199 protein-coding genes, 4 tRNA genes, 3 rRNA genes and 4 pseudogenes (2 of these 210 cut by a window edge) are annotated in these 230,686 nt (G+C 62.4%); 137 read left to right on the plus strand and 73 right to left on the minus strand.

Going from position 1 to position 230,686, the window contains the following annotated elements:
* From PDMSB3_RS05645 to PDMSB3_RS05655, 3 genes are all read left to right on the plus strand, one after another.
* Positions 1–1,406, plus strand: the 3' portion of a protein-coding gene (locus PDMSB3_RS05645) for an acetolactate synthase large subunit (RefSeq protein ID WP_007175694.1). The gene continues 247 nt to the left of window position 1, outside the view; the window shows 1,406 of its 1,653 coding nt (coding positions 248–1,653); its start codon lies off the left edge, out of view; its stop codon occupies positions 1,404–1,406.
* A gap of 100 nt (positions 1,407–1,506) precedes the next feature.
* Complete coding sequence (locus PDMSB3_RS05650) at positions 1,507–2,943, plus strand: aldehyde dehydrogenase family protein (protein ID WP_007175693.1); 1,437 nt, start codon at positions 1,507–1,509, stop codon at positions 2,941–2,943.
* A 353-nt stretch (positions 2,944–3,296) separates the two neighbouring features.
* Positions 3,297–4,772: a DEAD/DEAH box helicase gene (locus tag PDMSB3_RS05655; RefSeq protein WP_007175692.1), complete on the plus strand. Its 1,476-nt coding sequence runs from the start codon at positions 3,297–3,299 to the stop codon at positions 4,770–4,772.
* Between the two features lie 77 nt (positions 4,773–4,849).
* Here the strand turns inward: PDMSB3_RS05655 and gluQRS are convergent, their stop codons facing one another.
* On the minus strand, positions 4,850–5,740 hold the full coding sequence (gene gluQRS, locus PDMSB3_RS05660; protein WP_007175691.1) for a tRNA glutamyl-Q(34) synthetase GluQRS: 891 nt from the start codon (positions 5,738–5,740) through the stop codon (positions 4,850–4,852).
* A 50-nt stretch (positions 5,741–5,790) separates the two neighbouring features.
* Positions 5,791–6,654, minus strand: a complete 864-nt coding sequence (locus tag PDMSB3_RS05665) for a sulfurtransferase (RefSeq protein WP_007175690.1) — start codon at positions 6,652–6,654, stop codon at positions 5,791–5,793.
* 329 nt (positions 6,655–6,983) lie between these two features.
* Between PDMSB3_RS05665 and dnaE the strand changes: the two genes are divergently transcribed.
* Positions 6,984–10,565, plus strand: a complete 3,582-nt coding sequence (dnaE, locus tag PDMSB3_RS05670) for a DNA polymerase III subunit alpha (protein ID WP_165185358.1) — start codon at positions 6,984–6,986, stop codon at positions 10,563–10,565.
* A 65-nt stretch (positions 10,566–10,630) separates the two neighbouring features.
* On the opposite strand, the gene PDMSB3_RS05675 is transcribed toward dnaE, so the two are convergent.
* Positions 10,631–11,392, minus strand: a complete 762-nt coding sequence (locus tag PDMSB3_RS05675) for a glycosyltransferase family 2 protein (RefSeq protein WP_165185360.1) — start codon at positions 11,390–11,392, stop codon at positions 10,631–10,633.
* Positions 11,393–11,623: 231 nt separating this feature from the next.
* On the opposite strand from PDMSB3_RS05675, the gene msbA reads away from it, so the two are divergent.
* The 5 genes from msbA to PDMSB3_RS05700 all read left to right on the plus strand — a co-directional run bounded on the left by msbA (position 11,624) and on the right by PDMSB3_RS05700 (position 18,697).
* Positions 11,624–13,417 (plus strand): lipid A export permease/ATP-binding protein MsbA, encoded by a 1,794-nt coding sequence (gene msbA, locus PDMSB3_RS05680; protein WP_165185362.1) that lies wholly within the window; start codon positions 11,624–11,626, stop codon positions 13,415–13,417.
* A gap of 118 nt (positions 13,418–13,535) precedes the next feature.
* On the plus strand, positions 13,536–14,612 hold the full coding sequence (locus PDMSB3_RS05685; protein ID WP_007175686.1) for a glycosyltransferase family 4 protein: 1,077 nt from the start codon (positions 13,536–13,538) through the stop codon (positions 14,610–14,612).
* Positions 14,613–14,958: 346 nt separating this feature from the next.
* Positions 14,959–16,086, plus strand: coding sequence for a glycosyltransferase family 9 protein (locus tag PDMSB3_RS05690; RefSeq protein ID WP_165185364.1), 1,128 nt, complete (start codon positions 14,959–14,961; stop codon positions 16,084–16,086).
* Positions 16,086–17,432, plus strand: a complete 1,347-nt coding sequence (locus tag PDMSB3_RS05695; protein ID WP_007175684.1) for an O-antigen ligase family protein — start codon at positions 16,086–16,088, stop codon at positions 17,430–17,432. The genes PDMSB3_RS05690 and PDMSB3_RS05695 overlap by 1 nt, the downstream gene beginning before the upstream one ends.
* Before the next feature lie 5 nt (positions 17,433–17,437).
* Positions 17,438–18,697 (plus strand): glycosyltransferase, encoded by a 1,260-nt coding sequence (locus PDMSB3_RS05700; protein WP_035516340.1) that lies wholly within the window; start codon positions 17,438–17,440, stop codon positions 18,695–18,697.
* A gap of 16 nt (positions 18,698–18,713) precedes the next feature.
* Here PDMSB3_RS05700 and PDMSB3_RS05705 read toward each other — a convergent pair whose 3' ends face one another.
* Positions 18,714–19,034 carry a hypothetical protein gene (locus PDMSB3_RS05705; RefSeq protein WP_007175682.1) on the minus strand — a complete coding sequence of 107 codons (321 nt, stop codon included), beginning with the start codon at positions 19,032–19,034 and terminating at the stop codon, positions 18,714–18,716.
* A gap of 84 nt (positions 19,035–19,118) precedes the next feature.
* Positions 19,119–19,667, minus strand: a complete 549-nt coding sequence (locus PDMSB3_RS05710; protein WP_051058939.1) for an ester cyclase — start codon at positions 19,665–19,667, stop codon at positions 19,119–19,121.
* A gap of 220 nt (positions 19,668–19,887) precedes the next feature.
* Here PDMSB3_RS05710 and PDMSB3_RS05715 point away from each other — a divergent pair, with 220 nt between their 5' ends.
* The 4 genes from PDMSB3_RS05715 to PDMSB3_RS05730 all read left to right on the plus strand — a co-directional run bounded on the left by PDMSB3_RS05715 (position 19,888) and on the right by PDMSB3_RS05730 (position 24,574).
* Complete coding sequence (locus PDMSB3_RS05715) at positions 19,888–20,820, plus strand: recombination-associated protein RdgC (protein ID WP_007175680.1); 933 nt, start codon at positions 19,888–19,890, stop codon at positions 20,818–20,820.
* 150 nt (positions 20,821–20,970) lie between these two features.
* Positions 20,971–22,398, plus strand: coding sequence for an HdeD family acid-resistance protein (locus tag PDMSB3_RS05720; protein ID WP_007175679.1), 1,428 nt, complete (start codon positions 20,971–20,973; stop codon positions 22,396–22,398).
* 352 nt (positions 22,399–22,750) lie between these two features.
* On the plus strand, positions 22,751–23,659 hold the full coding sequence (locus PDMSB3_RS05725) for a transglutaminase family protein (RefSeq protein WP_007175678.1): 909 nt from the start codon (positions 22,751–22,753) through the stop codon (positions 23,657–23,659).
* Positions 23,660–23,770: 111 nt separating this feature from the next.
* Positions 23,771–24,574, plus strand: coding sequence for a transglutaminase-like domain-containing protein (locus PDMSB3_RS05730; protein ID WP_007175677.1), 804 nt, complete (start codon positions 23,771–23,773; stop codon positions 24,572–24,574).
* A 75-nt stretch (positions 24,575–24,649) separates the two neighbouring features.
* Here the strand turns inward: PDMSB3_RS05730 and PDMSB3_RS05735 are convergent, their stop codons facing one another.
* From PDMSB3_RS05735 to PDMSB3_RS05750, 4 genes are all read right to left on the minus strand, one after another.
* Positions 24,650–25,858 (minus strand): MFS transporter, encoded by a 1,209-nt coding sequence (locus PDMSB3_RS05735; protein WP_007175676.1) that lies wholly within the window; start codon positions 25,856–25,858, stop codon positions 24,650–24,652.
* A gap of 103 nt (positions 25,859–25,961) precedes the next feature.
* Positions 25,962–26,432: a VOC family protein gene (locus PDMSB3_RS05740; protein ID WP_007175675.1), complete on the minus strand. Its 471-nt coding sequence runs from the start codon at positions 26,430–26,432 to the stop codon at positions 25,962–25,964.
* A 33-nt stretch (positions 26,433–26,465) separates the two neighbouring features.
* Positions 26,466–26,930 carry a VOC family protein gene (locus tag PDMSB3_RS05745; RefSeq protein ID WP_007175674.1) on the minus strand — a complete coding sequence of 155 codons (465 nt, stop codon included), beginning with the start codon at positions 26,928–26,930 and terminating at the stop codon, positions 26,466–26,468.
* Positions 26,931–27,081: 151 nt separating this feature from the next.
* Entirely contained in the window at positions 27,082–28,719 is a 1,638-nt protein-coding gene (locus tag PDMSB3_RS05750; RefSeq protein ID WP_007175673.1) for an SH3 domain-containing C40 family peptidase, read from the minus strand.
* Positions 28,720–29,016: 297 nt separating this feature from the next.
* On the opposite strand from PDMSB3_RS05750, the gene PDMSB3_RS05755 reads away from it, so the two are divergent.
* From PDMSB3_RS05755 to PDMSB3_RS05765, 3 genes are all read left to right on the plus strand, one after another.
* Positions 29,017–29,439 carry a TOBE domain-containing protein gene (locus tag PDMSB3_RS05755; protein ID WP_007175672.1) on the plus strand — a complete coding sequence of 141 codons (423 nt, stop codon included), beginning with the start codon at positions 29,017–29,019 and terminating at the stop codon, positions 29,437–29,439.
* Between the two features lie 194 nt (positions 29,440–29,633).
* Positions 29,634–30,134: a GAF domain-containing protein gene (locus PDMSB3_RS05760; RefSeq protein ID WP_007175671.1), complete on the plus strand. Its 501-nt coding sequence runs from the start codon at positions 29,634–29,636 to the stop codon at positions 30,132–30,134.
* Positions 30,135–30,567: 433 nt separating this feature from the next.
* A complete protein-coding gene (locus PDMSB3_RS05765; protein WP_165185367.1) occupies positions 30,568–32,277 on the plus strand; it encodes a putative bifunctional diguanylate cyclase/phosphodiesterase in 1,710 nt (569 codons plus the stop codon).
* 81 nt (positions 32,278–32,358) lie between these two features.
* Here the strand turns inward: PDMSB3_RS05765 and PDMSB3_RS05770 are convergent, their stop codons facing one another.
* Positions 32,359–32,574 carry a hypervirulence associated TUDOR domain-containing protein gene (locus PDMSB3_RS05770; RefSeq protein WP_165185369.1) on the minus strand — a complete coding sequence of 72 codons (216 nt, stop codon included), beginning with the start codon at positions 32,572–32,574 and terminating at the stop codon, positions 32,359–32,361.
* A 151-nt stretch (positions 32,575–32,725) separates the two neighbouring features.
* Between PDMSB3_RS05770 and PDMSB3_RS05775 the strand changes: the two genes are divergently transcribed.
* Complete coding sequence (locus PDMSB3_RS05775) at positions 32,726–33,535, plus strand: mechanosensitive ion channel family protein (RefSeq protein ID WP_007175668.1); 810 nt, start codon at positions 32,726–32,728, stop codon at positions 33,533–33,535.
* Positions 33,536–33,555: 20 nt separating this feature from the next.
* On the opposite strand, the gene PDMSB3_RS05780 is transcribed toward PDMSB3_RS05775, so the two are convergent.
* Both PDMSB3_RS05780 and PDMSB3_RS05785 read right to left on the minus strand, forming a co-directional pair.
* Positions 33,556–34,656 (minus strand): extracellular catalytic domain type 1 short-chain-length polyhydroxyalkanoate depolymerase, encoded by a 1,101-nt coding sequence (locus tag PDMSB3_RS05780; protein ID WP_035516337.1) that lies wholly within the window; start codon positions 34,654–34,656, stop codon positions 33,556–33,558.
* A 99-nt stretch (positions 34,657–34,755) separates the two neighbouring features.
* Positions 34,756–35,181: a CopG family transcriptional regulator gene (locus tag PDMSB3_RS05785; protein ID WP_035516334.1), complete on the minus strand. Its 426-nt coding sequence runs from the start codon at positions 35,179–35,181 to the stop codon at positions 34,756–34,758.
* Positions 35,182–35,751: 570 nt separating this feature from the next.
* Between PDMSB3_RS05785 and PDMSB3_RS05790 the strand changes: the two genes are divergently transcribed.
* Positions 35,752–35,949, plus strand: coding sequence for a hypothetical protein (locus PDMSB3_RS05790; protein WP_035516332.1), 198 nt, complete (start codon positions 35,752–35,754; stop codon positions 35,947–35,949).
* A gap of 53 nt (positions 35,950–36,002) precedes the next feature.
* The gene (locus PDMSB3_RS05795; RefSeq protein WP_165185372.1) at positions 36,003–36,401 is read left to right on the plus strand and encodes a hypothetical protein; all 399 of its coding nucleotides are present in this window, start codon (positions 36,003–36,005) and stop codon (positions 36,399–36,401) included.
* 364 nt (positions 36,402–36,765) lie between these two features.
* On the opposite strand, the gene rng is transcribed toward PDMSB3_RS05795, so the two are convergent.
* The 9 genes from rng to upp form a co-directional block, all read right to left on the minus strand.
* Positions 36,766–38,235, minus strand: coding sequence for a ribonuclease G (gene rng, locus PDMSB3_RS05800; RefSeq protein WP_007175665.1), 1,470 nt, complete (start codon positions 38,233–38,235; stop codon positions 36,766–36,768).
* Between the two features lie 9 nt (positions 38,236–38,244).
* Complete coding sequence (locus PDMSB3_RS05805) at positions 38,245–38,874, minus strand: Maf family protein (protein WP_007175664.1); 630 nt, start codon at positions 38,872–38,874, stop codon at positions 38,245–38,247.
* A 274-nt stretch (positions 38,875–39,148) separates the two neighbouring features.
* Complete coding sequence (gene rlmH, locus PDMSB3_RS05810; protein ID WP_007175663.1) at positions 39,149–39,619, minus strand: 23S rRNA (pseudouridine(1915)-N(3))-methyltransferase RlmH; 471 nt, start codon at positions 39,617–39,619, stop codon at positions 39,149–39,151.
* Between the two features lie 46 nt (positions 39,620–39,665).
* Entirely contained in the window at positions 39,666–40,121 is a 456-nt protein-coding gene (gene rsfS / locus PDMSB3_RS05815) for a ribosome silencing factor (RefSeq protein WP_035516329.1), read from the minus strand.
* Between the two features lie 4 nt (positions 40,122–40,125).
* Positions 40,126–40,842, minus strand: a complete 717-nt coding sequence (locus PDMSB3_RS05820) for a nicotinate-nucleotide adenylyltransferase (RefSeq protein WP_051058895.1) — start codon at positions 40,840–40,842, stop codon at positions 40,126–40,128.
* A 49-nt stretch (positions 40,843–40,891) separates the two neighbouring features.
* Positions 40,892–41,815, minus strand: coding sequence for an oxygen-dependent coproporphyrinogen oxidase (hemF, locus tag PDMSB3_RS05825; protein WP_007175660.1), 924 nt, complete (start codon positions 41,813–41,815; stop codon positions 40,892–40,894).
* 251 nt (positions 41,816–42,066) lie between these two features.
* Positions 42,067–43,365: a phosphoribosylamine--glycine ligase gene (gene purD / locus PDMSB3_RS05830; RefSeq protein ID WP_007175659.1), complete on the minus strand. Its 1,299-nt coding sequence runs from the start codon at positions 43,363–43,365 to the stop codon at positions 42,067–42,069.
* Between the two features lie 261 nt (positions 43,366–43,626).
* Positions 43,627–44,355, minus strand: a complete 729-nt coding sequence (locus tag PDMSB3_RS05835) for a YebC/PmpR family DNA-binding transcriptional regulator (protein ID WP_007175658.1) — start codon at positions 44,353–44,355, stop codon at positions 43,627–43,629.
* Positions 44,356–44,711: 356 nt separating this feature from the next.
* The gene (gene upp, locus PDMSB3_RS05840) at positions 44,712–45,362 is read right to left on the minus strand and encodes a uracil phosphoribosyltransferase (RefSeq protein WP_007175657.1); all 651 of its coding nucleotides are present in this window, start codon (positions 45,360–45,362) and stop codon (positions 44,712–44,714) included.
* A gap of 288 nt (positions 45,363–45,650) precedes the next feature.
* Between upp and PDMSB3_RS05845 the strand changes: the two genes are divergently transcribed.
* The 3 genes from PDMSB3_RS05845 to PDMSB3_RS05855 all read left to right on the plus strand — a co-directional run bounded on the left by PDMSB3_RS05845 (position 45,651) and on the right by PDMSB3_RS05855 (position 47,911).
* Positions 45,651–46,430: an SDR family oxidoreductase gene (locus PDMSB3_RS05845; RefSeq protein WP_007175656.1), complete on the plus strand. Its 780-nt coding sequence runs from the start codon at positions 45,651–45,653 to the stop codon at positions 46,428–46,430.
* 69 nt (positions 46,431–46,499) lie between these two features.
* Positions 46,500–46,889 carry a methylglyoxal synthase gene (locus tag PDMSB3_RS05850; protein WP_007175655.1) on the plus strand — a complete coding sequence of 130 codons (390 nt, stop codon included), beginning with the start codon at positions 46,500–46,502 and terminating at the stop codon, positions 46,887–46,889.
* A gap of 47 nt (positions 46,890–46,936) precedes the next feature.
* Positions 46,937–47,911, plus strand: coding sequence for a quinone oxidoreductase family protein (locus PDMSB3_RS05855; protein ID WP_165187403.1), 975 nt, complete (start codon positions 46,937–46,939; stop codon positions 47,909–47,911).
* Positions 47,912–47,987: 76 nt separating this feature from the next.
* On the opposite strand, the gene PDMSB3_RS05860 is transcribed toward PDMSB3_RS05855, so the two are convergent.
* On the minus strand, positions 47,988–49,778 hold the full coding sequence (locus PDMSB3_RS05860) for a tetratricopeptide repeat protein (protein WP_165185374.1): 1,791 nt from the start codon (positions 49,776–49,778) through the stop codon (positions 47,988–47,990).
* A 447-nt stretch (positions 49,779–50,225) separates the two neighbouring features.
* Between PDMSB3_RS05860 and PDMSB3_RS05865 the strand changes: the two genes are divergently transcribed.
* From PDMSB3_RS05865 to PDMSB3_RS05920, 12 genes are all read left to right on the plus strand, one after another.
* Positions 50,226–50,339, plus strand: a complete 114-nt coding sequence (locus PDMSB3_RS05865; protein WP_007175652.1) for a hypothetical protein — start codon at positions 50,226–50,228, stop codon at positions 50,337–50,339.
* Positions 50,336–50,428 (plus strand): K(+)-transporting ATPase subunit F, encoded by a 93-nt coding sequence (gene kdpF, locus PDMSB3_RS05870; protein WP_007175651.1) that lies wholly within the window; start codon positions 50,336–50,338, stop codon positions 50,426–50,428. Before PDMSB3_RS05865 ends, kdpF begins: the two co-directional genes overlap by 4 nt.
* Entirely contained in the window at positions 50,425–52,230 is a 1,806-nt protein-coding gene (gene kdpA, locus PDMSB3_RS05875; RefSeq protein WP_007175650.1) for a potassium-transporting ATPase subunit KdpA, read from the plus strand. The genes kdpF and kdpA overlap by 4 nt, the downstream gene beginning before the upstream one ends.
* A gap of 52 nt (positions 52,231–52,282) precedes the next feature.
* Positions 52,283–54,367 (plus strand): potassium-transporting ATPase subunit KdpB, encoded by a 2,085-nt coding sequence (gene kdpB / locus PDMSB3_RS05880; RefSeq protein ID WP_007175649.1) that lies wholly within the window; start codon positions 52,283–52,285, stop codon positions 54,365–54,367.
* Positions 54,368–54,394: 27 nt separating this feature from the next.
* Entirely contained in the window at positions 54,395–54,973 is a 579-nt protein-coding gene (gene kdpC / locus PDMSB3_RS05885) for a potassium-transporting ATPase subunit KdpC (protein WP_007175648.1), read from the plus strand.
* 257 nt (positions 54,974–55,230) lie between these two features.
* Positions 55,231–58,065, plus strand: coding sequence for a DUF4118 domain-containing protein (locus PDMSB3_RS05890; RefSeq protein WP_007175647.1), 2,835 nt, complete (start codon positions 55,231–55,233; stop codon positions 58,063–58,065).
* Positions 58,058–58,756, plus strand: a complete 699-nt coding sequence (gene kdpE, locus PDMSB3_RS05895) for a two-component system response regulator KdpE (protein ID WP_007175646.1) — start codon at positions 58,058–58,060, stop codon at positions 58,754–58,756. The genes PDMSB3_RS05890 and kdpE overlap by 8 nt, the downstream gene beginning before the upstream one ends.
* Before the next feature lie 154 nt (positions 58,757–58,910).
* Positions 58,911–59,231 (plus strand): quaternary ammonium compound efflux SMR transporter SugE, encoded by a 321-nt coding sequence (gene sugE, locus PDMSB3_RS05900; protein ID WP_007175645.1) that lies wholly within the window; start codon positions 58,911–58,913, stop codon positions 59,229–59,231.
* 258 nt (positions 59,232–59,489) lie between these two features.
* Positions 59,490–60,101: a DUF4126 domain-containing protein gene (locus PDMSB3_RS05905; protein WP_007175644.1), complete on the plus strand. Its 612-nt coding sequence runs from the start codon at positions 59,490–59,492 to the stop codon at positions 60,099–60,101.
* Positions 60,098–62,680 carry an ABC transporter permease gene (locus tag PDMSB3_RS05910; RefSeq protein WP_197740215.1) on the plus strand — a complete coding sequence of 861 codons (2,583 nt, stop codon included), beginning with the start codon at positions 60,098–60,100 and terminating at the stop codon, positions 62,678–62,680. Before PDMSB3_RS05905 ends, PDMSB3_RS05910 begins: the two co-directional genes overlap by 4 nt.
* Before the next feature lie 28 nt (positions 62,681–62,708).
* Positions 62,709–63,122, plus strand: a complete 414-nt coding sequence (locus PDMSB3_RS05915; protein WP_007175642.1) for a group II truncated hemoglobin — start codon at positions 62,709–62,711, stop codon at positions 63,120–63,122.
* Entirely contained in the window at positions 63,115–63,750 is a 636-nt protein-coding gene (locus PDMSB3_RS05920) for a DUF924 family protein (protein ID WP_007175641.1), read from the plus strand. The genes PDMSB3_RS05915 and PDMSB3_RS05920 overlap by 8 nt, the downstream gene beginning before the upstream one ends.
* A gap of 144 nt (positions 63,751–63,894) precedes the next feature.
* On the opposite strand, the gene PDMSB3_RS05925 is transcribed toward PDMSB3_RS05920, so the two are convergent.
* The 10 genes from PDMSB3_RS05925 to PDMSB3_RS05970 all read right to left on the minus strand — a co-directional run bounded on the left by PDMSB3_RS05925 (position 63,895) and on the right by PDMSB3_RS05970 (position 71,509).
* Entirely contained in the window at positions 63,895–64,641 is a 747-nt protein-coding gene (locus PDMSB3_RS05925) for an SDR family oxidoreductase (RefSeq protein ID WP_007175640.1), read from the minus strand.
* Positions 64,642–64,665: 24 nt separating this feature from the next.
* Positions 64,666–65,250 (minus strand): LOG family protein, encoded by a 585-nt coding sequence (locus PDMSB3_RS05930; protein WP_165185376.1) that lies wholly within the window; start codon positions 65,248–65,250, stop codon positions 64,666–64,668.
* A 2-nt stretch (positions 65,251–65,252) separates the two neighbouring features.
* Entirely contained in the window at positions 65,253–65,978 is a 726-nt protein-coding gene (locus PDMSB3_RS05935; protein ID WP_007175638.1) for a TetR/AcrR family transcriptional regulator, read from the minus strand.
* A 206-nt stretch (positions 65,979–66,184) separates the two neighbouring features.
* Positions 66,185–66,844: a diacylglycerol kinase gene (locus tag PDMSB3_RS05940; protein ID WP_007175637.1), complete on the minus strand. Its 660-nt coding sequence runs from the start codon at positions 66,842–66,844 to the stop codon at positions 66,185–66,187.
* 20 nt (positions 66,845–66,864) lie between these two features.
* Entirely contained in the window at positions 66,865–67,896 is a 1,032-nt protein-coding gene (locus tag PDMSB3_RS05945; RefSeq protein WP_007175636.1) for a glycosyltransferase family 4 protein, read from the minus strand.
* Positions 67,897–67,926: 30 nt separating this feature from the next.
* On the minus strand, positions 67,927–68,868 hold the full coding sequence (locus PDMSB3_RS05950) for a UDP-2,3-diacylglucosamine diphosphatase (protein ID WP_007175635.1): 942 nt from the start codon (positions 68,866–68,868) through the stop codon (positions 67,927–67,929).
* A 336-nt stretch (positions 68,869–69,204) separates the two neighbouring features.
* Positions 69,205–69,726 carry an RDD family protein gene (locus PDMSB3_RS05955; RefSeq protein ID WP_035516326.1) on the minus strand — a complete coding sequence of 174 codons (522 nt, stop codon included), beginning with the start codon at positions 69,724–69,726 and terminating at the stop codon, positions 69,205–69,207.
* 13 nt (positions 69,727–69,739) lie between these two features.
* On the minus strand, positions 69,740–70,504 hold the full coding sequence (locus tag PDMSB3_RS05960; protein ID WP_007175633.1) for a DUF3106 domain-containing protein: 765 nt from the start codon (positions 70,502–70,504) through the stop codon (positions 69,740–69,742).
* A gap of 16 nt (positions 70,505–70,520) precedes the next feature.
* A complete protein-coding gene (locus tag PDMSB3_RS05965) occupies positions 70,521–70,949 on the minus strand; it encodes a DUF3619 family protein (protein WP_007175632.1) in 429 nt (142 codons plus the stop codon).
* Positions 70,946–71,509 carry an RNA polymerase sigma factor gene (locus PDMSB3_RS05970; RefSeq protein ID WP_011487480.1) on the minus strand — a complete coding sequence of 188 codons (564 nt, stop codon included), beginning with the start codon at positions 71,507–71,509 and terminating at the stop codon, positions 70,946–70,948. The genes PDMSB3_RS05965 and PDMSB3_RS05970 overlap by 4 nt, the downstream gene beginning before the upstream one ends.
* Positions 71,510–71,861: 352 nt before the next feature.
* Between PDMSB3_RS05970 and PDMSB3_RS05975 the strand changes: the two genes are divergently transcribed.
* The 6 genes from PDMSB3_RS05975 (at position 71,862) to PDMSB3_RS06000 (ending at position 78,975) form a co-directional block, all read left to right on the plus strand.
* The gene (locus PDMSB3_RS05975) at positions 71,862–73,625 is read left to right on the plus strand and encodes an acetolactate synthase 3 catalytic subunit (protein ID WP_007175630.1); all 1,764 of its coding nucleotides are present in this window, start codon (positions 71,862–71,864) and stop codon (positions 73,623–73,625) included.
* A 134-nt stretch (positions 73,626–73,759) separates the two neighbouring features.
* On the plus strand, positions 73,760–74,251 hold the full coding sequence (ilvN, locus tag PDMSB3_RS05980) for an acetolactate synthase small subunit (protein WP_007175629.1): 492 nt from the start codon (positions 73,760–73,762) through the stop codon (positions 74,249–74,251).
* 121 nt (positions 74,252–74,372) lie between these two features.
* Positions 74,373–75,389, plus strand: a complete 1,017-nt coding sequence (ilvC, locus tag PDMSB3_RS05985; RefSeq protein WP_007175628.1) for a ketol-acid reductoisomerase — start codon at positions 74,373–74,375, stop codon at positions 75,387–75,389.
* A 130-nt stretch (positions 75,390–75,519) separates the two neighbouring features.
* Positions 75,520–76,158 (plus strand): phosphatidylserine decarboxylase, encoded by a 639-nt coding sequence (locus tag PDMSB3_RS05990; RefSeq protein ID WP_007175627.1) that lies wholly within the window; start codon positions 75,520–75,522, stop codon positions 76,156–76,158.
* 24 nt (positions 76,159–76,182) lie between these two features.
* Positions 76,183–77,049, plus strand: coding sequence for a CDP-diacylglycerol--serine O-phosphatidyltransferase (pssA, locus tag PDMSB3_RS05995; protein ID WP_007175626.1), 867 nt, complete (start codon positions 76,183–76,185; stop codon positions 77,047–77,049).
* Positions 77,050–77,427: 378 nt separating this feature from the next.
* Entirely contained in the window at positions 77,428–78,975 is a 1,548-nt protein-coding gene (locus PDMSB3_RS06000) for a 2-isopropylmalate synthase (RefSeq protein ID WP_007175625.1), read from the plus strand.
* A 100-nt stretch (positions 78,976–79,075) separates the two neighbouring features.
* Here the strand turns inward: PDMSB3_RS06000 and PDMSB3_RS06005 are convergent, their stop codons facing one another.
* The 3 genes from PDMSB3_RS06005 to PDMSB3_RS06015 all read right to left on the minus strand — a co-directional run bounded on the left by PDMSB3_RS06005 (position 79,076) and on the right by PDMSB3_RS06015 (position 82,145).
* Entirely contained in the window at positions 79,076–80,656 is a 1,581-nt protein-coding gene (locus PDMSB3_RS06005) for a SulP family inorganic anion transporter (RefSeq protein ID WP_007175624.1), read from the minus strand.
* A 76-nt stretch (positions 80,657–80,732) separates the two neighbouring features.
* Entirely contained in the window at positions 80,733–81,368 is a 636-nt protein-coding gene (locus PDMSB3_RS06010; protein WP_035516324.1) for a carbonic anhydrase, read from the minus strand.
* 225 nt (positions 81,369–81,593) lie between these two features.
* Entirely contained in the window at positions 81,594–82,145 is a 552-nt protein-coding gene (locus tag PDMSB3_RS06015) for a hypothetical protein (RefSeq protein ID WP_165185378.1), read from the minus strand.
* A 184-nt stretch (positions 82,146–82,329) separates the two neighbouring features.
* On the opposite strand from PDMSB3_RS06015, the gene PDMSB3_RS06020 reads away from it, so the two are divergent.
* The 23 genes from PDMSB3_RS06020 to PDMSB3_RS06130 all read left to right on the plus strand — a co-directional run bounded on the left by PDMSB3_RS06020 (position 82,330) and on the right by PDMSB3_RS06130 (position 105,571).
* Complete coding sequence (locus tag PDMSB3_RS06020; protein WP_165185381.1) at positions 82,330–83,748, plus strand: branched-chain amino acid ABC transporter substrate-binding protein; 1,419 nt, start codon at positions 82,330–82,332, stop codon at positions 83,746–83,748.
* Between the two features lie 176 nt (positions 83,749–83,924).
* The gene (gene rpsO / locus PDMSB3_RS06025) at positions 83,925–84,197 is read left to right on the plus strand and encodes a 30S ribosomal protein S15 (protein WP_007175620.1); all 273 of its coding nucleotides are present in this window, start codon (positions 83,925–83,927) and stop codon (positions 84,195–84,197) included.
* Between the two features lie 345 nt (positions 84,198–84,542).
* Complete coding sequence (gene pnp, locus PDMSB3_RS06030; protein ID WP_007175619.1) at positions 84,543–86,693, plus strand: polyribonucleotide nucleotidyltransferase; 2,151 nt, start codon at positions 84,543–84,545, stop codon at positions 86,691–86,693.
* Between the two features lie 176 nt (positions 86,694–86,869).
* On the plus strand, positions 86,870–87,886 hold the full coding sequence (locus PDMSB3_RS06035) for an NAD(P)H-quinone oxidoreductase (RefSeq protein WP_165185383.1): 1,017 nt from the start codon (positions 86,870–86,872) through the stop codon (positions 87,884–87,886).
* A gap of 122 nt (positions 87,887–88,008) precedes the next feature.
* Entirely contained in the window at positions 88,009–88,788 is a 780-nt protein-coding gene (gene tpiA / locus PDMSB3_RS06040) for a triose-phosphate isomerase (protein WP_007175617.1), read from the plus strand.
* An 82-nt stretch (positions 88,789–88,870) separates the two neighbouring features.
* The gene (gene secG, locus PDMSB3_RS06045; RefSeq protein ID WP_007175616.1) at positions 88,871–89,248 is read left to right on the plus strand and encodes a preprotein translocase subunit SecG; all 378 of its coding nucleotides are present in this window, start codon (positions 88,871–88,873) and stop codon (positions 89,246–89,248) included.
* A 113-nt stretch (positions 89,249–89,361) separates the two neighbouring features.
* Positions 89,362–89,446 (plus strand) — tRNA-Leu (locus tag PDMSB3_RS06050).
* 163 nt (positions 89,447–89,609) lie between these two features.
* Positions 89,610–89,969: an NADH-quinone oxidoreductase subunit A gene (locus PDMSB3_RS06055; protein WP_007175615.1), complete on the plus strand. Its 360-nt coding sequence runs from the start codon at positions 89,610–89,612 to the stop codon at positions 89,967–89,969.
* Positions 89,970–90,031: 62 nt separating this feature from the next.
* Positions 90,032–90,511: a NuoB/complex I 20 kDa subunit family protein gene (locus PDMSB3_RS06060; protein WP_006052903.1), complete on the plus strand. Its 480-nt coding sequence runs from the start codon at positions 90,032–90,034 to the stop codon at positions 90,509–90,511.
* 21 nt (positions 90,512–90,532) lie between these two features.
* Complete coding sequence (locus PDMSB3_RS06065; protein WP_007175614.1) at positions 90,533–91,135, plus strand: NADH-quinone oxidoreductase subunit C; 603 nt, start codon at positions 90,533–90,535, stop codon at positions 91,133–91,135.
* A gap of 9 nt (positions 91,136–91,144) precedes the next feature.
* On the plus strand, positions 91,145–92,398 hold the full coding sequence (locus PDMSB3_RS06070; RefSeq protein WP_165185385.1) for an NADH-quinone oxidoreductase subunit D: 1,254 nt from the start codon (positions 91,145–91,147) through the stop codon (positions 92,396–92,398).
* Positions 92,399–92,529: 131 nt separating this feature from the next.
* Positions 92,530–93,015: an NADH-quinone oxidoreductase subunit NuoE gene (nuoE, locus tag PDMSB3_RS06075; RefSeq protein WP_007175612.1), complete on the plus strand. Its 486-nt coding sequence runs from the start codon at positions 92,530–92,532 to the stop codon at positions 93,013–93,015.
* Positions 93,012–94,340 carry an NADH-quinone oxidoreductase subunit NuoF gene (gene nuoF, locus PDMSB3_RS06080; protein ID WP_007175611.1) on the plus strand — a complete coding sequence of 443 codons (1,329 nt, stop codon included), beginning with the start codon at positions 93,012–93,014 and terminating at the stop codon, positions 94,338–94,340. Before nuoE ends, nuoF begins: the two co-directional genes overlap by 4 nt.
* Before the next feature lie 124 nt (positions 94,341–94,464).
* Positions 94,465–96,798 (plus strand): NADH-quinone oxidoreductase subunit NuoG, encoded by a 2,334-nt coding sequence (gene nuoG, locus PDMSB3_RS06085; protein ID WP_007175610.1) that lies wholly within the window; start codon positions 94,465–94,467, stop codon positions 96,796–96,798.
* Positions 96,799–97,863, plus strand: coding sequence for an NADH-quinone oxidoreductase subunit NuoH (gene nuoH, locus PDMSB3_RS06090; RefSeq protein ID WP_007175609.1), 1,065 nt, complete (start codon positions 96,799–96,801; stop codon positions 97,861–97,863). It begins immediately after the preceding gene.
* A 15-nt stretch (positions 97,864–97,878) separates the two neighbouring features.
* Positions 97,879–98,367, plus strand: coding sequence for an NADH-quinone oxidoreductase subunit NuoI (gene nuoI, locus PDMSB3_RS06095; protein ID WP_007175608.1), 489 nt, complete (start codon positions 97,879–97,881; stop codon positions 98,365–98,367).
* Between the two features lie 191 nt (positions 98,368–98,558).
* A complete protein-coding gene (locus tag PDMSB3_RS06100; protein WP_007175607.1) occupies positions 98,559–99,248 on the plus strand; it encodes an NADH-quinone oxidoreductase subunit J in 690 nt (229 codons plus the stop codon).
* A 20-nt stretch (positions 99,249–99,268) separates the two neighbouring features.
* On the plus strand, positions 99,269–99,574 hold the full coding sequence (nuoK, locus tag PDMSB3_RS06105) for an NADH-quinone oxidoreductase subunit NuoK (protein WP_006052894.1): 306 nt from the start codon (positions 99,269–99,271) through the stop codon (positions 99,572–99,574).
* Positions 99,575–99,591: 17 nt separating this feature from the next.
* Positions 99,592–101,643, plus strand: a complete 2,052-nt coding sequence (gene nuoL / locus PDMSB3_RS06110) for an NADH-quinone oxidoreductase subunit L (RefSeq protein WP_007175606.1) — start codon at positions 99,592–99,594, stop codon at positions 101,641–101,643.
* A gap of 14 nt (positions 101,644–101,657) precedes the next feature.
* Entirely contained in the window at positions 101,658–103,148 is a 1,491-nt protein-coding gene (locus tag PDMSB3_RS06115) for an NADH-quinone oxidoreductase subunit M (RefSeq protein WP_007175605.1), read from the plus strand.
* A gap of 25 nt (positions 103,149–103,173) precedes the next feature.
* Positions 103,174–104,646: an NADH-quinone oxidoreductase subunit NuoN gene (gene nuoN / locus PDMSB3_RS06120; RefSeq protein ID WP_007175604.1), complete on the plus strand. Its 1,473-nt coding sequence runs from the start codon at positions 103,174–103,176 to the stop codon at positions 104,644–104,646.
* Positions 104,646–104,942, plus strand: a complete 297-nt coding sequence (locus PDMSB3_RS06125; RefSeq protein ID WP_165185388.1) for a DUF2818 family protein — start codon at positions 104,646–104,648, stop codon at positions 104,940–104,942. Before nuoN ends, PDMSB3_RS06125 begins: the two co-directional genes overlap by 1 nt.
* Before the next feature lie 44 nt (positions 104,943–104,986).
* A complete protein-coding gene (locus tag PDMSB3_RS06130) occupies positions 104,987–105,571 on the plus strand; it encodes an NUDIX domain-containing protein (RefSeq protein WP_007175602.1) in 585 nt (194 codons plus the stop codon).
* Between the two features lie 110 nt (positions 105,572–105,681).
* On the opposite strand, the gene PDMSB3_RS06135 is transcribed toward PDMSB3_RS06130, so the two are convergent.
* Positions 105,682–106,851 carry a winged helix-turn-helix domain-containing protein gene (locus PDMSB3_RS06135; RefSeq protein ID WP_165185390.1) on the minus strand — a complete coding sequence of 390 codons (1,170 nt, stop codon included), beginning with the start codon at positions 106,849–106,851 and terminating at the stop codon, positions 105,682–105,684.
* Positions 106,852–107,040: 189 nt separating this feature from the next.
* Here PDMSB3_RS06135 and PDMSB3_RS06140 point away from each other — a divergent pair, with 189 nt between their 5' ends.
* The 10 genes from PDMSB3_RS06140 (at position 107,041) to PDMSB3_RS06180 (ending at position 116,347) form a co-directional block, all read left to right on the plus strand.
* The gene (locus PDMSB3_RS06140) at positions 107,041–107,949 is read left to right on the plus strand and encodes an N-acetylmuramidase domain-containing protein (protein ID WP_232064120.1); all 909 of its coding nucleotides are present in this window, start codon (positions 107,041–107,043) and stop codon (positions 107,947–107,949) included.
* Between the two features lie 155 nt (positions 107,950–108,104).
* Positions 108,105–110,690: a glycoside hydrolase family 18 protein gene (locus PDMSB3_RS06145; RefSeq protein ID WP_165185392.1), complete on the plus strand. Its 2,586-nt coding sequence runs from the start codon at positions 108,105–108,107 to the stop codon at positions 110,688–110,690.
* Between the two features lie 108 nt (positions 110,691–110,798).
* The gene (locus PDMSB3_RS06150; RefSeq protein WP_165185394.1) at positions 110,799–111,188 is read left to right on the plus strand and encodes a putative holin; all 390 of its coding nucleotides are present in this window, start codon (positions 110,799–110,801) and stop codon (positions 111,186–111,188) included.
* 332 nt (positions 111,189–111,520) lie between these two features.
* Entirely contained in the window at positions 111,521–111,766 is a 246-nt protein-coding gene (locus PDMSB3_RS37775) for a hypothetical protein (RefSeq protein WP_007175597.1), read from the plus strand.
* 53 nt (positions 111,767–111,819) lie between these two features.
* Positions 111,820–112,344: a helix-turn-helix transcriptional regulator gene (locus PDMSB3_RS06155; protein WP_007175596.1), complete on the plus strand. Its 525-nt coding sequence runs from the start codon at positions 111,820–111,822 to the stop codon at positions 112,342–112,344.
* 228 nt (positions 112,345–112,572) lie between these two features.
* Positions 112,573–112,998 carry a DUF1178 family protein gene (locus tag PDMSB3_RS06160; RefSeq protein WP_007175595.1) on the plus strand — a complete coding sequence of 142 codons (426 nt, stop codon included), beginning with the start codon at positions 112,573–112,575 and terminating at the stop codon, positions 112,996–112,998.
* Between the two features lie 48 nt (positions 112,999–113,046).
* Positions 113,047–114,243 (plus strand): acyl-CoA dehydrogenase family protein, encoded by a 1,197-nt coding sequence (locus PDMSB3_RS06165; RefSeq protein WP_165185396.1) that lies wholly within the window; start codon positions 113,047–113,049, stop codon positions 114,241–114,243.
* A gap of 10 nt (positions 114,244–114,253) precedes the next feature.
* Positions 114,254–115,381, plus strand: coding sequence for an acyl-CoA dehydrogenase family protein (locus PDMSB3_RS06170; protein ID WP_007175593.1), 1,128 nt, complete (start codon positions 114,254–114,256; stop codon positions 115,379–115,381).
* Between the two features lie 34 nt (positions 115,382–115,415).
* Positions 115,416–115,874 carry a MaoC family dehydratase gene (locus tag PDMSB3_RS06175; RefSeq protein WP_007175592.1) on the plus strand — a complete coding sequence of 153 codons (459 nt, stop codon included), beginning with the start codon at positions 115,416–115,418 and terminating at the stop codon, positions 115,872–115,874.
* On the plus strand, positions 115,871–116,347 hold the full coding sequence (locus PDMSB3_RS06180; RefSeq protein ID WP_007175591.1) for a MaoC family dehydratase: 477 nt from the start codon (positions 115,871–115,873) through the stop codon (positions 116,345–116,347). Before PDMSB3_RS06175 ends, PDMSB3_RS06180 begins: the two co-directional genes overlap by 4 nt.
* Before the next feature lie 140 nt (positions 116,348–116,487).
* Here the strand turns inward: PDMSB3_RS06180 and PDMSB3_RS06185 are convergent, their stop codons facing one another.
* The 5 genes from PDMSB3_RS06185 to PDMSB3_RS06205 form a co-directional block, all read right to left on the minus strand.
* Positions 116,488–117,747 carry an acyl-CoA dehydrogenase family protein gene (locus PDMSB3_RS06185; protein ID WP_165185398.1) on the minus strand — a complete coding sequence of 420 codons (1,260 nt, stop codon included), beginning with the start codon at positions 117,745–117,747 and terminating at the stop codon, positions 116,488–116,490.
* Positions 117,748–117,815: 68 nt separating this feature from the next.
* Positions 117,816–118,922 carry a phosphotransferase gene (locus PDMSB3_RS06190; RefSeq protein WP_165185401.1) on the minus strand — a complete coding sequence of 369 codons (1,107 nt, stop codon included), beginning with the start codon at positions 118,920–118,922 and terminating at the stop codon, positions 117,816–117,818.
* A gap of 20 nt (positions 118,923–118,942) precedes the next feature.
* On the minus strand, positions 118,943–119,659 hold the full coding sequence (locus PDMSB3_RS06195; RefSeq protein WP_165185403.1) for a histidine phosphatase family protein: 717 nt from the start codon (positions 119,657–119,659) through the stop codon (positions 118,943–118,945).
* A 21-nt stretch (positions 119,660–119,680) separates the two neighbouring features.
* A complete protein-coding gene (locus PDMSB3_RS06200; RefSeq protein WP_165185405.1) occupies positions 119,681–120,469 on the minus strand; it encodes an oxepin-CoA hydrolase, alternative type in 789 nt (262 codons plus the stop codon).
* Positions 120,466–122,031: a 3-hydroxyacyl-CoA dehydrogenase gene (locus tag PDMSB3_RS06205; protein ID WP_165185407.1), complete on the minus strand. Its 1,566-nt coding sequence runs from the start codon at positions 122,029–122,031 to the stop codon at positions 120,466–120,468. The genes PDMSB3_RS06200 and PDMSB3_RS06205 overlap by 4 nt, the downstream gene beginning before the upstream one ends.
* Positions 122,032–122,157: 126 nt before the next feature.
* Here PDMSB3_RS06205 and PDMSB3_RS06210 point away from each other — a divergent pair, with 126 nt between their 5' ends.
* A complete protein-coding gene (locus tag PDMSB3_RS06210) occupies positions 122,158–122,805 on the plus strand; it encodes a glutathione S-transferase family protein (protein ID WP_165185410.1) in 648 nt (215 codons plus the stop codon).
* Between the two features lie 106 nt (positions 122,806–122,911).
* On the opposite strand, the gene PDMSB3_RS06215 is transcribed toward PDMSB3_RS06210, so the two are convergent.
* Both PDMSB3_RS06215 and PDMSB3_RS06220 read right to left on the minus strand, forming a co-directional pair.
* Positions 122,912–124,084, minus strand: a complete 1,173-nt coding sequence (locus PDMSB3_RS06215) for a pyridoxal phosphate-dependent aminotransferase (RefSeq protein ID WP_165185412.1) — start codon at positions 124,082–124,084, stop codon at positions 122,912–122,914.
* A gap of 142 nt (positions 124,085–124,226) precedes the next feature.
* Positions 124,227–124,724 carry a putative toxin-antitoxin system toxin component, PIN family gene (locus tag PDMSB3_RS06220; protein ID WP_165185415.1) on the minus strand — a complete coding sequence of 166 codons (498 nt, stop codon included), beginning with the start codon at positions 124,722–124,724 and terminating at the stop codon, positions 124,227–124,229.
* A 57-nt stretch (positions 124,725–124,781) separates the two neighbouring features.
* Here PDMSB3_RS06220 and yaaA point away from each other — a divergent pair, with 57 nt between their 5' ends.
* Together yaaA and PDMSB3_RS06230 are read left to right on the plus strand one after the other, a co-directional pair.
* Positions 124,782–125,564 carry a peroxide stress protein YaaA gene (gene yaaA / locus PDMSB3_RS06225; RefSeq protein ID WP_165185417.1) on the plus strand — a complete coding sequence of 261 codons (783 nt, stop codon included), beginning with the start codon at positions 124,782–124,784 and terminating at the stop codon, positions 125,562–125,564.
* A gap of 36 nt (positions 125,565–125,600) precedes the next feature.
* A complete protein-coding gene (locus tag PDMSB3_RS06230; protein ID WP_007175581.1) occupies positions 125,601–126,755 on the plus strand; it encodes a M14 family metallopeptidase in 1,155 nt (384 codons plus the stop codon).
* 107 nt (positions 126,756–126,862) lie between these two features.
* Here the strand turns inward: PDMSB3_RS06230 and PDMSB3_RS06235 are convergent, their stop codons facing one another.
* The 4 genes from PDMSB3_RS06235 to PDMSB3_RS06250 form a co-directional block, all read right to left on the minus strand.
* The gene (locus tag PDMSB3_RS06235) at positions 126,863–127,522 is read right to left on the minus strand and encodes a BspC domain-containing protein (RefSeq protein ID WP_007175580.1); all 660 of its coding nucleotides are present in this window, start codon (positions 127,520–127,522) and stop codon (positions 126,863–126,865) included.
* Between the two features lie 158 nt (positions 127,523–127,680).
* Positions 127,681–128,355, minus strand: a complete 675-nt coding sequence (locus PDMSB3_RS06240; RefSeq protein ID WP_007175579.1) for an energy-coupling factor ABC transporter permease — start codon at positions 128,353–128,355, stop codon at positions 127,681–127,683.
* Positions 128,356–128,467: 112 nt separating this feature from the next.
* Entirely contained in the window at positions 128,468–129,346 is an 879-nt protein-coding gene (locus tag PDMSB3_RS06245) for a response regulator transcription factor (RefSeq protein ID WP_007175578.1), read from the minus strand.
* A 224-nt stretch (positions 129,347–129,570) separates the two neighbouring features.
* Positions 129,571–130,785 carry a DUF2863 family protein gene (locus PDMSB3_RS06250; protein WP_165185420.1) on the minus strand — a complete coding sequence of 405 codons (1,215 nt, stop codon included), beginning with the start codon at positions 130,783–130,785 and terminating at the stop codon, positions 129,571–129,573.
* Positions 130,786–131,054: 269 nt separating this feature from the next.
* Here PDMSB3_RS06250 and PDMSB3_RS06255 point away from each other — a divergent pair, with 269 nt between their 5' ends.
* From PDMSB3_RS06255 to PDMSB3_RS06315, 13 genes and pseudogenes are all read left to right on the plus strand, one after another.
* Positions 131,055–132,170: an AI-2E family transporter gene (locus PDMSB3_RS06255; protein ID WP_165185422.1), complete on the plus strand. Its 1,116-nt coding sequence runs from the start codon at positions 131,055–131,057 to the stop codon at positions 132,168–132,170.
* A gap of 487 nt (positions 132,171–132,657) precedes the next feature.
* Positions 132,658–134,188, plus strand: a 16S ribosomal RNA gene (locus tag PDMSB3_RS06260).
* A 78-nt stretch (positions 134,189–134,266) separates the two neighbouring features.
* A tRNA-Ile gene (locus PDMSB3_RS06265) sits at positions 134,267–134,343 on the plus strand.
* Between the two features lie 65 nt (positions 134,344–134,408).
* Positions 134,409–134,484, plus strand: a tRNA-Ala gene (locus PDMSB3_RS06270).
* A gap of 300 nt (positions 134,485–134,784) precedes the next feature.
* A 23S ribosomal RNA gene (locus PDMSB3_RS06275) occupies positions 134,785–137,666 on the plus strand.
* Positions 137,667–137,877: 211 nt separating this feature from the next.
* Positions 137,878–137,991: ribosomal RNA gene (gene rrf, locus PDMSB3_RS06280) — 5S ribosomal RNA — on the plus strand.
* Together the 16S, 23S and 5S rRNA genes with 2 tRNA genes alongside form the textbook arrangement of a ribosomal RNA operon.
* Before the next feature lie 391 nt (positions 137,992–138,382).
* Positions 138,383–139,383 (plus strand): annotated as a pseudogene (locus PDMSB3_RS06285) (IS3 family transposase); the annotation flags it as partial.
* Positions 139,384–139,468: 85 nt separating this feature from the next.
* The gene (gene istA / locus PDMSB3_RS06290; protein ID WP_021163056.1) at positions 139,469–140,536 is read left to right on the plus strand and encodes an IS21 family transposase; all 1,068 of its coding nucleotides are present in this window, start codon (positions 139,469–139,471) and stop codon (positions 140,534–140,536) included.
* A complete protein-coding gene (gene istB / locus PDMSB3_RS06295) occupies positions 140,533–141,369 on the plus strand; it encodes an IS21-like element helper ATPase IstB (protein ID WP_007176182.1) in 837 nt (278 codons plus the stop codon). The genes istA and istB overlap by 4 nt, the downstream gene beginning before the upstream one ends.
* A 77-nt stretch (positions 141,370–141,446) precedes the next feature.
* Positions 141,447–141,683: pseudogene (locus tag PDMSB3_RS06300) on the plus strand (integrase core domain-containing protein); the annotation flags it as partial.
* A 148-nt stretch (positions 141,684–141,831) separates the two neighbouring features.
* A complete protein-coding gene (gene imuA / locus PDMSB3_RS06305; RefSeq protein ID WP_007175575.1) occupies positions 141,832–142,671 on the plus strand; it encodes a translesion DNA synthesis-associated protein ImuA in 840 nt (279 codons plus the stop codon).
* Positions 142,571–144,331: a Y-family DNA polymerase gene (locus PDMSB3_RS06310; RefSeq protein WP_165185425.1), complete on the plus strand. Its 1,761-nt coding sequence runs from the start codon at positions 142,571–142,573 to the stop codon at positions 144,329–144,331. The genes imuA and PDMSB3_RS06310 overlap by 101 nt, the downstream gene beginning before the upstream one ends.
* 5 nt (positions 144,332–144,336) lie before the next feature.
* Positions 144,337–147,924 (plus strand): error-prone DNA polymerase, encoded by a 3,588-nt coding sequence (locus PDMSB3_RS06315; protein WP_165185428.1) that lies wholly within the window; start codon positions 144,337–144,339, stop codon positions 147,922–147,924.
* 118 nt (positions 147,925–148,042) lie between these two features.
* On the opposite strand, the gene PDMSB3_RS06320 is transcribed toward PDMSB3_RS06315, so the two are convergent.
* Both PDMSB3_RS06320 and PDMSB3_RS06325 read right to left on the minus strand, forming a co-directional pair.
* Entirely contained in the window at positions 148,043–148,963 is a 921-nt protein-coding gene (locus tag PDMSB3_RS06320) for a dTDP-4-dehydrorhamnose reductase family protein (protein ID WP_165185430.1), read from the minus strand.
* A gap of 13 nt (positions 148,964–148,976) precedes the next feature.
* Entirely contained in the window at positions 148,977–149,216 is a 240-nt protein-coding gene (locus tag PDMSB3_RS06325) for a heavy-metal-associated domain-containing protein (protein ID WP_007175571.1), read from the minus strand.
* A gap of 122 nt (positions 149,217–149,338) precedes the next feature.
* Between PDMSB3_RS06325 and cueR the strand changes: the two genes are divergently transcribed.
* The 4 genes from cueR to PDMSB3_RS06345 all read left to right on the plus strand — a co-directional run bounded on the left by cueR (position 149,339) and on the right by PDMSB3_RS06345 (position 152,094).
* Entirely contained in the window at positions 149,339–149,761 is a 423-nt protein-coding gene (gene cueR / locus PDMSB3_RS06330) for a Cu(I)-responsive transcriptional regulator (RefSeq protein ID WP_007175570.1), read from the plus strand.
* Between the two features lie 304 nt (positions 149,762–150,065).
* Positions 150,066–150,212: a DUF3563 family protein gene (locus PDMSB3_RS06335; RefSeq protein ID WP_007175569.1), complete on the plus strand. Its 147-nt coding sequence runs from the start codon at positions 150,066–150,068 to the stop codon at positions 150,210–150,212.
* A 232-nt stretch (positions 150,213–150,444) separates the two neighbouring features.
* The gene (locus PDMSB3_RS06340) at positions 150,445–150,786 is read left to right on the plus strand and encodes a hypothetical protein (protein WP_007175568.1); all 342 of its coding nucleotides are present in this window, start codon (positions 150,445–150,447) and stop codon (positions 150,784–150,786) included.
* Positions 150,787–151,053: 267 nt separating this feature from the next.
* Positions 151,054–152,094 carry an ABC transporter substrate-binding protein gene (locus PDMSB3_RS06345; RefSeq protein ID WP_007175567.1) on the plus strand — a complete coding sequence of 347 codons (1,041 nt, stop codon included), beginning with the start codon at positions 151,054–151,056 and terminating at the stop codon, positions 152,092–152,094.
* Positions 152,095–152,236: 142 nt separating this feature from the next.
* Here PDMSB3_RS06345 and PDMSB3_RS06350 read toward each other — a convergent pair whose 3' ends face one another.
* The gene (locus tag PDMSB3_RS06350; protein WP_035516315.1) at positions 152,237–153,082 is read right to left on the minus strand and encodes a 23S rRNA (adenine(2030)-N(6))-methyltransferase RlmJ; all 846 of its coding nucleotides are present in this window, start codon (positions 153,080–153,082) and stop codon (positions 152,237–152,239) included.
* A 218-nt stretch (positions 153,083–153,300) separates the two neighbouring features.
* Positions 153,301–154,272 carry a potassium channel beta subunit family protein gene (locus tag PDMSB3_RS06355; RefSeq protein ID WP_165185432.1) on the minus strand — a complete coding sequence of 324 codons (972 nt, stop codon included), beginning with the start codon at positions 154,270–154,272 and terminating at the stop codon, positions 153,301–153,303.
* Positions 154,273–154,495: 223 nt separating this feature from the next.
* Here PDMSB3_RS06355 and PDMSB3_RS06360 point away from each other — a divergent pair, with 223 nt between their 5' ends.
* Both PDMSB3_RS06360 and PDMSB3_RS06365 read left to right on the plus strand, forming a co-directional pair.
* Positions 154,496–155,293, plus strand: coding sequence for a 3-hydroxybutyrate dehydrogenase (locus PDMSB3_RS06360; RefSeq protein WP_007175564.1), 798 nt, complete (start codon positions 154,496–154,498; stop codon positions 155,291–155,293).
* Between the two features lie 10 nt (positions 155,294–155,303).
* Positions 155,304–156,542, plus strand: a complete 1,239-nt coding sequence (locus PDMSB3_RS06365; RefSeq protein ID WP_007175563.1) for a DUF3734 domain-containing protein — start codon at positions 155,304–155,306, stop codon at positions 156,540–156,542.
* Positions 156,543–156,650: 108 nt separating this feature from the next.
* Here PDMSB3_RS06365 and PDMSB3_RS06370 read toward each other — a convergent pair whose 3' ends face one another.
* A complete protein-coding gene (locus PDMSB3_RS06370) occupies positions 156,651–157,850 on the minus strand; it encodes an amino acid aminotransferase (protein WP_007175562.1) in 1,200 nt (399 codons plus the stop codon).
* A 460-nt stretch (positions 157,851–158,310) separates the two neighbouring features.
* Here PDMSB3_RS06370 and uvrB point away from each other — a divergent pair, with 460 nt between their 5' ends.
* The 5 genes from uvrB to PDMSB3_RS06395 all read left to right on the plus strand — a co-directional run bounded on the left by uvrB (position 158,311) and on the right by PDMSB3_RS06395 (position 164,077).
* The gene (uvrB, locus tag PDMSB3_RS06375) at positions 158,311–160,404 is read left to right on the plus strand and encodes an excinuclease ABC subunit UvrB (protein WP_165185434.1); all 2,094 of its coding nucleotides are present in this window, start codon (positions 158,311–158,313) and stop codon (positions 160,402–160,404) included.
* 334 nt (positions 160,405–160,738) lie between these two features.
* Positions 160,739–161,287, plus strand: coding sequence for an iron transporter (locus tag PDMSB3_RS06380; protein WP_007175560.1), 549 nt, complete (start codon positions 160,739–160,741; stop codon positions 161,285–161,287).
* Positions 161,288–161,417: 130 nt separating this feature from the next.
* Complete coding sequence (locus PDMSB3_RS06385) at positions 161,418–161,750, plus strand: cupredoxin domain-containing protein (RefSeq protein ID WP_035516310.1); 333 nt, start codon at positions 161,418–161,420, stop codon at positions 161,748–161,750.
* A gap of 78 nt (positions 161,751–161,828) precedes the next feature.
* The gene (locus PDMSB3_RS06390; protein ID WP_007175558.1) at positions 161,829–162,674 is read left to right on the plus strand and encodes an FTR1 family iron permease; all 846 of its coding nucleotides are present in this window, start codon (positions 161,829–161,831) and stop codon (positions 162,672–162,674) included.
* Entirely contained in the window at positions 162,671–164,077 is a 1,407-nt protein-coding gene (locus PDMSB3_RS06395; protein ID WP_007175557.1) for a 4Fe-4S binding protein, read from the plus strand. The genes PDMSB3_RS06390 and PDMSB3_RS06395 overlap by 4 nt, the downstream gene beginning before the upstream one ends.
* A 305-nt stretch (positions 164,078–164,382) precedes the next feature.
* Here the strand turns inward: PDMSB3_RS06395 and PDMSB3_RS06400 are convergent, their stop codons facing one another.
* From PDMSB3_RS06400 to PDMSB3_RS06415, 4 genes are all read right to left on the minus strand, one after another.
* On the minus strand, positions 164,383–164,643 hold the full coding sequence (locus tag PDMSB3_RS06400) for a hemin uptake protein HemP (RefSeq protein WP_007175556.1): 261 nt from the start codon (positions 164,641–164,643) through the stop codon (positions 164,383–164,385).
* Between the two features lie 215 nt (positions 164,644–164,858).
* On the minus strand, positions 164,859–165,341 hold the full coding sequence (locus PDMSB3_RS06405) for an SRPBCC family protein (RefSeq protein ID WP_007175555.1): 483 nt from the start codon (positions 165,339–165,341) through the stop codon (positions 164,859–164,861).
* 24 nt (positions 165,342–165,365) lie between these two features.
* Positions 165,366–165,764 carry an OsmC family protein gene (locus PDMSB3_RS06410; protein WP_007175554.1) on the minus strand — a complete coding sequence of 133 codons (399 nt, stop codon included), beginning with the start codon at positions 165,762–165,764 and terminating at the stop codon, positions 165,366–165,368.
* A gap of 185 nt (positions 165,765–165,949) precedes the next feature.
* Complete coding sequence (locus PDMSB3_RS06415) at positions 165,950–166,828, minus strand: pirin family protein (protein WP_007175553.1); 879 nt, start codon at positions 166,826–166,828, stop codon at positions 165,950–165,952.
* A gap of 122 nt (positions 166,829–166,950) precedes the next feature.
* On the opposite strand from PDMSB3_RS06415, the gene PDMSB3_RS06420 reads away from it, so the two are divergent.
* Positions 166,951–167,937, plus strand: coding sequence for a LysR family transcriptional regulator (locus PDMSB3_RS06420; RefSeq protein ID WP_035516308.1), 987 nt, complete (start codon positions 166,951–166,953; stop codon positions 167,935–167,937).
* Positions 167,938–168,291: 354 nt separating this feature from the next.
* Here PDMSB3_RS06420 and PDMSB3_RS06425 read toward each other — a convergent pair whose 3' ends face one another.
* The 10 genes from PDMSB3_RS06425 to PDMSB3_RS06470 all read right to left on the minus strand — a co-directional run bounded on the left by PDMSB3_RS06425 (position 168,292) and on the right by PDMSB3_RS06470 (position 176,325).
* On the minus strand, positions 168,292–168,711 hold the full coding sequence (locus PDMSB3_RS06425) for an ExbD/TolR family protein (protein ID WP_007175550.1): 420 nt from the start codon (positions 168,709–168,711) through the stop codon (positions 168,292–168,294).
* 16 nt (positions 168,712–168,727) lie between these two features.
* Positions 168,728–169,459 (minus strand): MotA/TolQ/ExbB proton channel family protein, encoded by a 732-nt coding sequence (locus PDMSB3_RS06430; RefSeq protein ID WP_007175549.1) that lies wholly within the window; start codon positions 169,457–169,459, stop codon positions 168,728–168,730.
* 28 nt (positions 169,460–169,487) lie between these two features.
* Positions 169,488–170,210 (minus strand): energy transducer TonB, encoded by a 723-nt coding sequence (locus PDMSB3_RS06435; protein WP_165185437.1) that lies wholly within the window; start codon positions 170,208–170,210, stop codon positions 169,488–169,490.
* A gap of 258 nt (positions 170,211–170,468) precedes the next feature.
* Entirely contained in the window at positions 170,469–170,705 is a 237-nt protein-coding gene (locus PDMSB3_RS06440; protein ID WP_035516932.1) for a (2Fe-2S)-binding protein, read from the minus strand.
* Positions 170,706–170,920: 215 nt separating this feature from the next.
* The gene (gene murI, locus PDMSB3_RS06445) at positions 170,921–171,808 is read right to left on the minus strand and encodes a glutamate racemase (protein ID WP_165185440.1); all 888 of its coding nucleotides are present in this window, start codon (positions 171,806–171,808) and stop codon (positions 170,921–170,923) included.
* 213 nt (positions 171,809–172,021) lie between these two features.
* Complete coding sequence (gene bfr, locus PDMSB3_RS06450; protein WP_007175545.1) at positions 172,022–172,501, minus strand: bacterioferritin; 480 nt, start codon at positions 172,499–172,501, stop codon at positions 172,022–172,024.
* 189 nt (positions 172,502–172,690) lie between these two features.
* Entirely contained in the window at positions 172,691–174,214 is a 1,524-nt protein-coding gene (locus tag PDMSB3_RS06455) for a fumarate hydratase (RefSeq protein WP_165185442.1), read from the minus strand.
* Positions 174,215–174,268: 54 nt separating this feature from the next.
* The gene (locus tag PDMSB3_RS06460) at positions 174,269–174,880 is read right to left on the minus strand and encodes a TIGR00645 family protein (RefSeq protein WP_165185444.1); all 612 of its coding nucleotides are present in this window, start codon (positions 174,878–174,880) and stop codon (positions 174,269–174,271) included.
* Positions 174,881–175,336: 456 nt separating this feature from the next.
* Positions 175,337–175,729 carry a hypothetical protein gene (locus PDMSB3_RS06465; RefSeq protein ID WP_007175541.1) on the minus strand — a complete coding sequence of 131 codons (393 nt, stop codon included), beginning with the start codon at positions 175,727–175,729 and terminating at the stop codon, positions 175,337–175,339.
* A gap of 143 nt (positions 175,730–175,872) precedes the next feature.
* A complete protein-coding gene (locus tag PDMSB3_RS06470) occupies positions 175,873–176,325 on the minus strand; it encodes a ribbon-helix-helix domain-containing protein (protein WP_232064122.1) in 453 nt (150 codons plus the stop codon).
* Positions 176,326–176,608: 283 nt separating this feature from the next.
* Between PDMSB3_RS06470 and sctC the strand changes: the two genes are divergently transcribed.
* Genes sctC through PDMSB3_RS06555 form a run of 17 tightly spaced genes read left to right on the plus strand, consistent with a single transcriptional unit; the run spans position 176,609 to position 190,643 of the window.
* Positions 176,609–178,738 carry a type III secretion system outer membrane ring subunit SctC gene (sctC, locus tag PDMSB3_RS06475; protein WP_007175539.1) on the plus strand — a complete coding sequence of 710 codons (2,130 nt, stop codon included), beginning with the start codon at positions 176,609–176,611 and terminating at the stop codon, positions 178,736–178,738.
* Positions 178,728–179,825, plus strand: coding sequence for an FHA domain-containing protein (locus PDMSB3_RS06480; RefSeq protein WP_165185446.1), 1,098 nt, complete (start codon positions 178,728–178,730; stop codon positions 179,823–179,825). The genes sctC and PDMSB3_RS06480 overlap by 11 nt, the downstream gene beginning before the upstream one ends.
* A complete protein-coding gene (locus PDMSB3_RS06485) occupies positions 179,803–180,060 on the plus strand; it encodes a hypothetical protein (protein ID WP_157187744.1) in 258 nt (85 codons plus the stop codon). Before PDMSB3_RS06480 ends, PDMSB3_RS06485 begins: the two co-directional genes overlap by 23 nt.
* 17 nt (positions 180,061–180,077) lie before the next feature.
* Positions 180,078–180,425 carry a hypothetical protein gene (locus PDMSB3_RS06490; RefSeq protein ID WP_007175536.1) on the plus strand — a complete coding sequence of 116 codons (348 nt, stop codon included), beginning with the start codon at positions 180,078–180,080 and terminating at the stop codon, positions 180,423–180,425.
* 56 nt (positions 180,426–180,481) lie between these two features.
* Entirely contained in the window at positions 180,482–180,937 is a 456-nt protein-coding gene (locus PDMSB3_RS06495) for a tetratricopeptide repeat protein (RefSeq protein ID WP_007175535.1), read from the plus strand.
* A 1-nt stretch (position 180,938) separates the two neighbouring features.
* Positions 180,939–181,262 (plus strand): hypothetical protein, encoded by a 324-nt coding sequence (locus PDMSB3_RS06500; RefSeq protein WP_007175534.1) that lies wholly within the window; start codon positions 180,939–180,941, stop codon positions 181,260–181,262.
* On the plus strand, positions 181,262–182,107 hold the full coding sequence (gene sctJ, locus PDMSB3_RS06505; protein ID WP_007175533.1) for a type III secretion system inner membrane ring lipoprotein SctJ: 846 nt from the start codon (positions 181,262–181,264) through the stop codon (positions 182,105–182,107). Before PDMSB3_RS06500 ends, sctJ begins: the two co-directional genes overlap by 1 nt.
* Positions 182,104–182,679 (plus strand): hypothetical protein, encoded by a 576-nt coding sequence (locus PDMSB3_RS06510; RefSeq protein WP_007175532.1) that lies wholly within the window; start codon positions 182,104–182,106, stop codon positions 182,677–182,679. The genes sctJ and PDMSB3_RS06510 overlap by 4 nt, the downstream gene beginning before the upstream one ends.
* Positions 182,673–183,479: a FliH/SctL family protein gene (locus PDMSB3_RS06515; RefSeq protein WP_007175531.1), complete on the plus strand. Its 807-nt coding sequence runs from the start codon at positions 182,673–182,675 to the stop codon at positions 183,477–183,479. The genes PDMSB3_RS06510 and PDMSB3_RS06515 overlap by 7 nt, the downstream gene beginning before the upstream one ends.
* Complete coding sequence (locus PDMSB3_RS06520; RefSeq protein ID WP_007175530.1) at positions 183,476–184,447, plus strand: FliM/FliN family flagellar motor switch protein; 972 nt, start codon at positions 183,476–183,478, stop codon at positions 184,445–184,447. Before PDMSB3_RS06515 ends, PDMSB3_RS06520 begins: the two co-directional genes overlap by 4 nt.
* Positions 184,444–185,079 (plus strand): type III secretion system export apparatus subunit SctR, encoded by a 636-nt coding sequence (gene sctR, locus PDMSB3_RS06525; protein ID WP_007175529.1) that lies wholly within the window; start codon positions 184,444–184,446, stop codon positions 185,077–185,079. Before PDMSB3_RS06520 ends, sctR begins: the two co-directional genes overlap by 4 nt.
* Complete coding sequence (sctS, locus tag PDMSB3_RS06530) at positions 185,076–185,351, plus strand: type III secretion system export apparatus subunit SctS (protein WP_007175528.1); 276 nt, start codon at positions 185,076–185,078, stop codon at positions 185,349–185,351. Before sctR ends, sctS begins: the two co-directional genes overlap by 4 nt.
* 2 nt (positions 185,352–185,353) lie before the next feature.
* The gene (locus PDMSB3_RS06535) at positions 185,354–186,076 is read left to right on the plus strand and encodes an EscT/YscT/HrcT family type III secretion system export apparatus protein (protein ID WP_007175527.1); all 723 of its coding nucleotides are present in this window, start codon (positions 185,354–185,356) and stop codon (positions 186,074–186,076) included.
* The gene (locus PDMSB3_RS06540; protein ID WP_007175526.1) at positions 186,073–186,813 is read left to right on the plus strand and encodes an EscU/YscU/HrcU family type III secretion system export apparatus switch protein; all 741 of its coding nucleotides are present in this window, start codon (positions 186,073–186,075) and stop codon (positions 186,811–186,813) included. The genes PDMSB3_RS06535 and PDMSB3_RS06540 overlap by 4 nt, the downstream gene beginning before the upstream one ends.
* A gap of 1 nt (position 186,814) precedes the next feature.
* Entirely contained in the window at positions 186,815–188,893 is a 2,079-nt protein-coding gene (locus tag PDMSB3_RS06545; RefSeq protein WP_165185451.1) for a flagellar biosynthesis protein FlhA, read from the plus strand.
* An 11-nt stretch (positions 188,894–188,904) separates the two neighbouring features.
* Positions 188,905–190,227 (plus strand): FliI/YscN family ATPase, encoded by a 1,323-nt coding sequence (locus PDMSB3_RS06550; RefSeq protein WP_007175524.1) that lies wholly within the window; start codon positions 188,905–188,907, stop codon positions 190,225–190,227.
* Positions 190,224–190,643, plus strand: a complete 420-nt coding sequence (locus PDMSB3_RS06555; RefSeq protein ID WP_165185454.1) for a hypothetical protein — start codon at positions 190,224–190,226, stop codon at positions 190,641–190,643. The genes PDMSB3_RS06550 and PDMSB3_RS06555 overlap by 4 nt, the downstream gene beginning before the upstream one ends.
* A 158-nt stretch (positions 190,644–190,801) precedes the next feature.
* Here PDMSB3_RS06555 and PDMSB3_RS06560 read toward each other — a convergent pair whose 3' ends face one another.
* Positions 190,802–191,698, minus strand: coding sequence for a DUF1521 domain-containing protein (locus PDMSB3_RS06560; RefSeq protein ID WP_165185457.1), 897 nt, complete (start codon positions 191,696–191,698; stop codon positions 190,802–190,804).
* 380 nt (positions 191,699–192,078) lie between these two features.
* Between PDMSB3_RS06560 and PDMSB3_RS06565 the strand changes: the two genes are divergently transcribed.
* On the plus strand, positions 192,079–195,099 hold the full coding sequence (locus PDMSB3_RS06565; protein ID WP_165185460.1) for a hypothetical protein: 3,021 nt from the start codon (positions 192,079–192,081) through the stop codon (positions 195,097–195,099).
* A gap of 233 nt (positions 195,100–195,332) precedes the next feature.
* Here the strand turns inward: PDMSB3_RS06565 and PDMSB3_RS37780 are convergent, their stop codons facing one another.
* Positions 195,333–198,674 (minus strand): hypothetical protein, encoded by a 3,342-nt coding sequence (locus tag PDMSB3_RS37780; protein WP_232064124.1) that lies wholly within the window; start codon positions 198,672–198,674, stop codon positions 195,333–195,335.
* Between the two features lie 193 nt (positions 198,675–198,867).
* Here PDMSB3_RS37780 and PDMSB3_RS06575 point away from each other — a divergent pair, with 193 nt between their 5' ends.
* From PDMSB3_RS06575 to cysK, 8 genes and pseudogenes are all read left to right on the plus strand, one after another.
* Positions 198,868–201,579, plus strand: a complete 2,712-nt coding sequence (locus PDMSB3_RS06575) for a hypothetical protein (RefSeq protein ID WP_232064125.1) — start codon at positions 198,868–198,870, stop codon at positions 201,577–201,579.
* 596 nt (positions 201,580–202,175) lie between these two features.
* Positions 202,176–204,158 (plus strand): acetate--CoA ligase, encoded by a 1,983-nt coding sequence (gene acs / locus PDMSB3_RS06580; RefSeq protein WP_007175517.1) that lies wholly within the window; start codon positions 202,176–202,178, stop codon positions 204,156–204,158.
* A 148-nt stretch (positions 204,159–204,306) separates the two neighbouring features.
* The gene (locus tag PDMSB3_RS06585) at positions 204,307–204,702 is read left to right on the plus strand and encodes a DUF4212 domain-containing protein (RefSeq protein WP_007175516.1); all 396 of its coding nucleotides are present in this window, start codon (positions 204,307–204,309) and stop codon (positions 204,700–204,702) included.
* A 4-nt stretch (positions 204,703–204,706) separates the two neighbouring features.
* Complete coding sequence (locus PDMSB3_RS06590) at positions 204,707–206,725, plus strand: sodium:solute symporter family protein (protein WP_165185463.1); 2,019 nt, start codon at positions 204,707–204,709, stop codon at positions 206,723–206,725.
* A 60-nt stretch (positions 206,726–206,785) separates the two neighbouring features.
* Positions 206,786–206,876: transfer RNA gene (locus PDMSB3_RS06595), tRNA-Ser, on the plus strand.
* Between the two features lie 134 nt (positions 206,877–207,010).
* Positions 207,011–208,154, plus strand: a pseudogene (locus PDMSB3_RS06600) (NtaA/DmoA family FMN-dependent monooxygenase); the annotation flags it as partial.
* 127 nt (positions 208,155–208,281) lie between these two features.
* Positions 208,282–209,547, plus strand: a complete 1,266-nt coding sequence (locus PDMSB3_RS06605) for an SfnB family sulfur acquisition oxidoreductase (protein WP_007175514.1) — start codon at positions 208,282–208,284, stop codon at positions 209,545–209,547.
* A gap of 285 nt (positions 209,548–209,832) precedes the next feature.
* On the plus strand, positions 209,833–210,810 hold the full coding sequence (gene cysK, locus PDMSB3_RS06610) for a cysteine synthase A (RefSeq protein ID WP_165187409.1): 978 nt from the start codon (positions 209,833–209,835) through the stop codon (positions 210,808–210,810).
* 260 nt (positions 210,811–211,070) lie between these two features.
* Here the strand turns inward: cysK and PDMSB3_RS06615 are convergent, their stop codons facing one another.
* Positions 211,071–211,898 carry a MetQ/NlpA family lipoprotein gene (locus tag PDMSB3_RS06615; RefSeq protein ID WP_165185466.1) on the minus strand — a complete coding sequence of 276 codons (828 nt, stop codon included), beginning with the start codon at positions 211,896–211,898 and terminating at the stop codon, positions 211,071–211,073.
* A gap of 308 nt (positions 211,899–212,206) precedes the next feature.
* Positions 212,207–213,223 (minus strand): sulfonate ABC transporter substrate-binding protein, encoded by a 1,017-nt coding sequence (locus PDMSB3_RS06620; RefSeq protein ID WP_007182507.1) that lies wholly within the window; start codon positions 213,221–213,223, stop codon positions 212,207–212,209.
* Positions 213,224–213,853: 630 nt separating this feature from the next.
* Between PDMSB3_RS06620 and PDMSB3_RS06625 the strand changes: the two genes are divergently transcribed.
* The 4 genes from PDMSB3_RS06625 to PDMSB3_RS06640 are packed head-to-tail and all read left to right on the plus strand — an operon-like array spanning position 213,854 to position 219,069.
* Positions 213,854–215,512: an ABC transporter substrate-binding protein gene (locus PDMSB3_RS06625; protein ID WP_165185468.1), complete on the plus strand. Its 1,659-nt coding sequence runs from the start codon at positions 213,854–213,856 to the stop codon at positions 215,510–215,512.
* Position 215,513: 1 nt separating this feature from the next.
* Complete coding sequence (locus PDMSB3_RS06630) at positions 215,514–216,443, plus strand: ABC transporter permease (protein ID WP_007182505.1); 930 nt, start codon at positions 215,514–215,516, stop codon at positions 216,441–216,443.
* The gene (locus tag PDMSB3_RS06635; protein WP_165185471.1) at positions 216,440–217,300 is read left to right on the plus strand and encodes an ABC transporter permease; all 861 of its coding nucleotides are present in this window, start codon (positions 216,440–216,442) and stop codon (positions 217,298–217,300) included. The genes PDMSB3_RS06630 and PDMSB3_RS06635 overlap by 4 nt, the downstream gene beginning before the upstream one ends.
* Positions 217,297–219,069, plus strand: coding sequence for a dipeptide ABC transporter ATP-binding protein (locus PDMSB3_RS06640; protein ID WP_007182503.1), 1,773 nt, complete (start codon positions 217,297–217,299; stop codon positions 219,067–219,069). The genes PDMSB3_RS06635 and PDMSB3_RS06640 overlap by 4 nt, the downstream gene beginning before the upstream one ends.
* A gap of 281 nt (positions 219,070–219,350) precedes the next feature.
* Here the strand turns inward: PDMSB3_RS06640 and PDMSB3_RS06645 are convergent, their stop codons facing one another.
* Complete coding sequence (locus PDMSB3_RS06645) at positions 219,351–220,625, minus strand: acyl-CoA dehydrogenase family protein (protein ID WP_007182501.1); 1,275 nt, start codon at positions 220,623–220,625, stop codon at positions 219,351–219,353.
* A gap of 51 nt (positions 220,626–220,676) precedes the next feature.
* Positions 220,677–222,014: an LLM class flavin-dependent oxidoreductase gene (locus PDMSB3_RS06650; protein WP_007182500.1), complete on the minus strand. Its 1,338-nt coding sequence runs from the start codon at positions 222,012–222,014 to the stop codon at positions 220,677–220,679.
* 980 nt (positions 222,015–222,994) lie between these two features.
* Here PDMSB3_RS06650 and PDMSB3_RS06655 point away from each other — a divergent pair.
* The 6 genes and pseudogenes from PDMSB3_RS06655 to PDMSB3_RS37785 all read left to right on the plus strand — a co-directional run.
* A complete protein-coding gene (locus PDMSB3_RS06655) occupies positions 222,995–223,756 on the plus strand; it encodes a substrate-binding periplasmic protein (protein WP_405044849.1) in 762 nt (253 codons plus the stop codon).
* Positions 223,753–226,551 (plus strand): bifunctional diguanylate cyclase/phosphodiesterase, encoded by a 2,799-nt coding sequence (locus PDMSB3_RS06660; protein ID WP_007182497.1) that lies wholly within the window; start codon positions 223,753–223,755, stop codon positions 226,549–226,551. Before PDMSB3_RS06655 ends, PDMSB3_RS06660 begins: the two co-directional genes overlap by 4 nt.
* A gap of 78 nt (positions 226,552–226,629) precedes the next feature.
* Positions 226,630–227,538: a methyltransferase gene (locus PDMSB3_RS06665; RefSeq protein ID WP_007182496.1), complete on the plus strand. Its 909-nt coding sequence runs from the start codon at positions 226,630–226,632 to the stop codon at positions 227,536–227,538.
* A gap of 107 nt (positions 227,539–227,645) precedes the next feature.
* Entirely contained in the window at positions 227,646–228,779 is a 1,134-nt protein-coding gene (locus tag PDMSB3_RS06670; protein ID WP_165185473.1) for an acyltransferase family protein, read from the plus strand.
* Positions 228,780–228,949: 170 nt separating this feature from the next.
* The gene (locus PDMSB3_RS06675; RefSeq protein ID WP_007182494.1) at positions 228,950–230,212 is read left to right on the plus strand and encodes an MFS transporter; all 1,263 of its coding nucleotides are present in this window, start codon (positions 228,950–228,952) and stop codon (positions 230,210–230,212) included.
* 126 nt (positions 230,213–230,338) lie between these two features.
* A pseudogene (locus PDMSB3_RS37785) lies at positions 230,339–230,449 on the plus strand (LysR substrate-binding domain-containing protein); the annotation flags it as partial.
* Positions 230,450–230,525: 76 nt separating this feature from the next.
* Here the strand turns inward: PDMSB3_RS37785 and PDMSB3_RS06685 are convergent.
* Positions 230,526–230,686 carry the end of a DMT family transporter gene (locus PDMSB3_RS06685; RefSeq protein ID WP_007182493.1) on the minus strand. 751 nt of this gene lie beyond the right edge of the window, so the window shows 161 of its 912 coding nt (coding positions 752–912); its start codon lies beyond the right edge, outside the window; the stop codon is at positions 230,526–230,528.

The following is a 230,686-nucleotide window of genomic DNA, read 5'->3' on the forward strand; positions in this document are numbered from 1 at the left end:
CGTACGCGCAACTGGGCGGCATGCCGATGCTGATGGTCACCGGGCAAAAGCCGATCAAGTCGAGCAAGCAAGGGCATTTCCAGATCGTCGACGTGGTGCGCATGATGGAGCCGCTCACCAAATACACGCGGCAGATCGTGTCGGTCAGCAATATTCCGGCGGCGGTACGCGAGGCGGCCCGTCAGGCGGAAGAAGAACGGCCCGGCGCCACGCACCTCGAATTGCCTGAAGACGTCGCGCACGAAGAGGGCGATGGCAAGCCGATTCCGAAGAGCTACAGCCGCCGTCCCGTGGCCGAGGAAAAAGCCGTGGCGCGCGCGGTCGAGGCGATCACCAGCGCGAAGCATCCGTTACTGATGATCGGCGCGGGCGGCAATCGCAAGACCACCACGAAGATGCTGCGCGAGTTCGTCGACCAGATCGGCATTCCGTTTTTCACCACGCAGATGGGCAAAGGCGTGATCGACGAATCGCATCCCATGTGGCTGGGCAATGCGACGCTGTCCGACGGCGACTTCGTGCACCGCGCGATCGACCACGCGGACTGCATCATCAACGTCGGTCACGACGTGATCGAGAAGCCGCCGTTTTTCATGCGCAGCGGCGACGCGGGCGAGAAAACGGTGATTCACGTCAACTTCCTCGGTGCGGAAGTCGATACGGTCTACTTCCCGCAGATCGAAGTGGTGGGCGATATCGCCAACGCAGTGTGGCAGCTCAAGGAAAGTCTCAAGCAGCGGCAGGAGCATTGGGACTTCACGCGCTTCAAGGAAATCAAGGAGCACTTCGAGGCGCATCTGGTCAAAGGCCAGCACGACGACCGCTTTCCCATGTACCCGGTGCGGATCGTCAACGACGTGTACGAGACCACGCCGGTGGACGGCATCGTGTGTCTGGACAACGGCATGTACAAGATCTGGTTCGCCCGCTACTACCGCGCGCATGAGCCGAATTCGCTGCTGCTCGACAACGCGCTGGCGTCGATGGGCGCGGGTCTGCCGTCCGCGATCGCGACCAAGATCGTGCACCCGGACCGCAAGGTCATGGCCGTATGCGGCGACGGCGGTTTCATGATGAATTCGCAGGAACTCGAAACGGCGGTGCGGCTGAGGCTGGATCTGGTGATCCTGATCTTGCGCGACGACGCATTCGGCATGATCCGCTGGAAGCAGGAAAACATGAATTTCCCCGACTACGGCATGACGCTGAGCAATCCGGATTTCGTCGCGTATGCGCAGAGTTACGGGGCGAAAGGTCACCGTATCGAAACGGCGGCGGAGTTCGCGCCGTTGCTGCGCGAATGTTTCGCGACACCCGGCGTGCATGTGATCGACCTGCCAATCGACTATTCGGACAACGAGCGCGTGCTGAATCGCGAGATCAAGCGGCTTTCGGCGCAATTGTGAACGGCAGATGAACGGCAGATGAGTGGCAAATGAACGGCCGCGGGGCATGGCCCTTGCTGGCAGTCCTGCTTCTGCAGGCATCGGATCAAGGAGACGTGTCATGTTGCAAAAGACTTACCCGTACTACCTCGCTAACGTTGCGGTGGCCGCCAACACCGATCTCGAAGTCACCGATAAATTCAGCGGCGAAGTCGCCACGCGCGTCGCGATGGCCGACGCCGCCGCGATCGATCAGGCGATCGGCCATGCCGTCGACGCCATGCCGGCCTTGCGCGCTTTCCCGCCGTTCAAGCGCCAGGCGGTGCTCGAACATTGCGTGAAGCGCTTTCGCGAACGCTACGACGAGCTGGCGCTCGCGCTGTGCATTGAAGCCGGCAAGCCGATCAACGACTCGAAAGGCGAGGTCACGCGCCTGATCGATACGTTCAAGGTGGCTGCGGAGGAAGCGGTGCGTATCGACGGGGAGATCGTCAACCTGGAGATTTCGCCGCGCGCCAAGGGTTATCACGGCTACGTGAAGCGGGTGCCGATCGGCCCGTGTTCGTTTATTTCACCGTTCAATTTTCCGCTGAACCTGACTGCGCACAAGGTGGCGCCGGCCATTGCGGCAGGCGTGCCGTTCGTGTTGAAGCCGGCGAGCCGCACGCCGGTCGGCGCGCTCATCATGGGCGAGATTCTTGCGGAAACCGACCTTCCGAAGGGCGCATTCTCGATTCTGCCCGCGCATCGCGACGGCGCCGATCTGTTTACCACCGACGAGCGCTTCAAATTGCTGTCCTTCACCGGCTCGCCCGCGGTGGGCTGGGAATTGAAGAAGAAGGCGGGCAAGAAAAAGGTGATTCTGGAGTTGGGCGGCAACGCGGCTGCGATCGTCGACGGCGATCAGGGCGAGAAGCTCGACTATGTGGTCGACCGGCTCGCGTTCGGCGCGTTCTACCAGTCGGGACAGAGCTGCATCGGCGTGCAGCGGATCCTGGTCCACGCGAAGGTCTATGATGCGTTGCGCGAGAAGCTGATCGCCAGAACGAAGTCGCTGGTGATGGGCGATCCTAAAGACGAAAAGACCTTTGTCGGGCCGATGATCTCGGAATCGGAGTCCAAACGCCTCGCCGGCTGGATGGAAAGCGCGGTGCAGGCGGGCGCGAAAATCGTCGCGGGCGGCAAGGTGGAGGGCGCGATGTTCGAGGCCACGCTGCTCGAAGGCGTGAAGCGCGACACGGATCTGTACCGCAAGGAAGCCTTCGGGCCGGTAGCGATTCTGGAGCGTTTCGACGATTTCGGCGCCGCGCTCGCGACCGTCAACGACAGCGACTTCGGCCTGCAAGCGGGCGTGTTCACGGATTCGCTCGCGCATGCGCACCGCGCGTGGGACGAGCTCGAAGTGGGCGGCGTGGTGATCAACGACGTGCCGTCGTTCCGGGTCGACAACATGCCGTATGGCGGCGTGAAGGATTCCGGGCTGGGGCGTGAAGGCGTGCGCTACGCGATCGAAGACATGACCGAGATGCGCCTGATGGTGATGCGCGAGACGTGGTGAAAGCCGCGGGCAGGCACCGTGTTGTCACGCCACTGGCGTGTCCGCGAACTACGCTGCGAGCGAAGCGCGCCAGTGCCTGCCGGCGGTGTGCGGCGGGTGCGGCGAGGGTCGGCGCCCGGCTTTCGTCGGCGTAAGCAGAAAGCCGGCACAAGCGCCATGAGTGTTTTTGCTGAAGTGCTACAATACCGGCCTTTCCGGCGGGTGTTTCCGCCGGCCGGAGCCGGCCGCATTTTTTCCCCGCAATACTATCGGGTCCGTGCGGAACGCCGTGGCTCCGCCTTCATCACAATGCCCTCTGCGGTTTCGACCGCTGCCGCGCGCACGCGCCAAGCGCATTTTTAGCGAAAGCCACCATGTCCGACACACCCGTCACGCCCAGCACTTCGACTTTTGATCAATTCGGCCTCGCGCCCGACATCCTGAAAGCCGTGAAAGAGTCGGGCTATACCATCCCTACGCCGATCCAGGAGCAGGCAATTCCCGTCGTGCTGGCCGGCCGTGACATGATGGGCGCCGCGCAAACCGGCACCGGCAAGACCGCGAGCTTCTCGCTGCCGATCATCCAGCGCCTGCTGCCGCAGGCGAGCACGAGCGCTTCGCCCGCCCGCCATCCGGTGCGCGCGCTGATCCTCACGCCGACCCGCGAACTGGCCGACCAGGTCGCCGCGAACGTGCAGGCGTATGCGAAGCACACGGCGCTGCGCAGCGCCGTGGTGTTCGGCGGGGTGGATATGAATCCGCAATCCGAGCAACTGCGCCGCGGCGTCGAGATTCTGATCGCCACGCCGGGCCGCCTGCTCGATCATGTGCAGCAGAAAACCGCCAACCTGGGCCAGGTGCAGATTCTCGTGCTCGACGAAGCCGACCGCATGCTCGACATGGGCTTCCTGCCGGATCTGCAGCGCATTCTGAACCTGCTGCCGAAAGAACGTCAGACGCTGCTGTTTTCGGCCACCTTCTCGGGCGAAATCAAGAAGCTCGCCGCCACCTATCTGCGCGACCCGCAGACTATCGAAGTCGCGCGCAGCAACTCGACCGCGACCAACGTAAGGCAGATCGTCTACGAAGTCGCCGAGGGCGACAAGACCGGCGCGGTCGTGCAACTGATTCGCGAACGCGGTCTCAAGCAGGTGATCGTGTTCTGCAACAGCAAGATCGGCGCGAGCCGTCTTGCGCGCAGCCTGGAGCGCGACGGCGTGATCGCGACCGCGATTCACGGCGACCGCTCGCAGAATGAACGGATGCAGGCGCTCGACGCGTTCAAGCGCGGCGAGATCGAAGCGCTGGTGGCGACGGACGTCGCCGCGCGCGGCCTGGATATCGCCGAACTGCCGGCGGTGATCAACTTCGATCTGCCGTTCAACGCGGAAGACTACGTGCACCGGATCGGCCGTACCGGCCGCGCGGGCGCCTCGGGCGATGCGTTGTCGCTATGCAGCCCGAACGAGCGCAAGCAGCTTGCCGATATCGAAAAGCTGATCAAGCGCCCGCTGGAGGTGCAGCGCCTGACGGTGGAAGCGCCGGTGCGGCATCACCATGAAGAGCGCGCGCCGCGGCGCGAGCGTAGCAGCGAGGGGCGCGAAGATCGAGGCGGCCGCCGTCGCACGGGCGCGTCGTCGTCGGGTTCGTTCGACCGGCCGCATCATCATCGCGCGCAGCCTGTGGATGATTTCTTCCTGAAGCCTTATGAGCCGTCGCCTGCCTCGGTTCGCAAGGTCGAGGAGGCCGACGCTGCTTCGGCCGCGCCGCAGAAGCCGGCTTCCAAGCAGCCGTTGGCAGCGCTGTTGGGCGGCTTCGGCATGCCGAGAAAGTCGCCTTCGTCTTCCTGATGGGTGGTGTGTCGGCGCAGCCAGTCTGCGCGACGCACGCCGCGCACGGCGAGATCGCTTTCAGACGCGAATCGCGTTTATTCCGCTGGTAATCCCATTCGGTTTGCCCATGCCACCGTGGCGGCAGCATAAAAGCTGTCCAGCGTCGTATGGGCCGCGGCGCTCTGCAAGTCGAGCCCAAGATGCCGTGCCGCCGCGCTCAGCGCCTCTAGCGGCTTATCCTTATCCAGCGCCGTGGCGCCGTTCTGCTTGCTGAGTTTTTCTCCGTGTTCGTTCATGACCACGGGCACATGCAGATACTCGGGCGTCGGCACGCCCAGGCAGCGCTGCAGATAGATCTGCCGTGCCGTTGAATCCATCAGATCCGCGCCGCGCACGATGTGCGTGATACCCGCGTCCGCGTCGTCGACGACCACCGCCAGTTGATACGCCCATTGGTCGTCCGCGCGCTTCAGCACGAAATCGCCGACTTCCGTGGCCAGGTTTTGCGTCTGCCTGCCTTGCCAGCGGTCCTCGAACGTGATGACCGCGGCGTCGCCGTCGGGCACGCGCAAGCGCCATGCGCGCGCCGGTTTGCCGTGCAGGCCGTCGCGGCAGGTGCCGGGATAGGCGAGGGTGGTGTTGCGCGCATGCGCGTGCAGCAGCGAGTCGGCAATCTCCTTGCGTGTGCAGCCGCACGGATAGATCATGCCGGCGGCCTTCAATTGCTCCAGCGCCTGCTCGTAACGCGCGAGGCGCGTGCTTTGCCAGACAGGCGGTTCATCCGCATGCATGCCGAAGCGTTCGAGGGTGGCGAGAATGTCTCCGGCGGCGCCCGGCACGGTGCGTGGGCGGTCGATGTCTTCGATGCGAACGAGCCATGCTCCCCGATGCGCACGCGCGTCCAGCCAGCTTGCGAGCGCGCTGACCAGCGAGCCGAAATGCAGCGGGCCGGTGGGCGATGGAGCGAAGCGTCCGCGGTAGGTCATGGCGGCCTCTACCGGCAAGCCACGCTCTGATTGCGCCCGCTGCGCCGCCATCACGCGGCGCGCGCCGCCTTGCTGTCCGGATGACACTCTGGACACGTCTTGCCCGCCACGTACAGCGGCGATTGTTGCGCTTCCGGCGTGACCACGGCCCGGCAGCCGAAGCATTGCGTGGTCTTGCTAGGCTCCAGTTGCGGATTGAGCGCGGTGCGGTAGTCGAACACGAAGCAGTCGCCGTGATAGTGCGCGCCGCCCACTTCCTCGAAATACTTCAGAATGCCGCCCTCGAGCTGGTACACGTTTTCAATGCCGACGTCCTTCATGTGGATCGCGGCCTTCTCGCAGCGAATGCCGCCCGTGCAGAACGACACGATCGTCTTGCCTTCCAGATCGGTGCGATTCTGCTCGATCACTTCGGGAAATTCACTGAATTTGGTAATGCGGTAGTCGAGCGCGTTGTCGAACGTGCCGACGTCGACTTCGAACGCGTTGCGCGTGTCGAGCATCACCACGGGCCGGCCCTCGTCGTCGTGACCGCGGTCCAGCCAGTTTTTCAGCGTGGGCGCGTCGACGAACGGCGCGCGGCCGAGTTCCGGCCGGATGGCCGGCTTTTTCATCGTGATGATTTCGCGCTTGAGCTTGACCAGCATGCGGGTGAACGGCTGCTTGTCCGACAGGCTTTCCTTGAACTGCAGATCGGCGAACTTACCCTCGAACAGCGCGTCGTGACGGATGTAGTCGATGAACGCGCTGGTGTTCTCGCGCGTGCCGGCGACGAACAGGTTGATGCCTTCCGGCGCGAGCAGAATGGTGCCCTTCAGGCCCAGCGCATTGCAGCGTTCCGTGACGAACGGGCGCCATGCGGCCGTGTCTTCGATAGTCGCGAATTGATACGAAGAGAGGTTGACGATGCTCATAGATGTCCAGCGGTAAGAGGTGACCGGCGTTGCGGAAAACGGGGCGCATTGGGCTCCCGCCTTCAGCCGCCATGCGGCACGGCCACGTCGAATAGGGCGAAACCCGTATTATCCCTCAACCTGGCGCTTTCCCCGACTCGGCCGAATGGCCAGCGGGTTGCGGTAGCGCAAATCGTCGGCGAACTTGCCGCTTATCCGTGCCGTCCGAACGGCCGTCCCATGGTCCGCCGCTCGGGAAGCGCCGGTGCGCGCGGCTCGCGCGTTGCTGTCCTGAGCCGATCGGCTAACGCGCGGTTTTGGCCTGAAAACTCCGGAAGGGTGGAGTTACAATGTCGCCCATGTCAGATCCTCGCTTCGTTCATCTCCGCGTTCACTCCGAATTCTCGATTGCCGATGGCATCGTGCGCCTTGACGACGTCGTCAAGGCCGCTGCCAAAGACGGCCAGGGCGCGCTCGCCCTCACCGATCTCGGCAACGCATTCGGCCTAGTCCGTTTCTACAAGGAAGCCCGCGGCAAAGGGGTCAAGCCCATTGCCGGCTGCGACGTCTGGATCACCAATCCGGACGACCGCGAAAAGCCTTCCCGTTTGCTGCTGCTCGTCAAAGACCGGCGCGGCTACCTGAATCTGTGCGAACTGCTCAGCAAGGCGTCGCTCACGAATCAGTATCGCGGTCGCGCGGAAATCGAGGCCGGCTGGCTCGAATCCGGTCTGGGCGAAGGGCTGCTCGCATTGTCCGGCGCGCAGCAGGGCGACGTGGGTCTCGCGCTCGCGGCGGGTAACGAAGAAGCGGCAAAACGCAATGCGTTGCACTGGGCGAAGGTGTTCCCGGGCGGCTTTTATATCGAGGTGCAGCGCTGCGGGCAGCCGGGCGGCGAGCACTACGTGCAGCAGGCGGTCGCGCTTGCGGCGTCGCTGAAATTACCGGTGGTCGCCACGCATCCCATGCAGTTCATGACGCCGGACGACTTCACCGCGCACGAAGCGCGCGTGTGTATTTCCGAAGGCGACATTCTGGCCAATCCGCGCCGCTCGAAGCGCTTTACGCCCGAGCAGTACTTCCGCACGCAGGAAGAAATGGCCGCGCTGTTCGCGGACATTCCGTCGGCGCTCGCCAACTCGGTCGAAATCGCCAAGCGCTGCAACCTCACGTTGGAACTCGGCAAGCCCAAGCTGCCGCTGTTCCCGACACCCGACGGCATGTCGCTCGACGACTACCTTGTCCATCTGTCGAAAGAAGGCCTCGAAAAGCGTCTCGAACAGTTGTATCCGGACGCGGCCGAGCGCGAAGCGCAGCGCGAAACGTATTACCAGCGCCTCGAATTCGAGTGCGGCACGATCATCAAGATGGGCTTTCCCGGCTACTTCCTGATCGTGGCGGACTTCATCAACTGGGCGAAGAACAACGGCGTGCCGGTCGGTCCGGGCCGCGGCTCGGGCGCGGGTTCGCTGGTCGCGTACGCGCTCGGCGTGACCGACCTCGATCCGCTGCGCTACAACCTGCTGTTCGAACGTTTCCTGAATCCGGAGCGGGTGTCCATGCCCGACTTCGACATCGACTTCTGCCAGCACGGCCGTGATCGCGTGATCCAGTACGTGAAGGAAAAGTACGGCGCGGACGCGGTGTCGCAGATCGCCACGTTCGGCACGATGGCGGCGAAGGCGGCGGTGCGCGACATCGGCCGGGTGCTCGATCTCGGCTACATGTTCACGGACGGCATCGCCAAGCTGATTCCGTTCAAGCCGGGCAAGCACGTCACCATTGCGGACGCGATGAAGGAAGAGCCGCTGCTGCAGGAGCGCTTCGACAACGAAGACGAAGTGCATCAGTTGCTCGAACTCGCGCAGCGCGTGGAAGGGCTGACGCGGAACGTCGGCATGCACGCGGGCGGTGTGCTGATCGCGCCGGGCAAGCTGACCGATTTCTGCCCGCTGTACACGCAGGGCGACGAAAGCGGCGTCGTGAGTCAGTACGACAAGGACGACGTCGAAGCCGTCGGCCTCGTGAAGTTCGACTTTTTGGGTCTGACCACGCTCACGATTCTCGACTGGGCCGAGCGCTATATCCGGCGCCTGGATCCGTCGAAGCAGGACTGGTCGCTCGCGCAGGTGCCGCTCGACGACCCGGCGTCGTTCTCGATCCTGAAGAAAGCGAATACGGTCGCCGTGTTCCAGCTGGAAAGCCGCGGCATGCAAGGCATGCTGAAAGACGCGCAGCCTGACCGCTTCGAGGACATCATCGCGCTGGTCGCGTTGTACCGTCCGGGCCCAATGGACCTGATTCCGAGCTTCTGCGCGCGTAAGCACGGCCGCGAAGTGGTCGAGTATCCGGATCCGCGTGTCGAATCTGTTCTGAAAGAGACCTACGGCATCATGGTCTACCAGGAGCAGGTCATGCAGATGGCGCAGATCATCGGCGGCTATTCGCTGGGCGGCGCCGACTTGCTGCGTCGCGCGATGGGTAAGAAGAAGGCCGAGGAAATGGCCGAGCATCGCGAGCTGTTCCGTCAGGGCGCCGCGAAGAACGGGCTGGCTGGCGAGAAGGCCGACGAAATCTTCGACTTGATGGAGAAGTTCGCGGGCTACGGCTTCAACAAGTCGCACGCGGCCGCGTATGCGCTACTCGCGTACTACACGGCATGGCTGAAGGCGCACCATCCGGCGGAATTCATGGCGGCGAATATGTCGCTCGCCATGGACGACACGGACAAGGTCAAGATCCTGTTCGAAGACTGCCTCGTGAACAAGATGGCGGTGCTGCCGCCGGACGTCAATCTGTCCGCGTACCGCTTCGAGCCGGTTGCGGAAGCCGACGGCAAGCGTTCGCGAACGATCCGCTATGGCCTCGGTGCAATCAAGGGCAGCGGCCAGAACGCGATCGAAGAAATCCTGCGCGCGCGTGAGGAAGGCCCGTTTATCGACATCTTCGATTTCTGTAACCGGGTCGATCGCCGTATCGTCAATCGCCGTACGGTCGAAGCCTTGATCCGCGCCGGCGCTTTCGACACGTTGCATGCGAATCGCGCGCAACTGATCGCTTCGGTCTCACTTGCGATGGAAGCCGCCGAACAGGCGAGCGCCAACGCGCTGCAAGCGGGCCTGTTCGACATGGGCGACTCACCCTCGCAAGGTCACGAACTGGTCGACGAGCCGGAATGGCCGGAAAAGAAAAAGCTGCAGGAAGAGAAGGCCGCACTCGGCTTTTACCTGTCGGGCCATCTGTTCGACGCCTATAGGGACGAAGTGCGCCGCTTCGTGCGCCAGAAGATCGGCGAGTTGAAGGAAGGGCGCGACAAGCTGGTGGCGGGCGTGATCGCCTCGCTGCGCACGCAGATGACCCAGCGCGGCAAGATGCTGATCGCGCTGCTCGACGACGGCACCGGCCAGTGCGAAGTCACGGTTTTCAACGAGACGTTCGAAGCGCACAAGCAACTGTTCAAGGAAGACGAACTGCTGGTCGTGCAGGGCCAGGCGCGTAACGACGCGTTCACGGGCGGCATCCGCTTTACTGTCGACACGGTCATGGATCTCGGCCGCGCGCGCTGCCGTTATGCGGAGGCCGTGAAGGTGCAGATGAACGGCAATGCGGACGCGCTGGCCTTGCGTCGTGTGCTCGAAGCGCATAGCGCGGGCAAGGACGAACCGCAAGCGGCAGCGGCGCCGGCGGCCTCATCGCGTGGCGGGAACGGCGGTGGCAACGGTGGTGGCCGTAATGGTGGCGGCTATGGCGGCGGTGGGCAGCGTCAGGCGGTGCAGATCCCGAACGGGCTGGCCGTGCAGGTGGTTTATCGCAGCCAGAATGCCGAAGGTGAAATGCGTCTGGGCGACGCGTGGCGCGTGAAGCCGACCGACGAACTACTCGCGGCGTTGCGCGGCGAGTTTGCCGGAAGCTCGATCGAGATCGTTTATTGACGTTGCGGGTTGTCCGCGCCGTTGGCGCGGACAACCGAGCGCCCGCCTACCTGTCATCCAGGCATTCAGTGCCGCGCCTTCTCCCCCAGCCGCGCCAGCTTCAAAAACCGGTAATACACCGTCTCCGCATTGAACACCGCGATCATGAAACCGGCGCGGCCGTCCAGAAAACCACGACGCAGCACATAGGTCCGCACGAACGCCCACGCACCGCGTCCGAGCGCCTTGCCGAAGCTGCCTCGCTGACCCGCCGCGTGACGTTGCTGAGCGCCCGCTGTCGAATAGGCGTCGAGTTTGCGCAACACGCCTTCGAAGTCCTCGTACGAGTAATGCATCAGCTTGCCGGCGAGGCGTTGCGCCGGCGTGTCGAACACCAGTCGCTCATGAACCAGGTCGTCGGAGAAACGCGCGGCGCCGCGTTTGAAGAGGCGCGGAATCCAGTCCGGATACCAGCCGCTGTGATGAATCCAGTGCCCGCAAAAACTCGACAGCCGATCCACCGCATAAACGTCGGCGGTGGGGGCGGCCAGCGCCGCGCGGATCGCTGACGCGAGTTCCGGCGAGACGATCTCGTCGGCGTCGAGCGAAAGAATCCAACTGGTGCCGAGCGCGTCCACCGCGCGATTCTTTTGCGGGCCGAAGCCCGGCCAGTCGGTCTGTTCGATCACGCGAGCGCCGTGCGAGCGGGCAATGTCCGTGGTGCCGTCGGTGCTGCCGCCGTCGATCACGACGATCTGATCGGCGAAGGCCACGGCTTGCAGGCATTCAGCCAGCCGCGCCGCCGCGTTTTTAGTGATGATGGCGACGCCGAGGGTGGTTTCTTGCATACCTGAGTAGCGTGGAGGGCAAAATGACGGAACGCTTCGCGCAAGCGGCCGGCGCCGGGCGCATTGCGCGAAGCGGGCTGCATGGGCGAGTTTGCAGGAGCGAGTATACACAGCCGATCCCCAACCGCCGACGCCCATCCCCAACCGTTTACAATGGCTCTTTTTTGATATTCCGCACGGCAAGCATTCCGTCAGCCGCGCGATTGCCGTCCCGCATTCTCAGAGGATTCCTTGAGCGCGAAGCCAACGTTAAGCAAACCCATCGGTTCAGGTGAGGCGTCGTCGCCCGCCGTCGTCTTTCGACGTTTGTGGCCGTATATCAAGCCGCTGATCTGGGTTCTCATTGGTGCGATCGTCGCGATGGCCGTCAGCGCCGCGACCGACGCCGCGATCCCCGCCTTGCTCAAGCCTTTGCTGGACAAGGGTTTCGGCGCGCATGCCAACGACAGGGCCAAGTGGTTCGTGCCGGCCGCGGTGATCGGCCTCGCACTGATTCGCAGCCTGTCGCAATACGCGTCCGGGTATCTGCTCGCTTACGTGACGAACAAGATCCTGCTCGACCTGCGCCTGAAGATGTTCGACCGCATGATTCACACGAGCGTCGCGTTCTTCCAGCGCGAAACCGCGAGTACCGTGATCAACGCGATCGTGTTCGAGGTGAACCAGATTCTCAACGTGCTGCTGAGCGTGCTGGTCACGCTGGTGCGCGATTCGCTCACTGTGGTCTTCCTGCTCGGCTATCTGTTCTATCTGAACTGGCGTTTGACGCTGATCGTCGCGGTGCTGCTGCCGGCGATCGGCTGGCTGGTCGGCAAGATCAACCGCCGGCTGCGCCGCCTGAACCGCGAGCATCAACTGCTGACCAATGAGCTGTCGTACATCGTCGAAGAGTCGGTGGGCGGCTACAAGGTCGTCAAGGTGCACAACGGCGAGCAGTACGAGATGGAACGCTTCGAGTCGATGAGCAAGCGTCTGCGCGGCTACGCCATGCGCATGACGGTGTCCGGTGGCCTCGCGCAGCCGTTGACGCAGTTCCTCGCGTCGATTGCGCTCGCTGTCGTGATCACGATCGCGGTGGTGCAGTCGTCGTCGGATCAGACCACGGTGGGCGGGTTCGTCGCTTTCGTCACATCGATGCTGCTCATCATTTCGCCGCTCAAGCACCTGATGGACGTGAACCAGCCGCTGCAGCGCGGCATGACGGCGTGCGAAATGATCTTCGGCCTGATCGACGAGCCGTCCGAGCCGGAAGGCGGCGGCAAGCCGCTCGAACGCGCGCACGGCGAGGTGGAATTCCGCGACGTCTCGTTCGTGTACAGCGGCAACGCCACGCACAACCGCCACACGCTCGACAAGGTGTCGTTCCGGGTGGCGCCGGGCGAAATGGTCGCGCTCGCGGGCCCGTCGGGCAGCGGCAAGACCACGCTGGTGAATCTGCTGCCGCGCTTTTTCGATCCGACCGGCGGTCAGATTCTGGTCGATGGCGTGGCGATCCCCGAATACGATTTGCATGCGCTGCGCAGCCAGATCGCGATGGTGAGCCAGGACGTGGTGCTGTTCAACGACACGGTCGCCAATAACGTCGCGTACGGGCAGGTCGCCGACTCCGACAGGGTCAAGGCGGCGCTACGCGCGGCCAATTTGTGGGACACCGTCGAGGCCATGCCGAAGGGCATCGAGACGCTGGTCGGCGACAACGGCATGATGCTCTCGGGCGGCCAGCGGCAGCGTCTCGCGATCGCGCGCGCGATCTACAAGGACGCGCCGATCCTGATCCTCGACGAAGCGACGTCGGCGCTGGACTCGGAATCGGAACGCCATGTGCAGGCCGCGCTGGAAACCTTGATGAAGGGCCGCACGACGCTGGTCATCGCGCACCGCCTGTCGACCATCGAGCGCGCCAACCGGATCCTGGTGATGGAAGCGGGGCAGATCGTCGAGAGCGGCAGTCATCGCGAACTGCTGGCGCAAGACGGGCTGTACGCGCATCTGCACCGTATCCAGTTCCAGCAGAGCGCGGCGTAAAGCGCACGACACGTCAATCGGGCCATTCATTCGGGGCTCCCTGCACGCGGTCCGCCAAACCGGACCGCGCATGACTCATCCCTTAACATTTGACGAGGCGCTGGCGCGCGCTGTCTGAATGAAGAAACTTGGACTCTCCAGCAACGCTCTGCAACACAGCGGCGGCCTCGAGCGCTACGCAATGGATCTGGTGCGCGGCCTCGCCGCGCGCGGCGTCGAGCCGGCTTTCTTTGCGCGTCGTTTCGATGCGTCGCTGCCCGAATACGGGATGGTCGAGCCGCACCGTATAAACGTCGCGTTTCTGCCGGGCAAGCTGCGCGACCGCTGGTTTTCATGGCGGCTGCGCGCGGCACGGCGCGCGGCGCACGTCGATGTGCTGATCGGCTGCAACCGCGTCGACTCGTCCGACATGGCGATCTGCGGCGGCACGCATCTCGGCTTTTTGCGGGCGACGGGGCGCGCGCAGAAGCGTTCGGACCGCTGGCAGATTGCGCTCGAGCGCCGCCAGTACGAGCGCTCGAAAATCGTGGTCGCGCACTCGCAACTGATGCATGACGAATTGCGCGAACTGTACGGCGTGGACGAAGCGAAGATCCGCGTGTTGTATCCCCCCGTGGACGGCACGCGTTTCGCGCCCACGGATGCCGCGACGCGCGCCGCCTTGCGCCACAAATACGGTTTCGCCGACGACGAGATCGTCCTCCTGTTTCCGTCGAGCAGCCATGAGCGCAAGGGTTTGCCGCTCATCGAAGCCGCGCTGCGCGACACCGCGCTGCCGGTGGTCGTGGCCGTAGCCGGCCGCCCGCCCGCGCGCCCGTCCGCGCGGCTGCGCTATATCGGCTATGTGAAAGAGCTCGCGGAGTGCTACCGGGCCGCGGACTTCACGATCCTCGCGTCGACGTATGAGCCGTTCGGGCTGGTCGGCATCGAATCGGTGATGTGCGGCACGCCGGTCATTTTCCCGTCGACCATTGGCTGCTGCGATGCGATCGCCCCGCATGCGAAATTCGTTTTCGCGCCGGGCGAGGTGGCCGATCTGCGTGCGACAGTCGAGAGGGCGGTGCGGGAACACGGCGCCGGTACGCGTCGCACGCCACTCGAACTGGCTCGCGACGCGGTGCTTTACGACCCCGGCGTGGCTGCTCACGTGGACGCGCTGCTGACGCTGGCCGAGGGCATCGACAGCGCGCGTTAGGGATCCGCCGCACCCTTGTCGCAGAAGGGGCAAGCGGGTTTCCTGGCGTGGTTTCGCGTCGTTCCGTAGCAGGGTCACATGCTATAATTTTCAACTATCAACGCTCGAACTCAATTCGAGCCGAACACCCACTTACTTCATCGAACTTTCCATGCCGGCCTGGACAGGCGGCGGGCCAGAGGCGCCGCATCCCGAACCGCGCCAGTCCGTCGTGACGGGGCTGTAGCCGCTGCACTGGAGGCCTTCGGGAAGAATACCGCTGGAGATTGTGCATGGCGAACGCGACCTCGCGCCGGGTAACGGCGTACAGCAAGATCGCGGCGGGGACAAACGCGCCGATGAGCCCATGAGTCGGCTTGCCGGGCGTCTTCGTATTTTTGCGCGGGCCATCCCGCGACTGCTGATCAAGCCATTGCGCCGCGAGCCACGGCACCCGCGCCGGATCCTGATTGCGCACCACCTGTTGCTTGGCGACACGCTGCTGCTCACACCGCTGCTCGCCAAGCTGCGCGTGCAATATCCGCAGGCGCAGATCGTTCTCGCCTGTCCGAAGGCGATCGTGCCGCTGTATGCCGGCCGGCCTTTCGGTGTCGCGGTGTTGCCGTTCGATCCGCGTGATCCGCGGTCGGTGCGCGACGTTCTGCTTTCCGGACCTTACGACCTCGGCATGGTGCTCGGCGACAATCGTCATAGCTGGCTCGCGTTGGGTGCGGGCTGCCGCTGGATCGTCGGACACGCGGGCGACAAGCCGGCCTGGAAGAACTGGCCGCTCAACCGGAGCGTGCCGTATCCCGCTGCGCCGGCGGCCTGGGCCGACCTCGCCGCGGAACTGATCGACGGACCGCCGCCGCGCGCTTACCGGCCCGCCGATTGGCCCGCGCCGCCGCATGCGGCGCTACCCGAGCCGTCGCAGTTCGCGAAACCTTACGTCGTGCTTCATCCGGGCGCGAGCACCCGTGTCAAACGCTGGCCCAACGCGCGCTGGCGCGAGCTTGCGCAACGCGTGGAAGCGCTCGGCTATCTGCCGGTATGGACCGGCGGTCCGGGCGAAGCAGAGCTGATTCGCGAGATCGACCCCGACCCTCGTCATCCGAACCTGGCGGCGCGGCTCGGCCTCGGCGAGTTGTGGCATCTGTTTGCCGGCGCGCAAGCCGTGGTTTGTCCCGATACCGGCGTCGCGCATCTGGGGCGTCTGATCGGGGTGCCCACCCTCGCGCTGTTCGGCCCCGGCAATGCCTTGATCCACGGCGCGGGGCGCTACTGGCGCGAGGTGCCGTTCGTGCCCATTACCGTCGCGGAGATGCCATGCCGCGATCAGCCTTTTATTTTCCGCCGCAAGGTAGCATGGGTGCGGCGCTGCGATCGCAACGAGACGACCTGCGTCGCATGGCGCGGCGACCATGCCGACTGCATGGGCCGGCTGTCGGTGGAGTCGGTGTACAACGCATTGCAAAATGTTCTGGTGAAGGTGTAATGACTCACACGGCTGCGCGAGTGGAGCGCGTGTTATGGGTTGCGTGTCCCGTCATTCTGTTCGTGGTGATGTTCGGCCACATGACGGCGCTCGTCTTCAATGCGCTTGCCCTGATGGCGCTCGGCGTGGCGGCCGCCGCCTGCTCGGCCAGCCGGCCATCGCTATGGCACTGGCCGCTAATGCTGCCCATCGCGGGCTGGGCCGGCTGGAGCCTCGCCTCGGTCGCGTGGTCCATGTATCCGATGGTCAGTCTGCACGCGTGGTGCGACGAGGTGCTCTATCCGCTGGTGGCGTTCTGGGGCTTCTGGCTGTTCGGTACGCAACTGCGGCGGCCGGCGCCCGTCGTGCTCATCAACTGGTTCGCCTGCCTCGCGCTCGCCGCGATCAGCGCGCTCTACTGGGGGCATCTGCAGCCGCCCACCGCCAATACCTTTCCGTTGCATTTCTATAACCGCGTCGGTCACACCAGCACGCTTGCCGTGTTCGCCATGCCGCTCTTCGCCGGCTTCATGCTGCGGCCGCGGTGGCGCATGATCGGCGCAAGCGGCATCGCGCTGTGCCTGTTCATCGGACTGGCCACGCTCAACCGGTTCTTCTGGCCGGCGGCCGCCGTCACGCTTCTGATCGCACTGTTTCCGCTCTACCGGCGGCGCCTGCTGCTGGCGGTGCTGGTCGTTGCCGTGGTCGGCGCGGCCGGCGTCGGCACACTCGAGTTCAGTTCCCGCTTGCGCACGGCCGGCACCGTGCCCGCTGCTACGCAGCCGCGCGACGTCGCGATCGACGGTCATCAGGTCTACGTGCCAGGCTCGCTGTCCGCAATCGGCGACACGGTATCGGCCGACACGCGTCCGAAGCTGTGGGCGTTTTATGTCGGCGAGGCCGAGCGCCACGCGTGGGTTGGGGTGGGCTTCGGCAAGCCGTTGCCGGGTATCGTCTATCGCAGCGAAATGCCGGCCAGTTTGCTGGCGGTCGAGCCGCAAGCGCTGACGCACGCGCACAACCTGTTCATCAATACGTGGCTGCAGACGGGATTCATCGGCGTCGTGCTACAGACGGCGCTTCTGCTGTGCCTCGTGGGGCGCTTCTGGCGGCTGCGGCGGGTCGACCCCTGGCTGTGCGCTGCGGGCGTGGCACTGGTGGCCGGCATGATCGCGAAAAATACAACCGACGATTTCATGTGGCAAACCACCATGCTCGCGTTCTGGGCTTTTGCGGGCCTGCTGCTGGGCTGCGCGGAGCACGCCGGTGCAGCAGGCGAGGCGTCGCTGGAAACGGTGCGAAGCAGAACCACGGTACTGCGCAGCGAACAGCGGCGCGAAGCGCCGACAGCAGAGTTGGGCGAATAACCAGGATGACGAACGTGAACCCCCACTCTATCGAAGCCGACCGCACCCCGCTGCGCATCCTGTTTCATATCAACGATTTCGGTAAAGGCGGCACTGAGACCGCGTTGCTGTCCTGGCTAAAGACGCTCGACCGGCGCCTGTTCGCGCCGAGCCTGTCGGTGGCGTATCCGACCGACGACCTGGCGTTCTGGCGTGCGCAGTCGATTCCCGAAGACGTTCCCGTCCACGTACTCGCCTCGTCGAAATGGATGTACGCGCTGCATCAGGCGGCGCGCCGGCGCAAGCTGGGCACCGGCGAGAAGTTATTGCACAAGCTGTTGACCTACGGCGTGATCCGGCCGCTGCTGGCGCTGCGTATGCGGCATCTCGTCAGGCAACACGATCTGGTCTGCGATTTCGATTTTTCGCTGCGCCATATGGCGGGCAGTTGCAACGTGCCCTGGTTCGGCGTGAACCATTTCAGCCTCGCGGCCCGGCTCGGCGGCAAGAGCGCGCGCTACATCGCCCGGCGCGTGCGGCATTACGCGCGTTACTCGGCAATCACCGTGCTGATTCCCGCCATGCTGAACGAGGCGCGGGAACTCTTTTCGACAACGGGCGTGGACATGGACATTGTCGAGTTGCCGAATGTGATCGACGTCGACGCGCTGCGCTCCGCGGCGCGCGCGGAGATCAAACGTCCGGCGGAGTCATTCATCGTTTCCGTGGCGCGTCTGGATGAAGGTCAGAAGGACCACAAGACCTTGTTACGAGCCTACGCGCAGTTGCGCGAGCGCGGCCGCTGCGAGGCGGCGCTCGTCCTGATTGGCGACGGGCGCGACCGGGGCGAGCTCGAGCAACTCGCCGACCAACTGGGGATCGGTGCATCGGTGCAGTTTCTTGGCTTCTGTGCCAATCCGCTGCCCTATATCCGGCAGGCGGAAATGCTCGTCCTGAGCAGCCGCTACGAAGGTTGCGCGGTGGTGCTCGGTGAGGCGATGGCGCTCGGCACGCCGGTGCTGTCGGCGGATTGCCCGACCGGTCCGCGAGACATGCTGGAAGGTGGCAAGGCTGGCCTGCTGGTGCCGGTCGGCGACGTGGACGCTATGGCGTTCGGCATCGAACGCCTGCTGACGGACACCGAGCTGCGCCGCAGCGTCGCGCAAGCCGCGCTGCAAAAAGTCGAGACGTTCACGCCGCCACGCGCCAATCAGCGGATGCTGGAACTGGCGTTGCGCCTGCTGGCGAAGCAGGACTCGCCGTCGGGCGTGCTGGAGCCTCGCTGAAGCGCAAGCCCGAGATTCACACGCCGCCAGTCACCAGCGGCAACACCGTCAGGTCTGGATGCGTGCCTTCCACGATGCTGCGGCCCATGTGCACGGCTTCATAGACGGCTTCGTCCTCGCCGGCGAAGCTCTCTTCGCCATCGGGGTGAAACGGCACCGCATGGCCGGGAATGGCCGGGTCCGCGCCTGGATGGCAAACGTAGCCGATATACGTGTAGCGCTGATTCGCCGCGGTCGGCGTGTGCCCTTCGCTCGGCGGGTTCTTCAGAAACGGCGCTACGTGAATCTCGAATCCCTCGTATTCCACCATCTGCCAGGCTGCGGTGTGATCGGTCATGGCCGCCTCCGTCCAGTCACGCGCTTGTCAAAAGTCTAGGTGATCTCAACGTAAAGCGCGCTCAAAACGTCTACGGCTAAACCATTACGGCTTGATGGCGCCGAGCTGCCTGAGTAACGTCAGATTGTCTTCGAGGTGCCAGTTTTCGACGATGCGGCCGTTCTTCACGCGATACAGGTCGAAGGCCTGGAAGTCGATCGTCTGACCGTTGCCTTTGAGATTCTGGAACTGTCCTGTGAAGTGCCCGTAGAAATGCAGATGGACCGAGGCACGGTCGCCGGCCACCACGAGGTCGTCGATTTCGGCGTGCAGGTCGGGCACCGCCGCACGAAATCCCTTCGACGCCTGCAGCGGACCGTCACGACCTTGCGGGCGCCCGTCCGGCAAGGTGCGGTCCACAAAAGCCGGCGACAGCGCGCGTGTCGCGTAGGCCTCGCCGCCGGTGTTCCAGAATGCTGCGTAGCGGCGCGCGGTTTGCACGATCGCGGCACTTTGCGCCGAGTTCGATGCAACGGCGAGATGGTGCGGCACGGGCAGGTCGGCGTCGCTCGCGGCATGGGCGCTCACGGCGCCCGCGAAACTCGCGGCGATCAGCATATGGCGGGCGATTCGGGACATCGATGAGGTGGACATGGCGCGTTCCAGAGAGATGTTGAGGTCGATGGAGCGCATTCTCTGGCTAATTGCCGTGTTTGATAATTGGTCTAACTCTTAAAGGATTGTCGGGTTATTTTTGAAAACGATGCGCGCGGCGCGAAGGTTCGGCGTGAGGTCAGAGAGTCAGTCTCCCGCCGGTCGCGCGATGTCGATCGTCAGATAGAATGGTGCGCTTTGCCCGTACACGACTCTGCCCATGTGGTTCAAAAACCTTCAGCTTCACCGTCTTCCCGCACCGTGGTCCGTCACCCCCGAACAGATGCAGAAATGGCTCGCGCCGCATGCGTTCGCGCCCGGCAACAGCGTCGAGATGCAAAGCCACGGCTGGGCATCGCCGCGTGATAACGATTCCAGCGACTCGCTGGTGTATTCGCTCAATGGCCAGATGCTGCTGGTGTTTCGCGCCGAAAAGAAACTGCTGCCCGCTTCGGTCGTCACGCAAGTGACCAAGGCGCGCGCGTTCGAACTCGAGGAACAGCAAGGCTTCAAACCCGGCCGAAAACAGATGCGCGAACTCAAGGAGCAGGTCACGGACGAACTGTTGCCGCGCGCCTTCAGCATTCGCCGCGATACGCGCGTGTGGATCGACTGCAGGAACGGCTGGCTCGTGATCGACGCGGCTTCGCAAGCGGTCGCCGATGAAGTGCGCGGCCTGCTGGTGAAGTCGATCGATCAATTGCCGCTCGGCACGGTACGCGTCACGCACTCGCCGGTCGCGGCCATGACCGGATGGCTGCTCGCAGGCGAGGGTCCGGCGGGCTTCACGCTGGATCAGGACACCGAGTTGCGTTCGCCCGCGGAAGGCAACGCCACCGTGCGCTACGTGGGACATACACTGGACGCCGAAGACATGCGCCGTCATATCGAAGCCGGCAAGCAATGCATGCGGCTCGCGATGACATGGAACAATCGCGTGTCGTTCGTGCTGACGCCGTCGCTCACGATCAAGCGCATCGCGCCGCTCGACGTGTTGAAGGAAGCGGGCGATCCCACCGCGCAGAACGACGACGAACGTTTCGACTCTGACGTCACGCTGATGACCGCCGAACTCGACCGCATGCTGTGCGATCTGCTCGACGCGCTGGGCGGCGAGCAGGGCGAAGCGATTCCGCAAGCCGCGGCGGCGTAAGACGTTTCGATTCGTGGCAGGCCGGCGCGTCTGAACGGGGCGCGCCGCATGCGCATGGACGGCTCCGTCGTGCCGAAGCGTTGCGCGCCCGAGCCATGAACGTGTATAAGATGGCGATCGGCAGGGCGCGTCAATCACGGAGGGCTTGCGATGGTTCGTCTGGTCATGATTCTGCTTGGAGTCGATTACCTGCGCACGCGCTGGCGATCGTTGCGGCTCGTCGGCTGCATCAGTTTGCTGCTCGGCGTCGTCGTGTTCATCGATGCGCTCGATAGCGCGCTCTACTTTCCGATCACCCCATTCGCATTGTTCCTGTTGCTGGAAGGCCTCGCCACGCTGGCCGTCGCCTGGACCGGCATGGGCGGGCAACGTACGCTGCGCTATGTAAAAGGCATTGCGTTCTCCACTGCGGCGGCGCTGATTCTCGTCGGCCATGAGCACGGCAACTTCATTCTGTCGATGATCTTCGGCACGCTCTTTCTCGCCGATGGGCTGTTGCAGATCGTCTCCGCCAAAGTGGTCCGCTATCGCACGTGGCGGCTCGCGATGATCGGCGGCGGTGTCGAAATCGCGCTGGCGATTTTTTTCTATCAACCTTATCCGACGCACTACGTCGGCACGGTGCCGTACTGTCTCGGACTCGGCCTGATCTTCGGCGGCTGGAACATGTTCTTGCTGAGCACGCGGGTGCGGCGGCTCGACTCGAATCCCGCGGTCGCCGCGAACCCCGGACTCGCCGCGAACGGCGCTGCGGCGGATGCCGGCATCGCCGCCGCGAGCGAACTGGCCGCGAGCCGCGTGATCGCCCACGAATGGGATGGGCCCCCCGCCGCCGATGAAGCCGCCTTGACCGTACACGTGTGGACGCCCGTCGGCTCAGCGAAAAGCGAGGCGCGGCGGCAGCCGATCGTCGATCGTTATATCGCGGCGGTGGATCGCAACGGCGTGATATCGACTGGACATGCTGCGCTCGAATCGCCCGAGGGCATCTACATCAGCCTGTATCCGGGCGTCGAGATCGACCGCTCGCCCGACGACTTCGCGCGGCTTCTACGCGCCACGCGTGAGAACGACGTGCCGGGCCTGTTCCAGCCCGACTACGCGACCGAGTCGAAAGCGTGGTGTCCTTCCACCGTGCAGGTGCGGATCCGCAATTACGATCCGGTCCGGTTGCGGCGTTTCTGGGACGCGTATCGGCAGGACGCGACGTATAACCTCACGCACCGCAACTGTTCGAGCAGTGTCTCGCGCGCACTGGAAGCGGCTATCGAAGGGGCATCGGCGCGCGTGTGGGGCGGCCTCGGCGGGTGGCGGCCGTTTCTGCGCGTGATCTCCACACCCGAACTGTGGGTCGCCGCGCAAGTGCGCAAGCGAGCCGCAACGATGGCATGGACGCCCGGCCTCACACTCGACTATGCGCGCGCCCTTAGCATGCTGGCCGACCCGCGACCTTCGGGCTGGGTCAAGATGGCGCGCCTCGCGGTGCAGAGAATGGTTCGCTCGCGCCAGCAATGGCGCGAAGAGGCGCGCCACGCGAGCGTCGCCGAGGACACGGCGCGCGACGCGGTGCGCGAATGAGGCGCGCTCGCGGCGAGCGCTGCACAACTTCGACGTCGCGGTAAAAATAGCATCTGTATCAACGGCTTGCAGTTTTTGCCGGATAGTTATGCACAGATTTGAGCACAGATTCTGTTGATAACTCCGCGCACGCGACGCAGCACCCAAATGAGTGTTTTCAACCAATATGGCGGGTGTATGCTGACCCCGTCGGTCAACTTGTCTGAGACCACTCGACCACACCGGAACCCGGCCGTGGCTCATTGAAGATCAAAACCGCGCGGCGCGCTCTTCGCCTGCTGCGGCTGTGGCTTTTTTACAAGCGTGAACACGATGGACAGGACGAACCCGGCGGCATTCATCAGGCGGTCAGATGAATGAGCCGCAGCGATTCACGGTGCGTCACGTCAGTGTCTACCGTTACTCTGAACCCGTGCGCTTCGGCGAGCATCGCATGATGTTTCGCCCGCGCGCCAGCCACGATTTGCGCCTCGTTACCAACCAGTTGGTGATCACGCCTACACCGTCGCGGCTTCATTGGCTGCACGATGTATTCGACAACTCGGTGGCGGTCGCGAGTTTCGCGGACAAGGCGAGCGAACTCCGCTTTGACAGCGAAGTGACGCTCGAGCACTTCGAAGCGCCAATGCCCGACTATGCACTCGAACCGTATGCGGTGAACTGGCCGTTCGCGTACACCAACGAGGAAGCGTCCGATCTCGTGAACGCGCGCAGCCGTCCGTATCCGGACAGCGACGTGGACGAGTGGGCGCGCCGTTTCGTGCCGACGGCCGGCGGCGCTGCAAAGAGCGGCAAGCGCGGCGCTGGTGCCGGCGGCGGCACGATGGCGCTTTTGCGCGCCATGACGCTCGAAATCAAGAGCACGTTTTTCTATGTGCGCCGCACGGAAAAAGGCGTGAACCGTCCCGGCGACACCTTGCGCAGCCGCAGCGGCAGTTGTCGCGATTTCGCCGTGCTGATGATGGACGCGGTGCGCTCGCTCGGTCTCGCGGCGCGCTTCGTGAGCGGCTATCTGTTCGTGCCCGAGCACGACGCGGCGCAAGGCGGCGGCGCGACGCACGCATGGTTGCAGATCTATTTGCCGGGTGCCGGCTGGGTCGATTTCGATCCGACCAACAGTATCGTCGGCAACCGCCATCTGATTCGCGTGGCGGTGGCGTGGAACGCATACCAGGCGCTGCCGTTGTGGGGTACGTGGCATGGCGCGCCGCATTCGTTCCGCGGTTTGCAGGTGGATGTGAGCGTGACTGAAGGTGAATGAGTGCGAATGAGGACAAGCACGGGCGAATAAGAGTGCACCGAACGTCCCGGATGGATAAATGGAACGTGTTCGCACGTCAACTGAATGTTTCAACTGGAAAAGGGCGCTGCGATGAAATTGCGCGTTGGCTATGAACTGGTCTATGAGTGTGTGCAACCGACGCCGATGCTGCTGATGTTGAACACCCACTATTCGCATGCGAAAGAGGTGCTGAATCCCGATTTGCTGGTGGTCGATCCGCCGGTGCCGATCCGTCAGTATCGTGACTCGTTCGGCAATCTGTGCAGCCGGATCGTGGCGCCGCCGGGAAAAGTTTCCTTTTCGACGAGTGCGGTGCTGGAGGTGTCCTCCGAGCCGGAAACGCGGCCGCCGTACACCGAACAGCATCCGGTGGAAATGCTGCCTGACGATACGCTGGTGTTTCTGCTGGGCAGCCGCTATTGCGAAACCGATCTGCTGTCCGAATTCGCATGGCAGACCTTCGGCACGCTGCCGCTCGGGCGTGTGCGCGTGGATGCGATCTGCAACTACGTGCACAACCATATCGTGTTCGGCTACGACTTTGCGCGTCCGACCAAGACTGCGTGGCAGGCCTGGCAGGAGCGCAAAGGCGTATGCCGGGATTTCGCGCATCTGGCCGTGGCGCTATGCCGGGCCATGAATATCCCGGCGCGTTATTGCACCGGCTATATCAGCGACGTCGGCTTGCCGCCGCCCTATGCGCAGATGGATTTCGCCGCATGGTTCGAGGCGTATATCGGCGGATGCTGGCAGATCTTCGACCCGCGCAACAATGCGCCGCGCACGGGGCGCGTGCTGATGGCGCGCGGGCGCGACGCGGCTGATGTGGCGATCAGCAATGCCTTTGGGCCCACGCAACTATTGAAGTTCGACGTGGTGTGCGAACCGCTGTAGGTGCGTGGCCTTGAAATACGCACGGCGGCCTGACGTGGCATCGTGGCGAGGGCGCGCACATGAGCCGTCGCGGCATCATTCCCAGAGCGCTAACGCGCGCTTGCGTCGCGCCAGCGCCGCGCCGATCGAGACGACGGCGCCGATGCCGCCCATCGTCAGCGACAGGATCACGATGAGCGGACCGGTTTGCGTGCGCGTCGAGAAGACGCTGACCAGCAGGCCGGCGAGCGGTTGCGTCAGGTTGTTCAGCAGGATCACCACGCCGGTCGTCTTGCCGTAATCCTGCGGCGGAATGATCTGTTGCCGCGCGCTGCGGATATACACGTTGAACATTTTGTCGAAGCCGACGATCAGCAGGAAGCCGAGCGCATAGCCCCACGGCGCCGCGCTTGCGCCGGCGATCACGCCGCCCGCGCAGATCGAAACGAAGCCGACGAGGCCCAGGGTCCGGGCCGTCCATGCGGCCCGGGCGATCGTCAATAGAATCAGCACCGTGGCCACGGCGCCGGCCGTTTGCAGCGCGGCATAATAGTGGTTCGACTGCGCATGAAAGCCGGTCACCATCGCAGCGGATGTGGCGAGCGTCACGCCGATCACCAGATTTTCGGCAGCGGCGAGCAGCACGACTTTCTTCAGGTCGGGCAACATCAGCACATGGCGCAGCGCGATGCGCACGGGCAGCGTCCAGTGGCCGGCAGCCGCGGGCGGCGGATCGGCGGCGCGAAAACCGCTCGTGCGCTGCCAGAGCAGCAGCGCGCCATCGGCGCACAGAAACAGCACACCGGTCGCACTGACGACCCATTCCCAACGCCATAGGCCGAGCAGCAGCGCGGCGAGCATCGGACCGAGCGCGAAACCTAGTTGATCCGCCAACTGCGACCAGGCGAGCACACGCTGAAACTGCCGCGTGCTGAAGATCTGAGGCAGCATGACTTCACGCGCGACGAGGCCCTGGCTCGTCAACACGCCGCATACGGCCGAGAGCGCGATCAGCCAGCCGATACCGCCGAATAGCGCATAAGCGACTACGCCGCCGAAACACGCCAGCGCGCGCACGGCCTGGCTCACGCGCATCAATCTGAGCGGCGAGACGCGGTCGCACAACGCGCCGAAGAAAGGAAACACGAGATAGCGGGGCAGCGTTTCGATAAAGAACGCGAGCCCCGACCACGAAACCTGATGCGTGGTCTGGAATACGACGAGTGGCACGAGAAACAGCAGAACCTGATCGGCAAGACGCGCGACAAACAGCGAGCAGAAAAAAGCCTGATGGTTGACGCGCACCGTTCATGTCCCGCCGTTTAGAGGTCGAGACCGATCCTATCAAAGATGGCGGTCTCGCGCCGCACGGCCACTCCACGCGAGCGCATGGCATGTCGCGACGCTGCTAGCCGCGATAAGCCGCTTCGAGCTGCGCGATATCCAGCTTGACCATTTTCATCATGACCGCCATCACACGGCTCGCTTTGGCGGCGTCCGGGTCGCGCAGCATTTCGCCGAGCACGTCCGGCGCGATCTGCCACGAGACGCCGAACCGGTCCTGCAGCCAGCCGCATTGCCACGGTGTACCGCCATCGGTGAGTTTCGCCCAGTAGCGGTCGATCTCCTCCTGCGAGCCGCAGTGCACGAACAGCGAAATCGCCGGCGTGAAAGTGAATTGCGGGCCGCCGTTCAGCGCCATGAACTCCTGGCCTTCAATCTCGAACGTGACGGCCAGCACGTCGCCTTTCGGTCCGGGTCCGGCGTCCGTGTAATGCATCGTCGTGGCGATGCGGGAATCGGAAAACACGGATGTATAGAAGCGGGCCGCTTCTTCCGCCTTACCGTCGAACCACAGGCAAGGTGCAATCTTTTGCATGACGCTTCTCCTTCTCACCGGACGGACCGTGCGTTACTTCATGGCGGCCATGGCCTGCTGGATTTCTTCCGCGCTCAGGTCGCGCTTGTGCGTGGCCAACGACCAGCTATGGCCGAACGGGTCTTTCAGCTGGCCGTAACGGTCGCCCCAGAACATGTCGGTGACGGGCATCACGACGGTCGCGCCGGCGTCGACCGCCTGCTTGAAGCTGGCGTCGACATCTTCCACATAGTGGTGAATCGTGACCGGCGTGCCTTTCAGCGAATTCGGGCCGAACGCCTGGTGCTCAGGCCATTCGTCGGTCAGCATCAGCATGGAATCGCCGATCTTCAGGCTGGCGTGCATGATCTTGCCGCCTGGGCCGGGCAGGCGCACCTGTTCGACGGCGTTGAAGGCCCTGGCGTAGAACGCGATGGCGTCCGCGGCGTTGGCGCAGATCAGATAGGGCGTGAGCGAGTGCATCCCGTCGGGGATCGGTTTGACAGCATTGCTGGACATGACGGCGACTCCTTGAAGTAACAGGTTCGTGTTGAAAGACCGACTGTACGAGCCAGGTCTCCAACGTTACGACGAGTACATGACCGTTGAATCGACACTCCGGAAAAAATATTTTTGCGCCGGGCGTGCGGCGAACGCCCGGGCGCAGGTTTTAACCGGCGGGATTGTCCTCGTCCGGCGGCGCGGCGGACGGCGCCGGGACGCCGCCATGCGGCGCGCCGAGGATGCTGATCTGGAACGTCGGCGTGGCGGCGAGCGATTGCAGCGTGGCGTCTTCGGGAATGTGTTCGAAGAGCGGCAAGATCACCGAGCCGCCGATCACCGCGCGCCGGCTATTGTCGGCGGGCCGCAGGCCCCATACGTCCTGATAGACGACCGGCACCGCGCTGCCGTTGCGGGTGGTGTTGCCGATATACAGCATCACATGGCCACCGATGTAGATCAGCGTGCGCAGCGGCTCGCCGTGCTGCGCCAGATAGTCGAGCCGTTGCGCAGGCGTGGACGACGACAGGTCGATCATCCGCCCTGCGCTCATCTGCGTGGACGAATGGCGCGGCAGCCAGACGCCGAACGCCGCGAAGATGCTTTGCAGTTCCGACGAGCAATCGTTGTACAGGCCGCTGTTGCCCCAGCCGTAGGGCCGCCCGATCAATGCTTTCATCAGCATGGCCAGATGGCGCGGCGTGGCGGTGAGCGGCGTCGGCGCGATTTGCGCGCCGCTCAGCGCGGCGGTGCGGATCAGTGCTTCGCCGTCGGCGTTGCGGGCCGGGACGAGTACCTGGCGCGCGGCGGGGGCATCGGCCGTGCCAGTCATCCCGCTTGTCTGGCTCGCGTTGCCCGGATCGCTTGCGACGGGATTTGCCGCCGCCGGGCGTGCCGCATCCGCCTGGACGAGCGGCAGCAGCGTGCCGGCCGGTGCGGCGAAGCGGAACACGCCGCGGCTGTCGCGCACCGGCGCCGACGCGACGATCACCGCACCGAGCGATTTGCCTGCCGCGGCGCGCCATGTGTCGACAAAGCGGTCGTCGGTCGTGCCGACGCCGTCGCTGCGCACCCAGCCCTGCACATCGGGCGTCTGTACGTAGAACCATGCACCGTCGACGCTGTTTCCAAGCACGTACAGCGGCGTTCCCGGCCGCACGGCCGAAATCTGCAGATTGTCGAACGGATAGCCTTCGCCGGCCAGACGGTGATCGTAGAACGACGGGTCGGTGGTCGGCAGTTCGCGCACCATCAGGTTGCCGGTGGCGATCGCGCGCCGCTCGGGCCGATAGACGGGCGTCTGCGTGAACTGCCCGACGTTCATGTTTTGCGCGATCGCGTCGATCCACGCCTTGTCGTGCGGCCGGAAGTTTTCGCCATAGCCGATACCCGCGCCGCTCCTGCCGGTGTTGTCGAACTTGTCGATACGCCGCTGTTGCAACGCGGCAATGTCCGCGCCTTGCTGACGATAGACGCGCATCGTCACAAAGCTGGCATTCCACGGCGAGGGCGCGCTGGTGCCGGTGCCGAAGTAGCGCGCGTAGAGGGCTCTGAAATGCGCCTGCTGATCCGCTGCGCTCAGGAACGGCTGGTCGTAGCCCGGGCTGTCCGGTTCGAGCCAGTGATCGACGTCCTGGTCGTAGCCGGCGATCGGGAACAGGGTGATTGTGTCGAGCGGCGCGTGTGCGTCGTGCGGCGGCGACGGATTGCTGCAGGCGGTGAGCGCCACGAGCGCGGCGCACAGCGCGGCGGCGCGGCGAGCGTTCGGCCATGCGGCGGCGAAGCAGGATAGAACGGCAACGGGCATGGGATTCCGTGAAGAAGGTCCAGAGCACGATAATACGGTGTCGGCGCATTGTGCCGCATGTCTTGCGGGCGCTTCGTCGTGTACGCCCGCTGTGCGCACTCATGTGTGCGCCCATTGTGTACGCCCATACGCAACACTTATGTGGTTTCATTGAGGTTCGCGTCGTCAATAGCGGCGGTGCGATACCTTGCTTCACACGCAGGCTGCCGTAACCGGCGAGCGTTTCACCACACTCGCTGCCTACCCGAACGCATCGCCTCGAAACGCTCGCGCGAGGCTGCAAAACAGGAGAACAACATGCAAACCAGTGCACGCAATCAATTCGCCGGCGAAGTCACCGAACTCAAACACGGCGCGGTGAACGACGAAGTCACGCTGCGTACGCAGAACGGTCTGGAGATCGTCTCGATCATCACGCACGGCAGCGCGACCTCGCTCGGCCTCGCGGTGGGCAAGAAGGCGTTCGCGCTGGTCAAGGCGTCGTCGGTGATCGTGATGGTCGATGTGACGAAGAACCAGGTCTCGGCGCGCAATTGCATCACCGGTACGGTGTCGGCGGTCACGAAGGGCGCGGTGAATTCGGAGGTGTCGATCAGCGCCGGCGGCGCGCAGATCGAGGCCATCATCACCAACGAAAGCGTCGATCGCCTCGGTCTCGCGAACGGCAAAGCGGCGACGGCGATTTTCAAGGCATCGAGCGTGATTATCGGCGTGGAGTGACGAGCGATCGTCGACTGATTCATTCCCGTCGGTTTCAGCGCTGAATGACAGCCCGCGGGGCTTGATGGAACGGCAAGGAAAGAGGCTGTGTGCGTGGCGCGGCGCTCCGCTTTGCGCGCCGTGAAGGAAACGGCGGCTTGCTTTAAACTGCGCGGTTTACAGTTTCTTTTTCCGCTTTCATCACGGACGCCGTCATGTTCGAAGTTTCCACCGCCTCGCATCTGCCCAAAGCCGCGCACTACGAAGAACTGGTCGCCCAGGCGCGCTCGCTGTTAGCCGGCGAAACCGACTGGATCGCGAACGCCGCGAATTTTTCCGCTTTCGTGTTTCACTCCCTCAGTGATCTGAACTGGGCGGGATTCTATTTCCACGACGGTCAGGAACTGGTGGTCGGACCGTTCCAGGGCAAGCCCGCGTGCGTACGCATCGCGCTGGGCAAGGGCGTATGCGGCACGGCGGCGCAAACCCGTCAGACCCAGGTCGTGCGCGACGTGCATGAGTTTCCCGGGCATATTGCCTGCGATTCGGCCTCGCAATCGGAAATCGTCGTGCCGCTGGTCGCGCCGGACGGCACGCTGATCGGCGTGTGGGATGTCGACAGCCCGGTTGTCGCACGCTTCGACGAAGAAGACGCGAAGGGCATGGAAGCGCTGTGCTCGGTGTTCATCCAGGCAGCGTTGCCGCGCGCCGCGTAGGCTTCCTGAGATTTGCGCAGTAGCGGCGCGGCGGAATCTGGTGTTTTTCCGCAGAGTCGCAGCCGCTACTAGCAGCCGAAGACGTTCGGCGCCGACGTCACCGGCAAGGCCATCAGTATGACGCGGCTCGACGAACCGCTTGCGGTGTTCCGCTCGAACGGTTCGACCCGCTAGACTGGCGAGTGGACCAGATCGATTGAAATCGCCACCTTTGCCGCAAAGAGTCGGGGATTACACCAAGGGAAACGATTGGCGCGAAGAACGCGGGCTCTACGAGGTCGGCGGGGGCGCGAAAGCCGTTATCATACGCACGGTTGCCCAAAACATCGGACCGGAGTTTCGCCGCTTTACTCGGGGCTTCACTGTTTGCGCGCGCGTAAAAAACACGTTCGATCGCTCTTCCACTACTCAGGAATATCAAAAGGCCGGCGCGATGCAAGACCCCCTCTACGCCGCAGCGCGTCCGTGCGCCGCCGCGCTGGCCTCGGCGCCTTGCGGCATGTTTATCTGCTGCGCGGACGGCACGTTCGATTCCATCAACGCCGCTTTCGAAAAGCTGACTGGATTTGCGGCAGAGGAACTGATCGGGCGGCGCACCTTCGAGTCCTTGTTCGACCCTGCCGAATTGGTGAGGCGGCGCGCCGAGCTGCCGCCGCTTGAAATGGTGACGTCCCGCTATGAAGGCGAATGGAGTTTCCTCAGGCGCAATGGCACGCCGATTCGCGTGGTGCTGGCGTTGGCGCCGCTCGTCACGGGGCCGGCGTATGCCGGCGGTGCTGCCGCCGGACCGGCGTGTTACGTGGGCATGGCATTCGACATGACACGTTACGCGCAGTCGGAAGCGCGTCTCTGGTACGTCGCGCATCACGACGGCGTGACCCGTCTGCCAAATCAAACGCTTTTTACTGAACGGCTGGAGTTGACGATCGCGCGTTGTCAGCGCAATGGCAGCGGTTTCACCGTGCTGATCGCCGAACTCGATCACTTGCGCAAACTGCGCGACGCGCTCGGCTTGCATGCCGCTGAGCTCGTGCTGCAGATCGTCGGTGAACGCTTGCGCGGTCTCTTTCCAAACGACGGCACCATCGCCTCGATCGGCGGGACGCAGTTCGCGCTGCTGGTCAACGAAACCGGCGCGGCCGCCGATGCCTTCGCCGCCGAAGCGCTGGGCCGCATCGCCGAAGCGATCGACTACGCCGGCACCGCGTTGAACATCACCGCGAGCATCGGCATCGTGGCTTATCCGGCCGACGGTGGCGATGCGCCTACGCTGATGCGTCGCGCGGGCGTGGCGTTGTCGGCGGCATCGGCTGTGAACGGCAATGCGGTGCGGCGCTTTTCCGCCGCGCTGGAAGGTCAGGCCGCGCGCCGCTTCGAACTGGAGACCATGCTGCGTGAAGCGATCGAGCGCCAGCAACTGCATCTCGTGTATCAACCGCAGGTCACGCTCTCCAACGGCCGTATCGCGCAAGTCGAAACGCTGCTGCGCTGGAACCATCCGCAGCGCGGCCTGATCAGCCCCGTCGAATTCGTGCCGGTCGCGGAGGAGGCGGGCCTGATCGAGCAGATCGGCGAGTGGGTGATCCGGACCGCGTGCCGCGACGCCGGAAAATTGCTGCGGCTGACCGGCACGTTGCCGCGTTTCGCGGTGAATGTATCGCCGCAGCAGTTCCAGCGGCAGAACCTGTTCGAGACGATTCGCGAAGCGCTGGACGAGGCCGCGCTCGACCCTTCATATCTCGAAGTGGAAATCACCGAGGGTGTCCTGCTCGGCGACACCGAACAGGCTTTGCAAACGCTTTTTGCGCTGCGCGATCTGGGGGTGGAAGTCGCGGTGGACGACTTCGGCACCGGCTATTCGAGCCTCGCGTATCTGACGCGCTTTCCGCTGAATCGCCTGAAGATCGACCGCTCGTTTGTGATGCGCATGAGCTCGGATCCGCAGTGTGAGGCGCTGGTGGGCGCCATCATCGCGATGGCGCATGCGCTCAAATTGCGCGTGACGGCCGAAGGCGTCGAAACGGCGGAGCAGGCGGCGCAACTGGAAGCGCTCGGTTGCGATGAAGCACAAGGCTTCTGGTTTTCGCGCCCGATTACTGTTGGCGCGCTGCGGAATTTGTTGAGGCCGTTGGGTACACTCTAAGGCGCGGATTTGCCGACGGCCGGATGACGCGCCGGCATGCAGTATTGGCGCCATACCGGCAGAGATGATTAGCCATCCATATCAATTATTGATCCGATGCAGGGCGTCGTCGCGATGAACGGCATGCTTGCCGCTCTTCTCGCTTTGCACTTCGTAATGCGGATCGGATGGGGACGCATCGACGGTTCTTCCCTCAACGGTCGTATGGGCGGAGATGACGCGCACCACCTTGCCCTGCGTGACGCCTTGCGGCGTGTTCCAGCCAACGCGATCTCCAGGCTTCAGAAGTTGGGACATGGGGCACTCACTCCTGTACACGATTCAGGGCCACCGCTCTTCCGAGCATGTTTCAGCAAGCCTTGTGCCTCGCCACGTGAGCGTAAAGAGCAGGAACGTATCCTGCTTCGTTGCGTCTGGACACCCAACCGTAACGGAACGAAGACTCAAGATGAACGATCTCCTCGCCCGACTCTTTCACTTCCAGCCGTCGCTGCTCGTCACGCTGACGCACGACGTCCTTCATATCGTGCTGGCCGTGCTGATCCTCGTGGTCGGCTGGTGGCTGTCGAATCGCGTCGGCACGATGTTCGCCCGAGCGCTCGCGCGCACGCATGCGGACCCGACGCTCGCGCCAATGCTGGCCGGCATGAGCACATGGGCCGTGCGCGTGCTGGTTTTCATCGCGGCGCTAAGCGAAGTCGGCATCGCGACCGCCAGCGTGCTGGCGGTGCTCGGTGCGGCCGGTCTTGCGATTGGACTCGCGTTGCAAGGCACGCTGCAGAACATCGCCGCCGGCATGATGCTGCTAATGCTGCGGCCGTTTCGCGTCGGCGACGTGATCGAAGGCAGCGGCGCGGCCGCGGGTATCGTGCGTGAAGTGGGGCTCTTCACCACGCGCATCGAGCGCGGCGACGGCAACGCGGTATTCGTGCCCAACAGCCAGATCTGGAGCAATCCGGTGATCAATTACAGCAGCGGCGGCACGCAGCGTATCGAGGTCGAAGTGGGCCTCGCGCAGCGCAAGGACGTCGACGCAGCGATCGGCGAGTTGAAGAAACTCGTCGCCGACGAACCGCGCGTGCTGAGCGGAGCCACGCTCGCGCCGGTCGTCACGGTGGCGGACTATCCGGACGATGGCGGCGCGACGCTGCGCATCGCGGCGTGGGTGCGCACGCCGGACGCCTCGCTTGCCAGCGGCGATCTGCACGAGCACGCGCAGGCCGCGCTCGAACAAGCCGGTTGTCCGGTCGCGGCCTAGCTCGTCGCGCATGGGCCGACTCAATGCGCTCGCGGATGGGCGAGGAAGAACCTCACCATTTCCGCGGCCGCGTCGGGGCCGGACGGGTCCGTGTACGAGCCTTGCTGGCTGCCGCCCGACCATGCATGACCCGCGCCGTGAATCGACCAGTACTCCGCTTCCACGCCGTTCGCCGCGACATGCCGTTGCTGCGTATAGGCATGCCGGCCGCTTGCAGCCCCGGCTTGCGCGCTGATTGTGGTCGTGCCGGCGTCGAAGGACGCGACGATCTCGGCCGCATTCGACGGATGGACCGTCGTGTCCGCATCGCCATGAAACACGATAAGCGGACGTTGCGGCACGGCGCGCGTGCGATGACGTTGCGCCTTGCCGCCCCTCATCGCGCCGAGCGCCGAGGGCAGATCCTTCGCGCAGCCGTAGGCGAGGCCTGAATGCACGCCCGCTGCCGCGTAGAGATCGGGCGAAGTCTTCAGCATGATGTCCGCCATCGCGCCGCCCGCCGACAGACCCGCCACATACACGCGCGCCGGATCCACGCGATAGCGTCCCATCACCTCCCGCGTAATGCCGGCGATCAACGACGGCTCGCCCTGGTCGCGCATCTGATCGGCAGGCTTGAACCAGTTCCAGCATTTCGAATGATTGGCCGCCTGCATCTGATTCGGATACACGACGATGAAGCCGTGACGCTCAGCCATTTCGTTCATGCGCGTGCCGGCGGCGAAGTCGTCGGCGTTCTGGGTGCAGCCGTGCAGCATTACGATCAGCGGCAACGGTTCGCCTGTGTAAGCAGCAGGCACGTAGAGCTTGTACTGACGTTGTCCGGCCGAGTTGCCGAACGTGTGTGTGCTGAAGGTGCCCGGCGTGTCGGCGTCGAAGGTCGGCGCGGCGGGGGCGTGGGGCGCGGGGCTCACTTGCGTTTGCGCCTGCGTCCATGCTTGCGCCCATTCGCCGGCGTTGGACGGTGTGAAGGGTGTCCGCGCGTGGTCCATGTGAGGCTGGTTTGCGTTGCCGCCCGAGAGCGCGCGCTGAACAGCGGCGGTGGCTTCCTGCGGGCCCTTCGTGCGTAATAGCTCGAAGGCGTCTTTCATTGATTTCAGAAAATCTTCGTTCATCTTCATGATGTTTGCGTTGTCCTGCGTGACCTGTGGGGGGGCGTACGGGAGCGGGTCGACTGAATGAGTCATGTCGTTTAGCCACGATCGAATCGGGCGCCGCGCCTAACTGATGCGGCCCGCCAGCGCTGCCTTGACCGCGGGCGGCGCGTGAAAGGCGCCGAGCACCACCACCGATGCAATCGTGGCCGCCGCGAGTTCGGGTGGCACGTCGGCTGCGATGCTGGCGAGGCCGAGCACATGAATGTCGAGTTGCTCGTGCGCGGCTCGAGCCGCTTCGAGATCCTGCCGGGAGAAGTGCTGCAGACCGAGCACCAGGGCGCGCCGCGTCACGGTTTCCGTGACGACCTGCGCGTGCACGGCGAGCTGATTGCGGATCGCCGTGCGGATCAGGTCGGTACGGTTCGAGTAAAAACCTTCTTCGACCAGCAGATCGATCTGGCCGAGGTCGATCGGACCCAGGTTGATGGTGATTTTTTCGGTCTCGCCGCCTTTAGGGCGAGAGGTGTCGATGAGGCTGAGTTTGGGCATTTGCACTCTGGGAGGCATCTTGAGGCCATCCAATTAACATCCAGTGGGATGGTTATACGCCTGGGGTGGGGTGTGGTCAATGGGGAAATTGGGGGTTCGGTCGGGGGTGGGGTGTTGAAGGATCGGGCGGTTGGCAGAGCCGGTTTGGCTAACGGCCGGCTGTATAGCTTGCCGATTCCGTATCCGAGCCACGGGAGCCCAAGCCTTTTCGGGCAGTTCTTCGCACGGCGCATCACATTGAGCAATAGCGTTACGCGGTCCGGGACGCTCACAGAAAAAAGGCCGCGCGAGGCGGCCTTCAAAGGATGTATGGCATTGTCGGGCCGGGAGCGCTGGCGACGGTGATACGGCGTCACTACTCTGGAAACAACACCGACCGCTGTATCCGCGAATGTCAGTGAGTCGGCCGGGTCGACCCCTTCCCCGTGTTCGGATGATCGCCAAACCGGGTATGTTGGTACATCTGCGCGCCGCGCACCGTATGCATGGAGCCCCGGACGCTTAAGTGAACTAAGGCGCCTAATCGTTGCTTTTTATGCCCATGCGAAGGGCTTAATATATTCATTCCAATTGAATAACAAGCTCGTTACAGATCGAGAGCAACTTGACCTGCTCTATCACGGCACAGACCGCGTAGCTCGACTGTCGCAGCACATGCAGATACTCATCGCTTATGCCGAGATATTGAAGGAACGCGACGCGCAAATTGGCGAGATCATGACGGCCCTTTTTGCGCGCGTGGATACTTGGTTGATGGCGCAGCAATAGGCCGCAACAAAGAGGAAAGTGCTCTTTCCGATGTATGCCTATGGCGCCGTCGCGTGCGCTACATCAGCTTTTCATCGCCACGCTGCGATTGCAAAAAAAAAGTACATCATGCGCAAATTCATAATAAAACGCTGGCTGAAAGTCTCGTTGGCTGCAATCCTGTTCACGCTTTACTGGACCACCCGCAAACAAGTGGGGATTGGGCCGCTTGGGTGCCGGTTATAGGCGTTCTCGGTTCGATTTCCGTTGCCATTGGGCTTTCGCGAGTTCAGCCGCGTCAACAAGTTGAGACCGAGTTGCGAAGCCGCTGGCGGCGCCTTGCATTTGCCCAGGCTATAGTGGATGACACCATTGGTTTAATCGGCATGTCGTGTTCAGCCTTGAGAAATCAATCTTCGGCTTCGGAATACGCTTACGGCTATTCACTAGCGGAGGCGCGTGATAGTTTATGACACGATGAAGGCTATCCCCGGGCTTGATCTGGGGCATACGAGGCGGCGGCCGGCTTTATACGCGTTCGCAGGTCGCTGGACGGATCATACTCTCGTGAACGATATAGCAGTCGGCGCACCTTGCGATTGAGGATGACCTTGGATATCAGCGATGCACGCAACGGGTCAACGAGATAGCCGGGCGAGCAGAAAATGGTAAGGCTGATATTTTTATGTAACGCAAAGAGCATGGCGGGAAATAGACGCGTTCATGAACGCTGACACAAAGGGCTAGAACCCTTAAGTCGCACCAGCTGTGACGACTTAGTGGGCGGAACTTAACTCCGCCGCAGCGCCAGTCACGCTATAAAACAGTTATTTTTGCCTACATCAAAACAATATCGTACTGCTCCTGACTCAAATTCGACTCCACCTGCAACGACACCGGCTTACCGATAAAATCGATCAACATTGCCAGATGCTGCGACTCTTCTTCGAGAAACAGATCGATCACCTGCTGCGACGCCACCACGCGAAACTCGCGCGGATTGAACTGCCGTGACTCGCGCAGAATCTCGCGCAGCACGTCGTAACACACCGTGCGCGGCGTCTTGACCTGCCCCTTGCCCTGGCAAACCGGACAAGGCTCGCACAGCACATGAGCAAGCGATTCACGCGTGCGCTTGCGCGTCATCTCAACCAGGCCGAGCTGCGAAAAACCATTCACGGTCACGCGCGTGCGATCGCGCGAGAGCGCCTTTTTCAATTCGCCCAGCACCTGATCGCGATGCTCGACGTTTTCCATATCGATGAAGTCGATAATGATCACGCCGCCCAGATTGCGCAGACGCAATTGCCGTGCAATGGTGTGCGCGGCTTCGAGGTTGGTCTTGAAGATCGTATCGTCGAAGTTGCGAGCGCCGACGTAGCCGCCGGTGTTCACGTCGATGGTCGTCATCGCTTCGGTCTGGTCGATCACGAGATAGCCGCCGGACTTCAGATCCACCCGGCGCGACAACGCGCGCTGGATTTCGGACTCGATGTTGTACAGATCAAAGAGCGGCCGCTCGCCGGTGTAGTGGTGCAGCTTCGACGACACCGCCGGTGTGAACTCGGCCGCGAAATCGGCCAGCATCTGATACGTCTCGCGAGAATCGACCTGAATGCGCGATGTCTCGTCGTTGACGAAATCGCGCAGCACGCGTTGCGCGAGATTCAAGTCCTGATATAGCAGGCTCGTGGGCGGCATGCGCTGGCCTTGCGACAGAATGGTGGCCCACGTCTTGCGCAGATACGCGACGTCGCCGGCCAGTTCCTCACTCGTCGCATCTTCGGCGATGGTGCGCACGATGTAGCCGCCTTTCTCGTCGGCGGGCAGCACGGCGGTCAGACGCGCTCGCACGGCCTCGCGCTCGGCTTCGCTCTCGATCTTCTGCGAGATGCCGATATGCGGCTCCTGCGGCAGATACACGAGCGTGCGCCCGGCAATGCTCACCTGCGTGGATAGCCGCGCGCCCTTGGTGCCGATCGGATCCTTCACGACCTGCACCATCAGCGTCTGGCCCTCGAAGACGATTTTTTCGATCGGCTGATGCGGCGCCTGATGCTGCGGTTCGCCGGCAATGCGCGGATGCCAGATGTCGGCGACATGAAGGAACGCCGCGCGTTCGAGACCGATGTCGATGAAGGCGGATTGCATGCCCGGCAGCACGCGTACGACCTTGCCGAGATAGACGTTGCCGACGCGTCCGCGCGACAGCGTTCGTTCGACGTGAAGTTCCTGGACGGCGCCTTGCTGGACCAGCGCGACGCGCGTTTCCTGCGGCGTGACATTGATCAGGATTTCTTCATTCATGGTGTTATTTTAGAAGTCGATGCGCGCTGCACGCAGGAGGGCAGCGGATTCAAAAAGCGGCAAACCCATGATACCTGAATAGGACCCGTCGATATGCTCGATAAACTCCGCGGCACGCCCCTGCACACCATATGCGCCCGCCTTGCCGAGCGGCTCGCCGCTCGCCACATAGCGGCGGATCGCCTCTGAGTGCAGTGCAGCAAAACGCACCTTCGACACGGATAGCGCGGCGGGCAGCAACGCACCTTCGGCGTCGACCACGGCCACGGCGGTCAGCACTTCGTGATCGCGGCCGGCGAGGCGCGTGAGCATCGCGAAGGCGTCGTCGGCATCGACGGGCTTGCCGAGTATCGCGTCTTCGATCGTGACGGTTGTGTCCGCAACCAGGATCGGCCGCGCGGCATGGCCGCCGCCCACGAGGCGCGCACGTGCAGCATGCGCCTTGGCGACGCACACCCGCTGCACGTAGTCGTGCGCGCGCTCGCCGGGCAGTTCGGCCTCAAGCGCTTCGGCGTCTTCATCAGGGCGCGGCAGCAGCAGTTCGAAACGCACGCCGAGCTGTTGCAGCAGTTCCTGGCGGCGTGGACTCTGCGAAGCAAGGTAGACGAACGAATGCAGCGATGCGGCGGACGTGGACATGAACAGGTCTCGATCAAGCGGATTGTAGGGATGTGCAACGGGTGCGACGGGCGTGACGCTCGAGCGTCGATCAGTGCGTTGGGGAAGCCTTCGATGCGAGCGGGACAACGCGTGCTACGCGCGTGCCATTGTGCACGCCAACATGCACATTGCTCTGCGCCAGAAAACGCGACCCAGAAAGCACGACAACAAAGGTGCGGTTACAGAGCGCGACTATAAGGCGCAACCGACAACCCGCGACCCAGCCGCGTGGTCGACGCGCCGCCTCGTTCGCTCACACGCGATGATAGGGGTGATTTTGCGTGATGGTCCACGCGCGGTAAAGCTGTTCGGCAAGCAGCACGCGGACCATCGCATGCGGCAACGTCAGGCTCGATACACGCAGCAACATATCGGCGCGCGCTTTCAGATCGGGGTCGAGCCCGTCGGCGCCGCCGATCAGAAACGCCACGTCGCGGCCATCCTGCTGCCAGCCAGGCAGGGCGCCGGCAAGCTGCATGGTGGTCCAGTCCTTACCGCGTTCGTCGAGCGCGACAATGCGAGCGTTCTTCGGCAACGCGGCTTCGATCTTGACACGCTCGGCGGCCATCACGCTTTCAGCCGGCCGTCCCGACGAACGCTGCTCGGGTTTGATTTCGCGCAGCTCGATGCGCAGCTCGGGCGGCATGCGTTTCGCGTATTCGTCGAAGCCGGTGGCGATCCAGTCCGGCATTTTGTGGCCGACGGCGAGGATATGCAGTTTCATTGCGGAAGAAATCGCAGACTATGACGGTAAGCCGGTCAAAGCCCGCTCACTTGCGGCGGGCGGGCGCCTTGCGCGCGGGTTTCTTCACGGCCGGCGCCGCTTCTTCGTCCTCGTCTTCGTCGGGCTCGCTCGAACGCGCTCCGCCGAACGGGTCCGGCGTGGACAGCTTGATGCGCACCGGCTTGTCGCCCCAGATTTCTTCGAGGTTGTAGTACTGGCGCAGGGCCGGCTGCAGGATGTGCACGATCGCGTCGCCGCAATCCACCAGCACCCATTCGCCGATGTCCTCGCCTTCGGTACTGATGATCTCGCCGCCGTTTTCCTTGACGCTTTCACGCACGCTCGAAGCGAGCGCCTTGGTTTGCCGGTTCGAGGTGCCGCTCGCGACGATCACGCGATCGAACAGCGCGGTCAGGTGGCTGGTGTTGAATACCTTGATGTCTTGCGCTTTGACGTCTTCGAGAGCGTCGACGATCACGCGTTGCAGTTTGCGAATATCCATGAGGTTACCGGTGGTACAGATGATGTTGAAGAATATAGTCCCACACCGCAGTGGGGACATGGCTCGCCGCCTGGTCTTGCTGTTCGCCGCCCGCGAGGGCGAGCCGCCGGTTCACCTGCTCGCGCAGATGCGCGCGAATGTCGGTGGCCGAAACGTTGAACGCAAGCGTCGTATCGATCAGCAAGTGGCCGCAGGGCGTGGCTTGCAGAACGTCGGCGCGGGCACGGCGCGCGTCGATTTCTTGAACGACCGCCGGCGGAATCGACGTGAGGTCGAAGCCGGGCCGGGTGGCCGCGCAGATATGGGCAAACTCGAACAGGCGCCGCCAGTCGCGCCAGGTGTCGAGGTGTACCAGTTGATCCGCGCCGATCAGGAGCGCAATGGATGCGTCCTCACCTTCGCGTTCACGCCAGCGTTGCAGCGTGTCGATCGTGTAAGTCGGGCCTTCGTGCTCGATCTCGTCGGTCGCGACACGCACGGTCGTGCCCGGCAGCACCAGTTCGCTCGCCGCCGCGCGTGTCATGGCGAGCCGGTGCACGGCCGGCGACACATCCGATTTCTGCCAGGGCTGGCCGGCCGGCAACAGTACGAGCTCGGTCAGTTGCAGCACGTGCGCGAAACGCCGCGCGAGCGCGAGGTGGCCGTCGTGGATCGGATCGAAGGTGCCGCCGAGCAGTCCGATCCGGCGAGGCAGGGCAACAGGATGAGCGTTCGGCTTCAGGTGAAGATCCTTTGTCGTGACGACTGGAGCGAGGTGCGGGCGCAGCCCGTCACACCCACTCGCGCGGCACGAGAAAATCGCTATAAAGACGCGCTTCCGGCGTGCCCGGTTCGGGCTGCCAGTTGTAGCGCCAGTTCACCACAGGCGGCATGGACATCAGGATTGACTCGGTGCGTCCGCCGCTTTGCAGCCCGAACAGTGTGCCACGGTCGAAGACCAGATTGAACTCGACGTAGCGTCCGCGCCGGTAAGCCTGGAAATCGCGCTCGGCCTGACCGTACGGAATGTTGCGGCGCTTTTCGATGATCGGCAGGTAGGCCTTGAGGAACGCGTCGCCCACGCTCCTGAGCATCGCGAACGATTGATCGAAGCCCGGTGCCGAAAAATCGTCGAAGAAAATCCCGCCAATGCCGCGCGGCTCGTTGCGGTGCTTGAGGAAGAAATACTCGTCGCACCAGCGCTTGAAACTCGGGTACAGGTCCGCGCCATAAGGCTGCAGCGCGTCGCGGCAGGTGCGATGAAAATGCTGCGCGTCTTCCTCGTAACCGTAGAACGGCGTCAGATCCATGCCGCCGCCGAACCAGAATACGGGCTCTTCGCCGGCCTTGGTCGCGATCAGCAGACGCACGTTCATATGCACGGTCGGGCAGTGCGGATTGTGCGGGTGCAGCACGAGCGACACGCCCATTGCTTCGAACCCGCGGCCGGCCAGTTGCGGACGCGCCGCGCTCGCCGAGGCCGGCAAGGCGTCGCCCGCGACGTCCGAGAAGCCGATGCCGGCGCGCTCGAAGAAGTTGCCGCCTTCGAGAATCCGCGTGTAGCCGCCGCCGCGCAGCTTTTCGCCGGGCGCGCGCTGCCAGGCGTCGGTCGCGAACGGCGTGCCGTCGAACGCGCCGAGCGCGTCCGCGATCTGCGTTTGCAGGCCTTGCAGCCAGCTGCGCACGGCTTGTGCGTCGTAGCTCGAATCGGTCATGAATGCAGATGCTGAGGGCGGCACGCTCATCGTGCCGCGGGTTCGTCGTGAGGGCGATGGCCGGGCCCGCGTCAGGTTGCAACCTGCGAAGGCGCGGCCTTGCGGTTTTACGCGCCGGGCGGGACGCTCCCGGCTCCGCTCAGCCACATTGGCCCGGATTGGCCCACATAGTGCGGTGGGCGCCGGTATCGCCGCGAAAACCCGCAGTGTAGCGCCGTTGGCGCCGCACGCGGGTGAGTGGGGTGATGGGCTTAGTGCTTGCCTTCGGTCCTGGCGTCGTGCTTGCGGTTCAACGCACGGTAGCCGATGTCGCGCCGATACTGCATGCCGTCGAACGAGATCTGGTTGATCGTTTCGTACGCGACCGACTGCGCGCTGCGCACTGAATCCGCCAGACCAACCACGCACAGCACGCGGCCGCCCGAGGTGGTCAGCTTGCCGTCCGTCAACGTGGTGCCGGCGTGAAACGTGACCGAATCCGCGGTTTCAGCCGGAATATCGCTGATGCGGTCGCCCTTGCGCGGCGTGTCCGGATAGTTGTAGGCGGCGAGCACCACGCCGAGCGCGGTGCGGCGGTCCCATTCCAGTTCGACCGTATCCAGCGTACCGGCAATCGCCTGCTCGACCACCTTCGAATAGTCGCCCTTCAGACGCGCCATGATCGGCTGCGTTTCGGGGTCGCCCATGCGGCAGTTGAATTCGAGCGTTTTCGGGTTGCCTTGCGCGTCGATCATCAGACCGGCGTACAGGAAGCCGGTGTAGCGGATGCCTTCCTTCTCCATGCCACGCACTGTAGGCAGGATGATTTCGCGCATCACGCGGGCGTGCAGTTGCGGCGTGACGATCGGAGCGGGCGAGTAGGCGCCCATGCCGCCTGTGTTCGGGCCCTGGTCGCCGTCGAGCAGACGCTTGTGGTCCTGGCTGGAGGCGAGCGGCAGCACATGCTTGCCGTCCACCATCACGATGAAGCTCGCTTCCTCGCCGGCGAGGAATTCCTCGATCACGACACGCGCGCCGGCGTCGCCGAGCTTGTTGTCCGACAGCATCATGTCGACCGCAGCGTGCGCTTCTTCCAGCGTTTGCGCGACCACCACGCCCTTGCCGGCGGCGAGGCCGTCAGCCTTGATGACGATCGGCGCGCCCTTGGCGTCGAGATACGCGTGCGCGGCGGCGACGTCGGCGAAGGTTTCGTATTCGGCGGTCGGAATCGCGTGGCGTTTCATGAATGCCTTGGCGAAGTCTTTCGAGCTTTCGAGCTGGGCAGCTTCTCTAGTCGGCCCGAAAATCTTCAGACCGCGCGAGCGGAACAGGTTGACGATGCCGGCCGCGAGCGGCGCTTCCGGCCCGACCAGCGTGAAGGCGATCTGCTCCTGTTCGACGAAATCGGCGAGCGCGGCCGGATCCGTGATGTCGATGTTGCGCAGACGCTCGTCCTGGGCGGTGCCGCCGTTGCCAGGAGCCACGTAGACGAGCTGGACCCGCGGCGATTGCGCGAGCTTCCATGCGAGCGCATGTTCGCGACCGCCGGAACCGACGACGAGTAACTTCATGTGAATCCCCGAGACTTAAAAACCATAAACGGCTGACGCAGCACGCTCAGCCGTGGAATGACAACAAGGTTTGCAGCGAGCCCGCAGCAGCCGCTGGCGGCGCGCAGGGCACAGTGCAAACGCGGGTGGAAGCGCGGTGCCCGATCACACTCAAGCCACACCCACGCCACACTTACGCGCTATCCGCAACGACGCGAGGGCCGGCCGGCGGCGTGGCGCGGTTCGACGGGAACCGCCGCACTACGCGCCGCCGGGGCACGCTCATTCGTCGGCGATCGCGGCGTTTGTATAGACTTCCTGCACGTCGTCCAGATTCTCCAGCGCGTCGAGCAGCTTCTGCATTTTTACGGCGTCCTCGCCGGTGAACTCGACTTCCGTTTGAGGTTTCATCGTCACCTCGGCGAGTTCGGCCTTGAAGCCCGCGGCTTCCAGCGCCGATTTCACCTTCGGGAAGTCGTTCGGCGGGCACAGCACCTCGATACTGCCGTCGTCATTCGTGACGACGTCGTCGGCGCCGGCTTCGAGCGCGGCTTCCATCAGCTTGTCTTCCGGCGTGCCGGGCGCGAACAGGAACTGGCCGACGTGATCGAACATGAACGCCACCGAGCCGTCCGTGCCCATGTTGCCGCCGTTCTTCGAGAACGCATGACGCACTTCCGCCACCGTACGCGTGCGGTTGTCGGTCATGGTGTCCACGATTACCGCCGCGCCGCCGATGCCGTAGCCTTCATAGCGGATTTCTTCGTAGCTTGCGCCGTCCACGCCGCCCACGCCACGCTGGATCGCGCGGTTGACGTTATCTTTGGGCATGTTGGCGTCGTACGCCTTTTCGACGGCGAGCCGCAGACGCGGGTTCGAGTCGATATCGCCGCCGCCCATGCGCGCCGCGACCTGAATTTCCTTGATGAGCCGCGTCCAGACCTTGCCGCGCTTGGCGTCGGCCGCTGCTTTCTTATGCTTGATGTTGGCCCATTTCGAATGACCCGCCATACCTTTCTCCATCGCGCGCGCCAGTGGGGCGCACGCATTGTGCAATTGTCGTTGCGTTTCCGTGGCGCTCGAGCCTAACCACGCCCGGCCGGCCCGGCTAGCGGGACCGCAGTTCGGCAGCGCGGTTGGGGCGGGCGGTGCGGCGAGGCTCCACGCGACAAACGCCGCGCCGGCCTGACAGCCCCGCGAAAGGCGCGGTGCGCCAGGCGGTGGTGCAAGTTGAGCCGCTCTTTGAGCGGATTCGAATTTTATCACGCCGCAAGGGGGCGGCAGAGGGCGAGATAGCTGCAAACGACGTGAAAAGTGTGCGGCGGCGGCCTTTGCAGCGTCGCCGTCGCGCGCTTTTCAGGCCGCTTTCAGTTTTTCGTGCCGAACAGGCGGTCGCCGGCGTCGCCGAGACCGGGAACGATGTACGCATGCTCGTTCAGATGCGAATCGAGCGAGGCGACATACAGCTTGACGTCCGGATGCGCGTTCTGGAACACCTGCACGCCCTCGGGCGCGGCGACCAGCGCGAGGAACAGGATGTTCTCGCCCGCCACGTTGCGGCGCTTGAGCACGTCGACCGCATGCACGGCGGAGTAGCCGGTCGCGACCATCGGATCGCACAGAATGAACACGCGATCTTCGAGGTCCGGCAGGCGCACGAGATATTCGACCGGGCGATGGTCCTCCGCGCGATACACGCCGATGTGGCCCACCCGCGCCGACGGCACCAGCTCCAGCAGTCCGTCCGACATGCCGATGCCGGCCCGCAGCACTGGCACGATCGCCAGCTTCTTGCCGGCGATCACCGGCGCGTCGATCTCGACGAGCGGCGTGGTCAGGCGGCGCGTGGTCATGGGCAGATTGCGGGTGATTTCGTAGCCCATCAGCAGCGTGATTTCACGCAGCAGTTCGCGGAACGTGCGGGTCGAGGTATCCCGGTCGCGCATGTGCGATAGCTTGTGCTGGATCAGCGGGTGATCGAGGATGAAGAGATTGGGAAAACGGCTGTCCTGAGTCATGGCGGGGGGCGCAAGCGGCGGCTAGAGGGATCGGTTCGGCGCACCGCGCTGCCGCAAAACGGCTGGCTGGCGGACGCGCCACGGCGCAAGTTTACCGAAAGAGTGCGCTCCGAAGATACCGGAGATTGCGGCGGCCCGGCACAGTCCGGCACCGATTCTTCTAGAATCGGGGAAACTTCGCCACGAGCGCGCGCCGGGCCTGTCGCTTCGCGCGATGCCGCGACGGAACCGCAAACCCGGTACGGCCGGCGCTTTCTCCCGACGCACAACTTCACGAGGACAACACTGATGGACATGGGAATCGCAGGACGCACCGCGCTGGTCTGCGCGGCCAGCAAGGGACTGGGGCGCGGCTGCGCGGAAGCGCTCGCCGCCGAAGGCGTCAACCTGACGATCGTCGCGCGCACCGCTGAAACGCTGGAGGCGGCCGCCGCGGAGATTCGCAAGCAAAGCGGCGTGGAAGTGAAAACGGTGGCATGCGACATCACCACGCCCGAAGGCCGCGCCGCGGCGCTCGCGGCCTGTCCGCAGCCGGATATTCTGGTCAACAACGCGGGCGGACCGCCGCCCGGCGACTTCCGCAATTTCACGCATGAAGACTGGATCCGCGCGCTGGAAAGCAACATGCTCACGCCGATCGAGCTGATTCGCGCGACCATCGACTCGATGAGCGCGCGCGGCTATGGGCGTATCGTCAACATCACGAGTTCGGCGGTGAAAGCGCCGATCGACGTACTCGGTTTGTCGAACGGCGCGCGTTCGGGGCTGACCGGCTTTGTCGCGGGCCTCGCGCGCAAGGTCGCGCCCACCGGCGTGACCATCAACAACCTGCTGCCGGGGCTGTTCGACACCGACCGCATCGCGGTCACCTTCGCGGCGCAGGCAAAGTCGCAAAACATTTCCGTCGACGACGCCCGCCAGCAGCGCATGAAAACGATCCCCGCTGGCCGCTTCGGCAACCGTGACGAATTCGGCCGTGCCTGCGCGTTCCTGTGCAGTGTGCATGCCGGCTACATCACAGGGCAGAACTGGCTGATCGACGGCGGCGCTTATCCGGGCACGTTCTGAACGGCAGGTGTCGCAGCTTCCTCATCACAACAACAACGACAATCACAACGGTTTCAGGAGTCTTACGTCATGACCACCCGTATTGCGCTGATCGCGCACGATCATAAAAAGGATGACATCGTCAAACTGGCCGGCGAATACGTCGACACGCTCAAGCGTTGCGATATCGTGGCGACCGGCACGACCGGCGGGCGCATTGCCGACGCGCACGGCCTCGCCGTCGAGCGGATGTTGTCCGGCCCGCATGGCGGCGACCTGCAGATCGGCGCGCAACTTGCGGAAGGGCGCGTGGACATGGTGATCTTCCTGCGCGACCCGATGACGCCGCAGCCGCATGAACCGGACATCAACGCACTGGTGCGCGCGTGCGACGTGCACAACATTCCGTGCGCCACCAACATCTCGACAGCGCGAATGGTGCTCGACTCGCTGACCTTACGCCTTACGCAGCAGGTCTGAGATCGCCCTCGCGCCACCACCCAACCACACGCAACCAAGGAGACATGATGGTCAAAGCAATCCGATTCGATAAAACCGGCGGCCCGGAGGTCATGAAGTGGGTCGACGTCGAAGTCGGCGAGCCGGGCGCGGGCGAGATCCGCGTCAGGCAGACGGCGGTCGGGCTGAACTATATCGACGTGTACTTTCGCACGGGGCTCTATCCGTTGCCGTTGCCGGGCGGTCTCGGTATGGAGGCGGCGGGCGAGGTGACGGCGCTCGGCTCGGGCGTGAGCGGTCTGAAGGTGGGCGATCGCATCGCCTACGTGGCGCGCCCGCCCGGCGCGTACGCGCAGGAGCGCGTGCTGCAGGCCGCTCAGGTCGTGAAGGTGCCCGACGCCCTCACCGACGGGCAGGCCGCCTCGGTCATGCTGCAAGGCCTGACCGCGCAATATCTGCTGCGCCGCACGTATCCCGTGAAAGCCGGCGACACGATCCTGATCCAGGCCGCGGCGGGCGGCGTCGGCCTGCTGGTGTGCCAGTGGGCGAAGGCGCTCGGCGCGACGGTGATCGGCACGGTCGGTTCGGATGAAAAAGCGGAAATCGCCACGGCGCATGGTTGCGACCACGCGATCGTCTACACACGCGAGAACTTCACCAAGCGCGTGCGCGAGATCACCAATGGCGCGGGCGTGCCGGTGGTGTACGACTCGATTGGTAAAGACACGTTTACGGGCTCGCTCGATTGCCTCGCGCCCCTCGGCATGTTCGTGAGTTTCGGCAATGCGTCGGGGCCGTTACCGCCGATCGATTCGTCGGAATTCGCCGGACGCGGTTCGCTGTTCTTCACGCGCCCGACGCTGTTTACCTATATCGCCAAACGCAGCGACTACGAGGCGATGTCCACCGAACTGTTCGACGTGCTGGTGTCGGGCAAGGTCAAGACGAGCATCAATCAGCGTTACGCGCTGGCGGATGTCGGCCGCGCGCACGCGGATCTCGAAGGGCGCCGGACTACCGGGTCGACGATTCTGCTGCCTTGAGACGCGGTATGCGGCGAGCGTTTCGTTCGAGGCGCTCCCGTCCGCGCGGCGTGAAAACAAGATTCGAACGGCGTGCTCAGCGATCAGGCGCCGCCGCCTGTTTCTCCAATGCAGCTTTCACCCGCTGGATCACGTCGTCCCAGGCGCCGGGTCGCGTCTGCCTGAAAAGCCGGGCGTTCGGATACCAAGGGGAGTCCTCGCGACGCTCGAGCCAGCGCCAGCAGGCGTCGAACCGCGAGAGAATCCAGACCGGCTTGTTCAACGCGCCGACAAGATGCGCCGTGGACGTGTCCACGGCGATCACCAGGTCGAGGCTTTCTACGATGGCGGCGGTGTCGGCAAAATCGCGGACTTCGTTCATTGGATCGATGGGACGGTATTCGGACGGAATGTCGTTGATTTGCGGTTGGGTCGTTGCGCCTTTCTGCAAACTCACGAACGTGACGCCCGGCACTTGCAGCAGCGGCAGGAAGGCGAGCGCGTGCAGCGAACGACGCTGATCGACGGCATTCGCATCAGGTTGATGCGGGCGTGGATCGCCGGCCCACACAAGTCCGACCTTGAAGCCCGATGCCGGCAGGCGCCGCTTCCAGTGCGCGATCCGCTCCTCCGGAGCCCGCAGATAGGGCATCGAAGCCGGGATCGTATCGAGGGTCGTTTCAAACCGATGTGGCAGGCTCATCAAGAAGCACCAATAGTCGTGCGGCGGAACATCGTGCTGGCCATCCAAAGGAATGCAATGGTCCACGCCTTCGATCAGTTCGAACAGGCTGTGCAAAGCGCGAGGGCAGGCAATACTCAGATTCGCCACGCCGCGCGCCTTCAATAAAGGCAGATAACGGACGAACTGAAGAAGGTCGCCGAGGCCTTGTTCAGGCCAGACGAGTAGCGATCTGCCTTGCAGCGATCCACCTTGCCACTGCGGATAATCGACATTCGGCGTGGGAATGGCGTGCGGTTCCATGCGCGGATCGTAACGAATTTCGTAACGTTGCCATCCCTCGATATATCGGCCTTCCGTCAAAAGATGCTGCGCGAGAGCGTACTGTTCCGATACCGAATCCGGTTCGCGCTCGATCACTTTCCGATAGGCCTCTTCCGCCTCGGCGCGCCGATGGGTCATGCAGAGAATGTGCGCCAGATTGCGAGTGGCGACGCGATGTTCGGGATCGAGGTTCAGCGCGCGGCGAACGAAGGATTCGGCTTCCTCGTAGCGATAGTCTTTCATGAGCGCCACAGCCAGGCCGTTGCACGCTTCGCAATGTTCGGGTTCGAGCTCCAGCACACGACGAAATACGCTTTGGGCTTCCTGATGGCGTCCTGTCTTCAGGAGGACCATGCCGAGATTGTGCTGCGCTCTTTCGCGCCGGGCGTCGAGAAGGAGGGCCCGGCGGCAGTATGGCTCCGCTTCCGGAAAGCGCTCCGCGCCGATCAACAGGCTGGCCAGATTGATCAACGCCGGGACGAAATCGGCATCGTGATCGAGCGCACGACGAAAAGCCGCTTCGGCTTCGTTCCTCCGTTCCGTGTCGGCGAACAGCGTGGCGATGTTGTAATGCGCGGCGGCATAACCGGGCGCGAGCTGGATCGCGCGATGGAGTAGGGCTTCTCCTTCGGTCTCGCGGTGCTGGTCGATCAGCATGTTGGCCAGATTGACCAGATAGATCGAGTTTTCGTCGATGCCGAGCGCGCGGCGAATGAGAGTCTCTGCCTGGGCGAGTTCGCCGCGATCGGCGTAGAGCAGCCCGAGCAGATGTAGCGCGTCGGCGTGGCGGGGATCTTCGGCGAGTACCTGAAGATACGCCTGTTCAGCCTCATGAGGGAGCCCTGATTGATGGGCTTCGAGTGCGGATTGAAACAGCAGCATGGAGAACGGGTTCTTGCAGTAGTGATGACATGGCCATGCCCGGTGAAGGCCCAGAGCCCGATGGCATGAGGTCGAAACGTCAGGTGATTTTTATACACCGTGGTGCCCGCGAGCGCAGGGAATGTGCGTGGCGAATCAACGCAGCGTGGAGCACGCGGGGTTCGATCATTCGCCGCGCCGCGGCATACAGGTGACGCGACGCGGGTTCAGCCGCGGCAAGCAATCCGCCGAGCATAGCCTGGTCGTGTCGAACAACATCTCATTTTTAACGGTGCGATACGGCCGCGGCTGGGTGCGCGCTGAACGTGCGATCAGGCCGTCATCAGCATTTCGCGGTGTCCGCCGCGTTTACGGAATTTTTATACTCCCCACCCCATCTTTGACCAGCCCTTTACGCGGTTCGGCATAACGTTGCACCTATCCAAAGTCCGTGTAATGGAGAACAAAATGGATGTGCTGTATGTCGGGGGGCTGGTGCTGTTCGCCGCGCTGACCTTTGCGTTAATTGCCGGCTGCGAGAAGTTGATGCAGTTCCGCCGTGGCCAGGGAGCGCGCTCATGACCTGGATTCTCTGGTTGTCCGGTGCGGCGACCGCGCTGCTGTTCGTGTATCTGGTCTATGCGCTGTTGCGCGCGGAGGACATTGAATGAACTCGAACAATGTCCTGCAAGCGGGCCTTTTCATCGTCGTGCTGCTGGCAGCCGCGGTGCCTATGTCCCGTTATCTGAGCGCCGTGATGGACGGCAGTTCGCGCGTGGTCCGCTTCGGCGGTCCTGTCGAACGTTTGCTGTATCGCATCGCGGGCGTCGATCCTGCCACCGAAATGAGCTGGAAGCACTACGCGATCGCCACGATCGCGTTCAACACGCTCGGCGTGGCGTTTCTCTACGTGCTGCTGCGCGTGCAAGGCTGGCTGCCGGGCAACCCGCAGCAGTTCGGCCCGATGACCGTGGATGGCGCGTTCAACACGGCGGTCAGTTTCGTGACCAACACGAACTGGCAGGATTACACGCCGGAACAAACCGTCGGCTATCTGACGCAGATGCTCGGCTTCACCGTGCAGAACTTCTTTTCGGCCGCCACCGGCATCGTCGTGGTGATCGCATTGATTCGCGGCTTTGCGCGCCACACCGCGCAAACCATCGGCAATTTCTGGGTCGACCTGACGCGTGTGACGCTGTACGTGCTGCTGCCCATGTCGGCGATCCTCGCGGCGCTGTTGATGAGCCAGGGCGTGATCCAGAACTTCAAGGCGTACGAAGACGTGCCGACCTTGCAGACCACCACCTATGCCGCGCCGAAGCTCGACGCGCAAGGCAATCCGGTGAAGGACGCGAAGGGCAATGCGGTGACGGTCGATACGCCGGTGAAGACGCAGACGCTCGCAATGGGCCCGGTTGCTTCACAGGAAGCGATCAAGATGCTGGGCACCAACGGCGGCGGCTTCTTTAACGGCAATTCGGCCCATCCGTATGAAAACCCGACGCCGTTCTCGAACTTCCTGCAGATCTTCTCGATCCTGATCATCCCGGCGGGGCTGGCACTGGTGTTCGGCCGCATGATCGCGGACCGCAAGCAGGGGGTGGCGGTGCTCGCCACCATGACGATTGCGTTTGCCGTCTGCGTATTCGGCGAGATCAGCGCGGAACAGAGCGGCAATCCGGCTATCGCCGCATTGCATGTCGATCAGTCGGCCAATGCGCTGCAATCGGGCGGCAATGCGGAAGGCAAGGAAACGCGCTTCGGTATCGCGCAGTCGGGCATCTTTACGGTTGCAACCACCGCAGCTTCGTGCGGCGCGGTCGCCAACACGCACGATTCGCTGACGCCGATCGGCGGCCTGTATCCGATGCTGCTGATGCAACTGGGCGAAGTGATCTTCGGCGGCGTGGGTTCCGGTATGTACGGGATGCTCGTGTTCGCGCTGCTGGCCGTGTTCGTGGCGGGCCTGATGATCGGCCGCACGCCGGAATACGTCGGCAAGAAGATCGAAGCGTATGAGATGAAGATGGTGTCGATCGTCGTGCTGCTCACGCCGCTGCTGGTGCTGGTGGGCACGTCGATCGCGGTATTGAGCGACGCGGGCAAGGCCGGCATTCTCAACCCCGGCGCGCACGGTTTCTCCGAAATCCTCTACGCGTTCAGTTCGGCCGCCAACAACAACGGTAGCGCGTTCGCGGGCCTCACCGTGGGCACGCCGTTCTACAACTGGCTCACGGCGATCGCGATGTGGTTCGGTCGCTTCGGCACGATCGTTCCGGTGCTTGCGATTGCCGGTTCGCTCGCCGCGAAAAAGCGCATCGGCGTGACGGGCGGCACGCTGCCCACGCATGGACCGCTGTTCGTCGTGCTGCTGCTCGGCACGGTGCTGCTGGTCGGCGCGCTGACTTATGTGCCTGCCCTCGCGCTCGGTCCTGGTGTCGAACATCTGATGATGATGGGCGCCCATTGAGACCCGCGATGAAAACGGGTGAGCACGCGCAAACGGGAAATTCGAGGATTCAATGACTGAACATAATGCAACCAGGTCCATGTTCGACCCGGCGCTGCTGCGCCCGGCGATCGTGGACTCCTTCAAGAAGCTCACGCCGCGCACGCAGTTCCGCAATCCGGTGATGTTCTGCGTGTACGTGGGCAGCATTCTCACGACCATTCTCTGGATCGCCGCGCTCGGCGGCCAGGCCGAGGCGCCCGCGGGCTTCATTCTCGCGGTCACCTTGTGGCTGTGGTTCACGGTGCTGTTCGCCAACTTCGCGGAGGCGCTGGCCGAAGGCCGTTCGAAGGCTCAGGCCGCGTCGCTGCGCAGCGCGAAGAAAGACGTGATGGCCAAGAAGTTGAACGAGCCGCATCCGAAGTCGCCGATCCGCATTCTGACGGCTTCCGATCTGCGCAAGGGCGACGTCGTGCTGGTCGAGACCGGCGACGTGATTCCGGCCGACGGCGAAGTGGTCGAAGGCGTCGCGTCGGTCGACGAATCGGCGATCACGGGCGAATCCGCGCCGGTGATCCGCGAGTCGGGCGGCGACTTTTCGTCGGTGACGGGCGGCACGCGCGTGCTGTCGGACTGGATCGTGGTGCGCGTCACGGCGAATCCGGGCGAGGCGTTTCTCGACCGCATGATCGCGATGGTGGAAGGCGCGAAGCGTCAGAAGACGCCGAACGAAATCGCGCTGACCATTTTGCTGGTCGCGTTGACGATCGTGATGCTGCTGGCCACCGCCACGCTGCTGCCATTCTCGATGTTCTCGGTCGAAGCCGCGAAAGCGGGTCACGTGGTGACGATTACCGCGCTGGTCGCGCTGCTGGTGTGTCTGATTCCGACCACGATCGGCGGGTTGCTGTCCGCGATCGGCGTGGCCGGCATGAGCCGCATGATGCAGGCGAACGTGATCGCCACGTCCGGCCGCGCGGTAGAAGCGGCCGGCGACGTCGACGTATTGCTGCTCGACAAGACGGGCACCATCACGCTCGGCAACCGCCAGGCTTCGCAATTCGTGCCGGCGCCGGGCTTGACGGAAGAAGCGCTCGCGGACGCCGCGCAACTGTCGTCGCTCGCCGACGAAACGCCGGAAGGCCGCAGCATCGTCGTGCTGGCGAAGCAGCGCTTCAATATCCGTCAACGCGATATGGCTTCGCTGCATGCCGTGTTCCTCGCGTTCACCGCGCAAACGCGCATGAGCGGCGTCGATCTGCCTGGCCGTGAAATCCGCAAGGGCGCGGCCGACGCGGTGAAGAACTATGTCGAAGCGAACGGCGGACGTTTCCCGAACGAAGTCAGCAACGCGGTCGCCGAAGTCGCCCGCCGTGGCAGCACGCCGCTGGTGGTCGCCGAGAAAGGCGAGCAGGGCGCGCGCGTGCTCGGTGTGATCGAACTGAAGGACGTCGTGAAGGGCGGCATCAAGGAGCGTTTCGCCGAACTGCGCAAGATGGGCATCAAGACCATCATGGTGACGGGCGACAACCGGCTGACCGCGGCGGCGATTGCCGCGGAAGCCGGCGTCGACGATTTCCTCGCCGAAGCCACGCCGGAAGCGAAGCTCTCCACGATTCGCGCGCATCAGGCCGAAGGGCGCCTCGTGGCAATGACCGGCGACGGCACCAACGACGCCCCGGCGCTCGCGCAGGCCGACGTCGCGGTGGCGATGAACACCGGCACGCAGGCCGCGAAGGAAGCGGGCAACATGGTCGACCTCGATTCGAATCCGACCAAGCTGATCGAGATCGTCGAGATCGGCAAGCAGATGCTGATGACGCGCGGCTCGCTCACCACGTTCTCGATCGCCAACGACGTCGCCAAGTACTTCGCGATCATTCCGGCCGCGTTCGCCACGACCTATCCGGCGCTGAACGCGCTGAACGTGATGCATCTGGCCACGCCGGCTTCGGCGATCATGTCGGCGGTGATTTTCAACGCGCTGATCATCGTGCTGCTGATTCCGCTGGCGCTCAAGGGCGTGCGCTATCGCGCGCTGGGCGCGGCGATCCTGTTGCGCCGCAATCTGCTGATTTACGGTTTGGGCGGGATCATCGTGCCGTTCATCGGCATCAAGCTGATCGATATGGTGCTGGCCGCGTTCGGTTGGGTCTAAGCGCTTGTTCAAGAGGAATCATTCATCATGAAAAATCTGTTCCGTCCGTTGATCGTGCTGTTCGTGGTACTCGCCGCGCTCACGGGAATGGCCTATCCCGCGGTGATGACCGCTTTCGGTCAGGCAGTCTTCCACGATCAGGCCAACGGCAGCATGCTCGAACAGAACGGCAAGGTGGTCGGCTCGAAGCTGATCGGCCAGCAGTTCGATGCGCCGCAATACTTCTGGGGCCGCCTGTCGGCTACCAGCCCGATGCCGTACAACGCGCAGGGGTCGAGCGGGTCGAACCTCGGCCCGACCAACCCGGCGTTGCTCGACGAAATCAAAGGCCGTATCGACGCGCTGAAGGCGGCCGGCACGGATATGTCGAAGCCGGTGCCGGTCGATCTGGTGACGTCCTCAGGCAGCGGTCTCGATCCTGAGATCAGCCCGGCCGCCGCGGCTTATCAGATCGAGCGCGTGGCCAAGGCTCGCAAGCTCGCGCCGAACGACGTGCAGGCACTGGTGGACCGCTATACGAGCGGCCGTCAGTTCGGCATTCTGGGCGAGGCGCGCGTGAACGTGCTGCAACTGAACCTGGCGCTGGATGAGATGAAGCGCGGCTGAGCGACAAGGCGCAGCGCTTCGCTTTGCAAAGGCGGCGTCCGGGCGACCCCGCCTTTGCCTTTTGACGGCGCGACGGCGAGCGCATGCAGCGGTTGCCGCGCTGAGCTATTGGCGACGATCAGTACTCGTAGTGCCCGCCAGTCGCAGTCGCCGCCATTCGCGGTGGCTCCATGTGCGGAGGCCGCCATTTGCGACTGCGTCGTCTCCGTGCCACCATGCATGAATTGACGCTCGCCCAACGATGAAAACCATTGAGCATGAACCGCCCCGATCCCGATGAGTTGCTCGACAAGCTGCAACGCGACGAAGAAAAACGTCAGCGAGGCAGGTTGAAGATTTTTTTCGGCGCGTCGGCGGGTGTCGGCAAAACCTATGCAATGCTGCAGGCCGCGCGCCGCCGTTACGACGAAGGCGCCGACGTTGTGGTGGGCATTGCCGAAACGCATGGCCGCAGTGAAACCGCGGCGCTGCTCGAAGGTCTCGATGTGCTGCCGCTCGCGCAGATCGAGTATCGCGGCCGCAAGCTCGGCGAGTTCGATCTCGACGCCGCGCTCGCCCGCAAGCCGCAACTGATCCTCGTCGACGAACTCGCGCATTCGAACGTGCAGGGCGCGCGCCATCTGAAGCGCTGGCAGGATGTCTACGAACTGCTCGACGCGGGCATCGACGTCTATACGACGGTCAACGTCCAGCACCTCGAAAGCCTCAACGACGTGGTCGGGCAGATCACCGGCATTCGCGTCTGGGAGACGGTGCCGGACCGCGTATTCGATAGCGCCGACGAAGTTACGCTGGTCGACCTGCCTGCGGAGGAACTGCTCGACCGCATGCGCGACGGCAAGGTGTATTTGCCGCAGCAGGCCGAGCGCGCGGTGCGCAACTTTTTCCGCAAGGGCAATCTGATCGCGCTGCGCGAATTGGCGCTGCGCCGCACCGCCGACCGTGTCGATGCGCAAATGCGCGAGTACCGCGCCGACCGTTCGATCCAGCGCATCTGGCAGGCGCGTGAGCGCTTGCTGGTGTGCGTCGGCCCCGGCCCGGAAGCGCCGATGCTGGTGCGCGCGGCGGCACGCCTTGCCGCCAGCCTGAAGGCCGACTGGATCGCGGTTTATGTCGAGACGCCCGCGCTCCAGCGTTTACCGGATGCGCGCCGCGAGCGCACGCTGAACGCGCTGAAGCTGGCCGCCGAACTCGGCGCCGAAACCGCGACACTGGCGGGCGCCGACGCGGCCACCGCGTTGATCGGCTATGCGCAGGCGCGCAACGTATCGAAACTGGTGGCCGGCGCGTCGGCGCGCACGGGTGTGGAGCGCCGGCTGCGCCGGCCGCTCAGTGAACGTATCGCCGAAAAGGCGGGCGATCTCGATCTCACGCTGATTCGCGCCTCGTCCGAGCGCGACGGCGGCGAGCATCGGCATCTGCTGAACACTACCGCGAACGCATGGCGCGAGGCGTTGAGCGCGGCGCGCGAACGCCGCTCGCCGCCGCGCGCCTATGCTTTCGCGCTGGCGATCTGCGCGGCCATCACGCTGCTCGCGAGCCAGTTGATCGACCATATCGATCTGACCAACCTCGTCATGCTGTATCTGCTCGGCGTGATCTTCGCCGCGGTGAAGCTGGGGCGCGGGCCGGGTGTGGTGTTGTCGTTCATGAGCGTGGCCGCGTTCGATTTCTTTTTCGTGCCGCCGCGCATGTCGCTGTCGGTCTCCGATACGCAGTATCTGCTGACCTTCTTCGGCATGCTGCTGACGTCGCTGGTGATCAGCCATCTCACGTCGAGCCTGCGCCGCGAGGCGAGCGTGGCGCGACGCCGCGAGCAGCGCACCGGTGCGATGTACGCGATGGCGCGCGAACTGGCCGCGGCGTTGACCACGGAGCAGATCGTCGGCATTGGCAGCCGTCATGTGAGCGAGGTGTTCGGCGCGCGCGTCGCGATTCTGTTGCCGGACAGCGTCGATCAGGTGAAGCAGAAGATCGAGGATCCCGACGCGGCGGTCACGCTCGAAGGCGAGATGCTCGATAGCGACGTCGGCCAGTGGGTCTACGATCAGCAGAAGCCGGCCGGCCACGGCACCGACACGCTGCCGGCCGCCGCCGCGCTATACCTGCCGCTCAAGGCGCCGATGCGCACGCGCGGCGTGCTGGCGGTCGTGATGCGCAACGAGGGCGAGCTCGACGTGCCCGAGCAGCAGCGCATGCTCGACGCGTTCGCCGCGCAGATCGCGCTCGCGCTGGAACGGGTGCATTACGTGGACATCGCCCGCGATGCGCTCGTCAACATGGAGTCGGAGCGTTTGCGCAACTCGTTGCTGTCGGCGATCTCGCACGATCTGCGCACGCCGTTGACGACCATCGTCGGTTTCTCGTCGATGCTCGCGCAATCGCCCGACGCGCAGCCCAACGCTGAACTGGTCGAAGCGATTCATGAGGAAGCGCTGCGCATGACCGGCATCGTCACGAATCTGCTCGACATGGCCCGCCTGCAGGCGGGCAGTCTGCAACTGAATCAGCAGTGGACGCTGCTCGAAGAAACCGTGGGCGCCGCGTTGCGCGCGTGCAAGCGCGTGCTGGCGAATCATCCGGTGCAGGTGAAGCTGCCCGCCGATCTGCCGCTCCTGCATCTGGACGCCGTGCTGATGGAGCGGCTTTTCTCCAACCTGTTCGAGAACGCGGCCAAATACACCGCGCCGGCCACGCCTTTGACGATCGGCGCGCAGCGTCTCGACGCGGACGGCAAGTCGTTCGTGCGCGTGACCGTGGACGATAACGGCCCCGGCCTGCCCGCCGGCATGGAAGCGCGCGTGTTCGAGAAATTCACGCGCGGCGAGAAGGAATCGGCCAAACCGGGCATCGGTCTCGGCCTTGCGATCTGCCGCGCGATCGTGGAAGCGCACGGCGGTACAATCGGCGCGCTCAATCGCGTGTCGGCGGACGGCCATGTGGAAGGCGCCCGTTTCTGGTTCACGCTGCCGGTGGAAACGCCGCCCGACGCGCCGGATGCCCTGGAAGACGAAGGCGCCGATGCTTTGACGCATGCCGATTCCGACAGCGAATCAACTCCTAACCCGCTTGCCAAGCCCAGCCATGAGTGACCCCAGCATCACCGTCGTCCTGATCGAAGACGAAAAGCAGATTCGCCGCTTTGTGCGAACAGCGCTGGAAGGCGAGGGCATCGTCGTGCACGACGCCGAAACCGGTAAGCAGGGTCTCGTCGAAGCCGCCACGCGCAAGCCCGATCTGGTGATCGTCGATCTCGGCCTGCCCGACACGGACGGTCTGGACGTCATCCGCGAACTGCGCGGCTGGAGCGAGCTGCCGGTAATCGTGCTGTCGGCGCGCACCCAGGAAACCGAAAAAGTCGCGGCGCTCGATGCCGGCGCGGACGACTACCTCACCAAGCCGTTCGGCGTGTCCGAACTGCTGGCGCGAATCCGCGCGCATATGCGGCGGCGCAATCAGGGCGGTGCGAACGAGTCGCCGCAGGTGCGCTTCGGCACGGTGACCGTCGATCTGGCGCTGCGCCAGGTGAGCCGCGACGGCGCAGCCGTCCATCTGACGCCGATCGAATACCGGCTGCTCGCCACGCTGGTGCGCCATGCAGGCCGCGTGCTGACACACCGCCAGTTGCTGCGCGAGGTGTGGGGGCCGTCGCATGTCGAGAGCCATCACTATCTGCGTATCTATATGGCGCATCTGCGCGGCAAGCTGGAGCGCGACCCGGCGCAGCCGGAACATATCATCACGGAAACCGGGGTCGGCTACCGGCTGGTGGGCGCGGTTTGACGCTGTGTGGGGAATTTGCCACGGCTGGGGGGTCCCGTTGCGGCGAGCCGCTGGCCGTGGCGCTGCGGTGATGTTGGTATAATTTACAGTTCGTAAGGACGACCTTGCGGTTTCACGAACGGGGACGGCCCCATCTGATCATGGAGCTTGTCTCATGTCCTGGATTCTTCTGTTGATTGCCGGTTTGCTTGAGGTTGCATGGGCGGCCGGTCTCAAAACCTCCGAAGGTTTCACCCGTCTCTGGCCTTCCGTGTTCACGGTCGTGACAGCGCTCGGCAGCTTCGCGCTGCTGGCCATTGCCATGCGCCAGTTGCCGCTCGGCACGGCCTACGCGGTGTGGACGGGCATCGGCGCAGTCGGCGCGTTCATCTTCGGAATCGTGATGATGGGCGAGGCGTTGAGCGTCGCGCGGGTCGCCAGCGCGGCGCTGATCGTAATCGGATTGATCGGACTGAAACTGTCTTCCGGGCATTGAGCCTGGCATTCCAACCCGCTGGCGGGCGTATTCGGCGGGTCCGCCGGCACACGGATCGCGCCCGCATGGAGTTCGCCATTTATTCGCCGCTCTGCGTTCTGCGAATTAACGTGGCTATAATGAGACCGAATCCAACCTGAAATTGTCCGCGGCCCATTTGGCGCGGCCGGCTTGGCGCGGGTCTGACGATTTCGGCGTGGCTCATCCATGATTGGCCCGTCGAAGCGCCCGGCACGCACAGCGCGCCCGGAGGCGGCCATGCTTGAATCACTTTCGCTCGCTGCGGGCCTCTCATGGGGCAGCGGTCTGCGCCTCTATCTGACGGTCCTGTTGGCCGGCGTATTCGCCCGTCTCGGCCTCGTCCATCTTCCCGATACGCTGTCCGCGCTGTCTTCGCCGTGGGTAATCGGCGTGGCGGGCGTGCTGACCGTCACCGAATTCCTCGCCGACAAGATCCCCGCGTTCGATTCGCTGTGGGACGCGGTCCATACCTTCATTCGCATTCCGGCGGGCGCCGTGCTGGCAGCCGGCGCGCTCGGCCATGCCGATCCGGCGCTGCTGACCGTGGCCGCGCTCGCGGGCGGCACGCTGGCGGGCACGGCGCATCTCGCCAAAGCCGGCACGCGCGCACTGATCAACCTTTCGCCGGAACCGGTGTCGAATGTCGTGACCTCGACCGCTGAAGACGGGCTCGTGTTCGGCGGCATGCTGCTCGCGCTGTTCGTGCCGCTCGTCTTTCTGGTGTTGATGGTGGGCTTCCTGATGCTGGCCGGCTGGGCATTGCCGCGGCTCTGGCGCGGCGTGCAGGGCGGTTTTCGCGGCATGGCGACGCACATGGTGTCGCGCTTTGCCAGGAGCAGGCACGATTGAGCGATACGGTACGGGGTTCCACGGCGCGCACGGCTTCACCTTCGACGCGCCGGTTCGGCGGTATGGATCTGTTGCGTCAGTCCGTGCGCATGACGTCGCGCGACTGGCGCGCCGGCGAATTGACGATGCTGCTGCTGGCGCTCGTGCTGGCCGTGGCGGCTTTATCGAGTGTCGGCTTTCTGGCTGACCGTCTGCATCAGGGGCTTGAGCGCGACGCGCGGCGTATGATCGCCGCTGACTTCATCGTGCGGGCCGATCATCCGGTCGATCCGCAATTCGCCGGACAGGCCAAAGCGCTTGGTCTGAACACCGCCAGCACGGCGATCTTTCCCAGCATGATCAATTCGACCGGCGCGCAGCCGGTCTCGCGGCTCGCCGCCATCAAGGCTGTATCGCCGGGTTATCCGTTGCGCGGCGCGTTGCGCATTGCCTCGGCGCCGGGTGCGGCGGACTATCCGGCGCGATCCATTCCGCCGCCGGGCGTCGTGTGGGTCGATCAGGCGCTGCTCGACGCTTTGAAGCTGCATGTCGGCGATACGGTGAAAGTCGGCAACCGCAACTTCACGATCGGCGCGGTGATCACGCGTGAGCTCGACCGCGGCTTCTCGTTCGTCAATTTTTCGCCGCGCCTGATGCTGCGCGTCGACGACGTGCCGTCCACCGGCCTCATCACCTACGGCAGCCGCGTGACCTATCGCCTGCTGGTCGCGGGGGCGGACGAGTCGGTGGCGCGTTTCGCGCAGTTCGCGCACGACCGGGTGGACGGCGGCAAGATGCGCGGCGTCGCGCTCGAATCGTTGCAGGACGGCCAGCCGCAAGTGCGCCAGACGCTCGACCGCGCGAGTCACTTCCTCACGCTCGTCTCGCTGCTCACCGCGTTGCTGGCGGCCGTGGCGATTGCGATGGCCGCGCATCGGTACATGCGCCGGCATCTGGACGGCTGTGCGGTGATGCGCTGCCTCGGCGTCAGTCAGACGACACTGCGCGCGCTCTTCACGCTCGAATTCGTGGGGTTGGGTTTGATCGGCGGTGCGCTGGGTGTGGCGCTCGGTTATCTGGGGCATCTCGCGCTGCTCACATGGCTCGGCAGTCTGATCGATGTCGCGTTGCCGTACCCGAGCGCATGGCCGGCGCTCGAAGGCATCGCGGCCGGTCTCGTGCTGTTGCTGGGCTTCGCGCTGCCGCCGCTGTTGCCGCTCACGCGCGTACCGCCGGTGCGCGTGCTGCGCCGCGAATGGGGCGAAGCGGGGCGCACGGCATGGGCGGCTTACGCGCTCGGCATCGTGCTGTTCGCCGCGCTGCTGATCGTCGCGGCCGGCGAGTTGAAGCTCGGCGGGATCGTGGCGGGCGGCTTCGCGGGCGGGCTGCTGGTGTTCGCGTGCATCGCGCGGCTGGCGCTGTGGGGCGCGGCGCGCCTCGTGCGCAGCGAGCGCGTGAATGCGGGGATCGGCTGGCGTTATGCGCTGGCATCGCTCGAACGGCGCAGCAGCGCGAGCGCATTGCAGATCACCGCGCTCGGCATCGGCCTGATGTGCCTGTTGCTGATCGCCATGACGCGTAACGACCTCGTGGCCGGCTGGCGCAAATCGACGCCGCCCGATGCGCCCAACGAATTCATCATCGACATCCAGCCCGATCAGCGTGACGCCGTTACGCAGTATCTGAGCGCGCATGGCTTACCCGGCACGGTGCTTTCGCCGATGGTGCGCGGCCGGCTGACGGCGATCAACGGCAAGCCGGTCAATCCGGATTCGTTCAAGGGCGACGACGCCAAACGTCTCGTGGACCGCGAGTTCAATCTGTCGTACACCACCGAGTTGCCCGACGACAACCGCCTCGCCGCCGGCACGTGGTACGGCGACACGAAAACGCCGCAGATTTCGATCGAGCAGGGGCTTGCCAAGCTGATCAACGTGAAGCCCGGCGACATGCTGCGTTTCGACGTGACCGGCTTGCAGATCGACGCGCCGGTCACGAGTGTGCGCAAGCTCGACTGGGGTTCGTTCAAGGTCAACTTTTTCGTGCTGATGCCGCCCGCGGCGCTGCAGGATTTCCCGGCGACGTTCATTACCAGTTTCCATCTGCCGCAGGAAAAGCAGTCGACCATCGACGGCCTGATCGCCGCCTATCCGAACCTCACGGCGATCGATACCGGGCCGATTCTCGCGCAGGTGCAGCGCGTGCTGCAGCAGGTGATCGGCGCGGTGCAGTTCCTGTTTGCGTTCACGCTCGCGGCGGGCGTGCTCGTGCTGTACGCGGCGCTCGCCGGCACGCGCGATGAGCGCATGCGAGAATCCGCGCTGCTGCGCGCGCTGGGGGCGTCGCATCGTCAGGTGCGCTCGGTGCAGATCGCCGAGTTTGTCGCGGTAGGCGCGCTGGCGGGTCTGATGGCGGCGGTAGGCGCGCAGGCGATCGGCTACGTGCTGGCCACGCGCGTATTCGAGTTCTATCTGAGCTTCAATCCGTGGCTGCTGCCGGCGGGCATTGGCGCCGGCATAGCGTGTGCCGGCGTGGGCGGCTGGCTGAGCTTGCGGCATGTGCTGGCGCGTCCGGCGTTGCAATCGCTGCGGGACGCGTGAATTCTTATTTTCTGGTTGATGAGTGGGTATGAGCGATTTGAACGACGAAGTGTCCGCGGCGCAGCCGACGGCCTTCGAACTGGTGGGCGGCGAAGCGCGCGTGCGCGAACTGGTTGACCGCTTTTACGATCTGATGGATCTCGAAGCGGATTTCGCCGGAATCCGGGCTTTGCATCCGCAATCGCTCGACGGTTCGCGCGACAAGCTGTTCTGGTTTTTGTGCGGATGGATGGGCGGCCCGGATCATTACATCAGCCGGTTCGGTCATCCGCGTTTGCGCGCGCGGCATCTGCCGTTCGCGATCGCCTCCAGCGAGCGGGATCAGTGGCTCAGGTGCATGGCGTGGGCGATGGAAGATGTGGGTCTTGCCGAGCCGCTGAGGGAACGCCTGCTCGGCTCGTTTTTCGAAACGGCTGACTGGATGCGCAACCGGAATGGTTGAGAAGGTCGGCCATGCCGGTCGCACGGCTTCACCGGACTATGCCGCTCTGCCTCAGCAGGTCCTTGAGGTTCTCGACTGCTGGTTCGGCGCACCGGGCACGCCGGAGTTCGGCAGCGCTCGCAAATGCTGGTTTTCACGCGACCAGGCGTTCGACACGATGCTGCGGCAACGCTTCGGTACCCTGATCGATGCGGCAAGCGAGTCCATGCTCGACCACTGGGCGGCAACGCCGCTCGGCGCGTTGTCGCTCGTCATCGTGCTGGACCAGTTTTCCCGCAATTGTCATCGCGGCACATCGCGCGCATTCGCTGCGGATCAGAAAGCACTGCGCACCGCGCAGCAGATGATCGCAAGGGGAGCCGACTGCCTGTTGCCTGGCGTGCATCATCGCGCGTTCGCCTATCTGCCTTTCGAGCATGATGAAACGATCGCGAGTCAGCGCGAGTCGGTGCGTCTGTTCAAGCAGTTGGCAGCGGAGCCGGGCGGCGCGTCGTATTACCGGTCCGCTGTGCGGCACGCGCAAGTCATCGAGCGATTCGGGCGCTTTCCGCATCGCAATGCGCTGCTTGGGCGTTCCTCGACGACCCAAGAAACCGCGTTCCTGCGCGAACCCGGCTCGTCGTTCTAGACACAAGGCAAACGCATACGACGCTGTTTCTATCAGGCGAGTGCAGCCGCTGACATACGCACGAACACCCGCACGAACACCCGCACGAACACCCGCACGAACACCCGCATCACGACAAGGAACGTTGCAGGAGCAAAGCAGCCTCTAGCGGCCGCCGGACACGTCGAGCAAAGCACCCGTCACATACGAGGCGGCGTCGCTCAGCAACCAGACGATGGTTTCGGCCACTTCGCCGGCCGTGCCGGGACGGCCCAGCGGTGTGGTCGCGCCGAGTTGCACGGCGCGCTCGGGCTTGCCGCCGCTCGCGTGGATCTCGGTGTCGATGAGACCGGGGCGCACTGCGTTCACGCGCACGCCTCGCGGACCAAGTTCCCTGGCAAGGCCGAGCGTCATCGTATCGACGGCGCCTTTCGAGCCGGCATAGTCGACATATTCGTTCGGTGAACCGAGACGCGACGCCGCCGACGAAACGTTGACGATCACGCCGCCCGCGCCGCCGCGATCGGTCGACATGCGCCGCGCGGCTTCGCGCGCGCAGAGATACGCGCCCAGCACGTTGACGTCGAACATGCGCTTCAGGCGCGCGAGGTCCATGTCGGCGAGCTGGCTGGAAGGCGCGACGATTCCAGCGTTGTTGACGAGCGCATCGAGCCGCCCGAACTTCTGCTGGAGCGCGTCGAACATGGCGAGCACGTGGGCTTCGTTGGCGACGTCGCCGGCGATCGTCAGCGCGCGGCCACCGGCGCGTTCCACTTCGGCGGCGGTGTCCTGCGCAGCGGCGAGATTACGCGCGTAATTCACGCCGACGGACCAGCCGCGCGCGCCCAGCAAACGCGCGGTTGCGCGGCCAATGCCGCGGCTGCCACCGGTGATCAGAACGGCTTTCGTCATCGCAACCTCATGGTTCGGGCAGAGTCAGACCGCGTCGCGGCTGATTGCCCACTTGTCGCTGGCGGGTGGCTGATAGCGTTGCAGCTTGCCGATCAGCGCGGCAGGATCGGCGTCGATCTGCAGGATGTCGAAATAGTTCTGGCGCATGAAACCTTCTTCGACGGTGTGCTGCAACAGCTTGATCAGCGGGTCGTAGAAGCCGTCGATATTCAGCAGCGCCACCGCTTTCTGGTGATAGCCGAGTTGCGCCCATGTGTAGACTTCGAACAGCTCTTCAAGCGTGCCCGCGCCGCCCGGCATCGCGACGAACGCGTCGGACAGGTCGGCCATCATCTTCTTGCGATGATGCATGTCGGGCACCACATGCAGTTCGGTCAGGCCGTCGTGGCCGACTTCCTTGTTGACCAGAAGCTCGGGAATCACACCGATCGCACGGCCGCCTTCGGCCATCACCGTGTCGGCGATCACGCCCATCAGGCCGACCTTGCCGCCGCCGTAGACGAGCGCGAGATCGGCTTGCACCAGCGCGCGGCCAAAGGCGCGCGCGGCTTGCGCGTACAACGGTTTGGCCCCGCTGGAGGAGCCGCAATACACACACACCGACTTCATGCTCAGGCGTCCTTCGGTTCGTTGCGGGGCGCGGCGCCTTCCTTGGGCGGCAGGTAGTCGTAAAACTCGCGCTTGGGCAGCTTGCCCGACACGAGATCGTCGAAAATCTGCCGCGAGCGGCCGCGCAGATAAGGTGCCATCAGCGACACGATCTGCACGCTCACCTGGTGCAGTTCCGCGCGAATCGCTTCCTGCTCGTTGTATTTGCGCGGGTTCATCACGAACTGATACGACAGCCAGTACGTGCCGATCACGCCGACGTTGGTGGCGATCACTTGCAGCTCTTCCGGCGTGGCGACCATTTCGCCGTCGGCCACGAGCTGTTCGCAGAACTGGCTCGCAAAACGCACCTTGTGGCTGATGATCTGCTTGAAATGCGTTTCGAGCGTGCGATTGCGTGCCAGCAGATCGTTCAGATCACGGTACAGGAAACGATAGCGCCAGGTGAAATCGACCATGTACTGCAGGTACGACCACATTTCGTCGATGGTCGCGCGGTGGTCGTCGGGGAAACGCAGACGCTTTTCGATCTCCTGCTCGAACTGGCTGAAGATGCTGTTGATGATGTCGTCTTTGTTGCGGAAGTGGTAGTACAGGTTGCCTGGACTGATTTCCATTTCCTCGGCGATCGTCGTCGTCGTGACGTTCGGCTCGCCGATTTCGTTGAACAGTTTCAACGACAGTTCGAGAATCCGTTCGCGCGTGCGGCGGGGAGGTTTGGCTTCCATGTCGTCCGGCCCTGGTTACGCCGGGCTGGGACGCACGGCGGCGTGCCGCTCTTCGCGTGATCCGCCCGGACGCGGTTGGTGTATCGAACGATTATAAACCGAGCGTTCTTATGCCAAGGGGATACTCAGGGTTTTCATTCATCGAGGCGATGTCGCGTGTGGTTCGACGGCGGCATGGCCGCACAAAAGCGGCTCGCGGCACGACCTCACAGCCATGCCTTGAGCCATTGCACGACGAGCGGCCCGACGATCAGCAACCACGTCATCAGGCACATGCCGAGCGCGACCATCACGGCCGCGCTGCCGAGATCCTTGGCGCGTCGCGAGAGTTCGTGGCGTTCGAGCGAAATCCGGTCGATGGCCGCCTCCACGCTCGAATTGAGCAGCTCGACGATCAGCACGAGCAGCACGGAGCCGAGCAGCAAGACGCGCGACACCGGATCGACCGGCACCAGCACGCCGCACGGAATCAGGATCGCTGCGAGCGTGAGTTCCTGGCGAAACGCGCTTTCCTCGCGAATCGCCACGCGAAAGCCGGCGAGTGAGTTTTTCATCGCGTGCCACGCGCGCGTGACGCCGCGATTGCCCTTGTACGGATTGAAGGGCAGGGGCGCGAGCGGATCGTCGGGACTGAGCGGTTCATGCGGCGCGTCGTGTTGCACGTCGTGTTGCGTGCCGGGCTGCGTGTCGTGTGCCGTGCTTTTGGCAACGCTCGCGCCGTTAAAGCCGTTCAAACCATGCGCGCGATCTGCATGATTCGGCGCGCCCGGTTCGCTCACGTCGTCGAACGGTTCGATGCTGTCGGTATCGACGGCACGCAGCGCGCCGTTCGACGCGCGTGCCGCGCTGGAGGGTCTGGTTCGCATGGACAGCTCCGCGCGCCGCGTCATGCGGCGGCGCTTTCCTCGCGGTACGCTGCGCGCGGGAGCGGCTTCAGATGCGCGGCGAACTGCTCGGAGGCCGCCCCCCAAGAGAAGCGTTCGGCCCACGCGCGCGCATGATTGCGATCGATCTTCAGGGCTTCCAGGCAGGCTTCGCGCAGATCCTCGTGCATTGCACCCGCGCCGCCTTCGCCGAGCACGTCGATCGGACCGGTGACCGGATACGCCGCGACCGGCGTGCCGCAGGCAAGCGCTTCGAGCAACACGAGTCCGAACGTGTCGGTACGGCTCGGGAATACGAAGACGTCCGCCGCCGCATAGACCTTCGCGAGCTCAGCCTGCGTAAGCACGCCCAGGTAATTCGCTTGCGGATAACGGGACTTCAGTTCGGCGAGCGCCGGGCCTTCGCCGGCAACCCACTTCGAGCCGGGCAGATCGAGCTTCAGAAATGCCTCGACGTTTTTCTCGACCGCCACGCGTCCCACGTACAGAAAAATCGGCCGGGCGGTGTTGAGCACCTTCGAGTCCATCTGGTGAAAGATGTCCAGGTCGACGCCGCGCGTCCACAGCACGACGTTGGTGAAGCCGAACTTTTCGAGGTCTGTCTTGACGACCGGCGTGGGCGCCATCACGGCCAGCGACGGCTTGTGGAACCAGTGCAGGAACTTGTAGGTCGCGGCGAGCGGCATGCCGAAGCGCGCCTGCACGTACTCCGGAAAACGCGTGTGATAAGCGGTCGTGAACGGCAGCTTGTGCTGGATCGCGTAGGCGCGCGCGGCCATGCCGAGCGGACCTTCGGTGGCGATGTGCAAGGCGTCGGGCGCGAAGGCGTCGATACGCTGGCGCAGCTTGCGGCGCGGCAGCAGCGACAGACGGATCTCCGGATACGTCGGGCAAGGGATCGTCCTGAATTCGAGCGGTGTCAGCAGATCGACGCGGTGGCCGAGCGCGCTCAGTTCGCGCGTGGTGTTTTTCAGCGTGCGTACGACGCCATTGACCTGCGGTTCCCACGCATCGGTGACGATCATGATCTTCATCGGTTTTGGCCCAATAGAAGTTAAGAGGGATTACGCGGTCGCCCGGGCCTTTTGCACGCCCACTTCCGGGGAGCGCATCACGGTCCAGTAGATCACCTTCAATTCGCCTTCATACGTCTCGACGAGTGCCGACAGGCTTTCGACCCAGTCGCCGTCGTTGCAATACAGCACGCCGTCGATATCGCGTATCTCGGCTTTGTGGATGTGTCCGCAGACCACGCCGTCGCAGCCGCGGCGGCGCGCTTCGTCGGTCATCACGCGTTCGAACGACGAGATGAAATTCACCGCGTTCTTCACCTGATGCTTCAGGTACTGCGACAGCGACCAATAGGGAAAACCGAGCCGGCTGCGGATCCGGTTGAACCAGCGGTTCAGGATCAGGATCATCGTGTAGAGCGTGTCGCCGAGGTAGGCGAGCCACTTGGCGTGCTGGATCACGCCGTCGAACAGATCGCCATGCACGATCCACAGACGCTTGCCGGCGAGCGTGGTGTGAAACGCCTCGCCGCGCACGTGGATGTCGCCGAACGCGAGGTCGCAGAACTGGCGCGCGGCTTCGTCGTGATTGCCGGGCACGTAGATCACCTGGGTGCCTTTGCGCGCCTTGCGCAGCACTTTCTGCACGACGTCGTTGTGCGCCTGCGGCCAGTACCAGCCTTTCTTCAACTGCCAGCCGTCGATGATGTCGCCGACCAGGTACAGATACTCCGACTCGTTGTGGCGCAGGAAATCGAGCAGATAGGGCGCCTGGCAGCCGCTCGAGCCGAGATGGATGTCGGAGAGCCAGATGGTGCGGTAGCGGTGGGGCGCGGCGTGGTCGTCGTCGTGCTGACCGGCGTTGACGTCGAACGGCAGTGGCGCCACGGGCAACGGCAAGCCGTGACCCTGATTGGGTTCCGGGTGGAACGCGACGGAGTCGACGCTCGGGCCGGTCTGGCGGAACAGGGAAGTCGCGGACGTTTTGGGGTCCATGGCTCACGCGTCGAGTTGCGGTGTGCGTATTGGGCCGGGTGTGCGTGACTGTGCCATGACAGTCATGAGAAGTTCTTATTACTGCGCGGCGCGGGGGAGATGAGGCGGTGGGGTGGGATGCGGGACGATGAGGTGCGAGAGGCGGGGAAACGGGAGAGGCGTGGAGAGCGAGAGGCGGGGAAACGGGAGACGCAGCACGGTGCGATGAGCGATGAAGCGGAAGACGCGGCGAATTGCGGGAGGCGGAACTCAGCGCGCGACAGGCCGGCTGGCGCGGCTCGCACGATGTGGTGTCGATCGACAGGAGCGCGAATAATCGGCCGGCTAGCCGACCGCTCAGCGCGAGACGCTGACGACCCGTGTGCCGGCGAGGCGATCGTGCAGGAACTGGCGCAGCGGATCGAACCGGCCGGTGGCGGCCCACAGTACGAACCAGATGCCGGCGATCAGCAAGGTTTGCGGCAGCGTGAGCCCAAGCAGCGGATGCAGCGCGAGCGGTGGCAGAAACCACAGCCACGCAAGCACGTAGCGAGCGATGGCGCGGCCGGCGGAGAGCGGCGCGCCGTTTGCGGCGACGACGCGCAGGCGCCAGGTTTTCATCGGCAGGGTCTGGCCGCTGTGAGTCCAGAACCAGACGAAATACACGCCGACCACCACGCCGATCCATGCCGCCAGCAGGTTGTGATGAGTCAACCCATTGCGTTGCTGCGTTAGCGTGCTGAACAGATAGCCGGCGACGAACACCACGCCGAACAGGATCAGCGCTTCGTAGAGCAGCGCCGCGAGACGCCGCCGGACGGTGGGCACGCTGCCGCTCGTATCAGCGGGTGATGCCGGAGTCGTGAGCGGCTGGGACACAGTCGGGCGCCGGTCAGGAGCCGTTGAAGATCGACGGCGCTTCGGCCGGCGAAACGGGCAGTGGCGTAGCGGGCACGAAGCTGCCGGCGGCGGGCACCGGCGGCGCGGCGGCCGGGCTCGGCAACGACGCGGCTGCGGCTACCGCGGCGCTTGCCGCCGCGGCGCCGCTCGCGCCGTGCTCACGCGCATTGACGAGGCGGTCGAGCCCTTTGATCTCAGTGCGGCCCGAGGGCGGCGCGCTGACCACGCTGGGCCGCCGCTTACGCTCGCTGGCGGCGAGCCGCTCCTTCTGCTCTTCGGGCAACTGCTGATAGGCCTTCCACGCGTTCTGACGGGTTTCGCGCGGCAATTCCTTCGACACCTGATAGTTTTCGCGCGCGACACGCCGCTGATCGGGCGTCATGCGGGTCCACTCGGTCATGCGTTCATGCAGGCGTTTTTGTGCATCCGGCGACATCTTCGGATAACGCGACGCGATCTTGATCCATTTGCGCTTGCGTTCTTCGCTAAACGAATCCCATTGGGATTCGAACGGTGCGAGAGCGATATGCTCGGCCGCGGTCAGGTGCGACCACGCCATCGGGCTGTTGCTGCCAGGCAGGCTGGGCAATTCGACGGCGAGCGTGGGCGCGGGCGCCTTGGCGGTGGCGTTGCCGCCCGCAACGGGGGCGCTAACAGCGGACGGGCCCGGATAAAAGCGCGGATATGTCGCGGCAAACGACACCAGCGCCGCGATCGTGCATCCGAAAACAACGGCCAGGCCGCGCTTGTAACTCACCCGGAAAATCTCCCGCTCAGTGGGCGCGTGAAAGGTACGCGTTGAAACCGTGGTCGAGATAGGCATTGAGCGGCAGGTCGTCGCTTAGCATGGCGGCATCGATATCGGCGAGCTCGGCGGTGCGTTGCTGGTCTTCCCAGTAGGCAATGCCCACGAGGCTGACGACCAGCGCGGCGAGCGGCCACGCAAGGGCAAAGCGGCGCAGCGGCGAACGGCGGCGCTGCGGCAGTTCGACCTGCGGCATGCCGGCGGACATGCCCGCAGCGGCGAAGGCCGGCACGAACACGGGCGCGCTCACGGTTTCGGGCTTCTTGCGGGCGAGCGCGGCACGGCGCGCCGCGGCGAGCCGATCGACGGCGGCAGACGGAATATTGGCAGCGTTTTCGTCGAGCGCGCGGCGCACCTGGCGGGCGAACTCGAGTTCTTTCGTTTCGAGGGAGCTCATAGCGTGATTCCTTTGGCCTTGAGCGCTTGCGCCAGCGTGTGGGTGGCCCGCGAGCAGTGCGTTTTCACACTGCCTTCGGAGCAGCCCATTGCGGCGGCAGTCTCGGCGACATCCATATCTTCCCAATAACGCATGAGAAACGCCTCCCGTTGACGTGCCGGTAATTTTTGGATCTCGTCGTCGATTAACTGCAGAACCTGTTCGCGTTCGAGTTTCTGTTCGTTGCTCTCGGCGCCCGCCGAGCCCTGCTGTGCCTCGAATGTTTCGAGGGGGTCGAATTCGTCGTCGTCGGCGTTGCCGAGCGAAGAAAACAGACTAACCCAAGTATTGCGCACTTTGGCACGACGGAAATAGTCGTGCATCGCATTCTGGAGAATACGCTGAAACAGGAGCGGAAGTTCGGCGGCCGGACGATCGCCGTATTTTTCGGCGAGCTTGATCATCGCGTCCTGCACGATGTCGAGCGAGGCGTCGTCGTCCCGCACGGCGTAGACCGTCTGCTTGAATGCGCGCCTTTCGACGCCCGCCAGAAAATCGGCGAGTTCCTTGTCTGATGCCATCCGTTTGGGGGTCGGCGCAGCGAGCGTGCGCGTAATCGGTCGAAAAATGTCGTAAAACTCGCGGATGCTAACAAACTTTTGCGCCGCGCGGGCGAAACGTGATTCACCTTGCATCTCGATAACAGCCTTCCGGTCAATATCGCGAGTCCGGCGCAGCGCACCCAGGCAATATTTGCTTGACCGCGCGGGCGTCTGCAGATATCGTCGCTGGTTCGCAACATAAGTGACTTGTCTCATTGAGGTGTGGCCCAAGAAGCTCACCTGTCAACTGGACGCGCCGCTTGAACCCGAGCCACAAGCCCGGCAGAGAGCACCCGATCAATTTTTTGCCGAAAATTCGAAAGGTGAATAAATGAATATGCCCAGCGCGGAATTCTCCACGTCGGATACGACCCCTCATCCCGAAGCTGACTCTATCGGCGCCACCGTGCTTATGAAAGCACTGGCCGACGAAGAGGTCGAGTTTGTCTGGGGCTATCCCGGCGGCTCGGTACTCTACATTTACGACGAGCTGTACAAGCAGGACAAATTCCAGCACATCCTCGTGCGTCACGAGCAGGCCGCGGTCCACGCCGCCGACGCCTACGCGCGTTCCACCGGCAAGGTCGGTGTGTGCCTCGTGACCTCCGGCCCCGGCGTCACCAATGCGGTGACCGGCATCGCCACCGCCTACATGGATTCGATTCCGATGGTGGTGATCAGCGGCCAGGTGCCGACTGCCGCGATCGGCCAGGATGCGTTCCAGGAATGCGACACGGTCGGTATCACACGCCCTTGCGTGAAGCACAACTTCCTCGTGAAGGACGTGCGCGACCTCGCCGCCACCGTCAAGAAAGCCTTCTACATTGCCCGTACCGGCCGTCCCGGCCCGGTGCTGATCGACATTCCGAAAGACGTGTCGAAGGCGCCTTGCCAGTACGAACCGCTCAAGAGCGTGTCGCTGCGCTCGTACAACCCGGTCACGAAGGGCCACTCCGGCCAGATCCGCAAAGCGGTCGCGCTGTTGCTGTCGGCCAAGCGTCCGTACATCTATACCGGCGGCGGCATCATTCTCGCGGACGCATCGCGTGAGTTGAACCAGTTCGCCGACCTGCTCGGCTACCCGGTCACCAATACGTTGATGGGTCTGGGCGGCTACCGCGCGAGCGACAAGAAATTCCTCGGCATGCTCGGCATGCACGGCACGTACGAAGCCAACATGGCGATGCAGCACTGCGACGTGCTGATCGCGATCGGCGCGCGTTTCGACGACCGTGTGATCGGCGACCCGGCGCACTTCGCGTCGCGTCCGCGCAAGATCATCCATATCGACATCGATCCGTCCTCCATCTCCAAGCGCGTCAAGGTCGACATTCCGATCGTCGGCGACGTGAAGGAAGTGCTGAAGGAGCTGATCGAGCAGCTGCAAACGGCCGAGCATGGCCCGGACACCGCGGCGCTCGCCGATTGGTGGAAGGACATCGAAGCCTGGCGCGCGAAAGACTGCCTCAAGTTCGACCGCAAGAGCGACATCATCAAGCCGCAGTACGTGGTGGAAAAGGCATGGGAACTGACCGACGGCAATGCCTTCGTGTGTTCCGACGTCGGCCAGCACCAGATGTGGGCGGCCCAGTTCTATCGCTTCAACAAGCCGCGCCGCTGGATCAACTCCGGTGGTCTCGGCACGATGGGCTTCGGCCTGCCGGCGGCGATGGGCGTGAAGATGGCGCACCCGGACGACGACGTGCTCTGTATCACGGGCGAAGGCTCGATCCAGATGTGTATCCAGGAGCTCTCCACCTGCAAGCAGTACGAGACTCCGGTGAAGATCATTTCGCTGAACAACCGCTATCTGGGCATGGTGCGCCAGTGGCAGCAGATCGAATACAGCAAGCGCTATTCGCATTCGTACATGGATGCGCTGCCGGATTTCGTGAAGCTCGCCGAAGCGTACGGCCACGTCGGCATGCGTATCGAACGCACGGCCGACGTCGAACCGGCGCTGAAGGAAGCGCTGCGCCTGAAAGATCGCACGGTGTTTCTCGATTTCCAGACCGATCCGACCGAAAACGTCTGGCCGATGGTTCAGGCCGGCAAGGGCATCACCGAGATGCTCATGGGTTCGGAAGATCTATAACGACGGCGCGCTTGGGTTCATTCACCTGAGCGCAGCGTTGGCTTCGTCCTGCGCGCCTTCATGAAAGGCGACCAGCGGACGAAGCGGCGCAAACCGTTCGCAGACATCGACAAAACATCTGGAAGAAGCGAATCATGAGACACATCATTTCCGTCCTGCTGGAAAACGAACCGGGCGCGTTATCACGCGTGGTTGGTCTCTTCTCGGCACGCGGCTACAACATTGAAACCTTGACGGTGGCTCCGACCGAAGACCGTTCGCTGTCGCGCATGACCATCGTCTCCATTGGCTCGGACGACGTGATCGAACAGATCACGAAGCATCTGAACCGCCTGATCGAGGTGGTGAAAGTGGTCGACCTTACCGAGGGCGCCCACATCGAGCGCGAGCTGATGTTGATCAAGGTGAGGGCGGTCGGCAAGGAACGTGAGGAGATGAAGCGGATGTCGGATATTTTCCGCGGCCGCATCATCGACGTCACCGAAAAGACCTACACGATCGAACTGACGGGCGCGAGCGACAAGCTCGATGCCTTTATCGAAGGGCTCGACGCCACCGCGATTCTCGAAACGGTCCGCACGGGCAGTTCGGGTATCGGGCGCGGCGAGCGCATTCTGAAGGTGTGACGCGCGAGCGTTCAACTCGTCTCGATCCAGACCGGGCAGTGGCTGCACGAACCCGGTCCAGCAACAACTATATGCAGTATCTGAATCTCACTGAATCATCGAATTTAGCCAAGGAACCGACATGAAAGTTTTCTACGACAAGGACGCCGACCTCTCCCTCATCAAGGGCAAGCAAGTCACCATCATCGGCTATGGCTCGCAAGGCCATGCGCACGCGCTGAACCTGAAGGAAAGCGGCGTGAACATCACCGTCGGTCTGCGCAAGGGCGGCGCATCGTGGAGCAAGGCTGAGAACGCCGGCCTGCAGGTCAAGGAAGTGGCGGAAGCCGTCAAGGGCGCAGATGTGGTCATGATGCTGCTGCCGGACGAGCAGATCGCCGAAGTCTATGCGAAGGAAGTGCACGCCAACATCAAGCAAGGCGCGGCGCTCGCTTTCGCACACGGCTTCAACGTGCATTACGGCCAGGTGATTCCGCGTGCCGACCTCGACGTGATCATGATCGCGCCGAAGGCGCCGGGCCACACGGTTCGCGGCACCTACTCGCAAGGCGGCGGCGTGCCCCACCTGATCGCTGTCGCGCAGGACAAGTCGGGCGCAGCGCGTGACATCGCTCTCTCGTACGCTGCGGCGAACGGCGGCGGCCGTGCCGGCATCATCGAAACCAACTTCCGCGAAGAAACGGAAACCGACCTGTTCGGCGAACAGGCCGTGCTGTGCGGCGGTACGGTCGACCTGATCAAGGCCGGCTTCGAAACGCTGGTGGAAGCGGGCTACGCGCCGGAAATGGCGTACTTCGAATGCCTGCATGAACTGAAGCTGATCGTCGACCTGATCTACGAAGGCGGCATCGCGAACATGAACTACTCGATCTCGAACAACGCCGAATACGGCGAGTACGTGACGGGTCCGCGTATCGTGACGGCTGAAACGAAGAAGGCGATGAAGGCTGTGCTGACCGACATTCAAACGGGCGAGTACGCGAAGAGCTTCATCCTCGAAAACAAGGCCGGCGCGCCGACGCTGCAATCGCGCCGCCGTCTGACGGCCGAACATCAGATCGAACAGGTCGGTTCGAAGCTGCGCGCCATGATGCCGTGGATCGCGAAAAACAAGCTGGTCGATCAGTCGAAGAACTAAGCTAGTCTTGGGTTAGGTCCGGCGCGGCGCTGTGCCGCAACAGCCGGACAAATCAAAAAGCCGTCCAAGGGTGCTGAACCCTGGGCGGCTTTTGCTATCCTACGGTTTTACAAAAACACAGAAGCCATTCATGAATTACCCTCATCCGATCATCGCGCGAGAAGGCTGGCCGTTCATCGCCATCGCGGCCGTCGTTGCATTACTGATTCACTTCTTCGCGGGGTTCGGCGTTTCATGGCTGTTCTGGCTGCTGCTGATTTTCGTCGTGCAGTTCTTCCGCGACCCGGCACGCCCGATCCCCACTCAGGCAAATGCCGTGCTGTGCCCGGCCGACGGCCGTATCGTCGCAGTCGAAACCGCGCACGATCCGTATGCCAATCGTGAAGCGCTGAAGATCAGCGTGTTCATGAACGTCTTCAACGTCCACTCGCAACGCTCGCCGGTGGATGGCGCGATCTCCAAGGTCGAATATTTCCCGGGCGCGTATCTGAATGCCGCAGTGGACAAGGCTTCCACCGAAAACGAACGCAATGCGATCGTGATCGAAATGGCCGGCGGCCAGACTGTGACTTCGGTGCAGATCGCCGGTTTGATCGCGCGGCGCATTCTTTGCTACGTACGGGCAGGTGAGCCGCTCACCCGTGGCCAACGTTACGGATTTATCCGCTTCGGTTCGCGCGTCGACGTGTATCTGCCGGTGGGCAGCCGTCCGCGTGTGTCGATCGGCGAGAAGGTTTCCGCGTCGTCCACGATCCTCGCTGAACTATAAAGCGGCACCAAGGAGGTTTTCCGAATGGCCGCATTCAAACCGCGTCGACCCCGTAACAGCGGACCGCTGCCGCGTCCGTTCCGCCGTAACAAGCCGATGGTGACGGAGGCGGCGGTCGACAGCCGGCGCGCGCAGCGCCAGCAGTTCCTGAGAAAGCGCGGCATCTATCTGCTGCCGAATGCCTTCACCACGGCGGCGCTGTTCTGCGGCTTCTTTGCCGTGGTGCAGGCCATGAATGTGCGCTTCGAGGTCGCGGCCATCGCGATCTTCGTGGCAATGGTGCTCGACGGCATGGACGGCCGCGTCGCCCGCATGACGCACACGCAAAGCGCGTTCGGCGAGCAGTTCGACAGCCTGTCGGACATGGTGTCGTTCGGCGTGGCACCGGCGCTCGTGATGTACGAGTGGATACTGAAGGATCTCGGCCGCTGGGGCTGGCTCGCAGCGTTCGTCTACTGTTCGGGTGCGGCATTGCGTCTCGCGCGTTTCAACACGAACATCGGCGTGGTCGACAAGCGTTTCTTCCAGGGCATGCCGAGCCCGGCCGCGGCTGCGCTGATCGCCGGTTTCGTGTGGCTCGCCACGGACAACCGCGTGCCGCTCAAGCTCGTCTGGCTGCCCTGGGTTGCCTTCGTGCTGACCATCTACGCCGGCGTGACGATGGTGTCGAACGCGCCGTTCTATAGCGGCAAGGCGCTCGACGTGCGGCATCGCGTGCCATTCGGCGTGATCCTGCTGGTGGTGGTTGCGTTCGTGCTGGTGTCCTCCGATCCGCCGCTGATGCTGTTCGGCCTGTTCGTGCTTTACGGCCTGTCCGGCTACGTGTTCTGGGGTTATCAGGCGTTGCGGGGCAGGGCCAATCCGGCTCGGTCGGTGGCGCGCGACAGATAATCGTTCGCTTGCGCGAGCTGTTGAACCACATGAGAAAACGGCGGCTTCTGGCTGCCGTTTTTCGTTTGCCGGGCCCGTCCGACGGCGCCGGCAGGCAGGTCCGGCGCCAATTGCATGGCGGCGGGAATGCCGCTATAGTCGTTGGATGAATGCGTTCACGTTCCTTGTCGAGCCGCGCCATGAGCTTCCCTAGGCCGGTGCGCCGCTGAACATGCCAATGCAGGAGTGCCCGCTGCGCTGATCGTCGCGCTTTCGTCACGTTGATCGTTTTTGCCCTCCGTCTGCCTCGTCTGTGATCGAGTATTGCCAGCGCTAGCGCAGACAACCGAATTCCAATATCCCATCCCCACAATTGAACGACTCCGCAGGAGACTCGACATGTCCGACAAACTGATCATATTCGACACCACGTTGCGAGACGGCGAACAATCGCCCGGCGCGTCGATGACGAAAGAAGAAAAAATCCGTATCGCGAAGCAGCTCGAACGGATGAAGGTGGACGTGATCGAAGCAGGCTTCGCGGCAAGCTCGAACGGCGACTTCGATTCGATCCATACGATCGCCGGGCTGATCAAGGACAGCACGATCTGTTCACTGGCCCGCGCGAACGACAAGGACATTCAGCGCGCGGCCGACGCGCTCAAACCAGCCGATCACTTCCGCATCCATACGTTCATCGCAACTTCGCCGTTGCACATGGAAAAGAAGCTGCGCATGACGCCGGATCAGGTGTTCGAGCAGGCAAAGCTGGCAGTGCGTTTCGCCCGCAAATTCACCGACGACGTCGAGTTTTCGCCGGAAGACGGCAGCCGCTCGGATATGGACTTTCTGTGCCGCGTGCTGGAAGCCGTGATTGCCGAAGGCGCGACCACCATCAATATCGCGGATACGGTCGGCTACGGCGTGCCGGAGTTGTACGGTCAGCTCGTGAAAACGCTGCGCGAGCGCATTCCGAACTCGCATAAAGCCGTGTTCTCGGTGCATTGCCACAACGACCTCGGCATGGCGGTGGCGAATTCGCTGGCCGGCGTGCAGATCGGCGGTGCGCGCCAGGTCGAGTGCACGATCAACGGTCTCGGTGAGCGCGCGGGCAACACGTCGCTCGAAGAAATCGTCATGGCCGTGAAGACCCGCAGGGATTACTTCGGGCTCGATATCGGTCTCGATACCACGCAGATCGTGCCGGCTTCGAAGCTGGTGTCGCAGATCACCGGTTTCGTCGTCCAGCCGAACAAGGCGGTGGTCGGTGCGAACGCGTTCGCGCATGCTTCGGGCATCCACCAGGACGGTGTGCTGAAGGCGCGCGATACCTACGAAATCATGCGTGCCGAAGACGTGGGCTGGAGCGCGAACAAGATCGTGCTCGGCAAGCTGTCAGGACGTAACGCGTTCAAGCAGCGTCTGCAGGAACTGGGTATCGCGCTGGATAGCGAAGGCGAGTTGAACACGGCGTTCGCGCGCTTCAAGGAACTGGCCGACCGCAAGTCGGAAATCTTCGACGAAGACATCATCGCGATCGTCACGGAAGAATCCGCCGAGGCGCAGGAAAAAGAGCACTACAAGTTCCTCTCGCTGTCGCAACATTCGGAAACCGGCGAGCAGCCGCATGCGAAGATCGTGTTCTCCGTGGAAGGCAAGGAAGTGACCGGCGAAGCGCGCGGCAACGGCCCGGTCGACGCCACGCTGAACGCGATCGAAACGGAAGTGGGCAGCGGTTCGGAATTGCTGCTGTACTCGGTGAACGCGATCACCACCGGCACCCAGGCGCAAGGCGAAGTGACCGTGCGTTTGTCGAAGAGCGGGCGCATCGTCAACGGCGTGGGCACCGATCCGGATATCGTCGCGGCTTCCGCGAAGGCGTATATCTCCGCGCTCAACAAGCTGTATTCGAACGTGAACAAGTTGAATCCGCAACGTTCGGAGTGAGCGAGGCAAAGGCAGCGCGCAGACGGCGCGGCTGCCTGTCCGTCACAGGAGTCGCAAAAGCCCCGTGTCTTGAATGGCATGGGGCTTTTGCATTGAGGCGTCACTCTGTCGCCGTGCGCCGCATCGACCAGCCGCGTGATGCGCGCGCCTGTGCCTGAACCTGATGCCGCACTTCGACGGCAATGCCGCGGCCCGGCGCGTCCGCCACGAACGTATCGAGCAGGTCGCGCACGTCGTGGTCGACGAAATCGGCGCGCGTCGCATCGACGATCAGGGTGGCGCCGTCGGGAATCTGCTGCAGGTAGTGCTTGAGCGGCACTTTGCCGAGAAACGACACGTCCTTGCGAAACGACAGCAGATAGTGATCGCCGTGTTGCGCGAGCACGATCGGGCTACGCAGATTCGCATACAGCGCGAGCAGCACGCTGCACAGAGTGCCGAGCACGATGCCGATCAGCAGATCGGTGGCGAGCACGCCGACCAGGGTGACGATAAACGGTGCGAACGGCGCGAAGCCCTGTTTCGCCACGGCGACGAACAGCGACGGCTTGGCGAGCTTCAGCCCGGTGAAGATCAGGATCGCCGCGAGGCAGGCAAGCGGAATCAGGTTGATGACGCTGGTGAGCGCGAACACGCTGACGAGCAGCAGCACGCCGTGAATGATCGCCGAGAGCCGGCTCTGCGCACCCGCATGTACATTGGCCGAGCTGCGCACGATCACCGACGTGATGGGCAGTCCGCCGATCGCACCGGCAATCAGATTGCCCACGCCTTGTGCCTTCAGTTCGCGATCCGGCGGCGCGGCGCGTCGTTCGGGATCGATCTGCTCGACCGCTTCGAGGCTCAGCAGTGTTTCAAGGCTTGCGACGATCGCCAGCGTGATGGCCACGCGCCAGACATCCGGATTGACGAGTTGTGCGAAGTGCGGCCCGAAGTCAGCCCACTCGAGCGCGAGTTGCAACGCGGCGAACGATTCGAGCGGCGGCAGGGCGACCCGATGTTCTGCGGGTGGCGCGAGCGACGGCGCCAGTACGCTGAGCAGCAACGTCGCGCCGATCCCGAGCAGGACGACCGCAAGCGGTGCCGGTACGCGACGCACCAGCACGAAGCGGCGTAGTGCACGCGTTTCCCAACCGACCAGAATCGCCAGCGACAGCAACGTGATCACGCAGGCCGCCAGCGAAATCGAACCGAACGGTGTGCTAATCGAGCCGGCGGCATGCGCAACGGATTGCGCGGCGGCCGCCGCGTCCGTGCCGGACAGCCCGAGCGCGAGCGGGAACTGCTTGACGATCAGCAACACGCCGATAGCCGCGAGCATGCCCTTGATCACCGGCGAGGGCACGTAGGCGGCGAAGCGGCCGGCTTTGAGCATGCCGAAACCGAACTGGATCGCGCCGGATAGCAGCACCGCCAGCAGGAAGGCGGAGAAACTGCCGAGTTGCGCGATCCCGTCGATCACAATCACGACGAGGCCCGCCGCCGGACCGCTCACGCTCAGGCGCGAGCCGCTCAGCACGGCCACCACGAGCCCGCCGACAATGCCCGAGACGAGCCCGGCAAAAGGTTCGACGCCCGATGCATTGGCGATGCCCAGACAAAGCGGCAGCGCCACCAGAAAAACGACCGTGCCCGCTAGCAGGTCGCGCTGAAACGTGGAGAAAAAAGCTCGAAGGTTCATGGTGTCGGTGCAGTAAAGAGTGAGGCCTGGTACGCGGCGAAAGCTGAACCGCTCCGGAGTCGCAAGAGGTGCCGCGTTAAGCGGCGCTGTGGGCGGCGGTCGTGCAGGTCATCGCGTCGTCGGCTTCGTAGCCGGACGTGAGGACTTTGATGCGGCCGTCTTCGAGCGCGAAGATCCAGCCGTGCACGAGCGGCGCCGGATCGGCGTCCCGCACGATAGGGTGCGCGCGTAACCCGCGTACCTGTTCGAGCACGTTCAGCTCGGCGAGGCGGTCGATACGCTGCCGCTCGTTCGCTTGGCCATCCAGTTCTTCGTGATGTGCTTTAGCGAGTGCGCACAGCGGCGCGATCCGCCGATTCACGTGCGGCAGGCCCGGTTCGGGCGGCAGAAGGGCTGCGCGCACGCCGCCGCATCCATAATGGCCGCAGACGATCACATGGCCGACCTTCAGCACCTTCACCGCATATTCGAGGACGCTCGCCGAGTTGTCGTCGCCGGCCTGAAAGAGATTGGCGATGTTGCGGTGGACGAACAGGTCGCCCGGCTCGCAATGCGTGATGGTCTCGGCGGGCACGCGGCTGTCCGAGCAGCCGATCCAGAGCACGTGAGGATTCTGCCCGCGCACCAGATTGCGGAAAAACGCGGGGTTGCGCACGGCGGTTTCGTGCGCCCAGGCGACATTGGCGACGAGGAGGCGTTTGGGACGGTTCATCGAGAGGGCTCCGTAAGTAAGGCGCATTGATTCGGCGCCGAATTCACGGCTACGCTCGCGCGGCCTCATGAGAGGCCGGCTCCAAATCAATTATTACGAAAGCCTTTCTACCAAAAAATAAATCCGCTGTGCACGAAATAAAATTCGCTGTCATGCGCAATAAATAAAAAAAAGCCGCCTGGGAAGGCGGCTTCGTAGATGCAGGGCTTGCGGGCCTGGATTCGCTCAGAACAGGCTGCGGCGATCCGGATCATGCAACGGATCGGGCGTTTTCTGCGTGAGCCGCACAATGCCCTGGTCGTCGAAATAAAAGCTGTACATCATGTACCAGACGTTGTCTTCCAGATAGCGATAGGTCCAGACTTCGCGCTTCATCAACGGAAAGTATGCCGTTTCGACCGGGCGGCCGAAGTTCACCAGCACGTCGCTCTTGGTCCATTTGCCGATTTCCGCGCGGTAGAACTCGTTGGGTTGCAGCACCTGGCGCACGTTGACGATCTTGCCGGATGCGTCGATGTCGGCCGCGGTGGTGGTTTCGCCCATTGGCTGGGTTGGCCACATCAGCCGCTTGCCGCCGTTCGGCAGGTCGTAGCTTTCGCGCGGCGGCCCGAGACGCGCGACGATGGTCGATTCGTCCGCGCCTTGCTGGTATTGCTGCCAGGGCTGCACGCAGCCGGCGAGCACCAATGCGCTCAGGCAAACGAGCGCCGCGCGGCGCAGGCGCCTTGCGGCCGGCGCTCCGATCGAGGCCGCCGTGACGTGGTGGCGGTTGAACATGTATTCCTCCGATGGCGTGTGAGTAGCGGTTTTTATCATCGAGACGCATTATTTTGACACGCGCTGCGGTAAAAGATTTGCGCTTCGTGAAGAGCCGGCCGGGAATGACAGTAACGGTTGCGCCGGCTTGCTTATTCCGTCGTGAACGACCTATGATCCGCGCTTTCACCAATCAGGCGGGGCGATGACGATGGCGAAGTGGCAACGGACGGCGACGGCGCTGGCGGCGATTTTGATGACGGCGGCAGCGCACGCGGCGGGCGAGCCGGCGGCTAAGCCCGTGGCCGGCGCCGCAGCTAGTCCGGCAGCTAGTCCGGCAGCTAGTCCGGCAGTTAGTCCGGTAGCGAAGCCAGCGGCTAACGCCCCAGCAATACCGCCAGCTAACGCCGCAGCGAAGCCCGCGAGCAAACCCACCGGCGCGCCGATCCAACTGGCGCTGATCGAAGGCATGTCCGGCCCGTTCGCCAACGCAGGCGCGGCGGTGGAGCGCAATCTGCGCTTCGGTGTCGAGCAGGTGAACGCGCATGGCGGCGTAAAGCTTGCCGACGGTGCGCATCCGTTCGAACTGGTCGTGCTCGACAGCAAGGGCGGCACCGAAGAGGCGCTCACGCAGCTGCGGGCGGCCGCCGACCGCCATATCGGCTACATCATGCAAGGCAACAGCTCGGCGGTCGCCGCCGCGCTGATCGGCGCGATCGACAAGCAGAACAGCCGCGAACCGGGCAACCGCGAACTGTTTCTCAACTATTCCGCCGACGACCCCGCCCTCACCAACGCCAACTGCAGCTTCTGGCATTTCCGTTTCGACGCTCACGCGGGCATGCGCATGGACGCGCTGGCCGACGTGATCCAGCGCGACAAGGCGGTGAAGAAGGTCTATCTGCTGAACCAGGATTACAGCTTCGGCCACGATGTGAGCAGCCTCGCGCGTTCGGCGCTGGCGGTGAAGCGGCCGGACATCGCGGTGGTCGGCGACGAATTTCATCCGATCGGCCGCGTGAAGGACTTCGCGCCGTACGTCGCGAAGATCCGCGCGAGCGGGGCGGACGCCGTGATCACGGGCAACTGGGGCAACGACCTGACGCTGCTCGTCAAGGCCGCGCGCGAGCAGGGGCTGGACACGAAGTTCTACACGTTCTACGGCAACAGCCTGGGGGCGCCCGCCGCTCTGGGCGACGCCGGCGTGGGCCACGTGGTCGCCGTGGCCGACTGGCATCCGAATGCCGGCGGAGCGGCTTCCGACGCGTGGTACGCCGCCTTCCGGGCCCGCTTCCGGGCCGCGCAGGACGATTATCCGGTGCTGCGCATGCCGCTGATGATCGAAACCCTGGCCGCGGCGATGTCCCGCGCCGGCAGCGCCGACCCGACTGCGGTGGCGCGAGCCCTCGAAGGGATCAAATTCGACAATGGCTTTCACGCCTCGTGGATGCGCGCCGACGACCATCAACTTATCCAGCCCCTTTACGTGATGGAAATGGACAAAGCCGGTACGCCGGGCGTGCATTTCGATAACGAAGGCTCCGGCTACGGCTTTCGCACGGTGCTGGCGTTGCCGCCCGAGCGCACCGTCTTGCCGACCGTCTGCAGGATGAAGCGGCCATGACGCCGGCGAGGCGCGCGCCATCGCCCGATCCAGCGGGGTTCGCGGCCGGAATGGGCTGTGCTACAATACGCGTCCCGTTGTGAGGCAGGCCTTTATCCAAGGCATGTGAGCACACGGGTAACCCACGGCACGGCCTTTCTTCCGTGACCGCCTGTCTAGTTCTTAAGGAAATCGACATGTCCGCAGTTGAAACAAGCAAGAAGTCCGAAGTCGTCGCGCAATTCGCACGCGCAGCTAACGACACCGGCTCCCCCGAAGTTCAGGTCGCGCTGCTCACGACCCGTATCAACGAACTGACCGTTCACTTCAAGGCCCACTCGAAAGACCACCACAGCCGCCGCGGTCTGCTGCGCATGGTGAGCCGCCGTCGTAAGCTGCTCGACTACCTGAAGGGTAAGGACGCGGATCGTTACCGCGCACTGATCGAGAAGCTGGGTCTGCGTAAGTAATCGGCCAGTCGTTCAGCAAGATGCCTGTGTCAGTTCCACTGATACAGGCATTTTGTTTTTGCACGGTGCGCTTCATGTGATGCGCGCCGGCTGTTCTCCGCAGTGGCGTGCCGGTTCATGCGGCGGGAGCAGGAAGCAGCAGTAAAGCAGTAGAGCAGGCAGTAAAAAAGAGATTCATGGCCGGGCTTCAGGGGCGGAGCTTTGTGTCATTCCAGCGGTTCGCGCGCGTACTCAACGTAAAGCGTGGTTCTCTGGAATGGCATAACACTACTCTTCCCATGCGGCGCCGGTCCTGGCGTTGCCGCGCCGCTTCTGGTTCGCGCGGCATTACGAAGAGGAAAAGCAATGACTATGTTCAATAAGATCGTCAAAGAATTTCAGTGGGGACAACATAAAGTTCGCCTCGAAACCGGCGAAATCGCTCGCCAGGCGAGCGGTGCCGTAATCGTCGACGTCGAAGATACCGTGGTGTTGGCCACCGTGGTGGGCGCCAAGACGGCCAAGCCGGGTCAGGACTTTTTTCCGCTGACCGTCGACTACCTCGAAAAGACCTACGCCGCCGGCAAGATTCCGGGTGGCTTCTTCCGTCGCGAAGGCCGTCCGTCGGAAGGCGAAACGCTGATCTCGCGCCTGATCGACCGTCCGTTGCGTCCGCTGTTCCCGGAAGGCTTCTACAACGAAGTCCAGGTCGTGATCCACGTCCTGTCGCTGAACCCGGAAATCCCCGCTGACATTCCCGCGCTGATCGGCGCGTCGGCGGCGCTGGCCGTGTCCGGTCTGCCGTTCAACGGCCCGGTCGGCGCAGCACGCGTGGCCTACATCAACAACGAATACGTGTTGAACCCGACGCGTCCGCAAATGAAGGAATCGGCGCTCGACCTGATCGTCGCCGGTACGGAACGCGCGGTGCTGATGGTGGAATCGGAAGCGCAGCAACTGAGCGAAGAAGTGATGCTCGGCGGCGTGGTGTTCGGTCATGAGCAAATGCAGATCGCGATCGACGCGATCCACGATCTGGTTCGCGAAGGCGGCAAGCCGGAATGGGACTGGAAGCCGGCAGCGAAGAACGAGCCGCTGATCGCACGCGTAACGGAATTGGCGCAAGCCGACCTGCTCGCCGCTTACCAGTTGCGCGACAAGCAGGCCCGTTCGGCCAAGCTGAAGGAAATCTACGCAGCCACGTCGGCGAAGCTGGAAGAAGACGCGGCAGCAGGCGGCACGGTGGCGGCCGACAAGGCAACCGTCGGCAACGTGCTGTTCGATATCGAAGCGAAGATCGTCCGTACGCAGATCCTGAACGGCGAGCCGCGTATCGACGGCCGCGACACGCGTACCGTGCGCCCGATCGAAATCCGTACCGGCGTGCTGCCGCGTACGCACGGTTCGGCACTGTTCACGCGCGGCGAAACGCAAGCGCTGGTGGTGGCCACGTTGGGCACGAAGGGCGACGAGCAGAATATCGACGCGCTCGAAGGCGAGTACCGCGAACGCTTCATGCTCCACTACAACATGCCTCCGTTCGCGACCGGCGAAACGGGCCGCGTCGGTTCGCCGAAGCGCCGTGAAATCGGTCACGGCCGCCTGGCCAAGCGCGCGCTGGCTGCGTGCCTGCCGAGCGCCGACGAATTCGGCTACTCGATTCGCGTCGTGTCGGAAATCACGGAATCGAACGGTTCCTCGTCGATGGCTTCGGTGTGCGGCGGCTGCCTCGCGCTGATGGACGCCGGCGTGCCGATGAAGGCGCACGTCGCCGGCATCGCGATGGGCCTGATCCTGGAAGGCAACAAGTTTGCCGTGCTGACCGACATCCTCGGCGACGAAGATCACCTCGGCGACATGGACTTCAAGGTGGCGGGCACGGAACAAGGCGTGACCGCGCTGCAAATGGACATCAAGATCCAGGGCATCACCAAGGAAATCATGCAGGTCGCCCTCGCGCAAGCGAAGGAAGGCCGTCTGCATATCCTCGGCAAGATGACCTCGGCGGTGTCGGGCGCGAACACGGTGCTGTCGGACTACGCACCGCGCATGATCACCATCAAGATCAATCCGGAAAAGATCCGCGACGTGATCGGCAAGGGTGGTTCGGTAATCCGCGCGCTGACCGAAGAAACCGGCACGACGATCGATATTTCGGACGACGGCGTCGTCACCATCGCCAGCACGAGCAGCGAAGGCATGGCCGAAGCGAAGAAGCGTATCGAGAACATCACGCTGGAAGTCGAAGTGGGCCAGGTGTACGAAGGCACCGTGCTCAAGCTGCTCGATTTCGGCGCGATCGTGAACATCCTGCCGGGCAAGGACGGTCTGCTGCACATCTCCGAAATCGCCAACGAGCGTATCAAGGACATCAACGACTACCTGAAAGACGGCCAGCAGGTGAAGGTCAAGGTCATCCAGACGGACGAAAAGGGCCGCGTGCGTTTGTCGGCCAAGGCGTTGCTGAACGACGCGGCGAATGGTGCGCCGCAAGGCGAGCCGACGCCGCAGCAGTAATGCGGTAGCGGGACAACGGCCGGCAGCGTGAATGCGCGCCGGCCGTTTTTCATGAAGGGTTCAGGTGCATTGCGCTGCACGCGGGCGCCCCGGAGAAAATCCCGTCGGGCAGGCAAACGGGTACTCTGTTTGTTCATGCCGGCATGCAACGCAATCCAATCTTGGAGCTGACGCAGATGAAAGCGATCGAAATCACCGAATTCGGTGCACCGGAAGTCCTGAAGCTGGCCGAGCGGCCCACGCCGCAGCCGGCCGCGGGCGAGGTGCTGATCAAGGTGGCCGCATCCGGCATCAACCGTCCGGACGTGTTCCAGCGCAAAGGCGGCTATGCGCCGCCGCCGGGCGCGTCGGATCTGCCGGGGCTGGAAGTGGCGGGAGAAATTGTCGGCGGTACGATCGACGAGAAGAACAACCCGTTTGGCCTGAAAGTCGGCGATCGCGTATGCGCGTTGCTCGCCGGCGGCGGCTATGCGGAATACGCGGTCGCACCGCTGCTGCAGTGCCTGCCGGTGCCGGCAGGCTTGTCGGACGTCGAAGCGGCTTCGCTGCCGGAAACATTCTTCACGGTGTGGAGCAATGTGTTCGACCGTGCTCAACTCGGCAAGGGGGAAGGTGCGCCGGACGAAACGCTGCTGGTACAAGGCGGTTCCAGCGGCATCGGCGTGACGGCGATCCAGATTGCGCATGCGCTCGGTTTTCGCGTGTTCGCGACCGCCGGGTCGGACGAGAAGTGCCGCGCGTGCGAAGCGTTGGGCGCCGAGCGGGCGATCAACTACAAGACTGAAGATTTCGTCGAAGTGATCAAGTCGCTGACCAACGATCGCGGTGTCGACGTGGTTCTCGACATGGTGGCGGGCAGTTATGTGTCGCGTGAGCTGACGGCTTTGGCCGACGGCGGACGCATCGTGCTGATCGCATTGCTGGGCGGCGCGAAAGCGGAACTGAACCTGAACGAAGTGCTGCGCCGCCGTTTGACGGTGACCGGTTCGACGCTGCGTCCGCGGCCGATCGAATTCAAGGCGAAGATTGCCGCGCAACTGAAAGAGCGCGTCTGGCCGCATCTCGAAGATGGCAGCATCAAGCCCGTGGTGCATCGCGTGTTTCCGGCCGCGCAGGCTGCCGACGCACACGCGCTGATGGAAAGCAGCACGCATGTCGGCAAGATCGTGCTGTCTTGGGGCCAGGACGCTTGACACGGTCGGTTTGACCCGATCCACCCCACGCAGTAAAATTGCGCGTTTTGCGCACGCCGCATGAATCCGCAAGGCGGACTGTAAGCGCAAACAAAAGTCCGCCGCCAAGACAAGACGAGACGATGTCGAAACAACGAGCCAAACTGGTAGTCGGTAACTGGAAGATGCACGGGCGCCTCGCCGATAACGCCACGCTGTTGCAGGCGGTGGCGCAAGGCGCGGGCGAATTGCCGGCCGAAGTGCGCGTCGGTGTCTGCGTGCCGAGCCCGTATCTCGCGCAGTCTCAATCGTTGCTGGAAGGCAGCCGGGTGGTGTGGGGCGTGCAGGACGTGTCAGCGTTTACGCATGGCGCCTACACCGGCGAAGTGGCCGCGCCGATGGCGGTGGATTTCGGCGCCACGCTGGCGATCGTCGGGCATTCGGAGCGCCGTGCCTATCATCGCGAGAGCGCCGAGCTGGTCGCGGTGAAAACGCAACGCGCGCTCGAAGCGGGTTTGACGCCGATCGTTTGTGTCGGCGAAACGCTTGAAGAGCGCGAAGCCGGTTTGACTGAGCAGGTGGTCGGCACGCAACTGGACGAAGTGCTGGCGAAATTGTCGGAGCAGGAGGCGGCGCGCATTGTCGTCGCGTATGAGCCAGTCTGGGCCATCGGCACGGGCAAGAGCGCGAGTTCGGAGCAGGCGCAGGCCGTTCATGCGTTCCTGCGCGCGCGTCTGGCGGCAAAGGGCGTGGCGGTGGCGGATGTGCCGCTGTTGTACGGTGGCAGCGTGAAACCGGAAAACGCGGAAGAATTGTTCCGCCAGCCGGATATCGACGGCGGCCTGATCGGCGGCGCGTCGTTGAAAGCCCAGGATTTCCTGGCGATCTGCAAGGCGGCGGCCGCAACGAGCGTCGCCGATTGAGCAGGGCGCCTTGGCGAGGATGACCCCATCCCGTGCAACACGCAGTGTGTAGCGCGGTTAAATAAAGACTCAGGTGAGTGTAATGCTGTATTTGAAAACATTGATTATCGTCGTTCAGCTGTTGTCGGCACTCGGGGTTATTGGCCTCGTGTTGCTGCAGCACGGCAAAGGCGCCGATATGGGCGCGGCTTTTGGTAGCGGAGCGTCCGGCAGTCTGTTCGGCGCGACCGGTTCTGCAAACTTTTTGTCACGTACGACAGCCGTTCTCGCGGCGGTGTTTTTTGTCACCACGCTGACACTCACTTACCTCGGAGCATATCGCGCGAAACCTTCCGCAGGCGTGCTGGGCGCGGCTGTGACGGCTCCGGTTGCCGCTTCTGCCGCTTCGGCGGCGGCGGGCGGTTCGGCTGTTTTGCCGGCATCAGCTGCGTCCATTCCGGCGACCGACGTGCCGAAATAAAATTTTCGTTCAAGGTGCTTTTGTGCGTTGAACAAACTGTTTAGACCAGTTATAATTCAAGTCTTGAAGCGATTCGCGGGTTTTATAAGTTGTTTTCCCGGATTGCATGCAGTGCCGACGTGGTGAAATTGGTAGACACGCTATCTTGAGGGGGTAGTGGCGAAAGCTGTGCGAGTTCGAGTCTCGCCGTCGGCACCAAAATGTTATCTAAATGCCAGCCGCTTGCTTCGCTTCGGCTGGCATTTTCACTTCTGGCGTGCGGCTTGCGTTGGGCTTGCGGCATGTGCGTTTCGGAAGTGATTTCGCGTCAGGAGTGCTATGCTCCTGACGGCACTCAGAACCCAACCGATTGAGGACTGTCTTGAACCTCGCAGCCTATTTCCCCGTCTTGTTGTTCCTCATTGTAGGCACTGGTTTAGGCGTAGCACTGGTCAGCATTGGCAAGATCCTTGGTCCCAATAAGCCTGACACCGAGAAAAACGCACCGTACGAGTGCGGCTTCGAAGCATTCGAAGATGCGCGCATGAAGTTCGATGTGCGCTATTACCTCGTCGCCATTCTCTTCATCATTTTCGATCTTGAAACCGCGTTCCTGTTCCCGTGGGGCGTTGCCTTGCGCGACATCGGCTGGCCCGGCTTCATGGCGATGATGATTTTCCTGCTCGAATTCCTGCTGGGCTTCGCCTATATCTGGAAGAAGGGCGGCCTCGACTGGGAATGATGGATTAATCGCCGGTTTGCGTGGGTGGCCTGGCTTGCCACCCCGTCTGGAGTGGAAAGCAAATGAGTATCGAAGGGGTCTTGAAGGAAGGGTTTGTCACCACCACGGCTGACAAACTGATCAACTGGACGCGCACCGGCTCGCTGTGGCCGATGACGTTTGGTCTCGCGTGCTGCGCGGTCGAGATGATGCATGCGGGTGCTGCCCGTTATGACCTGGACCGGTTCGGCGTGGTGTTTCGTCCAAGTCCGCGTCAGTCGGATGTGATGATCGTCGCCGGCACGCTGTGCAACAAGATGGCGCCGGCTCTGCGCAAGGTCTACGACCAGATGGCCGAGCCGCGCTGGGTTATCTCGATGGGCTCGTGTGCGAACGGCGGCGGCTATTACCACTACTCGTATTCGGTGGTGCGCGGCTGTGACCGGATCGTCCCGGTCGACGTCTATGTGCCGGGTTGCCCACCTACGGCGGAAGCGCTGGTGTACGGCGTGATCCAGTTGCAGGCCAAGATTCGCCGCACCAACACAATCGCCCGTCAATAAGGCCAACGCCTCCCCCACAATATGGCAAGCAAACTCGAGACCCTGAAAGCGAACCTCGAGGCGGCCTTTGGCGGCCTCCTGCAGAGCACTACCGAGGCAATCGGTGAGTTGACGATCGTCGTGAAGGCTGGCGACTACCTCAACGTGGCAACCCGTCTGCGTGACGACCGCTCGCTCGGTTTCGAGCAATGCGTGGATCTGTGCGGCGTCGACTATCAGACCTACGCCGACGGCGCTTACGACGGTCCGCGTTTCGCGGCCGTTCTGCATTTGCTGTCGGTGCAGAACAACTGGCGTCTGCGTCTGCGCGTGTTCGCACCGGACGACGAAGTGCCGATCCTGCCGTCTGTCGTCGAAATCTGGAGCTCGGTCAACTGGTACGAGCGCGAAGCATTCGACCTGTACGGCATCGTGTTCGAAGGCCACCCGGATCTGCGCCGCATCCTGACCGACTACGGTTTTATTGGTCACCCGTTCCGTAAAGATTTCCCGGTCTCCGGCTACGTCGAAATGCGTTACGACCCGGAAGAGAAGCGCGTCGTCTATCAGCCCGTGACGATCGAGCCGCGGGAAATCACACCGCGCGTGATCCGCGAAGATCGCTATGGCGGTCTGAAACACTAAGAGAACGCCATGGCAGAGATCAAGAACTACACGCTCAACTTCGGCCCGCAGCACCCGGCAGCGCACGGTGTGCTGCGCCTCGTGCTCGAACTCGACGGCGAAGTCATCCAGCGCGCCGATCCCCACATCGGCCTGTTGCATCGCGCGACTGAAAAGCTCGCCGAAACCAAAACATTCATTCAGTCGGTGCCGTACATGGACCGTCTCGACTACGTGTCGATGATGGTCAACGAGCACGGCTACGTGATGGCGATCGAAAAGCTGCTCGGCATCGACGTGCCGGTACGCGCGCAATACATTCGCGTGATGTTCGACGAAATCACGCGCGTGCTGAACCACCTCATGTGGATCGGCGCGCATGCGCTCGACGTCGGCGCGATGGCGGTGTTCCTTTACGCATTCCGCGAACGCGAAGACCTGATGGACGTGTACGAAGCGGTCTCCGGCGCACGGATGCACGCGGCTTACTATCGTCCGGGCGGCGTCTATCGCGATCTGCCCGACGCAATGCCGCAATACAAGGCATCGAAAATTCGCAATGCGAAGGCATTGTCAAGGATGAACGAGAACCGTCAGGGTTCGCTCCTCGACTTCATCGACGATTTCTTCACGCGTTTCCCGAAGTGCGTGGACGAATACGAAACGCTGCTCACCGACAACCGGATCTGGAAGCAGCGTCTGGTCGGTATCGGCGTGGTCAGCCCGGAGCGCGCGCTGAATCTCGGTATGACGGGCGCCATGTTGCGCGGCTCGGGTATCGAGTGGGATCTGCGCAAGAAGCAGCCGTATGAAGTCTATGACAAGCTCGATTTCGACGTTCCGGTCGGCGTGAATGGCGATTGCTATGACCGCTATCTGGTTCGCGTCGAAGAAATGCGCCAATCCACGCGCATCGTGAAACAGTGCATTGAGTGGCTGCGTAAGAATCCAGGCCCCGTGATGGTCGACAATCACAAGGTTGCGCCTCCGTCGCGCGTGGGCATGAAGTCGAACATGGAAGAGCTGATTCACCACTTCAAGCTCTTCACGGAAGGCTTCCACGTGCCGGAAGGCGAGGCGTATGCGGCTGTCGAGCATCCGAAGGGCGAGTTCGGCATCTACCTGATCTCGGACGGCGCGAACAAGCCGTATCGCCTGAAGATCCGCGCACCGGGCTATGCACATCTGTCCACGCTCGACGAAATGGCGCGCGGTCACATGATCGCCGACGCTGTGACGATCATCGGCACGCAGGACATCGTGTTCGGCGAAGTGGATCGCTAGGACGTATTCATCGGCGCGCGTCTTCAGATTGCACCGAAGCGCGCGGCAAGCAAAGGAACGCCGGGTCTGTCGCAGCATGATGTGAGCGACGGGTTTTCGTTCGGTAGGAATTGAAAGAGTCGTGTCTGAAAATGATCTCAGCTGAAGGCCTGAAAGAAATCGATCGTGCGATCGCGAAGTATCCCGCCGATCAGAAACAGTCCGCCGTGATGTCGGCGTTGGCCACTGCTCAGGAAGAGCATGGCTGGCTGTCGCCCGAACTCATGCAGTTCGTCGCGGACTATCTCGGCATGCCGGCAGTCGCCGTGCAGGAGGTGGCTACCTTCTACACGATGTACGAGACCTCGCCGGTCGGCAAGTACAAGATCACGCTCTGCACGAACCTGCCGTGTCAGCTCGGCCCGGACGGCGGCTCGGACAGCGCTGCTGAATATCTGAAGCAGAAGCTCGGCATCGACTTCGGCGAAACCACGCCCGACGGCAAGTTCACCCTGAAAGAAGGTGAGTGCATGGGCTCGTGCGGCGACGCGCCGGTGATGCTGGTGAACAACCATCGCATGTGCAGCTTCATGAGCCGCGCGAAGATCGACCAGCTGCTCGAGGAACTTTCGAAATGACGTGTTTACACGATCGTCACATCAAACCGCTGATTCTCGCCGGCCTGAACGGCGATAACTGGCATCTCGAAGACTATGTGGCGCGCGGCGGTTATGCCCAGCTGCGCCGTATTCTGGAAGAGAAGATTCCGCCCGAGCAGGTGATTGCCGACGTCAAGGCGTCGGGTCTGCGCGGCCGAGGCGGTGCGGGCTTCCCGACCGGCCTGAAGTGGAGCTTCATGCCGCGCCAGTTCCCCGGCCAGAAGTACCTCGTCTGCAATTCGGACGAAGGCGAACCGGGTACGTTCAAAGACCGCGACATCCTGCGCTTCAATCCGCATGCGCTGATCGAAGGCATGGCCATCGGCGCGTACGCGATGGGCATTACGGTCGGCTACAACTATATCCACGGCGAAATCTGGGAGGTCTACAAACGCTTTGAACAAGCGTTGGACGAAGCTCGCCGCGCCGGGTTCCTTGGCGAAAACATCATGGGTTCGGGCTTCTCGTTCGAACTGCATGCGCACCACGGTTACGGCGCCTATATCTGTGGCGAAGAAACCGCGCTGCTCGAATCGCTGGAAGGCAAGAAAGGCCAGCCGCGCTTCAAGCCGCCGTTCCCGGCGAGCTTCGGCGTGTACGGCAAGCCGACCACGATCAACAACACTGAGACGTTTGCCGCAGTGCCGTTCCTGCTCGCAATCGGTCCGCAGAATTACCTCGAAATCGGCAAGCCGAATAACGGCGGCACGAAGATTTTTTCGATCGCAGGCGACGTCGAGCGTCCGGGCAATTATGAAATTCCGCTCGGCACCCCGTTCGCCACGCTGATGGAACTCGCTGGCGGCGTACGCGGCGGCAAGAAGATCAAGGCTGTGATTCCTGGCGGCTCGTCCGCACCGGTGATTCCGGGCGACATCATGATGCAGACCGACATGGACTACGACTCGATCGCCAAGCAAGGCTCGATGCTCGGTTCCGGCGCGGTCATCGTCATGGACGAGACGCGCTGCATGGTGCGCTCGTTGTTGCGTCTGTCGTATTTCTATTACGAAGAATCGTGTGGTCAATGCACGCCTTGCCGCGAAGGCACGGGCTGGTTGTACCGCGTCGTGCATCGTATCGAACACGGACTCGGCCGTCCGGAAGATCTGGACCTGCTGAACTCGGTCGCTGAAAACATCATGGGCCGCACGATTTGTGCGCTCGGCGATGCGGCGGCCATGCCGGTTCGCGGCATGCTCAAGCACTACTGGGACGAATTCGAATATCACGTCGCCCATAAGCATTGCCTCGTCGGCGGCCATGCCGGCGCTGCAGCGGCGTCGGAAACAGTGGCTGCCTGAGCACGCAAACAAGTACGTAGAACAGGTACACACCAGAACACGTCAACCGCGGGATTCATCGCCTGAAACGGGCGCTGAACAGGCGAACGATTGAGCGGTAACAGGTTAAGGAAGATTGACCATCATGGTTGAACTTGAAATAGACGGCAAGAAAGTAGAGGTGCCTGAAGGCAGCATGGTGATCCAGGCTGCGCATAAGGTCGACACGTACATTCCTCACTTCTGCTATCACAAGAAGCTGTCGATTGCGGCCAACTGCCGGATGTGTCTGGTCGATGTCGAAAAGATGCCGAAAGCGGTGCCCGCGTGCGCCACGCCGGTATCGGCCGGCATGATCGTGCGCACCAAGTCGGACAAGGCGGTGAAGGGCCAGCAAGCCGTGATGGAATTCCTGCTGATCAACCACCCGCTGGATTGCCCGATCTGCGATCAGGGCGGCGAGTGCCAGTTGCAGGATCTGGCCGTGGGCTACGGCAAGTCGGCATCGCGTTATAGCGAAGAAAAGCGCGTCGTGTTCCACAAGAACGTCGGCCCGCTGATCTCGATGGAAGAAATGTCGCGTTGCATCCACTGCACGCGTTGTGTGCGGTTCGGCCAGGAAGTGGCCGGCGTGATGGAACTCGGCATGCTGGGCCGCGGCGAGCATTCGGAAATCACGTCGTTCGTCGGCAAGACGGTGGATTCGGAACTGTCGGGCAACATGATCGATCTGTGCCCGGTCGGCGCGCTGACCAGCAAGCCGTTCCGTTACAGCGCCCGCACGTGGGAACTGTCGCGCCGCAAGTCGGTGAGCCCGCACGACTCCGTCGGCGCCAACCTCGTGGTGCAAGTCAAGAACAATCGCGTGATGCGCGTTCTGCCGTTCGAAAACGAATCCATCAACGAATGCTGGATTTCGGACAAGGACCGCTTCTCGTATGAAGGCCTGAACAGCCCCGAGCGTCTGACTCAGCCGATGCTCAAGCAAGGTGGCAAGTGGGTCGAGACCGACTGGCAAACCGCGCTCGAATATGTGGTGAAGGGTTTGAAGGGCATCAAGGGCGACCACGGCGCGAACGCGTTGGCCGCGCTCGGCAGCGCCCACAGCACCGTCGAAGAACTGTTCCTGTTGAAGCAGCTGGCGCAAGCAGTCGGCACGCCTAACGTCGACTTCCGTCTGCGTCAGTCGGATTTCTCGGCGCCGGTCAACGGTGCGCCGTGGCTCGGCACCGCCATCGCCGATCTGTCGAACGTCGACGCCGCGTTGGTGATCGGTTCGGATCTGCGCCGCGATCATCCGCTGTTCGCCGCGCGTCTGCGTCAGGCCGCAAAGGGCGGCGCGAAGCTCACGCTCGTGCAGGCCACCAACGACGACGCGCTGATTCCGCAAGCGCAACGCGTGGTAGCGGCGCCGTCCGCATGGCTCGACGCGCTGGCCGGTATTGCCGGGGCCGTGTCGGAAGCCGGCGGCGTGGCGCTGCCGGAAGCTTTCGCCGGCACGCAGCCTTCGGAGGCCGACAAACAGATCGCGAAGTCGCTCGCCACGGGCGAACGCCGCCTCGTGTTGTTGGGCAACGGTGCGGTCCGTCATCCGGACTTCGCGGTCATCCAGGCCGCGGCGCAATGGATCGCAGACGCGACCGGCGCGACGCTGGGCTTCCTCACGGAAGCGGCCAACACGGTCGGCGCGCATCTCGTGAACGCGTTGCCGGGCGAGGGCGGTCTGAGCGCTCGCGAAGTGTTCGAGCAACCGCGCAAGGGCTATGTGCTGCTGAACGTCGAACCGGAGTTCGACACGGCCAATCCGGCGCAGGCTTTGGCCGCGCTGAAGCAGGCTGAAATGGTGGTCGTGCTGTCGCCGTTCCAGACCGGTGCCGAATACGCCGACGTGCTGCTGCCGATCGCGCCGTTCACGGAAACCGCCGGTACGTTCGTCAACGCCGAAGGTACGGTGCAGACGTTCAATGGTGTCGTGCGTCCGCTCGGCGACACGCGTCCGGCCTGGAAGGTGTTGCGTGTGCTGGGCAGCCTGCTGGGTCTGCCGGGCTTCGAATTCGAGACTTCGGAAGAAGTGCGCACGGTCGCTCTCGGCGACGGCGAACTGAAGTCGCGGCTGTCGAACAGGACCGGTGTCACGGTCGCACGCGGCAAGGCGGCGAAGGCTGCGGAAGGCAAGTTCGAGCGGATCGCGAACGTGCCGATCTATCATGCCGACGCGCTGGTACGCCGGGCAGAGTCGCTGCATCTGACGGCAGCGGCACGGGCAGCGAACACGGTCGGTCTGCCGGCGGCGCTGTTCGACAAACTGGGTTTGAAGGAAGGCGACGCAGTGCGCGTGCGCCAGGGCGAGCAATCGGTGCAGTTGCCGGCCGTGCGCGACGCGAATCTTGCGGAGACGGTCGTCCGCGTATCGGCGGCTACGCCTGCCGGTGCAGCGCTGGGCAGCCTGTTCGGTGAACTGGTGGTGGAGAAGGCGTAAATGAGCTTGTTCGATACGATCAACTCGGGCGGCACCCAGCTTCTCGGTGTGGCGTGGCCCACGGTGTGGGCACTGGTGCGCATCCTGGTGGTGGCCGTCGTGATCCTGCTGTGCGTGGCTTACCTGATTCTGTGGGAGCGTAAGCTGATCGGCTGGATGCACGTGCGTCTCGGCCCGAACCGCGTGGGCCCCGCAGGTTTGCTGCAGCCAATCGCCGACGTGCTGAAGCTGTTGCTGAAAGAAGTGATTCAGCCGGCGCAGGCGAGTCGCTGGATTTACATGGTCGCCCCGATCATGGTGGTGGTGCCGGCCTTTGCGGTCTGGGCGGTGATTCCGTTCCAGGCGGGTGCGGTGCTCGGCGACATCAACGCGGGTCTTCTGTATGCAATGGCGGTTTCATCGATCGGCGTGTACGGGGTGATTCTGGCAGGCTGGGCGTCGAACTCGAAGTACGCGTTCCTCGGCGCCATGCGTGCCGCGGCCCAGATGGTGTCGTACGAAATTTCGATGGGCTTCGCGCTCGTCGTCGTGCTGATGACGGCCGGCACGCTGAACCTGTCGGGCATCGTCGCTTCGCAGGAACACGGTATCTTCGCGTCGTACGGCTTGAACTTCCTGTCGTGGAACTGGCTGCCGCTACTGCCGATGTTCGTCGTGTACTTCATCTCGGGCATCGCCGAAACGAACCGTCACCCGTTCGACGTGGTGGAAGGGGAGTCGGAAATCGTCGCGGGCCACATGATCGATTACTCGGGTATGGCGTTCGCGCTGTTCTTCCTCGCCGAGTACATCAACATGATCGTGATCTCGGCATTGGCTGCAACACTGTTCCTCGGCGGCTGGAGCGCACCGTTCGGCTTCCTGTCGTTTATCCCGGGCATCGTCTGGCTCGTCGCCAAGGTTTTCTTCCTGTTGTCGGTGTTCATCTGGGCGCGTGCCACATTCCCGCGCTATCGCTATGACCAGATCATGCGTCTGGGCTGGAAGATCTTCATTCCGGTCTGCGTGGTGTGGCTGGTGGTGGTCGGCTTCTGGATCATGTCGCCGTTGAATATCTGGAAATAAAGGGCGGATGAACCCATGACCGCAATCCAAAACTTTTTCAAGACCTTCTTCCTCACGGAGTTGCTCAAAGGCCTCGCGTTGACCGGACGTTATACGTTCCAGCGCAAGGTGACCGTGCAATTTCCGGAAGAGAAGACCCCGATCTCGCCGCGTTTTCGCGGTCTGCATGCGCTGCGACGCTATGAAAACGGTGAAGAACGCTGCATCGCGTGCAAGCTGTGCGAAGCGGTGTGTCCGGCGCTCGCTATTACGATCGAGTCGGAAACGCGCGCGGACAACACCCGCCGCACCACGCGCTACGACATCGACCTGACCAAGTGCATCTTCTGCGGTTTCTGCGAAGAGAGCTGCCCGGTCGATTCGATCGTCGAAACGCACATTCTCGAGTATCACGGCGAAAAGCGTGGCGATCTGTACTTCACGAAAGACATGCTGCTGGCTGTGGGCGACCGCTATGAAACGGAGATCGCTGCGAACAAGGCAGCGGACGCACCGTATCGTTGAAGCGCTTCAGTTGAAGCAGTAAATGCAGCGGTAAATGCAGCAATCACGGCCTGTTGTCGGGCCGGGCGCCACGGCCTGAACGCCGCGGCACGGCGCACCTGTGCGGCTGTTCTGGCGGTATGCCAGTTGTATGTCAGCCCCAGGTGCCGAAGAACAATGCCTGACGATGGCCTAACGATGAACCGGTAATCATGGAATTCACGACCGTACTGTTCTACATCTTCGCGCTGCTCCTGGTGGTTTCAGGGCTGAAGGTGATCACCTCGCGCAACCCGGTGTCGTCCGCACTGTTTCTGGTGCTGGCGTTCTTCAACGCAGCCGCGATCTGGATGCTGCTGGAGGCCGAGTTCCTTGCGATCCTGCTGGTGCTGGTCTACGTCGGCGCGGTGATGGTGTTGTTCCTGTTCGTCGTGATGATGCTGGACATCAATATCGACGTGCTGCGCAAAGACTTCAAACGCTTCGTGCCAATGGCCACGCTGGTCGGCGCGATCATCGTGATCGAAACCGCGCTGATCCTGTGGCACGGTTACGGCGCGACCGCCACGGCGCTGCGCGACACCACGGCCGCTGCTAACGGCATGGGCGACTGGTCGAACACCCGCCTCATCGGCAAGATCATTTACACCGACTACATCTTTGCGTTCGAAGTGGCCGGTCTGGTGCTGCTGGTGGCGATCATCGCGGCGATTGCGCTGACCACGAGCCACAAGAAAGACAGCAAACGTCAGAACGTCAGCGAACAGGTCAAGGTACGGGCTCAAGACCGTGTGCGCGTCGTGAAGATGAAATCCGAAAAGACCGCGGCCACCGTCGCGGCGGAAGAAGCCGCGGCAGCGGCGGCAGCAGCGGCCGACTCGGCGCCGGCCAAGAACAGCTGAGCGGACAGGAGATAGAAATCATGTTGACCCTTGCCCATTACCTTGTCCTCGGCGCGATCCTGTTTGCGATCAGCATCGTCGGCATTTTCCTGAACCGTCGCAACGTCATCATCATCCTGATGGCGATCGAATTGATGCTGCTCGCGGTGAACACCAATTTCGTCGCGTTCTCGCATTACCTCGGCGACGTGCATGGCCAGATCTTCGTCTTCTTCGTGCTGACGGTTGCGGCAGCGGAAGCGGCAATCGGCCTCGCGATTCTGGTGACCCTGTTCCGTAGCCTCGACACGATCAATGTCGAGGATCTCGATCAGCTCAAAGGTTAATTTCAGGAAAAGCGGTTATGTCCACGATACTCAATGAAAACCTGCTGCTGGCGATTCCGCTGGCACCGCTGGCCGGCTGTCTGGTTGCCGGGCTGTTCGGAAAGGCGGTAGGGCGAGCCGGTGCGCATTCGGTCACGATTCTCGGCGTCGCGATCTCGTTCATTCTTTCGGCCATCGTCTTCTTCCAGGTGATGGACGGCGCGAGCTTCAACGCGACCGTCTATGAATGGATGTCGATCGGCAAGACGAAGTTCGAGGTCGGCTTCCTGGTCGACTCGCTGACGGCCATGATGATGTGCGTGGTGACCTTCGTGTCGCTCATGGTGCATATCTACACGATCGGCTACATGGCCGACGACGACGGCTACCAGCGCTTCTTCTCGTACATCTCGCTGTTCACGTTCTCGATGTTGATGCTCGTGATGAGCAACAACTTCCTGCAACTGTTCTTCGGCTGGGAAGCGGTGGGCCTGGTGTCGTACCTGCTGATCGGCTTCTACTTCACGCGTCCCACGGCGATCTACGCGAATATGAAGGCGTTCATCGTGAACCGCATCGGCGACTTCGGCTTTCTGCTGGGTATCGGCCTGCTGTTCGCGTTCGCCGGTTCAATGAACTACGGCGACGTGTTTGCGAAGCGCACCGAACTCGCGGCATTGACCTTTCCGGGTACGGACTGGGGTCTGCTGACGGTGGCCTGCATTTGCCTCTTCATCGGTGCGATGGGTAAGTCGGCGCAGTTCCCGCTGCACGTCTGGCTGCCGGATTCGATGGAAGGCCCGACGCCGATTTCCGCGCTGATTCACGCGGCAACCATGGTGACGGCCGGTATCTTCATGGTCACGCGCATGTCGCCGCTGTTCGAACTGTCGGATACGGCGCTCTCGTTCGTGACGGTCATCGGCGCGATTACCGCGCTGTTCATGGGCTTCCTCGGGATCGTGCAGAACGACATCAAGCGTGTGGTGGCTTACTCCACGCTGTCGCAGCTAGGTTACATGACGGTGGCGCTCGGCGTGTCGGCTTACCCGGTCGCCGTGTTCCACCTGATGACGCACGCGTTCTTCAAGGCGCTGCTGTTCCTCGGCGCGGGTTCGGTGATCATCGGCATGCACCACGATCAGGACATGCGCAACATGGGCGGCCTGCGCAAGTACATGCCGATCACGTGGATCACGTCGCTGGTGGGTTCGCTGGCGCTGATCGGTACGCCGTTCTTCTCGGGCTTCTATTCGAAAGACTCGATCATCGACGCAGTGAAGCTGTCGCATCTGCCGGGTTCGGGTTTCGCGTACTTCGCAGTGGTGGCAAGTGTCTTCGTGACCGCGCTGTATTCGTTCCGTATGTACTTCATGGTGTTCCACGGCAAGGAGCGCTTCCGCGATCCGAAGCACCCGGATTCGCCGATGGGTGCCGAAGCCGCTGCCCATGCGCATGACGCGCACGGCCACGGTCACGACGACCACGCACACGAGCCGCACGAAACACCGTGGGTGGTGTGGCTGCCGCTGGTGCTGCTGGCGATTCCGTCGGTGGTGATCGGTGCGATCGGCGTGGGTCCGATGCTGTTCGGCGACTTTTTCCAGCACGGCGTGGCGTTCGACAAGGTGATCTTCATCGGCGAAAACCATCCGGCGCTGCATGAGATGGCCGAGGAGTTCCAGGGCTGGGCATCGATGGGCCTGCACTCGGTCGCGGGTCTGCCGGTCTGGCTGGCGCTCGCGGGTGTGGTGGTCGCATGGTTCCTGTACCTGATTCGTCCGGATTTGCCGGCTGTCATCAAGCGCGCATTCGGCCCGATCTACACGTTGCTCGATAACAAGTACTACCTGGACAAGATCAACGATGTCGTGTTTGCGCGGGGCGCCGTGGCAATTGGCCGTGGTCTCTGGAAGGAAGGCGACGTCGTGGTGATCGACGGCATCGTCAACGGCAGCGCACGCTTTATCGGCTGGTTCGCCGGCGTGATCCGTTTCCTCCAATCCGGCTACATCTACCACTACGCGTTCGCCATGATTATCGGCATGTTGGGGCTCCTGACCCTGTTTGTAACGCTCGGCGGCAAATAAGGCGAGGGACACTAATGCACGCTTATCCGATTCTCAGCATCGCAATCTGGTTACCGATCCTCGTTGGCCTGCTGGTCCTCGCTATCGGTTCCGACCGGAACCCGGCTCCCGCGCGCTGGATTGCGCTCATCGGCTCGGTCGTCAGCTTTCTCGTGACGATCCCGCTGATTACGGGTTTTGATTCGAGCACCGCCGATCTGCAGTTCGTCGAAAAGGCGAACTGGATCGAGCGCTTCAACATTACGTACCATCTGGGTGTCGACGGCATCTCGATGTGGTTCGTCGTGTTGACGGCCCTGATTACGGTGATCGTCGTGATCGCCGCGTGGGAAGTGATCACGAAGAACGTGGCGCAGTACCTGGCCGCATTCCTGATCCTCTCGGGCATCATGGTCGGCGTGTTCAGCGCGGCCGACGGCATGCTGTTCTACGTGTTCTTCGAAGCGACGCTGATTCCGATGTACATCATCATCGGCGTGTGGGGCGGGGCGAACCGCGTGTACGCGGCATTCAAGTTCTTCCTGTACACGCTGATGGGCTCGCTGCTGATGCTGGTCGCGCTGCTGTACCTGTACGTCCAGACCGGCACGTTCGACCTCGCCACGTGGCAGCATGCGCAGATCGCCATGACGCCTCAGGTGTTGCTGTTCATAGCGTTCTTCATGGCATTTGCCGTGAAGGTGCCGATGTGGCCGGTTCACACGTGGTTGCCCGACGCCCACGTGGAAGCGCCGACCGGCGGCTCGGTCGTGCTGGCCGCGATCATGCTGAAGCTGGGCGCATACGGTTTCCTGCGCTTCTCGTTGCCGATCACGCCGGACGCGAGCCACTTCCTCGCGCCGGTTGTCATCACGTTGTCGCTGATCGCAGTGATCTACATCGGCCTCGTCGCGATGGTGCAGGCGGACATGAAGAAGCTGGTCGCGTATTCGTCGATCGCGCACATGGGTTTCGTCACGCTCGGCTTCTTCATCTTCAACCAGCTCGGTGTGGAAGGCGCAATCGTTCAGATGATCTCGCACGGCTTTGTGTCGGGCGCGATGTTCTTGAGCATCGGCGTGCTGTACGACCGTATGCATTCGCGTCAGATCGCCGATTACGGCGGTGTCGTCAACGTGATGCCGAAGTTCGCGGCGTTCGTCATGCTGTTCTCCATGGCGAATTGCGGCCTGCCTGGCACCTCTGGTTTCGTCGGCGAGTTCATGGTGATTCTGGCGGCGGTTCAGTACAACTTCTGGATCGCGGGCGGCGCGGCAGTCACGCTGATTCTCGGCGCGGCCTACACGTTGTGGATGTACAAGCGCGTGTACTTCGGCGCGATCGCCAACGATCACGTGAGGAGCCTGCTCGACATCAACCGCCGCGAATTTTTCATGCTGGCAGTGCTCGCTGCACTGACGTTGTTCATGGGCCTGTATCCGAAGCCCTTTACCGATGTGATGCACGTATCCGTGGAAAACCTCCTCTCCCACGTTGCGCAATCAAAGCTGCCGTTGCCTCAGTAACGCAGAGCGGAGGAATTTAAAGACCATGCAAAACGCCCCTATGACTGCTCTGTTGCCTGACGCGCTGGTGATGCTCGCCGTTGTCGTCGCGTGGCTCAACGACACGTTCGTCGGCCAGGCCGGTCGCCGTACCACGTATTTCATCGCGTTCTTCTCGACGCTGGTCGCCGGCATCTGGTTCGCGATGAATGCGTTCGACCCGCAAGTGCGCTACTACTTCGGCCACATGTATGTGGTGGATTCGTTCGCGAACGTGATGAAAGCGGTGGTGACGCTCGGCTACGCCGTGTCGATCGTCTATTCGCGCCGCTACCTTGAAGATCGCGGACTGTTCCGCGGCGAGTTCTTCCTGCTGGGAATGTTCTCGTTGCTCGGCCAGCTCGTCATGATCTCCGGCAACAACTTCCTGACGCTGTATCTCGGCCTGGAACTGATGTCGCTGTCGCTGTACGCGGCGATTGCCTTGCGTCGTGATGCGGCGCAGTCGAACGAGGCGGCCATGAAGTACTACGTGCTCGGCGCGCTGGCTTCCGGCTTCCTGCTGTACGGCATCTCGATGCTGTACGGTGCGACCGGTTCGCTCGACCTGAACGAAGTGTTCAAGGCGATCGGCACGAGCCACTACGACCCGAGCGTGCTGCTGTTCGGCGTGATCTTCATCGTGGCGGGCGTGGCGTTCAAGATGGGTGCGGTGCCGTTCCACATGTGGGTGCCTGACGTGTATCAAGGCGCTCCGACGGCCATGACGCTGATGGTCGGCGGCGGTCCGAAGGTGGCCGCGTTCGCGTGGGGCTTGCGCTTCCTGGTGATGGGTCTGCTGCCGCTGGCGGTGGAGTGGCAGCAGATGCTCGTGATTCTCGCGGCGCTCTCGCTGATCGTCGGCAACATTACCGGTATCGTGCAACGCAACGTCAAGCGGATGCTCGCGTACTCGGCGATCTCGAACATGGGTTTCGTGCTGCTCGGCCTGCTGGCCGGCGTGGTCGACAGCAAGACCACGGGCGCGGCCAATGCGTACGGCTCGGCCATGTACTACAGCATCGTCTACCTGATCACGACGATGGGCACGTTCGGCGTCATCATGCTGCTGGCGCGCCGCGATTTCGAAGCCGACACGCTCGAAGACTTCAAGGGCCTGAACCAGCGTAGCCCGGTATTCGCGTTCGTGATGATGATCATGATGTTCTCGCTCGCCGGCATTCCGCCCGCAGTCGGCTTCTATGCGAAGCTCGCGGTGCTGCAGGCCACCATGAACGCCGGTTTGACCTGGCTGACGGTGCTGGCCGTGATCACCTCGCTGTTCGGCGCGTTCTACTACCTGCGTATCGTCAAGCTGATGTATTTCGACGATCCGCAAGACAAGTCGCCCATTCTCGCCGACACCAGCACGCGTGCCTTGCTCGCCTTCAACGGCGTGGCCGTACTGGTGCTCGGTATCGTGCCGGATCCGTTGTTGAAGGCCTGCCTGCAGGCTATCCAGCACACGCTGCTGCTCTGATGTCGGCTGCGGGTTGGTTTATCGTGCTGTTGGCGCTGGTGGGCGCCAACCTGCCGTTCCTGAATCAGCGCCTCTTCGCCGCCGTGCCGTTGAAAGCGGCGAAGAAGAGCGCCTGGATCCAGATTGCCGAATTGATTGTGCTGTACTTTGTGGTCGGCGCGCTCGGGTTTCTGCTGGAAGCGCGCGCGGGTAACCGCTTCGAACAGGGGTGGCAGTTCTACGCAATCACGTTCGCGCTATTCGTGGTGTTCGCATTCCCCGGCTTCACCTTCCAGTATCTCGTCAAACGCCGCTGACGGCGCCTCGCCGTCGGCGCACCCAGTTGTTCCGAGGTCCGCATATGGCTGAACTTCCCGATCACGACGCCGCGCTTACCGAGACCTGTCTCGAGAGCAAAACGATCCACCAAGGGCCGTTTCTGACGCTCAAGTGCGATACCGTTCGCCTGCCGGACGGCAAGCATGCCACGCGCGAATATGTTCAGCACCCGGGCGCCGTGATGGTGATTCCCTTATTCGACGACGGCCGTGTGTTGCTGGAAAGCCAGTATCGCTACCCGATGGGCAAGGTCATGGTCGAGTATCCGGCCGGCAAGCTCGACCCGAACGAAGGCGCGCTGGCCTGTGCGATTCGTGAGTTGCGGGAAGAGACGGGCTATACCGCGCGCGAGTATGTCTATCTGACGCGCATTCACCCGATCATTTCGTACTCGACCGAATTCATCGACATCTATCTCGCGCGTGGTTTGACTGAGGGGGAGCGCAAGCTCGACGAAGGCGAGTTTCTCGAACTGTTCACGGCGAGTGTGCCCGAGGTGTCCGAGTGGGTTCGCACCGGCAAGATCACCGACGTCAAGACGGTGATCGGCACGTTCTGGCTGGAGAAGATTCTGTCGGGCGCGTGGCCGATGGCGGAGCCGGAATAACGTCAGCAGTTCAGAACGTGTGCCGGCCATCCCGAGCAGGCAGGGTATCGCCGCACGGTTCAGCGCGGCAGCCTCCTGGCGGTTGATCCGCTACTGATCCGCTACGGGCGTTACGACGGAGCGGAAGGTGCCACGCTACGGCATCCCGCCGCGTGCAAATCCATGACGATCCGTTTCCACGCGCTGTCCACGGTAGCCGGCACAGGCGGAGAACTCGACGCCGCCACCGAATCGACTACGTCGCGAATGAACACGTGATGCACGTAATCGGCGCTACAGGTTATTGGCGCACCATCTCCAGTGCGTAGCGCGGCAAAAGGCCGGCCGGGGCGGCTTGCATTGCCGAGGTCCGCCGGCATCGCAAGCGCGGCCGTGAGGGCGAACAACGCCACGCCGATCAGCGCGACGGTGCGTCGCGAGGCGATCCACGTAAGCCCGGCAACCGCGCGTGGCAACGACTGAAGCACGGTGGCTAACAACGGCAGCGAGTTGCTGCCGATACCACCGGCGCCGCCGATGTCGGCGGGCGAAGGCGACACGGTCCGGCAGAATCGATATCCGATACAAGGTATATAGATCAACTGGCGCTCGAGCCCAAGCGGCTGCAACGAACGCCGCAAGCGCGACACCAGCCGCGTCAGGCGATTCACGTCGACGTCCTGCTCATCGCCCCAGATCCGTGAGATCAACTCGTCACGTTCGAGCGTGACATCGGGCTGTTCGACGAATGCCTGCCGTAACGCGCTTTCGAAACCTGTGAGATAAACGGTTGCCCCAGCATAGGTGACTACGCCCTCTTCGGTATGAATTGCCGGCAGGCCGACCGAGTCGGACGGTGCCGGCTGATTTGGCGCGCTGTCGCGTAATTGCGCGAACCAGTTACGAAGGGCTGCGCCGCGCGCAGGCTCGTCCGTGACGACTGCGCCAGCCGACGCAGGCGCCGCATCCTGCGGAGGTTGGTCGGCATCGATCTGAAGTCCTTCCGGTTCGAACCGGTAGCCTGCACGGGGCATGGTCACGATATGGTTGCCGAGGCCGAGCGGTCTCAACGACTTGCGTAGGCGGTAAACCAGTTGTGTCAGATAGAGCTCGTCCATATGGATCGCACGCTCGCCCCACACGACCCCCATCAACGCTTCTCGGTCGCATACACGTCCGGCGCTTTCCACCATCAGGCGGAGCACTTCTTTTTCCTGTCCCGACACGCGGACGGCGATATGGCCGACGGATACACGGTCATGTCGCCAGTCGAAACGAACGATGCCACTATTTTTACTCACGGTTCCTCCGGCGTATTTAATACGCATAACGTAGCATCGGTGAACGGTCTCAGCCAATGGAGGAAGCCGGGCGCGCGCGCGCTATAGCGGACATATCCCGATACCAGGTGGAGTATCGCAACTTCCATGTGGCAGGCAGCGGCATGGAGGCCGGCAAGGCAGGTGAGATGCGAATCTCCGCCGTCTTCTATGGCGCATGCAAACCGGAGGAAAAACAATCACGTCGCGGCAGCAGTTGGTTTTTTATCTGCCGCGACTCTTTTTTCCATCTCACGGTTACCCATCATGAATTCATCGATAAATCACGGCACGAGCGTCGTCTTTTTACAGCGAGCGCTGGCGCAAGAAAATCCACGCCTGAAAGTGGATGGCCTGTCGGGCCCCGAGACACAAAGTGCGCTGCGGCGATTCCAGCAACTGCGGGGGGTGCCGGACACTGGCACGGTGTGTGAGCAGACTCGTGCGCTGGTTGCGCAAACGGCGCAGCGTGCGGGGTTGCTTTCCGAACCCGATGTGGCCGAGGCCAGCGACGCGCTAGGCGTTGCACCAGCACGGCTTCTCGCGCTGATCGAGGTCGAGAGCGCGGGCTTCGGCTTCCTGCCGGATGCTCGAGCGAAGATCCTGTTCGAGCGCCATGTGATGTATCGGCGGCTGGTTGCCGCGGCGTTGCCCGCACAACGGTGGCGCAGCGAATTTCCTGAGCTCGTCAATACGACACCCGGAGGCTATCTGGGCGGCGCGAAGGAATACGAACGTTTCGATGCGGCCAGTGCGCTCGATTGCGTTTGCGCGATCGAGGCCTGCAGCTGGGGGTTATTCCAGATCATGGGCCTTCATTGGCTGTATCTGGATTACGCCAGTGCGTCCGACTTTGCCGCGTCGATGACCATCGATGAGCGCAGCCAGCTCGACGCATTCGTTCGTTTCATCGAACGCGACGCCGCAATGCTTCACGCGTTGCAGCAGGGAAGGTGGGACGATTTTGCGCGACGCTACAACGGTCCGGCCTATCACACACATGCCTATGACACGCGACTGGCGTCGGCGGTCGCGCATTTCGACGCCGTTGCAGGTGGAGGAGCGGCGCAGGTGGCATGACCTGGCCGATCTCCTACGCCGCCGGCTGTCGGAGCGCGAATTTTCGATGGATTCTCCATGTCGTTCGTCGATGAGGCATCCGAACATGAACGGGTCGATCAGGCAACGCCACGGTGCGTAGCAGTCGACATCCACTTTTCATGAACGAGGTTCTTATGACGCAATCGAATACTCCCACGTCCGCAAGCGGCTCCGTACAGCAGGGGCGCCAGAACAGCAAGCTGGTGTACAACGGCGATCCGGGCGACAAGGCCGGTGCCAAGGGCGCGACGGAAAAGAAGTATCAGATGAACGGCTACCAGCCGGCCACCGAAGTCGAGAAGTTCAGCTACACGTCCGGCCGGGTGGCGAAGCGGGTCTACAACAGCTACAAGCCGAACGACGCGAAGGTGTTCGGCTACTACACGGACTGGTCGCAATACGACGGGCGCTACGACGGCGATTTCGCCGACGATTCGTGCGGCCGAGGCATCGACCTGATGCTGCTCGACGCGAAAGCCTATGACAAGCTCGTGCTCGGCTTTGCCGGCATCATCGGCGACAAGGGCGAGAAGCAGAACACCATCAACCGCGCCGCGCAGGATTTCGGCCGCAAGAAAGACGAGGCCACGTTCGTCGATGCATGGGGCGACGTCGCTTCGTATCGCAACTGTGGCTTCCCGGGCTGGGTGAGCAACGACTATCAGGCACTGTTCCATCAGGACACCGCGCAAGGGGTGCTGGGCGGTCTGCGCAAGCTGAAGGCCAAGAATCCCGACCTGGTGCTGTCGTTCAGTATCGGCGGCTGGACGATGAGCGAGGCGTTTCACTGGGTGGTCGCCGATCCGGCGCGGCGCAAGACGCTGATCAACAGCATCCTCGATCTCTTCAAGCGCTTCCCGATGTTCGGCGCGATCGATCTCGACTGGGAGTACCCGGCGGCAGAGGGTAACGACGGCAATACCTATTCCGATGCCGATACGCCGAACTTCCAGGCACTGGTGCGCGAACTCAGGCAAGCGTTCGACGGCGCGGCCCGCAAGGATGTGATGATCAGCATTGCCGCATCGGCCGCCTTGTCGAAGATGAAGAAAGCCGACCTGAAGGGCATGATCGATGCCGGCGTGCACGGCATCAACCTCATGACTTACGACTTCTTCGGCACGCCGTGGGCGCCGAAGCTCGCGCACCATACGAACCTGCATCCGAGCCACCCGAGCGACCCGGACGAGTTCAGCATCGACGCCGCGATCGACTATCTGGTCCAGACCGGCGTACCGTTGAACCGTGTGGCGATCGGCTACGCGGCGTATAGCCGCAGCGCGCGCAATGCAAAGCTCACTAACCTGTCGCCGCTCGAAGGCACCTACGATCCCGGCATGGGCACGACCACCGGGAGCTTCGAATCGGGCACGACGGAATGGTACGACCTGATCTATAACTACCTCGATCTGGAGAACCAGCGTGGCATCAACGGCTACGACGTCTATACCGACGAAGTCGCCGACGCCGATTACCTGTACAGCAAAGACTCGAGACTCTTCATTTCGGTCGATACGCCGCGCACGGTGAAAGCCAAGGGCGAATACGCGCGTCAGCGCGGTCTCGCGGGTCTGTTCACCTGGACCATCGAGATGGACGGCGGCGTGCTCGTCAATGCCGCGCGCGAAGGGCTCGGCAACGAGATCGAGAAGCAGACGATCGACATGTCGCCGTTCTACTTCAAGGGCATCAATGTGCAGGGCGGCAACCGACCGCCGGCGGCCGCGATCGACGGTCCGCTGGAAGCGTTCGCAGGCGACGCGGTTCACTTCAGCGGCAAGCGCTCGAACGATCCGGATGGCGATGCGCTGACTTACCTGTGGTCGGCTCCGGGGCTGCCGTTCGACGGCGCCACCACTGTCGAGGTCGACGGCGTCGTGCCGACGGGTGCCGCCACGAGCTACACGGTGAAGCTGACCGTCGACGACGGTCACGGCAACACCAACACCGCGCAGGTCAAGCTGACCGTGAAATCGAAAAGCGGTCAGCCGCCGGTAGCCCGGATGACGATGCAACTCGCGTCGGGGACGGCGTTCCAGCTCTCGGGCACCGCGTCATTCGATCCGGACGGCGATCCGCTGTCCTACGCGTGGGCGGCGCCGCAACTGCCGTTCGACGGCTCGCACGAGGCGGTCGTGAGCGGGGTTGTGCCGAGCGTCGCCAAGACGACCGACTACCTGATCCAGCTGTCGGTGAGCGACGGCACGTCGACGTCGAGCGAGGCGATCTATCTGGAAGCCACGCCGTCGTCCGGTGGCTCCGTGAAGGCGGTCATTACGGGTAAGACGAATGTGGAGAGCGGCGCGCCGCTGTCGCTCTCGGGTGCGGATTCGACCGGCCCGGCACCGCTGGTCTACAAGTGGAGCGCGCCGGGCCTGTCGTTCGACGGCTCCGATCAGGCGAGCGTTACCGTGACCGCACCAACACTCGCGAAGACCATCGCGTATCCGGTCCAATTGACGGTGACCGGGCACGGCGGCGACGGCGCGCAGTCGGTCGCATCGGTCACCGTGACGGTCGTCGCGGGCCAGAGCGCCGGCACGTGGAAGCCGCAGGACTATCCGGGCGGCTCGGTAGTGACGCACGACTATCGCGGCCAGGGTCTGCGCAAGTACTGCGCGTCGTGGTGGGCGAGCCGCTCCGACGAGCCGGGCGATCCTGCTTGCACGAGCAAGCAGAAGTATGACGGCAAGGTCTGGGAGGACCTCGGCAGCGCCTGATTACCGGTTGCGGTGATCATGCCCTGACCGCGAAGTGCGGCGGCGCTCCGGCGAGCGCCGCCGCACACAAGCCGGTCGGCTTCTGGACCTTTGGAGTTGGATACCATCATGGCCACTTATCCTGTTGTTTTTTCCGCCACTCCGGTATTGGTGGGCGGCTTGAGAGGCAGTGTTGCCTTCGTCGCGTCGCACATGCTCAACGACTTCGAAAGGGTATTGGGCGTCGCTTGTGGAGCGCTCCTGTATCTGACGCGTTCGCATGAGACCACGACGTGGCGCAAGGCGATCTATTTCGTCGTGTCGCTCGTAGGTGGCAATGTTCTCGCACGGCGGATCGTCCTGAACTGGCCGCAGGTGGAACCGTGGCTGGCCGGGTTCATCGCGAGTGCGGCGCTCGTGACGTTCACGATTATCGCGCTCGACTGGAGTGAGCGGCACGTCGAGCCGACGCTGGACCGTCTGTACGCATGGATTGTCAGACGGCTCCTCAAAGGATGACGCAGGGTGTGCACGAAGAGCGCAAAAAAAGGCGGGTCGCGATGGCCCGCCTTGACACATGTCGTGCGAGGCGGCGCTTGTTTTTCTCCGTCTCCCAAGCGGGCTGCCGACACCCTTCGATCGAATTGATCCTGTCTCGAAAACGTGCCTTTGTCTTATGACTTCAGGCAGTCTCGCTCCACGAGCGTTGTATCTCTAGCATAGACCTCTGGCAACGGCATCAGGCATTTTTACTTCGGATGGCGAAGTATATGAGAGATATTTGATTCAGGGTGGATAAGTTTGTTGTCACTTGACAACCTTGCTTCCACTCATTAAATTGGAGGGCGTAGATGGTTCGAGGAACCCATTCCAAGAAAGAGGTCGAGGCGGCATTGGCGTACGCGGAACAGAACGGTTGGCGTGTTCAGGGCGGTGGCAAAAGCCACGCCTGGGGAAAAATGTACTGTCCCGACAAAGACGCCGAGTGCCGGTGCGGCGAGTTCTGCATAGCGAGCGTCTGGAGTACGCCGAAGAATCCCGGCAACCATGCCAGGCATCTGCGGCGCATTGTGGATAACTGCACGGCTCGCCGGTAGCAGGGGCGTTCTGTTGGCGACAGTGTCGGGCTGAATGAAAGCAGGAGTAACGTATGGAATATGTGTTCACCTTGAAGTACCAGCTCGCGGCGGAAGATTGCGATCTTGACGCGATCGTTGAGCGTCTGGGCGAAGCTGGGTGTGACGACGCCACCGTTGGTGTCGGTCAGCCGGGCCGCATCGCGCTGTTCTTTACTCGCGAAGGCGCGTCCGCATTCGGGGCGCTGGTCAGTGCTCTCCAGGACTTCAAACGAGTGGTGCCGTCCGGGCGTCTTGTGGAAGCGGGGCCCGATTTCGTTGGCCTCACTGACGTCGCCGAAGTCGCAGGCGTGTCGCGGCAAAACATGCGCAAGCTAATGCTGAACCACGCAATCGACTTTCCGCCTCCGGTCCACGAGGGCAGTGCATCGGTGTGGCATCTGTCGGACATTCTTGATTGGCTCACCGCGCGCGGTGGTTATGACATCAAGCCGGATGTGTTCGAGGTCGCAAGGTCGGCCAAGCAGATCAACCTTGCCAAAGAGGCACGCGAACTCGAGCCAAGGCTGGGCCGTCAACTGGAATGCCTCGTGGCATAAAAGCAGAGCGGCAGCCAGCGTGCGTAGCCTCGCAGGCGTATGTGATCGGCAAGCCCATTAGCCTTCCGGAGTACCTTCGGCGGGCCTCGGCGCAAAGCGTTAAAATCGCCCACCGCGTCTGGATTGTCGGCGACTTCCGGCGTCGGCGCCTTCGTCTGTAAAATTTTACGAACGACCGTTCACAAATTTACGTTTTGCGCTAAACTGGCACGCAAGCCCTGATTCCACATGAAGGTCCTCGATTTACAGTGTCCGCATGGCCATCGGTTCGAAGGCTGGTTCGCTTCGGCTGATGACTTCGAATCGCAGCAGTCCCGCAAGCTCGTCGAATGTCCGATCTGCGGTGCGAACGAGGTGAGCCGTTTGCCGTCGGCGCCGCGCCTGAACCTGTCGGGTGCGACCGGAACGAAAGCGCCGGCGGACGCAGGGGAAATGCAGGCGCGCGCGATGCGTGCCTTGCGCGAGGTACTGGAAAAGACCGAGAACGTGGGCGACCGCTTCGCCGAGGAAGCACGGCGCATTCACTACAATGAAGCGCCCGCACGCAATATTCGCGGTGTCACCACGCCGGAAGACGCGAAAGCCTTGGTCGAAGAAGGCATCGAAGTGATGCCGCTGCCGGTCCCGGCTGCCTTGAAGGAACCGCTGCAATAGCGCAGTGGCTCACTGGCGGCGGGTGGCGGCGGCCAGGAGACACTACGCATGAATCTGGACTATTCGCCCGCTGACAGCGCGTTCCGCGCCGACATCCGCGCCTGGCTTGAGACAAATCTGCCTCGGGAACTGAGCGACAAGGTACTCAATCACAAGCGGCTTTCCCGCGAAGACTTCGCAAGCTGGCACAAGCTGCTTGGCACGCGCGGCTGGTCTGCGCCAGCGTGGCCGAAAGAATACGGCGGCCCGGATTGGGACGCTACCCAACGGCACATCTGGGACGAAGAGTGCGCGCGTATCGGCGCGCCGTCCGTGCTGCCTTTCGGTGTCTCCATGGTGGCGCCCGTGTTGATGAAATACGGCAACGAGGCACAGAAGCGCCACTATTTGCCGCGCATTCTCGACGGTACGGACTGGTGGTGCCAGGGCTACTCGGAGCCGGGCTCGGGTTCGGATCTGGCGTCGCTGCGCACGCGCGCGGAGCGCGTCGGCGACCATTACGTGGTCAACGGTCAGAAAACGTGGACCACACTCGGCCAGTACGCCGACATGATGTTCTGCCTCGTGCGCACGGACAGCGGCGCCAAAAAGCAGGAGGGCATCTCGTTCCTGCTGATCGACATGAAAACGCCGGGTATCACCGTGCGGCCGATCATTACGCTCGACGAAGATCACGAAGTGAACGAAGTTTTCTTCGAAGACGTGAAGGTGCCGGTCGAGAATCTGGTCGGTGAAGAAAATCGTGGCTGGACTTACGCGAAGTATCTGCTCGGCCACGAGCGCACCGGCATCGCGCGGGTCGGCCAGTCCAAGCGCGAACTCGTCTTCCTGAAACGCCTTGCGTTGAGTCAGAAAAAGAACGGCAAGCCGCTGCTGCAAGATCCGGTGTTTGCCGCAAAAGTCGCGAACCTCGAAATCGAGTTGATGGCGCTCGAAGTCACCGTGCAACGCGTGGTCGCCAATGAAACAGGCGGACGCGGGCCGGGACCGGAAGCGTCGATGCTGAAGATCAAGGGCACGGAAGTGCAGCAAGCGCTGACCGAACTGATGTTCGAAGCAGTCGGGCCGCTCGCCGCACCGTTCGACATACCGTTCCTCGAAGGAGAGCGCGAACATAGCCTCGCCGGCGAGGACGATGCCGCGCCTCTCGCCGCGTACTACTTCAACTTCCGCAAGACGTCGATTTACGGCGGCTCGAACGAAATTCAAAAGAACATCATCGCGCAGATGATTCTCGGACTTTGAGGAGCGGCGCATGGACTTCACTTTCAACGAAGAGCAGCAGCAATTCGCCGATGCGTTGCGCCGCTATCTGGACAAGAGCTACGGGTTCGAAGCGCGCCAGGCGATCGTGCGGTCGGAAACCGGTGTATCCGATGCGCATTGGGCCGCGTTTGCCGAACTGGGCCTGACTGCGCTGCCGGTGCCGGAAGCGCAAGGCGGTTTCAACGGCGGCCCGATCGACATGCTTGTCGTCATGCGGGAACTCGGCCGCGCGCTGGTCGTCGAGCCTTATTGGGCGACTGCGGTCGGCATCGAGGCGTTGCGCCTCGCGGGTAGCGAACAAGGCGAAGACGCGTCGCTGCTCGAACGTGCGGCTCAGGGCGAGATCAAACTGGCTGTGGCATTTCACGAACCGCACGCTCGCTACGACCTTTTCTCGATTGAGACAACCGCGAGCGGGCAGGGCGGGCAGCAGACATTGAGCGGCACCAAGTCGGTCGTATTGCACGGCGCGCAGGCGGATCACTGGATCGTGCCCGCCCGGCTGAACGGCGAGATCGCACTCTTCGTCGTGGCGCGCCATGCGGCCGGCGTCACGATCACGGACTACCGCACGATCGACGGCCAGCGTGCCGCCACGCTCGAATTCAACGGCACACCTGCGCGCCGGCTTGCCGGCCAACACGCCGGTGCGGCTGCGCTAGAGCATATCGCCGACTACGGCACGGTGCTGCTGTGCGCCGAGGCAATCGGCGCGCTCGACGCCTTGAACCTCGCCACCGTGGACTACACGAAGACGCGCCAACAGTTCGGCCAGCCGATCGCGCGTTTTCAGGCCTTGCAGCATCGCATGGTGGAGATGCTGATTCACGCCGAGCAGGCGCGTTCCGTCACGTATCTGGCCGCCATGCGCTACAGCAGCACGGACGTCGACGAACGTCGCCGCGCGGTTTCCGCTGCGAAGGCACGGGTGGGTCAGGCCGCGCGCTTTGTCGGTCAGCAGGCGGTTCAGTTGCATGGCGGCATGGGCGTCACGAATGAGGTGGCGGCGGCACATCTGTTCAAGCGGCTTGCTATCATCGAAACCACATTGGGCGATGTCGATCATCATCTCGCGCGGTTCGCCGCGCTGCCCGGCTTCGTCGCGGCCGAGGCGTGATCAGCCGCTCGAATCGAATAAAGGAGAGACGACAATGGGTTTGAGTTACGAGGACTTGATAGTCGGCACGAGCATCGAAATCGGCAAGCACACGTTCACGCGTGACGAGATCGTCGAGTTTGCGCAGAAGTTCGATCCGCAGCCGTTTCATCTGGACGAAGCCGCGGCTGCCGAATCGCCGTTCCGCGGATTGGTCGCGAGTGGCTGGCATACCTGTTCGGTCATGATGGGCATGCTGGTGCGTAACGCGTTCGCGGATTCCACGTCGATGGGCTCGCCTGGCATCGACGAAATCCGCTGGTTGAAGCCGGTACGAGTCGGCGACACGATCACCATGATGAACGCCGTGCTCGACAAGCGTATTTCGGAGAGCAAGCCGGATCGCGGCATCGTATCGACGCAATGGGAAGGCATCAATCAGCATGGCGAAACGGTGATCACGGTGCGCTCGAAAGGACTGTTCGGGCTGCGCAATCCGGGTGCCGCGTCATGACGGACAGTGCGGCGGCTGCCGCCACGTTGGGCAGTGCCACCGCCTTGCGCGCGCTGGTGGGTGCCGAGCCGCTCGTTAGCGAATGGCTGACGGTGGACCAGACGAGTGTCGATCGTTTTGCCGAAGCGACCGGCGATCATCAATGGATTCACGTCGACCCGGAACGGGCACGGCGGGAGTCGCCGTTCGGCGGTCCCGTTGCGCACGGTTTCCTGACGCTGTCGCTGATTCCGGCGCTGCTCGACAGGACGGTGGCGCTCGAGCAGCGTATGGGCGTCAATTATGGATTGAATCGCGTGCGTTTTACGTCGCCGGTGCCGGTCGGTTCGCGGTTGCGCGCCGGATTCGCCGTCGAGTCCGTTACCGAAGTGGAGAACAACGGCGTGCAGGTGCTATGGAATGTGACGCTGGAACGGCAGGGCAGTGAGCGGCCGGTGTGTGTCGCGGAGTTCATCACGCGGCATTATTTCTAGCGTTTCCGCGTACGTATATTGAAAAAGCGCGAGCGGCATTCATGCCGGCTCGCGCTTTTTGCTGATGCGGATTCAGATGCCGCGGCGAAATCAATGTTTCGTGGATTGCGCCGCGTCTCCAAAAAAATGCCTGCCCGGCCTCAAAACCGCGTAATCGGCGTCTCCACGCGAGCCGCCGCGCCGGCATCCATATAACGTGCGAGTTCGAGTTTGGCGATCGCATTGCGGTGCACTTCGTCGGGGCCGTCGGCGAAACGCAGTGTTCGTGCGGACGCATAGGCATACGCCAGCGGGAAATCGTCGCTGACACCGCCGCCGCCGTGCGCCTGAATCGCCCAGTCGATCACCTGACAAGCCATGTTCGGCGCGACGACCTTGATCATGGCGATCTCGCCGCGCGCACCTTTGTTGCCGACGGTGTCCATCATGTAGGCCGTTTTCAGGGTGAGCAGACGCGCCTGCTCGATCATGCAACGAGCTTCGGCGATACGCTCCTGCGTGACGCCTTGCGCGGCAACCGGCTTGCCGAACGCGACACGTTGCAGCGAGCGTATCGACATCAATTCGAGTGCGCGTTCGGCGAGACCGATCAGGCGCATGCAGTGATGGATGCGTCCCGGCCCGAGCCGACCTTGCGCGATCTCGAAGCCGCGCCCTTCACCGAGCAGCATGTTGGTGGCGGGTACGCGCACATTTTCGAGCGTGATTTCCATGTGCCCGTGCGGCGCGTCGTCGTAACCGAAGACGGTGAGCGGCCGGCGCACGGTGATGCCGGTGGCGTCGGCGGGAACCAGAATCATCGACTGCTGCTGGTGGCGTGGCGCATCCGGATCCGTCTTGCCCATGACGATATAGATCTTGCAGCGCGGATCGCCCGCGCCGGACGACCACCATTTGTGGCCGTTGATCACGTAGTAGTCGCCGTCGCGCACGATGCTGGTCTGAATATTGGTCGCATCCGACGACGCGACTTCAGGCTCCGTCATCAGAAACGCCGAACGGATCTGGCCTTGCAGCAGCGGTTCGAGCCACTCGCGCTTGTTGTCGTCGCTGCCGTAGCGTTCGATGGTTTCCATGTTGCCCGTGTCGGGCGCGTTGCAGTTGAATACTTCGGGCGCCCACGGTACGCGGCCCATGATCTCGCACAGCGGCGCGTATTCGAGGTTCGTCAAGCCGGCGCCGCGCACGGATTCAGGCAGGAACAGATTCCACAAGCCGGCGTCGCGCGCTTTCTGTTTGAGTTGTTCGATCAGTTCGGTGGGCAGCCACGCGTTGCCGTTCTGTCGATTGCGTGCAATCTCCGCGTAGAACGCCTGCTCGTTCGGATAGATGTGCTCGTCGAAGAAGGCGAGCAGTTTCTCGCGCAACGCCTGAACCTTCGGGGTGTAATCGAAATTCATGTAAGACCTCGCGAATGACGGGTAACGGACGACGTTTGTTCGGGGCGCGGCCGGACGCGCGAATCCGCTCAGCGCACTTTCTGCGCGTAGCGCCAGGCGAGTTCGGCCATCGGCTTCGCGCGGCGGCCGGCGTCGAGCGCCTGCGCGCTGGCCGCGGTGCCGTCGACGACACGCTTCATGATCCCTTGCAGGATCGCGGCGATGCGAAACATGTTGTACGCCAGGTAGAAATTCCAGTCGCCGTGAATCTCGAAGCCGGTGCGTTCGCAATAGCGCGCGACATACTGGCTTTCGTCGGGAATGCCCAAGGCCGCCCAGTCGAGGCCCGCGATCCCGCGGAATTGCGTCGGATCGACGTGCCACGCCATGCAGTGATAGGCGAAGTCGGCGAGCGGATCGCCGAGCGTCGACAACTCCCAGTCGAGTACGGCGAGCACGCGCGGTTCCTCGGGATGAAAGATCAGATTGTCGAGCCGGTAGTCGCCATGCACGATCGAAGCGCGCTCGCCCGTTTCGGCCGGCATATGCTGCGGCAGCCATTCGATCAGGCGCTGCATGGCGTCGATCGGCTCGGTCTCGGACGCGATGTACTGCTTGCTCCAGCGACCGATCTGGCGCGCGAAGTAATTGCCCGGCTTGCCATAATCGGCGAGGCCGACCGCCGCGACGTCGACGCTGTGCAGCGCCGCGATCACGCGGTTCATCTCGTCGTAGATCGCGGCGCGTTCGGCGGGTGTCATGCCGGGCAGCGACTGGTCCCAGAGCACGCGGCCTTCGACGAACTCCATCACATAGAACGCGCGGCCAATCACGCTTTCGTCCTCGCACAAGGCGAGCATTGTCGCGACCGGCACATCGGTGTCGGCAAGCGCGTGCATTACGCGATATTCACGTTCGACGGCGTGCGCGGACGGCAGCAGTTTCGCCGCTGGACCGGGTTTGGCGCGCATCACATACGAGCGGGACGGCGTGAGCAGCTTGAAGGTCGGATTGGACTGCCCGCCGGCGAATTGCTCCAGCGTGAGCGGGCCGGCGAATCCGTCGACGTGCCGGGTCAGCCACGCGGCGAGCGCGTCGCTGTCGAAGCGTTGTCGCTCGCTGACCGGGCGCGTGCCCTCGAAGTCCGAATAGTCCGGCTGGTGTTCCGGTTCGCCGGTCTGTGTGGCTTGCACCATCTGTCTCCTCCAGTTCGGGTTCAGCTACGCTTGTATTGAATGAATTGTGCGTAGAGCATTTCCATCGTGGTGTTGCGCACGCCGCGATGAAGCGGCGACGGCGGTGAATAGTTGATCGTGCGCAGCACCCAGTCGCGTGGCACGACGCCCACGTCGAGCGCGTTGATGCAGCCGGTGGCTTGCGCCAGGTGCCCGAAGAACGTGCGGCCGCCGGCCGTAAGCGCATGCGACAGGATCGCGCGATTCACGCCGCCGTGCAGGACGAGCAGCACGGTGTCCCACGAGGTGTCCTCGCGCAACGCAGCGAGCGCGGGCAGCACGCGATCGAATAACTCGCCAATGGTCTCGCCGTCGAGAAAGCGCGTGCTTTCCGGCACGATTCCGTCGAACACGCCGAGAAACGCGGCCTCCATATCGTGGAGCGGAATATTGCCGAGCTTGCCGCCGCGAATCTCTTCCCAGGCGGGCTCGATTTCCAGTTCGATCTGCTGGCCGGTCTCGGCGAGCACGCGCCGCGCCGTTTCGATGGTACGCGGCAAACCGCTGACGATCACCCGGTCGAACCGGATCTGCTGCGCGGCGAACTCGCGGCCCGCCGCGCTCGCCTGTTCGCGGCCGTTGGCGTTCAAGGGCACGGTCTCGGGATCGATCGCGCGGCCGGAGCCGTCGAAATAGGTGACGTCGCCGTGACGCATCAGAAAGATGCGGCGGCGTTTGGGCAGTTGATAGTCAGGCATGGTCCTGTCGGTCACTGATGTTCACTTATACACCGGAGCGCGTTTTTCGAGGAACGCGGAAATCCCTTCCAGACTGTCGCGATGATGCAGCGATGCGACAAAGTTGTCGCGCTCCGCAACGAGATGGTCGGCGAGTGGCTGCGTGCCGGCCGCGCCGATCAGCCCCTTGATGCGAGCGACCGAATTGGGCGAAATCTTGCCGAGCTCATCGGCCCAGGCAACCGCGGCGTCGCGCACGGCGCCCGTTTTGGCGAGTTTGTTGACGACGCCGAGTTCATGCAAGCGCGTGGCGCCGATCGGTTTGCCTTCAATCAGTACTTCGGTGGCCAACTGACGCGGCAGCGCTTGCGCGAGAAACCACGAACCGCCGCCGTCGGGTGTCAGGCCGACGCGTGCATACGACATCACGAATTTGGCCGTGTCCGCGGCAACGATCAGGTCGCACGCGAGCGCGAGCGAGAATCCCGCGCCGGCGGCGGCGCCATCGACAGCGGCGATCACCGGCTTTGAAGAAAGGCGCAGCGCCGAGATCCATTCGCCGAGAAGATCGATGCTCTGGGCCTGCACGGACGGATCTTTCGCGCGATTTTCCAGCAGACGGTTCAGATTGCCGCCCGCGCAGAAGAAGTTGTCGGCGCCGGTAATCACGACGGCGCGGATCGACGGATCGCGCTCCACCGAGTCGAGCGCCTCGATGCCGGCAGCGTACATGTCCGGATGCAGCGCGTTGCGCGCGCCGGGATTCGACAGCGTGAGAACCAGTGTCGATTCGCTTTCGGTCGGGCGCGAGGTCAGCAGTTCGGCGCTCATTGTTGCGTCTCCGTGGTGTGCGTTTCGGTATCGGCTGCGTCGCGCTGGGTCAGCGGCAGGCCAAGTTGAGCTCGCCGCGCGAGCCAGGGCGACGGACGATAGCGCGGGTCGCCGAGCACGCTGAACATATTGCGCAGGATCGCGAGAATAGTGGTCGAGCCGAGCGTGTCGCCCAGCGCCAGCGGGCCGCGCGGGTAGCCGAGGCCGAGCGTCACGGCGAGATCGATATCTTCCGGCGTGGCGATCTGTTGTTGCGCGATATCGCAACCGATGTTGACGATGGTCGCCACCACGCGTTGCGCGACGAAGCCGGTCGAGTCGCGGATCACGGTGACGGGAACGCCGTCGGCGGCAAAGAGCGCATGCGCCGTGTCACGCGCGGTGCGCGTGGTGGCGGGCGTTGTCATCAGCGTGCGGCGTTGCGCACCAACGAGCGGGAAGAGCGCGTCGATCGCGACGACACGGGCGGCGTCGAGCGCTTCGTCGACCGCGGCCGTGGTTGCGTCGTGACCGAACGGTGTGACGACGATCAGCGAGTTCGCTTCGGGCGTGATGCCGTCGTCGAGTTTCACACCGGCTTTTTCGACGAGTTGCGCGACGGCGTCATGCGCTTGCGGATAACGCTTGCTGACCCACACACTGGCCGGCAATCCGGTCGGCGTGGGCGCTTCGGCAGGCACCTGCTGCTTGCCGTCTTCGTAGCGATAAAAGCCTTCACCCGTCTTGCGGCCGAGTAGTCCGCCCGCGAGCCGCGTGCCGGTAATAGGCGAAGGCGTGAAGCGCGGCTCTTCATAGAACTGGTGATAGATCGACTCCATCACCGGATGCGAGACGTCCAGCGCCGTCAGATCGAGCAACTCGAATGGGCCAAGGCGAAAGCCCGCCTGCTCGCGCATGATGCGGTCGATGTCCGCGAAACTCGCCACACCTTCACCCGCCACGCGCAAGCCCTCGGTATTCATGCCGCGGCCCGCGTGATTCACGATGAAGCCGGGCATATCTTTCGCGCGCACCGGCGTGTGACCCATGCGGCGCGCGAGATCCATCAGCGCGTCACCCGCGGCGGGATCGCTGCGCAGACCGTCGATCACTTCGACGACTTTCATCAACGGCACGGGATTGAAGAAGTGATAACCGGCCACGCGCGACGGATCGCTGCAGCCGGCGGCAATTGCCGTGATTGACAGCGAAGACGTGTTGGATGCGAGGATGCAGCGTCCGCTCACAATGGTCTCCAGTTCGCGGAACAGCGCCTGCTTGACGTCGAGTTTTTCGACGATCGCCTCAACGACCAGATCGCAACCGGCCAACTCGCCGATGGCCTGCGCGCCGCTGACATTCGCGAGTGCGGCGAGAGAGCGCGCCTGGTCGAGCTTGCCTTTAGAGGTCAACTTCGCGAAAGTTTCGGCGAGGTAGTCGCGCGCAGCGCCGATTGCAGCAGGGTTGGTGTCATACAGACGCACAGTGAGGCCGGCCAACGCGGCAATCTGTGCGATGCCGCGGCCCATTGCGCCGGTTCCGACAATGCCGATAGTCTCGATGCTGAAATTGCGAGAGGTCATTGTGATGCTCGACTCCATGATTATTTTAGAATAGCACGATCGTGCAATTTACTGGATGATTGATCGAAGACCGCTGCTTTGACGTTGACAGGCGGTCGCATACGACCCGAAGGAAGGAGACACCCGATGATCAAGCTGTGCGGTTTCGCGCTCTCTAACTATTACAACAAAGTGAAGTTCGTGCTGCTCGAACACGGCATTCCGTTCGAGGAGGTGGCGGTGCTGCCGAGCCAGGAAGAGGCCATGCTCGAGCATTCGCCGCTCGGCAAGGTGCCTTATCTGCAGACTGAAGACGGCGATCTGTGCGAATCGCAATGCATTGTCGAGTATCTGGCGGCGCGCTTTCCCGACAAGGCGATTTTCTCCACCGACCCTTGGGAAGCGGCCAAGGAGCGCGAGCTGATCATGTTCGTGGACGTGCATCTCGAACTGACCGCGCGCAATCTCTACAAGGAAGCGTTCTTTGGCGGCACCGTGACCGAGGCGACCAAAGGGCGTGTCGAGAAACTGCTTGAGCATCATATTGCCGGCTTCAGGCGGATCGCGAAGTTCGGGCCGTATCTGAGCGGCGAGCGCTTCAGCGTTGCGGATACGGCCGGATACGTGAGCTTGCCGCTGGTGGGCATGGCGACGCAGACCATCTACGGGCGCGATTTTCTGCTGGACGCCGGCGTGGACTGGAAGGGCTACGTGAAAGCGATCAACGCACGGCCGGCCGCGCAGCGTGTGACCGAGGATCGCAAGGCGTATATCGCCGCGTCGCGCCCGGGTTGACGGGCGCGGCCTGCCAGTAAGCGAACGGGCGCGCACCGCGCACGCCCGGGCCGTTGCGCGCGATGGCAAGAAACGGGGGAGCGTTCTTGGCATCGCGCGGGACATTTTAAAGCCGCGCCAGCCGCTCGAGCGCGGTGGCGAGCGTGCTCTCCTGCTTGGCGAAGCAGAAGCGCACCACGCCCGACTCATGTGCCTCGTGATAGAACGCCGAGACCGGAATGGCCGCGACGCCGATCTCGCCGGTCAGCCATTGCGCGAATTCGGCTTCGGGCAAATCGCTGATTGCCGAATAGTCGACGCACTGAAAGTACGTGCCCGTGCACGGCAACAGCCTGAAGCGTGAATTCGCGAGGCCGGCGCGGAAGAAGTCGCGCTTCTTCTGATAAAACGCCGGCAGGTCGAGATACGGCGCCGGATCTTTCATGTAGTCGGCGAGGCCGATCTGCATTGGCGTGTTGACGGTGAACACGTTGAACTGGTGCACCTTGCGGAACTCGGCGGTGAGCGCGGCAGGCGCGGCTACGTAGCCGACCTTCCAGCCCGTCACATGGTAGGTCTTGCCGAAGCTCGACACCACGAAACTGCGCTGCGCCAGTTCCGGATAGCGGGCCACGCTCTCGTGCGGCGCGCCGTCATAGACCATGTGTTCATACACTTCGTCGGAGAGGATCAGCACGTTGGTGCCGCGCACGATTTCTTCGAGCTTGCGCATATCCTGCTCGCGCCAGACCGTGCCGGTCGGATTGTGCGGCGTGTTGATCAGCAGGAGCCGGGTTTTCGGCGTGATCGCGGCAGCGAGCCTGTCGAACGGAATCGCGTAGTCGGGCGCTTCCAGCGTGACGAAGACCGGCTTGCCGCCGGCCAGTTCGATGGACGGCAGGTAGCTGTCGTAGGTCGGTTCGACCACCACCACTTCATCGCCCGGATGGACGCTGCAGAGAATCGCGGTCAGCAATGCCTGGGTCGCGCCCGCCGTCACGGTGATTTCAGTCGTGGCGTCGTAGCGGCGGCCGTACAGGTTCGCGATCTTGTCCGAGATCGCCTGACGCAGCGGTGCGGCACCCGCCATGGGCGGGTATTGGTTGTGGCCCTCGCGCATGGCGTTCGCGACCGCGTCGACAATTCGCGGATCGCAGTTGAAATCGGGAAAGCCTTGACCCAGATTCACCGCGCCTTTTTCGGCGGCGAGCGCGCTCATCACGGTGAAAATCGTCGTGCCGACATTCGGCAGGCGAGACGGAAACGTGGGACTCGTTGGCGTGTCGTGCGGTGCATTCATGGCGCTGTCCGGAGCGTGGGCAAGTGGGTTAGACAAAGGCGTCGTTTGAAACGGGCGAAGCCTGATTGTAGGGAATCGCGGCGCGGTGTGCGCGCCGCGAAGCTCGCGTTAGCCGTCTGGCCAGGGCCATGCGGCTGGCGAGTCATGCGGTTGCGGGCTCGCCGGTGGTGCTCGGTAACGCGCCGATGGCGACGACGAAGGGCGCCGGCTGGGCGATCTGAAAGCCGAAATCACGTGCAATCCGTTTGGCCAGCTTCAACACCGCGCGATCTTTCGAGACCAGCCAGTCGGCCTGCGCGGCGTGCGCAAGCTCGAGAAACTTCTGGTCGTCGCGATCTTTGCATTTGGGCAAGGGCCTGGCGTCTTCCTGTGGCGCAACGGGTTCGACCAGCTGCGCGAGCCGAGCGACGACCGTGAGCGCGGCGGCCTTGTCCACTTTGCGATGCACGAATTGCGGGTAGTCGAGCACGTAGGTGAGTTCGGCGAGGCAGCGCGCGTCGATCAGCGCAGCCAACGCGCCGCTTTCGAGCGCGGCCGCGATCGGCCGCGTGTGCGGATCGTCGAACACGAGAATGTCGATCCACACATTGGAATCGAGGACGACGCGCAAAGCGCCGCGTGAGGCATGGGAACCGGGCATTCGTTACAATCTGGCTTTCGTCTTTGACCGCCAGGCACGGCGTGCCTGCAAGCCTCTATGATAATCGTTCTGTCGCCGGCGAAATCGCTCGACTACGAAACCCCGCCTCACGTCAAAAAGCACACGATCCCCGATTTCGTCGACGACGCGGCCGAGTTGATCGGCGGATTGCGCCTTTTGTCGCCGCAGCAGATCGCCTCCTTGATGGATATTTCGGATCAGCTCGCGCACCTCAATTTCCAGCGCTATGCGGAGTGGTCGCCCAAATTCGGCACGCACAACGCCAAGCAGGCGGTATTGGCGTTCAACGGCGACGTGTACGAGGGCTTCAGCGCCAAGACGTTGTCGGCGGCGGATCTGGACTATGCGCAGAATCACGTGCGCGTGTTGTCCGGCCTGTACGGTTTGCTGCGCCCGCTCGACCTGCTGCAACCTTACCGGCTCGAAATGGGTACGCGTTTCGCCAACCCGCGCGGCAAGGATCTATATGCGTTCTGGGGCGAGCGGATCACGCAGGCCTTGAATGTGCAACTGAAGAAGAACGCCGCGGCGTCCCGTGTGCTGGTGAATTGCGCGTCGGGCGAGTACTTCAGGTCGGTCAAGCCGAAGCTGCTCGAGGCGCCGGTCATCACGCCCGTGTTCGAGGACTGGAAGGGCGGCCGCTACAAGATCATCAGCTTCCATGCAAAGCGCGCGCGCGGCCTGATGGCGCGCTACGCCGTGGAAAACCGTCTCGACAAGCCCGAGCAGTTGAAGGACTTCGACGCCGAAGGCTACGCGTTCGACGCTGAAGCGTCGAACGATTCCACTTACGTATTCCGCCGCCGCGTCGCTGAATAGGCGTTTCGCCGCGCACACAAGCAGGGAAGAAACATCATGACGTTATCCATTACGAGCACTTTCGACGCTGGCGCGATCGAGGTGCTGTCCTGCGAAGAAGCGGACAATATCCGTTTGCGCGTGCGGCCGGACAGCCATGCCGAATTCGCGCAGTGGTTCTACTTCCGGTTATCCGGCGCGGCGGGCGAGCGCTGTGTGATGACCTTCGAAAATGCGGCCGCGTGCGCTTTTGCCGAAGGCTGGCGTAACTACCAGGCTGTGGCGAGCTATGACCGGGTGAACTGGTTCCGCGTGCCTACGTCGTACGACGGCCGCGTGTTGACGATCGACCACACGCCGGATTTCGACCGTGTTTACTACGCGTATTTCGAGCCGTACAGTGAGGAGCGTCATTCGGAGTTTCTGGGCGCGGTGCAGCAGATGCCGCAGGCAACGCTCACGGAATTGGGCACGACCGTCGAAGGCCGGCCCGTGTCGTTGCTCACGCTCGGCACGCCGCAAACCGGCGACACGCCCAAAAAGAAGATCTGGCTGATCGCGCGCCAGCACCCCGGCGAGACGATGGCCGAATGGTTTATCGAGGGTCTCGTGAAGCGGCTCGCAGGTTGGGGCGATTGGGCGGGAGACCCGGTGGCGCGCAAGCTCTACGATTACGCTGTCTTCTACATCGTGCCGAATATGAATCCGGATGGCAGCGTGCACGGCAATCTGCGCACGAATGCGGCTGGCGCGAATCTGAATCGCGAGTGGATGGAGCCGGATGCCGCGCGCAGCCCCGAGGTGCTGGTGGTGCGCGACGCGATTCACGCCACCGGCTGCGACCTCTTCTTCGATATCCACGGCGACGAAGCGCTGCCTTACGTGTTCGTGGCCGGCTCCGAAATGCTGCCGGGATTCACGGAGCGGCAGCGGGAAGAGCAGCAGGCGTTCATCGAAGCGTTCAAGCATGCGAGCCCCGATTTCCAGGACAAGCACGGCTACGCCGCGAGCAAATATCGCGAGGATGCACTGAAGCTGGCGTCGAAGTACATCGGCAACGAATTCGGCTGCCTGTCGCTGACACTGGAGATGCCGTTCAAGGACAACGCCAATCTGCCCGACGAACGGGTGGGCTGGAACGGCGAGCGTAGCGCGTCGCTCGGCGCGGCGATGCTTCAGGCAATCTTGCGGCACGTGGAGACGTTTGCTTAAACCGTGCTCCGCATAAAAACGAGGCATGCACTTCACGGTGTGCCTCGTTTTCATTGCTCACCGTCGGACCAGCGGCTCGGGCGACATGATGCCGCGGGCGCGAACCGCTACTGGGTTTTCTTCTTTGCCGGTGCCTTCTTCGCGGTGGCTTTGCCAGTGCTCGTTCTCGACGACGACTTGCCCGAGCTCGATTTCGAAGACTTCGTGGTCGCTTTCTTCGTCGTTTTGCCGCTTGCCGAGTGCTTGCCCTTGGCGCTCTTATGTTTGCCGGACGACACTCGCGATCCCGAGGGTTCCGAGCTGCGCGCGCGGGCCGGGGGCACCGGATCGTTCCAGCTGAACGCCAGCATCTGCGCGCCGACATAGCCGCAGCGGAATTTCAGATCGGCGGGGTCGCCGTCGCCGCTCTGGCGGATGCCAAGCCCTTCGACCGTGACGATGTTGTCTACCTTGACGCGCTGTTTGCCCTCGTCGAACGAATCGTTCCACGGCGTGACCGAGGCATGCGCGCTATCGAACGAACTGGGCGGAAATTCGACGTGGTCGAAGACGGTCGAGGTGCTGGCAACAAAGTTGCCATGAGCCGCGCAGTCCGCAACGAGCGGGTCCGCATGCATTTCATTGACAAACTTATTGACGAGATCATTGTGCTGTTCGAGTTGATCGGCGAGCGCGGAGGTGGAGCATATGAGCGAAAGACTCGCCGCACATGTTGCCAACCGGCCGACCAACCGCAGCAATCGGCGCGGTACGTTGGTGCGATCCATCTAGTTCGTTAGACGCTAATAAGACATGAGGCACGTAAGATGCCCCGCGAGAGGGTGGAGTTCAATCCTGACACAAATATTTTGTCCTGTCGTGGTGCACGGGCGGCTCGACGCGGCCGTCCATTGCCGCCAACACGCGTTCGATGTTGATGCAAGTGTCAGGTGCGTGGTCCGCCCAATCGATATCTCCGTACGTCATAAGTGGTGACCCACGCAGGACGATAAACCGCGATCAATGCCGTCGACATGCCGGTGAACCAGGCTTCCCCTGTGGCAAGTAGAAGCACACTGAACGCGTAGCCGGCGGGTATCACGGTCATCGAGCCGCCGACGAGCGCGATATGAATGCCGAGCGCCGCGGCCGCCGTAAGAGACACGGCAATGGCAGGCGAGACAAACCCTTGGCCGAAGATGAACATGAAGAGATTGCGCGGCAGCCACGCGATGCTGATGCGTTGAACCAGAGTCGAAATGCCGACTGGCAGCGCACCGTACACGAGGAAGGTGAGCGCGATACCCTGCCAGGGTGCATCGAAGACGACGGCGGCAAGACCTGTCACCACCGCCATGGCGATCAGCGCCAGCGCCCAGTCGAATAACGTGACGACTAGCGTGGCGCCGAGCAGATGCATGACGGTGCCGTCGTCGAGCCATGCATTGCTGGCCCACAGCACCGACACTGCGACGATGATCGCAAGCCAGACATGCTGCAGTGTGCCATCCTGAAGTCGTTTGAAAGGATTTTTCCACAGCGCGAGCGCGACCACTATCGCAGTGGCGGTCCAGCCACCGACAGCGACCCAGAACGGAAGCGGTGTGTAGAGGAAACCCATGAGTCTCATATTACTCGTTGGACGAGAAAAGGTGTGAGCGGATTCCATGCCAGCAGGCGCAAACGCTGTCAGAAAGTGCTCGCCCGGGTTCTGTTCCGCCCGCCCGCGCCGCTCATGCAGGACCTTGCGGAAGCGGGTCCGCTGTCGGTCCGGCGGCGGGCGCATCGCCGTATTGCGTGCCTGGTTCGGCTGCCATCGGCAACCGGGCGGCCGTGTCGTTAGCGGGCAACGGATACTGGAAGCGCCGTCGCGTGCGGCGACGCAAAGGCACTATGCCGGCTTGTCCCATGATCGGGCGAATCGGGCCGTCGGCATCGTTACGCAATACCTGTAGATGGTTTGACAGCCAACCGTTGTAGAGCGCGACCGCGGCGGCGCGATTTGGCGCGCCGAGCTGCTGGAATATGCTGGTCAGATGGATCTTGACGGTGCCCTCGCTGATGCCGAGGGTGCGCGCGATCATCTTGTTGGTGCTGCCCATGTGGACGCAGCGCATGATCTGCTGCTGACGGGGTGACAGCCCATTGGCCAGTTTGGTGCGGCGTGGCGGAGGGCTCTTCTCGTCGAACGGCCGGATGGCGATATCCGGCGGCAGGGGAGGATCGAGCGCCAGTGCGCCGGGTGGCACGTAGTGACCGCCCAGTAGCACCATTTCAAACGCGCGCACGATCAGACACGGGTCGGTGTCGCGCGGCACGACGCCGAGCACGCCTTCGTCCATGAGCTCTCGCACGGAGACCGGCGAGATCTGGTCGGTTAACACCGCAATGCGCAGATCGGGGTAGTGACTGAGCAGATGGCGCGTATCCGCGATCGACATCCAGTCCTGCCAATCGATCACGAGCAGGTCGGGCCGCTGACGCTTGAGTGGGCGTTCAACCTGACGCCAGTCTTGCGCTTCGTTAAAACGCGCCAGCCGGTCAATTTGCCGCAGTAGTGCTTTGAGCCCATCACGCCGTTCCGCGTTTGAGTTGAGTATCGAGAATCGCATGCATGTCTCCAGATGAATCGGGCGAAGTGGCGCGATGCAGACGCACGGCGAGTGAGAGCCGGATGCGTTGCAATGCGTCGCCGTCCCTATGATGACAAATTCCCTTCGACTTGACGGCCTGTCCAAAAGGCATAAGAGGAATGACATGGAAAAGATCAGATACAAAAAAGCCCCGCGCGCGGCGGGGCTTTTTTATGTGGCGCGAAACGCGCCGGTGGCCGTGTTCAATGGAAGTGCGGCTGCGCGGGCTCCGCGTCCTCCGGCATTTCGGCATGGACGATTTCACCGAGCGGGTCGGCATAGAGCGGCACGCCGCAGTCGTCGCAATATTCCGGCTCGAAGCGGCCGGCGTGCCGACGCACCTCGGTTACACCGGTCTCCTTGAGCAACGCGACGATTTCTTCGAGCGGATCGTCCGAAGCGGCGGTTTCTTGCGGCTCTTCGTCGATGCCGGGTTCGCCGTTCTCACGGCCGTACAGCGGCCATACGACGCCGTAGATCACGTCATTGCTGCCCCGGCGCGTAAAGCCGACGCGGTATTCGTCGATACGGCGTTCGCCGAAGCCCGCGACGACCGCGCGCAATTCCTGAGGCGCTGCGCCGATCGTGTCGAACAGATAGCGCACGGCGGTGCGCACGGTGTGAGGGCGTACGCTCTCGTCGGCATCACGGCAGGCTGAATAATAGGCGTCCGGTAACAGACACTCGAATTCGCAGCCCGGCAACACCAGCGACAAATTGGCGCCGCCTTGCGTGGCCCATTGTTCAAGACATTGGCCGCGCTCGATCCGGTTGCCGTGCTCTTCTTCCTGCCAGCGGAACGTCGGCTCGCCCGCCGGTGCCGCGACTACGGCCAGCAGGAAGCGCGGGTCGGCCAGAATCGGCGAGGTCTCCGGCAACTCGCCGAAATTCAGCTTCACGTTGCCGCCGGCCATGGCTGCCTGAGCGAGTTGCTGGGCAATGCGCCAGGTTTCGACATGATGACGTGGCAGTTGATCGATGCTGTACAGGAAAGGCGCCATGGCGACCCGCGTATTCGCGGCGAGCACGTGAGCTTGCAGATGCGCGCGCAGGGCGTCGGCGGCGTCGGTCTTGAGCGGGCCGGACGGAATCATGTAGCGGGTCCAGGCGAGCACTGGCGCGGCGATCAGCAGCGCTTCGTAAGGCACGCCTTCGTGTTCGAGGATGAACGACTCGCTGTGGGTTTCCGCCATATCGGCGAGCGCGCCATACGCGTCGGGATGATTTTGCTGCAGATGATCGAGCGCGGCGTCCAGCGTAGTCTGGTTGGCATTGCGGACGATCTTGGCCAGCAGCGCATCGAGTTTCGCTTCCCAGAAGCGGTCCTCGGTGCGGCTGCCCGACGCGAAAAGCGCGAGCGAAAGACCGACGAGCTTGTCGGCATCGGGTGGGAGACGTTTGGCGATTCGCGAGCGCATAAATCCGGAAATTGGGGTGTACAACCTTATATTCTAGTCTTTTCTATGCCGCCATATTATTTGGTCGGCAATGCCGGATGAATTAGGACGTTTCCACACGAAAAATCAGCCTGTTGAGCGCGCCTGCGGACCGTTGCACGGCGACCTGGCCCAATGTTATAAGACGCTCCCGGACGCGTGACTCGCTTCTATACTGACCGCTTTCAGCGGACGTCTGACAAAAGTATGTCTACTCGTCGCCGGCGGTTTGGCGCAACAGGAGATTCAACATGAAATCGGACCAACTGATCGAACGTCTTGCCGCTGTGTTCGCGCTGATTATCCTGGTGGGCGGATCGCTGCTGGTGCTGGCGCCTTTCACGACCGCGCTGCTATGGGGTGCCATTCTCAGCTATAGCTCCTGGGGCTTGTACCGGAGGCTGACCGCGGCGCTCGGGGGGCGGCGCAAGTGGGCGGCCGCGTTGATCGTGTTCATCATTCTGATTGTCGTGCTTGGGCCGTTCGTCTATGCGGGTTTTGCCTTTGGTGCGCACGTGCACGACATTGTCGCACTGGTTCAGCGGCTCTTTGAGGCCGGTTTGCCGGATTTGCCGTCGTGGGTTGCGCGGATTCCTCTGGTGGGTTCCAGCATCGAGACATTTTGGGAGCGTCTCACAAGCAGCAATTCGGAATTGATCGCGCAATTGCGTACGCTCGCAGCGCCCGCCGGCAAGTGGATTCTGGCGGCTGCGATTGCGGTTACGCATGGTCTCGGGCTGTTGGCGTTGAGTATCGTGCTCGCTTTTTTCTTTTATACGGGGGGCGAGGGTGCCGCCGCCTGGCTGAATGCGGGCATGCGGCGTATTGCCGGCGAGCGTGCCGACTATCTGCTGGCGCTTGCGGGCAGCACGGTGAAGGGCGTGGTCTACGGGATTCTCGGCACGGCGCTTGTACAGGGGATTCTGGCTGGATTCGGATGCTGGATCGCAGGCGTGCCGGCACCCGCGCTACTTGGGCTGGCTACATTCTTTCTGTCTGTAATACCGGGCGGCCCAGTAGTCGTCTGGTTGCCCGCGGCGATCTGGCTGTACCACGGCGGCGCAACCGGCTGGGCGATCTTTCTGGTGGTGTGGGGCGTGCTGGTCGTCGGCATGTCCGACAACGTCATCAAGCCGATCCTGATCGGCAAGAATAGCGACATGCCCTTGATCCTGGTGATGCTGGGTATTCTTGGCGGCGCATTTGCTTTTGGTTTCCTTGGCGTTTTCATCGGCCCGACCTTGCTGGCGGTCGCATACACCGTGCTTCACGACTGGACCATCGGCGCGCCGGCTGCGCGTGCGTTGGCGCCCGATGTGAAAGTACCTGTCGTCGATGAGCCGGGCGGTATAAAAAAGGCGCCCTGAATAAATTCCAGATAACGCTTGCAAGGCGGAGTCTGTCTCGCTAGAATCTCGCTCTTTCGTGCTTCGGACAACGGAGTGCGGGAGGCGGGAGAGCCAGTAGTGGCAAGGCTTTCAGCGAAGTGGGCGGGTTAGGCAAGTTGGAAAAACCTGTTGACGACGTAGCGAAAGTTCTTCATAATCTCGTTTCTCTGCTGCTGATGCAGCGACGCAGAACGAAGCGGTGCCGGGTGGTTGTGAGGTTGGCAATTGCGGTGGTGGCGGTTCGGTAGTGAATGCGTAACCGATCTTTAAAAATTAACAGCCGATAAGTGTGGGCGCTTGATGCGCGATGCGAGGCGGATCCTTCGGGGTTTGCCGAGAAGCGAAAGTATCAAGTCTCACACAGTAATGAAAGGAAGGTTTGACTGTCGCAAGATGGTTGGATCATTCGTCAGTACGTTGAGTGAGCGACCGGTCTCGGAAGAGACCGAAAAACAGTAACAGGTTTGAACTGAAGAGTTTGATCCTGGCTCAGATTGAACGCTGGCGGCATGCCTTACACATGCAAGTCGAACGGCAGCACGGGGGCAACCCTGGTGGCGAGTGGCGAACGGGTGAGTAATACATCGGAACGTGTCCTGTAGTGGGGGATAGCCCGGCGAAAGCCGGATTAATACCGCATACGCTCTGCGGAGGAAAGCGGGGGATCTTAGGACCTCGCGCTACAGGGGCGGCCGATGGCAGATTAGCTAGTTGGTGGGGTAAAGGCCTACCAAGGCGACGATCTGTAGCTGGTCTGAGAGGACGACCAGCCACACTGGGACTGAGACACGGCCCAGACTCCTACGGGAGGCAGCAGTGGGGAATTTTGGACAATGGGGGCAACCCTGATCCAGCAATGCCGCGTGTGTGAAGAAGGCCTTCGGGTTGTAAAGCACTTTTGTCCGGAAAGAAATCCTCTGCCCTAATATGGCGGGGGGATGACGGTACCGGAAGAATAAGCACCGGCTAACTACGTGCCAGCAGCCGCGGTAATACGTAGGGTGCAAGCGTTAATCGGAATTACTGGGCGTAAAGCGTGCGCAGGCGGTTCGCTAAGACAGATGTGAAATCCCCGGGCTTAACCTGGGAACTGCATTTGTGACTGGCGGGCTAGAGTATGGCAGAGGGGGGTAGAATTCCACGTGTAGCAGTGAAATGCGTAGAGATGTGGAGGAATACCGATGGCGAAGGCAGCCCCCTGGGCCAATACTGACGCTCATGCACGAAAGCGTGGGGAGCAAACAGGATTAGATACCCTGGTAGTCCACGCCCTAAACGATGTCAACTAGTTGTCGGGTCTTCATTGACTTGGTAACGTAGCTAACGCGTGAAGTTGACCGCCTGGGGAGTACGGTCGCAAGATTAAAACTCAAAGGAATTGACGGGGACCCGCACAAGCGGTGGATGATGTGGATTAATTCGATGCAACGCGAAAAACCTTACCTACCCTTGACATGTATGGAAGTCCGCTGAGAGGTGGATGTGCCCGAAAGGGAGCCATAACACAGGTGCTGCATGGCTGTCGTCAGCTCGTGTCGTGAGATGTTGGGTTAAGTCCCGCAACGAGCGCAACCCTTGTCCCTAGTTGCTACGCAAGAGCACTCCAGGGAGACTGCCGGTGACAAACCGGAGGAAGGTGGGGATGACGTCAAGTCCTCATGGCCCTTATGGGTAGGGCTTCACACGTCATACAATGGTCGGAACAGAGGGTCGCCAACCCGCGAGGGGGAGCCAATCCCAGAAAACCGATCGTAGTCCGGATCGCACTCTGCAACTCGAGTGCGTGAAGCTGGAATCGCTAGTAATCGCGGATCAGCATGCCGCGGTGAATACGTTCCCGGGTCTTGTACACACCGCCCGTCACACCATGGGAGTGGGTTTTACCAGAAGTGGCTAGTCTAACCGCAAGGAGGACGGTCACCACGGTAGGATTCATGACTGGGGTGAAGTCGTAACAAGGTAGCCGTATCGGAAGGTGCGGCTGGATCACCTCCTTTCCCGAGCTGACGTGTCAAACGTTGAGCGCTCACGCTTATCGGCTGTGAAATTGAAGACAGATACGCAGACGGACTCAGGGGTCTGTAGCTCAGTCGGTTAGAGCACCGTCTTGATAAGGCGGGGGTCGATGGTTCGAATCCATCCAGACCCACCACTGATTCTGCGGTGGCTGACCGGTGAACCCCTTGGGATGAAAGCAGATCTGATCTGTGCATGACTGGGGGATTAGCTCAGCTGGGAGAGCACCTGCTTTGCAAGCAGGGGGTCGTCGGTTCGATCCCGTCATCCTCCACCAATCCTCAATGCGTAGCGTTCTGCGAGAGAAGCAGAGCGTTGTGCATTGGCGATTGAGCCAGTCAGAGTGATACGCGGTTATGGCAATCGCGATATCGGCTGTCGTTCTTTAACAATCAGGAAGAAGTAGTAAAGAGATTCACGAAAGGTCACTTAGAGATGGGTGATTGAGTAGGTGAATCAGGGTTGTGATTGTATCAATGTATTTTAAAGGTGATCGAAAGATTGCTTTGGAATACGGCGCAACACGAATACTCAACCTGTAGCGGCATGTGACTCGAGAGAGACACACCCGTTATAGGGTCAAGCGAACAAGTGCATGTGGTGGATGCCTTGGCGATCACAGGCGATGAAGGACGCGGTAGCCTGCGAAAAGCGGTGGGGAGCTGGCAAACGAGCTTTGATCCACCGATATCCGAATGGGGAAACCCGGCCCGTATGGGTCATCCGTAGCTGAATACATAGGCTACGTGAAGCGAACGCGGTGAACTGAAACATCTAAGTAACCGCAGGAAAAGAAATCAACCGAGATTCCCAGAGTAGTGGCGAGCGAAATGGGACCAGCCTGTACTCTTTATCTTCATTGTTAGTCGAAGGCTCTGGAAAGTGCCGCCATAGCAGGTGATAGCCCTGTAGACGAAAACAGCGAGGAAGAACTGGGTGTACGAGAAGTAGGGCGGGACACGTGAAATCCTGTCTGAAGATGGGGGGACCATCCTCCAAGGCTAAATACTCGTGATCGACCGATAGTGAACCAGTACCGTGAGGGAAAGGCGAAAAGAACCCCGGGAGGGGAGTGAAACAGATCCTGAAACCGCATGCATACAAACAGTCGGAGCCTTCGCAAGGGGGTGACGGCGTACCTTTTGTATAATGGGTCAGCGACTTACATTCAGTGGCAAGCTTAACCGATTAGGGCAGGCGTAGCGAAAGCGAGTCCGAACAGGGCGATTCAGTCGCTGGGTGTAGACCCGAAACCAGGTGATCTATCCATGGCCAGGATGAAGGTGCGGTAACACGTACTGGAGGTCCGAACCCACTAACGTTGAAAAGTTAGGGGATGAGCTGTGGATAGGGGTGAAAGGCTAAACAAACCTGGAAATAGCTGGTTCTCTCCGAAAACTATTTAGGTAGTGCCTCGTGTATCACCTTCGGGGGTAGAGCACTGTCATGGTTGTGGGGTCCATTGCGGATTACTACGCCATAGCAAACTCCGAATACCGAAGAGTGCAATCACGGGAGACAGACATCGGGTGCTAACGTCCGGTGTCAAGAGGGAAACAACCCAGACCGCCAGCTAAGGTCCCCAAATATTGCTAAGTGGGAAACGAAGTGGGAAGGCTAAAACAGTCAGGAGGTTGGCTTAGAAGCAGCCATCCTTTAAAGAAAGCGTAATAGCTCACTGATCGAGTCGTCCTGCGCGGAAGATGTAACGGGGCTAAGCAATATACCGAAGCTGCGGATGCACATTTATGTGCATGGTAGGAGAGCGTTCCGTAAGCCTGCGAAGGTGCATTGAAAAGTGTGCTGGAGGTATCGGAAGTGCGAATGCTGACATGAGTAGCGATAAAGGGGGTGAAAGGCCCCCTCGCCGTAAGCCCAAGGTTTCCTACGCAACGTTCATCGGCGTAGGGTGAGTCGGCCCCTAAGGCGAGGCAGAAATGCGTAGCTGATGGGAAGCAGGTTAATATTCCTGCACCATTGTTAAATGCGATGGGGGGACGGATCGCGGAAGGTTGTCCGGGTGTTGGAAGTCCCGGTCCTTGCATTGGAGAAGGCGCTTTGGCAAATCCGGGCGCGGAATTCAAGGGTGCGAGGCCATTCACTTAGGTGAAGAAGCAATCGGAAGTGGTTCCAAGAAAAGCCTCTAAGCTTCAGTTTAACAGGACCGTACCGCAAACCGACACAGGTGGGCGAGATGAGTATTCTAAGGCGCTTGAGAGAACTCGGGAGAAGGAACTCGGCAAATTGGTACCGTAACTTCGGGATAAGGTACGCCCCTGTAGCCTGACTGGCCTGCGCCAGAAGGGTGAAGGGGTTGCAATAAACTGGTGGCTGCGACTGTTTAATAAAAACACAGCACTCTGCAAACACGAAAGTGGACGTATAGGGTGTGACGCCTGCCCGGTGCCGGAAGATTAAATGATGGGGTGCAAGCTCTTGATTGAAGTCCCGGTAAACGGCGGCCGTAACTATAACGGTCCTAAGGTAGCGAAATTCCTTGTCGGGTAAGTTCCGACCTGCACGAATGGCGTAACGATGGCCACACTGTCTCCTCCCGAGACTCAGCGAAGTTGAAGTGTTTGTGATGATGCAATCTCCCCGCGGCTAGACGGAAAGACCCCATGAACCTTTACTGTAGCTTTGCATTGGACTTTGAACCGGTCTGTGTAGGATAGGTGGGAGGCTTTGAAGCGTGGACGCCAGTCTGCGTGGAGCCGCCCTTGAAATACCACCCTGGTTTGTTTGAGGTTCTAACCTTGGTCCGTTATCCGGACTGGGGACAGTGCATGGTAGGCAGTTTGACTGGGGCGGTCTCCTCCCAAAGTGTAACGGAGGAGTACGAAGGTACGCTAGGTACGGTCGGAAATCGTGCTGATAGTGCAATGGCATAAGCGTGCTTAACTGCGAGACCGACAAGTCGAGCAGGTGCGAAAGCAGGTCATAGTGATCCGGTGGTTCTGTATGGAAGGGCCATCGCTCAACGGATAAAAGGTACTCTGGGGATAACAGGCTGATACCGCCCAAGAGTTCATATCGACGGCGGTGTTTGGCACCTCGATGTCGGCTCATCTCATCCTGGGGCTGTAGCCGGTCCCAAGGGTATGGCTGTTCGCCATTTAAAGAGGTACGTGAGCTGGGTTTAAAACGTCGTGAGACAGTTTGGTCCCTATCTGCCGTGGGCGCTGGATATTTGAAGGGGGCTGCTCCTAGTACGAGAGGACCGGAGTGGACGAACCTCTGGTGTACCGGTTGTCACGCCAGTGGCATCGCCGGGTAGCTATGTTCGGAAGAGATAACCGCTGAAAGCATCTAAGCGGGAAACTCGCCTTAAGATGAGATATCCCCGGGGCTTCGAGCCCCTTGAAGGGTCGTTCAAGACCAGGACGTTGATAGGTCAGGTGTGGAAGCGCAGTAATGCGTTAAGCTAACTGATACTAATTGCCCGTAAGGCTTGATCCTATAACAGGTGTGTTTTGTGCCGGTCATGGCGGATGCTTCAGCATTTACCAGGACCCCACCCCCGAAGGGGGCAGGACACCACGCACGGTTGAGATCAGTGTTGTGCCAGAAACAACACAACCCCCCGAATCTCCCTCTGGTGAGCATCACCAGAAACTACTTCTTCCCGATTGGCGGTATTGCCCCATGGGCAGTACGGCAACAAGTCATGCCTGATGACCATAGTGAGTCGGTCCCACCCCTTCCCATCCCGAACAGGACCGTGAAACGACGCCACGCCGATGATAGTGCGGATTACCCGTGTGAAAGTAGGTCATCGTCAGGCTCCCCCGCAGCAGACAGAAACCCCACCCCAAAAAGGTGGGGTTTCTGCGTTTACCAACCCCTCCACACCGCCCTTACAGAACCGGATCAGCGCGAAAACCCGACACGAACAACCCCCTTCACTCCTTCCCCAGTCGCACCGCCTTCGCGTAGCCCGTCAGCTCCAATTTCCCGGTATTGTCCCGAGATCCATTTCGACTTCTATCCTTTTACAACTGCCCCACACTGGAGCAAAAAATAGCTCCTTCCCACGGGCACAAGCTGTCCTAAAAACAGTTTGATAAATTCCGTCAGTTCTTCCTACGCGCGTCGCGTAGCTGCCCGCTACCTGGGGCGGCCCCCGTGAAAACCGGACACGAGGAACGCTTAAACTTTGAGGTAGTCTTACGCCTATGTTTAAGCCCAGCTCTAACGTGGAACCCATTGAAGTTTTGACCCAGCCCGAACAGCGCCGCAGGCGCTCTGTCGAGGAAAAGCTTGCGATAGTGCGCGAGACCTTCGAGCCCGGCGCAACCGTTTCCGGAGTTGCCCGTCGTCATCAAGTGAATGCAAACCAGGTGTTCGCCTGGCGCAAGCTCTATCAGGACGGAAGCCTGTCAGCGGTCAGTGCCGGCGAGCATGTGGTACCGGCATCGGACCTGGCCGAAGCGATGAAACAGATTCGTGAACTCCAGCGATTGCTGGGCAAGAAGACGATGGAAGTGGAAATCCTCCGCGAAGCAGTGGAGTACGGCCGGGCAAAAAAATTGATTGCGCGCTCACCATTGCTGCCAGGGGACGACCGATGAAGACGGTCTGTAATGTCCTGGGTGTGTCGCGCTCTAATCTCGCAGTGAAAATAAAGCGCGACGCCGAATGGGTCGACAAGCGCAAGACACCCGCCCGTGACGACATGCCGCTCGTTGCCGAGCTCCAGGAGTTGGTTGCTGATTTGCCTACTTACGGCTACCGGCGCGCCTGGGCTCTCCTACGCCGAAACCGGGAGGCACAGGGACAGCCTCGGGTTAATGCAAAACGGGTTTATCGGGTCATGCATACCCACGGCCTGCTGCTTGAGCGCCGCCCTCGACATCCCGAATCCAGGCGCCGGCACGATGGAAGGGTCGCGGTGGACCAGAGCAATGCGCGCTGGTGCTCGGACGGCTTCGAATTCCGCTGTGATGACGGCTCGCCGCTGCGCGTCATCTTTGCACTGGACTGCTGTGACCGGGAAGCCATGAGCTGGGCTGCGACCACTGGAGGCTATACCGGAGACATGGTGCGTGATGTCATGCTTCAAGCTGTAGAAAACCGTTTCGATGGTGCGTTAAAGGCCGACAACGAAATCGAATGGCTCAGCGACAACGGTTCCTGCTACATTGCCGAGGAGACGCTGACGTTCTCGAAAAAAGTGTTGTCGCGCGCAGTTGTAAATTGATACAGCAACGCAGTTAGGAATTGATACACCTCGTTGTAGGGTTGCTCCTTTTGGGCGGCCCGTGATCAGCTACGAGGAGTACATGGAAATCGAGATTCTGCGTCGCCAGGGAAACAGCCTTCGGGACATCGCGGTCGAGACCGGCATGGCAGTCAACACAGTCAGGAAGTATCTGGAATCGGGTCCGCCGCAGCGTAAGGCCCGTCAGCCAGTCGTCGGCAAGCTTGCGCCCTTCAAGGCCTATTTGCAGGGCCGTGTCGAAGCAGCGAAGCCGGACTGGATTCCGGCGACGGTGCTCAAGCGGGAGATTGAGGAGCGCGGCTACACGGGCGGTTTGCGTCGGGTGCAGGAGTATCTGCAGAAGCTTCGCCCCGCTGCACGCCCCGACCCGGTGGTCAGATTCGAGACAGAGCCGGGACATCAGATGCAGATGGACTGGATTGAGTTTCGTAAGCCGGGGCACAAACTCGGCATGCTCGCGGCGTTCGTTGCGACGTTGGGCTACAGCCGTGTCAGCTACGCGGAGTTTGTCACCGACATGCGTATCGAAACGCTGCTGGCTTGCCATGTGCGGGCATTCGAGGCATTTGGCGGCGTCACCAGAGAGATCGTGTACGACAACATGAAGACGGTGATTCTGAAACGCGATGCCTATGGCAAGAAGCAGCACCGATATCATCCGGGGTTCGCTGACTTCGCCAAACACCATGGGTTCGTGCCGCGCGTGTGCAAGCCATACCGCGCGAAGACGAAGGGCAAGGTCGAGCGTATGAACGGATATCTGCGCTATAGCTTCTGGGTCCCGTTGGTTTCAATGCTCAAACAGGCAGGGCTCACAGCCGACTGCGGCCTGTGCAATGAGCGCGTCAGGCTGTGGTTGCGCGACGTCGCCAACGTCCGGGTGCATGGCACTACCAAACGGGTTCCGGCCGAGGTGTTGCTCGAGGAGCGGCCGCATCTTCTGCCACTGCCGGCACCATACGTGGGACGATCGGTTCGAACGGGAGCGACGCCACATCAGCAGCCGAAACCAGCATCACGGTACGCGACCTCGGAGTGGAACAAACCGTTGCAGCACCCGTTGTCGGTCTACGACGCGTTCAGCCGCGCACAGGAGGTAAGCGCATGACGCCGCAGCTCGAACGACTGACTGTGTTGTGCAAGCAGCTCAACCTGCTGCACTTGCCGACACAGATTGCGCACCTCGGCCAGATGGCCGCCAAACGCGAGCTCGGCTATCTCGACTTCCTCGAACAGGCCTTGAAGGATGAAGCGATGGCACGCGCGGAGCGAATGCGCCGGATGCTGACGCGTCTGGCTGGATTCCCGGCAATCAAGACGCTTGATGAATTCGACTTCGAATTCGCGCTCGGCGTACCGAAAGCATTGGTTCTCGAACTCGGCAGTCTTGCCTTTGTGGAGCGTGCCGAGAATGTCGTGCTGCTCGGACCCAGTGGCGTTGGCAAAACCCATCTTGCCGTCGCGCTTGGATATCGTGCAACGCAGGCCGGATTTCGCACCCGCTTCATTACTGCCGCCGATCTGCTGATGCAATTGACGACAGCGTTGCGGCGTAACCAGCTGGAGGAAACTATCAAGCGGATCACGAAGCCATACAGGCTTCTGATCATTGACGAGATGGGGTATCTGCCCATGGACCGGGAGCAGGCGAACCTGCTCTTCCAGGTGGTCGCCAAACGGTACGAAACCGGAAGTCTCATCCTGACCAGCAATCTTCCGTTCGGCCAGTGGGACCAGACCTTCGCTGACGATGCAACGCTCACGGCGGCGCTCCTCGACCGGCTGCTTCATCACGCACACGTCGTGCCGATCTCCGGCGACTCGTACAGGCTGAAGGAAAAACGTCAGGCCGGCATGATCAACCGCATCCCACCACCGCACCTGAACGACGCGGACGATGTCAAACGCAAACGCAACTCGAAGGAGGCAGCACTCAGCTAATAACCGTATGCGCAGGTGTATCAAATTCAAATTGCGTTTGCGTCCGAAGCTGTATCAACTTGAGATTGCGTTTGACAGTGGGCCTGAAACCCATCACGACGCCGGTCAGAAGTCCGCAGAGCAACGGAATGGCCGAGAGCTTCGTCAAAACGATGAAGAGAGACTACGTCTCGTGGATGCCCAAGCCGGACGCGAGAACGGCGTTGCACAACCTGGCCATCGCGTTTGACCACTACAACGAGTCGCATCCGCACAGCGCCCTGAAATACTGCTCACCACGCGAGTTTCGCCAGCGAGCAGATTCACCAACCTAAGCGTGACCGCATGTCCGGTCATGCAGGGGCAAGTCCACTACCTTAACATCCATCTCAAAATACTGTATAAATATACAGTGAAAAATCGTTGCTTCATGCTTGCCCGATGTCGGGCAGGGCGGAGCATTCCCTATTCAAGAGCGTGTCTATGGCAGCAGCGATTCAGCTGGCGACGACCGCGCTGTCGTCCAAATTGCGACGTCAGGTGTGGCAGGGCAATGAGCTTGCCGAGGCGGACTCGCGTGTGATTTCCAGCGGTTATGCCGAACTGGATAAGTTGTTGCCGGGACAGGGCTGGTCGGCTGGCGGCCTGACGGAGTTATTGATCGAACATGGTGGCGTGGGTGAAGTACGTCTGCTAGCCCATGCGCTTTGTTATCTGACGAAGCAGGCCGGGCGGCATGTCATGCTCGTGGCGCCTCCATATCAACCATGCGCGGCGGCTTTGAGCGCTTGGGGTGTCGATGTCGAGCGAGTCTTATGGGTGCGTTCGAGTGAAGACCAGGCCCTGTGGGCCGCTGCTCAGGCCTTGAAGCAGGATGGCATTGGCGCGGTCCTGGTTTGGCTGCCGAATGCGCGCGCCGACAAAGTCCGGCGTCTCCAGGTGGCGGCTCAGGAGTCGGCCTCGCTGGCATTTTTGATCCGGCCTATCGAGTCGGCCCGGCAATCTTCCCCGGCACCGTTGCGAATGATCTGCGAGCCGCTCTTGCCGGCCAATGCGCAGACGATCAACCGTCGTCAATGGCTACAGGAGATTGGTTTGTCGATCGACATCTTCAAGCGTCGCGGGCCGCCGCTAGCTGAGCCTCTTCGGCTTGTTTTGCCTTTACAAAGCGTTTTGTTGCCGGAAAACGGGGTCGGCAGTCATCAAGAACCAGAGATCAAACATGCTGTGGATCGCAGTCACATTGCCACTCTTGTCACTGGAAGCGGTGAAGCCTCTCGTGCCGCTCCCGGCTGGTTTGCTCGCGAAGTCGAATCGGCGTGAGTCGCGCGACGAAGCAGGCCAACCCCACAATGCCGAAGACATCGATAAAAGGCATTGCTACGCCCTGGCCGATCATGCGCACATCCTGATGCCGGATTTCGATGCACTGCGCGCCGGCGTGCATGCAGGTCACTCGCGTTCATATGCATTGGCGTTGGCACCGGGGCTTGAACTGCTTGCCGCCGACGCCGCCCGCGAAACTCAGTCGTTCGAATCAATCGCGCTTGCATTGCTGGCGTACACACCGAAAGTGTCGCTTGCCGACGCGCACACCCTGCTGCTGGAAGTCGGTTCCGGTTTGAGGTTGTTCGGCGGCTTGCGCGCGTTGTTGGCTCGGGTGTCCGCCACGGTGGCGGAGTTTGGCTATACGGCGCGCATTGCCTGTGCGCCGACCGCCTGGGGCGCGTGGCTGTTGGCACAGGCGCGCTGTGCTCAGCAAGGGCGTCGCTGGCATGTGGTCAAGGAAACCTCGCTCGCGCGCGTGCTCGATGGTTTATCCGTATCGCTACTGCCGGTCACGCAGGCGCATCGCGATGCGTTTTCGCATGTCGGCTGTACGACACTGGCCGATTTGGGTCAGTTGCCACGCTCGGGTATCGTGCGACGTTTCGGTAGCGGAATTCTGGATCTGCTGGCGCAGGCGTATGGTACGCGCCCAGATCCACGCGAATCGTTTCGGGCGCCGGCGTCGTTTCATGCGCAACTGGAGTTGCCCTCGCGGGTCGATAACGCGGATGCATTGCTGTTTGCCGCGCGTCGGCTGATTGTGCAGTTAGCCGGCTGGCTGAGCGCGCACCATGCGGCGCTCAGCGGTTATACGTTGCTGCTCGAGCATGAATTGGCGTCCCGTCATGCACCGAAGACATCGAGTCTGAAGGTCGCATGGGCCATACCGTCGCGTGATGCCGAGCATCTGATCTGGTTGCTGCGGGAAAAACTCAATCAGACAGTGCTGGTGGCACCGGTTATCGAGTTGAAGCTGGTGGCGGATCAGATCGGTGAATATGCCGGGCAGTCGGACACCTTGTTCCCCATGCCCGAATCGGATGGGGATTCGATTGCACGTCTGCTCGAACGCCTGAGTGCGCGGTTGGGGCCTGAGAATGTGCTGCAGATGTCGGTGCAGGACGATCATCGTCCCGAACGGGCGATGCGCGTTGAAGCCTATCAGGCGCAAGCGTTTTCGCGCAAGAAGCGTTCGCCAGCGAAGTCCCGGTCGAAACTCAAAGCGGACCAAACCTGGCTGACCGATGAGTTGCGGCACGCTGCCGCGGAGGAAGGGCGCGAAGACGGCGAGAGGGCTACACAGGCCAGCCAACACCCATCCAGAACGAGTAACGCTAGCAATACCAACACATCCGCACCGCAACCCAACAACGCACAGACGTCCCTCGACCTACCCGACAGCGCGTTGCCTTCCCAGCCTCGCCCTGTCTGGATGCTCGATAAGCCGCTGCGTCTGATGATGCGTGACCAGCGGCCGATCTATCGCCGGCCGCTGAAAATGCTCACGCGTACCGAACGGATTGAGGCAGGGTGGTGGGACGGCAACCGTGTCGAGCGCGATTACTACGTCGCGGCCGATGACGGCGGCCATATGTTCTGGGTATACCGCGAACGTCTTAGCGGCGAGTGGTATTTGCAGGGTTTATTCGGCTGAACATCATGCCTCTATCCCAGCCATCATTCCTTGCGAAGCAGACACTTGCCACCCATTTGCCGGCATATGCCGAGTTGCATTGCCTGACTAATTTCTCTTTTCTGCGTGGCGCTTCACATCCTTATGAACTCGTCGAGCAGGCGATGTCGCGTGGCTATAGCGCGCTCGCGATCACCGACGAATGCTCGCTGGCAGGCGTCGTTCGAGCCCATACGGCGTTGAAGGAAATGAGGGAGGAGCGGGAGCGTCAGCAGAAAGAGCGCGAGGATAAGGCCAAAGCGGCCAAAGCGGAGCAGGCGGCAGCGCCTTTGGAAGATGCATCGAAAACTGGAGCTATACAACAGGAAGCCGAAGAAATAGAGGATGCCGAATCATTAAAACCCCTCCCTCATCTGATCATCGGCAGTGAACTCAATCTGACTGACGAAATCGGCGAACCCTTCTGCACCCTGGTTGCGCTAGCAACCAACCGCAACGGTTACGGCAATCTTTCCGAACTGATCACGCTGGCCCGCTCGCGCGCTGACAAAGGCAGTTATCGACTCGGTCCGTCAGACTTCACCGATTCCTTGCCCCATCTGGCACATCTGCAGACATTGCCTGATTGCGTCCTGATGCTCGTGCCGCAGCGCGCGGCGACACTCTCGCATACGCTGCGTTGTGCGCATTGGCTCGCATCATTCGCTGCACGGCGTGCGTGGATCGCGCTCGAACTCTGGCAAACAGGTAGCGACGATCTTCAGATCGACGCCTTGCGCATGATTTCAAAAGCGAGCGGTTTGCCACTGGTCGCGGCAGGTGGCGTTCTAATGCATGCCCGCTCGCGCAAGCCTTTGCAGGATACGATGACCGCGATCGGCCTCGTCACACCGCTATCGGTATGCGGTCACGCGCTCGAAGCGAATGCGGAGCGCCACATGCGTACGCGCGTACGGCTCGGCAAACTGTATCCGCGCGATACGCTGGAAGAAACGCTGCGTATCGCCGCGCTATGCCGCTTCTCGCTGGACGAACTCAAGTATGAGTATCCCGAAGAACTGGTGCCCGTCGGCGAGTCGCCATCGAGTTATCTGCGCAAGCTGGTCATGGCCGGCGCGATGGAGCGCTGGCCTGAAGGCATGGACCTGAAGCGGATCGGTCAGATCGAAAAGGAGTTGGCGCTGATTGCCGATCTGAAGTACGAAAAGTATTTTCTGACGGTGCACGATATCGTGAGTTTCGCGCGCTCCAGAAACATTCTGTGTCAGGGTCGAGGTTCGGCGGCGAATTCGATTGTTTGCTATTGCCTGCACGTGACGGAAATCGACCCTGTGAACATGAACATGTTGATCGAACGATTCATCTCCCGCGCGCGCAACGAACCGCCTGATATCGACGTCGACTTCGAGCATCAGCGGCGCGAAGAGGTGATTCAATATATCTACACGAAGTACGGCCGTCATCGAGCGGCGCTTACTGCATCGCTGATTACGTATCACGCGCGCAGTGCGCTAAAAGATGTGGGCAAGGCGTTGGGGCTCGAGGCGTCGTTGATCGAGCGGATCAGCAAGTCGCAACAATGGTGGGACGGCACGGATGCGGTCGCGGGATATCTGGCCGAAGCGGGCTTCGACGCCAACTCGCACATCACGCAGAATCTGATTCGCCTCACCGGGGAGTTGCGCAGCTTTCCGCGTCATCTGTCGCAACACGTCGGCGGGTTTGTGATTGCGAAAGACAAGCTGTCGCGACTCGTGCCGATCGAAAACGCGACGATGAAAGACCGTAGCGTGATCGAATGGGACAAGGACGATATCGACGCGCTCAAGCTGCTGAAAGTCGACGTGCTGGCGCTCGGTATGTTGTCGGCCATTCGGCGCGCATTGGAATTCGTTGCATTAAGGCGCGGTTTTCCGAAGTTCCGGGTGCAGGATATTCCGCGCGAGGATCGGGCTGTCTACGAAATGTGCGGGCATGCCGATACGATCGGCGTATTCCAGATCGAATCGCGTGCGCAGCAAAGCATGCTGCCGCGTCTGAAGCCCAACAAGTACTACGATCTCGTGATCGAAGTGGCGATCGTACGGCCCGGGCCGATTCAGGGCGGCATGGTGCATCCCTATCTGCGCCGCAAGCAGGGCCTCGAACCGGTCGACTATGCGAAGGATGAACTTCGTCCCGTGCTCGAACGCACACTCGGCGTGCCGATTTTCCAGGAACAGGTCATGCATCTGGCAATGGTTGCGGCGGAATATAGCGGCGAGCAGGCCGATCAGTTGCGGCGCGCCATGGCAGCATGGCGGCGCAGTGGCAACCTTGCGAAGTATCAGAAGGATTTGAACAAGCGAATGCTCAAGCGCGGCTATGAGCAGGAGTTCATCGACCGCATCTGCAAACAGATCGAAGGCTTCGGCGAGTATGGTTTTCCGGAGAGCCATGCGGCGAGTTTCGCATTGCTCGTCTATCTCAGCGCGTGGTTGAAGCGCTACGAACCGGCTGCCTTTCTGGCTGGTTTGCTGAACAGTCAGCCGCTGGGGTTTTACTCGCCGTCGCAACTCGTTCAGGACGCGAAACGTCACGGCGTCAAGGTATTGCCACCCGACGTGACCTTGAGCGATTGGGAGTCGACATTCGAAAGACGCGGTCATGAAGGGCGGCGGATCTCATCGGGCGAAACCTGTTTGCATCGTCAGCAGACCGTACTATCTGCTCAGCAATTGCGCGATCTTTCGCTGCGGCGCCTGACGGTGAGCAGGACGGTCCGGCGCGCCGCACAGCGATTGACTGCCCGCGTGTTTCAACCGTCGGACACCTATGGTGCGCGCGGTCCCGCCGTGCGCATCGGCATGCATCTGATCAAGGGCCTCGCGCAAGGGGTCGCCGAACGCATCATGGCGGCTCGCAACGACGCGCAATTTACCGATGTCGACGATCTCGCGCGCCGCGCGGCCTTGACGCGGCGCGATCTCGAAGCGCTTGCTGCGGCGAATGCGCTGGTCAGTATCGCGGGACATCGGCGCGAAGCGTGGTGGGCCGTGACGGCGCAGCACACGGTGCCCAGATTGCTCCGCGATGCGCCGATCGCCGAAGCGCCGCTGGCGTTGCCGCAGGCAGCAGAAAGCCGCGAAATCGTCGACGACTATGCGAGCCTCGGTCTCACGCTCAACCGTCATCCGCTCGCACTGTTGCGTGCGCGCCTTGCGCGACAGCGTTTTCGCTCTGCCGCCGAACTTGCCGCCTGTCAGCACGGCACGCTGGCGCGAGCGTGCGGCATCGTCACCGTGCGACAACGGCCAGGCACGGCAAACGGCACAGTGTTCGTGTCGATCGAAGACGAAACCGGTTCGATCAATGTGATCGTGTGGCCGTCGCTGGTGGAAAAGCAGCGCAAGGTTTTGCTGGGCGCATCGTTGCTGGCGGTCTACGGCGTTTTGCAGCGCGACGACGGCGTGGCTACCGGAGGCAATCATGCCGACAATGGCGTTCACGCGAATCAGGCCGGCAAGGCGAAACAGAAACACAAAGGCGAGGTGATCCATCTCGTCGCCCATCGCCTAGAGGACCACAGCGAATGGCTCGGCGAACTGGCTACGGCGAGCCGCGATTTTCACTGAGGCTGGCTGGCCGTAGGCAAGCGCGCCGGTTCGGCGTCAGGCTATCGTGCCGGTGCGCCGCACCCATCGCAACATGGGCGACTTCTCGTGGCCGGCCCCATCTGCCCGACGAGACGTTCTACGCCTGCGCGGCACCGCGCCACGGGAACGCGGCCAACACTTGCCGGATCGCCATATCGAACGGTGTACGGCGGCCGATCCCGAGCGCTTCGAGCCGGGTCGAAGCCAGGTGGCAGTTATGCGGGCGCGGCGTCGCATCGGTTGGCGTGCATTGCGGTGTCAGATGCGCGTCGAGTTGCAACGCTTCGGCAAGGCGCACGGCGATCTCGTACTTGTTCATCGGTTCGTCGCCCGACCATTGCACGATGCCGCGAATCGCATCGCCGCGCGCATGCAATTCGAGCATCTGCCGGATCACGAACGCGACGTCCGGCGTGAAGGTGGGATAACGGATTGCCCATGCATCCATGACGGCGGGTTGGCCAGCCGGTGCAGCCGACGCGGCGATCGCCGGCACGAGACTCGTCACGGCCGACTCGGCCCAACTGGCGATCGGCCCGTACAGCAGCGGCAAACGCAGCACGCAGCCCAGGTCGGTCGATTCCATCAGCGCGCGCTCGCCTTCGAGTTTGCTGTGCCCATAGGCATTGAGCGGCGCGGGCACGGAATCGTGCTGGTAGGGCGGATGCGTGCCGTCGAACACGTAATCTGTGGAGATCGACAGTGTCCATGCGCCGCGCCGGTTCGCCGCTGCGGCAAGCGTGCGCACCGCATCGACGTTCAGCGCGCGGGCCAGCGCGGGATCGTGCTCGCACACGTCCGGTCGGCGCTCCGCCGCGGTAATCACGAGCGCGTCCGGCGCTTCGCGCTCGACGAACTGCTCGACCGCCCGCGCGTCGCGAATATCCAGCGCGATCTTGCCTGGCGCCGGCCGGCTGAATGCCGTGGCCACGACTTGCCAGCCGGCGTGCTGTGCCAGTTCGTCTGCGAGCGCGCGGCCGAGCAGCCCCGAGGCGCCGATGACGGCAACTTTAAACATGCCGTGAGCTCGCTTAGCGGACTGCGCCGGACGCGCCGGTTGTTGCGCGAGTTGCCGCGCCGGTTACCGTGTAACCGGCTTCGTCGATGGCGGCCTTGAGCGTCTCAGCCGGTTGCGCCGATTCGACCGTCACGCGCCCGGACGCCAGATCCACCTGGACCTGCGCGGCTTCATCGTGTTCGCGAATGGCGTTCGTGACCGCCGCGACACAATGCTGGCAGCTCATGCCTTCAACCTGGAATTCGATCGTCATCGGGATTACCTCGGGAAAATGGATATTGCGATAGTTGAATTATGCCTGCCGATCCGCAATTGAGTGGTGACCTTCCCATGATGGGAAGGTGTACGATCGATCCACATACTAGGGGAAACGCCATGAATATCGGTGAAGCGGCCCGCGTGTCGGGCGTCACGGCGAAAATGATTCGCTACTACGAAAGCGTCGGCTTGCTGGCGGCCAAAGCGCGCACGAGCGCCGGCTATCGCGTATACGGCCCGCAAGAGGTTCATTCGTTGCGCTTCATCCGCCAGGCGCGCCGGCTCGGCTTTCTGGTCGAAGACATTCGACGGCTGCTCGCACTGTGGCACGATCGCTCGCGCGCCAGCGCCGAAGTGAAGACGATTGCGCTGGAACACGTTGCAGAGCTGGATCGACGCATCGCCGAACTGACCGATATGCGCGACACGTTGGCGCACCTGGCCGACCATTGCCACGGCGACGACCGCCCCGATTGCCCAATTATCGAACGCCTTGCCGATACCGACCTGGTTTCAGGGCAGGGTTGTCATCCGATTTGACGTGTTGTGGCGTCGGTTCGCAAGCCGAAGTCTGAATTCGCCGCAATTCGAGCAGTGTATGCACCAATATAATGCATAAAAATATAGGGAAACATCATTCATCGAGAAAAACGCATCTCGAATTCAGCGAAATCAATAACTTATGTGCACCGCGCCCGTGCACCATTCCAAAACGGAATGCACGTCATGCGGGCATTTCACTAGTAAGCCTGCACCATCGGTCTATAATTCGGGTTAACCCTTTTACGGGAAATCCCTGATGCCCAATCCACCGGGGATTCAATCTTGATCCTTGGAGAACATCATGTTTGCATACGTACTTGAAAAGCTGAGCACCTGGTTTGAAACTGCAGAACGTACCCGTCGTGAAGAGTACTTGGCTTCGTCTTCGGACATCGTCCAACTTGAACAGCGCATTCGTTCGCTCGAAAGCAATGGCTACTCCCTGTAAGTTTCAAATGCATCAAGTGTGACCTCGCAGCGCTAATGCGCGGCCGTGGCAGTAAAAGCGTTGAGCCCCGTCTGTCTATGCGGGGCTTTGTCACATCTGGGCTGCAAAAATCGCGGCCGGACGGCGCCCGAAAACTATTCGTGGCGAATATCGACTAGCCTCGCGCCTACCGTCGCGGTAAGGTAAAGCGTTTTCCGCGCAATCCGGCTTCTCAAACTCAACCGGTCCGCCCATGTCACCTGTCCGCACGCTTCCATCCATCCTGGTCCTGACCCTTGCAGCCTCGCTGACACCGGTCTTTGCCATGTCGAACGCTTCTGCCGCGTCGACCAGCGCGCGCAAGCCGGTGATTCTCGACTCGCAGAACGGTATCAGCGACGGTCAGAGCGGAACCGTGCTCCAGACCGCGCCGCTTTCGCGGCAGCCGATCGTCGAGGCGCAGCCCATCGCAACACCGGCCGAACTGGCGCCGAATTCGTCGATCCCGATCGTCGTTGCGCCGTATATCCAGTTGCCTGCAGGCGGGGCCATGCCACCGCAGTCGCAGCCCCGTCCAGCGCCTCGTCCGCAATAAGCGCTCGCGGCCCGATTGCTCCCGGCCGCTCTTCTCCCTTTCCATTGACGCTTCCGCGAGTAGCCGTCCGCAGCCGCCGCGCGTACGCCGGCACGCCTGTGTCTCGTGCGGTTGACGAGCCGCAGCGGCATGCACCATTGGGGTTTGGGCGCATGGCGCGGGCGAAACCGTCAGACGACAATCATCGCGCGGTCTATCGCCCGCGACTCAGGTCCGCATCAAGCCTGCGCCGCCGTATCGACGATAAACAGAACAAGGAGACATCGAATGCCGATTTACTGGATGCGACAGGCTGCCAGCGCTTGCGTCACGGTGCTCGCGCTGGTTGCGCTACCCGGCACCGCGCTCGCCAAAGACACGCCGGAGAAGCCCGCGCTGACAATGGCCGTCGGTGGTCTGCCGGGTCTTTACTATCTGCCGGTACTCACCGCTCAACAGTTGGGCTACTTCAAGGACGAAGGCCTCGATGTCACGCTCGAAGACTTCGCGGGCGGATCGAAAGCGCTGGAAGCGGTGGTAGGTGGCAGCGCCGACGTGGGCGCAGGCGCATTCGAGCACACGCTGTTCATGCAGGAAAAAGGGCAGCACTACCGGGCGTTCGCATTGATGGGACGCGCGCCGCAGATCGTTGTGGCGGTGCTGAAATCGAAGGCCGATCAACTCAAGACAATGGCGGATTTCAAAGGCGCGAAAGTCGGCGTGAGCGCGCCGGGTTCGTCGACGGATCTCGTGCTCACCGTGGCTCTGCGCAAAGCCGGCGTCCAGCGCAACGAGATTTCGGCGATCGGCGTGGGCAGCGGCGCCGCCGTGCTCGCGGCGGTGAGCGGCGGCCAGATCGACGCGCTCTCCAACGTCGATCCGATGATGACCAAACTGGCTCGCAGCGGTGCGATCAAGGTGCTGGTCGACACGCGCACGGTGGAGGGCACGCAAGAGGTGTTCGGCGGGACGATGCCGGCGGCGACACTTTATGCCTCAGACAGTTTCATCCAGAAGTACCCGAAGACCACGCAGGCGCTCGCCAATGCGATCGTGCGCGCGGATCATTGGTTGCAGACCGCGAGCGATGCCGATCTGCTGAAGATGGTGCCGCCGGCCTATCTGCTCAACGACCCGACGCTTTATGTGGAAGCGTTCCACAACGTGCGCGACGCCTATTCGCCGGACGGCCTGATGCCCGCGGACGGTCCGGCGACGTCATTGCGCGCGTTGTCCTCGTTCGATAACCGGCTCGATCCGAAAAAGATCGACCTGAACGCGACCTATACCAACGACTTCGCCCGCAAGGCCGCGGCGCAACTCAAGTAGGCGGCGGGAGTGACTCGCCGAGCAGCCGGCTGCGCGCGTCGCGCGTAGCCGGGCACAACGCTCACAGTCCAGACGAACTGCGTACGCCAGCGGTCACGAAAGAGCTCGCAGCCAACCAAAGCTCACCACCACACCATGAAGCTCAGTCGCCGCGATATTCCACCTTGAACTGTGCGGCGTTGTCTTCTCCTAGCACCTTGACGAGCCATGGCATCTGGTCTTTCAGCGTTTTTGCCAGTGTGTATGGCGGGTTCAGGATGAACATGCCACTGCCGAAAAGTCCAAAACCGTCTTCAGGCGGATTGCTGACCGTCAGGCTCACGTGCAGCCAGTTTTTGTCCTGCAGTTTCTTCAACTGATCGGGAAAACGCAGCGACTCAGGACGCCTCACTTGCGGATACCAGACGGCATACGTGCCGGTCGGGAAACGCTTCAGGCTTTCTTCGACACAGCGCAGCGTGCGTGTGTAGTCGCGCTTGTCCTCATACGACGGATCGAGCAGCACCAGCGCGCGGCGCGGCGCTGGCGGCAGCAAGGCGAGAATGCCGTCGAAGCCGTCGCCCGCATACAGCATGGCGCGGCGGCCCGCGTCGCGGAAATTGTGGCGCAGCACGTCGATTTCGGTGGTGTGCAGTTCGAACAGACGCATGCGATCCTGCTCACGCATCTGCCGCCACGCGATATACGGCGAGCCGGGATAGAAGCGTAACTGGCCGTCTGGATTGAGCGCGCTGACTTCGTCGACGTAGTCGGCGAACATCGGCGGAAGATCGTTGCGCTCCCACAATCTGGCGATGCCAGTCCGGAACTCGCCGGTTTTGGTCGCGTAACCTTCCTTCAGCGAATAGACGCCGGCGCCCGCATGCGTGTCGATATACCAGTAGGATTTGTCCTTCTGGCCAAGGTAACGCAAGAGCTGCAACACGACGGCGTGTTTCAGAACGTCGGCGTGATTGCCTGCATGAAAGGCGTGGCGGTAGCTGAGCATGATGAGGAGACGCTGAAAGAGGGCATGCCGCTCCGGGGCGGATTCGGCGCTGCGGATGCAATGCGGCTGCACAACGGGCATACGGCGCCGGTGTGCAGCGCGGCCGCGTATTGTACGCGACGCCGCGATGCGCACCGCGCTTTGCCGTGAGCGCCGCGTAACACGATCCCGGCCGCGATCCGCCGATTCATGTTACGCGCTCTCGGGTGCCACCCCGGTCAGTCGTGCGCGTCGCCGATAATTTCCTCGATCCGCTCCTTGAACTCCGGCGTGATCCGTCCTGCCACCTCGGCGGACTTCATGTTTTCGCCGATCTGTTCGACCCGCGACGCACCCGTGATCACCGTGCTGACGTTGGGATTTTTCAGAATCCAGCCAATGGCGAGCTGACCGACCGTGCAGCCCAGCTCGTCCGCCACTTCGCCGAGCTTGCCGACCACGTCGTTCTTGCCCGCGTCGGTGACCTGCTTGCGCAGCCAGTCGTAGCCTTGCAATTGCGCGCGGCTGTCGGCTGGCACGCCGTTGCGGTATTTGCCGGTCAGCAGGCCGGACGCCAGCGGGCTCCAGGTGGTCAGGCCGAGGCCGATATCCTCGTAGAGCCGCTTGTATTCCTGCTCGACGCGGTTGCGATGGAACAGGTTGTACTGCGGCTGCTCCATGACCGGCGTGTGCAGATGATGCCGTTGCGCGATGTCATAAGCGGCGCGGATTTCATCGGCGCTCCATTCGGAGGTGCCCCAGTACAGCGCCTTGCCGCGAGTGATCATGTCGCTCATGGCCCAGACGGTTTCCTCCACCGGCGTGTTCGGGTCAGGACGATGACAGAACACCAGGTCGACATAGTCGAGTTGCAGACGTTTCAGCGACGCGTCGATCGCATTCAGCAGATATTTGCGGTTCAACGTGTGGTACTGGTTCGGCGCTTCCGCGAGGCCCCAGAAGAATTTCGTCGACACCACATAGCTCACGCGCGGCCAAGCCAGTTCCTTGAGCGCCTGGCCCATGATTTCTTCGGATTTGCCGCCGGCATAGACCTCGGCGTTGTCGAAGAAGTTGACTCCCGCATCGCGCGCCGCCGCGAGCGATTCGCGCGCCGCGCGATTGTCCACCTGGTTGCCGTAGGTGACCCACGAGCCGATTGACAGTTCGCTCACTTGCAGGCCGGAGCGGCCCAGTCGTCGATAATTCATGCATTCCTCCTTGTTGGTGATGCCACCGGAATCCCGCTGAAAACGTCCAGTTTAAAGAGATAAGCTGCAACACGCTTTTTACCGATGGAGTTCACACGGTTCATGCACAATAGCAGCGTTGGCCGCACTGCAGCATCCGGCCGAACGGCCTATGCCGTTTGGCTGACTTCACGCCGCCGGCGGCCCGTGGTCTCATTGCTCATCAACTGCATGGAGGTTCTGGATGTCTTCACTGAACACAAATCTGAATGGCAAAGTCGCGGTGGTTACCGGCGCCGCAAGCGGCATCGGCAAGCAGATTGCGCTGACCCTTTCCGCAGCGGGCGCGGCGGTCGCGATCGCCGATCTGAACCAGGACGGGGCGAATGCCGTTGCTGAAGAAATCAGAAAGGGCGGCGGCAAGGCAATCGGTGTGGCGATGGACGTCACGAACGAAGACGCCGTCAACCAGGGCATCGACAAGGTGGCCGCGGAACTCGGCTCGGTTGACATTCTCATTTCCAACGCAGGCATCCAGATCGTCAATCCGATCGAAAACTATTCGTTTTCAGACTGGAAGAAGATGCAGGCGATCCACGTGGACGGCGCCTTCCTGACCACCAAGGCAGCGCTCAAGCACATGTACAAAGATGATCGCGGCGGCATCGTGATCTACATGGGTTCGGTCCATTCGCATGAAGCGTCGCCGCTCAAATCGGCTTATGTGACGGCAAAGCACGCACTGCTGGGCCTCTCGCGCGTGCTCGCCAAAGAAGGCGCAAAGCACAACGTGCGCTCGCATGTGGTGTGTCCGGGTTTCGTGCGCACGCCGCTCGTCGACAAGCAGATCCCCGAGCAGGCCAAGGAGCTCGGCATCAGCGAGGAAGACGTGGTGAAGCGCGTCATGCTGGGCGGTACGGTCGACGGTGTCTTCACCACGGTGGAAGACGTCGCGCAGACGGTGCTGTTCCTGTCGACCTTCCCGACGGCGGCGCTCACCGGGCAGTCCTTTATTGTGAGCCACGGCTGGTATATGCAATAAGGAGGCGCCCATGGCGCAACGCAATCTCAAGCGGGCGCGCGCCGGCGCGCCCGGCGACGGGGAAGGCGAGGGCGCCGGTCCGGCGCCCGCCGTGCACCCCGGCCGGCACATCCATTTGCCTGATTACGAAACCGTTGCCCTGATGCTGCAAGGTGGCGGTGCGTTAGGCGCCTATCAGGCCGGCGTCTTTCAGGGCCTTCACGAAGCCGGCATCGAGCCGAACTGGCTCGCCGGCATTTCGATCGGCGCGTTGAATACGGCCATTATTGCCGGCAATCCGCCGGAGAAGCGCGTGGAGCGGCTGCGGCAATTCTGGGAGACGATCTGTCAGCCGGCTTTCGGCCCATCGTTGCCCACGTTTATCGAGCACGCGCTGTTCAACTCCAGCGAAGCCGTACGCAAGGCGTTCACGGCAACCCAGGCAATGGGCGCCATCGTCGAGGGGCAAAAGGGCTTTTTCGTGCCGCGCTTCCCGCCGCCGTTGCCCACGGTGTCCGGACCGCCGCAGCTGGCCAGTTACTACGACACCACGCCGCTGAAGGCCACGCTCGAAGCGCTGTGCGATTTCGACCGGATCAATTCGCGCGAAACGCGGGTTTCGGTGGGCGCGGTCAATTGCGGTACGGGCAATTTCGCGTACTTCGACAACACGCACACGACACTGAGGCCCGAGCACTTCATGGCGTCAGGTGCGCTGCCGCCAGGCTTCGCGGCGGTCGAGATCGACGGCGAGTATTACTGGGACGGCGGTTTGATGTCGAACACGCCGCTCTACGAGGTGATCCAGTCCACGCCGCGCCGCGACACGCTCGCGTTCCAGGTCGATCTCTGGAGCGCGATCGGGCCGGTGCCGGACAACATCACCGACGTCCAGGGGCGCATGAAGGACATCCAGTATTCGAGCCGCACGCGTCTCGTGACCGACATGCTGCAGCGGTCGCAGCGTTTCCGGCACGTATTGCACGAGGTGCTGGAACGCGTGCCCGCGGATCAGCGTGACGATCCGTGGTGCAAACTCGCGGAAGATCTGTCGTGTTCGAAGCGCTACAACGTGATTCATCTCATCTACCGTGAGAAAGAATACGAAGGGCATTACAAGGACTTCCAGTTCGGCCTTTCGACCATGCGTGAACACTGGCAAAGCGGTCTGGAGGATATTCGCCGTTCGCTCGTGCAACCGGATTGGCTCGACATGCCGAATAACGACGCAGGCTTTGTCACGCACGATATCCACCGGGATTCGCGCTGAAGAACCGCACGGGCCACAAAAAAACGGCGCCCGAAAGAGCGCCGTTTTCATAAGCAAGTGCAAGTTCCATCAAAGCGCGTGCAATGCGTGCCCGCGCTTTCCAATGCCTTACTTCAATACGTGAGCGATCGCGTTGGCCACCGCGTCCAGGTTGCGCGTATTCAGCGCGGCCACGCAGATGCGACCCGTGCTCACGGCGTAGATGCCGAATTCTTCGCGCAGACGGTCCACCTGCGGCGCCGTCAGACCTGAGTACGAGAACATGCCGCGCTGCGCGTTCACGAAGCTGAAGTCGCGATCCACGCCGCTAGCCTTCAGCCGTTCGACCAGACCGTTGCGCATGGCGCGGATGCGGTCGCGCATTTCGGCCAGTTCCGTTTCCCACGTGGCGCGCAGCTCCGGCGACGCGAGCACTGCCGCGACCACCGAGCCGCCGTGCGTCGGCGGGTTCGAGTAGTTCGTGCGGATCACGCGCTTGAGTTGCGACAGCACGCGAGCGGCTTCTTCCTTGCTGGCCGTGATGATCGACAGCGCGCCGACGCGCTCGCCGTACAGCGAGAACGATTTCGAGAACGACGACGACACGAACACGTTCAGTTCCGCCGCGGCGAACAGACGGACGGCCGCTGCGTCCGCTTCGATGTTGTCGCCGAAACCCTGGTAGGCGATATCGAGGAACGGCACCAGATTGCGCGCCTTGACGACTTCGACAACCTGCTTCCATTGCTCGATGTTGAGGTCCACGCCGGTCGGGTTGTGGCAGCACGCGTGCAGCACGACGATCGTGCCGGCGGCATAGCTGTTCAGCGCGCTCAGCATGGCGTCGAAATTCACGCCGTGGGTGTGCGCGTCGTAGTACGGGTACGACACGACTTCGAAGCCTGAGCCTTCGAACAGCGCACGGTGGTTTTCCCAGCTCGGATCGCTGATCGCGACCTTGGCGTTCGGGTTCAGGCGCTTCAGGAAGTCCGCGCCGATCTTCAGCGCGCCCGTGCCGCCCAGCGCCTGCGCCGTCACGACGCGGCCCGCTGCGATCAGCGGCGAATCGTTGCCGAGCAGCAGCTTCTGCACAGCGGCATCGTAAGCGGCGATGCCTTCGATCGGCAGATACCCGCGCGGCAGCGCGGCATCGACGCGGGCCTTTTCTGCGTCGCGCACGGCGCGCAGCAACGGAATCTTGCCTTCTTCGTTGAAGTACACGCCGACGCCAAGGTTGACCTTGGTGGTGCGCGTATCGGCGTTGAAGGCTTCGTTCAGGCCCAGAATCGGGTCGCGGGGAGCAAGTTCGACGGCGGAGAACAGAGACATGATGGGTGGGCAGCAGTAGTGAAAAGAGGGCGGCTTCGATTGCGGACGGCCGGGGCCAGCAGAGGCGTCCGGCGCAACGCGCAAACGGACTGCGGACAGCGGCGAGCGAGCGCAACTTCGCATTGTAACGAATTCGCGACCATTTTTCGGTCGAGAAAGCCGGCCGGCCGGAAATTTCTGCTTGAAAAACAGGCACTCCGATACCACGTGCCATGAGCGGCTCTGTCCGTGAGACCGTCCGCAAAGGGCCGGAAAACGGCTCGCTGCCGTAAAGGCCGAGGCTGGACACGCAAGCCCGGCTGCCCGTGAGCCAATGCCGTGCGACTCCTGCAAACGGCCGCCACATCGCCTCCGGCCACACCCGCGCGAACCCTCGAAAAGCCTACGCAGACCCGCTCGATCGTCGATTCCCGCAACCCGTTAGAATAGTTCTTTGCCCCAAGGCCCGATGCCGCCCCACATGTCCGAACAACATCTGACTGAAGCCGAAGATACGCTCGACGAATCCAAATTCGTCAGTTTCGAAGGCTCGCCGTTCCAGCTCTACCAGCCGTATTCGCCTGCCGGCGATCAGCCCACGGCGATCGACACGCTTGTCGAAGGCGTGGAGGACGGCCTCGCGTTCCAGACGCTGCTTGGCGTGACCGGTTCAGGCAAGACTTTCACAATGGCGAACACGATTGCGCGGCTCGGCCGCCCGGCCATCGTGTTCGCGCCGAACAAGACGCTCGCCGCGCAGCTCTATTCGGAGTTCCGCGAGTTCTTCCCGCGCAATGCGGTCGAGTACTTCGTCTCGTACTACGACTATTACCAGCCGGAAGCGTACGTGCCGCAGCGCGACCTGTTCATCGAGAAGGACTCGTCGATCAACGAGCACATCGAGCAGATGCGGCTGTCGGCTACCAAGAGCCTGATGGAGCGGCGCGACGTGGTGATCGTGGCAACAGTGTCGGCCATTTACGGTATCGGCAATCCGTCCGAATACCACCGGATGATCCTGACGCTGCGCACCGGCGACAAACTCGGCCAGCGCGACATCATCGCGCGGCTGATCGCGATGCAGTACAACCGCAACGAAGCCGACTTCCAGCGCGGCTCGTTTCGCGTGCGCGGCGATACGATCGATATTTTCCCGGCCGAGCATGCCGAGATGGCGGTGCGCGTCGAACTGTTCGACGACGAAGTCGAAACGCTGCAGTTGTTCGATCCGCTTACCGGACGCGTGCGTCAGAAGATTCCGCGTTTCACGGTATATCCGTCGTCGCACTATGTGACGCCGCGCGATACCGTGGTGCGCGCGGTCGAAACGATCAAGACCGAACTGCGCGAGCGGCTCGAATTCTTCTATAGCGGCGGCAAGCTGGTCGAAGCGCAGCGGCTCGAACAGCGCACCCGCTTCGACCTGGAAATGCTCCAGGAGCTGGGTTTCTGCAAGGGCATCGAGAACTACTCGCGGCACTTTTCCGGCGCGGCACCCGGCGAGCCGCCGCCTACGCTGGTCGATTACCTGCCGCCGGACGCGATCATGATGCTCGACGAGTCGCACGTGCTGATCGGGCAGTTGAACGGCATGTACAACGGCGACCGGGCACGTAAAGAAAATCTGGTCGACTACGGTTTCCGCTTGCCGTCCGCGCTCGATAACCGGCCGCTCAAGTTCAACGAGTTCGAACGCAAGATGCGCCAGGTGGTGTTCGTTTCCGCCACGCCGGCGGACTACGAGCAGAAGACGGCCGGACAGGTGGCGGAGCAACTGGTGCGTCCCACCGGCCTCGTCGATCCGGAAATCGAGGTGCGGCCAGCGCGTAGCCAGGTCGACGACGTGCTGGGCGAGATCAACGAGCGCGTCAAGGTGGGCGACCGCGTGCTCGTCACCGTGCTGACCAAGCGCATGGCCGAGCAGTTGACCGAGTTTCTGGCCGACCACGGCGTCAAGGTGCGTTATCTGCACAGCGACATCGATACGGTGGAGCGGGTCGAAATCATCCGCGATCTGCGGCTCGGTACCTTCGACGTGCTGGTTGGGATCAACCTGTTGCGCGAAGGGCTGGATATCCCGGAAGTGTCGCTGGTCGCGATTCTCGACGCGGACAAGGAAGGCTTTTTGCGCGCCGAGCGCTCGCTGATCCAGACCATCGGCCGGGCGGCGCGGAATGTGAACGGCAAGGCGATTCTCTACGCCGACAGGGTCACCGACTCGATGCGCCGCGCGATCGACGAAACCGAGCGGCGGCGTAACAAGCAGATCGCCTTCAACCTCGAGAACGGCATTACGCCGCGTGGGGTGGTCAAGCGGATTCGCGACATTATCGACGGCGTGTACAACGTCGACGACGCCCGCGCCGAACTGAAGGAACAGCAGGCGCGCGCGAAGTTCGAAGACATGTCCGAGAAGCAGCTTGCCAAAGAACTCAAGCGGCTCGAAAAGCAGATGATGGAGCACGCCAAGAACCTCGAGTTCGAAAAGGCCGCGCAGACGCGCGACCAGCTCGCCTTGCTGCGCCAGCGGGTGTTCGGCGCGAACGTCGGCGATCACGTCTCCGGCGTCGAGTAATGCGTCCTCCCGCCGCGGGGCGCGGCAATGCGCCGCGCCCATGTCAATTGCTGCCGGGTGCTCGCCCGGCAGCGCGCCGCGTCATGCCACGCACTTCCTTAAAAGCCCCTTAAGACCCTGCTGGCATAAGGCTTTGCGTGCGTTCTGAATTGTTCTCCCTTGCGATCGATGATAAACTGGACCAATATTGAGAATGGTTCGCATTAACGTTCGTATGCGATGGCCTGCGATCGGCCGCGGTGTTCAAGCCAGGCCCGCAGCCGCTGCGTCAAGGCATGCGCAACGCACCGTTCCAATGGGTTCGATTCCAGTCTGATAAAAACAAGGAGTTTCAATGCGGATTTCTTCATTTGTGCGCGGCGGCGCAGCAGCGGTGGCCGCGGTCGCGGCTTTGTCGGCAACGGCGGCGGAATACCCGATCGGCAAGCAGCAGATTCAGGGCGGCATGGAAATCGGCGCCGTTTATCTGCAGCCGATCACGATGGAGCCCGAAGGCATGATGCGCAAAGCTTCGGATTCGGACATCCACCTCGAAGCCGACATCCACGCGGTCAAGAACAACCCGACCGGTTTCGCCGAAGGCGACTGGATGCCGTACCTGCAGGTGCGTTATGAACTGACGAAAGCCGGCTCCAATCAGACGCAGAAGGGCGACATGATGGCGATGGTCGCCAACGACGGTCCGCACTACGGCGACAACGTGAAGCTGCAAGGTCCGGGCAAGTATCACCTGAAGATGATCGTCGAGCCGCCGATGCAAACCGGCCACATGGCTTTCGGCCGCCACGTCGACAAGGAAACCGGCGTGGGTCCGTGGTTCAAGCCGATCACGCTCGAATACGACTTCACGTTCGCCGGCATCGGCAAGAAGGGCGGCTACTGAGCGCCGCGTATCGTCATGTGTGACCACGCTTCGCGGCGTGGCCGCGCGCGGGCGAATAGTTGAATGAAACAATGCAGCAGGCGGCGCGTCGTTGATGAACCCCACGGCGCCGCGTTTTCCGGAAAGGCTAATGAGAATTAACCGAAAGATCGCAACCTTCGCCGCCACGGTTTTGCTGGCAGGCGCGGCCCATGCAGCCGACCTGCCGACCTTCAAGCTGGAAATGAACGACGGCAAGCTGACTCCGGCGCGCATCGAGGTGCCCGCGGGGCAGCGCATCAAGATCGAGGTGCGCAATACCGGCAAGGGCGCGGCCGAATTCGAAAGCGTGCAGTTGCGTAAAGAAAAGGTATTGGCGCCGGGTGCGGATTCGTTCGTCGTGATCGCGCCGCTGGAACCGGGCGAGTACAAGTTTTTCGACGACTTTCACCAGCAGGCGCAGGGTGTGATCGTCGCGAAGTAGCGGCTTGGGGCGCGAGCGCGGGCTTTTTCACGGCTCGTGCGCTCGCCGGGGCAGTAGCAGGGTAGAGGGAGAGCTTGGATGGGTCAGATTCTGTTCGTCGTGTGGCGGGAAAGTGTCGAGGCGCTGCTGGTCGTCGGCATTCTGTACGCATGGCTGAAAAATGGCGACGACGATGCGCGCCGCGGTTTGCCGTATCTGTGGGGCGGCGTGGCAGCCGGGTTGATCGCGGCGGTGGCGCTCGGCGCGGCGCTGGTCGGCTTCACCGAAGTGCTCTCCGGCGACGCGCAGGATTATTTCCAGACCGCGATGGTGCTGATCGCCTGCGTGCTGATCGTGCAAATGGTGTTGTGGATGAAGCAGCACGGCCGCTCGCTGAAGCGTGACATGGAGCAGTCGCTGCAAAAGAGCCAGCGCGATTCGAACTGGTGGGGCGTCGCGCTGCTGGTGGCGTTGGCGATCGCGCGTGAAGGCAGCGAAACGGTGATCTTCCTGTACGGCCTCGGCTTTGGCCAATCCGGTCACGTGGACGGCAGCCAGATGCTTGCGGTCGTGATCGGCCTCGGCCTCGCGTTCCTGACCTTCTACGTGCTGCAACTGGGCGGCAAATTCTTCTCGTGGCGGCTCTTTTTCCGCGTCACGGAAATCATGCTGTTGTTTCTCGGCGCGGGCCTGTTCCAGACTGGTGTCGACAAGCTGATCGATAAGGAAATCCTGCCGACGCTCGTCGACCAGATGTGGAATTCGTCGGCGATTCTCGACGACTCGAGCACCTTCGGTTCGCTGGTCTCGACGTTGACCGGTTATCGCGCGCATCCGGCGCTGATGAATCTGCTGGCGTACGCGGTGTACTGGGCGGTGGTTTATCTGCTGGTGCGCCGTGCGAATCGCAAGCCGGTGCCGCAAGCCGCCGGGCGTGCGGCATGAGCACCGTCATGACCCGCCCTGGCCGCCTCGCAGCGGTTGGGCAGTGGATGCAGCGGCACGGCGCCGCGATTCGCGGCATTCAGTGGGTCGTGGTGGCGGTGTACGCGTTCCTGATTCTGGTGCCGGCGGTGATGCCGCTGCCGGGCGACACGGCGCACCTGTGGAACAACCTCACGCTCGCCGCGCAGTTCGTTTTCTGGGGTATCTGGTGGCCGTTCGTGCTGCTTTCGATGGTCATGCTCGGCCGTGTCTGGTGCGGCGTGCTTTGTCCCGAAGGCGCGCTCGCCGAATTCGCCAGCAAATACGGACGAGGCTGGGCGATTCCTCACTGGATGCGCTGGGGCGGCTGGCCGTTCGTCGCGTTCGGCATCACGACCATCTACGGGCAGATGGTGAGTGTCTACCAGTATCCGAAAGCCGTGCTGTTGGTGCTCGGCGGCTCGACCTTCGCGGCGATGATCATCGGCCTGCTATACGGACGCGAGAAGCGTGTCTGGTGCAAGTATCTGTGCCCCGTCAACGGGGTCTTTTCGCTTCTGGCGCGGCTCGCACCGTTCCACTACAAGGTCGATGAGGACGCATGGCGCCGTTCCTACAAGGACGGTGAGCATGGGCATCGGGTGATTCCGATCAATTGCGCGCCGCTCGTGCCGTTGCGCAATATGAAGGGCGCATCGGCCTGCCATATGTGCGGCCGCTGCAGCGGGCACCGCGACGCGATTGCGTTGACGTGGCGCGCGCCGTCGTCGGAAGTGGTTCAGTTGGGCGACAAGCAGGCGAATGCGTGGGACACGGCGTTGATCCTGTACGGCCTGCTCGGCATTGCGATCGGCGCGTTCCACTGGACCGCGTCGCGCTGGTTCGTCGATCTGAAGATGTTTTTCGCGACCTGGCTGGTCGATCACGACATTACATGGCCGCTCGACACCAATGCGCCGTGGTTCCTGTTCACGCATTATCCCGAGCAGAACGATGTGTTTTCGTGGCTCGACGGCACGATGGTGATCGGCTACATCCTCGCCACCGCGCTGGTGTACGGCACCGCGCTGCTGATCCTGCTGATGGGCGCGACGCGCATGCTGGGGCGCTTCAATGCCGTGCGTCTGCATCATTTGACGCAAGGGCTGATTCCGATAGCCGGCGCGGGCGTGTTCCTCGGCCTGTCCGCTACCACGCTGTCGTTGTTGCGCGCGGAGCATGTGTCGTTGTGGTGGGCGTCGGACATGCGCATCGCGATTCTGGCGATCGCCAATCTGTGGAGCGCATGGCTCGCGTGGCTCGTTACGCGTCGCTATAGCGAGCGCTTCGTGCAGCGCGGCCTCGCGATGGTCTGGTTCGTCGCGGCGCTGGCCGTGGTCGATAGTGCATGGTGGTTGATGTTCTGGGGCTGGGCTTCAAAATAACGCTTCAAAGCAACGCATGGCCTGTCGCTGCGACCTGACGCAGCAGCCGACGCCGGCCCAAACACGAAAGCCGTGGAGATGACACCATCCCACGGCTTTTCCATTTTCTGCATGACCGGCACACGCCGTTGCGTGTCGCCGCATCGAGTGAGAACCAAAAAAGCGGCCTGGCTGGCTGCGACGGCTGGCTTGGTGTCTGCACGAAGGGGTCTAGTTCTCACGTGCAAGCCGTCGTGGCTGGCTAATGCCCAACACCTCTCTGGGAGGTGGTCCCCACAATACCCGGTACTTACCTCTGTTCGTCCTTACTTCGTCAGGATCAGCTTGCCCAGCCGCGTTGCCCGCAACTGGTAGGTTTCGCCGTTGTGCACGATGCTGACGTGGCTATGTCCTTGCAGCAGTGCGTCGCTGCGTACGACCCGCTCCGACGTCCCGCCCGAACCGTTGGCGCGATCCGCGCCGGGCTTCTGGCCGGGTGCCGTTGCCGTCGATGCTTTCGGACGGCTGGTCAGCGCGGCCGCGGGGCGGCGCAGGCTGAGTGTGGAAGGGCGCATGGGATCGGTCATTGGTTTTAGCTGTTGGTCGATTCGATGAGTTAATTCTAAATGATAACTATTCCTATTTACAAGAAAGAGAAATTGATCGGATTTGAGTTTCGATAGTCGTACGATGAAGTGGCGGATCGGCGGAGAAAACGGAAGAAGGCCGCCGCGCCGATTGGCGGCCTTGCCGGCGATAGCAAGCGCAGTGAGAAGCGCAGCGGGAAGCCCGCCCGCCGGATTCAATGCAGCGAGCCGGGCTCCTGCTTCGCTTGCACGTATTGACGGATAAGCCGAACGGTATCGATATCGTTCTCCCGATACGCCGACTTCACGATTTCCTGTGTCTGGTGCGCGTCGGGATCGGTCGACTCGGGCAGCGTGGTTGCGTACTCGAAGCGCAGGAACAACTGCAGTTCGTCCGGTTGCTCGATGGTCATGGTCAGCGAGCCGCCGACGTAGTCTGCCGTCTGCAGAATGTCGTAGCGCACGCTTTGGCTCTCCTCCAGCGTGACGCGATCGCGCACGGTCGCCTGGCCGTAGTGCAGTTCCCGTTCGAGCACGTTGCCGTCGCGCGAAAGAATCGTGCAGCTGTCGAGTCCCATTACGAACAGTTGCGGCTGTTCGGCGCGCAGCACGAGACCCTCCCACAACTGCGCGCGGGTCATGGATTCGACAAACGGATTCAACGGGTCGTTGATCTGGATAAGGTGTTCGAAATTCAAAACGACGGCTTCCTATGAAAGCGATTACGCGACGGCGAGCCCGGAACGGATCGTGATCGAATGCGTGAGGATCTTGTGAACCGGGCACTGATTGGCAATTTGCAAGAGCCGTTCCCGCTGCTCGTCGGACAGTTCGCCTTCCAGCACGATCCTGCGGTCGATGGTCGTGCCCGCCTCGCCGGTTTCGAGCGAGAGCGTCACGCGCACGTCGGCAAGCGGCCAGCCCTTGCGCTGAGCGTACATCTTCAGCGTGATCGACGTGCACGCGCCAAGGCTCGACAACAGCAACGAGACCGGTGTGGGCCCGCGATCACCGCCGCCGAGCGACTCGGGTTCGTCGGCCAGCCACGTGTGTTTGCCGTCGTCGAAAAGAACCTGGAAATTCGTCGAACCGATGTGGGCGGTGACGGTGGACTCTGCCATGCGCGCTCCTGAACAGGGACGGAAATCGCCGCGCGCCAAGGCTCGTGATGACTGAGCGGCGCGCGGCCTGAATCGCTATTGTGAACGAATGTGAACGAACTTACCGGCCTTCGCGCCTTGGGACGCCGCACAAGCTGCGCGTGAGTGTGCCCGCGTGCGTGCGCCGCGCCCGCCTGCGACTCAACTCAATGCGTGATCGCGCCCATGCGCCCGGCCTGGTAATCGACGACAGCCTGGCGGATCTCGTCTTCCGTGTTCATCACGAACGGGCCATAGCGCACCACCGGCTCCTTCAGCGGCACGCCTCCCAGCAGCAGCACTTCGAGCGGCTCCGTGCCGGCCGTGAGCGTCACGGAGTCGCCGTCGTTCTGAAACACGACCATTTTCTGCGCGCCGATTTCCTGACGCGCTTCGCCTTCACCGTAGAAACCTTGGCCGGACAGGCTGTAGGCGAACACGCGATAGTCGGCCGGCACCGGCTGCCGGATCGTCGCGCCCGGTTGCAGCGAGAAATGCTGGTACAGAATCGGCGTACGCGTTTCGATCGCGGCTTTGACGCCGAGCGCTTCGCCGGCGATCACCTTGACGCGCACCTTGCCGTCCGCGGACGTCGCCACGGGAATGCTCGAGGACGGCATTTCCTGGTAGCGCGGCGCGATCATCTTGTCGCGGCGCGGCAGATTCACCCACAACTGCAAGCCGTGTACGCGCCCACCCGTGCGGACGAACGACGGGTCCGGCATCTCGCTGTGCACGACGCCCGCGCCCGCGGTCATCCACTGCACGTCGCCGGCGTGCAGCGTGCCGGAGTGGCCGGCCGAATCCTTGTGGCCGAACTGGCCTTCGAGCACATAGGTCACCGTCTCGAAGCCGCGATGCGGATGGTCGGGCGCGCCTTTGGCCTCGCCCGGCGCATAGTCGATCGGCCCCATTTCGTCGAGCAGCAGGAACGGATCGAAGTCCATCAGCAGGCGGGTCGGAAACGGGCGGTGGACGATAAAGCCGCCACCCTCGGTCGTGCGAACGGCGGGAAACGTGCGTTCGATCGTGCGGCTCGTGCTCATCAAAGTCACCTCAAAAAATGGGGAATAGCGTTATTTTTGAAACATGGAGCTATTATAGGGACCGTTTTCCGGGGTGCCAGCCGCCCTCACGCAATGGATTGTTCTATTACTGGAACGATGAGATGAAGATCGATTCACATAATCTGAATGACCTGATGTATTTTTCGCAGGTCGTCGAACATGGCGGTTTTTCGGCCGCCGAACGCGTGCTGGGCATTTCCAAGTCGCGACTGTCGCGCCGCCTGACCGAGCTGGAAGCGTCGCTCGGCGTGCGTCTGCTGCAGCGGTCCACGCGCAAGCTGGCGCTGACCGAAGCCGGGCAACTGTTCTACCAGCATTGTCAGGCGATGCTGAGCGAGGCGCAGGCAGCCGTCAACGTCGTTCAGCAACTGCGTTCCTCGCCGCGCGGCACGGTGCGCGTCAGCGTGCCCGTCACGATTTCTCAGACCATCCTGTCGCAGATCCTGCCCGAATTCATGCATCGCTATCCCGAGGTGCGCGTTGTGATGCGGGTGACGAACCGCGTGATCGATCTGTTCGAGGATTCGGTCGACGTCGCGCTGCGGGTGCGCTCCGATCCGCCGGAAAACGCCAACATCGTGGTGCGGCCGCTATGGCGCACGCAGCAGATGCTGGTCGGCGCGCCGAGCCTGTTGCAGCAGAATGCGCCGCCGTTGCTGCCGGCCGATCTGAACCGCTTCGAAACGCTCGACGTGCCGACCGGCGACGGACGCCACGTCTACAACCTGATCGCACCGGACGGCACGCGGCACGCGCATGAACACGAGCCGCGCCTCGTGACCGCCGATCTGATGACGATCCGTGAAGCGGTGCTCGCTGGCGTGGGCATCGCCGCGTTGCCGGAAATGATGTACGGCGCCGCGTTGCGAGCCGGACAATTGTCGCCGGTCATGCCGGGCTGGACATTCCCGACGCCGCAGTTGTACGCCGTATTCGTGTCGCGCCAGGGGATGGTGCCGGCGGTGCGCGCTTTTGTCGATTATCTGGTCGAGATGCTCGATCCCGACGACGGTAAGCACATCACGGGCGAGTGTCCCGCACGTGAGGAAAAAGGCGCGGCGCAGCCGGCGTTCGCGATTGCGTCATAGCACTTCTCATGCGCCACAACATCGCTTTTAGCATTTAAGCGCGGCTTGTCATGAGTACTTTCAATGGCCGTTTGCTTGAATGCGCGCGCTACCGGGCCTATAGTGAAATCCCTTCGCTAAGGAGTCTCTTATGCGGAAACTCATGGCCGCTATCATAGCGGGCCTGATAGGGCTGACCGCGCTGTCCGTGTCGATCACGGCTGTCGCATGCGGTGACTCAAGCAGCTATCAATCTTCGACCGATGGCAAATGATCCCGCCGCCCGAAGGCGCCGAGTGCGCACAAAAAAAGGCCTTCATCTGACGATGAAGGCCTTTTACTTTTTTGCCCCTGTTTAAAGGGCTTTTTGTCGCATCACTTCGTTTTCGGTTGCGTCACGAAGCCGATCTTCGTCAGGCCGCCGGCCTGGGCCGCCGACATCACTTCCGCCACTTTTTCGTACGGCACCTTGCGGTCCGCGTCGAGATGCAGCTCGGGTTGCGGGTTGGCTTGCGCGGCCTGCGCAATCTTCTCGCGCAGGGTGGCGTCGTCAACCTTTTTGTCGTCCCACATGACGTTGCCGTCCGCGTCGACCGCGACTGTCACCTGGGCGGGTTTGGTGTCTTCTTTCTGACTGCTTGCATGCGGCAGATCGATCTTGACCGCGTGACGAATCACCGGGATCGTCACCATGAACACGATCAGGAGAACCAACATCACGTCGACGAGCGGCGTCATGTTGATTTCGTTCATCAGGCCGTCGTCATCGTCGCCGGCAAAGGGGCTCATTGCCATCGGAGTGCCTCGTCGATCAGTTCGTGCGGGCGGCGAGACGCAAGCCGTCGCCGCGTCTGGACGACGACAGGCGCGCGCCCGTCACGAAGAATGCGTGCAGGCCATGCGCAAAGCGGCTCAGTTTGGCGACGACCGCCTTGTTGGCGCGCGTCAGTGCGTTGTAGCCGAGCACCGCCGGAATTGCGACGAACAGGCCAAACGCGGTCATGATCAGCGCTTCGCCGACCGGGCCGGCGACCTGATCGATCGACGACTGGCCGCTCGCGCCGATCGCCAGCAGCGCGTGATAGATGCCCCACACCGTGCCGAACAGCCCGACGAACGGCGCCGTGCTGCCGATCGACGCGAGAATTGCGAGACCGCTCTGCATGCGCGCGACGCTTTCGTCCATCGTGTCTTTCAGGCAGCGCGTGACCCAATCCGACACGTCCATGCGATCGTGCAGATGCGGTTGCGTCTGATGATGGTGATCGGCCGCTTCCTGGCCCGACAGCGCCAGTGCGAGAAACGGGTTGTCCTGCGGCGTCGACGAGCCGGCGCCGAGCTTCTTCACGCCGTCGGCGAGATCGTCCGAATGCCAGAACGCCTGTTCGGCATTCTTCGTGAGGCGCTTGAGGCGCATCACATTCCAGCCTTTGATGACGATCACGGTCCACGACATCACCGACATGATCAGCAGCGTGAGCGCGATACCGCGCGTCACGAAATCCCCTTGCGCCCACACGTGCGCCAGTCCGTAGTTTTGCATTGCAATTCCTTTTTTTTTGAAATCTGTCTCAATCGTGCAGATTGAAGTCGAAAGGCTGGGTATAGGCAGCCCGAACCGGTTGGCCGTTCTCGAGAAATGGCTTGCAGGCGCTCGCGTGCATGGCGGAGAGCGCGGCGTCGTCGAGGCGGCTGAAGCCGCTGCTCTTCTTCAGCTCGATGCTTTCGAGCTTGCCGGTCAGGCCGACCACGAACCTCACATATGCGGTGCCGGTTTCGCCGCGACGCTTGGAGAGCGCCGGATAGTCGGGCTCGGCGATGTTGCAATCGAGATGCGAGACGTTCTTGGGCGCGCTGATCTCCATCGTCTGGCGGCTAATTGCCGGCGCGGCGGGCGCGGGCGGTGCAACCGGCGCGGCCAGCGTCGGATCGGGCGCGGCGACGGGCGTAGGCGAAGGCGCGGCGGATTCGGGCAGCGGTCTGGGCGTGGGCTTGGGCGTCGGGGTCGGCTTGGGCTGGACCTTGGGCTTGGTATGAACCGGCGGCGTCGGCGTGGGCGGCGCGATCGACTGCATCGCGACCGGCGCGGCAACCGGTGTGGGCGGCAGCAACTGCGCGGTCATGACATGCGATTCGAGGGCCGGCTGAACGGGGTCGTGACGCAAGGTCAGGATCACGGCCAGCAGTGCGACGTGGATCACTGCCACCACGGCAGTTGCGGTCAGGACGCGGGAATTCAGTCGGGAAGACGAAGCCGGCATGGTGCCGGCCGAAATGGTATGCGTGGCCGGCATATTAGCGTGGCGGCGCGCTGTGGAAGCAGCGCGTCAGGCAAGACGTCGTCATGTTCGAAAAATCAGCAGCGAAATGAACAAAGTAGTCACGAAACCAATCAGCAATTCCATCTCGAACTCCTTTGAAGGGTGAGGCGGGTAGCTGGCTGGTACGAATACTGGCTTGCTGACGGCAGTGGGATAACGCGTGAACAGCGAGAACGGCAGTGGGCGGCGAGCGCCCTTGGTGCGGCGGTGGCCGCGCCTTGCAACCCGGTCTCAGGCAGCCTTGCGTTCGTAAAACGTCAGCGGTACAGCGTGCTGATTATGCTCGAAACCGCACCGGGTCGCGCACACGCCGCTCTGCATCATGACGTCGCGCACGGACTCCGCGCACTTGCCGCAGCAGGACGCGACGCCGAGCTCGAACTGAAGCTCGTCGAACGAATCGACACCGTCCGCGATCGAGGCACGGATCTTTCGGTCAGAAACAGACTTGCAGACACAGACAATCATGGCAGGCGTCATAGCTAACGTTAATGCGAATTATTATCATTTTGTTTGAGCCGTTTGGCAAGCGTCCTGCATGATTTTTTGTAACAAAACCAGACTCTTGGAAGGGTTTCGTCTATAAGGCGGGATTTGACGCGGGTAGTCGGCGGCGCGCCAAAGCGTCTAAAAAGTGCGCGGGAAGCGGCCTGGCGGCGCAAAAAACGGAAGTGTCGGTGAATTTATGCGGCTTGGGAATTCGACGCGGCCGTGCGGCGAGACGGGATCAGCACCTGTTCGACCGTTGCATCGATGTGCAGCAGGGTGGCTGCCAATTGCTGCTGATGCGTGCCGTCGCCGGTCGAATAAAAACGGGGCAGAGCAGTGCCACCGCTTTCCGGGGCCGCGCGCAGGCCGTGCTGGTCCAGTACCCGTTCCAGCTGACGCGCAATGGCGACGCTCGTATCGATTAGCACAAGCCGGTCGCCGACGATATCGCGGATCGCCGTATCGAGAAACGGGTAGTGCGTACAGCCGAGCACTAACGTATCAGCGCCCGCGTCGAGCATGGGCTGCAGGTAGCCGCGCAGCAACGCGTGCAATTCGGCGGAGCTGATGTCGCAACGCTCCACGGCCTGCACCAGTCCGTGGCCCGGCTGGCAAAGAAAGCGGCAATCTGCCGCATAGCGTTCTAGCAGCGCCTGGAAGCGTGCGCTGCGCAGCGTCACTTGCGTGGCGAGCACGCCCGCGACGCGGGTTTTCGACTGCAAGGCAGCGGGTTTAATGCCGGGTTCGACGCCGACCAGTGGAATGGGCAGTTTTTCTCGAACCATTGCGATGGACTGCGCGGTTGCCGTATTGCAGGCGACCACGAGCGCCTTTGCGCCTTGCTTGACCAGCCATTCGCCGATCGCGAGCGTGCGGTCGGCAATGAAATCGTCGTCGCGCTCACCGTAGGGGGCGTAGAGCGAGTCGGCGACATACAGGATCGCTTCGTCAGGCAACTGGGCCCGGACCGCCCGCAATACCGACAGACCGCCGAGACCCGAATCGAAAATGCCGACCGGTGCGCGCGACCCGGCGCCAGACGTGAACATTCCTGTATTCGTAGACGTTGATTCTGCGGGCATAGGCGAAGAGGATGCGTGCGGCACGGCGCTCAAGGGAACCTGGAAAGGTGCGCAAGTATATCGCCCGTGTGGCGCCCCGAAGAGGACGTCCTCCAGAGCGCCCCCAGGAGGACTTCTTCCGCACGTCCCCAGAAGGGTCGCCATCCATGGTGTCATCCGTTGCGAACGGGCAGACCCACGAACGGCGCGCGGGGCGCTCGCGGCGTGATTCGATCAGGACTCGACCGAACCCATTGCGGTTTGCTGATAGTTCTGGATACCGACCTTGTCGATCAGGTCGATCTGGGTTTCGAGCCAGTCGATGTGTTCTTCAGTGTCGTCGAGAATTTTCGTGAAGATTTCGCGCGAGACGAAATCACGCACCGATTCGCAATACACAATGGCTTCCTTGCAGGTGCCCTGCGAAATCTGTTCGAGCTTCAGATCGCATTCGAGGATCTCTTTCGTTTCCTCACCGATCAGCAGCTTGTGCAGATCTTGCAGGTTCGGCAGACCGTCGAGCATGAAAATGCGTTCGATGAGCCAGTCGGCATGTTTCATTTCGCCGATCGATTCGTCATATTCATGCTTGCCGAGTTTGTCGAGACCCCAGTGCTTGTACATCCGCGCGTGCAGGAAGTACTGGTTGATCGCAGTCAACTCGTTCTTCAGTTGCGCGTTGAGGTACTCGATAACTTTCTTGTCGCCTTGCATGGTATTTCCTTTTGGGGAATTTGAATTTTCAACAACAATAAACGCCATACCTGAAAAAGCCAAGGAAACAGAAGTATCTTTTGACATTGTTTCGGGTATTGCCTGTCGCGTTGGCATTGCGCGCGGCAACAAAAAAGCCGGGACCGCGGTCCCGGCTCTTCGACAGGCGTGACAGGCGTTAGCAGCGAATCAAACCGTCGCGACCGGAATCTTGCCGATTTTGGCCTGCCATTCCTTCGGGCCGGTCTGGTGAACGGAGGTGCCGCTCGAATCGACGGCCACGGTGACCGGCATGTCCTGTACGTCGAACTCGTAGATCGCTTCCATGCCGAGGTCTTCGAACGCGAGAACCTTCGCGCTGCGAATCGCTTTCGACACGAGGTACGCGGCGCCGCCCACGGCCATCAGATAAGCGGCCTTGTGCTTCCTGATCGCCTCGATCGCGACGGGGCCGCGCTCGGCTTTGCCGATCATCGAAATCAGGCCGGTTTGCGCCAGCATCATCTCGGTGAACTTGTCCATGCGCGTTGCCGTGGTCGGGCCAGCGGGACCGACGGCTTCATCGCGCACCGGATCGACCGGGCCGACGTAGTAAATCACGCGGTTCGTGAAGTCGACCGGCAGCTTTTCGCCCTTTGCCAGCATGTCGGCAATGCGCTTGTGAGCAGCGTCGCGGCCCGTCAACATCTTGCCCGACAACAGCAGCGTCTGGCCCGGCGTCCACGCAGCGACTTCTTCCGGCGTGAGCGTGTTCAGATCGACACGCTTGCTCTTCTCCGTGTCCGGCTCCCAATGCACCTTCGGCCATGCGTCGAGCGACGGCGCCTCGAGTTTGGCGGCGCCCGAGCCATCTAGCGTGAAGTGCGCGTGACGCGTGGCCGCGCAGTTCGGGATGATCGCAACCGGCTTGGACGCGGCGTGCGTCGGCGCGGCCATGATCTTCACGTCGAGCACCGTGGCGAGACCGCCGAGACCCTGCGCGCCGATCCCGAGCGCGTTGACCTTCTCGTGCAGCTCCACGCGCAGTTCTTCGATCCAGTCCTGCGGGCCGCGTGCGATCACGTCCTGAATGTCGATCGGATCCATCAGCGATTCCTTCGCCATCACCATCGCTTTCTCAGCGGTGCCGCCGATGCCGATGCCGAGCATGCCCGGCGGGCACCAGCCCGCGCCCATGGTCGGCACGGTCTTCAGAACCCAGTCGACGATTGAATCCGACGGATTCAGCATCGCGAACTTCGACTTGTTTTCCGAACCGCCGCCCTTGGCGGCGACCTGCACGTCGACCGTATTGCCCGGCACGATCTCGTAGTGGATCACGGCGGGTGTATTGTCTTTCGTGTTCTTGCGGGCGCCTTCCGGCGGATTCACGATCGACGCGCGCAGCACATTGTCCGGGTTCAGATAACCGCGGCGCACGCCTTCGTTGATCATGTCGGTGACGCCCATCGTCGCGCCGTCCCAACGCACGTCCATGCCGACCTTCACGAACACCGTGACGATGCCGGTGTCCTGGCAGATCGGGCGCTTGCCTTCGGCGCACATGCGGCTGTTGGTGAGAATCTGCGCGATGGCGTCTTTCGCGGCGGGGCTCTGTTCGAGCTCGTAGGCGCGGCCCAAGGCCTGGATGTAGTCGAGCGGATGGTAATAGCTGATGTACTGAAGCGAATCAGCAATGCTCTGGATCAGATCTTCCTGTTTGATGACGGTCATGGCTAGCTCAGTGGAGACAGGGGCGCTTGTTGTCGGACACGCGGGACAGCGCGGTCAGTCGTGCGCCTTCAGGGGAGTGGAACCTTTAACGGCAGCCACGGCGTGCAGCACCGCGGGCTCTTCGAAATGCTTGGGATGCGTATGCGTGGTGAGGCGGTCGACCAGTGCCATCACGACTGCCGAGACGAGGAACGCCACGTGGATGATCACCTGCCACATGATCGTATGCGTGGAATTCTGATCGGGGCTGATGAACGTCTTCAGCAGATGGATCGACGAGATGCTGATCAGCGCCATCGACAATTTGACTTTGAGCACGCCGGCGTTCACATGGTCGAGCCATTCCGGTTCGTCCGGATGACCCTCCACGCCGAGGCGCGACACGAACGTTTCATACCCGCCGATGATCACCATGATCAGCAGGTTCGAGATCATGACCACGTCGATCAGGCCGAGCACGACCAGCATGATGTTGGTTTCGTCGAGCGTTAGCGATGCCGTGACGAGGTGCCAGACTTCCTTGAGGAAGAGCACGACGTAGACGGCCTGCGCCACGATCAGACCGAGATAGAGCGGCACTTGCAGCCAGCGGCTCATAAAGATGATGGCGGGCAGCGGGCGCATGGGGCGGCGCTGTTGGGCGGAGTCGGGTCGCGGAGCGGACATGGGCAAGAGTCAGATGAAACGCAGGTGTCGGAACACGGACCAGATGCGCCGGGCCGGAATGCGCGAGACGCAATATACAAATACGCACGCCGATCAGGCACGCAGATCAGGCAAACCAGGCGCGGACGGCGCGGTGCACAGACACGGGAGGCCGCAAAGGCAAAAGCTCGTGTCAGGCGCGCTATTGTACAGCGTCGGGTAAATTTGCTGCATTGCGGCGGGCAGGGTGCGCGGCGGGGCGGGAGGAGGCGCAGATCAATAGCCGTTGTGCCGACGCTACGCGTACGGTATGGGGAGCAGGCGCCGTTTTCGCAGAGCGTTGATTGCGTCGAAAAGGCAGGCCGGGCTCTCGTGCCAACGGCGGATGACAGCCGCGGATGACAGCCGACCTCCGCGGGCGCGTCCACAGCGATGTGGCGACGGGCGTTGCGGTGGTCGGCTGCGTTCGCCGCTACGTCAAGCGGCGCCGCCTCCTGGTGCACCGGTGGTGCCCAGCAACGGCGCGATCAGGCTCGTGATCTGCGGCGCAATCTGTGATACGGCCGAGGCTATCGCGTTGACGATGTTCCCGATCAACCCACCGCCCTGCGAAGGGTCCGCGCCGCCTGTTTGCTCCGTCGTGTTTTGTTGCTGCCTGAGCATGCCGTTGTCCATTGCCGCCGGGTGATAGGGGCGCCATGCAGCCCTCGCGGAACCGGACTGCATATCGTCGCCGGCATTGTGAGTGTGCTCCGTGGAAAATGCCCGGACCGAAGTGAAATCAGTGCGGTTCTGCGGTTCGTTGCGTGCTGCCATGTTGCCCGCATCGAACTGCATGCTGTTGTTGCCGATTCTGTTGATCGCGTTCATCGTCGTCAAATCCTAAAATCAGGTAAGAGGAAAAATGCATGCGGATAGCTGTTTTCTCGGAAATTGCTGAATCAGCTTCCGGATGCCTGACATGCGGAAATGTATAAATCAAATTTGGCTGTTTTCTATTAATCTCCTGTAGTTTATCCAAGCTGGCCAACGGACACATCCGGATCGATTAAATCCAGATCGATCGGGTGTTTTCTATCCAGTAATTGGGTGACGCAGATTATTCTGACAAAGCCGGTGAAATTACAGATGGCTTCCTGAGTCAGATCAATTTCAAGTGCCCATCTGGAAATCAGTTTTCCTACAGTCACAGATTCCTGGCGTGCGATTTCTTCGATGATTCGCCAATACACTTCCTCGAGCCGTAGACAGGTTGCCAGCCCGTTGATTCTGACGGAGCGTTGCCGCGGCTTGGCGAGCTGCGGGGTGAAATTGCAATACCGTGTCATCCGCATGTGCTTACACGTGTAGGAATACGGGAATGGAGTGCCTCCATTACGGCAGTGAATGTCCTGATGCATTTCAAGATAGCCATGCATCTGCGACGTGAGTCGCGCGGGTTGTTTCTCATGTTCGGATGAGTCCAAGTGGCGGCTAGTCCATCTTCTCTCCGCAATAATCCGACTTGGTCATAAAGATGTATGACGTTTCACTTAGCGCATCGCCTTATTTTCGGGATATGCGAACCGAATATGTCGATTGAGAGCGCATGAATCATGCGCATTGGCTTTGCGCATACTTGATAAAAATCGGCTGGATTGGTCGCGCTTCAAATGAACATATGGCGTCATGCATATATATGACCATCAGCGGTGTCGGCGCGATTAAATTTCACTGACGTAATCAATGCAACGTAGCCAGGAATTTTCAATGCTTATCATGAGCCGAAATGGTTCGCCCAATAAGAAGGGTGGCGGCGGACCGCAGTTCTTGCCATCGTGCGCGACGGGTGCCGCCATGTTTCAGGTGGCGGGTCAGCTTGCGCTGGCCTGGGCGGTGTTTCTGGCCCCCGAGGCTGAGGCCGCTACGCCTGTCTGGCACGGCGCACCGATCCACTATGCCGCGAACGGCGCGCCGTTGCCGGACGTGTTGCGCGACGTGCTCGCGGTGGAAGGGCTGTCCGCGGACATCGCCCGCGACGTGAAGGGCGTGGTCAACGGCCGTTTCGACGACACGCCCGGCAACGTCTTCATGCAGTTGGTCGAGGCTTACGGCCTTGTCTGGTATTTCGACGGCAAGGCGATGCACGTCGCAACCGCCGCAGGAGTGCGCAGCCAGGTGATCCCGTTTGCGCCGATGACCCGCGAAGCGGTTGCGTCGTTGCTGCGCAACCTCGATCTGGACGACCCGCGCCTGCCGATCAGGTACTCCGCGACGACCGCGAAGGTCGCCGGCCCGGTGGCTTTTGTCGACGCCGTGGCCGAGGCGATCGACAAGGCGCAGCGGCAGAGCACCGCGGAGCCGTCGTTCGACCAGACCGAGATTCGCATTTTCCCGCTGCGCTACGCGCAGGCGCAGGACATGCACTATACGGTGGGATCGCAGGACCAGGTGGTGCCCGGGGTGGCCTCGCTACTGCGGCGGGTCATGATGGACACCTGGCAGGCTGTCGCGCCGCGCGCGGCGGCCCGCTCACGCGCCGATGTCCGCGCCGATGCCCGCAGCGCGCGCGGCGCTCCGCCGCCGTTGCCGAGCCTGCGCGGTCTGGGTCTCGCCGGCGGCGCATCGGCCGACGGCGACAGCGCGCCGCCGCCATTGCCCGATGCGGCAACCTCGGAGCCGGGCCGGACCGATCAGCCCAGCGCGACGCCTGCGCGACGCAACATCATCGCGGACCCGCGCACCAACTCCGTGGTGATCAACGACCTCGTGTCGATGATGCCGAACTACGAGCGCGCCATTGCGATGCTCGACCAGCCGCAAGAACTGGTCGAGATCGACGCGGTCGTGATCGACGTATCGTCGAGCGCGGCGCGCTCGCTGGGCGTGGCGTGGGGCGGATCGAACGGGCGGGTCAGCGCGGCGTCGGGGACCATCAACTCGCCGTTGACTTTCGGTGCGCCGGCTCTCGCGACCGCGGCCGGCGTGGCGAGCGGACTGAATCTCGCCACTCTGGTCGGCAATTCGGCGCAATACCTGTTCGCGCAGATCCACGCGCTGGAAGACGCCGGCCAGGCCCGTGTGCTGTCGAGTCCGCAAGTCCTCACGCTGAACAATATGGAAGCGGTGCTGACTTCGCACAGCTCGGTTTATGTGCGGGTGGCGGGCAACCAGGACGTCGACCTCTACAACATCGACACCGGTCTCACGCTGAAGGTCACGCCGAGCATTGAATCGGCCGCTGAGCCGCGCCGCAATATCCGGCTCAACATCCAGATCGACGATGGCGCGTTCAATACGTCGATGTCGGTCGACGGCATTCCGAAAGTCGACAACCATTCGATCGTCACCCAGGCGATCGTGCGCGACGGCGAGAGTCTGCTGGTCGGCGGGTATCAATATGAGCGCAGCGAAAGCACGACTTCGAAAGTGCCGGTGCTCGGCGACGTGCCTTACGTCGGCGCGTTGTTTCGCGATACCCAGACGACGCGGGAGCGGCTCGAGCGATTGATCCTGATTACACCGCGCCTGAAACGCGCGGGTGGCAATGGAGAACCGGCCAGTGGGGCGGTCACGGCGGGGCAAGCCGTGATGACCGGAGGCGCGGGGCCGGACTTTGCGCCCGCCGCCGCTTTTGCGCCCGCTGCGGGCACCGGGCCAGGATTGTCCGCGCAGGCGACACGGATGACGCCGCCGACGCTTCGAGTGGCCACCAACGTCCCGACGGCCACCACAGTCCCGGGCACCGCCAACCCGTCCGCAGCCGTCACCGCCGCGCTGCGGACGCTGCCGGCGAGCGCTGCCCCGACTGCGCCGCTGCCGTCCGCGTCGTCGCCACCGCCACTGCCCGCGTGGCAGCCGACACGCAAGATGCCTTGGGATGACCGCCATGACCGCTGACGCATTGATCCTCGTGACGGACGGCGTGCATACCGGCGCAAGCGTCGCGTTGTCCGCCGAAAGACCGCTGCGGATCGGCAGCGGCAGCGAAGCCGATCTGATGGTGATCGACGAAGGCGTCGAACCGCTGCACGTCACCGCCCAGTTACGCGGCGCGGCGCTCGAGTTGCTGGCTCACCAGCCCGGCGTCGCCGTGTTCGGCAGGCGCTTGCCGCCGGGGCGGCGCGTGCTGTTGCGGCGCGGCGCCTGGTTTTCGGCCGGAGCGGTGACCTTCCAGTTCGGCGGCCGTGACGCACCGACCTCGTCGATGGCGGGCGACGCTGAGTATGCCTATCTATTGCGCCACGCGCCGCTCGCTTACTGCGCGAAACGCTGGTCCGGCGCGTCGCCGGTTGCGAAGGCGACGGTCTTTGCAGTTCCGGTGGCCTTCGTGCTGCTGGCGTGGCTGGCGTCGAATCCGGCGATGCCGGGCGCGCCGCATACAGCGCGTGGCGACGACGCGTTCCGGCTCGTGAAGACGCGTCCCGATGCGAAGTCCGGCGCGCTTGTCTACGAGGGCTACGTGCAATCGCCCGCGGATCTGGCCGCGCTAACCGCGCGGGCATGGTCGCGGCAGCGCACGCCGGTGATGCATGTGATCGTGCTCTCGCAGTTGCAGGAGCAACTCGGCGATTTTCTCGCGCGTTATTACCGCGGCGCAGAGGTGCGGCCCGCCGAGCCTGGTGCGTTCACGGTGGTGCTGCCTGGCGCACAGGGCTTCCTGTCGCCTGAATCATGGGATTACGCACGCGTTGCCAGACTGGCGCGCGGTGAGATCGATGGACTACGTGGGCTCGCGTTTCCCGGCCACGTACAGGAGGGCGCGAAGGTGCGCGTGCCGTTCGAGGCGCTGGGGATGAATCTGCTGTCCGGTAGCCACGCGGTCTGGCTCACCGACGCCCAGGGCGTGCGCTATTTCGTCGGCGCGCGATTGCCTGTTGGTCGAATTACGCGAATCTCGGCCTGCGCGGCGGAGGTGACGCGCGACGATGGTTCGATCTACGAATTTCTTATGGGCGCAGTTCATGAGCCAAAAAACTGCCGCTAAAAGCGCGCTCGGCATGTGCGGCGATTTGCCTATCGAGGCGAAGCTTGCCGAAGCCGACGGTCTCGGCCGTGAGGAAATCGTCGCCCGGTTGACGCATGAGATCGGCTGCCTCAACAGCGCATTGCCGAGCGCGTCGCCAGCGTTAAAAAAAGAAATGGTTTTGCTTGTCGAGTGTTTGTGCGCGGCTCGACAGGTGGTGGAACGAAGCGTCAGCTTCAGGAACGCGCACGATTAAGTTAAGGAATGGAAACTATGAATCCAATCAATACGGCCATGTCCCCGAATCCTGGCGGCAATGCCTTCACCGGTAACGGCGGGGTACCGGCAATGAACAAGGCCGGCGGCATTTCGACGTCGGATGTTCTCGCCGTCGTGTTGGCAAAACTCAAACAGGACAATGACAAGGTCAGTCAACAAATGCAGCAGGTCCAGGGCGGCGGCGCGCAGCAGGGCAACGGCGCCGACAACTCGCAAGGGAATACCGACATGCTGAAACTCCAGCAGGCGGTGACCGAGATGAACACGGATACCTCGCTCGGCACCAACATGATTCAGGGGGTGGGCGATACGCAGAAGGACACCGCGAAGGCAACCCACTAACGCCTCTTTAATCAGGTCGAAGACGCCCTCGCGGCGTCTTCGGGGAGCCATTGCAGATGCAGCACGACACATTGGAACTGCTGATTTCGATAGGTCACTACGCCCGCGTCCATCGACGCTTCGACGAGGCGCGCTATCTGTTCGGCCGGCTGGCGCTGCTATACCCGCGGCGAGCTTTCCCATACCTCGGGTTGGGGCTCATCGAACTCGATCGCGCGAACTATCCCAGTGCGGCGTTGCTGTTCGGCCGCGCGCTGGAGGCCGTGCCCGACAGCGTGCTCGCGCGCGCCTGGCTCGGCGTGTGCCAGGTGCTCGAAGGACATTACGCGCTCGGCGCTCGCATGCTGATGACCGTGGCGGACAGCGACCAGCCTGGCGCGACTTCGATGGCAGCGGCATTCCTGAAATTGCCTGAATGCGCGCCCTTTGCCGCTGCTCGCGTTGCGCAGGTCGAGCCCACCGCAGCATCCCTTTCAACCATTGAACGACTGACTATTCGAAACGGGTATTGAAATGTTGCTACTCCCCGACACTATCGTGCCGCTGCAAGCCGGCGCGTTGTCTCCCGTATCTCCCGCTGCTGGCGCGTCCGCAGACGGAGCAGGCGCTGGAGTATCGCCACTCGAGCGGCTGCTGGCGAGTGCGCAGGACAGGCAGGACACCTCGACGCGAGGGTTGTCGCAGCACCTGGACCAATTCGGCGCGAGCCATATCTCGACGGAAGACATGCTGCGTCTTCAGGTCGATCTGAACGCCTTCGAGGTGCAAACGCAAATGATGACGCACGTCGCCGACGACATCGGCCGTGCGATCCAGACCCTGACGCAGCGAAGCTGATGCGCCGCGCCCTGATCCTGCTGCCGGTGCTACTTTTCCTCGTCGGCTGCAGAACCTCGCTTTTCGAAGGCCTGGACGAGGACCAGGCGAACCGTATCGTCGCCGCGTTGAGCCACCACGGCATCAACGGCTACAAGGAGCGCAACCCCGACCGCACGTGGAACATCACGGTCGACGACGAGGATGCGGTAATCGCCACCGAACTGGCGAGCGCCTATGCACTGCCGCGCGGCGGCCACGCGAATCTCGGCGATCTGTTCAGTCGCCAGGGGCTTATTTCGAGCCCCGAGGAAGACCGTGTCCGCTACGTGTACGGGCTCTCGCAGGAACTCTCCGAGACGCTCGAAAAAATGGACGGCGTGCTGCTTGCCCGCGTACACATCGTGCTGCCCGAAAAGGATCCGATGGACCCGGCGCAGGACACGCTGCCGTCGGCTTCCGTGATGATGCGTTATCGCAGCGACTACAACCTCGAGCCGATGCGCGACCGGATTCGTGCGCTGGTCGCGGGCGGCGTCGAAGGGCTGACGCCTGCGCGCGTCTCGTTGACGCTCGTCGCGGTCACGCCGGTGCTGACGTTCCCCGGCAACTGCGCAGCCGGCGACGATGTCGCCGGTGCCGCCGGTGCGGTTGCCGCGACGACCTGCCCGCAGAGTAACGGCTACGTGCCGTCGCGCGCCACGGCGATGCTGGTTGTGCTGGCGTTGCTAGTATTGCTGATGAGCGGATCGATCTGGCTGTGGGATTCGGGAAGGCGCACGTGGTTCAAGCCGAAGAAGCGCGCCGACGCAGCCGACGGGAGCGGTCGTGCGAAGTCCGCCGGCCATGCCGAGGGCGACGCATGAGGCACGCCTATACCTGCGCACCGGCCTACTGGGCGCATCACAGCTGGCTCGAACGCGGGCAGCCCGTCCGTGATGAACGCACCGCGCGCGCCGCCCACGCATTTCTGTTCGGCCGTTATCCGCAACTGGTTCGGGTGGCGCTGGCTGATGTGCCGCCCGTGCTGCCGATCTGGCCGCGGCCCGCGTGTGCGCGCTTGTGCCGGATCGTCGCCGCGCTCGCGTTCGCGCCTTCTCTGCGGCGCGTCGTCGCCGCGCAGGGCCGCGCCGCGTTTGCGGCCGGTGTCGCACCGCGGTTGCTGGCGGAAATTCAGCGGCATCCGCGCGCCGCAGCGGACGACCTGAAGGTCGAGCCGACGCCGTCGCTGTTCAGCCGGCGCGACATGACGGCGGCTGGCCTGGCACTGACGCTCGCCGCCGCCGCTGATTCGCGCTACGCGTTCTGGTGGAGCCTGCGCTTGCCGCGCGAGATCTGCGAGGCCGCGAGCAGTTATCGCGTGCGTGAACTGTCCTCTGCCGACGCACGCAAACTGGTCGCCGAGGCCCGCCGTCTGATGGAGGCCCATCCATGCTGATCTGTCGAATGGGCGCCTGGCGGATCGAATCGGACGGGCATCTGAGCGCGCACGAACTGGCGTCGCTCGATGGCCTGCGCGCCGTCGACTCGGACCGTGCGGCCGAACTGGCGCACGAGCGCCGCCGCCTCGCCAGGCAAGTGCGTGAGCTTAAGCGCCGCGCGTGGCGCCGCGGCCGGGCCGCCGGAACGGCGGCGGCGCTGCGTGAACAGGTGGGACATATGGGTGCGGCGGCGTTCGCTGCCCACCGTATCGAGGACAGGCTCACGCAAATCGTGCTCAGCGCGGTGAGCGACATTGTTGGTCAACTGCCGCCGTCGGCGGTGTTGTCCAATCAACTGCGCCGTGCGCTGATGGTGGCGCAGTCGCAGCGGTTGGTGTCGGTGCGAGTCGCACCGGCCGACTTCGATGACGCAGTCCGTCTGATCGCGACCCTCGAGCAGGAACTTGGCGCGCCGCTTTGCAGCGTGCTTGCCGACGTGGGGCTACCCGCTCATGCATGCGTCGTTGAGACCGAGTCTGGCGTGATCGACGGCGGTTTGAAGATCCAGTTGCCGGCGCTGGAGCGCGGCATTCGCGACAGCGTGGCGGCGTTGCTGCGCGAATATGACTTCGCTGATGGCTCCGGACATACGGCGCTCGATATGGTTGGGCACGGCGTGCGGCAGACGTTGGCCGCGCTGGCGGCGCCTTTGTCGACGCGGGCATCGCCGAGTACGCCGAGTGTGCCGAGTGCGCAGCCGCCCTTGCCGAACACAGTCCGTGTGTTCCGGCGGCCACTCGCGCGGGAGGTGGGATGACTCTCTGGCCCGACATGGAGACCGTAGCGCTCGCGGACGTTGAGCGCATCAACCTGGCGATCCGCCACTTCGGCAGTCCGCATGCGGTGTCGGTCGGCACGCGGGGTTTCACGCTGCTGTTCGAGCCGTGCCGCGCACGCTATCCGCTAAGGGTATCAGGTGTTGCCGGGCAGGCACCGTTCAGTGCCGGCTGCGATGCCGGCGCGTTGCTGCCGGAGCTGACGCCGTTAGTGACCGAGGCGCGCGGCGATGCGGCGCTCCTGCATGTCGCGGACGCGTTGAGTGACTGGCTGTGTGCGCTCGAGGGACTGTTCGGCTTCACGATCGAACTCACCGGTGTCGCATTCGACGGCTTTCCGGAGCAGGGCGCCTATGGCCTCGCGGTGACCCACACGACGAGCGGTCGCACCGCCCATTTTTCATTTTGCAGCCCGGCGGTCGATGAATGGCTGCGATTGCGTATACCGCCCGCGCCTTCCAGAAACGCATTGCTGAGCCGCCTTTACATACGCTTGCCGGTTTGCATGCCCGGTCCGTGGCTATCGCTGCCGAGGCTGCGCAGGATCGCGGTCGGTGACGCACTGCTATTCGACCGCGATTCCACCTACCTGCGTGTGCCATTGCGAGTCGGCACATGCCGGATCCTGTTCCAATTTACCAAGGAGTACACCGTGATAGACCGTGTGATGACCGATGAAACCCAGCCCGTCGAAGTGACCAGCGAACTGCTGCCGATCGACTCGATCACCTTCGCCTTCGAGGCGGTGCTCGGCACGTTGTCGTTGTCGGTAGCCGAACTGGCGCATCTGCGCGAAGGCTCGATCGTCGCGTTCCGGTTGCCGGCGCGCGAGCGCAAGGTCACGCTTTTGTGTCAGGGCATTCCCTTTGCTCGTGGCGAGTTGATCGATATCGAAGGCGCGATGGGCGTGCGCGTCACGCGGCTAACCCAGGAGGATCTGCCGGCATGACCGATCAGTTCAATCCGCTGCAGACCATCAGCCTGTTCTTCATGCTTGGGCTGATGCCACTCGCAGTCGCTATGACCACCTCGTTCACGAAGTTCAGCATCGTGCTCACGCTGCTGCGCTCCGCATTGGGGGTGCAGCAGGCACCGAGCAATCTCGTGATCTCCGGCCTCGCCCTCGCGGCGACGCTGGTGGTCATGGCGCCGACCATTTCGAAGATCGAGGCCGCGCTCGATAACGGCGACGGTGCGATGCCGCGCGCCACCGAACTTCTGCAGGCCGTGCGCGGCCCGCTGGGCGACTTCATGCTGAAGCACTCGCGAGCCGACGAACGGCAGTTTCTCGTCGGCGCCGCGAAACGGATCGATCCGGAGCGAGAAGCGCGCGAAACGGACATGCAGTTGCTGATTCCGGCATTTCTGATCAGCGAGATATCGAGTGGCTTCGAAGCGGGCTTCCTGCTCTATATCGCATTTCTGGTGGTGGATCTGGTGGTCGCCAATGTGCTGAGCGCGATGGGCATGATGATGCTCTCGCCGAGCACCGTGTCGATTCCGTTGAAGCTGTTCATCTTCGTGTCGGTATCGGGCATGTCGAAGCTCATGCACGGCCTTATCGTCAGCTACGTCAAATGAACGGCCTGCCTTCTCTTGCCAACTTGTCGAGCGATGCGCTGATGCTGGTGTTCTGGCTCTCGCTGCCCGCGCTCGCAGTTGCCACCGCCGTTGGTCTGCTGATCGGCCTGTTGCAGTCGGTCACGCAAATCCAGGACCAGAGCCTGCCCTATGGCGCCAAGATCATCTGCGTAGGGGGCGTACTGATCATCACCGCGCCGTGGGCGAATCGCGAACTCTCGCGCTTCCTTGCGCACGTGTTCACCTATATCGCGGCGGGCCGCTTGCATTGACCATGGACCCTATCCGCTATCTCGAAGGTTTCGCGTTCTGCACGATCCGGCCGGCCGTCGCGCTCTCCATGATTCCATTTAGCCAGAGCGGCCCGCTCGGAAGCAAGTTGCGGGTGCCGCTTCTTCTAGTGATCGCCATGCTGCCGCAGCAGGTAGGCTGGCCACCGCATCCTGTGCCGGCGATGGTGGTCGAAGTCGCCACCGGTGTCGTGCTCGGCCTGCTGCTCGGCACGATCTTCCACGCCGCCGGCGCTGCCGGCGCGATGCTGGATCAGCAGGGGGGCTATGCGAGTGCCGCGATGTACGACCCGCATTTCCAGCAGGAAGCAGCGCTGTTCGAACAATTGTTTCTGCAATTCGCCGCGCTGACGCTATTCACGGGGCCCGGCCTGCCACTGCTGTTCGGTTTCTTCACGGACGCGTGGGTGCTGTGGCCTCCTGGGCAATGGCGCGGCGACCTGGTCGACGTGTTCCGCCAACTGGCACTGCGCAATCTCGCGGACGTACTCACCGAAGGCGTGCGGCTTGCGACCCCGTTGCTCGGCCTCATGCTGCTCGTCGATGTCGCGTTCGGGCTGATGTCGCGGCATGCGAAGCGGCTCAATCCCTTCGCGACCGCGCGCACGGTCAAAGCCGGAGTGCTGACGTTTGCGGCTGTGCTGAGTGTGCCTGCTCTGTTCGCACAGTTGCGCATCGCGTTCGATCACGTGATCCATCTGCAATGAGCAACAAGAGCGAAGCGCCGACCCCCAAGCGGATCCGCCGCGCGCGCAGGGACGGCGAGATCTCGAAGAGCACGCATCTGACAGTGGCGTTCAGCGGCCTGTGCTGGTGGCTTTATCTGTTCATCGAGGCACCCCACCTGTATGCGCTGGGCAACGAGCTGATCCTGCGCGTGACAACCTTGGACGGCTCGCGCGAGTTCGGCGACCGGCTTGCGTCGACGTGTGCCGCGCTTTACGCCTTCATGTCGCCGGTGTTGGCGGCGCTCGGTGTCGGCGCGCTCGCGGTGCTGGTGCCCGAACTGATGCAAACACGCGGCCTGTTGGCATGGAAGCGCGTCATGCCTGACGTCAAGCGCCTGAATCCCGTCAATGGATTGAAGCAGATGTTCAGCCTACGCCTTGTGTGGGACACCGTCCTCACGATCATCCAGTTCACGATCCTGCTGTTTCTGTTTGTGCAGGCACTGGTCGCGTGGCTGCGGCAGCTTGCGCCCATCTGGACATTTTCCTTACCGGTTCATCTTGGCTATGCGGCCGTCTCGCACTCGCATTTGCTGCTCTGGATGACCGTATCGCAGATCGCGCCCGGCGTGGCCGACTATCTCGTCCAGCGCTTTCTGTGGCTGCGCGGTTTGCGCATGGACAAGAACGAAATCAAACGCGAATTCCGCGACGACGAAGGCGATCCTTACGTCAAAAGCCGTCGTCGTGCGCTTCATCGGGAGTTAGGTCAATAACATGTCGAACCGTTCCATTCTCAGCCGCTACGATCTGTCGGCATTTTTCGCGCGTCACGCGGACCTCGCCGTCGGCGTCGGCATTCTGGCGGTCCTTGCCTTGCTGATCGTGCCGGTGCCGCCGTTCGTGCTCGATCTGTTCATCTGCGTGAGCTTCGCCTCCGGCCTGACGATGCTGACCACCACGCTGTATGTATCGAAGGCCGCCGACCTCGCGAGCTTTCCGTCGCTGCTGCTGATCACGACGTTGCTGCGCCTTGCGCTGGCTATCGCTTCGACCAAGATGATCCTGCTCCATGCGCACGCCGGCCAGATCATCGGCGCGTTCGGCGAGATGGTGGTCGGCGGCAATGTGGCGGTCGGCCTCGTGGTGTTCGTGGTGCTGGCGGCGATCCAGTTCATCGTCGTGGCAAAAGGCGCGGACCGTGTCGCGGAAGTGGCGGCGCGCTTCACGCTCGACGGCATTCCGGGGCGGCAGATGAGTATCGACGCCGACATGCGCAGCGGGGTGGTCACGGCTGCCCAGGCGAGCCGTCTGCGCGCGTCGCTCGAACGCGAAACCTATTTCTACGGCTCGCTCGACGGCGCGATGAAATTCGTCAAGGGCGATGCGGTGGCGAGCCTCGTCGTCGCGCTGGTGAATATCGTCGGCGGATTGGCGGTCGGCATTGCGCAGCGCGGCATGTCGTTTGGCGACGCGTTGCACACGTACACGATTCTGACGGTCGGCGACGGTCTGGTGTCGCAGATTCCGTCGCTGATCGTCTCGGTGGCCGCGGGCATTCTGGTTACCCGCGTGAGCGCCACCGATGGCGCTGACGCCCATCTCGGCGGTGACATCTACAGGCAGCTGGCGGCGCATCCGAAAGCCATCGGCATGGCCGGCGTGGCGTGTCTGTCGCTGGGGGCGATTCCCGGCTTTCCGCACATCCAGTTCCTGGTGGCCGGCGGTCTGCTGCTCGTGCTCTCCATCACGCTGATGCGCAACGCTGCGCTCGCGAACAACTCGCAGCGCGCGCTGATGCCCGGCATGACGCGCGACGGCGGCAATTACGTGCCGCGCATTCTCGACGATGTCGAATTGGGCACGAGTGCGGCATTGCGCCTGCGGCTCGGTCTGGAGGCTTTCGATGCATTGCGGCCCGAGGCGCTGAACCGCCAGATCGGCCAGTTGCGCCGCAAGCTGATGGTCGAGCTGGGCGTGCCGTTTCCGGGTCTCGCGCTATTGCGCGACTCGCGGCTCGCGCCCGAGCGCTACGTGGTCGATATCGAGGACGTGCCGTTTGCGAGCGGCACGCTGGTCGCCGCACACACGCTGGTGAGCGGCGAAGCGAGCCGCATCATGTTCGAAGGCGTGCCGGGCTACCGGCCGCAAGCCGCGAAATCGGTCTGGGTGCCGAGCGCGACCGCGGCCTCGCTCGACGACCCGGAGATCCACAAGGCGAGTGTCGACGAGGCGCTATGCGATCACCTCGCGGAAGTTTGCGAGCGTTCGGCGGCCGACTTTCTCGGCACCCAGGAGACGCGCTTTTTGCTCGATCAACTATCGATCGAGTTTCGCGAGCTGGTCGCTCAGGCGGTGCAGGCCGTGAACACGGTTCAACTCGCCAGCGTGCTGCGGCAATTGCTGCAGCAGCGCGTGCCGATCCGCAATCTGCGCGCGATTCTCGAAGCCGTCGTACGCGTCCCGGCGGCCGAGCGCACGATCGACCGGATGGTGCGGCAGGCACGCATTCAGCTAGGTCCGCAGATCGCGCGCAGCTACGCCGACCTCGAGACGTGGACGATCTCCACGGCGGTGCTCGATCCATCATGGGAAGCCGAGCTTGAAGCGCAGATCAGAAGTGGCGTGGACGGTGAACCGCAGTGTGTGCTTTCCGTAGAGGAACTGGAGCGTGCACAGCGGACCTTCATGACCGAGCTGAACGGGATCTCGCTGATCGTGACGAATGCGATGCTGCGTCCGCATCTGGCGCGTCTGTTGCGCGACTTCGGCCGGCGCATCGACGTGCTGGCCATTGAAGAGATTCCGTTCGACGTCTACCGCGTCCAATCCGTCGCGACGCTGGGCGCGGCATGAAGGAGAACCTCATGTCATCTCCGGGAAAGAGTGCGGCGGTGTTCCTTTCCACACCGACGCTGCGCGGCCGGGTGGTTGAAGCACGCGGCGTGATCGCGCGGGTGGTGGGCGTATCGTTGCGGATCGGCGAGAAAGTGCGCCTGGTGCGGCCGGATACGCATGAGGCGCAGTACGGTGAAGTGGTCGGGTTTGCGCACGATGGTGCGCTGGTCATGCCGCTTGCCGGTCTGAACGGCCTGTCGGATATCACCGAGGTGCAAGGCTGCGGTTCGGAGTGGGGCATGTTCGACGCGGCAGGACTGCTCGGTCGCGTGGTCGACGGGCTCGGCAATCCGCTCGACGGCGGTCCCGCGCCGCAGCCGCTTGCGAGTGCGGCTGTGCAGAGCCGGACCGGGGCGACGCTCAATCCGCTTGAGCGGCCGGTCATCACGACACCATTTGCTACCGGCGTGCGCGCCATCGACGGCCTGCTGACCTGCGGCGTCGGCCAGCGCACCGGCATCTTCGCGCCCGCAGGCGGGGGCAAGAGCACGATCATGGGCATGATCGCCAACGGTGCATCGACCGATGCGGTCGTGGTCGCGCTGATCGGCGAACGAGGTCGCGAAGTGGCTGAATTCATTCACGACCACCTCGAGCGGCGGCGCGCGTCGACGATCGTGGTCGCCGCGACGTCCGATCGTCCCGCCGCGGAACGGATCAAGGCGGCGGAACTCGCGGCGCAGGTCGCGGTGGGACTGCGCGCGAGCGGACGCAACGTGCTGCTGCTGTTCGACTCGCTTACGCGCTATGCGCGCGCGTTGCGCGAACTCGGGCTGGCGGTCGGCGAGCCGCCGTTGCGCGGCGGTTTTCCGCCGAGCGTGTTTGCGCAGTTGCCGCGTCTGATCGAATCGGCCGGCGTGACGGCGCAGGGCAGCATCACCGCGTTCTACACGGTGCTCGCCGACGAGGCCGATCTGTCCGATCCGGTTGCCGAGGAAGCCCGCTCGCTGCTCGACGGCCATATCCAGCTTTCGTCGAAACTGGGCGCGGCCGGTCACTATCCCGCCATCGACATTCTGCGCAGCCGAAGCCGGTTGATGACGCGCGTCGCCGGTGCTGCGCATCAAGCGGAATCGAACCGCGTGCGCGACTGGCTTGCGCGCTATGAGGAGGTCGAACTATTGCTGCAGATAGGTGAATACCAGCACGGTAACGATGCGGATACGGACCGGGCCATCGACCGGCGGGCAGCGATCGAGCGCTTTCTGCGCCAGCCCTACGACACGCGTTGCGGTTGGGACGACGTGCGAAAACAGTTGCATGCGCTGTGTGATGGCAATCATCCGGTATGAGCCATAGCGTCGCGAGGCTGGCGAAGTTCTGGCGCGTGCTGGCGCGAGTACGGCGCTTGCGCGTTCAACGTAGGCTGCGCGATGTGGTGGACGCGCGCCGCGGCGAGCGTCGCACGGCGGGCGAGGTCGCACAGCGCGTCGCCGCACTTGAACGGCATGCCGAGGAGCGGCTACGGGTGCTCGCATCGTGCCGGCGCGACGTGACGGCAGGCCGACAGTGGCATGCGACGCTACGCGCGCACGACGCGCGCACGCCGACGCTGCGCCGGCAACTGGCCGAAGCCGAGGCCGCGCATGCCGAAGCATGCGCGGCGGCGGCGCAAGCGTTGACGAACTGGCGGCGCGAGACGATTCGGCAGGAGGAGGCTTGCACTCGCGCTCGCGATTGCCTGATCCGGTTGCGCGAAAGCGGATAAACGCTGAGCGCGATTCCCGATATGACGTATCCGACAGCCGAACACAACGGGGCCGGGCGACTTGACGTCGTCCGGCCCCTTCCAGTGTGATACGACTCTCGCCGGAGGAGGGCAGGCGTTGTCCTCCTCCGGCGAGCCTGATCGCTGATCGCGCGCGCTTAAGCCGCGTGTTGGTTGAAATCGCTTTGCGTCGGGTTCTTGCCGGTCGTCGGGTCGTTAAAGCCTTTGCCGTTGCGCGCTTCCACCAATTGGTAGGCGCCCTGCGCGGCGGCGGCGATCTGACGGCCATTGGAGTTGTGCTGCACTGAGAGCGGTGTGCCGTCCCGATTGTTGATGCCGCCGATCTGCAACGCCTGGTTCTTGTTGACGACGTCCAACTGGCTCACGTAGGAGACTTTCGGGTTGTTCTTGTCTGCCTGCGTGTTGAGTATGACTTTGGTACCGTCATCCAGGTTCAACTCCACCGGTTTCGTGAACATCGCCGAGGTGCCATTCTGCTTGAAATGTGGGTCTCCTTCCGCTACGGTCTTGGCGCCGGTTTTATTGTTGGTCACGGTCACCGATTGATCCTTCTGATTGACATCGATCGTGTGGCCATTGTCTTGGAGCGTGACGTGGTCGTTGGTGGCGCTGGTGACGTTCCACGAGGCTGCATCGCTTCCCGAACCGCTGCCGTGGTCGTTGCGCGGCGGTGTGCGATCGCATTGATTCGAATTTCTCTCGAAGCGGCTGTTGGTTGTCGCACTGCCGCGGCCGCCGAACGAATCGTCGCGGCGGTCGCAGCGTGCTTGCGTTTGATTGGAGCCATAGCCGCGGCTGACGGTTGTCGACTGCGAAGTATATGTGCTGCTGGAGCCGTTCGGTGAGGTGTGGCTAGCCATGGAGAAGGACGTCTTCGAGAAGCCGCCCTGCATGTTGGACATCTGCGGCGACGGACGGTGAGCGTCAAAGGCGCTGGCACGCGGAAGCGGCGGTTGCGCACCGCCGTGCGTATGACTATTCGCGTTGGCCTGGAGCGAGAAGGAGAGGTGATTGGTTTGCATCGCTGCTTGCATGTCGATTTTCCTGAGGTAAAAGAGTCGGCTTGACTGGAGAGGCGGAACCGCCTTGCCGACGATATGGAATGGTTCCGTGTATGACATGGTAGAGAGATTGGATTGTCGTTCGGCGTACTTATTTATAGTGTGAAAGATGAGTTGTGAATTATTCGGGTTTTCATCCTGTTCGCAGCGGCCTGTCGAGAGGCGGCGATGTGGATGGTCATGGAGTAAGGCGGTTTCGAACAGGCGAATGTTGCTGTCAAGGTAGGGTCGACGCACGCGCAAACTTAATATTCCCGTACGACATGCGGCTGCGGTACCGATGATCTGATGGCGCTGCCGGTGAGCGGATTTTCAGCGCGCGCCGTTCGTCCACAACTCATCGAGGTGCGACCATGTCAACCAGCCCGATCAGCGGTCCCGGTTCCTTTGCATCGCCCGGTCCATCCAGTCCCAACACAACTTCCGCCCCGTTGGCCACGCCCCCGCGCGGCGCGCAGGCGGCAACGCCGGACAAGCCCGGACCCGGGGCGTCCGCCAGCCAGGTCCAGTCGCAGGGCCAGTCGCAGAACAGGTCGCAGGGCGCGGCGACGGCGCACACGCTGCAGCATCATCACGCCGCGGCGACGCGGCAGCCTGACCAGATATCGGCAACGCAGTTCGCCACGTCCATGGTCACGACATACGACGGTGGCGCGCACTCGCGCAACGAGGCCGCCGACCGGAACAACACGCTGCCCGTGCTGCAGACGGCGCGCCTGTCGATGACCGGCCTGCCGCCCGGGCAGGTGAAGAAGAACCTGGATGAAATGCAGTTTGCCGGCGCGCTGGCACAGATGAGCGAGGCAAGGCGCGTCCAGTTCGCCCAGCGCGCGAACGCGCTGCGCACGGCGCCGCAGGACCAGTATGCCGCCATGCAGAGGTCGTTGCGGAACGACGTCAACCGTGAACTGGGCCGCGTGCGGGCGGACCCGGTGAGCCGCATGCAGGCGGTATTCAACGCGCCGGTGGGCATCGCGTTGCTGGGCGAAAACGGCCAGCAGCAGATGGCCGCGTTGCGCAACGCCCAGACGCAGATGAATGCGCCCGGCGCCACGCCCGCGCAGCGGGAGCAGGCCTTCGCCGGCGCCAGCGGAATCAAGACGCGTCTGCAGAGCCAGATCCTGCAGAAATCGCAGGATATTTACGCCGCCCAGCAGAAGAAATGGGCCGACTCCATGGCGCGTGTGAACCAGATGCTCGACGACGCGCAGAAATACCAGGCCGACACGATCCAGTTGCCGGGCAACTCCGATGATCCGGAGTGGGACGAGAACACGCGCAAGCCGGCCTACGCGAAGACGTTTCCGTACCAGTCGGTGATGGAGAAGCTGCTGTCGCCCGATGGCTATTCGCAGCAGGAGCGTGGCCATTCGACTGGGCGCACCCTGCCGCCGGAGGATCGCGCGCGCGATCTGCTGACGTTCCAGCAGGGCATGTCGGATCCGGGCTCGGACATTCACCGGCGCGTCATGAAACTGGAGCAGCAGGCACTCTCGACGATGGCCGCGCCCGGCCCCGATCTGGACGCGGGCAGTCCGGCCACGACTCTCAGCGACGTGGCGGCCCATCCCCCGCAATATGATCAGAACTACGTGCAGAATCTCGCAGCCGGTTATCGGGGGGTGCTCAGGGATACCGAGCTGCAGAACCGGGTGATGCTGCGCAAACCCATTCCGGGTCTGGCGGACCAGGTGCTGTACGGCATCGGCCGCTTCGCCGCTGACCTGTCGCCGATCCCCGGCCTGGACTGGTTCGCCAACCAGCTGCTCGACGTCCAGTTTCCGGATCACGGCGGGCTGAGCGACCAGCAGGTGAAAAACGTCGACATGGGGGCGATGTTTACCGGGTTGCTGCTCGGCAGGGGCGAGCCGGAGGGCGAGGCACTGCTGAAGCCGCCGGTCGTCGGGCATGGCGAGGCGCCGGGGGGCGGACCGGGGGAAGTCCATGGCACGGGCAGCGGCACTGAGAGCCGCACTGACGGCGGCACCGGCCCGACGCAGGAACCGCCCCCCGGCATGACCGCGCCGCAGGCCGGGCCGGCTGCAAACGGACCTCAGGGTCAGCCGCCGCAGGGCGGCGCGGGCTCTGCCTTCACGCCCGGCGGCATGCCCAAAGGCTATGCACTCAACCGCGCGCCGGCATCGTATGGGCCATCGGCGACGCCGGGTGTGTATGCCGATGCGGCCAACGGCCAGAAATTCATCATCGCCGACGGGCAGGCCTTTGCGGTGCGCTACGACAAGGAGAATGCCACCTACCGGATCTACGATCCGGCCAACCCGAGCCGTCCCACCTATCCCGTGCGGCGCGACCCGGAAACCGGACGGTGGGAGATCCACAACAATGTCGGTTTGCAGGGAGGCATGGATAACGGCAGTTCCTCGTCTTCCGGAACCGGCACCTCCTCGCATTCTGGAAGCCCGCCATCATCCGCATCTTCGGACCTGCCGCCATTCGCAGATTCGTTTCACGTCATGACATCGACAGGCTCAGCGCCGTCCTTTGCCATGATGGAAACGCTGAACCCGGGCGGATGGCATTCCACCGCCGGCAATCAACTCGACAACCCCGCCTACGTCAACCAATACAAAGCCGCGTTCGACGCGTTGCCCGCTGCGCAGCGGCGCGCCATCCGGGACTGGACTCATCTGGATATCGGCGGCGGCAGCGACAGCGACCGCTATTCCAGCGGCGCCAGCTACGAAGGCAACAACTTCGAGTTGAATCAGCAACTCTACAGCCGTGTTTATGAAGCCAACACAGCCGTCAATGCCCGCAGGTTGCAGAAGGGCATCGACCGTCTGCCAAAACCGGCGGGACAGAGCCGTCTGCTGCGTATTGCCGACGTGGCCCCAGACTATGCCAGCCACTTTGCACCAGGCGACTACGTGACCAATTCGCCAGCGTTCATGTCCGCGTCGAGCAAAAACGAGTATGCGAATGCCACGTTGAAAGACGAGGCTGGCGGAAGTGGGCCCGATCATGCCCATGCGCTTTACGATATCGAGGCACTATCGGCGACGCCGTTCATCAAGCCCATCACTACGCTGGCCGATGAGGAAAGCGAATGGCTTTTCAGACCGAATACGGTATTCAGGGTCGAGGAAATCGCCACGGCTACACCGAATGACCCACAGGGAACGCGACGCATTGGGATGCGCCTCGTCGAAGTACCGATAACCGAGCCTACCTATGCGAAGAATATCTATACCGGCGAACTGGAACTGGTCTATCCGCCGGGAATGCAACCGGCCTACACGACGCTGCGGCCAACCACGAATCCGCCGATACGGCAACCGGTTCCGCAGCCTCCGCATTTGCCCCCGGCGCCGACGGCCGGCGACCCGAACGTGACTGCTCCAAAGCGAGTCTGATCTGATCGGCACGGCGAGCCCTAACATTCCCTAGTGGCTCGCTACGCTCGCGAGCGGCGCCGTTCGCGCGTGTGGCGCAGCCTGTTCAGTCGACGCGGCCCGGTACGCTGCGGGAATCAAGCGGCGTGCAGATGCATCAGCCGCCGCGGGCTGGCCCACTGACGGAGGCCGATGCCCTTGACGGCGCCGATGCAGTGGTTATCGCACAGGGTGTTCCATCAGCGCTCGGACTCTTACTGCGCTGGATCGGGGTGGAAGCGCGCGATCTCTTCCCGCAAATGCTGATTCGTGATCTCCTCAACCTGGTACACCGTCAGGTTCATACGAGCGGCGATCTCTGCCGACGTATGGCCTTCGCCCAGTTGACGGATCACCTCCTGCCTGTGCGCCGGCGAGACCGGCTGCGCACCTGCGGCCGCCGCGGGCTGGCTGGCCTGTTCGGCTAGAAACTCCTGATGCAGCTTCCGGGCTTCACTCTTCACATACCGGTCAATAATCGCGTTGACGACGTCAGGCCTCAGTTGCATGTTTTGCGCAATCCGCTCCGCCGGAATCTGATTCGTCAATTGTCTGAGAACCTCCGATGTCATTGGATCTTCGCCTGCAATCTGAGGCTCGTCGACGCACTGGCGTTTTGCCGGTGGGTGCGTGTGCCCGCCGGTGGAAGCGCCTGGTTGCGGCGACGCAGGTCTGCGCAGCCCGGACGATTCGGCGGCTTGGTCCGCGCCGGCTGGTGCGCGAGCCATTCGCGCACGGTACAGGTCGGCGGCTAGACGGTCAGCCCGATACTCCCGGTCGATACGGTCCACGGTTTCGGGCTGGAGATGCATTTCTTGCGCGATCTGTGCTCCCGGTATGCCGGCGTCCAGCCGGGCAATAACCTCGCCTGGGAGTGTTAATGATTTCAACGCCGGACTCAAGAAATCCGCGGGATCCATAGTCTGTTTGATTTTCGCCACAGTATTGACAGACATCCTCAATTCTCTTCCCACGGCTGAATTTGCCCACCCGTCTCTAATCAAGGCCTTGGCTTTTTGCCCTGTTTTCTCCGATAACTTCGTAGCGTCAGCACGGCGTAAGCCGCGAGCGGCGACGGGATCGATGGGGCGAGGCTGCGGTTCGTCAACATACGGGTGTCTGGCCGATGGATGCGTGTGCCCCCCGGTGGAAGTGCCCGGTTGCGGCGACGCAGGTCCGCGCAAGCCAGACGAAGCAGCGGGCTGTTGCGCACCGGCCGCCCGTTGATCTTCTCGTATAGGCAATGCCCTGTGCGCCATGGGGCCACGCCAATACCCTCCTATCAGATCGACGGTTTCAGGTTGAATATGCATATCTCGCGCGATCTCCACTCGCGAAGCGCCGGCGTTCAGCCGGGCCATGACCGTTTGTCTGAGTGAATTTGAGGCAAGCGGTGGGCTCGGGAATACCGCGAGATTCAAGCTTTTCCTTATCGCACGTACACTAAATTCGCCTATGCCTAATCTGTCCGCGGTATTCACAATCGTCCATCCGTCCCTAAGCAAGGCCTCGGCTTTTTGTCTTGTTTCCGCTGGTAAACGGCCGACGCCTCCCTGCAAACCGACATTGTTGTGGATCTCCCACCGTCCGGTTTCCGGGTCGCGCCGCACGGGATAGGTGGGACGGCTCGGGTTGGCCGGATCGTAGATCCGGTAGGTGGCATTCTCCTTGTCGTAGCGCACCGCAAAGGCCTGCCCGTCGGCGATGATGAATTTCTGGCCGTTGGCCGCATCGGCATACACACCCGGCGTCGCCGATGGCCCATACGATGCCGGCGCGCGGTTGAGTGCATAGCCTTTGGGCATGCCGCCGGGCGTGAAGGCAGAGCCCGCGCCGCCCTGCGGCGGCTGACCCTGAGGTCCGTTTGCAGCCGGCCCGGCCTGCGGCGCGGTCATGCCGGGGGGCGGTTCCTGCGTCGGGCCGGTGCCGCCGTCAGTGCGGCTCTCAGTGCCGCTGCCCGTGCCATGGACTTCCCCCGGTCCGCCCCCCGGCGCCTCGCCATGCCCGACGACCGGCGGCTTCAGCAGTGCCTCGCCCTCCGGCTCGCCCCTGCCGAGCAGCAACCCGGTAAACATCGCCCCCATGTCGACGTTTTTCACCTGCTGGTCGCTCAGCCCGCCGTGATCCGGAAACTGGACGTCGAGCAGCTGGTTGGCGAACCAGTCCAGGCCGGGGATCGGCGACAGGTCAGCGGCGAAGCGGCCGATGCCGTACAGCACCTGGTCCGCCAGACCCGGAATGGGTTTGCGCAGCATCACCCGGTTCTGCAGCTCGGTATCCCTGAGCACCCCCCGATAACCGGCTGCGAGATTCTGCACGTAGTTCTGATCATATTGCGGGGGATGGGCCGCCACGTCGCTGAGAGTCGTGGCCGGACTGCCCGCGTCCAGATCGGGGCCGGGCGCGGCCATCGTCGAGAGTGCCTGCTGCTCCAGTTTCATGACGCGCCGGTGAATGTCCGAGCCCGGATCCGACATGCCCTGCTGGAACGTCAGCAGATCGCGCGCGCGATCCTCCGGCGGCAGGGTGCGCCCAGTCGAATGGCCACGCTCCTGCTGCGAATAGCCATCGGGCGACAGCAGCTTCTCCATCACCGACTGGTACGGAAACGTCTTCGCGTAGGCCGGCTTGCGCGTGTTCTCGTCCCACTCCGGATCATCGGAGTTGCCCGGCAACTGGATCGTGTCGGCCTGGTATTTCTGCGCGTCGTCGAGCATCTGGTTCACACGCGCCATGGAGTCGGCCCATTTCTTCTGCTGGGCGGCGTAAATATCCTGCGATTTCTGCAGGATCTGGCTCTGCAGACGCGTCTTGATTCCGCTGGCGCCGGCGAAGGCCTGCTCCCGCTGCGCGGGCGTGGCGCCGGGCGCATTCATCTGCGTCTGGGCGTTGCGCAACGCGGCCATCTGCTGCTGGCCGTTTTCGCCCAGCAACGCGATGCCCACCGGCGCGTTGAATACCGCCTGCATGCGGCTCACCGGGTCCGCCCGCACGCGGCCCAGTTCACGGTTGACGTCGTTCCGCAACGACCTCTGCATGGCGGCATACTGGTCCTGCGGCGCCGTGCGCAGCGCGTTCGCGCGCTGGGCGAACTGGACGCGCCTTGCCTCGCTCATCTGTGCCAGCGCGCCGGCAAACTGCATTTCATCCAGGTTCTTCTTCACCTGCCCGGGCGGCAGGCCGGTCATCGACAGGCGCGCCGTCTGCAGCACGGGCAGCGTGTTGTTCCGGTCGGCGGCCTCGTTGCGCGAGTGCGCGCCACCGTCGTATGTCGTGACCATGGACGTGGCGAACTGCGTTGCCGATATCTGGTCAGGCTGCCGCGTCGCCGCGGCGTGATGATGCTGCAGCGTGTGCGCCGTCGCCGCGCCCTGCGACCTGTTCTGCGACTGGCCCTGCGACTGGACCTGGCTGGCGGACGCCCCGGGTCCGGGCTTGTCCGGCGTTGCCGCCTGCGCGCCGCGCGGGGGCGTGGCCAACGGGGCGGAAGTTGTGTTGGGACTGGATGGACCGGGCGATGCAAAGGAACCGGGACCGCTGATCGGGCTGGTTGACATGGTCGCACCTCGATGAGTTGTGGACGAACGGCGCGCGCTGAAAATCCGCTCACCGGCAGCGCCATCAGATCATCGGTACCGCAGCCGCATGTCGTACGGGAATATTAAGTTTGCGCGTGCATTCGGGCGGAGCCGACTCATTTCGCTGTGCTGTAGCGATACCACAATGCAGTCGATGGGCATGACCTAATGAATGCTCGTATCGCTCCATTCAGAGGTCATCGAAATGACGACATCCACTTTGAACAGCACAGTACGTGAAAGTGCACATGAAGATGGTTATCCTAAACAATATGATAATGGCGTGAAGCAGGGCGTCTCGCCGTCGCTCCCGACGATCCAGTCGCCCGACCCGCACGACCCAGTGTCTCCCTCCCTATCTACACCGTTCTCCAACAGTCTGAACTTCAAGACAGGACTTCTCCTGTCTACGTTGAACACTCTGCAGGACCGGCAGTCTCGGCCGGGAGACAGTTCCTTTTCATCCCGATTGATCTCGGCAAACCGTATGGGGCACGCGGCTAACGGCATGGCGTCGAATCTTGGGAGGTTCTTCGGTTCGTTAGGAAAGGCGCTGGATCCGTACGGTGGACAGAACACTACCCTGGCCGGATTGCAGGCAGGTAAGGGACTGGGCAACGCGATCGGCTATGCGATCGATTTCTCGAAGGTCGAGGATAAGCAGGCAACAGCGCGTAATTACATGCGTGGACCCTTGAGACAGGGAGCTTTCTCGCTTCTCCCCGGACACGATCCGAACGAAGAAATCATGCTCGTTCATTTCCGACCAGCTTCGGCATCGAAACAATCCCAAACGACCACACCCAGAACGGGTGATGCGCAAGTGCAAACGACGAACTCGCTGTATCAGTCGCACGGCACGCAGACGCGTTCGCCCGCAATGGGTCGCGATAGACGGACTCAAACGGATGGTTCCAGCGTCAGCCGGACGACGCAAACGCAGCAATTCGCGCATAGCCGCCTCACGCAGACGGATCCGAATCAAACCGAAATGCGACTGGCGCACGCGCCCGACGAAGAGACAGCGGACGAGCACGGGAATTGGCCGGCAGGCAATCACGCCAGTACTCAAACGGATAAGCAGGTTGTCGATGAAGAAACCCAGATATCGCGAAACGTGCAGGGTGCCGAGGTCCAGACGCGTTCGCGAAGAACAACGGATAGCGGTAATCAGGCGACGCCGCGGGTCGCCGACGCAGGCAATCAGAGTCGCATCCATGTGGCGGATCAGGCCGTGCAAACGCACTCATCGAGCCAACTGGATGAATCTGTTCAGACAAGCGCGCAAATGGAGCACAACGAAACGCAAACGAACCTCCGCCAGCATGACCGCGCGGTTCAGACTGCCAATAAGGCGAAGATCGATACAGCGACTCAGGCCGCTCCGTTCAAGACCACGGCAGGAACCCAGACAACGATCGTGAGGCACGACGCCGACGTACAGACCGTGCCGCCAAGCGTTGCCCCGTCAGGGACGCTGAAGCCGGATGCCTCAGACGGCGCTGGGCAACCAGTGCAGCCGGGTGTCCAGCAACGAAGAAGCGGGCATGATGCCGGATCTCAGGCCGGGGGGACGTTGCTTGATCGTGCATCTCAAGCGAATGTCGGCACTCAGCAGCGCGCCACGCAGATGTCCCCACCGGTGACCGATCATCACGGCAGTCAAACAGTGGTCATAACGCGCGAACGCGACACCCAGGCCGCGCCGCCGGTCCGATCTCGGGCTGTTCAGACTGAGCGCGTGTCCGCGAACTCCAACGTTCCCGAAGCTACGCGCAAGGTGCTGCCAGGCAGCATGAAAGCCAATGGCCACTGGTTACCGATCGACATACTCGCGCTGGCATCGAGTTCGACGAACGTGAACAACGACTCGAACACGATGAACAGGATGTCATTAGCCGCAGACTCGTTCAGTACCAGCGGCGACGCCATCGCCGTAGCCAACATCAACGGCAACAAGCTGCTGGGCCTTTCGTCGAAAGCACTGTCGCTGCTCGGCACGGCGATCGGACTCGCTCCGTCAGTCGGGCAATTGTCTTCCGATGTCAAGGAACTGATCCGTAATCCGGGAAACGAGCAGGCGAAATGGAACGTGGGTAACGACGCCGCGCAACTCGCAGGCGGCCTCCTCGCAACGGCCGCGTCTTTTGCTTTTCCGCCGGCGGCACTTGCACCGTTGCTGCTACCGAACTTCGCCGAGATCTATCACGCGGAGGCGCTTCGGCAGAAAGTCAGCGACCTGCGCGCGCAGGGGCTCAATGCAGAAGCCGACGCACTTCACACTGAGTATCAGAAAGCTGCACTCAATGCGACGCCTGTGGTCAACTGGTTCTCTTCTTTCTATACACCTGCCATGCGACCTGCCATCGAGAGCTTCGAACTATCTCAAGGAAACAAGCCCGGCGCGGCGCCTATGGGGGACATAGGTTCCACAGCCAGAGGCGACGCGACTGTTCTCGACTACTACGGACAAGCGATGCAGCAGCGTGGACAGAGTCTCGCCAAGTCCGCGACACCTTACCTGAAGGCGCTAGCCAAGGACACGGGAACGGACTCCGTTACGATCGTATCGCGTGCGCCGCAGATGTTTGGGTGGCCATCTACGGGACAGCCGATGCGCGTATTTGACCGATCGATTGCGATGACCTATTCGAAAGAAACCGGCTCGGTGAGCTATCAGTTCTTCGGCAAGGAGAAGGACGGCGTTTTCCGGCTTCCCGTGCTGAACGAAGGCGTGACGACAGGACGTGGAAAAAAGAACCTTGTTGTCTTGGGTAATATGCTGGACCCCGACAAGCAGGGGGTTAAATTCGATCTTCAGGCGTATCGCGGCGATAAAACGGGCAGCATCTATCTGGTCGACCCCAATCACTACACGGCTTGAGGAATGGGAAGCGGCTGGGCGTTGATCCTGATTTAATTTCCAATACTAAGTAAAGTAGAGAGCCTGCTAATCGGTATTGCAGCGCCTGGATTCAGATGGCGATGCGCGCTTGCCGGATTGCAGTCATGCCGCTCCGGGGCCGCCGACAGGGCGGTGAACTCGCGAAGGCGACTGGGTTCATCGAGCGACGTCGCGTCGCTCGTCCGGCCGCGGTGCGGCGCTGCTGGCAGACCGCTACAAAAGCGCTGAACTACCCAGGAGTAACCCTGGGTGATGCTTGGGAATGGCGATGACGACGCGCATGTCTGCGGTGTGCCGTCATGACACGGCTGGATGGCTTCGGCTAACATTGAAGAATATAAGCGGCAGTGCGCGTCACTGCCGACGATACCGCTGCCCGTAAGTAGCAGGTAAGTTGCGGCCTTTATCGTGTTTGAGAGTCGGTGAGCGATCGCGCGCATGGTGCAGTGCGGCAGAGGCGATCGGGTTGCCGAGGGTTGGAGACACCCGCCGCAGCTTTCGGGCGCCATACGATACGGCGCGTTTCACGCGCGTCGGCACAGGTTTTACGTTTCATCTTCACCAAGGGGTTGTCGATGTCTGCGATTGAATCGGTTCTTCAGGAACGCCGTGTTTTCCCGCCCTCCGCTGAAACAGTAGCGGCTGCGACGATCTCCGGCATGGATGCGTACCGGGCGCTCGCCGCCGAAGCGGAGCGCGATTACGAAGGTTTCTGGGGGCGCCTCGCTCGCGAGACGCTAAGCTGGAATACGCCCTTCACCAAGGTGCTCGACGAATCGAAGGCGCCGTTCTACACGTGGTTCGAAGACGGCCAGCTGAACGCGTCGTACAACAGCATCGACCGTCACGTCGAAGCCGGCAACGGCGGGCGCGTCGCGATCATTTTCGAGGCCGACGACGGCACCGTCACCAACGTCACTTATCAGGATCTGCTGCAACGCGTCTCGCGCTTTGCGAACGCGTTGAAGAAGCGTGGCGTGAAAAAGGGTGACCGCGTGGTGATCTATATGCCGATGTCGATTGAAGGCATTGTCGCGATGCAGGCTTGCGCGCGGATCGGCGCCACGCACTCGGTCGTGTTCGGCGGCTTTTCGTCGAAGTCGCTCAATGAACGGCTGGTGGACGTGGGTGCGGTCGCGCTCGTCACGTCGGACGAGCAGATGCGCGGCGGCAAGGCGCTGCCGCTGAAGAACATTGCCGACGAAGCGCTCGCGATGGGCGGCTGCGAAGCGGTCAGGAGCGTGATCGTGTACCAGCGCACCGGCGGCAAGATCGCCTGGAACGCAGATCGCGATCTGTGGATGCATGAACTCACGCAGGCCGAATCGGATCAATGCGCGCCCGAGTGGGTCGGCGCCGAGCATCCTTTGTTCATTCTGTACACGTCCGGGTCGACCGGCAAGCCGAAGGGCGTGCAGCACAGTACCGGCGGCTATCTGCTGTGGGCCGCGCAGACCATGAAGTGGACCTTCGACTGGAAGCCCACCGATGTGTTCTGGTGTACCGCCGACATCGGCTGGATCACCGGCCATAGCTACATCACGTATGGTCCGCTGACGCTCGGCGGCACGCAGGTCGTGTTCGAAGGCGTGCCGACCTATCCGAACGCCGGCCGTTTCTGGGACATGATCGCGCGGCACAAGGTGTCGCTGTTCTACACCGCGCCGACAGCGATCCGCTCGCTGATCAAGTCCGCCGACGCCGACGGGAAAGTCCATCCGAAGAGCTACGACCTGTCCACGCTGCGCGTCATCGGCACGGTCGGCGAGCCGATCAATCCGGAAGCGTGGGTGTGGTACTACGAGAACGTTGGCGGCAGCCGTTGCCCGATCGTCGATACGTGGTGGCAAACGGAAACCGGCGGTCACATGATCACGCCGCTGCCGGGTGCCACGCCGCTCGTGCCGGGTTCGTGCACGTTGCCGCTGCCCGGCATCATGGCGGCGGTGGTCGATGAAACCGGCCAGGACGTGCCGAACGGACAGGGCGGCATTCTGGTGGTGAAGCGCCCGTGGCCGTCCATGCTGCGTAACGTGTGGGGCGATCCGGACCGCTACAGGAAGAGCTACTTCCCCGAAGAACTCGGCGGCAAGCTGTATCTCGCCGGCGACGGCGCGGTGCGCGACAAGGAAACCGGCTACTTCACGATCATGGGCCGTATCGACGACGTGCTCAACGTGTCGGGCCACCGCCTCGGCACGATGGAGATCGAATCGGCGCTGGTATCGAACCCGCTCGTCGCTGAAGCGGCCGTGGTGGGGCGCCCCGATGCGACAACCGGCGAAGCCGTGTGCGCGTTCGTGGTGCTCAAGCGTTCGCGTCCGGAAGGCGAGGAAGCGGTGAAGCTCGCCAACGAACTGCGCAACTGGGTCGCCAAGGAGATCGGTCCGATCGCCAAGCCGAAGGACATCCGCTTCGGCGAAAACCTGCCGAAGACGCGTTCGGGCAAGATCATGCGCCGCCTGCTGCGCTCACTGGCGAAAGGCGAGGAAATCACCCAGGACGTGTCCACGCTGGAGAACCCGGCGATTCTCGATCAGCTCGGCGAGTCGCTCTGAGCTTGGGTTTGCCGGTGCAAGTGGCAGGGGCGTATCGAACGGTGCGCTCTTGACCTGAGGCAACTATCGGCCACTCAAGCCGGCTCGCCATGGCCACCGCGCGGACAATCCCGATTGCCTGCACGGTGGCTTTTTGATACATAGGCGCATGGCCGCGCCGCACCCTCCCTCTCACGCTACGCTCAATCCTCCGCCCGAACCTCCCGCGGTCTCGGCGGCGATGGCGCGCGCGCACCAGAAGTACTGGCGCTTCAACCTCGCCCTGATCGCGACGCTGATGACGGTGGGCTTTCTCGTGTCGTTCGTCCTGCCGCTGATGGCGCCGGCTCTCGCGCAGGTGCGTATCGGCGGTTTCAGGTTGCCGTTCTACTTCGGCGCGCAGGGCGCGATCCTGATCTACCTGGCGCTCATCGTCGTGTATATCGTGCTGATGCAGCGCGCCGATCGCCGGCTGCAACGCGCCTTCGTTGCGGACGCAGGCGCCGTGGTCGGCATTGCCGGCGCCGACGGTGGCGCTGGCACGCCCACCGCGCGCGGAAACTGAGCCGATGAAGCTCACGAACCGGCTGATCCGTTCCTACGCCCTCTACACGCTCGGCTTTCTGCTCTTCATCTATGTGATGTGGCGCATCGAGCGCACTACCGGTCCGGGCGTCTGGATCGGCTATGTGTTCCTGTTCGTGCCGATCGCGGTGTATGCGGTGATCGGCTTGCTGTCGCGGACTTCCGATCTGGTCGAATACTACGTGGCGGGACGGCGCGTGCCATCCGCCTTCAACGGCATGGCGACGGCCGCCGACTGGCTTTCGGCGGCCTCGTTCATCGGCCTTGCCGGCTCGATCTATGCGACCGGATATGACGGTCTCGCGTATCTGATGGGCTGGACCGGCGGCTATTGCCTCGTCGCATTCCTGCTCGCGCCGTATGTGCGCAAGCTCGCCCGCTACACGATTCCCGATTTTCTCGGCACGCGTTTTTCGAGTAACGCAGTGCGCGGCCTCGCGGCGCTATCGGCGATCCTGTGCTCGTTCGTTTATCTGGTCGCGCAGATCCAGGGTGTCGGCCTGATTGCGACGCGCTTTATCGGCGTGGATTTCGCCGTGGGTATTTTCTGCGGGCTAGCGGGCATTCTGGTGTGTTCGTTTCTCGGCGGCATGCGTGCCGTGACGTGGACACAGGTCGCGCAGTACATCATCCTGATCGCCGCGATTCTGATTCCCGTGTCGATGATCGCTCACAAGGACGGCCTTGGCTGGGTTCCGCAATTCAACTACGGCCGCCTGATGGAGCGTGTGGAAGGCCTCGAGAAGCAGGTGCGCGAGGCGCCGCTCGAACAGACCGTGCGCGACGATTATCGGCGCCGTGCCGCGCTGATGCAGGTTCGGCTCGATACCTTGCCGCAATCGTTCGTCGACGAGAAGCTGCGTCTCACGCAGGAAGTTGCCGATCTGCGCCGCCATAATGGGCCGCTGCGCGAGATCAAGGAACGCGAGCGGGCGCTCGAACTGTTTCCACGCGACGCCGCCGCCGCGCAGATCGTCTGGACCCAGCGGCGCGATGAAATGCTGATGCGCGCCGCCGCGCCGGTGCCGATGCATGAGCCGTTCCCCGCCCCGAGCGACGAAGAGCGGCGCACCCATGAACGCAATTTCCTGTCGCTGCTGCTGTGCCTGTCGCTCGGCACGGCGAGCCTGCCGCATATCCTGACGCGCTACAACACGACGACCTCGGTCGCTTCCGCGCGACGCTCCGTCGGCTGGACGCTCTTCTTCGTCGCGCTGTTCTATCTGACGGTGCCGGTGCTCGCCGTGCTGATCAAGTACGAGATATTGACCAACCTGGTCGGCCATCACTTCTCGGACTTGCCGCAATGGCTCATGCAATGGCGCAAGGTGGAGCCGAGCCTCATCAGTCTCGCCGATACCAACGGCGACGGCATTGTGCGCTGGAGCGAGATCCAGATGCAGCCCGACATGGTCGTGCTTGCCGCGCCGGAGATCGCGGGGCTGCCGTACGTGATGTCGGGGCTGATCGCCGCGGGCGCGTTGGCCGCGGCGCTCTCGACCGCGGACGGTTTGCTGCTCACCATCGCCAATGCGCTGTCGCACGATGTCTACTACCACATGGTCGATCCGAACGCGTCGAGTCAGCGGCGCGTGACGATCTCGAAGATTCTGTTGCTGGGGGTGGCGCTGTTTGCGTCGTATGTGGCGTCGCTCAATACGGGGAACATTCTGTTTCTGGTGGGCGCGGCGTTTTCACTGGCGGCGTCGAGCCTGTTTCCTGTGCTGGTGCTCGGCGTGTTCTGGAAGCGCACCACCCGGCTCGGGGCGGTGGCGGGCATGGTGGCGGGGCTGGTGGTGTGCATCTATTACATCGTCTCCACGTACCCGTTCTTCACGCAGATGACGGGCTTCGCCGGCGCGCGGTGGTTCGGAATCGAGCCGATCAGCTCAGGTGTATTCGGCGTGCCGGCGGGCTTTCTGGTGGCGCTCGGCGTGAGTCTGATCGACCGGAAACCGGACGCTTATACGCGGGCGCTGGTGGACTATATCCGCCATCCGTAAGGCGGATTGCGCGAGGGTGTAGCGCAGGGCGCGAAGTTTGCTATAATTCGGCTCCCCGCCGGAGAGATGGATGAGCGGTTTAAGTCGCACGCCTGGAAAGCGTGTATAGGTTAATAGCCTATCCGGGGTTCGAATCCCCGTCTCTCCGCCAGAAATGAATGATAAGCCGTTGAATCTAAAGAGATTCAACGGCTTTTTGTTTTTCTGGCCCACAAATCGGCTATCGAGAAATTTTCCTTGCCGTTGAGTACGCAACAGGAAGGTCCTTGCGGCTGCACTGGCATTCCCTTGCAACCGGCGGCGCCGATCGCGATGGTCACCGAACATCTCGGCATCGGTATCACGGCATCGACATCATTCGAACATCCATATACGTTCGCGCGCAGGCTGTCGACAGCGGACCATCACACGAAGGGGCGGGTCGGTTGGAATATCGTGACGTCCTACCTCGAGAGTGGGGCCAGGAACGTGGGGCAGAGCGGTCTCGCGGTTCATAACAATAGATATGAGATCGCTGCGGAATACCTCGAGGTGATCTACAAGCTCCTGGAAGGTAGCTGGGAGGATGGGGCGGTTGTGCGTGACCGTGAAAAGCGAATCTTCGCTCATCCGGAAAAGGTGCATGAAATCGGCCATAAGGGACGTTATTTCGACGTGCCGGGCTACCACCTGAGCGAGCCGTCGCCGCAGCGTACCCCCGTTCTTTACCAGGCCGGATCATCGGGCGCCGGAAAAGCATTTGCTGCTGGACATGCCGAATGCGTATTTGTGTCCACTCCGCTGCGCAGCACGCTACAGGAGTATGTCGCTGATATCCGCCGCCGCGCTGCAGTGGCCGGGCGCGACCCACGATCGATCCTGACTTATGCGCTCGTCACGGTGATCGTCGACGAGACCGATGCGAAGGCGCAGGCCAAGTTCGAGGAATATCAGCGATACGCGTCGCGTGATGGCGCGTTGGTACTTCTGTCAGGTTGGACAGGCATTGATTTTGGCCAGTATGCGCCGACGGATCTGGTCAAACAGGTTGAAACCAACGCGATTATCTCGGCTGTCGAGCATCTGGCGAATGGCGGTAAGAAGTGGACGATCGACGAGCTGGGGCGGTGTCGGTGGGCTCGGTCCGGTGTTCGTCGGTTCGGCTTCAACGGTAGCCGACATTTTGCAGACATGGGTTGAAGAAACCGACGTCGATGGCTTCAATCTGGCTTATGCCGTCGCCCACGAAACGTTTGCCGACGTGGTGCATTACCTTGTGCCCGAGTTGCAGCGGCGTGGTGTTTATCCGACTGTCTATAAACCCGGGACACTGCGCGAGAAGCTTTTCGGCGAGGGCGCGTACTTGCCGGAAAATCATCCGGCCAATCAGTATCGCGATATCGAGCGAGTCAAGCGCGAGCAGCAACAACAACTGGCCACCGCAGGGTGATCGGGGAGACCGGGTGTGGGAACTGTTCAGCTGGTTGATGTGGATGTGCCAATCGGTGCCGCATTTGCAGAGGTGAGGTTGAGCGTGGATATCCTGGCGCGTAATACTCCTCATGGTTTTGCAAATCATGTCTGAGAAAATAGAAGATGGAAAGGTAGCGTCCCGTCATCGTGTGAATTCTTCCGAGCCGTTCGAGCCACGTCCACGTCCGGGCGTACCTGCGCACACGATCCGCGATGATGCCGAGGCGATCACGGTTGCCCAGCGTCTTGCCGCCGAATTCGCCGGCGGTGCTTCCGAGCGTGATCGCGAGGGGTGGATTCCCGTCGACGAGGTCGATGTGTATTCGCAGTCGGGCCTCTGGGGCATCACGGTGCCGCGCGCTTATGGTGGCGCGGACGTGTCCTATGCGACGCTCGCGGAAGTCATCCGGACCATTGCCGCAGCCGATTCGAGCATCGCGCAGATCACGCAGAACCATCTTGCGCTCGTCTCGCATATCGCTCTCGATGCGAGCGAAAGCCAGAAGAAGCATCTCTTCGAACTGGTGCTCAAGGGATACCGCTTCGGCAACGCATTCTCGGAGCGTAATAGCCGTAACGTCGCCGCGTTCGAGACGCGACTCGTCGAGCAAGGTGACGACGTGGTCGTGAATGGGCAGAAGTTCTATACGACCGGTGCGCTGCTCGCGCATATCGTACCGATTGTCGCAGTCAACGCTGACGGCGAGGGCTTTCTGGTGTTTGCGGATCGTGACGTGCCTGGGCTGACAGTCGTCAACGACTGGTCGAGTTTCGGCCAGCGTGTGACGGCATCGGGTTCGATTCTGATCGACAACGTGAAGGTGCCGAAGTCGCGTGTGGTGCCCGTAAAAGCATTTGATCGTCCGACCGCTGCGGGACCGATCTCGCAGATTATCCAGGCAGCGATCGACGCCGGGATCGCCAAGGGGGCGCTCGACGAGACGGTCGCCTTTCTGCGAACAAAGAGCCGGCCCTGGATCGACAGCGGCAAGGACACGGCAGCCGAGGATCCCTTCACGATTGCAACGATCGGGAACCTCGTAATCCGGTTGCACGCGGCGGAAGCGCTGCTTGATCGGGCTGGACGTCGTATCGACACGGCGCTGCGCGAACCCGGTGAGGACACGGTGAATGCAGCCGTACTTGCAACTTCGGAGGCCAAGGTGCTGACCACGGAGATTGCCATAGAGGCAACGAATCGCCTGTTTGAACTGGCAGGAACGCGTTCGACGCTGGCTGAGCACAATCTCGACAGGTACTGGCGCAATGCGCGCGTGCATACGCTGCATGACCCGGTGCGGTGGAAGTATTTCCACGTCGGAAATTACACGCTGAACGGTGTCAGCCCGCCGCGCTATCCCTGGAACTAGGTTTTCTGCCCGAGTGGGCTCCCGGCAAGGAAACTCGCCAACGAACTCCGTTAGTCCGTTCCGAATTGCAGATGGGTCGCGAGGCCGGGCAGCGTTTCGAGGTTGGGACGAGAGCGGAGCAGACCGTCAAACAGTTTGCGTGAAATCAATGTGTCGGGCCGGCGCCCGTCAGGACGCTTGTGAGTACCGGTGGTTCGGGATACTGTGCAACGACGGGCGTTCCGCTTGACTCTTGAAGCAGCGGCTCTACACTTGGCGCCATCAAATGGCGCAGGGGATAACACTATGGCACGGTGGTTTGAAGACAACTCGCGCTCCATCGGTCACACTCCGCTGGTTCGTCTCAATCGCGTGACGGACGGCGCTCCAGCGACCGTTCTGGCGAAAATCGAAGCGAGAAATCCCGCCTATTCCGTGAAGTGCCGGATTGGAGCCTCGATGATATGGGACGCAGAAGCGCGAGGCCTGCTCGGTCCGGGCAAGGAGATCGTCGAAGCGACGAGCGGCAACACGGGCATTGCTCTCGCCTATGTGGCGGCGGCGCGCGGGATTCCGCTCACCCTTACCATGCCGGAAACGATGAGCGTCGAGAGGCGCAAGCTACTGCTCGCCTTTGGGGCGAAACTCGTGCTGACCGAGGGCGCGCGCGGCATGCCGGGTGCCGTGGCGAAAGCGGAAGAGATCGCCGCTTCGCAGCCTGATCGTTACGTTCTGCTTCAACAGTTCAAAAATCCGGCAAACCCCGATATACACGAAAAGACAACGGGTCCGGAGATCTGGGACGACACCGACGGCGGCGTGGATATCTTCGTATCCGGCGTGGGAACCGGCGGCACGATTACCGGTGTGTCGCGTTTCATCAAAAAGATCAAAGGCAAACCGATACTGTCAGTCGCGGTTGAGCCGGCTGCGAGCCCGATTCTGACGCAGACACGGGCGCGTGAGCCGCTAAAGCCGGCGCCGCACAAAATTCAGGGCATTGGTGCCGGGTTCGTTCCCGACGTTCTGGATCTTTCTCTGGTCGACGATATCGAGCAGGTCTCCAATGAAGAGGCGATCCTTTATGCGCGGCGTCTCGGCAGCGAAGAGGGGATACTCTCGGGCATCTCGTCCGGGGCGGCCGTCGCGGTTGCGGTGCGACTCGCAAAGCGCCCGGAGAATTCAGGGAAAACGATCGTCGTCATACTTCCCGACTCGGGTGAGCGATATCTGAGCACAGTCCTCTACGAAGGACTCTTTGACGCCCAAGGGAAGCCTGCGTAACCACGGGCGCGTTGCCGACCGGCAACGCAGAGAAGTTTGGGAACCTCAATGTAGCCCCTGCGAAATGCCAGGTTGGATTAATTGATCGAACCGTCCGTCCAGGCGAGCGTGCGGCCGTCGCTTGCGTTCTACAGCGCGCCGGAAGAGGTGGACAGCATGATCACCGTGGTGAAACGGCTGGCGGTGCACTGAGACGTCCGGCGCGCTTACGAAGAATGTTCAGCCTGCGGCGAGCACCAACACTGCTGTGCCAGATTTCCTTATTGTTGCGGCACGCCTTCCCATGCCGGCAGCGTCGCGCCGTGATAGACGGTCAGGATGGTGGACGCGACGTTGGTCTGCTGATAGCTCTCCACCAGCGTCTTCACCCAGGGCGCCTTCGCATCTTTCGCGTTGACAGCGATGAAGTTGCGATAGGGATTGCCCGGGACTTTCTCCTGCGCGATGCGCTCCTGCGGAATCTTGATGCCGGCCTTGATCGCCCAGTCGGTATTGACGACGGCGGCGTCCACATCGCCGATTGCGCGGCCAACGATGCCGGCGTCGAGCTCCTTGATCTGAATGTGCTTCGGATTATCGGCAATGTCGCGAGCGGTCGGCAGCAGGCCAACGTCGGGACGCAGCTTGAAGAGCCCGTTCGCTTGCAGAAGCAGCAACGCGCGGCCTTCGTTGCTCGGATCGTTCGGTACGCCGATCGTGGCGTTTTGCGGGAGCGCTGCGACGGATTTCACCTTTCGCGAGTAAAGGCCGATTGGTTGCACGTAGGTATAACCGACTGGCACGATCTCGTAGTGGCGCGCTGCAATTTGCGCGTCGAGATAAGGTTTGTGCTGAAATGAATTGGCGTCGAGGTCGTGTTGCGCGAGCGCTTCGTTTGGTTGAGTGTAGTCGGAGAACGTCGTGACCTTGACGGTGAGGCCATGCTTGGCCGCATTGGCCGCGACGGTGCGCCACACGTCTTCATCTTCGCCGGACATGATGCCGACACGCACTGTTTGATCGGCTGCCAACGCCGACTGTGCGCTCACGACGCCGCAAGTCAGAAGAAGGGACAACATGATGCGGCTGAGAGTACTGGTCGTTTTCATATTTTGTGAAGTCATCAAAATGAAGGATCAGGAGATCCTAGAGGCACAGCCGCCGTCACACAAACAATATCCAGCACTAACGTTATGGCGGATGAGCGCAAGCAGAAAGGCGCGGCGGCAACGCTAAAAAAACAGGCGCGAACAAGTCGTGCGGACGAATCGAACGCGGCATACGCAGTTTCCGACCAGATAGCAGGTTTGACTCCAGCCAGGCATCGGGTCGAGAAATGGCAGGCGGTTTGATATGGGTCGGCGAGAGCGGCTATTGGCGCATCTGCCTGCCGGCGCCAGGATAAAGCCGCTTCATTTCATGCGTTTTGCCAGCGCGCGTCGGTGACGACGAGCTTCTTCGGGATCAGCTTGATGTCGTAAAGCGTGTCCGCGATTTGCTGTTGATACGCAAAGGTGCCCGCGTCGACCGGCAACACACCATAACCTGTGCGGCCGAGCGCGAGTTCGAGCGTGCCTGTGTCGAGGCCGGTAAGCGGTGCAAGCTGGGTAGCGACAGCCGCCACGTTGTGCTCGGCCCAACTGTCGAGCTGCTGAAGTTCGGCCAGCACCGCGTGGACGGCGTCGGCGTGCGCTGTCGCAAACGAACGGCGAGCGACATAATATTCGACGTTGCGCACCAGGCCTTCGCCATTCGTGAGCACGCGCGCGCCCAACTGGCGTTCGGCGGCGGCAAGATACGGATCCCAGATCGACCAGGCGTCTACACTGCCATTGGCAAAAGCGGCGCGCGCATCGGCGGGAACCAGGTAAGCCGTCTGGATCTCGTTGTAGCCAACCTTGCCGTGCTCCAGGGCTTTGACGAGCAGATAGTTGGCATTCGAGCCTTTGGTGACGGCTATTTTCTTGCCGCGTAACTCGGACAGCGAGCGGATCGGCGAGTCCTTGGGCACGATCAGCGCTTCGCCGCGCGGTGCGTCCGGCTCGGCGGCGATGTAGACGAAGTCCACCCCGCCCGCCTGAGCAAACACCGGCGGCGTCTCGCCCACGACGCCGATATCGACAGCATTTGCATTCACGCCCTCCAGCAATTGAGGACCCGCCGGAAATTCGAGCCACCTGACGGAAAAGCCGAGCGGAGCGAGACGCTTTTCAAGCGTGCCACGCGCCTTCAGTACGATGAAATTGCCATATTTCTGATAACCGATATTCACAACCTTGCCGGCTTGCGCATTGGCCGTGCCGCTTGCGCTCAACGCCATGCCGAGAGTGCCGAGTCCACGGAGCGCTGTGTCCGCGCCAAGGCTTGCGGCCATTTTCAATAACGAACGGCGGCTGTCGCGCACGCCGTTGGGCTTCGATTCGGTATTAGACATGAGGCGGATGTCCTGACGGGATAAACACGCCGCGCGAGCGGTATGGCGCTGCCGTTATTGCAGCAGCTTCGACGCACGAATGAGTGAGTGCGCATGATGCGCAACACTCAACGCGCCGTCAAAGAATAGTTTTTGCTATCGATACCGGCTATGCGGATATATGCCGTTGCTCAACCTTGCCGCCGTCGCCGGTGTCGTATTCGGCGGGCAGGCGAAGAGGATGTTGCGCGCCCTGAGCGCGTCGCCCAGGGGGGCGGTCGCGATGGGTAATCGGTGGGCTATTTCCCGGAATGCTATCCGCGCGGCTATGCGAATGAAGACCGCGCATACCCGTACATGCACTGCTAGTGCTTGATGGTGCGTTTTTCGTGCACATCATGAAATTCTTCTCGTACCGGTCGAGATATCCAAAGCAAATTTGCTTGGTTGTTGCACGACAGCGTTCAAACGTATGCTCACAGGTTCCTTCTTCAGGATGCCATACCTATGACCGTGCATGCAGCGACCGCCGCACAACGCAATGAGTGCTTGAGCCTGTCTCACGAAAGACAGAACCGAACCGCAGGGACGTCGACGCAACGCGTCGGCGTATGGGCCTATCGAGCCGCGCCAACCAGAGTGGTCCGTTAAATGAAAGCCGTTCATTTATCTCTGGCCGGACTCGCGGCCGTTGCCTTTGTTTCCATACTGAGCGGTTGCGGCAAATCCGATTCAGCACAAACCGGTCTGTCGGCGCAGGCAGCGAAGCCGGTCTCCGGTGGAACGCTCACGTGGGGTGTCACCACCGAGCCCGCCTGTTTCGACCCGCATCGCTCGTCGCAACAGAATGCCTTCTGGGTGGAGCGCAATTACATCGACTCGCTGATCAGCAAGAAGACCGACGGTACCTACGCACCGTGGCTCGCGAAGTCGTGGAGCGTTGCCGACGACGGCAAGAGCTACACCTTCAATTTGCGCGACGACGTTCACTTCACCGACGGCACGCCGTTCAATGCCGCCGCCGTGAAGGCCAATTTCGACTACATCCTGAACAATGTCAGCACCACGTCGGCCTCGGCGTCCCTGCTGGTTCACTATGACCGCGCTGAAGTCGTGTCGCCCTACGTCGTGCGTCTCGTCATGAAGCAACCCGATTCGACCACGCTCGAATCGCTGTCCAGCGTCAAACTGGGTTTCATTTCGCCGAAAGCGCTGGCCGGGAATCATGATCTGTGCGGAGGAGGACCGGGTGTGGTGGGAACGGGCCCGTTCGTATTCAGCGCCTATCAGCGTGGTCAGGCGGCCGTCTTCGCGCGCAATGCCGACTACAGGTGGGCACCCGGCAATGCACAACACCAGGGCGCCGCGTATCTCGACCGGGTGACTTACCGTTTCCTCCCCGAAGCGGCGGTGCGCACCGGTGCGTTGAGTTCCGGCCAGGTCGATCTGATCGAAGGCGTTCAGCCGACCGATGCGAGTGTGTTCGACAAGGTCGACGGTTTCCAGTACCTCACGGGCCCTTCGGCGACCACGTCTTTCACGCTGAACATCAACTACACCGTCGCCCCGGCCAGTGATGTCCGCGTGCGGCGCGCGCTGCGCGACGGCTTCGATCTCGATGCGATCGTGAAGAGCGTCTATCTCGGGACCGTGCAGCGCGCATGGTCGAACATCGGTCCGGACAATGCGGACTACAACGCCGCGCTCAAGGGTTCATGGGGCAACAACGTGGCCGCGGCGAACAAGCTGCTGGACGAAGCGGGCTGGACTCAACGCGATAGCGAAGGTTTCCGCACCAAAGACGGCAAGCGTCTGTCGATTGAGATCGGCTATCCGCAGCCGTATGTGCGCGACAGCCGCGACGTGCTGATTCGCGCTATCCAGTCGGCGTTGCGTCAGAACATCGGCCTCGATCTCGGCTTGCGCATCAACACGGCGGGCGATTTCGCGAACGAGAAGGCGACCGGCAACTGGACGATCTACCCCAACACCGACAATCCGTCCGACGTCGCGATGGAACTGTGGGACATGCTCGGCGACCAGGGTTTTCTGTACAACGCGATCAGGAATCCGGACCCGACGATCACAGACGCGATAAACCGTGCGCGCCTGCTGCCGGTCGGCGATGCGCGTCGCCAGTTGCTCGCCGACGTTCAGAAACGCGCCGTCGATCAGGCCTTTATCGTGCCGCTGTTCGCGCCGGCCTATCATCTCGCGGCGAAGTCGTCCGTGCATGGCATCGGCTTCGAGCCGGAGCTCGACGGTCCGGCCAGTTCGTACGACATCTGGGTCGACAAACAGGGAGGCTGACGTGGTCAGGAAGATCGTCACACGGCTGTTGACCGGTCTGCTCGTGTTGTGGCTTGCCGCCAGCGCGGCGTTCGTCGCGATTCACGCACTGCCGGGGCGTATCGAGGACGTGCTGGCCGGCGACCTTTCGTATCCGGGGCTGCGCGAGTCGATTGCCGCGCAGTGGGGACTCGACCACAGCCTGCCGTGGCAGTACGGACGATTCCTGCTGCGCCTCGCGCATGGCGATCTGGGGATCTCGTTCGTGATGCAGCAACCGGTGCTGGCCGTGCTCGGCAGCCAGCTCTGGCCGACTGTGCAGCTCGCGGCCGCGGCCGGCGTGCTCGCCATTGTGCTGGCGCTGGTGGTTGCCACCTCGACTGCGGGATTCAGCGGAGGCGCCGGCGCATGGGCGAGCCGCATTGCCTCGACGCTCGAACTCGCCTTTACGTCCACGCCCGTATTCTGGCTCGGGATGTTGTTGCTGATCGCGTTTTCGTTTCACTGGCGTTTGTTCCCGGTCTCCGGCGCGGCGGGCTGGCGCGCGCTCGTGCTGCCGGCGGTGACGCTCGCGTTGCCCACGGCCGGGGTTCTGTCGCAGGTGATGCGCGAAGCGTTGGAGACGACCCTCGACAAACCCTTCGTGATGACCGTGCGGGCGCGTGGTGTTTCCGAGGCGGCCCTGCGTGTGCGGCATGTATTGCGCCACGCGTTGCTGCCGGTCGTCACTCTTGGCGGCTGGCTGATCGGCGGCCTGCTTGGCGGGGCGGTGATTACGGAGAAGATGTTCGGCCGCCCCGGCATCGGCAGTGTGACGCTGGCAGCGGTCACGTCGCAGGACGTGCCGGTGGTTCTGGCCGTCGTGTTGCTGGCGGCATTCGTCCATGTGGTCATGTCGACGCTGCTCGATGTCGCCTATCTCTTCATCGATCCCAGGCTGCGCAATTCATGAGTGATCTGCCGCTTTCTCCGGTTTCACCGATTGCGCGCCCTGGTTGGGCGTCGCGGGTTCCCGTGCCGGTGCTGCTCGCCGCAGCGTTCCTCGCGGTGCTTGCTTTTTCTATGGCTTTTCCGCGCGTCGTGACGCCTTACGACCCGCTGGTCAGCGATGTGGCGCATGCCATGCAGCCGCCGGACGCTACGCACTGGTTCGGCACGGACAGAATCGGTCGCGACGTGTTCTCGCGGGTGATCTACGGCGCCCGATATTCGCTGCTGATCGGGCTGTCGAGCATGATCGTGAGCCTGTTGGTGGGGCTCGTGCTCGGCGTGACGGCCGGGCTTGGCCGACGTGCGGTCGATGAAGGCGCGTCGCGTGTGTTCGACGTGTTGTCGGCGTTTCCACCGGTTCTGCTGTCGCTGTTCGTGGTCACGTTTCTTGGCCAGGGGATCGTGAACATGGCGGTCGCGGTCGGCATCGCGGGGATTCCGAAGTTCGGGCGCGTGTTGCGCTCACAGACCCTTGGCGTGAGACGTGCCGATTACGTGACCCATGCCGTGACGTTCGGCATGTCGCGAGCCCGCGTGTTCGTGCGTCACATCCTGCCTAACGTGCTCGCGGCCGTGCCGGTGATCGCGACCATCGACATCGGCAGCGCGATCATCGCAGTATCCGCACTGAGCTTTCTGGGGCTGGGACCGCAACCGCCGACGCCCGAGTGGGGCGTGATGCTCGCCGAAGGACGCGACGTGTTGCGTGTCGCGTGGTGGCCGAGCGTGTTCCCGGGCATGGCGATCACGCTGACGGTGATGGCGTTTTCGCTGATCGGCAAATTCCTGGCTCGTGTCTATGGAGTGCGCACCCGATGAAAACAGATCCGTCATTGGCGCAGCCGCAATCGCTCGTCGATATCCGCGGGCTGAGCATCAGTTTCCCGCACGCCAACCAGGGGAAGCCGCTCGTACGCGGCGTCGATCTATCGATACGCGCCGGCGAATGCGTCGCGCTGGTGGGTGAATCCGGTTCGGGCAAAAGCCTGACTGCACGCAGTCTGATCGGTCTCGCCGGCCAGGGCGCGCGGATCGATGCGCACCGGTTCGATGTCAACGGCCTGCCTGCGCTCGACTTTCGCGAGCACGACTGGCGAGCGCTGCGTGGTGCGTTCGCGGGACTCGTCATGCAGGATGCGCTCGTGTCGCTCGATCCGCTGCGCACCGTGGGGGCCGAGATCGGCGAGGCGGTCGCGTTGCACGCCGGACTGCGTTGTCACGCTGAGCGCTCGGCGCGGGTGCGGGCTGTCATGAGCGATGTCGGCATTCCCGAGCCCGAGCGGCGTGTCCGTCAATACGCGCATGAACTGTCGGGCGGATTGCGCCAACGTGCGTTGATTGCGTCGGCGATTGCAGCGGGGCCCTCGCTTCTGATTGCCGACGAACCGACCACGGCGCTCGACGTGACCGTTCAGGCACAGATTCTCGCGGTATTGGCAGCCCGTTTGCGCGAGGGTGTGGGCGTGCTGCTGATATCTCACGATCTCGCAGTGGTCGCGGATATCGCAGACCGTGTATTGGTGATGTACCAGGGCGAAGTGGTCGATAGCGGTCCCACCGGAAGCGTGCTGAACAATCCTTCTCATCCTTACACGCGGCAGTTGCTCGCTGCGCAGCCCTCCGCGCTCTCGCGTGGCCATCAACTCGGGTCGGCGCGGATGGTGCCCGATCCGCAGGCACTCGGCGAAAGTGGCGAACTGACGATTCTGCGCGAACCACTGCCGGCCCGGCCGGCGCCATCGGACGAGATCGTGTTGAAGGTCGATGCGATCGGCAAGCGCTATGCAAGGCGCGGAGCAGCAGGCAACGATATGTTCACCGCACTCGACGATGTATCGTTCAGCGTGCACCGAGGTGAAGTGGTGGGGATCGTCGGCGAGTCGGGTTCCGGCAAAAGCACGTGTGCCAACATTGTGCTCGGACTCGTCACGCCATCCGCAGGCGCGGTGGATTTTCTCGGTACGCGCTGGAACGGCGCGAAGCTCAAGGAAGCATCGCGCCGCGCATTGCGGCCGCGTCTTCAATACATTCCGCAAGACCCGCTCAGTTCGTTCGATCCGCGACATACCGTGCAACAGTTGCTGCAAGAGGGGCTGTTCTCTGTGGACCTGTCCAGGCGCGCGGTGATCGATCGCAGTGTCGAATTGCTTGAACAGGTCGGACTCGATGCCGGGTATCTCGGCCGGCGGCCTGCAACATTGTCAGGAGGTCAACGTCAGCGTGTGGCCATTGCCCGGGCGATCGCTCCGGAGCCGGCGTTGATCGTGTGCGACGAGCCTGTATCGGCGCTCGACGTTTGTGTGCAGGCTCAGGTGCTGGATCTGCTGGCCGCTTTGCAGGCGCGACTCGCCATGTCCTTGCTGTTCATTTCGCACGACCTCGACGTCGTGCGTCATGTCGCGGACCGGGTACTGGTCTTCAAGGACGGGCGGGTTGTGGAAGCAGGGGAGGCGGAACGTGTTTTCGAATCGCCGCAACATGCCTATACCCGCGAGTTGATGGCGGCGTCGCCGTCGGTGCGTCGCGTGAAGCGCTCGCTCGAACCGGGCGGGGCGCTGATGAACAGAAGCTTGCTCGTAACCCTATGAGCTTTGTCTGGTTGCCCCGCGCTTCAGTGCCCGTTATTTTCGAACCATGCCTGAATCACGCCAGCGGTGGCATGCAGCGGATCGACGTGCCACGTTGCCGGGATGCATTCACCGCGAGTCGTTTGCTCCGCGTCACTCCCTGATTGGTGGACCGGACCCGCTTCGAAGCGCAAACCGGCAAGCGGCGCCGGTGCATATCTCACGCATGATCGCCAATGCATGAACAAGCGTCCTTCCGCGATCGTTCGATCCCGGAAGGTTGATGACTCTTGCCGAACGACTCAGGCTTTGCCCACCCGATAAAAACTCGGCGGCAGAGTGCCGTTGACTGCAAATGCGCCGACCTGGCGTTCGCGATAAACGCGCGGATTGTGCGACGAAATCGTGCGCGCGTTACGCCAGTAGCGGTCGAGACCTTCCGTGCGCAGCGTGGCCGATGCGCCCAGCGCGTCGAACAGATCGGTACTCGCGTCGAGCACCAGCCGGGTCACGACCGAGACGGACTGATCCACTTCCACATGGGCCTCGGTGTTGGCATGCTCACGTCGTGCTTCGCTCGCAATCGGATCCTGGTGAGCCTCGTAGCTGCGCTGCAATGCTTTCGACGCTTGCAGCACCACGGCATTGGCGGCATAGGCCGCCGCGTGCAGACGTCCGACTACCTGAAGGATTTGCGGATCGTCGGCCACGCGCGCCGCGTTGCCGTGACTGTACACACGGTCGCGATGGTGCACGCGCTGCGCAACGTCGTCCGCGAGGGCGCGCCCGATACCGGCCAGCGACGCCAGGTGGACCAGCTGATAGAACGGCACCGCATACGGAAAACGCGAGGAAGTCGGGCGGACCCATTCGGGCTCCACCGCGACGTCCGTGAAGATCGCGGTGCCGCTGGCGGTGAGCGCCTGGCCGAAGCCATCCCAGTCGTCCACTACTTCGACACCCTGCGCATGACGCGGCACCTGCAGGTACACCGTCTCCTCACCATCCTGTGCGGCCACGGCGATCCAGTCCGCGAACAGTGAGCCGGTGGTGTAGAACTTCTTGCCGTTCAGGCGCAGGCCATTCGGGGTCCTCGCCAGATGGGTGGCAAAGGTGCCGACCCTGGCGCTGCCCGCTTCGGACAGCGCTGCGCCGATCAATGCGCCCTCCGCCAGCAGGCCGAGCCAGCGCGCGCGCCAATCTTTTTCAGGCGCGGTCAGTACATCCTCGACGAACCCCAGGTGCGCCCGCACGGCGTTGACCACGTTGGTGTCCGCTGCGCCCAGCTCGATCAGCAGCGCAATCAGTTCGGGCAAGGTAGCGTCCACGCCGCCCTGATCGCGCGACAAACGCAGGCGGATGAAGCCCGCTTCGCGCAACCAGCGGATTTCCTCGTGCGGCAGTTGATGCAATCGGTCGCGCTCGACCGCGCTGGCACGGATGCGCGCGAATAGTGGCCGGAAGCGGCTGGCGAGTTCCTCATAACGGTCGCTGGGCGCGGCGCCCCAGGCGGAGTGGGGCTCGAAAGGGGCATCGCTATCCGATGAGGCGATGGTCGCGGGCACGGCATGGGTCATGGTCGGTCACTCTTTGAGGGAAAATAACGTGTCGAAGTGCGTGTGCGTGTATCAACGGGCGGAGCCAGCACGGGTGGGACGTTTCAGCCCAAGGTGCTCGCGCAGCGTGCGCCCTTCATATTCGGTGCGGAAAAGGCCGCGCCGGCGAAGCTCGGGCAGGACCTGATCGATGAATTCGGCGAGGCCTCCCGGGAACCAGGGCGCCATGATGTTGAAGCCATCGGCACCGCCTTCTTCGAACCACTGCTGCAACTGGTCGGCGATCGTTTGCGGCGTGCCGACCACCTGCTGATGGCCACGCGCGCCGGCAATACGCAGATACAGCTGCCGGATCGTCAGCTTGTCACGACGCGCCAGTTCCACCAGCAGATGCTGGCGGCTTTTGGGGCCATTGGTTTCGGGAAGCTCGGGAATGGGGCCATCCACGTCGTGATTCGACAGATCGATGCCGCCTATCACGGTCGACAGCAACGCTACGCCAACCACGGGATCCACGAGCGACTGCAACTGCTCGAATTTTTCGTCAGCTTCTTCCTGCGTGCGGCCTACTACCGGGAAGATGCCGGGCATGATCTTCACGTCGTCCGGATGCCGGCCGAAAGCGGGCAAACGGCCCTTGATGTCTGCATAGAAGGCCTGGGCTTCGTCGAACGTCTGGTGCGCGACGAAGATGACTTCCGCGGTGCGGGCTGCCAGCGCGCGGCCGTCCTCGGAGGCACCCGCCTGCACGATCACCGGACGCCCCTGCGGCGAACGGTTGACGTTCAGCGGTCCGCGCACCTGGAAATGCTCGCCGCGATGATCGAGCACATGCAGCTTGTCCGTATTCAGGTAGATGCCGCTCGCCTTGTCGCGTGGAAAGCTGTCTTCCTCCCACGAATCCCACAGGCCCAGCACGACATCGTGGAATTCAGCGGCACGTTCGTAACGCTTCGCGTGCTCCGGCAAATCGTCGCGGTTGAAGTTGCGGGCTTCCGTGGAACTGCTCGATGTCACGAGATTCCAGCCTGCCCGTCCCCCCGAAATCTGGTCCAGCGACGCGAACTTGCGTGCCACGTTATAGGGTTCGTGGAACGAGGTGGAAACCGTCGCGATCAGACCGATGCGCTCGGTGACGGCCGCCAGCGCCGAGAGTAACGTAAGCGGCTCGAAGAATTCGCTCCGGGCCGTGCGCGCGAGCGAGCCGGGATGCGTGCTTCTCACACCGGACGAATCGGCGAGAAACACGGCGTCGAACTTGGCCGCTTCGGCGAGGCGCGCCAACGCCACATAGTGGCGAAAGTTGCTGCCCGCGTCCGCTTGTGCATCGGGATGACGCCAACCGGCGATGTGATGGCCGGTCTGCATCAGAAATGCGCCGAGGCTGAACTGGCGAGTGGCTTGAGTCATGATGGCCCTGAAGGTGGGTGGGAGATCTGGCAGACCGGGATGACGGTGGTGGTGTCGGAATCCAATGCACGGGTGGCCGCGTCGCAAAGCAGCCCTTGCGCATCGGCAACCAGCGCCCGCGCATGCATTGCTACCTGAAGCGTGATTGGGAATTCGACCGCGCCGCGATATACCCGCGGATAGAGGCCTGACATGCGTCAAACGAAGCACCCGTGTCGGAAAGCGTGGCCCGGTCTGGAAGCCCAATGGTCAGTCGGTGATTGTTTCCCGTTGCCCGGTTGGACTCAACAAACCATTTTCGATATGCATATTGCGCGGGAAGGAATTATCTGGCGCCGGGCTTCGAACAGGTCAGTCGCGACGGAAATGGTTTGCTGCGAGTTGGCCGACGCGAAGCCCGCAATAGCAGGATTGGATTCGGTAGCCGGGGCGGAGCCGGCAGAGCCGAGGTTGTCGCCCGTGGCGCCCAGCGACGAAAATCCAGGGAAGTCCTTGCTGGGAACGGAGGGGATGGAAATTCGCGGTATTCGGCACACGCAACGTAGTCCCCCTCTCTTCGCCAGAAACCGGACTAAAACCCCGTAAGTTGAAACGATTACGGCTTTTTTGCTTTTTTGGGCCCTTTGTCGGCCATCATGCAGCCCGGTATCGTGCAAACTTACTGTCGAAGTTTTGTGACCGCTGTCGCTCGACACGGGAATTCGCCCGCGGGAAAAGCTACGGCGCGTCCTAAAGAACGACAATGCGCTGCCGATAGTGCGTGCAGAGGTTTTGTGAAGGCGGATTTGGGCGTTCGTTGCGGATCAACTACGCATTGCCTCGGAAAAGCATCCTAAAATGCCCGACCAGGCCCGGATTTTCGGGGAAGTGGCGGTATGGCCTTGCCGCCGGGTCATGGTCGTCACGGATAAGCATTCAATGATGAGACATTCCGCTACGGAGGCGCTGTGATTCGAAACTGGCTTGGCGGTGTGTTATTGATGATATGTTGCGTGAGCAACGTCTTTGCGGCCGGCCCCGATTGTTCCCGGCCGTTTACGCTCGGATTACACGACCACGGGCTGCTCTATTCGCTCGATACCGATAGCGGCATCGACAAGGACTTCGCGGATGAGTTGATCCGGCGCAGCGGTTGCCAGATCAAGCTGAGCCTCATGTCGCGTGCACGTATCTGGAAGCTGATCGAGTCGGGTGCGCTCGATTTCAGCCTTTCCGGAATTGCGAATGACGAACGCAACCAATATGCTTCGTTCGCATGGTACTTCAGCAACAAATACTATCTGCTCGTGCGCAAAGACGCAGGCATCCACGACGTCGCGGAGTTCGAGCAGGACGATCACGCCCAACTCGGGGTAATCCGCAGTTTTCGCTATAGCGATTCCGCCAATCAACTGGTCGACAAACTGACGGCGGAAAACCGGATAAGCCAGGCAGGCGGACTCGAACCCCTCTATCAGGCGCTCATTCTGCGGCATATCCAGGGCATGATTATCGAACCGTTCGACTATCCCGCGCTGGAAGAGAAAAAGATACGCGACGTGACCACGATCATCGAGTTCAACGATCCCTCCGTGCCGCACGGACTGATCATGTCAAAGAAAGCACTCCCGGAGGCCGAACGGAAGAAGTGGCAGGCGCTGGTGGACGAAATGCGCGCTGACGGGACTGTGCGCCGCATCTTCGAAAAATACTTCAGGCCGGAGCTGGCCGATGCGATGGTGAACTTCAAGGCGTCGCCGTGACCCGGGTGCGCTCCGTCCTGCTGCCGCTGCTCGTGTTAACCGCGTCGCTTTGCGTGACGTGGACGGTATGGAATCACGAGCGGCAAGCCACCAGCAAAGAATTGCGCACCCAGTTTGATTACACCCTGGGCGATGCGGTCAGCCGCATCGAACAGCGCATGGCGAGCTACGAGCTCATGCTGCGCGGCGTGCAGAGTCTGTTTGCCGCGAACGGTACGATCGACCGCGACAGGTTCCGGCGCTATGTCGGCGCGCTCAATCTCGACGCGAACTTCTCCGGGATCCACGCCGTCGGTATCGTCGAATGGGTACCGGCGGCGTATAAGGCGAGTCACATGGCGAGAATGCGCGAGGAAGGCATTCCCGGCTATACGATCCAGCCCGAAGGGCAGCGTGAGGACTATGCGCCGCTCGTTCAGCGCGAGCCTTATGTCGGCCTCACGCAGAGTTCGCCCGGCTTCGACACCTGGAGCGATCCGGTGCGGCGCGCCGCAATGGAGCGAGCCCGCGACTCCGGCATGGCGGCACTTTCGGGAACGGTGCACCTTTTGATCGATGCGGATTCGGAGCGCCGGCCGGGCTTCATCATGTACCTGCCGATCTATGCGTCGGGTGAAACGCAGGAGAACGTCCTGCAGCGGCGGGCCCACATTACCGGTTGGGTCTATGCATCGTTCCGTATGCACGACGTGATGGCGAGCCTCTACGGCGAACAGCCCGCGGGCGTCTCGCTGGCCATTTACGATGGCGTAGCGGCATCGGACGCGGCGCTTCTATACCGCACCCCGGCTGCGAACAGGCGGCATGCGCCCGCGTTGATGTCCGCAAACGAATACCTGGTCGTGGACGGGCGCGACTGGACGCTGTCGATGGATGCCTCCGACGAATTCCGTTCCCGGCTGGGCAGCAACGCGGAGTCGTTGATTGCAGGCGCTGGAATCGGGCTGAGTCTGCTGCTGGCTCTTCTGACCTGGCTGATGGTGACAGGGCGGGAGCGCGCCATCCGTCTGGCTTCGGAAATGACACGGGAGTTGCGCGAGAGCGAAGAGAAATTTCGCGCGATCGCCGATTGCACGGTGAACCTGGAGATCTGGTGGGGACCGGACGGGAAACCGCGCTGGATCAATCCGTCCGTCGAACATTACACGGGCTACACGGTCGCCGAATGCATGGCCATGCCGAACTTCGCACGCACGCTGATCCATCCGGATGACGTAGAGCGCGTTGCGCCTGAATTTCAGAAAGGGCTTCAGGGCTTTCGCGGCGACGATCTCGAGTTTCGTTGCGTGCGCAAGGATGGTTCGCTGCTGTGGCTCTCGCTCTCGTGGGTGCCGATCAGCAATGCGAGGGGAGACTTCGTCGGCTTTCGTACGAGCGGGCGCGATATCACCGAGCGTAAGAAGTCGGAAGAGAAGATCCGGGAACTGGCCTTCTACGACACGCTGACCCGCCTGCCCAATCGCGCACTTCTTCTGGACCGGCTGAGGGAGTCGATGGCGGCCAGCCGCGAGAACAACGTCTGCGGCGCGCTCATGTTCATCGATCTCGATCACTTCAAGACGTTGAACGATACGCTCGGCCACGACAAAGGCGATCTGCTGCTGCGACACGTCGCGTATCGGCTGTCCAGTAGTGTCAGCAAGGGAGACACAGTCGCGCGGGTGGGCGGTGACGAGTTCGTGGTCGTGCTGGGCAATCTGAGTCTGAACAAGGCGGCCGCGACCGCGGAGACCGAGGCCGTGGGCGAGAAAATCCTCGCCGTGCTGGGCCGCGCCTACGAGCTCAATGGCGTTCAGTTTCGCAGTACCGCCAGCATCGGCGTCACCGTCTTCGACGCAGAGCAGACCTCCACGGACGAGCTGTTCAAACAGGCCGATCTCGCCATGTATAAGTCCAAGGAGCGTGGCCGCAATGCCATGTGCTTCTTCGATCCCGCCATGCAAACGACGGTGCTGAAGCGAGCCGAGCTCGAGGTGGGCTTGTGCAATGCGATCGAGGAGAACCGCTTCGTTCTGCATTATCAGGCGCAAGTCGTCGACGGCGATCATATAACCGGCGCCGAGGCACTCGTGCGTTGGGAGCATCCCGTGTGCGGCCTGATACCTCCGGCGGAGTTCATTCCGCTTGCGGAGGAAACGGGCCTCATTCTCGAAATAGGGCGAATGGTATTGGAGTCCGCATGTGCGCAGCTCGCGCTGTGGGCAACGCAGCCGCAGATGGCGCATCTGTCGATCGCAGTGAACGTCAGCGCCCGGCAATTCCGTGAGCCGGACTTCGTGGAGAGCGTGCTGGACGTGATCAACCGGAAAGGGGCGAGGGCGGACCGGCTGAAGCTGGAACTGACCGAGAGCGTTCTCGTTGAAAACGTCGAGGATATTATCGAAAAGATGGGCGCTCTTCGAGCTCGAGGCGTGACGTTCTCTCTGGATGACTTCGGGATTGGATACTCCTCGCTGTCCTACCTGAAACGGTTGCCATTGGACCAGCTGAAAATCGACCGTTCCTTCGTGCGCGACATCCTGGAAGACCCCAACGATGCTGACATTGCGAGAACCATTGTGGCGCTTGCCCGCAGTTTCGATCTTGGCGTCATCGCCGAGGGCGTCGAGACCGAGGCGCAAAGAGACTTTCTTGCGGTAGCAGGATGCCATGCCTATCAGGGGTTTCTTTTCTGCAAGCCGCTTCCGGTACGGAGTTTCGAGCAGTTCGTGGCGAGCTTCGAATGCCGGGACCGGATGGAAGACCGGCGGCATGGTCGCGATGAGAGAAGCGTCGATTCAGATACGGTGACCTGACCGGCATTGTGCAACGCACCGTCCGGCCGATTTTCGATGCTGTACACTTCAGCGGAAACTTCAGCCGGAGGGCGCGGCATGGATCGCAAGGTCAAACTGCTGTCTGGACTGAATCTGTCGAGTGCAATCGGTGCGGAAATCGGTGCGCTTTGCCGACCCGTGGTGACGCGCTCGGAGGGTACGGTTTACTACATCGACCACGCCAGTACAGAAGTTCTGCGCGAAAAATATAAACACGATCCGAATGTCGATATCGACGCGCTCGTGGACGTCGATGCCGTATGGGGCCAGCAATCGTTATCCGAAGCGCTTGGCGGCAAATTGGTCGATTATGTGATCGCCTCTCATGTGGTCGAGCATGTTCCCGATCTCGTCGGCTGGCTTGCCGAGGTCGGTGCAATACTCAAACCGGGCGGCCAGTTGCGGCTCGCAGTGCCCGATAAGCGTTTCACCTTCGATCTGATGCGGGAAGATTCGCGCATCAGCGACGTACTGAGCGCCCATGTCGTGCGGGCGCGCATTCCGCAGCCGCAGGCCATCATCGACCATATTGTGAACGTGCGATACGACGTCAGCGCAGGAGAGATTTGGGCCGGCATACGTTCGGATGGGCGGCCGGCGCATACGTTCGCGGATGCGATTGCTTCCGCCCGGGACGCATTTGCAAACGGCAACTATCACGACGTGCACGTCTGGGTATTCACGCCGGTCACGTTTGCAAGGATTTGCCGGCAACTCGTTGAAAACGGATTGCTGAGCATGTCATGCGCTAACTTTTTCGACACCGCCAGAAACGAACTCGAGTTTCAGGTTCACATACGGCAGTGCGCCGATGTGGAATTCGCTGCCGCCACCTGGGCACGCGTGGAAGCGGCAGCCATGTCTCTGCCGCCACCCGCGAATCCCGCTGTGCCGTTGCCTGAGGGGCGCGCCGCGCCTTCTCTATTGCAGCGTGTCGTCCGGCGCATGGGACGTGTGCTGTCATAGCGCGATCCCGGCAGCGGACCTCCGTCGCCCTCCTTCATTGCAACTCGATTACGGTTATCTATTATCGTGACGACCCGGAATGTTTCCGTAATCTGTAAAATGCGCGGATGGAAACACACAGCATCCGAGACGCAAGCTCTTTGCGCTACGTAGCCGGCCTCGATGGACTCCGAGCCATTTCGATGATGCTGGTCGTTCTGTTTCATTACACGAGCTATTTTTCCAGCCGCCTGGCAGGGTTGGGCGGCACCTGGAGCGGTGTAGTGCGTATTGCTTCGACCGGCTGGATAGGCGTCGACGTATTTTTCGTGATCTCGGGTTTTCTGATCACAACAACGCTGTTGAAGAGGCCGGTCGATTCGCTCGCGTCATACTCGACATTCATTCGGCGCCGCGCAATCAGATTGCTGCCGGCCTATGTCGCAAGTCTGCTGATATTCACACTTGTCGCGCTACTGGGTGATCCGCATAGCAAAGTACTGAGAAACGAGTATCTGCTATGGACATTCACGGCCAGCCTGCAGTCGCTGCTGGGTGATCGGGTCGCACTTGCCGATCAGTATTTCTCGATGGCGCATTTCTGGACGCTGGCGGTGGAATGGCATTTCTATCTCGTCTTCCCGCTTCTCGTCGCCCGTTGCCGCTCATACTTTCGCCCGGCCGTGGCGCTGCTGCTGATCGCCATCGCCTTCCGACTGATATGCCATTTTGCCGGGATTTCCGACAACGGCATCTATACATTCACGCTTTGCCGGATCGACTCGATTGCGGTAGGTTGCCTGCTGGCACTCGTGCCTGCCCGCATTGGTTCAAGGCAGTCGGCAGCGGCCGGCATGCTCGGCGCGGCGCTTTTCATATCGATCTGGATTGCCTTGGCGCTTTCAGACGTGCCATTCAAGACCCTGGCATGGCTTCAGACGTTTGGTTATACGCTTCTGGCCATTTCGCTCGCGTTGATGATCTACCGGGTCATCCATTCCTCTCCGCGCTCGGTGATCGTGCGTGCGCTGGAATCCAAGCCGCTTGCTTCGACGGGACGCGCAAGTTATAGCCTGTATATCTGGCACTTGCCCTTTTATCCGGCCGTTGTGCTGGCCGCGCAAAGTAACTTCACGGACGTCAGGCTTGCCTATCTGGTCGCAGTGCTGACTGGCGTCGTGATGACGGCGGCGCTCGGGGGGCTCTCTTATCGGCTGGTCGAATCCCGGTTCGCCCGGGCGCGCCCAGCGGTGCTTGCCTGAAAACGGCGTACCGTTGCGCGGCAACGCATTCGCACTGCTGCAGAATCACCGCGATCGACCCCGTCGGGTAATCGCGGCAAGACGCGCTGCGCGGGATCGTAGAGCAAGGCGGATCATCTTGCTCTAAACTAGCTGCCGCCCAAGCCAGCCTAGTCAAAAGCAAGAACGCCATGCCTCCAGAACCCGCCGACCCGTCCGACTCTTCATCCGTTAGTCTGCCGAAACAGCCCGCATTTCAACGTTTCTGGTGTACCCGCATCCTCTCGTCGCTGTCGTTCCAGATGCTCGCTGTGGCAATGGGCTGGCACATCTACGCGCTCACACACAGCGCCTTCGCACTGGGCCTCGTCGGCCTCGCGCAATTTCTACCGATGTTCGTGCTGACGCTCGTGGTCGGCCATGTTGCCGACCGTTATGACCGCCGGCGAATCGCGGCCATCTGCCAGAGCCTCGAAAGCGTTGCTGCATTGCTGTTCGCCTGCGGCACTTTCGGTGGCTGGATCAGCGCGCCGGTCATCTATGTGCTGGCCGCGTGCGTCGGCGCGGCGCGAGCATTCGAGTCGCCCGCGGTGGCTTCACTGCTGCCGGGCGTCGTGCCGCGGGGGCAGTTGCCCAAAGCCACGGCGTGGGCCACATCAGCGAATCAGACCGCGCAGATCGCGGGCCCGGCACTGGGCGGTCTGCTCTACGGCATCGGCCCCGGCGCGGCTTATCTCGCCTGCACGTTGTCGTTCGCCGCCGCCGCCACGGCCGTGTGGAGCATCCCACTGCGGGCGAAGCCGGCGAACCGCGCGCCCGTCACGCTCGAGTCGGTATTCTCGGGCATCGCCTTCATTCGCAAGGAGCCGGTCATTCTCGGCGCACTGTCGCTCGATCTGTTCGCCGTGCTGTTCGGCGGCGCGACCGCGCTGTTACCGGTCTTCGCGCGCGACATCCTGCACACGGGGCCGCTCGGCCTCGGGCTGCTGCGTTCGGGCACGGCCATCGGCGCGCTCGCGGGCACCATCTGGCTCGCGCATTTCCCGTTGCGCAACCGCCCCGGCGCGGCGATGTTCGGCGGCGTAATCGCGTTCGGCGCGGCCACTGTGGTGTTCGGGCTGTCGCATCAATTCCTCGTGTCACTCGTCGCGCTCATGGTGCTGGGCGCCTCGGACACCATCAGTGTCGTCGTGCGCCTGTCGCTCGTGCAGTTGCGTACGCCGGACGACATGCTGGGACGCGTCAGCGCGGTCAATTCGCTTTTCATCGGGACGTCGAATCAATTGGGCGAATTCGAATCCGGCGTGACGGCGGGGTGGTGGGGCGCACAGCCGGCTGTCCTGGTAGGCGGCGTGGCGACCATTGCCGTCGCTTTGCTATGGATGCGTTTTTTTCCGGAACTCGCTCGCACGCGCTCACTGGAGCGCGAAGAGGAACTGGCGCCGAGCCATTGACCGGTTGCACCCGGCGCGCGGACATATTCCCAACCTTTAGCGGCTTGCGCGCCTCCCACGCGCGGATGATCTGACGTCGGCTTCACCCATCCATGATGGCGGCACCTTCACTCGGCTCCTCTCATCATGCGCATTGCCCCGTTGCCTCCGCTCCAATGCCTGGTCGCATTCGAATCGGCCATACGGCATGCGAGTTTCACCAAAGCCGCCGCGAAACTGCATCTGACCGTTTCAGCGAGGCGAAGTGGTGAGCGAGCGCGGCAGCGTGGCGTCGCGCTGATCGACGCATCTGTGTTTTGGCGCAGGCCGTTGCTCAGGCCCGCGCGGCACTCACGCGCAGTGCGCTCCATCGCACTGTCGCCAGAACCGATGCCGCGACGATCAATGCTCCGCCGACCCACGCGGTTGCCGAAATTCGCTCACCTAGCCAGAGGCAGGCAAACAACGCTCCGAACGCCGGTTCGCTGCCCATCA

Source organism: Paraburkholderia dioscoreae (genome assembly GCF_902459535.1).
GTDB lineage: Bacteria > Pseudomonadota > Gammaproteobacteria > Burkholderiales > Burkholderiaceae > Paraburkholderia > Paraburkholderia dioscoreae.

Coding starts and splice junctions, on each gene's coding strand:
- PDMSB3_RS05650 (WP_007175693.1), top strand. CDS start 1,507: ATGTTGCAAAAGACTTACCCGTACTACCTCGCTAACGTTGCGGTGGCC.
- PDMSB3_RS05655 (WP_007175692.1), top strand. CDS start 3,297: ATGTCCGACACACCCGTCACGCCCAGCACTTCGACTTTTGATCAATTC.
- gluQRS (WP_007175691.1), bottom strand. CDS start 5,740: ATGACCTACCGCGGACGCTTCGCTCCATCGCCCACCGGCCCGCTGCAT.
- PDMSB3_RS05665 (WP_007175690.1), bottom strand. CDS start 6,654: ATGAGCATCGTCAACCTCTCTTCGTATCAATTCGCGACTATCGAAGAC.
- dnaE (WP_165185358.1), top strand. CDS start 6,984: ATGTCGCCCATGTCAGATCCTCGCTTCGTTCATCTCCGCGTTCACTCC.
- PDMSB3_RS05675 (WP_165185360.1), bottom strand. CDS start 11,392: ATGCAAGAAACCACCCTCGGCGTCGCCATCATCACTAAAAACGCGGCG.
- PDMSB3_RS05685 (WP_007175686.1), top strand. CDS start 13,536: ATGAAGAAACTTGGACTCTCCAGCAACGCTCTGCAACACAGCGGCGGC.
- PDMSB3_RS05690 (WP_165185364.1), top strand. CDS start 14,959: ATGAGTCGGCTTGCCGGGCGTCTTCGTATTTTTGCGCGGGCCATCCCG.
- PDMSB3_RS05695 (WP_007175684.1), top strand. CDS start 16,086: ATGACTCACACGGCTGCGCGAGTGGAGCGCGTGTTATGGGTTGCGTGT.
- PDMSB3_RS05700 (WP_035516340.1), top strand. CDS start 17,438: ATGACGAACGTGAACCCCCACTCTATCGAAGCCGACCGCACCCCGCTG.
- PDMSB3_RS05705 (WP_007175682.1), bottom strand. CDS start 19,034: ATGACCGATCACACCGCAGCCTGGCAGATGGTGGAATACGAGGGATTC.
- PDMSB3_RS05710 (WP_051058939.1), bottom strand. CDS start 19,667: ATGTCCACCTCATCGATGTCCCGAATCGCCCGCCATATGCTGATCGCC.
- PDMSB3_RS05715 (WP_007175680.1), top strand. CDS start 19,888: ATGTGGTTCAAAAACCTTCAGCTTCACCGTCTTCCCGCACCGTGGTCC.
- PDMSB3_RS05720 (WP_007175679.1), top strand. CDS start 20,971: ATGGTTCGTCTGGTCATGATTCTGCTTGGAGTCGATTACCTGCGCACG.
- PDMSB3_RS05725 (WP_007175678.1), top strand. CDS start 22,751: ATGAATGAGCCGCAGCGATTCACGGTGCGTCACGTCAGTGTCTACCGT.
- PDMSB3_RS05730 (WP_007175677.1), top strand. CDS start 23,771: ATGAAATTGCGCGTTGGCTATGAACTGGTCTATGAGTGTGTGCAACCG.
- PDMSB3_RS05740 (WP_007175675.1), bottom strand. CDS start 26,432: ATGCAAAAGATTGCACCTTGCCTGTGGTTCGACGGTAAGGCGGAAGAA.
- PDMSB3_RS05745 (WP_007175674.1), bottom strand. CDS start 26,930: ATGTCCAGCAATGCTGTCAAACCGATCCCCGACGGGATGCACTCGCTC.
- PDMSB3_RS05750 (WP_007175673.1), bottom strand. CDS start 28,719: ATGCCCGTTGCCGTTCTATCCTGCTTCGCCGCCGCATGGCCGAACGCT.
- PDMSB3_RS05755 (WP_007175672.1), top strand. CDS start 29,017: ATGCAAACCAGTGCACGCAATCAATTCGCCGGCGAAGTCACCGAACTC.
- PDMSB3_RS05760 (WP_007175671.1), top strand. CDS start 29,634: ATGTTCGAAGTTTCCACCGCCTCGCATCTGCCCAAAGCCGCGCACTAC.
- PDMSB3_RS05765 (WP_165185367.1), top strand. CDS start 30,568: ATGCAAGACCCCCTCTACGCCGCAGCGCGTCCGTGCGCCGCCGCGCTG.
- PDMSB3_RS05770 (WP_165185369.1), bottom strand. CDS start 32,574: ATGTCCCAACTTCTGAAGCCTGGAGATCGCGTTGGCTGGAACACGCCG.
- PDMSB3_RS05775 (WP_007175668.1), top strand. CDS start 32,726: ATGAACGATCTCCTCGCCCGACTCTTTCACTTCCAGCCGTCGCTGCTC.
- PDMSB3_RS05780 (WP_035516337.1), bottom strand. CDS start 34,656: ATGAAGATGAACGAAGATTTTCTGAAATCAATGAAAGACGCCTTCGAG.
- PDMSB3_RS05785 (WP_035516334.1), bottom strand. CDS start 35,181: ATGCCCAAACTCAGCCTCATCGACACCTCTCGCCCTAAAGGCGGCGAG.
- rng (WP_007175665.1), bottom strand. CDS start 38,235: ATGAATGAAGAAATCCTGATCAATGTCACGCCGCAGGAAACGCGCGTC.
- PDMSB3_RS05805 (WP_007175664.1), bottom strand. CDS start 38,874: ATGTCCACGTCCGCCGCATCGCTGCATTCGTTCGTCTACCTTGCTTCG.
- rlmH (WP_007175663.1), bottom strand. CDS start 39,619: ATGAAACTGCATATCCTCGCCGTCGGCCACAAAATGCCGGACTGGATC.
- rsfS (WP_035516329.1), bottom strand. CDS start 40,121: ATGGATATTCGCAAACTGCAACGCGTGATCGTCGACGCTCTCGAAGAC.
- hemF (WP_007175660.1), bottom strand. CDS start 41,815: ATGACCGATTCGAGCTACGACGCACAAGCCGTGCGCAGCTGGCTGCAA.
- purD (WP_007175659.1), bottom strand. CDS start 43,365: ATGAAGTTACTCGTCGTCGGTTCCGGCGGTCGCGAACATGCGCTCGCA.
- PDMSB3_RS05835 (WP_007175658.1), bottom strand. CDS start 44,355: ATGGCGGGTCATTCGAAATGGGCCAACATCAAGCATAAGAAAGCAGCG.
- upp (WP_007175657.1), bottom strand. CDS start 45,362: ATGACTCAGGACAGCCGTTTTCCCAATCTCTTCATCCTCGATCACCCG.
- PDMSB3_RS05845 (WP_007175656.1), top strand. CDS start 45,651: ATGGACATGGGAATCGCAGGACGCACCGCGCTGGTCTGCGCGGCCAGC.
- PDMSB3_RS05850 (WP_007175655.1), top strand. CDS start 46,500: ATGACCACCCGTATTGCGCTGATCGCGCACGATCATAAAAAGGATGAC.
- PDMSB3_RS05855 (WP_165187403.1), top strand. CDS start 46,937: ATGGTCAAAGCAATCCGATTCGATAAAACCGGCGGCCCGGAGGTCATG.
- PDMSB3_RS05860 (WP_165185374.1), bottom strand. CDS start 49,778: ATGCTGCTGTTTCAATCCGCACTCGAAGCCCATCAATCAGGGCTCCCT.
- PDMSB3_RS05865 (WP_007175652.1), top strand. CDS start 50,226: ATGGATGTGCTGTATGTCGGGGGGCTGGTGCTGTTCGCCGCGCTGACC.
- kdpF (WP_007175651.1), top strand. CDS start 50,336: ATGACCTGGATTCTCTGGTTGTCCGGTGCGGCGACCGCGCTGCTGTTC.
- kdpA (WP_007175650.1), top strand. CDS start 50,425: ATGAACTCGAACAATGTCCTGCAAGCGGGCCTTTTCATCGTCGTGCTG.
- kdpB (WP_007175649.1), top strand. CDS start 52,283: ATGACTGAACATAATGCAACCAGGTCCATGTTCGACCCGGCGCTGCTG.
- kdpC (WP_007175648.1), top strand. CDS start 54,395: ATGAAAAATCTGTTCCGTCCGTTGATCGTGCTGTTCGTGGTACTCGCC.
- PDMSB3_RS05890 (WP_007175647.1), top strand. CDS start 55,231: ATGAACCGCCCCGATCCCGATGAGTTGCTCGACAAGCTGCAACGCGAC.
- kdpE (WP_007175646.1), top strand. CDS start 58,058: ATGAGTGACCCCAGCATCACCGTCGTCCTGATCGAAGACGAAAAGCAG.
- sugE (WP_007175645.1), top strand. CDS start 58,911: ATGTCCTGGATTCTTCTGTTGATTGCCGGTTTGCTTGAGGTTGCATGG.
- PDMSB3_RS05905 (WP_007175644.1), top strand. CDS start 59,490: ATGCTTGAATCACTTTCGCTCGCTGCGGGCCTCTCATGGGGCAGCGGT.
- PDMSB3_RS05915 (WP_007175642.1), top strand. CDS start 62,709: ATGAGCGATTTGAACGACGAAGTGTCCGCGGCGCAGCCGACGGCCTTC.
- PDMSB3_RS05920 (WP_007175641.1), top strand. CDS start 63,115: ATGGTTGAGAAGGTCGGCCATGCCGGTCGCACGGCTTCACCGGACTAT.
- PDMSB3_RS05925 (WP_007175640.1), bottom strand. CDS start 64,641: ATGACGAAAGCCGTTCTGATCACCGGTGGCAGCCGCGGCATTGGCCGC.
- PDMSB3_RS05930 (WP_165185376.1), bottom strand. CDS start 65,250: ATGAAGTCGGTGTGTGTGTATTGCGGCTCCTCCAGCGGGGCCAAACCG.
- PDMSB3_RS05935 (WP_007175638.1), bottom strand. CDS start 65,978: ATGGAAGCCAAACCTCCCCGCCGCACGCGCGAACGGATTCTCGAACTG.
- PDMSB3_RS05940 (WP_007175637.1), bottom strand. CDS start 66,844: ATGCGAACCAGACCCTCCAGCGCGGCACGCGCGTCGAACGGCGCGCTG.
- PDMSB3_RS05945 (WP_007175636.1), bottom strand. CDS start 67,896: ATGAAGATCATGATCGTCACCGATGCGTGGGAACCGCAGGTCAATGGC.
- PDMSB3_RS05950 (WP_007175635.1), bottom strand. CDS start 68,868: ATGGACCCCAAAACGTCCGCGACTTCCCTGTTCCGCCAGACCGGCCCG.
- PDMSB3_RS05965 (WP_007175632.1), bottom strand. CDS start 70,949: ATGAGCTCCCTCGAAACGAAAGAACTCGAGTTCGCCCGCCAGGTGCGC.
- PDMSB3_RS05970 (WP_011487480.1), bottom strand. CDS start 71,509: ATGGCATCAGACAAGGAACTCGCCGATTTTCTGGCGGGCGTCGAAAGG.
- PDMSB3_RS05975 (WP_007175630.1), top strand. CDS start 71,862: ATGAATATGCCCAGCGCGGAATTCTCCACGTCGGATACGACCCCTCAT.
- ilvN (WP_007175629.1), top strand. CDS start 73,760: ATGAGACACATCATTTCCGTCCTGCTGGAAAACGAACCGGGCGCGTTA.
- ilvC (WP_007175628.1), top strand. CDS start 74,373: ATGAAAGTTTTCTACGACAAGGACGCCGACCTCTCCCTCATCAAGGGC.
- PDMSB3_RS05990 (WP_007175627.1), top strand. CDS start 75,520: ATGAATTACCCTCATCCGATCATCGCGCGAGAAGGCTGGCCGTTCATC.
- pssA (WP_007175626.1), top strand. CDS start 76,183: ATGGCCGCATTCAAACCGCGTCGACCCCGTAACAGCGGACCGCTGCCG.
- PDMSB3_RS06000 (WP_007175625.1), top strand. CDS start 77,428: ATGTCCGACAAACTGATCATATTCGACACCACGTTGCGAGACGGCGAA.
- PDMSB3_RS06005 (WP_007175624.1), bottom strand. CDS start 80,656: ATGAACCTTCGAGCTTTTTTCTCCACGTTTCAGCGCGACCTGCTAGCG.
- PDMSB3_RS06010 (WP_035516324.1), bottom strand. CDS start 81,368: ATGAACCGTCCCAAACGCCTCCTCGTCGCCAATGTCGCCTGGGCGCAC.
- PDMSB3_RS06015 (WP_165185378.1), bottom strand. CDS start 82,145: ATGTTCAACCGCCACCACGTCACGGCGGCCTCGATCGGAGCGCCGGCC.
- PDMSB3_RS06020 (WP_165185381.1), top strand. CDS start 82,330: ATGACGATGGCGAAGTGGCAACGGACGGCGACGGCGCTGGCGGCGATT.
- rpsO (WP_007175620.1), top strand. CDS start 83,925: ATGTCCGCAGTTGAAACAAGCAAGAAGTCCGAAGTCGTCGCGCAATTC.
- pnp (WP_007175619.1), top strand. CDS start 84,543: ATGACTATGTTCAATAAGATCGTCAAAGAATTTCAGTGGGGACAACAT.
- PDMSB3_RS06035 (WP_165185383.1), top strand. CDS start 86,870: ATGAAAGCGATCGAAATCACCGAATTCGGTGCACCGGAAGTCCTGAAG.
- tpiA (WP_007175617.1), top strand. CDS start 88,009: ATGTCGAAACAACGAGCCAAACTGGTAGTCGGTAACTGGAAGATGCAC.
- secG (WP_007175616.1), top strand. CDS start 88,871: ATGCTGTATTTGAAAACATTGATTATCGTCGTTCAGCTGTTGTCGGCA.
- PDMSB3_RS06060 (WP_006052903.1), top strand. CDS start 90,032: ATGAGTATCGAAGGGGTCTTGAAGGAAGGGTTTGTCACCACCACGGCT.
- PDMSB3_RS06065 (WP_007175614.1), top strand. CDS start 90,533: ATGGCAAGCAAACTCGAGACCCTGAAAGCGAACCTCGAGGCGGCCTTT.
- PDMSB3_RS06070 (WP_165185385.1), top strand. CDS start 91,145: ATGGCAGAGATCAAGAACTACACGCTCAACTTCGGCCCGCAGCACCCG.
- nuoE (WP_007175612.1), top strand. CDS start 92,530: ATGATCTCAGCTGAAGGCCTGAAAGAAATCGATCGTGCGATCGCGAAG.
- nuoF (WP_007175611.1), top strand. CDS start 93,012: ATGACGTGTTTACACGATCGTCACATCAAACCGCTGATTCTCGCCGGC.
- nuoG (WP_007175610.1), top strand. CDS start 94,465: ATGGTTGAACTTGAAATAGACGGCAAGAAAGTAGAGGTGCCTGAAGGC.
- nuoH (WP_007175609.1), top strand. CDS start 96,799: ATGAGCTTGTTCGATACGATCAACTCGGGCGGCACCCAGCTTCTCGGT.
- nuoI (WP_007175608.1), top strand. CDS start 97,879: ATGACCGCAATCCAAAACTTTTTCAAGACCTTCTTCCTCACGGAGTTG.
- PDMSB3_RS06100 (WP_007175607.1), top strand. CDS start 98,559: ATGGAATTCACGACCGTACTGTTCTACATCTTCGCGCTGCTCCTGGTG.
- nuoK (WP_006052894.1), top strand. CDS start 99,269: ATGTTGACCCTTGCCCATTACCTTGTCCTCGGCGCGATCCTGTTTGCG.
- nuoL (WP_007175606.1), top strand. CDS start 99,592: ATGTCCACGATACTCAATGAAAACCTGCTGCTGGCGATTCCGCTGGCA.
- PDMSB3_RS06115 (WP_007175605.1), top strand. CDS start 101,658: ATGCACGCTTATCCGATTCTCAGCATCGCAATCTGGTTACCGATCCTC.
- nuoN (WP_007175604.1), top strand. CDS start 103,174: ATGCAAAACGCCCCTATGACTGCTCTGTTGCCTGACGCGCTGGTGATG.
- PDMSB3_RS06125 (WP_165185388.1), top strand. CDS start 104,646: ATGTCGGCTGCGGGTTGGTTTATCGTGCTGTTGGCGCTGGTGGGCGCC.
- PDMSB3_RS06130 (WP_007175602.1), top strand. CDS start 104,987: ATGGCTGAACTTCCCGATCACGACGCCGCGCTTACCGAGACCTGTCTC.
- PDMSB3_RS06140 (WP_232064120.1), top strand. CDS start 107,041: ATGGCGCATGCAAACCGGAGGAAAAACAATCACGTCGCGGCAGCAGTT.
- PDMSB3_RS06145 (WP_165185392.1), top strand. CDS start 108,105: ATGACGCAATCGAATACTCCCACGTCCGCAAGCGGCTCCGTACAGCAG.
- PDMSB3_RS06150 (WP_165185394.1), top strand. CDS start 110,799: ATGGCCACTTATCCTGTTGTTTTTTCCGCCACTCCGGTATTGGTGGGC.
- PDMSB3_RS37775 (WP_007175597.1), top strand. CDS start 111,521: ATGGTTCGAGGAACCCATTCCAAGAAAGAGGTCGAGGCGGCATTGGCG.
- PDMSB3_RS06155 (WP_007175596.1), top strand. CDS start 111,820: ATGGAATATGTGTTCACCTTGAAGTACCAGCTCGCGGCGGAAGATTGC.
- PDMSB3_RS06160 (WP_007175595.1), top strand. CDS start 112,573: ATGAAGGTCCTCGATTTACAGTGTCCGCATGGCCATCGGTTCGAAGGC.
- PDMSB3_RS06165 (WP_165185396.1), top strand. CDS start 113,047: ATGAATCTGGACTATTCGCCCGCTGACAGCGCGTTCCGCGCCGACATC.
- PDMSB3_RS06170 (WP_007175593.1), top strand. CDS start 114,254: ATGGACTTCACTTTCAACGAAGAGCAGCAGCAATTCGCCGATGCGTTG.
- PDMSB3_RS06175 (WP_007175592.1), top strand. CDS start 115,416: ATGGGTTTGAGTTACGAGGACTTGATAGTCGGCACGAGCATCGAAATC.
- PDMSB3_RS06180 (WP_007175591.1), top strand. CDS start 115,871: ATGACGGACAGTGCGGCGGCTGCCGCCACGTTGGGCAGTGCCACCGCC.
- PDMSB3_RS06185 (WP_165185398.1), bottom strand. CDS start 117,747: ATGAATTTCGATTACACCCCGAAGGTTCAGGCGTTGCGCGAGAAACTG.
- PDMSB3_RS06190 (WP_165185401.1), bottom strand. CDS start 118,922: ATGGTGCAAGCCACACAGACCGGCGAACCGGAACACCAGCCGGACTAT.
- PDMSB3_RS06195 (WP_165185403.1), bottom strand. CDS start 119,659: ATGCCTGACTATCAACTGCCCAAACGCCGCCGCATCTTTCTGATGCGT.
- PDMSB3_RS06200 (WP_165185405.1), bottom strand. CDS start 120,469: ATGAGCGCCGAACTGCTGACCTCGCGCCCGACCGAAAGCGAATCGACA.
- PDMSB3_RS06205 (WP_165185407.1), bottom strand. CDS start 122,031: ATGACCTCTCGCAATTTCAGCATCGAGACTATCGGCATTGTCGGAACC.
- PDMSB3_RS06210 (WP_165185410.1), top strand. CDS start 122,158: ATGATCAAGCTGTGCGGTTTCGCGCTCTCTAACTATTACAACAAAGTG.
- PDMSB3_RS06215 (WP_165185412.1), bottom strand. CDS start 124,084: ATGAATGCACCGCACGACACGCCAACGAGTCCCACGTTTCCGTCTCGC.
- PDMSB3_RS06220 (WP_165185415.1), bottom strand. CDS start 124,724: ATGCCCGGTTCCCATGCCTCACGCGGCGCTTTGCGCGTCGTCCTCGAT.
- yaaA (WP_165185417.1), top strand. CDS start 124,782: ATGATAATCGTTCTGTCGCCGGCGAAATCGCTCGACTACGAAACCCCG.
- PDMSB3_RS06230 (WP_007175581.1), top strand. CDS start 125,601: ATGACGTTATCCATTACGAGCACTTTCGACGCTGGCGCGATCGAGGTG.
- PDMSB3_RS06235 (WP_007175580.1), bottom strand. CDS start 127,522: ATGGATCGCACCAACGTACCGCGCCGATTGCTGCGGTTGGTCGGCCGG.
- PDMSB3_RS06240 (WP_007175579.1), bottom strand. CDS start 128,355: ATGGGTTTCCTCTACACACCGCTTCCGTTCTGGGTCGCTGTCGGTGGC.
- PDMSB3_RS06245 (WP_007175578.1), bottom strand. CDS start 129,346: ATGCGATTCTCGATACTCAACTCAAACGCGGAACGGCGTGATGGGCTC.
- PDMSB3_RS06250 (WP_165185420.1), bottom strand. CDS start 130,785: ATGCGCTCGCGAATCGCCAAACGTCTCCCACCCGATGCCGACAAGCTC.
- PDMSB3_RS06255 (WP_165185422.1), top strand. CDS start 131,055: ATGAAATCGGACCAACTGATCGAACGTCTTGCCGCTGTGTTCGCGCTG.
- istB (WP_007176182.1), top strand. CDS start 140,533: ATGACGCCGCAGCTCGAACGACTGACTGTGTTGTGCAAGCAGCTCAAC.
- imuA (WP_007175575.1), top strand. CDS start 141,832: ATGGCAGCAGCGATTCAGCTGGCGACGACCGCGCTGTCGTCCAAATTG.
- PDMSB3_RS06310 (WP_165185425.1), top strand. CDS start 142,571: ATGCTGTGGATCGCAGTCACATTGCCACTCTTGTCACTGGAAGCGGTG.
- PDMSB3_RS06315 (WP_165185428.1), top strand. CDS start 144,337: ATGCCTCTATCCCAGCCATCATTCCTTGCGAAGCAGACACTTGCCACC.
- PDMSB3_RS06320 (WP_165185430.1), bottom strand. CDS start 148,963: ATGTTTAAAGTTGCCGTCATCGGCGCCTCGGGGCTGCTCGGCCGCGCG.
- PDMSB3_RS06325 (WP_007175571.1), bottom strand. CDS start 149,216: ATGACGATCGAATTCCAGGTTGAAGGCATGAGCTGCCAGCATTGTGTC.
- cueR (WP_007175570.1), top strand. CDS start 149,339: ATGAATATCGGTGAAGCGGCCCGCGTGTCGGGCGTCACGGCGAAAATG.
- PDMSB3_RS06335 (WP_007175569.1), top strand. CDS start 150,066: ATGTTTGCATACGTACTTGAAAAGCTGAGCACCTGGTTTGAAACTGCA.
- PDMSB3_RS06340 (WP_007175568.1), top strand. CDS start 150,445: ATGTCACCTGTCCGCACGCTTCCATCCATCCTGGTCCTGACCCTTGCA.
- PDMSB3_RS06345 (WP_007175567.1), top strand. CDS start 151,054: ATGCCGATTTACTGGATGCGACAGGCTGCCAGCGCTTGCGTCACGGTG.
- PDMSB3_RS06350 (WP_035516315.1), bottom strand. CDS start 153,082: ATGCTCAGCTACCGCCACGCCTTTCATGCAGGCAATCACGCCGACGTT.
- PDMSB3_RS06355 (WP_165185432.1), bottom strand. CDS start 154,272: ATGAATTATCGACGACTGGGCCGCTCCGGCCTGCAAGTGAGCGAACTG.
- PDMSB3_RS06360 (WP_007175564.1), top strand. CDS start 154,496: ATGTCTTCACTGAACACAAATCTGAATGGCAAAGTCGCGGTGGTTACC.
- PDMSB3_RS06365 (WP_007175563.1), top strand. CDS start 155,304: ATGGCGCAACGCAATCTCAAGCGGGCGCGCGCCGGCGCGCCCGGCGAC.
- PDMSB3_RS06370 (WP_007175562.1), bottom strand. CDS start 157,850: ATGTCTCTGTTCTCCGCCGTCGAACTTGCTCCCCGCGACCCGATTCTG.
- uvrB (WP_165185434.1), top strand. CDS start 158,311: ATGTCCGAACAACATCTGACTGAAGCCGAAGATACGCTCGACGAATCC.
- PDMSB3_RS06380 (WP_007175560.1), top strand. CDS start 160,739: ATGCGGATTTCTTCATTTGTGCGCGGCGGCGCAGCAGCGGTGGCCGCG.
- PDMSB3_RS06385 (WP_035516310.1), top strand. CDS start 161,418: ATGAGAATTAACCGAAAGATCGCAACCTTCGCCGCCACGGTTTTGCTG.
- PDMSB3_RS06390 (WP_007175558.1), top strand. CDS start 161,829: ATGGGTCAGATTCTGTTCGTCGTGTGGCGGGAAAGTGTCGAGGCGCTG.
- PDMSB3_RS06395 (WP_007175557.1), top strand. CDS start 162,671: ATGAGCACCGTCATGACCCGCCCTGGCCGCCTCGCAGCGGTTGGGCAG.
- PDMSB3_RS06400 (WP_007175556.1), bottom strand. CDS start 164,643: ATGACCGATCCCATGCGCCCTTCCACACTCAGCCTGCGCCGCCCCGCG.
- PDMSB3_RS06410 (WP_007175554.1), bottom strand. CDS start 165,764: ATGGCAGAGTCCACCGTCACCGCCCACATCGGTTCGACGAATTTCCAG.
- PDMSB3_RS06415 (WP_007175553.1), bottom strand. CDS start 166,828: ATGAGCACGAGCCGCACGATCGAACGCACGTTTCCCGCCGTTCGCACG.
- PDMSB3_RS06420 (WP_035516308.1), top strand. CDS start 166,951: ATGAAGATCGATTCACATAATCTGAATGACCTGATGTATTTTTCGCAG.
- PDMSB3_RS06425 (WP_007175550.1), bottom strand. CDS start 168,711: ATGGCAATGAGCCCCTTTGCCGGCGACGATGACGACGGCCTGATGAAC.
- PDMSB3_RS06430 (WP_007175549.1), bottom strand. CDS start 169,459: ATGCAAAACTACGGACTGGCGCACGTGTGGGCGCAAGGGGATTTCGTG.
- PDMSB3_RS06435 (WP_165185437.1), bottom strand. CDS start 170,210: ATGCCGGCCACGCATACCATTTCGGCCGGCACCATGCCGGCTTCGTCT.
- PDMSB3_RS06440 (WP_035516932.1), bottom strand. CDS start 170,705: ATGATTGTCTGTGTCTGCAAGTCTGTTTCTGACCGAAAGATCCGTGCC.
- murI (WP_165185440.1), bottom strand. CDS start 171,808: ATGCCCGCAGAATCAACGTCTACGAATACAGGAATGTTCACGTCTGGC.
- bfr (WP_007175545.1), bottom strand. CDS start 172,501: ATGCAAGGCGACAAGAAAGTTATCGAGTACCTCAACGCGCAACTGAAG.
- PDMSB3_RS06455 (WP_165185442.1), bottom strand. CDS start 174,214: ATGACCGTCATCAAACAGGAAGATCTGATCCAGAGCATTGCTGATTCG.
- PDMSB3_RS06460 (WP_165185444.1), bottom strand. CDS start 174,880: ATGTCCGCTCCGCGACCCGACTCCGCCCAACAGCGCCGCCCCATGCGC.
- PDMSB3_RS06465 (WP_007175541.1), bottom strand. CDS start 175,729: ATGAACGCGATCAACAGAATCGGCAACAACAGCATGCAGTTCGATGCG.
- sctC (WP_007175539.1), top strand. CDS start 176,609: ATGCTTATCATGAGCCGAAATGGTTCGCCCAATAAGAAGGGTGGCGGC.
- PDMSB3_RS06480 (WP_165185446.1), top strand. CDS start 178,728: ATGACCGCTGACGCATTGATCCTCGTGACGGACGGCGTGCATACCGGC.
- PDMSB3_RS06485 (WP_157187744.1), top strand. CDS start 179,803: ATGAGCCAAAAAACTGCCGCTAAAAGCGCGCTCGGCATGTGCGGCGAT.
- PDMSB3_RS06490 (WP_007175536.1), top strand. CDS start 180,078: ATGAATCCAATCAATACGGCCATGTCCCCGAATCCTGGCGGCAATGCC.
- PDMSB3_RS06495 (WP_007175535.1), top strand. CDS start 180,482: ATGCAGCACGACACATTGGAACTGCTGATTTCGATAGGTCACTACGCC.
- PDMSB3_RS06500 (WP_007175534.1), top strand. CDS start 180,939: ATGTTGCTACTCCCCGACACTATCGTGCCGCTGCAAGCCGGCGCGTTG.
- sctJ (WP_007175533.1), top strand. CDS start 181,262: ATGCGCCGCGCCCTGATCCTGCTGCCGGTGCTACTTTTCCTCGTCGGC.
- PDMSB3_RS06510 (WP_007175532.1), top strand. CDS start 182,104: ATGAGGCACGCCTATACCTGCGCACCGGCCTACTGGGCGCATCACAGC.
- PDMSB3_RS06515 (WP_007175531.1), top strand. CDS start 182,673: ATGCTGATCTGTCGAATGGGCGCCTGGCGGATCGAATCGGACGGGCAT.
- PDMSB3_RS06520 (WP_007175530.1), top strand. CDS start 183,476: ATGACTCTCTGGCCCGACATGGAGACCGTAGCGCTCGCGGACGTTGAG.
- sctR (WP_007175529.1), top strand. CDS start 184,444: ATGACCGATCAGTTCAATCCGCTGCAGACCATCAGCCTGTTCTTCATG.
- sctS (WP_007175528.1), top strand. CDS start 185,076: ATGAACGGCCTGCCTTCTCTTGCCAACTTGTCGAGCGATGCGCTGATG.
- PDMSB3_RS06535 (WP_007175527.1), top strand. CDS start 185,354: ATGGACCCTATCCGCTATCTCGAAGGTTTCGCGTTCTGCACGATCCGG.
- PDMSB3_RS06540 (WP_007175526.1), top strand. CDS start 186,073: ATGAGCAACAAGAGCGAAGCGCCGACCCCCAAGCGGATCCGCCGCGCG.
- PDMSB3_RS06545 (WP_165185451.1), top strand. CDS start 186,815: ATGTCGAACCGTTCCATTCTCAGCCGCTACGATCTGTCGGCATTTTTC.
- PDMSB3_RS06550 (WP_007175524.1), top strand. CDS start 188,905: ATGTCATCTCCGGGAAAGAGTGCGGCGGTGTTCCTTTCCACACCGACG.
- PDMSB3_RS06555 (WP_165185454.1), top strand. CDS start 190,224: ATGAGCCATAGCGTCGCGAGGCTGGCGAAGTTCTGGCGCGTGCTGGCG.
- PDMSB3_RS06560 (WP_165185457.1), bottom strand. CDS start 191,698: ATGCAAGCAGCGATGCAAACCAATCACCTCTCCTTCTCGCTCCAGGCC.
- PDMSB3_RS06565 (WP_165185460.1), top strand. CDS start 192,079: ATGTCAACCAGCCCGATCAGCGGTCCCGGTTCCTTTGCATCGCCCGGT.
- PDMSB3_RS37780 (WP_232064124.1), bottom strand. CDS start 198,674: ATGTCAACCAGCCCGATCAGCGGTCCCGGTTCCTTTGCATCGCCCGGT.
- PDMSB3_RS06575 (WP_232064125.1), top strand. CDS start 198,868: ATGCTCGTATCGCTCCATTCAGAGGTCATCGAAATGACGACATCCACT.
- acs (WP_007175517.1), top strand. CDS start 202,176: ATGTCTGCGATTGAATCGGTTCTTCAGGAACGCCGTGTTTTCCCGCCC.
- PDMSB3_RS06585 (WP_007175516.1), top strand. CDS start 204,307: ATGGCCGCGCCGCACCCTCCCTCTCACGCTACGCTCAATCCTCCGCCC.
- PDMSB3_RS06590 (WP_165185463.1), top strand. CDS start 204,707: ATGAAGCTCACGAACCGGCTGATCCGTTCCTACGCCCTCTACACGCTC.
- PDMSB3_RS06605 (WP_007175514.1), top strand. CDS start 208,282: ATGTCTGAGAAAATAGAAGATGGAAAGGTAGCGTCCCGTCATCGTGTG.
- cysK (WP_165187409.1), top strand. CDS start 209,833: ATGGCACGGTGGTTTGAAGACAACTCGCGCTCCATCGGTCACACTCCG.
- PDMSB3_RS06615 (WP_165185466.1), bottom strand. CDS start 211,898: ATGAAAACGACCAGTACTCTCAGCCGCATCATGTTGTCCCTTCTTCTG.
- PDMSB3_RS06620 (WP_007182507.1), bottom strand. CDS start 213,223: ATGTCTAATACCGAATCGAAGCCCAACGGCGTGCGCGACAGCCGCCGT.
- PDMSB3_RS06625 (WP_165185468.1), top strand. CDS start 213,854: ATGAAAGCCGTTCATTTATCTCTGGCCGGACTCGCGGCCGTTGCCTTT.
- PDMSB3_RS06635 (WP_165185471.1), top strand. CDS start 216,440: ATGAGTGATCTGCCGCTTTCTCCGGTTTCACCGATTGCGCGCCCTGGT.
- PDMSB3_RS06640 (WP_007182503.1), top strand. CDS start 217,297: ATGAAAACAGATCCGTCATTGGCGCAGCCGCAATCGCTCGTCGATATC.
- PDMSB3_RS06645 (WP_007182501.1), bottom strand. CDS start 220,625: ATGACCCATGCCGTGCCCGCGACCATCGCCTCATCGGATAGCGATGCC.
- PDMSB3_RS06650 (WP_007182500.1), bottom strand. CDS start 222,014: ATGACTCAAGCCACTCGCCAGTTCAGCCTCGGCGCATTTCTGATGCAG.
- PDMSB3_RS06655 (WP_405044849.1), top strand. CDS start 222,995: ATGATATGTTGCGTGAGCAACGTCTTTGCGGCCGGCCCCGATTGTTCC.
- PDMSB3_RS06665 (WP_007182496.1), top strand. CDS start 226,630: ATGGATCGCAAGGTCAAACTGCTGTCTGGACTGAATCTGTCGAGTGCA.
- PDMSB3_RS06670 (WP_165185473.1), top strand. CDS start 227,646: ATGGAAACACACAGCATCCGAGACGCAAGCTCTTTGCGCTACGTAGCC.
- PDMSB3_RS06675 (WP_007182494.1), top strand. CDS start 228,950: ATGCCTCCAGAACCCGCCGACCCGTCCGACTCTTCATCCGTTAGTCTG.